Annotated in this window: 184 protein-coding genes, 2 tRNA genes and 1 pseudogene; 102 read left to right on the forward strand and 85 right to left on the reverse strand. The window is 69.6% G+C overall.

Features of this window, described 5'->3' with window-relative positions:
* Nucleotides 1-120: 120 nt before the first annotated feature.
* Entirely contained in the window at nucleotides 121-351 is a 231-nt protein-coding gene (locus ABT061_RS23935; protein ID WP_030910800.1) for an exodeoxyribonuclease VII small subunit, read from the reverse strand.
* Between the two features lie 138 nt (nucleotides 352-489).
* On the opposite strand from ABT061_RS23935, the gene ABT061_RS23940 reads away from it, so the two are divergent.
* Nucleotides 490-960, forward strand: a complete 471-nt coding sequence (locus ABT061_RS23940; protein ID WP_350921638.1) for a GNAT family N-acetyltransferase — start codon at nucleotides 490-492, stop codon at nucleotides 958-960.
* Here the strand turns inward: ABT061_RS23940 and xseA are convergent.
* Nucleotides 938-2,146: an exodeoxyribonuclease VII large subunit gene (gene xseA / locus ABT061_RS23945; protein ID WP_350921640.1), complete on the reverse strand. Its 1,209-nt coding sequence runs from the start codon at nucleotides 2,144-2,146 to the stop codon at nucleotides 938-940. The genes ABT061_RS23940 and xseA overlap by 23 nt on opposite strands.
* A 27-nt stretch (nucleotides 2,147-2,173) precedes the next feature.
* Entirely contained in the window at nucleotides 2,174-3,355 is a 1,182-nt protein-coding gene (locus tag ABT061_RS23950) for a DUF8129 domain-containing protein (RefSeq protein ID WP_350921643.1), read from the reverse strand.
* Nucleotides 3,356-3,467: 112 nt separating this feature from the next.
* On the opposite strand from ABT061_RS23950, the gene ABT061_RS23955 reads away from it, so the two are divergent.
* A complete protein-coding gene (locus ABT061_RS23955; RefSeq protein WP_350921645.1) occupies nucleotides 3,468-4,436 on the forward strand; it encodes a 4-hydroxy-3-methylbut-2-enyl diphosphate reductase in 969 nt (322 codons plus the stop codon).
* Between the two features lie 113 nt (nucleotides 4,437-4,549).
* On the opposite strand, the gene ABT061_RS23960 is transcribed toward ABT061_RS23955, so the two are convergent.
* Together ABT061_RS23960 and ABT061_RS23965 are read right to left on the reverse strand one after the other, a co-directional pair.
* Nucleotides 4,550-5,074 carry a DUF6542 domain-containing protein gene (locus ABT061_RS23960; protein WP_350921647.1) on the reverse strand — a complete coding sequence of 175 codons (525 nt, stop codon included), beginning with the start codon at nucleotides 5,072-5,074 and terminating at the stop codon, nucleotides 4,550-4,552.
* A 127-nt stretch (nucleotides 5,075-5,201) separates the two neighbouring features.
* Nucleotides 5,202-6,506, reverse strand: a complete 1,305-nt coding sequence (locus ABT061_RS23965; RefSeq protein ID WP_350922023.1) for a DNA recombination protein RmuC — start codon at nucleotides 6,504-6,506, stop codon at nucleotides 5,202-5,204.
* A gap of 246 nt (nucleotides 6,507-6,752) precedes the next feature.
* Between ABT061_RS23965 and ychF the strand changes: the two genes are divergently transcribed.
* From ychF to ABT061_RS24025, 12 genes are all read left to right on the forward strand, one after another.
* Nucleotides 6,753-7,841: a redox-regulated ATPase YchF gene (ychF, locus tag ABT061_RS23970; protein WP_350921648.1), complete on the forward strand. Its 1,089-nt coding sequence runs from the start codon at nucleotides 6,753-6,755 to the stop codon at nucleotides 7,839-7,841.
* A 305-nt stretch (nucleotides 7,842-8,146) separates the two neighbouring features.
* A complete protein-coding gene (locus tag ABT061_RS23975; RefSeq protein WP_350921651.1) occupies nucleotides 8,147-8,833 on the forward strand; it encodes a hypothetical protein in 687 nt (228 codons plus the stop codon).
* Between the two features lie 373 nt (nucleotides 8,834-9,206).
* Nucleotides 9,207-10,238 (forward strand): conjugal transfer protein, encoded by a 1,032-nt coding sequence (locus tag ABT061_RS23980; RefSeq protein WP_350921653.1) that lies wholly within the window; start codon nucleotides 9,207-9,209, stop codon nucleotides 10,236-10,238.
* Between the two features lie 151 nt (nucleotides 10,239-10,389).
* Nucleotides 10,390-10,665: a hypothetical protein gene (locus ABT061_RS23985; protein WP_037970213.1), complete on the forward strand. Its 276-nt coding sequence runs from the start codon at nucleotides 10,390-10,392 to the stop codon at nucleotides 10,663-10,665.
* A 47-nt stretch (nucleotides 10,666-10,712) separates the two neighbouring features.
* Nucleotides 10,713-13,091, forward strand: a complete 2,379-nt coding sequence (locus ABT061_RS23990) for a TcpE family conjugal transfer membrane protein (protein WP_350921656.1) — start codon at nucleotides 10,713-10,715, stop codon at nucleotides 13,089-13,091.
* Nucleotides 13,092-13,197: 106 nt separating this feature from the next.
* Entirely contained in the window at nucleotides 13,198-15,690 is a 2,493-nt protein-coding gene (locus ABT061_RS23995; RefSeq protein WP_350921658.1) for an ATP-binding protein, read from the forward strand.
* Complete coding sequence (locus ABT061_RS24000) at nucleotides 15,687-18,014, forward strand: type IV secretion system protein (protein WP_350921660.1); 2,328 nt, start codon at nucleotides 15,687-15,689, stop codon at nucleotides 18,012-18,014. Before ABT061_RS23995 ends, ABT061_RS24000 begins: the two co-directional genes overlap by 4 nt.
* A 2-nt stretch (nucleotides 18,015-18,016) precedes the next feature.
* A complete protein-coding gene (locus ABT061_RS24005) occupies nucleotides 18,017-18,685 on the forward strand; it encodes a hypothetical protein (RefSeq protein WP_350921663.1) in 669 nt (222 codons plus the stop codon).
* Nucleotides 18,686-18,698: 13 nt separating this feature from the next.
* Nucleotides 18,699-19,796 carry a C40 family peptidase gene (locus ABT061_RS24010; protein ID WP_350921665.1) on the forward strand — a complete coding sequence of 366 codons (1,098 nt, stop codon included), beginning with the start codon at nucleotides 18,699-18,701 and terminating at the stop codon, nucleotides 19,794-19,796.
* A gap of 176 nt (nucleotides 19,797-19,972) precedes the next feature.
* Complete coding sequence (locus ABT061_RS24015; protein WP_350921668.1) at nucleotides 19,973-20,371, forward strand: (deoxy)nucleoside triphosphate pyrophosphohydrolase; 399 nt, start codon at nucleotides 19,973-19,975, stop codon at nucleotides 20,369-20,371.
* A 77-nt stretch (nucleotides 20,372-20,448) separates the two neighbouring features.
* A complete protein-coding gene (locus tag ABT061_RS24020) occupies nucleotides 20,449-22,644 on the forward strand; it encodes a mediator complex subunit 15 domain-containing protein (protein WP_350921670.1) in 2,196 nt (731 codons plus the stop codon).
* Nucleotides 22,645-22,761: 117 nt separating this feature from the next.
* Nucleotides 22,762-24,270 (forward strand): hypothetical protein, encoded by a 1,509-nt coding sequence (locus ABT061_RS24025; RefSeq protein ID WP_350921672.1) that lies wholly within the window; start codon nucleotides 22,762-22,764, stop codon nucleotides 24,268-24,270.
* A gap of 518 nt (nucleotides 24,271-24,788) precedes the next feature.
* Here ABT061_RS24025 and ABT061_RS24030 read toward each other — a convergent pair.
* The 7 genes from ABT061_RS24030 to ABT061_RS24060 all read right to left on the reverse strand — a co-directional run bounded on the left by ABT061_RS24030 (nucleotide 24,789) and on the right by ABT061_RS24060 (nucleotide 32,899).
* Nucleotides 24,789-25,550: a succinate dehydrogenase/fumarate reductase iron-sulfur subunit gene (locus ABT061_RS24030; RefSeq protein ID WP_350921675.1), complete on the reverse strand. Its 762-nt coding sequence runs from the start codon at nucleotides 25,548-25,550 to the stop codon at nucleotides 24,789-24,791.
* Between the two features lie 2 nt (nucleotides 25,551-25,552).
* Nucleotides 25,553-27,445 (reverse strand): fumarate reductase/succinate dehydrogenase flavoprotein subunit, encoded by a 1,893-nt coding sequence (locus ABT061_RS24035; protein ID WP_350921677.1) that lies wholly within the window; start codon nucleotides 27,443-27,445, stop codon nucleotides 25,553-25,555.
* Nucleotides 27,446-27,454: 9 nt separating this feature from the next.
* Complete coding sequence (gene sdhC / locus ABT061_RS24040) at nucleotides 27,455-28,240, reverse strand: succinate dehydrogenase subunit SdhC (protein WP_350921678.1); 786 nt, start codon at nucleotides 28,238-28,240, stop codon at nucleotides 27,455-27,457.
* A gap of 362 nt (nucleotides 28,241-28,602) precedes the next feature.
* Complete coding sequence (locus ABT061_RS24045) at nucleotides 28,603-29,052, reverse strand: response regulator (protein WP_350921681.1); 450 nt, start codon at nucleotides 29,050-29,052, stop codon at nucleotides 28,603-28,605.
* On the reverse strand, nucleotides 29,045-30,658 hold the full coding sequence (locus ABT061_RS24050) for a sensor histidine kinase (protein WP_350921683.1): 1,614 nt from the start codon (nucleotides 30,656-30,658) through the stop codon (nucleotides 29,045-29,047). Before ABT061_RS24050 ends, ABT061_RS24045 begins: the two co-directional genes overlap by 8 nt.
* Entirely contained in the window at nucleotides 30,655-31,809 is a 1,155-nt protein-coding gene (locus ABT061_RS24055; protein WP_350921685.1) for a PP2C family protein-serine/threonine phosphatase, read from the reverse strand. The genes ABT061_RS24050 and ABT061_RS24055 overlap by 4 nt, the downstream gene beginning before the upstream one ends.
* Nucleotides 31,810-31,966: 157 nt before the next feature.
* On the reverse strand, nucleotides 31,967-32,899 hold the full coding sequence (locus ABT061_RS24060) for a LysR family transcriptional regulator (RefSeq protein ID WP_350921687.1): 933 nt from the start codon (nucleotides 32,897-32,899) through the stop codon (nucleotides 31,967-31,969).
* A gap of 198 nt (nucleotides 32,900-33,097) precedes the next feature.
* Here ABT061_RS24060 and ABT061_RS24065 point away from each other — a divergent pair, with 198 nt between their 5' ends.
* From ABT061_RS24065 to ABT061_RS24075, 3 genes are read left to right on the forward strand one after another with little or no spacing between them, the layout of a single operon-like run.
* Nucleotides 33,098-33,859 carry a succinate dehydrogenase cytochrome b subunit gene (locus ABT061_RS24065; protein WP_350921688.1) on the forward strand — a complete coding sequence of 254 codons (762 nt, stop codon included), beginning with the start codon at nucleotides 33,098-33,100 and terminating at the stop codon, nucleotides 33,857-33,859.
* Between the two features lie 56 nt (nucleotides 33,860-33,915).
* Nucleotides 33,916-35,844: a fumarate reductase/succinate dehydrogenase flavoprotein subunit gene (locus tag ABT061_RS24070; protein WP_350921690.1), complete on the forward strand. Its 1,929-nt coding sequence runs from the start codon at nucleotides 33,916-33,918 to the stop codon at nucleotides 35,842-35,844.
* A gap of 54 nt (nucleotides 35,845-35,898) precedes the next feature.
* Nucleotides 35,899-36,636, forward strand: coding sequence for a succinate dehydrogenase/fumarate reductase iron-sulfur subunit (locus tag ABT061_RS24075; protein ID WP_343976320.1), 738 nt, complete (start codon nucleotides 35,899-35,901; stop codon nucleotides 36,634-36,636).
* A gap of 287 nt (nucleotides 36,637-36,923) precedes the next feature.
* Here the strand turns inward: ABT061_RS24075 and ABT061_RS24080 are convergent, their stop codons facing one another.
* The gene (locus ABT061_RS24080; protein WP_350921692.1) at nucleotides 36,924-37,475 is read right to left on the reverse strand and encodes a Clp protease N-terminal domain-containing protein; all 552 of its coding nucleotides are present in this window, start codon (nucleotides 37,473-37,475) and stop codon (nucleotides 36,924-36,926) included.
* Nucleotides 37,476-37,477: 2 nt separating this feature from the next.
* Nucleotides 37,478-37,711 carry an RNA polymerase subunit sigma-70 gene (locus ABT061_RS24085; RefSeq protein ID WP_350921694.1) on the reverse strand — a complete coding sequence of 78 codons (234 nt, stop codon included), beginning with the start codon at nucleotides 37,709-37,711 and terminating at the stop codon, nucleotides 37,478-37,480.
* Between the two features lie 115 nt (nucleotides 37,712-37,826).
* Between ABT061_RS24085 and ABT061_RS24090 the strand changes: the two genes are divergently transcribed.
* Entirely contained in the window at nucleotides 37,827-39,518 is a 1,692-nt protein-coding gene (locus tag ABT061_RS24090) for an ABC transporter ATP-binding protein (protein ID WP_350921696.1), read from the forward strand.
* A complete protein-coding gene (locus ABT061_RS24095) occupies nucleotides 39,515-41,260 on the forward strand; it encodes an ABC transporter ATP-binding protein (protein WP_350921698.1) in 1,746 nt (581 codons plus the stop codon). The genes ABT061_RS24090 and ABT061_RS24095 overlap by 4 nt, the downstream gene beginning before the upstream one ends.
* A gap of 36 nt (nucleotides 41,261-41,296) precedes the next feature.
* Here ABT061_RS24095 and ABT061_RS24100 read toward each other — a convergent pair whose 3' ends face one another.
* From ABT061_RS24100 to ABT061_RS24110, 3 genes are all read right to left on the reverse strand, one after another.
* The gene (locus ABT061_RS24100) at nucleotides 41,297-42,118 is read right to left on the reverse strand and encodes a L,D-transpeptidase family protein (RefSeq protein WP_350921700.1); all 822 of its coding nucleotides are present in this window, start codon (nucleotides 42,116-42,118) and stop codon (nucleotides 41,297-41,299) included.
* Nucleotides 42,119-42,240: 122 nt separating this feature from the next.
* Nucleotides 42,241-43,344, reverse strand: a complete 1,104-nt coding sequence (locus ABT061_RS24105; RefSeq protein WP_350921702.1) for an FAD-dependent oxidoreductase — start codon at nucleotides 43,342-43,344, stop codon at nucleotides 42,241-42,243.
* 546 nt (nucleotides 43,345-43,890) lie between these two features.
* Nucleotides 43,891-45,951 (reverse strand): S9 family peptidase, encoded by a 2,061-nt coding sequence (locus ABT061_RS24110; protein WP_350921704.1) that lies wholly within the window; start codon nucleotides 45,949-45,951, stop codon nucleotides 43,891-43,893.
* A 98-nt stretch (nucleotides 45,952-46,049) separates the two neighbouring features.
* Between ABT061_RS24110 and mshB the strand changes: the two genes are divergently transcribed.
* The 4 genes from mshB (at nucleotide 46,050) to ABT061_RS24130 (ending at nucleotide 49,234) form a co-directional block, all read left to right on the forward strand.
* Entirely contained in the window at nucleotides 46,050-46,955 is a 906-nt protein-coding gene (gene mshB, locus ABT061_RS24115) for an N-acetyl-1-D-myo-inositol-2-amino-2-deoxy-alpha-D-glucopyranoside deacetylase (RefSeq protein WP_350921707.1), read from the forward strand.
* 14 nt (nucleotides 46,956-46,969) lie between these two features.
* The gene (locus ABT061_RS24120) at nucleotides 46,970-47,461 is read left to right on the forward strand and encodes a DUF6113 family protein (protein ID WP_350921709.1); all 492 of its coding nucleotides are present in this window, start codon (nucleotides 46,970-46,972) and stop codon (nucleotides 47,459-47,461) included.
* 82 nt (nucleotides 47,462-47,543) lie between these two features.
* The gene (locus ABT061_RS24125) at nucleotides 47,544-47,969 is read left to right on the forward strand and encodes a hypothetical protein (RefSeq protein WP_350921711.1); all 426 of its coding nucleotides are present in this window, start codon (nucleotides 47,544-47,546) and stop codon (nucleotides 47,967-47,969) included.
* Nucleotides 47,970-48,037: 68 nt separating this feature from the next.
* Nucleotides 48,038-49,234: an MBL fold metallo-hydrolase gene (locus ABT061_RS24130; RefSeq protein WP_350921713.1), complete on the forward strand. Its 1,197-nt coding sequence runs from the start codon at nucleotides 48,038-48,040 to the stop codon at nucleotides 49,232-49,234.
* A gap of 57 nt (nucleotides 49,235-49,291) precedes the next feature.
* On the opposite strand, the gene ABT061_RS24135 is transcribed toward ABT061_RS24130, so the two are convergent.
* The gene (locus ABT061_RS24135; protein ID WP_350922025.1) at nucleotides 49,292-51,826 is read right to left on the reverse strand and encodes a penicillin acylase family protein; all 2,535 of its coding nucleotides are present in this window, start codon (nucleotides 51,824-51,826) and stop codon (nucleotides 49,292-49,294) included.
* Between the two features lie 108 nt (nucleotides 51,827-51,934).
* Between ABT061_RS24135 and rraA the strand changes: the two genes are divergently transcribed.
* Complete coding sequence (gene rraA / locus ABT061_RS24140) at nucleotides 51,935-52,414, forward strand: ribonuclease E activity regulator RraA (protein WP_350921715.1); 480 nt, start codon at nucleotides 51,935-51,937, stop codon at nucleotides 52,412-52,414.
* A 102-nt stretch (nucleotides 52,415-52,516) separates the two neighbouring features.
* On the opposite strand, the gene ABT061_RS24145 is transcribed toward rraA, so the two are convergent.
* Nucleotides 52,517-53,428, reverse strand: a complete 912-nt coding sequence (locus ABT061_RS24145) for an aldose 1-epimerase family protein (RefSeq protein WP_350921717.1) — start codon at nucleotides 53,426-53,428, stop codon at nucleotides 52,517-52,519.
* Nucleotides 53,429-53,958: 530 nt separating this feature from the next.
* Nucleotides 53,959-54,141, reverse strand: coding sequence for a hypothetical protein (locus tag ABT061_RS24150; RefSeq protein ID WP_350921720.1), 183 nt, complete (start codon nucleotides 54,139-54,141; stop codon nucleotides 53,959-53,961).
* Nucleotides 54,142-54,564: 423 nt separating this feature from the next.
* On the opposite strand from ABT061_RS24150, the gene ABT061_RS24155 reads away from it, so the two are divergent.
* Nucleotides 54,565-54,747: a hypothetical protein gene (locus tag ABT061_RS24155; protein ID WP_350921722.1), complete on the forward strand. Its 183-nt coding sequence runs from the start codon at nucleotides 54,565-54,567 to the stop codon at nucleotides 54,745-54,747.
* On the opposite strand, the gene ABT061_RS24160 is transcribed toward ABT061_RS24155, so the two are convergent.
* Nucleotides 54,735-55,376, reverse strand: coding sequence for a TetR/AcrR family transcriptional regulator (locus ABT061_RS24160; protein WP_350921724.1), 642 nt, complete (start codon nucleotides 55,374-55,376; stop codon nucleotides 54,735-54,737). The two genes, ABT061_RS24155 and ABT061_RS24160, sit on opposite strands and share 13 nt — an antisense overlap.
* A gap of 99 nt (nucleotides 55,377-55,475) precedes the next feature.
* Between ABT061_RS24160 and ABT061_RS24165 the strand changes: the two genes are divergently transcribed.
* Genes ABT061_RS24165 through ABT061_RS24175 form a run of 3 tightly spaced genes read left to right on the forward strand, consistent with a single transcriptional unit; the run spans nucleotide 55,476 to nucleotide 57,314 of the window.
* Nucleotides 55,476-56,252, forward strand: coding sequence for an alpha/beta fold hydrolase (locus ABT061_RS24165; protein WP_061259861.1), 777 nt, complete (start codon nucleotides 55,476-55,478; stop codon nucleotides 56,250-56,252).
* Nucleotides 56,253-56,302: 50 nt separating this feature from the next.
* Nucleotides 56,303-56,851 carry a dihydrofolate reductase family protein gene (locus ABT061_RS24170; protein ID WP_350921727.1) on the forward strand — a complete coding sequence of 183 codons (549 nt, stop codon included), beginning with the start codon at nucleotides 56,303-56,305 and terminating at the stop codon, nucleotides 56,849-56,851.
* A gap of 13 nt (nucleotides 56,852-56,864) precedes the next feature.
* Nucleotides 56,865-57,314, forward strand: coding sequence for a YdeI/OmpD-associated family protein (locus ABT061_RS24175; protein ID WP_350921729.1), 450 nt, complete (start codon nucleotides 56,865-56,867; stop codon nucleotides 57,312-57,314).
* A 17-nt stretch (nucleotides 57,315-57,331) separates the two neighbouring features.
* On the opposite strand, the gene ABT061_RS24180 is transcribed toward ABT061_RS24175, so the two are convergent.
* From ABT061_RS24180 to ABT061_RS24195, 4 genes and pseudogenes are all read right to left on the reverse strand, one after another.
* Nucleotides 57,332-57,766 carry a YybH family protein gene (locus ABT061_RS24180; protein WP_350922027.1) on the reverse strand — a complete coding sequence of 145 codons (435 nt, stop codon included), beginning with the start codon at nucleotides 57,764-57,766 and terminating at the stop codon, nucleotides 57,332-57,334.
* Nucleotides 57,767-57,926: 160 nt separating this feature from the next.
* Nucleotides 57,927-58,031 (reverse strand): annotated as a pseudogene (locus ABT061_RS24185) (IS5/IS1182 family transposase); the annotation flags it as partial.
* A 168-nt stretch (nucleotides 58,032-58,199) separates the two neighbouring features.
* Nucleotides 58,200-58,814 (reverse strand): ATP-binding protein, encoded by a 615-nt coding sequence (locus ABT061_RS24190; protein WP_350921732.1) that lies wholly within the window; start codon nucleotides 58,812-58,814, stop codon nucleotides 58,200-58,202.
* On the reverse strand, nucleotides 58,771-59,202 hold the full coding sequence (locus ABT061_RS24195; RefSeq protein WP_350921734.1) for a hypothetical protein: 432 nt from the start codon (nucleotides 59,200-59,202) through the stop codon (nucleotides 58,771-58,773). Before ABT061_RS24195 ends, ABT061_RS24190 begins: the two co-directional genes overlap by 44 nt.
* Before the next feature lie 377 nt (nucleotides 59,203-59,579).
* Here ABT061_RS24195 and ABT061_RS24200 point away from each other — a divergent pair, with 377 nt between their 5' ends.
* The 7 genes from ABT061_RS24200 to tgmC all read left to right on the forward strand — a co-directional run bounded on the left by ABT061_RS24200 (nucleotide 59,580) and on the right by tgmC (nucleotide 64,955).
* Entirely contained in the window at nucleotides 59,580-60,482 is a 903-nt protein-coding gene (locus tag ABT061_RS24200) for a helix-turn-helix domain-containing protein (RefSeq protein ID WP_350921736.1), read from the forward strand.
* 118 nt (nucleotides 60,483-60,600) lie between these two features.
* Nucleotides 60,601-61,101 carry a DUF6879 family protein gene (locus tag ABT061_RS24205; RefSeq protein WP_350921738.1) on the forward strand — a complete coding sequence of 167 codons (501 nt, stop codon included), beginning with the start codon at nucleotides 60,601-60,603 and terminating at the stop codon, nucleotides 61,099-61,101.
* Between the two features lie 15 nt (nucleotides 61,102-61,116).
* Nucleotides 61,117-61,965, forward strand: coding sequence for a helix-turn-helix domain-containing protein (locus tag ABT061_RS24210; RefSeq protein ID WP_350921740.1), 849 nt, complete (start codon nucleotides 61,117-61,119; stop codon nucleotides 61,963-61,965).
* 61 nt (nucleotides 61,966-62,026) lie between these two features.
* Nucleotides 62,027-62,419 (forward strand): hypothetical protein, encoded by a 393-nt coding sequence (locus ABT061_RS24215; RefSeq protein WP_350921742.1) that lies wholly within the window; start codon nucleotides 62,027-62,029, stop codon nucleotides 62,417-62,419.
* Complete coding sequence (gene tgmA / locus ABT061_RS24220; protein WP_350921744.1) at nucleotides 62,416-62,859, forward strand: putative ATP-grasp-modified RiPP; 444 nt, start codon at nucleotides 62,416-62,418, stop codon at nucleotides 62,857-62,859. Before ABT061_RS24215 ends, tgmA begins: the two co-directional genes overlap by 4 nt.
* Nucleotides 62,860-62,862: 3 nt before the next feature.
* Nucleotides 62,863-63,828: an ATP-grasp ribosomal peptide maturase gene (gene tgmB / locus ABT061_RS24225; RefSeq protein WP_350921746.1), complete on the forward strand. Its 966-nt coding sequence runs from the start codon at nucleotides 62,863-62,865 to the stop codon at nucleotides 63,826-63,828.
* Entirely contained in the window at nucleotides 63,825-64,955 is a 1,131-nt protein-coding gene (gene tgmC, locus ABT061_RS24230) for an ATP-grasp peptide maturase system methyltransferase (protein WP_350921748.1), read from the forward strand. Before tgmB ends, tgmC begins: the two co-directional genes overlap by 4 nt.
* A gap of 94 nt (nucleotides 64,956-65,049) precedes the next feature.
* Here tgmC and cysS read toward each other — a convergent pair whose 3' ends face one another.
* From cysS to ABT061_RS24265, 7 genes are all read right to left on the reverse strand, one after another.
* Nucleotides 65,050-66,438, reverse strand: a complete 1,389-nt coding sequence (gene cysS, locus ABT061_RS24235) for a cysteine--tRNA ligase (protein WP_350921750.1) — start codon at nucleotides 66,436-66,438, stop codon at nucleotides 65,050-65,052.
* 103 nt (nucleotides 66,439-66,541) lie between these two features.
* Entirely contained in the window at nucleotides 66,542-68,389 is a 1,848-nt protein-coding gene (locus tag ABT061_RS24240; protein ID WP_350921752.1) for a sigma factor-like helix-turn-helix DNA-binding protein, read from the reverse strand.
* A gap of 49 nt (nucleotides 68,390-68,438) precedes the next feature.
* On the reverse strand, nucleotides 68,439-70,496 hold the full coding sequence (locus ABT061_RS24245; protein ID WP_350921755.1) for a UvrD-helicase domain-containing protein: 2,058 nt from the start codon (nucleotides 70,494-70,496) through the stop codon (nucleotides 68,439-68,441).
* A 3-nt stretch (nucleotides 70,497-70,499) separates the two neighbouring features.
* The gene (locus tag ABT061_RS24250) at nucleotides 70,500-72,764 is read right to left on the reverse strand and encodes a PT domain-containing protein (RefSeq protein WP_350921757.1); all 2,265 of its coding nucleotides are present in this window, start codon (nucleotides 72,762-72,764) and stop codon (nucleotides 70,500-70,502) included.
* Nucleotides 72,765-72,875: 111 nt separating this feature from the next.
* The gene (locus tag ABT061_RS24255; protein WP_350921759.1) at nucleotides 72,876-73,631 is read right to left on the reverse strand and encodes a class I SAM-dependent methyltransferase; all 756 of its coding nucleotides are present in this window, start codon (nucleotides 73,629-73,631) and stop codon (nucleotides 72,876-72,878) included.
* Between the two features lie 126 nt (nucleotides 73,632-73,757).
* Nucleotides 73,758-74,819, reverse strand: coding sequence for an ABC transporter substrate-binding protein (locus tag ABT061_RS24260; RefSeq protein ID WP_350921761.1), 1,062 nt, complete (start codon nucleotides 74,817-74,819; stop codon nucleotides 73,758-73,760).
* 112 nt (nucleotides 74,820-74,931) lie between these two features.
* Nucleotides 74,932-75,117, reverse strand: a complete 186-nt coding sequence (locus tag ABT061_RS24265) for a putative acetyltransferase (protein WP_342666812.1) — start codon at nucleotides 75,115-75,117, stop codon at nucleotides 74,932-74,934.
* A gap of 160 nt (nucleotides 75,118-75,277) precedes the next feature.
* Between ABT061_RS24265 and fdxA the strand changes: the two genes are divergently transcribed.
* The 3 genes from fdxA to ABT061_RS24280 all read left to right on the forward strand — a co-directional run bounded on the left by fdxA (nucleotide 75,278) and on the right by ABT061_RS24280 (nucleotide 77,642).
* On the forward strand, nucleotides 75,278-75,604 hold the full coding sequence (gene fdxA, locus ABT061_RS24270; protein ID WP_030910647.1) for a ferredoxin: 327 nt from the start codon (nucleotides 75,278-75,280) through the stop codon (nucleotides 75,602-75,604).
* Between the two features lie 278 nt (nucleotides 75,605-75,882).
* Nucleotides 75,883-76,962, forward strand: coding sequence for a succinyldiaminopimelate transaminase (gene dapC / locus ABT061_RS24275; RefSeq protein ID WP_350921763.1), 1,080 nt, complete (start codon nucleotides 75,883-75,885; stop codon nucleotides 76,960-76,962).
* A gap of 11 nt (nucleotides 76,963-76,973) precedes the next feature.
* On the forward strand, nucleotides 76,974-77,642 hold the full coding sequence (locus ABT061_RS24280) for a DUF4178 domain-containing protein (RefSeq protein ID WP_350921766.1): 669 nt from the start codon (nucleotides 76,974-76,976) through the stop codon (nucleotides 77,640-77,642).
* 202 nt (nucleotides 77,643-77,844) lie between these two features.
* Here ABT061_RS24280 and ABT061_RS24285 read toward each other — a convergent pair whose 3' ends face one another.
* The gene (locus ABT061_RS24285) at nucleotides 77,845-78,666 is read right to left on the reverse strand and encodes a hypothetical protein (RefSeq protein WP_350921768.1); all 822 of its coding nucleotides are present in this window, start codon (nucleotides 78,664-78,666) and stop codon (nucleotides 77,845-77,847) included.
* Between the two features lie 69 nt (nucleotides 78,667-78,735).
* Between ABT061_RS24285 and ABT061_RS24290 the strand changes: the two genes are divergently transcribed.
* The 4 genes from ABT061_RS24290 to ABT061_RS24305 all read left to right on the forward strand — a co-directional run bounded on the left by ABT061_RS24290 (nucleotide 78,736) and on the right by ABT061_RS24305 (nucleotide 82,425).
* Entirely contained in the window at nucleotides 78,736-79,596 is an 861-nt protein-coding gene (locus ABT061_RS24290; protein ID WP_350921770.1) for a 2,3,4,5-tetrahydropyridine-2,6-dicarboxylate N-succinyltransferase, read from the forward strand.
* 117 nt (nucleotides 79,597-79,713) lie between these two features.
* Nucleotides 79,714-80,775, forward strand: coding sequence for a succinyl-diaminopimelate desuccinylase (gene dapE / locus ABT061_RS24295; protein ID WP_350921772.1), 1,062 nt, complete (start codon nucleotides 79,714-79,716; stop codon nucleotides 80,773-80,775).
* A 258-nt stretch (nucleotides 80,776-81,033) separates the two neighbouring features.
* Complete coding sequence (locus ABT061_RS24300) at nucleotides 81,034-81,828, forward strand: LOG family protein (RefSeq protein WP_350921774.1); 795 nt, start codon at nucleotides 81,034-81,036, stop codon at nucleotides 81,826-81,828.
* A gap of 9 nt (nucleotides 81,829-81,837) precedes the next feature.
* A complete protein-coding gene (locus ABT061_RS24305) occupies nucleotides 81,838-82,425 on the forward strand; it encodes an LOG family protein (RefSeq protein ID WP_350921776.1) in 588 nt (195 codons plus the stop codon).
* On the opposite strand, the gene ABT061_RS24310 is transcribed toward ABT061_RS24305, so the two are convergent.
* Nucleotides 82,402-82,833, reverse strand: a complete 432-nt coding sequence (locus tag ABT061_RS24310) for a hypothetical protein (protein WP_350921779.1) — start codon at nucleotides 82,831-82,833, stop codon at nucleotides 82,402-82,404. The two genes, ABT061_RS24305 and ABT061_RS24310, sit on opposite strands and share 24 nt — an antisense overlap.
* A gap of 41 nt (nucleotides 82,834-82,874) precedes the next feature.
* On the opposite strand from ABT061_RS24310, the gene ABT061_RS24315 reads away from it, so the two are divergent.
* Together ABT061_RS24315 and ABT061_RS24320 are read left to right on the forward strand one after the other, a co-directional pair.
* A complete protein-coding gene (locus ABT061_RS24315; RefSeq protein WP_350921781.1) occupies nucleotides 82,875-83,642 on the forward strand; it encodes a hypothetical protein in 768 nt (255 codons plus the stop codon).
* Nucleotides 83,639-84,217 (forward strand): DNA-3-methyladenine glycosylase I, encoded by a 579-nt coding sequence (locus ABT061_RS24320; RefSeq protein ID WP_350921783.1) that lies wholly within the window; start codon nucleotides 83,639-83,641, stop codon nucleotides 84,215-84,217. Before ABT061_RS24315 ends, ABT061_RS24320 begins: the two co-directional genes overlap by 4 nt.
* A 100-nt stretch (nucleotides 84,218-84,317) precedes the next feature.
* Here ABT061_RS24320 and ABT061_RS24325 read toward each other — a convergent pair whose 3' ends face one another.
* Together ABT061_RS24325 and ABT061_RS24330 are read right to left on the reverse strand one after the other, a co-directional pair.
* On the reverse strand, nucleotides 84,318-85,100 hold the full coding sequence (locus tag ABT061_RS24325; RefSeq protein ID WP_350921786.1) for an enoyl-CoA hydratase-related protein: 783 nt from the start codon (nucleotides 85,098-85,100) through the stop codon (nucleotides 84,318-84,320).
* Between the two features lie 33 nt (nucleotides 85,101-85,133).
* Complete coding sequence (locus ABT061_RS24330; protein ID WP_350921788.1) at nucleotides 85,134-85,916, reverse strand: PaaX family transcriptional regulator; 783 nt, start codon at nucleotides 85,914-85,916, stop codon at nucleotides 85,134-85,136.
* Between the two features lie 189 nt (nucleotides 85,917-86,105).
* Between ABT061_RS24330 and ABT061_RS24335 the strand changes: the two genes are divergently transcribed.
* Both ABT061_RS24335 and ABT061_RS24340 read left to right on the forward strand, forming a co-directional pair.
* A complete protein-coding gene (locus tag ABT061_RS24335; RefSeq protein ID WP_084195322.1) occupies nucleotides 86,106-86,273 on the forward strand; it encodes a DUF3117 domain-containing protein in 168 nt (55 codons plus the stop codon).
* A 193-nt stretch (nucleotides 86,274-86,466) separates the two neighbouring features.
* Nucleotides 86,467-87,921 carry a leucyl aminopeptidase family protein gene (locus tag ABT061_RS24340; RefSeq protein WP_350921791.1) on the forward strand — a complete coding sequence of 485 codons (1,455 nt, stop codon included), beginning with the start codon at nucleotides 86,467-86,469 and terminating at the stop codon, nucleotides 87,919-87,921.
* Nucleotides 87,922-87,987: 66 nt separating this feature from the next.
* On the opposite strand, the gene ABT061_RS24345 is transcribed toward ABT061_RS24340, so the two are convergent.
* Complete coding sequence (locus ABT061_RS24345) at nucleotides 87,988-88,638, reverse strand: O-methyltransferase (protein WP_350921793.1); 651 nt, start codon at nucleotides 88,636-88,638, stop codon at nucleotides 87,988-87,990.
* A gap of 171 nt (nucleotides 88,639-88,809) precedes the next feature.
* On the opposite strand from ABT061_RS24345, the gene sigE reads away from it, so the two are divergent.
* The 5 genes from sigE to ABT061_RS24370 all read left to right on the forward strand — a co-directional run bounded on the left by sigE (nucleotide 88,810) and on the right by ABT061_RS24370 (nucleotide 93,233).
* On the forward strand, nucleotides 88,810-89,442 hold the full coding sequence (gene sigE, locus ABT061_RS24350) for an RNA polymerase sigma factor SigE (RefSeq protein ID WP_350921795.1): 633 nt from the start codon (nucleotides 88,810-88,812) through the stop codon (nucleotides 89,440-89,442).
* 52 nt (nucleotides 89,443-89,494) lie between these two features.
* A complete protein-coding gene (locus tag ABT061_RS24355) occupies nucleotides 89,495-90,025 on the forward strand; it encodes an anti-sigma factor family protein (protein ID WP_350921798.1) in 531 nt (176 codons plus the stop codon).
* 35 nt (nucleotides 90,026-90,060) lie between these two features.
* The gene (locus tag ABT061_RS24360) at nucleotides 90,061-91,059 is read left to right on the forward strand and encodes a sigma-E factor regulatory protein RseB domain-containing protein (RefSeq protein WP_350922030.1); all 999 of its coding nucleotides are present in this window, start codon (nucleotides 90,061-90,063) and stop codon (nucleotides 91,057-91,059) included.
* Nucleotides 91,060-91,154: 95 nt separating this feature from the next.
* A complete protein-coding gene (locus tag ABT061_RS24365; protein WP_350921800.1) occupies nucleotides 91,155-92,777 on the forward strand; it encodes a S1C family serine protease in 1,623 nt (540 codons plus the stop codon).
* Nucleotides 92,778-92,882: 105 nt separating this feature from the next.
* Complete coding sequence (locus ABT061_RS24370) at nucleotides 92,883-93,233, forward strand: sec-independent translocase (RefSeq protein ID WP_350921802.1); 351 nt, start codon at nucleotides 92,883-92,885, stop codon at nucleotides 93,231-93,233.
* Nucleotides 93,234-93,307: 74 nt separating this feature from the next.
* Here ABT061_RS24370 and ABT061_RS24375 read toward each other — a convergent pair whose 3' ends face one another.
* Entirely contained in the window at nucleotides 93,308-94,450 is a 1,143-nt protein-coding gene (locus ABT061_RS24375) for an Mrp/NBP35 family ATP-binding protein (RefSeq protein WP_350921805.1), read from the reverse strand.
* A gap of 270 nt (nucleotides 94,451-94,720) precedes the next feature.
* Between ABT061_RS24375 and ABT061_RS24380 the strand changes: the two genes are divergently transcribed.
* Both ABT061_RS24380 and ABT061_RS24385 read left to right on the forward strand, forming a co-directional pair.
* The gene (locus ABT061_RS24380) at nucleotides 94,721-95,200 is read left to right on the forward strand and encodes a MarR family winged helix-turn-helix transcriptional regulator (RefSeq protein ID WP_350921807.1); all 480 of its coding nucleotides are present in this window, start codon (nucleotides 94,721-94,723) and stop codon (nucleotides 95,198-95,200) included.
* 211 nt (nucleotides 95,201-95,411) lie between these two features.
* A complete protein-coding gene (locus ABT061_RS24385; RefSeq protein ID WP_350921809.1) occupies nucleotides 95,412-97,331 on the forward strand; it encodes a Xaa-Pro dipeptidyl-peptidase in 1,920 nt (639 codons plus the stop codon).
* A gap of 56 nt (nucleotides 97,332-97,387) precedes the next feature.
* Here ABT061_RS24385 and ABT061_RS24390 read toward each other — a convergent pair whose 3' ends face one another.
* Both ABT061_RS24390 and ABT061_RS24395 read right to left on the reverse strand, forming a co-directional pair.
* Entirely contained in the window at nucleotides 97,388-97,867 is a 480-nt protein-coding gene (locus ABT061_RS24390; RefSeq protein WP_350921812.1) for a DUF1003 domain-containing protein, read from the reverse strand.
* Entirely contained in the window at nucleotides 97,860-99,089 is a 1,230-nt protein-coding gene (locus ABT061_RS24395; RefSeq protein ID WP_350921814.1) for a magnesium transporter MgtE N-terminal domain-containing protein, read from the reverse strand. The genes ABT061_RS24390 and ABT061_RS24395 overlap by 8 nt, the downstream gene beginning before the upstream one ends.
* Before the next feature lie 139 nt (nucleotides 99,090-99,228).
* Between ABT061_RS24395 and ABT061_RS24400 the strand changes: the two genes are divergently transcribed.
* Nucleotides 99,229-100,173 carry an EamA family transporter gene (locus tag ABT061_RS24400; protein WP_350921817.1) on the forward strand — a complete coding sequence of 315 codons (945 nt, stop codon included), beginning with the start codon at nucleotides 99,229-99,231 and terminating at the stop codon, nucleotides 100,171-100,173.
* Here ABT061_RS24400 and ABT061_RS24405 read toward each other — a convergent pair.
* Both ABT061_RS24405 and ABT061_RS24410 read right to left on the reverse strand, forming a co-directional pair.
* Complete coding sequence (locus ABT061_RS24405; RefSeq protein WP_350921819.1) at nucleotides 100,148-100,513, reverse strand: hypothetical protein; 366 nt, start codon at nucleotides 100,511-100,513, stop codon at nucleotides 100,148-100,150. The genes ABT061_RS24400 and ABT061_RS24405 overlap by 26 nt on opposite strands.
* A gap of 60 nt (nucleotides 100,514-100,573) precedes the next feature.
* The gene (locus ABT061_RS24410) at nucleotides 100,574-101,149 is read right to left on the reverse strand and encodes a biotin transporter BioY (protein WP_350921821.1); all 576 of its coding nucleotides are present in this window, start codon (nucleotides 101,147-101,149) and stop codon (nucleotides 100,574-100,576) included.
* 159 nt (nucleotides 101,150-101,308) lie between these two features.
* Here ABT061_RS24410 and ABT061_RS24415 point away from each other — a divergent pair, with 159 nt between their 5' ends.
* The gene (locus ABT061_RS24415) at nucleotides 101,309-102,250 is read left to right on the forward strand and encodes an HpcH/HpaI aldolase/citrate lyase family protein (RefSeq protein ID WP_350921824.1); all 942 of its coding nucleotides are present in this window, start codon (nucleotides 101,309-101,311) and stop codon (nucleotides 102,248-102,250) included.
* A 434-nt stretch (nucleotides 102,251-102,684) separates the two neighbouring features.
* Nucleotides 102,685-105,861, forward strand: coding sequence for a WD40/YVTN/BNR-like repeat-containing protein (locus ABT061_RS24420; RefSeq protein ID WP_350921826.1), 3,177 nt, complete (start codon nucleotides 102,685-102,687; stop codon nucleotides 105,859-105,861).
* Between the two features lie 17 nt (nucleotides 105,862-105,878).
* Here ABT061_RS24420 and ABT061_RS24425 read toward each other — a convergent pair whose 3' ends face one another.
* A complete protein-coding gene (locus tag ABT061_RS24425) occupies nucleotides 105,879-106,277 on the reverse strand; it encodes an NUDIX hydrolase (protein WP_350921828.1) in 399 nt (132 codons plus the stop codon).
* A 74-nt stretch (nucleotides 106,278-106,351) separates the two neighbouring features.
* On the opposite strand from ABT061_RS24425, the gene ABT061_RS24430 reads away from it, so the two are divergent.
* From ABT061_RS24430 to ABT061_RS24440, 3 genes are all read left to right on the forward strand, one after another.
* Nucleotides 106,352-106,993, forward strand: a complete 642-nt coding sequence (locus tag ABT061_RS24430) for a DUF6758 family protein (protein WP_350921831.1) — start codon at nucleotides 106,352-106,354, stop codon at nucleotides 106,991-106,993.
* A 76-nt stretch (nucleotides 106,994-107,069) separates the two neighbouring features.
* Nucleotides 107,070-107,783, forward strand: a complete 714-nt coding sequence (locus ABT061_RS24435) for an MBL fold metallo-hydrolase (protein WP_350921833.1) — start codon at nucleotides 107,070-107,072, stop codon at nucleotides 107,781-107,783.
* A gap of 6 nt (nucleotides 107,784-107,789) precedes the next feature.
* A complete protein-coding gene (locus tag ABT061_RS24440; RefSeq protein ID WP_350921835.1) occupies nucleotides 107,790-108,698 on the forward strand; it encodes a RecB family exonuclease in 909 nt (302 codons plus the stop codon).
* A 15-nt stretch (nucleotides 108,699-108,713) separates the two neighbouring features.
* Here ABT061_RS24440 and ABT061_RS24445 read toward each other — a convergent pair whose 3' ends face one another.
* The 3 genes from ABT061_RS24445 to ABT061_RS24455 all read right to left on the reverse strand — a co-directional run bounded on the left by ABT061_RS24445 (nucleotide 108,714) and on the right by ABT061_RS24455 (nucleotide 112,772).
* Nucleotides 108,714-109,631, reverse strand: a complete 918-nt coding sequence (locus ABT061_RS24445) for an oxygenase MpaB family protein (protein ID WP_350921838.1) — start codon at nucleotides 109,629-109,631, stop codon at nucleotides 108,714-108,716.
* Between the two features lie 69 nt (nucleotides 109,632-109,700).
* Nucleotides 109,701-110,573 (reverse strand): alpha/beta fold hydrolase, encoded by an 873-nt coding sequence (locus ABT061_RS24450; RefSeq protein WP_350921840.1) that lies wholly within the window; start codon nucleotides 110,571-110,573, stop codon nucleotides 109,701-109,703.
* Between the two features lie 363 nt (nucleotides 110,574-110,936).
* Nucleotides 110,937-112,772, reverse strand: coding sequence for a DEAD/DEAH box helicase (locus ABT061_RS24455; RefSeq protein WP_350921843.1), 1,836 nt, complete (start codon nucleotides 112,770-112,772; stop codon nucleotides 110,937-110,939).
* A 369-nt stretch (nucleotides 112,773-113,141) separates the two neighbouring features.
* On the opposite strand from ABT061_RS24455, the gene ABT061_RS24460 reads away from it, so the two are divergent.
* Nucleotides 113,142-113,780, forward strand: coding sequence for a ferritin-like fold-containing protein (locus ABT061_RS24460; protein WP_350921845.1), 639 nt, complete (start codon nucleotides 113,142-113,144; stop codon nucleotides 113,778-113,780).
* A 577-nt stretch (nucleotides 113,781-114,357) separates the two neighbouring features.
* On the opposite strand, the gene ABT061_RS24465 is transcribed toward ABT061_RS24460, so the two are convergent.
* The 6 genes from ABT061_RS24465 to ABT061_RS24490 form a co-directional block, all read right to left on the reverse strand.
* Nucleotides 114,358-114,588, reverse strand: coding sequence for a DUF3107 domain-containing protein (locus tag ABT061_RS24465; RefSeq protein WP_350921847.1), 231 nt, complete (start codon nucleotides 114,586-114,588; stop codon nucleotides 114,358-114,360).
* A gap of 109 nt (nucleotides 114,589-114,697) precedes the next feature.
* Nucleotides 114,698-115,327: a TetR/AcrR family transcriptional regulator gene (locus ABT061_RS24470; protein ID WP_030910552.1), complete on the reverse strand. Its 630-nt coding sequence runs from the start codon at nucleotides 115,325-115,327 to the stop codon at nucleotides 114,698-114,700.
* 60 nt (nucleotides 115,328-115,387) lie between these two features.
* Nucleotides 115,388-115,690 (reverse strand): hypothetical protein, encoded by a 303-nt coding sequence (locus ABT061_RS24475; RefSeq protein WP_350921850.1) that lies wholly within the window; start codon nucleotides 115,688-115,690, stop codon nucleotides 115,388-115,390.
* 604 nt (nucleotides 115,691-116,294) lie between these two features.
* On the reverse strand, nucleotides 116,295-116,669 hold the full coding sequence (locus ABT061_RS24480; RefSeq protein ID WP_350921852.1) for a hypothetical protein: 375 nt from the start codon (nucleotides 116,667-116,669) through the stop codon (nucleotides 116,295-116,297).
* 734 nt (nucleotides 116,670-117,403) lie between these two features.
* Entirely contained in the window at nucleotides 117,404-117,724 is a 321-nt protein-coding gene (locus ABT061_RS24485) for a hypothetical protein (RefSeq protein WP_350921855.1), read from the reverse strand.
* Nucleotides 117,725-118,470: 746 nt separating this feature from the next.
* Nucleotides 118,471-118,791 carry a hypothetical protein gene (locus tag ABT061_RS24490; protein WP_350921857.1) on the reverse strand — a complete coding sequence of 107 codons (321 nt, stop codon included), beginning with the start codon at nucleotides 118,789-118,791 and terminating at the stop codon, nucleotides 118,471-118,473.
* 402 nt (nucleotides 118,792-119,193) lie between these two features.
* Here ABT061_RS24490 and ABT061_RS24495 point away from each other — a divergent pair, with 402 nt between their 5' ends.
* The 11 genes from ABT061_RS24495 to ABT061_RS24545 all read left to right on the forward strand — a co-directional run bounded on the left by ABT061_RS24495 (nucleotide 119,194) and on the right by ABT061_RS24545 (nucleotide 136,970).
* Nucleotides 119,194-120,105 carry an alpha/beta fold hydrolase gene (locus tag ABT061_RS24495; protein ID WP_350921859.1) on the forward strand — a complete coding sequence of 304 codons (912 nt, stop codon included), beginning with the start codon at nucleotides 119,194-119,196 and terminating at the stop codon, nucleotides 120,103-120,105.
* A gap of 80 nt (nucleotides 120,106-120,185) precedes the next feature.
* Nucleotides 120,186-121,367: an adenylyltransferase/sulfurtransferase MoeZ gene (moeZ, locus tag ABT061_RS24500; protein ID WP_350921861.1), complete on the forward strand. Its 1,182-nt coding sequence runs from the start codon at nucleotides 120,186-120,188 to the stop codon at nucleotides 121,365-121,367.
* A gap of 175 nt (nucleotides 121,368-121,542) precedes the next feature.
* Nucleotides 121,543-122,277: a hypothetical protein gene (locus tag ABT061_RS24505; RefSeq protein ID WP_350921863.1), complete on the forward strand. Its 735-nt coding sequence runs from the start codon at nucleotides 121,543-121,545 to the stop codon at nucleotides 122,275-122,277.
* Complete coding sequence (locus ABT061_RS24510) at nucleotides 122,271-123,554, forward strand: S8 family peptidase (protein WP_350921865.1); 1,284 nt, start codon at nucleotides 122,271-122,273, stop codon at nucleotides 123,552-123,554. The genes ABT061_RS24505 and ABT061_RS24510 overlap by 7 nt, the downstream gene beginning before the upstream one ends.
* A gap of 130 nt (nucleotides 123,555-123,684) precedes the next feature.
* The gene (locus ABT061_RS24515; RefSeq protein ID WP_350921868.1) at nucleotides 123,685-124,644 is read left to right on the forward strand and encodes a hypothetical protein; all 960 of its coding nucleotides are present in this window, start codon (nucleotides 123,685-123,687) and stop codon (nucleotides 124,642-124,644) included.
* Complete coding sequence (locus ABT061_RS24520; protein ID WP_350921870.1) at nucleotides 124,638-125,945, forward strand: S8 family peptidase; 1,308 nt, start codon at nucleotides 124,638-124,640, stop codon at nucleotides 125,943-125,945. The genes ABT061_RS24515 and ABT061_RS24520 overlap by 7 nt, the downstream gene beginning before the upstream one ends.
* Before the next feature lie 129 nt (nucleotides 125,946-126,074).
* Nucleotides 126,075-126,425 carry a hypothetical protein gene (locus ABT061_RS24525; RefSeq protein ID WP_343977409.1) on the forward strand — a complete coding sequence of 117 codons (351 nt, stop codon included), beginning with the start codon at nucleotides 126,075-126,077 and terminating at the stop codon, nucleotides 126,423-126,425.
* Nucleotides 126,413-126,721, forward strand: a complete 309-nt coding sequence (locus tag ABT061_RS24530; protein WP_350921873.1) for an MGMT family protein — start codon at nucleotides 126,413-126,415, stop codon at nucleotides 126,719-126,721. The genes ABT061_RS24525 and ABT061_RS24530 overlap by 13 nt, the downstream gene beginning before the upstream one ends.
* A 113-nt stretch (nucleotides 126,722-126,834) precedes the next feature.
* Nucleotides 126,835-129,735: a CDP-glycerol glycerophosphotransferase family protein gene (locus tag ABT061_RS24535; RefSeq protein WP_350921875.1), complete on the forward strand. Its 2,901-nt coding sequence runs from the start codon at nucleotides 126,835-126,837 to the stop codon at nucleotides 129,733-129,735.
* 274 nt (nucleotides 129,736-130,009) lie between these two features.
* The gene (locus ABT061_RS24540) at nucleotides 130,010-133,210 is read left to right on the forward strand and encodes an ATP-dependent helicase (protein WP_350921877.1); all 3,201 of its coding nucleotides are present in this window, start codon (nucleotides 130,010-130,012) and stop codon (nucleotides 133,208-133,210) included.
* Nucleotides 133,211-133,313: 103 nt separating this feature from the next.
* A complete protein-coding gene (locus ABT061_RS24545; RefSeq protein ID WP_350921880.1) occupies nucleotides 133,314-136,970 on the forward strand; it encodes an ATP-dependent helicase in 3,657 nt (1,218 codons plus the stop codon).
* A gap of 7 nt (nucleotides 136,971-136,977) precedes the next feature.
* On the opposite strand, the gene ABT061_RS24550 is transcribed toward ABT061_RS24545, so the two are convergent.
* Entirely contained in the window at nucleotides 136,978-137,565 is a 588-nt protein-coding gene (locus tag ABT061_RS24550) for a TetR/AcrR family transcriptional regulator (RefSeq protein WP_350921882.1), read from the reverse strand.
* A gap of 117 nt (nucleotides 137,566-137,682) precedes the next feature.
* Between ABT061_RS24550 and ABT061_RS24555 the strand changes: the two genes are divergently transcribed.
* The 3 genes from ABT061_RS24555 to ABT061_RS24565 all read left to right on the forward strand — a co-directional run bounded on the left by ABT061_RS24555 (nucleotide 137,683) and on the right by ABT061_RS24565 (nucleotide 140,312).
* Nucleotides 137,683-138,255, forward strand: a complete 573-nt coding sequence (locus tag ABT061_RS24555; protein WP_350921884.1) for a dihydrofolate reductase family protein — start codon at nucleotides 137,683-137,685, stop codon at nucleotides 138,253-138,255.
* 123 nt (nucleotides 138,256-138,378) lie between these two features.
* Nucleotides 138,379-139,086, forward strand: coding sequence for a TetR/AcrR family transcriptional regulator (locus tag ABT061_RS24560; RefSeq protein ID WP_350921887.1), 708 nt, complete (start codon nucleotides 138,379-138,381; stop codon nucleotides 139,084-139,086).
* A gap of 32 nt (nucleotides 139,087-139,118) precedes the next feature.
* The gene (locus tag ABT061_RS24565; protein ID WP_350921889.1) at nucleotides 139,119-140,312 is read left to right on the forward strand and encodes a cytochrome P450; all 1,194 of its coding nucleotides are present in this window, start codon (nucleotides 139,119-139,121) and stop codon (nucleotides 140,310-140,312) included.
* 74 nt (nucleotides 140,313-140,386) lie between these two features.
* On the opposite strand, the gene ABT061_RS24570 is transcribed toward ABT061_RS24565, so the two are convergent.
* A complete protein-coding gene (locus ABT061_RS24570; protein ID WP_350921892.1) occupies nucleotides 140,387-140,716 on the reverse strand; it encodes a hypothetical protein in 330 nt (109 codons plus the stop codon).
* A 432-nt stretch (nucleotides 140,717-141,148) separates the two neighbouring features.
* On the opposite strand from ABT061_RS24570, the gene ABT061_RS24575 reads away from it, so the two are divergent.
* The gene (locus ABT061_RS24575; RefSeq protein ID WP_350921894.1) at nucleotides 141,149-141,487 is read left to right on the forward strand and encodes a hypothetical protein; all 339 of its coding nucleotides are present in this window, start codon (nucleotides 141,149-141,151) and stop codon (nucleotides 141,485-141,487) included.
* An 81-nt stretch (nucleotides 141,488-141,568) separates the two neighbouring features.
* On the opposite strand, the gene ABT061_RS24580 is transcribed toward ABT061_RS24575, so the two are convergent.
* Nucleotides 141,569-142,372, reverse strand: coding sequence for an SAM-dependent methyltransferase (locus tag ABT061_RS24580; protein WP_350921896.1), 804 nt, complete (start codon nucleotides 142,370-142,372; stop codon nucleotides 141,569-141,571).
* A 227-nt stretch (nucleotides 142,373-142,599) separates the two neighbouring features.
* Here ABT061_RS24580 and ABT061_RS24585 point away from each other — a divergent pair, with 227 nt between their 5' ends.
* Nucleotides 142,600-143,358, forward strand: coding sequence for a hypothetical protein (locus ABT061_RS24585; protein ID WP_350921899.1), 759 nt, complete (start codon nucleotides 142,600-142,602; stop codon nucleotides 143,356-143,358).
* Between the two features lie 255 nt (nucleotides 143,359-143,613).
* Here ABT061_RS24585 and ABT061_RS24590 read toward each other — a convergent pair whose 3' ends face one another.
* From ABT061_RS24590 to ABT061_RS24600, 3 genes are all read right to left on the reverse strand, one after another.
* The gene (locus ABT061_RS24590; RefSeq protein ID WP_350921901.1) at nucleotides 143,614-143,973 is read right to left on the reverse strand and encodes a hypothetical protein; all 360 of its coding nucleotides are present in this window, start codon (nucleotides 143,971-143,973) and stop codon (nucleotides 143,614-143,616) included.
* Nucleotides 143,974-144,575: 602 nt separating this feature from the next.
* A complete protein-coding gene (locus ABT061_RS24595) occupies nucleotides 144,576-145,952 on the reverse strand; it encodes a hypothetical protein (RefSeq protein ID WP_350921904.1) in 1,377 nt (458 codons plus the stop codon).
* A 133-nt stretch (nucleotides 145,953-146,085) separates the two neighbouring features.
* The gene (locus ABT061_RS24600; RefSeq protein ID WP_350921906.1) at nucleotides 146,086-146,715 is read right to left on the reverse strand and encodes a TetR/AcrR family transcriptional regulator; all 630 of its coding nucleotides are present in this window, start codon (nucleotides 146,713-146,715) and stop codon (nucleotides 146,086-146,088) included.
* Nucleotides 146,716-147,548: 833 nt separating this feature from the next.
* Here ABT061_RS24600 and lepB point away from each other — a divergent pair.
* The 5 genes from lepB to ABT061_RS24625 all read left to right on the forward strand — a co-directional run bounded on the left by lepB (nucleotide 147,549) and on the right by ABT061_RS24625 (nucleotide 150,317).
* Entirely contained in the window at nucleotides 147,549-148,151 is a 603-nt protein-coding gene (gene lepB, locus ABT061_RS24605) for a signal peptidase I (protein ID WP_350921908.1), read from the forward strand.
* A 55-nt stretch (nucleotides 148,152-148,206) separates the two neighbouring features.
* A complete protein-coding gene (locus ABT061_RS24610) occupies nucleotides 148,207-148,353 on the forward strand; it encodes a helix-turn-helix domain-containing protein (RefSeq protein WP_350921911.1) in 147 nt (48 codons plus the stop codon).
* A gap of 162 nt (nucleotides 148,354-148,515) precedes the next feature.
* Entirely contained in the window at nucleotides 148,516-149,067 is a 552-nt protein-coding gene (locus ABT061_RS24615; protein WP_350921913.1) for an RNA polymerase sigma factor, read from the forward strand.
* Entirely contained in the window at nucleotides 149,064-149,801 is a 738-nt protein-coding gene (locus ABT061_RS24620) for a hypothetical protein (protein ID WP_350921916.1), read from the forward strand. The genes ABT061_RS24615 and ABT061_RS24620 overlap by 4 nt, the downstream gene beginning before the upstream one ends.
* A gap of 228 nt (nucleotides 149,802-150,029) precedes the next feature.
* Nucleotides 150,030-150,317: a hypothetical protein gene (locus ABT061_RS24625; protein WP_350921918.1), complete on the forward strand. Its 288-nt coding sequence runs from the start codon at nucleotides 150,030-150,032 to the stop codon at nucleotides 150,315-150,317.
* A gap of 37 nt (nucleotides 150,318-150,354) precedes the next feature.
* Here ABT061_RS24625 and ABT061_RS24630 read toward each other — a convergent pair whose 3' ends face one another.
* Nucleotides 150,355-150,570, reverse strand: a complete 216-nt coding sequence (locus ABT061_RS24630; RefSeq protein ID WP_350921920.1) for a DUF397 domain-containing protein — start codon at nucleotides 150,568-150,570, stop codon at nucleotides 150,355-150,357.
* Nucleotides 150,571-151,509: 939 nt separating this feature from the next.
* Between ABT061_RS24630 and ABT061_RS24635 the strand changes: the two genes are divergently transcribed.
* Nucleotides 151,510-161,514, forward strand: a complete 10,005-nt coding sequence (locus ABT061_RS24635; RefSeq protein ID WP_350921922.1) for an RHS repeat-associated core domain-containing protein — start codon at nucleotides 151,510-151,512, stop codon at nucleotides 161,512-161,514.
* Between the two features lie 7 nt (nucleotides 161,515-161,521).
* Nucleotides 161,522-161,719 carry a hypothetical protein gene (locus tag ABT061_RS24640; protein WP_350921925.1) on the forward strand — a complete coding sequence of 66 codons (198 nt, stop codon included), beginning with the start codon at nucleotides 161,522-161,524 and terminating at the stop codon, nucleotides 161,717-161,719.
* Nucleotides 161,720-161,862: 143 nt separating this feature from the next.
* On the opposite strand, the gene ABT061_RS24645 is transcribed toward ABT061_RS24640, so the two are convergent.
* Genes ABT061_RS24645 through ABT061_RS24670 form a run of 6 tightly spaced genes read right to left on the reverse strand, consistent with a single transcriptional unit; the run spans nucleotide 161,863 to nucleotide 164,181 of the window.
* On the reverse strand, nucleotides 161,863-162,381 hold the full coding sequence (locus ABT061_RS24645; protein ID WP_350921927.1) for a transposase: 519 nt from the start codon (nucleotides 162,379-162,381) through the stop codon (nucleotides 161,863-161,865).
* Nucleotides 162,381-162,644, reverse strand: a complete 264-nt coding sequence (locus ABT061_RS24650) for a helix-turn-helix domain-containing protein (protein WP_350921929.1) — start codon at nucleotides 162,642-162,644, stop codon at nucleotides 162,381-162,383. The genes ABT061_RS24645 and ABT061_RS24650 overlap by 1 nt, the downstream gene beginning before the upstream one ends.
* Nucleotides 162,645-162,662: 18 nt before the next feature.
* Nucleotides 162,663-162,875, reverse strand: a complete 213-nt coding sequence (locus ABT061_RS24655; protein WP_350921932.1) for a helix-turn-helix domain-containing protein — start codon at nucleotides 162,873-162,875, stop codon at nucleotides 162,663-162,665.
* Nucleotides 162,876-162,935: 60 nt separating this feature from the next.
* Nucleotides 162,936-163,169 (reverse strand): DUF397 domain-containing protein, encoded by a 234-nt coding sequence (locus ABT061_RS24660; RefSeq protein WP_350921934.1) that lies wholly within the window; start codon nucleotides 163,167-163,169, stop codon nucleotides 162,936-162,938.
* Nucleotides 163,124-163,327 carry a DUF397 domain-containing protein gene (locus ABT061_RS24665; protein ID WP_350921936.1) on the reverse strand — a complete coding sequence of 68 codons (204 nt, stop codon included), beginning with the start codon at nucleotides 163,325-163,327 and terminating at the stop codon, nucleotides 163,124-163,126. Before ABT061_RS24665 ends, ABT061_RS24660 begins: the two co-directional genes overlap by 46 nt.
* Nucleotides 163,328-163,335: 8 nt before the next feature.
* The gene (locus ABT061_RS24670; RefSeq protein ID WP_350921938.1) at nucleotides 163,336-164,181 is read right to left on the reverse strand and encodes a helix-turn-helix domain-containing protein; all 846 of its coding nucleotides are present in this window, start codon (nucleotides 164,179-164,181) and stop codon (nucleotides 163,336-163,338) included.
* 776 nt (nucleotides 164,182-164,957) lie between these two features.
* Here ABT061_RS24670 and ABT061_RS24675 point away from each other — a divergent pair.
* Nucleotides 164,958-165,962: an ATP-binding protein gene (locus ABT061_RS24675; RefSeq protein WP_350921940.1), complete on the forward strand. Its 1,005-nt coding sequence runs from the start codon at nucleotides 164,958-164,960 to the stop codon at nucleotides 165,960-165,962.
* Between the two features lie 153 nt (nucleotides 165,963-166,115).
* Here the strand turns inward: ABT061_RS24675 and ABT061_RS24680 are convergent, their stop codons facing one another.
* The 8 genes from ABT061_RS24680 to ABT061_RS24715 all read right to left on the reverse strand — a co-directional run bounded on the left by ABT061_RS24680 (nucleotide 166,116) and on the right by ABT061_RS24715 (nucleotide 174,237).
* Nucleotides 166,116-167,006 carry an ABC transporter substrate-binding protein gene (locus ABT061_RS24680; RefSeq protein ID WP_350921943.1) on the reverse strand — a complete coding sequence of 297 codons (891 nt, stop codon included), beginning with the start codon at nucleotides 167,004-167,006 and terminating at the stop codon, nucleotides 166,116-166,118.
* Nucleotides 167,006-168,118 (reverse strand): LLM class flavin-dependent oxidoreductase, encoded by a 1,113-nt coding sequence (locus tag ABT061_RS24685; RefSeq protein WP_350921945.1) that lies wholly within the window; start codon nucleotides 168,116-168,118, stop codon nucleotides 167,006-167,008. The genes ABT061_RS24680 and ABT061_RS24685 overlap by 1 nt, the downstream gene beginning before the upstream one ends.
* Nucleotides 168,108-169,154, reverse strand: a complete 1,047-nt coding sequence (locus ABT061_RS24690; RefSeq protein ID WP_350921947.1) for an LLM class flavin-dependent oxidoreductase — start codon at nucleotides 169,152-169,154, stop codon at nucleotides 168,108-168,110. Before ABT061_RS24690 ends, ABT061_RS24685 begins: the two co-directional genes overlap by 11 nt.
* Nucleotides 169,155-169,226: 72 nt before the next feature.
* A complete protein-coding gene (locus tag ABT061_RS24695; protein ID WP_350921949.1) occupies nucleotides 169,227-170,693 on the reverse strand; it encodes a zinc-binding metallopeptidase family protein in 1,467 nt (488 codons plus the stop codon).
* Nucleotides 170,690-171,412 carry an ABC transporter ATP-binding protein gene (locus ABT061_RS24700; RefSeq protein WP_350921952.1) on the reverse strand — a complete coding sequence of 241 codons (723 nt, stop codon included), beginning with the start codon at nucleotides 171,410-171,412 and terminating at the stop codon, nucleotides 170,690-170,692. The genes ABT061_RS24695 and ABT061_RS24700 overlap by 4 nt, the downstream gene beginning before the upstream one ends.
* Entirely contained in the window at nucleotides 171,409-172,242 is an 834-nt protein-coding gene (locus ABT061_RS24705) for an ABC transporter permease (protein ID WP_350921954.1), read from the reverse strand. The genes ABT061_RS24700 and ABT061_RS24705 overlap by 4 nt, the downstream gene beginning before the upstream one ends.
* Complete coding sequence (locus ABT061_RS24710) at nucleotides 172,239-173,255, reverse strand: ABC transporter substrate-binding protein (protein WP_350921957.1); 1,017 nt, start codon at nucleotides 173,253-173,255, stop codon at nucleotides 172,239-172,241. Before ABT061_RS24710 ends, ABT061_RS24705 begins: the two co-directional genes overlap by 4 nt.
* Nucleotides 173,248-174,237 (reverse strand): ABC transporter substrate-binding protein, encoded by a 990-nt coding sequence (locus tag ABT061_RS24715; protein WP_350921959.1) that lies wholly within the window; start codon nucleotides 174,235-174,237, stop codon nucleotides 173,248-173,250. The genes ABT061_RS24710 and ABT061_RS24715 overlap by 8 nt, the downstream gene beginning before the upstream one ends.
* 126 nt (nucleotides 174,238-174,363) lie before the next feature.
* Here ABT061_RS24715 and ABT061_RS24720 point away from each other — a divergent pair, with 126 nt between their 5' ends.
* From ABT061_RS24720 to ABT061_RS24730, 3 genes are all read left to right on the forward strand, one after another.
* Nucleotides 174,364-175,140: an IclR family transcriptional regulator gene (locus ABT061_RS24720; RefSeq protein ID WP_350921961.1), complete on the forward strand. Its 777-nt coding sequence runs from the start codon at nucleotides 174,364-174,366 to the stop codon at nucleotides 175,138-175,140.
* 156 nt (nucleotides 175,141-175,296) lie between these two features.
* Nucleotides 175,297-178,515 (forward strand): penicillin acylase family protein, encoded by a 3,219-nt coding sequence (locus ABT061_RS24725; protein WP_350921963.1) that lies wholly within the window; start codon nucleotides 175,297-175,299, stop codon nucleotides 178,513-178,515.
* A gap of 355 nt (nucleotides 178,516-178,870) precedes the next feature.
* A complete protein-coding gene (locus ABT061_RS24730; protein WP_350921965.1) occupies nucleotides 178,871-179,869 on the forward strand; it encodes a leucine-rich repeat domain-containing protein in 999 nt (332 codons plus the stop codon).
* Nucleotides 179,870-179,944: 75 nt separating this feature from the next.
* Here ABT061_RS24730 and ABT061_RS24735 read toward each other — a convergent pair whose 3' ends face one another.
* The 3 genes from ABT061_RS24735 to ABT061_RS24745 are packed head-to-tail and all read right to left on the reverse strand — an operon-like array spanning nucleotide 179,945 to nucleotide 184,421.
* Nucleotides 179,945-181,504 carry an IucA/IucC family protein gene (locus ABT061_RS24735; protein ID WP_350921967.1) on the reverse strand — a complete coding sequence of 520 codons (1,560 nt, stop codon included), beginning with the start codon at nucleotides 181,502-181,504 and terminating at the stop codon, nucleotides 179,945-179,947.
* Nucleotides 181,501-183,267, reverse strand: a complete 1,767-nt coding sequence (locus tag ABT061_RS24740) for an IucA/IucC family protein (RefSeq protein ID WP_350921970.1) — start codon at nucleotides 183,265-183,267, stop codon at nucleotides 181,501-181,503. The genes ABT061_RS24735 and ABT061_RS24740 overlap by 4 nt, the downstream gene beginning before the upstream one ends.
* Nucleotides 183,264-184,421: a siderophore biosynthesis protein gene (locus ABT061_RS24745; protein WP_350921972.1), complete on the reverse strand. Its 1,158-nt coding sequence runs from the start codon at nucleotides 184,419-184,421 to the stop codon at nucleotides 183,264-183,266. The genes ABT061_RS24740 and ABT061_RS24745 overlap by 4 nt, the downstream gene beginning before the upstream one ends.
* A gap of 224 nt (nucleotides 184,422-184,645) precedes the next feature.
* Between ABT061_RS24745 and nudC the strand changes: the two genes are divergently transcribed.
* On the forward strand, nucleotides 184,646-185,623 hold the full coding sequence (gene nudC / locus ABT061_RS24750) for an NAD(+) diphosphatase (protein ID WP_350921973.1): 978 nt from the start codon (nucleotides 184,646-184,648) through the stop codon (nucleotides 185,621-185,623).
* Nucleotides 185,624-185,968: 345 nt separating this feature from the next.
* Here nudC and ABT061_RS24755 read toward each other — a convergent pair whose 3' ends face one another.
* Complete coding sequence (locus tag ABT061_RS24755) at nucleotides 185,969-186,223, reverse strand: mycoredoxin (RefSeq protein WP_350921976.1); 255 nt, start codon at nucleotides 186,221-186,223, stop codon at nucleotides 185,969-185,971.
* A 58-nt stretch (nucleotides 186,224-186,281) separates the two neighbouring features.
* Complete coding sequence (locus ABT061_RS24760) at nucleotides 186,282-187,268, reverse strand: alpha/beta hydrolase (RefSeq protein ID WP_350921978.1); 987 nt, start codon at nucleotides 187,266-187,268, stop codon at nucleotides 186,282-186,284.
* Nucleotides 187,269-187,444: 176 nt separating this feature from the next.
* Here ABT061_RS24760 and ABT061_RS24765 point away from each other — a divergent pair, with 176 nt between their 5' ends.
* From ABT061_RS24765 to ABT061_RS24785, 5 genes are all read left to right on the forward strand, one after another.
* Nucleotides 187,445-189,508, forward strand: a complete 2,064-nt coding sequence (locus ABT061_RS24765) for an ATP-dependent DNA helicase UvrD2 (RefSeq protein WP_350921980.1) — start codon at nucleotides 187,445-187,447, stop codon at nucleotides 189,506-189,508.
* Nucleotides 189,505-190,371 (forward strand): acyl-CoA thioesterase II, encoded by an 867-nt coding sequence (gene tesB / locus ABT061_RS24770; protein WP_350921983.1) that lies wholly within the window; start codon nucleotides 189,505-189,507, stop codon nucleotides 190,369-190,371. The genes ABT061_RS24765 and tesB overlap by 4 nt, the downstream gene beginning before the upstream one ends.
* 115 nt (nucleotides 190,372-190,486) lie before the next feature.
* Nucleotides 190,487-190,783 carry a hypothetical protein gene (locus ABT061_RS24775; RefSeq protein ID WP_350921985.1) on the forward strand — a complete coding sequence of 99 codons (297 nt, stop codon included), beginning with the start codon at nucleotides 190,487-190,489 and terminating at the stop codon, nucleotides 190,781-190,783.
* A 126-nt stretch (nucleotides 190,784-190,909) separates the two neighbouring features.
* Complete coding sequence (locus tag ABT061_RS24780; RefSeq protein ID WP_030910441.1) at nucleotides 190,910-191,179, forward strand: WhiB family transcriptional regulator; 270 nt, start codon at nucleotides 190,910-190,912, stop codon at nucleotides 191,177-191,179.
* Nucleotides 191,180-191,253: 74 nt separating this feature from the next.
* Complete coding sequence (locus ABT061_RS24785) at nucleotides 191,254-191,448, forward strand: putative WhiB-interacting protein (RefSeq protein ID WP_350921988.1); 195 nt, start codon at nucleotides 191,254-191,256, stop codon at nucleotides 191,446-191,448.
* A gap of 260 nt (nucleotides 191,449-191,708) precedes the next feature.
* Here ABT061_RS24785 and ABT061_RS24790 read toward each other — a convergent pair whose 3' ends face one another.
* Together ABT061_RS24790 and ABT061_RS24795 are read right to left on the reverse strand one after the other, a co-directional pair.
* On the reverse strand, nucleotides 191,709-193,046 hold the full coding sequence (locus ABT061_RS24790; RefSeq protein WP_350921991.1) for an ABC1 kinase family protein: 1,338 nt from the start codon (nucleotides 193,044-193,046) through the stop codon (nucleotides 191,709-191,711).
* 65 nt (nucleotides 193,047-193,111) lie between these two features.
* The gene (locus tag ABT061_RS24795; RefSeq protein WP_350921994.1) at nucleotides 193,112-194,212 is read right to left on the reverse strand and encodes a ThiF family adenylyltransferase; all 1,101 of its coding nucleotides are present in this window, start codon (nucleotides 194,210-194,212) and stop codon (nucleotides 193,112-193,114) included.
* Nucleotides 194,213-194,425: 213 nt separating this feature from the next.
* Here ABT061_RS24795 and ABT061_RS24800 point away from each other — a divergent pair, with 213 nt between their 5' ends.
* The 3 genes from ABT061_RS24800 (at nucleotide 194,426) to ABT061_RS24810 (ending at nucleotide 196,464) form a co-directional block, all read left to right on the forward strand.
* A complete protein-coding gene (locus ABT061_RS24800) occupies nucleotides 194,426-195,211 on the forward strand; it encodes an enoyl-CoA hydratase/isomerase family protein (protein ID WP_350921997.1) in 786 nt (261 codons plus the stop codon).
* A gap of 141 nt (nucleotides 195,212-195,352) precedes the next feature.
* A complete protein-coding gene (locus ABT061_RS24805; protein ID WP_350922000.1) occupies nucleotides 195,353-195,868 on the forward strand; it encodes a M48 metallopeptidase family protein in 516 nt (171 codons plus the stop codon).
* 14 nt (nucleotides 195,869-195,882) lie between these two features.
* Nucleotides 195,883-196,464 (forward strand): glycosyltransferase family protein, encoded by a 582-nt coding sequence (locus ABT061_RS24810; RefSeq protein ID WP_350922003.1) that lies wholly within the window; start codon nucleotides 195,883-195,885, stop codon nucleotides 196,462-196,464.
* A gap of 21 nt (nucleotides 196,465-196,485) precedes the next feature.
* Here ABT061_RS24810 and ABT061_RS24815 read toward each other — a convergent pair whose 3' ends face one another.
* The 3 genes from ABT061_RS24815 to ABT061_RS24825 all read right to left on the reverse strand — a co-directional run bounded on the left by ABT061_RS24815 (nucleotide 196,486) and on the right by ABT061_RS24825 (nucleotide 199,606).
* Nucleotides 196,486-197,472 carry an endonuclease/exonuclease/phosphatase family protein gene (locus ABT061_RS24815; protein WP_350922005.1) on the reverse strand — a complete coding sequence of 329 codons (987 nt, stop codon included), beginning with the start codon at nucleotides 197,470-197,472 and terminating at the stop codon, nucleotides 196,486-196,488.
* A gap of 281 nt (nucleotides 197,473-197,753) precedes the next feature.
* Entirely contained in the window at nucleotides 197,754-198,299 is a 546-nt protein-coding gene (locus ABT061_RS24820) for an NUDIX hydrolase (RefSeq protein ID WP_350922007.1), read from the reverse strand.
* A complete protein-coding gene (locus ABT061_RS24825; RefSeq protein WP_350922009.1) occupies nucleotides 198,296-199,606 on the reverse strand; it encodes a zinc-dependent metalloprotease in 1,311 nt (436 codons plus the stop codon). Before ABT061_RS24825 ends, ABT061_RS24820 begins: the two co-directional genes overlap by 4 nt.
* Nucleotides 199,607-199,685: 79 nt before the next feature.
* Here ABT061_RS24825 and ABT061_RS24830 point away from each other — a divergent pair, with 79 nt between their 5' ends.
* The 6 genes from ABT061_RS24830 to ABT061_RS24855 all read left to right on the forward strand — a co-directional run bounded on the left by ABT061_RS24830 (nucleotide 199,686) and on the right by ABT061_RS24855 (nucleotide 206,415).
* Nucleotides 199,686-200,759, forward strand: coding sequence for an NAD-dependent epimerase/dehydratase family protein (locus tag ABT061_RS24830; protein WP_350922032.1), 1,074 nt, complete (start codon nucleotides 199,686-199,688; stop codon nucleotides 200,757-200,759).
* A gap of 284 nt (nucleotides 200,760-201,043) precedes the next feature.
* A complete protein-coding gene (locus ABT061_RS24835) occupies nucleotides 201,044-201,469 on the forward strand; it encodes a molybdenum cofactor biosynthesis protein MoaE (RefSeq protein WP_350922011.1) in 426 nt (141 codons plus the stop codon).
* Nucleotides 201,470-201,552: 83 nt separating this feature from the next.
* Nucleotides 201,553-202,599, forward strand: coding sequence for a YlbL family protein (locus ABT061_RS24840; RefSeq protein ID WP_350922013.1), 1,047 nt, complete (start codon nucleotides 201,553-201,555; stop codon nucleotides 202,597-202,599).
* 339 nt (nucleotides 202,600-202,938) lie between these two features.
* Nucleotides 202,939-205,860, forward strand: a complete 2,922-nt coding sequence (locus tag ABT061_RS24845) for a UPF0182 family membrane protein (RefSeq protein WP_350922016.1) — start codon at nucleotides 202,939-202,941, stop codon at nucleotides 205,858-205,860.
* Between the two features lie 77 nt (nucleotides 205,861-205,937).
* Nucleotides 205,938-206,014, forward strand: a tRNA-Met gene (locus ABT061_RS24850).
* A gap of 324 nt (nucleotides 206,015-206,338) precedes the next feature.
* Nucleotides 206,339-206,415 (forward strand) — tRNA-Met (locus ABT061_RS24855).
* Nucleotides 206,416-206,531: 116 nt separating this feature from the next.
* On the opposite strand, the gene ABT061_RS24860 is transcribed toward ABT061_RS24855, so the two are convergent.
* Together ABT061_RS24860 and ABT061_RS24865 are read right to left on the reverse strand one after the other, a co-directional pair.
* On the reverse strand, nucleotides 206,532-206,777 hold the full coding sequence (locus ABT061_RS24860) for a hypothetical protein (RefSeq protein ID WP_350922018.1): 246 nt from the start codon (nucleotides 206,775-206,777) through the stop codon (nucleotides 206,532-206,534).
* 53 nt (nucleotides 206,778-206,830) lie between these two features.
* A complete protein-coding gene (locus ABT061_RS24865; RefSeq protein WP_350922020.1) occupies nucleotides 206,831-207,241 on the reverse strand; it encodes a hypothetical protein in 411 nt (136 codons plus the stop codon).
* Nucleotides 207,242-207,946 lie beyond the last annotated feature (705 nt).

Consider the following 207,946-nt stretch of genomic DNA (forward strand, 5'->3'; position numbering starts at 1 on the left):
CGGTCAGGTGGTGTCTCGCAAGGCGGAGGAGGGAGCCGCAGCGTGCTGCGGTGACCGGCGACAACGCGGCGAGGCGCCGCCTGACCGACCGCAGTAGGCAAAAGATCCGCAGGACAGGGCCTAGAAGGGTGTCTCTCCGGCCGGGTCGGAGTGCCGCCGCTGGGCCATGGCGGCCGCGAGCTTCACCCGGGCACCCTGGAGCCACTCCTCGCAGACCGCGGCCAGCTTCTCGCCGCGCTCCCAGAGCTCGATCGACTGTTCCAGGGTGAGCCCGCCCGCCTCGAGGCTGCGGACCACCTCGGTCAGCTCCTCGCGCGCCTGCTCGTACGACGGTCTCTTCTCATCGGCCACGCACCCCACCTTAGATCGTGACGCCCACCCGGTGACGCCGTGCCGTACCGGGAGTCGCGGCCCCTCCCCGCGACGGCGTGATCGACAAGGCTCCTACCCGGTCGCTCCGCAGGGGAGTACGGCTGGAAGAATGCCCAGGTGAACGTTCGTGACGCGACCACCAGGGACATCCCCGAGCTGGTGCGCCTCCGTGAGATCCTGGCCGACCGGATGGCAAGGGACGGCACCCTTCCCATCGAGGAGGAGTGGCAGCAGGCCTACGCAGAGAGCCTCGAAGAGCGGCTGGGCAGCCTCGACACCGCCGTCTACGTGGTGGACTCCCCGGAAAAGGGGCTGGCGGCCTGCGGGATCGGCCTCATCTTCGACCGCTTTCCCGGACCCAGCCTTCCCGACGGCCGCTACGGCTACATCCAGGGCATGACCACCGACCCGCGCCACCGGCGCAGGGGGCATGGCCGGGCCATCATGGGGGCCCTCCTGGAGTGGTACCGCGACAGCGGGATCCGCAGGGTCGACCTGCACGCCACCTCGGACGCCGAGTCGCTCTACCGGCGGCTGGGGTTCGTCGACGACGGCTACCCCTCGCTCACCTGGCGGGATCACTCCTGACCCGCACCCGGTCGTCGGGGAAGCGCACGGTCAGCTCGTCGCCGGGGGAGACCTCGCTCGCGAGCCGTACGACATCGCCCGAGGGGCGCTGCACGATCGCGTAGCCGCGCTCCAGCGTGGCGGCCGGAGAGAGCGAGACCAGGCGGGCGCGCAGGTGCTCCAGCGAATCGGCGGCGCGGTCCAGGGAACCGGTGAGGGAACGTCGTGCCCGGTCCCTGAGCTGCTCGGCCTGCTCGGCCCTGCGCTCGATCTCACGCACCGGGTCCGCGAGGGAGGGTCGGGAGCGGGCCGCGGCCAGCCAGGCCGTCTCGCGGTCCAGCCAGCCGCCCACCACCCTGCGGCCCCGGTCCCTGAGCTGACGGATCAGCGTCATCTGCTCGCCGACGTCCGGCACCACCTTCTTCGCCGCGTCCGTGGGCGTGGACGCGCGCACGTCGGCGACCAGGTCGAGCAGCGGGTTGTCCTGCTCGTGGCCGATCGCGCTGACCACGGGCGTGCGGCAGGCCGCGACCGCCCGGACGAGCGCCTCGTCGGAGAAGGGCAGCAGGTCCTCCATCGACCCGCCGCCCCGCGCGACCACGATGACGTCGACCTCGGTGTCGGCGTCGAACTTGCGCAGCGCCTCGATGACCTCACCGACCGCGTACGGCCCCTGCACGGCCACCGGCTCGACCTTGAACCGGACCGCCGGCCAGCGGCGCCGCGAGTTCTCCAGCACGTCGCGCTCGGCGGCCGAGTCCCGGCCGCAGATCAGGCCGACCGCGCCCGGTAGGAACGGCAGCCGCCGTTTCCTGTCGACGCCGAAGAGCCCCTCGGAGGCGAGCAACCGGCGCAACCGCTCCAGCCGCGCCAGCAGCTCGCCCACCCCGACCGGCCGCATCTCCAGCGCGGTGAACGCGAACGAGCCCTTGTTGACCCAGAAATCGGGCTTCAGGTGGGCCACGATCCTCGCGCCGTCGACCGGCCGGGGGACGGTCGCCTCGTAGACACCACGCGGGCAGGTGATCCGGGCCGACACATTGGCCACCGGGTCGCGCAACGTCAGGAACACCGTGCCGCCTCGGGCGGTCAGCTCGGTGATCTGTCCCTCGACCCAGACGGTGCCGAGCTTGCCGATCCAGCCGCCGACCATCTGCAACACCGTGCGAACCGGGAGGGGCTGCTCAGGGGTGGTGTTCGAGCTCATGGCCGGGAGCCTACGCGCCGGAGGCGACTATTCCGCGGCCGCCAGCTTGGCCAGGCGGTTCTCGTACATCCGTACGACGGCCTCGCGGCCCGCGGTGGCGCGCTCGTAGGCGAGCAGCTCCCGGATCTGCTCGGACGTCCTGCCGCGCATCCGCGCCCGCAGCGACGCGACGGTCAGTTCCGCGTAGCCGGGCAGCGGCTCGGTCACCTCGACCGCCGCGGCGTCGGTGCTCTGGGGCTTCGCGCTCTCGACCCGCTCGACCTCGACCTGCACCGCCGCGGGCGTCTCGACGGGGGCGTCGCTCTCCGCCACCGGGGTCGCCGGGGCGGCGGCCTTGGCGGTCTTGCGTGCCCTGGTCGTCCTGGCCTTCGGGGCGGCCTCGGGGGCGGCGGCCTCGGACTCCACGGACTCGGCGGCCTTGGCCTTGGCCCGGGTGGCCCTGGGCTTCTTCGCGGCGGGGGCCTCGGCGACCGGGGTTTCCGCGACCTTCGTTTCGGTGGCGGGGGCCTCCGTGACCTCGGGCTCGACGGTGGCGGCGGGGGTTTCGGCGGCCTCCGGTTCGACGGTGGCCGGGGTTTCCACGGTCTTCGCCTCGGTGGCGGGGGCCTCCGTGACCTCGGGCTCGACGGCGGCGGGGGTCTCCGCGGCCTCCGGCTCGACAACGGCCGGGGTCTTGGCGGCCGCTGCCTCGGTGGTGACCTGGGCCTCCGTGGTGGCGGGCTCCGCGACGGGGGCCTCGGCGGGCTTGGGCTCGGCGGCCTTGGCCTCCGGGGCGGGGGTCGGCGCCTCGGTGGCGGCCGGGGTCTCGACGGTCTCGGTCTTGGCCTCGGTGGCGGAGGGCTCCGCCGCCTTGGGCTTGGCGGGGCTGAAGATGACCGGCTCGCGGGTGGTCCTGGCGCCGTTGCTCTCGGCGGCGGTCGCCTTGTCCGCGGCCTGCTCCGGGCGCGGCGCGAAGATGACGGGCGCGCGGCGGGCGGGCTTCTCCACCTGCTCCGCGGCCTTCTCAGCGGTCTCCGCCGGCTGGTCGCCGACCGTCTCGCGGGACCCGTCGGGCTCTTCTCCCTGGCCGGAGGTACCCTTGATCTTGGACCGTACGCGGTCGCCGAGGAGCAGGGCCTGGCCCACCCCGCTCAGCGCGGACTGCAGCATGTGCAGCGGCAGGTCTTTTGCCTTCTGTGTGACATTGCGGATCATGTCGGGGACTGACATATCGTCTCCCTGGGAGGTCTGTATCGAGAAAGGCTAGTGTGGCAAGACTGTGCCGCATGAGCTTGTGGGACGTATGGGCTGTCTCGCGGGCGTCTCCACGTAGCATAAGAGCATGACTTCCAAGACCTCCGCGACCCGACGCGTACTGGTGGCGAAGCCCCGCGGTTACTGCGCGGGGGTCGATCGCGCCGTGCAGGCCGTGGAGAAGGCGCTGGAACAGTACGGCGCCCCGATCTACGTCCGTAAGCAGATCGTCCACAACACCCACGTGGTCAAGACGCTGGAGGCGCGCGGAGCGATCTTCGTCGAGGAGACCGAGCAGGTGCCCGAGGGGGCCATCGTGGTCTTCTCCGCCCACGGCGTCTCACCGGCGGTCCACCAGGAGGCCGCCCGGCGCAGTCTCAAGACGATCGACGCCACCTGCCCGCTGGTGACCAAGGTGCACAACGAGGCCAGGCGCTTCGCCTCCCAGGACTACGACATCCTCCTCATCGGCCACGAGGGTCACGAGGAGGTCGAGGGCACCGCGGGCGAGGCACCCGACCACATCCAGCTCGTCGACGGTCTGGAGTCGGTCGGCACCGTGCGGGTCAAGGACCCCGAGCGGCTGGTCTGGCTGTCGCAGACCACGCTCTCCGTGGACGAGACGGTCGAGACGGTCTCCCGGCTCAAGGAGCGCTTCCCGAACCTGATCGACCCGCCGAGCGACGACATCTGCTATGCCACCCAGAACCGCCAGGTCGCCGTCAAGGAGATCGCCGCACAGGCGGAGCTGGTCATCGTGGTCGGCTCGGAGAACTCCTCCAACTCCAAGCGGCTGGTCGAGGTCGCCCTCGACCACGGGGCCGACGCCTCCTACCTCGTCGACGACGCCTCGCTCATCGAGGACGCCTGGCTCGACGGTGTCACCACGGTCGGCGTGACGAGCGGTGCCTCGGTGCCGGAGGAGCTCGTCACCGAAGTCCTGGCCCGCCTCGCCGGGCATGGCTTCGAGGACGTCGAAGAGGTCGAGTCCGTCCAGGAGAGCGTGCGCTTCGCGCTCCCGCACGAGCTGCGCAAGGACCTGCGCGCCACGGTCTGACCGCCCCGCTGTTCGCGGAGTGCCGCCGCCGCTACGGGCATGAGATGCCGCCCCGGCCCGTTGCGGCCGGCCATGGCCGGCCATGGCCGGTTGTGGGATCTCCTGCCCGGCGGTTACGAGCCCTCGCGCGGCGTGCCGTACACCTTGGGCTCGAAGTACCCCTCGGGCTCGGGGGCGAAGGCGGAGTCGCCGCTCCTCGGCGCGGGAACGGAGGCCTTGCCGACCCTGAGCTCGTCGCGCAGCTCACGGACGCAGCGGGTCAGCCCGCGGCGCCAGGCGATGACCAGCACCAGGAGCGAGCCGCCGAACAGCCACGGGGCGCCCTGCGAGAGCGCGGTGTACATGCCCAGGCCGAAGGCCTGGATGGGCGTGGACGCGAACAGGGAACGGACCGCCTCGATGAGCACGGTGGTCACGAAGAAGACCAGGGGCGGAGAGACCACCAGCGACAGCAGGTCCCTGCGGTTCACCAGCACCGCCGCGGCCACGCAGCCGGCCACGAACGCCGCCCCGGTCAGCGCCGCCACCCCGAACAGCGCCTGCAGCACGCTGCCCACCAGCGTGGACGCCAGCACGAGGGCCAGCGCGCCCCGGACGGTCAGCCGGATGCCGCCGGTGGCCCGGCCAAGTTCACTCATACGATCACCCCGCCGGCCGGCTGTACGCCGCCTCGCTCGTCCACCACTCGCCCCCCATGACCTCGCCCCCACGTCGTCAACTCCGTCGCCTCCAGTGTCCGGCCGTCGGCGCCTTGGGAGAACAGTTTCAGGGCAGGTCGTTGGCCAACCTACCGTTCAGGCGGGATACGAGAGGCGAGCTTGGCTCCTCTTCCGCGAGCAGTTCCGGCGAGGTCAGCGCGCGTGGCAGGTCCTCGATCGCCTGCGGCCTGTCCAGATCGGTCTCGACCAGTCCCAGATCGTTTAGTTTGCGCGCGCTCACCAGCACCCGGGTCTCCAGCGAGCCGACAGTCCTGTTGTACGACTCCACGGCCCGGTTCAGCGAGCGGCCCAGAGCGTCGACGTTACGCCCCATGCTGCTCAGCCGCTCGTACAGCTCCTTGCCGACCTCGAAGATCGCCCGCGCGTTCTCGCTGAGCGCGGCCTGCTGCCAGGCGTACTGCGCGGTGCGCAGCATGGTGATCAGCGTGGTGGGGGTGGCGATGTGGACCCGCCGCCGCATGGCGTACTCCAGCAGGGCGGGGTCGCGCTCCAGCGCCGGGGCGAGGAAGGCCTCGCCGGGGATGAACAGCACCATGAACTCCGGTGCCGGGCTGAACGCCTGCCAGTAGGTCTTGGAAGCCAGCCGGTCCACGTGCTCGCGCACGTGACGGGAGTGGGAGTCGAGCCGGGCCGACTGGTGGTCGGGGTCGGCCGACTCGGCGGCCTCCAGGTAGGCGGCGAGGGAGACCTTGGAGTCGACCACGATGTTCTTGCCGCCGGCCAGCCGTACCACCATGTCGGGCCGTAGCACGCCGTCCGGCGTGGTGACGCTCACCTGCTCGTCGAAGTCGCAGAACCGCTGCATCCCGGCGATCTCGGCGACCCTGCGGAGCTGGAGCTCTCCCCACCGGCCCCGGGCCTCGGGGCGTTGCAGGGCCCGCACCAGGGAACTCGTCTGGGCGCGGAGCTGCTCGTTGCTCTCGCGGACGACGTCGATGTGCCTGGCCAGCTCCGCGTGGGCGGCCCGCTGGCCCATCTGCGTGTCGCGCAGCTGCGTCTCGACGCGGGCCAGGGTGTCCTTCAACGGCTCGATCAGGTGCTCGACCGCCTGCTTGCGCTGCTCCAGCTCACCGGCCGCCTCGGCCCGGTTGGCGGCCAGCCTCGTCTCGGCCAGCTCCAGGAACCGCAGGTTGTTGACATCGAGCGCCCGGCTCGACAGGGCCTGGAACCGCTCGGAGAGCTGCTCCTCGATGTAGACGACCTTCTCCTCGGCGATCTTCGCGCGGGCCTCGGCGTCGGCCAGACGCGCGATGACGTCGGCGGCTCCCGAGGAGGCGCGCGCCCGGCCCAGCAGGAAGCCGATCGCGAGCCCCGCGGCGAGGCCCACCGCGAGCTGGAAGGAGAGCGCCATGACGTCCACCCCGGCATGATTCCAGGCCCGGTCACTCCTGGCGCGCCGACACGCCTTCCGAAGGCGTCCGGGGCCGGACGGGGAGTTGCGGAATCGTGTCCGAACCTGGCCGAACCGGGGAGAGTCACCTGGACGGCTCCGATCGGTGCCGAACCATCGGCGGCGGGCGCCTGAACGGGATGTCCACCACCCTGTGACCTGCCCGTGGCAGGTAGCAGTGGGTCATTCCGCGTAAACTCGGCTCACGTGAGCCTGAGCATCGGCATCGTCGGATTGCCCAACGTCGGCAAGTCAACGCTTTTCAACGCGCTGACGAAGACCGCCAACGCCCTGGCGGCGAATTACCCGTTCGCCACCATCGAGCCCAACGTGGGCATCGTCGGCGTTCCCGACCCACGTCTTGAGAAGCTGGCCGAGATCTTCGGGTCCGCGAAGATCCTGCCGGCGAAGGTGGAGTTCGTGGACATCGCCGGGCTGGTCCGCGGTGCCTCGGAGGGACAGGGGCGGGGTAACCAGTTCCTCGCCAACATCCGCGACACCGATGCGATCTGCCAGGTCATCCGGGTCTTCAACGACCCCGACGTGACCCACGTGGACGGCGGCGTCGCCCCCGGGCGCGACATCGAGACGATCAACACCGAGCTGATCCTCGCCGACCTGCAGACCCTGGAGAAGGCGATTCCCCGCCTCCAGAAGGAGTCTCGGACCAACAAGGACCGCAAGTCCGTGCTGGACGCGGCGGAGGCGGCCTTCAAGCTCCTCGACGGCGGCACCACCCTGTACGCCGGAGCCTCCGGTGCCGGGATCGACCCGAAGGACCTGCGCGAGCTGCACCTGCTGACCGCCAAGCCCTTCCTGTACGTCTTCAACCTCGACGCGGACGAGCTGGTGGACGAGGAGCTCAGGGCCAGGCTCTCGGCGCTCGTCGCACCGGCCGAGGCCGTCTTCCTCGACGCGAAGATCGAGTCCGAGCTCGTCGAGCTCGACGACTCCGAGGCGCTGGAGCTCCTGCAGTCCGTCGGCCAGGAGGAGTCGGGCCTGGCCCAGCTGGCCAGGGTGGGTTTCGAGACCCTGGGCCTGCAGACCTACCTGACCGCCGGCCCCAAGGAGACCAGGGCCTGGACGATCTCCAAGGGCGCCACCGCCCCCGAGGCGGCCGGGGTCATCCACACCGACTTCCAGCGCGGCTTCATCAAGGCCGAGATCGTCTCCTTCGACGAGCTGGTGGAGACCGGCTCCATCGCCGCCGCCCGCCAGGCCGGCAAGGCCCGCATCGAGGGCAAGGACTACGTCATGCGCGACGGCGACGTGGTGGAGTTCCGCTTCAACGTCTGACCGATCCGCGTTCCCCGGGCCAAGGAGACCTCCCGTCTCCTTGGCCCGAGGTGTTTTCACCCCGCCTCTGTCGTCACCTCGCCGGCGCGGGTGCTTTTCAGGTGGCGCTCTTCGGCGGGCAGGCGATCCGTACGTCGGCCACCGCTCTTCTTCTCGGGCCGCCCAGCCGATCATCTAAGAGCTCTACTCCAAAAAGAGAGCACTGCTCTTGACATCGTTGCTCATATAAAAGAGCATTGCTCTCGAATTGGGGCACCGTTCTGATCGGGGCGAGTGCCTCTCTCACCTGTGATTCGGAGAGCCTCGTGAACACCGGCAGTTTCCCCCCTCTCACCGGCCGGGCACGGCTGAGCGCCCTGTCCTTCGCGATGGCCGGCGCCCTCTTCCTGCTGTATCCGGTGGTTCGGCCGTACACCGACGAGACGACGCTGCGCGGTGCGGAGGCGATGGCGTCCGGCGCCTGGATCGCGGCGCACCTGTTCGCGGTGGGCGGTTTCATCCTCCTCACCCTGGGCCTGCTGGGCCTGCGCACCGTGCTGAGGGACCGGCTCGCCTCGGGCGCGGTCGTGGTGACCTGGATAGGGGTGGGGCTCACCCTGCCGTACTACGGAGCCGAGGTCTTCGGGCTGAACGCCCTCGCGCAGCGAGCCCTGCAGGAGCAGGATCCCGGGCTACTGGAACTGGCCGGCGTGATCCGTCTTGGGGTGGTCTCGGGCGCCATGTTCATCGCCGGGCTCCTGCTGCTGGCAGCCGGTTCGATCCTGGCCGCCGCCGCCGTCCGGCGGTCCGGCACCCTGCCCAGGTGGAGCGGGGTCCCGCTCGCTCTCGGTTTCGCCCTCTTCCTCCCGCAGTTCTTCGGCACCCCGGCACTCCGGATCGCGCACGGCGCGCTGATCGCGGCGGGGGCTCTCTGGCTGGCGGTGTCCCTGTGGCGTACGGCCTCGGTGGCCACCTCCGAAGAGGAGGACACCGTCGCTGTCTCTGTCAGGTAGGCAGGGCGTCGAAGGCGGACGAGGGGCCGCGGAGGTGGGGCTATTTCGGAGGGTGTGACACTGGGTGACGCATTTCGTGTTAAATGCGCAGGTCGCGACAGTCCGGGGACCGTCTAGTTAGCAATGCGTGGCGTTTGAGTAATCGACCCATGCGCTGGCCAGGGGTAATGCGCTTTTCATTGGGCATCGGCGGCATCGCCGGTCTCGCCGGGGTTCCAGACCGGGTTTGCTCAGTCATCACGATGCCTGCAGCATAGGCGTGGCTTTCCTGGAAGAATCGGCGGGGCGGCTAGAGTAAGTGCGTCACCATGGCCAACGGGATCGGCGGCGATACGACACCGTGTGGCCGAGGATTGACGCGAGCGGAGGCGTGATGGCTCGAAGGTCGACGGTCCAGCGTGATCCCCGGATCGCTGGCGACCCTGAGCTGTCGGCATACCCGGACTTCCCCGACGACCCCGATCTCGGACGCGCCCCGGCGCGCGGGCGGGGCACGTCGCGTGGCCGCTGGTCCGGTGGAGGCGGTCGCTGGCTGGTGTGGACCGGCCGCGCCGTGCTCTGGGCGCTGATAGTCGTCATCGTGGTGAACGGGGTCCGCGCGCCCTTCGAGCGCTTCACCCAGCAGAACGCCCCCTCGGGCGCGGCACCCGCCTCCGACAGCGGGTTCCCCGCCGCCCAGGGGTCCGCCTTCGCGACCCAGTTCGCCGAGGTCTACCTGAACTTCGACGGGGCCCGCCTTGAGGAGAGAAGGTCGCGGCTCGCCCCCTACCTGCCCGAAGGCACGGAGCCGCAGTTCGGCTGGGACGGTTTCGGCCGGATGAGCGCCGGCGCGGTGGAGCCGTACGGGATCGAGGTCGTGGACGCGGACAACGCGGTCGTCACCGTCCTCTACCAGTCGGACAACCGCCGCCAGCTCCTGTCGGTGCCCGTCTATCACGACCGGTCCACGAAGAGGTTCGTCGTCGCGGGGCGTCCGGGCATCCTGCCGGCGCCGAAGGCGGCCAACCTGCCGCCCAAGACCGCACCCGAGCGTGACCGCGCCGCGGAGCAGGAGCTGCGCACCCCGCTGGAAGACTTCTTCAAGGCCTACGCGGCGAGCGACACCGCCTCGCTGCTGCGTTACGCCGACGCCGGGATCACCCTGGAGGGATTCGGCGGCGCGTTCACCTTCCTGCAGCTCAAAGAGCTCGCCGTGCCCCTTGGAGGGGGAGCCGCCCGCGAGGTGACCGCGACGGTCCTGTGGGGTGTGCCGTCAAAGGCGAGGCAGTCCACCGACCCGGAACCCGCGGATCCCGGCCAGATGGAAGGCAAGCTCGAGCAGGCCTATCTGCTCACCGTGGTCAAGCAAGGCGACAAGTGGTTCGTCAAGGACATTCGCGGTGCGTATCGATCTGTGGCGAGGTAACGCATGATCGAATGGTGCCGGTCCACGGTGAGCAGACCCCCCCTGATCGATGAGCCGCCGGTTCGGGTTCGCGCGCGAGTGCGTCGCGGACCCGTCGCCGCCCGGGGGCCGCGATCGTGAGTACGGAGGACAAGAAGTGATTTTCAAGACCATGCTGCTGAGCGCCATGGAGTTCGCTCAGCCCACAGCCCCTCCGGCAGGCGTCAACACAGAAGGCCTCGCTGACTTCCTCCGCAGTTTCTTCGCACCGCTCTTCCTCGTCATCGTCTCGGTGGTGGCCCTCTTCTTCCTCTTCACCCGTGAGATCACCAGATTCGTTCAGTTCATCATCCTGGCGATCGCCATCGGAGTGATCTTCTACGTGCCGAACATCATCGAGGTGACTGCCAAGGCGATCGCGGGCGCACTGGGCATCTCGGGGGGTTGAGACCGCCTCCAAACGGTCAAACAAGGAGAGGCGGAGAGGAGGATCACGTGGATCTGCCCACGTACACCAATATCTGGAGGATCGAGAAGCGGCTCTACAAGCTGTACGACCTACGGCTGCCGACGCCGCTCCCGATCGTCTGGATCGGTGGGTTCGTGGGAGTGCTGGCCCCGTGGTCGCTCCTGCTCTACCTGCTCGGCCTGCCCTTCGCGGCCCCCTGGCACGTGCTCTACCTGGTGCCGCCCGGTGTCGTCACCTGGCTCTCCACCCGGCCGGTGATCGAGAGCAAACGGCTCACCGAGCTGATCCAGTCGCAGATGCGTTACATGGGCGAGCCGCGCACCTGGTGCCGGATGGCTCCCATCTCCGAGCCCGCCGAGGTCGCGCTGAACGGCCGGGTCTGGCGGGCCGCGCCGCAGCCCGCCTCGGTCCGGGTCAAGGCGTCGCGCAAGGCCCGCCACGCCCAGTCCAAGCGCGCCGCCGCACGCTCGCGCGAGGTGCGTCCAGCCGTGGCCGCCGCGGCGGCCGCCGCCGCCACCGCCCCGGTCGCCCGCGAGCGCGTCGCCTGGGGCGAGGCCCGCGCACTCCGTCAGGGCACCGCCCCGGCCCTCGCCCAGACCGAGGCCGCCCGGCCGACCCCGGTCGCCGTCCCCGTCCTGTCCGCGGTGCCCCGCGCCTCGCTGCCCGTCGTGCCCCCGGAGCCGGCTCCCGCCGAGACCGTCACCTCCCTGCCGGATACGCCGGTCCCGGGCCCGTCCTCGCGGCCGACCGCCGACGACTCCGCCGACCGGCCCAAGGCCCGGCAGGACCGTCCTCCCGTACAGGAGGACGCCGAGGACACTCCGGCGACGCCCGGCACGCCGGACACCCCCGAGGCTCCGGCCGCTCCGATCAGCACCGAGGCGCTGCGGCGGCTGCGCAGGCTCGCCGCCTCCGCCGAGGCCCAGCGCGCCGCCGCCCCGCCCGCGCAGCCCGTCTCTCCCGAGCCCGAGGCGTCTCCGGAGATCTCCGTGCCCGCCTCGCGCTCTCCCGTCCGGGAGCGTCCCGAGGCCCCGGCCGTGCCGCCGCCCTCGCCCTCGGCTCCGGAGCCGGCCCGGGTGGAGACACCCGCCGAGAGGCCGGCCGTCGTGCCCGACCCCGTGGAGAAGCCCTCCACCCCGGCCGTTCCGTCCTTCGTGCCCAGGTTCGTCGAACCGGCGCCGGCAGGACGCCGTGACGCTGAGGCGGCCGAACTCCCGCCGGACGACAGGAGCGCCCGGCGCCAGCACCGCAGGGGGCGGCCCACGCCGATCGGCCGGGCGGCCGACACCGCGAAGGCATGGCCGCCCGAGCGGCCCGCCGGGACGCAGGCGGGTCCCGGCATCCCGGGGGACACCGGCGTCCAGACAGGTGCCGGCATGTCGATCCGCGCGGTCCCCTCGGGAGCGGCGAAGGCCGATCCGGTGGCCCCCGTGGTGCCGGTGCCCACCTCCTCGGCCGGCGAGGCGGGGGCCAGGGTCCGCCGGGTGGAGTCGGTGGTCGGCCGGGACTCCTCGGGCGGCTGGCGGCGGCTGGCCCAGGTGGTGATCGGGCCTGGGGGCGGCCGTACGGACGGCTCGGAGATCGACGAGGCGCGGGCCAGGGCGGTGTTCAGCGGCAGCCGCCGGGTGGTGGTGCTGGGATGTACCGGCGGTGCCGGGCAGACCACGACCGCGCTCATGCTCGGCCACACCCTCGCCCGCTACCGGGAGGACCGGATTCTCGCGGTCGACGCCAGCACCGGCTCGCACGCCCTGTCCAGCCGGATCCAGGGCGAGTCGCCCGAGACCCTGAGCTCCCTGCTCGCCGGCCTCGACAACGTCCAGGGATACCTGGGCATGCGCGCCTACACCAGCCGTTGTGCCTCGGGGCTGGAGGTTCTCGCCGGGGACACCGACGCCGGTGCCGAGCAGCGCCTGTCCGACCGCACGCTCTTCTCCGACCGGCGGCTCGGCCAGACGATGGACACGCTCGACCGGTACTACAAGATGATCGTCATGGACCCGGCGGCGGCCCTGGCCGCGCGGGTGCTCCCCTACGCGGACCAGCTCGTCCTCGTCGTCCCGGCCAGTGAGGACGGGCCCGACGCGGTGGCCATGACCTACGAGTGGCTCGACGGGCACGGCTGCGCCGACCTCCGTCGCCGGGCGGTCATGGTCGTCAACGGGGTGAGTCGCCGCAGCATGGAGGACGTGGAGCAGGCGGAGGCGGTCGCGCGGGGCAGGTGCCGGGCGATCGTCAGGGTCCCCTGGGAGGACGCGCTGGCTCCCGGCAGGGCCGATCGGGTGGAGCCGTCCCACCTGAGGGCGCCGGGCCGCCGGGCCTACCTGGCCCTGGCGGGTGTTGTGGTGGCGGGCTTCGGAACGGTGCAGGCGGGTCGACCCAGCGAGGAGGAACTAGCTCAGTGATCCCCCGGGCGCGAGAAGACGTGGTGAACGGGCGTGACGAGGTGCGGGTGAGCGGGCGGGCCGGAGGCCGTGCAGGCAGGGCCGTACGACCGGTGGGGGAGGGTCTGTGAGTCGTGCGTCCCGAGCGCGCAGCCGCCTCGCCGTCCGGTACTTCGACGACCGGATCCTGCTGACCGACTCGTCGGTCTGGGCCTATTTCAGGCTTCCCACCGTGAGCTACGAGTTCATCACTCCCGAGGAGCGGGAGGCGCTGGCCACCAACATCACGATCGCGCTGGCCGCCATCCGGATGCCGGACGCCGAGGTGCACCTGCGGGTGGCGCACCGCACCTACCCGGCCGCCGAATGGGCGATGGCGCTGAACGCCACCTCCGACGAGGGCCCCGGCTGGCGTGACTACCTGGAGGACATGTACCGGCACGTCTGGGCCAAGGACTTCTGGACCAAGGAGGTCTACCTCGGCGTGCGGCTCGGCACGCGCGGCAGGCAACTGGGCGCCGGGGTCCTCTCCCAGCTCTTCGGCTTCTACCAGCGCAGCGAGAAGGCCCTGGGCATCGAGGACGACCACGTCCCCAAGGCGGAGATCGCCAAGTGGTCCGAGCAGGCGGAGCGGCTGGGCAGGGCGCTGTCGGCCAGCGCCCTGTACGCCAGGCACGCCAGCTCCGTCGAGCTCGCCTGGCTGTTCCAGCACGCCACGACCGGCTCCCTCGGCGACCCTCCGGCCTCGGCCAGCCCCAAGCGGCGGTGGGGGCAGGGGGAGATCGAGTCCCTGGTCGAGGGGCAGATCCACAACGGCAGGGCGCTGCTCCGGATCGAGCAGCCGCACGGTGACTCCTACGTGGCGCACATGTCCTTCGCCCGTTTCCCCGACCTGATGCCCTTCCCCGACGGCGAGCCCTGGATGCACTTCGCCGACCAGCTGCCCTTCCCGGTGGAGATCAGTTCGAGGATGCGGCTGATCCCGCCGGTCAAGGCGAGCAAGGACGTGGCGCGCCAGCTCGCCCACGCCCGTGACATGGACATCCACATCCGCGAGGCCGGGGCGGAGGCGCCGCTGGCCCTGGCCGAGCAGATCGACGCGGCCCGGATGCTGGAGCACGGCATCACCAAGGAGCGCCTGCCGTTCGTGTACGGCTGGCACCGGCTGATCGTGTCGGCCCCGACCGAGGAGATCTGCGTACAGCGGGTCGAGGCGGTCGTGGAGCACTACCGCGACATGGGCATCGACATCGTCAACTCCACCGGCGACCAGTTCTCGCTGTTCTGCGAGACGCTGCCGGGCGAGCGGGTCAGGGTCAACGCCTACGCGCAGCGGCAGCCGCTGCGCACCATCGCCGGCGGCATGGCCACCGCCACCGTCGACCTGGGCGACCGGACGGACGAGGGCGGCTCGGGCTGGATGGGTCCGTACGTAGGGGAGACCCTGGGCCGGGCGCGCAGCATCGTGCACTTCGACCCGCTGGTGGCGGCGACGCGCAACCGGCCCACGGCCATCGCCATCACCGGCGAACCCGGCGGTGGCAAGACCACGCTGGCGCTGTTGATGATCTATCAGATGGCGCTGCGCGGGGTGACGGTCGCGGTCATCGACCCCAAGGGCGACGCCGACTCGCTGGTCCAGCTGCTGCGGAAGCGGGGCAGGAAGGCGCGGATCATCCCGCTCGGCTCCGCGGCACCGGGCCTGCTCGACCCGTTCTCCTTCGGCGACGACCTCGCGGCCAAGAAGACGATGGCCACCGAGACTCTGCGCCTGCTGCTGCCGCGCATGTCGGAGGAGCGCGAGTCGGCGATGATCCAGGCGGTCGCCGCGGTCTCCAACGCCGAGGACCCGTCACTGGGCAAGGTGGTCGACTTCCTGGAGCAGACGGACGACGCCGCCTCCAAGAACCTGGGCGCGGTGCTCCGCTCCATGTCCGACATGCATCTGGCCAGGCTCTGCTTCGACCCCTCGGGCGGCGACCAGATCGACACCGAGGGCTGGACCACCGTCTTCACCCTGGGCGGTCTGACGCTGCCCGACGCCTCCACCGGCCGCGACGACTACTCCTACGAGCAGCGGCTGTCGGTGGCGCTGCTCTACCTCGTCGCGCAGTTCGCGCGAGGGCTGATGAACGGCCTGGACCGGCGGACCCCCAAGGCGATCTTCCTGGACGAGGCATGGGCGATCACCTCCACTCCCGAGGGCGCCAAGCTGGTGCCCGAGGTCAGCAGGATGGGCCGCTCCCGCAACACGGCGCTGGTGCTGGTCTCGCAGAACGCCGGTGACCTGCTGAGCGAGCAGGTGACGAACTGCCTCTCCTCGGTGTTCGCGTTCCGCTCCACCGAACGGGTCGAGGTGGAGCACGTGATGGCGCTGCTCGGCGTCGAGGCGTCCGAGGAGCACAAGGCGGTGCTGCGCTCGCTCGGTAACGGTGAGTGCGTCTTCCGGGATCTGGACGGCCGAGCAGGCCGTATCGGGGTGGACCTGATCTCGGATGAGCTGCTGCGCTGGCTGGATACGAACCCTACCCACGACAAACCCGACGAGAAAGTGCATGATCTTCCTGGGGGCGACAGAGTCGGTGGGCCGGGGGCTGCGGCGCTGGAGGTGCGGTCATGAAGGGCTCTCGCAAGAGGGGTTCCCGCAGGGGAAGGCTGGGCAGGCGGATCGCCATCGGGCTGGTGGCACTGGCCGCGTTCCTCGCGTTGCCGATGGTGTTCCCCGACGACGCGTCCACGGCCGTCGCAGCCGCTCCCTGCGACATGTCGCCCGACCTGTCCCCCGACATCGTCGATGGAGGCGTGGACGGCCTGATCAAGCCGCCGGTCCCCGACTCCGCGCAGCCGGGTGCCCAGGCGGAGGTCTCCGCGGTTCGGGGCAACTACGCGACCTACGGCATGAGCGGCCAGTTCTGGCACACCCATCAGCTCGGCTGTGACGACATCGCGGCGGTGATGGGCAACGCGATGGCCAACACGGTCTTCCTGTGGGCCAAGGCGCTGGACCGGCTGACCATCACGACCTACCAGGCGGCTGCCACCGAGGGGCCGCTGGAGTCGATCAAGAACGTCGTCGACGACATCGTGGTCCGCCTGGCCGACGCCATGTACTGGCCGTACCTGCGGCCGCTGGTGATTCTCGGCGCCATCTGGCTGGCCTGGTACGGGCTGATCCGCAAGCGCGCCACCACCACCGCCGAGGGCGTCATCTGGATGGTCCTCGCGGTCACCGTGGCCGTCTGGTTCTTCAGCCGCCCCGGAGACCTCACGGGACTGGGCAAGATCGTCACCGACAAGACCGGCGAGGTGGTCAACTCCGCCTTCTCCGGACTGCCCGGCGCGGGCGGCACCTCCTGCCTGCCGGCCAAGGGCGAGGCCAATCCGCAGGTCCAGGGCGGCGGATACGGTCAGAGCGGCGTGCCAGGAGTCGAGCAGAACTCCGACGCGCTCTGGTCCACCCTGGTCTGCAAGCCGTGGCTGATGGGCCAGTTCGGCACGGCCGACGCCGACGCCCCCGTCATCAAGGCGTTCGGCGCCAAACTGCTGGAGATCCAGACGATCGACGCGGTTGAACTGAAGGCGCAGCAGGCGCCCGAAGCAGGCTTTCACCAGGCACGATACGAGACAGAGGTCGCCGACAAGCTGCAGAACACGCCGATCTTCCCCCTTTTCCAGGGCAAGGACTGGACGAACCGGCTGGGGGTCGCGATCGGCGCCCTCATGGCCGCGGTGGTCGCGGGGCTGCTGATCTTCCTGGTGGCGGTCTCGCTGCTGGTGCTCAAGGTCGGGTTCCTGCTGCTGCTGATCCTCGCGCCGGTCTTCCTGCTGATCGGCGTCCATCCGGGATCCGGGCGGATCATCGCCATGCGCTGGGTGGAGATGCTGATCGGCACATTGCTCAGACAGGCGGTGCTGGCCCTCGTCCTGGGCGTGCTCGTGTACGGCTACGCGCTGATCATCTCCACCGCGATGCCGTGGGGCATGCAGGTCATGTTCATGGCGATCCTGACGATCGCCGTGTTCTTCTACCGGCGGCCCTTCCAGCACCTGTTCGCCTCCATGGACGGGCACACGCTCACCACCAGGATGCTCGGTGAAGCGGCCACCGCGCCGACCCTGCAGCGGGCCGCGTCCGCGCTGCCGCCGGTCGCGGCGGCCAGGGTGGGCCGCTGGGGCATGCGCAAGGCGGAGCCGATGCTCCAGGCGGCCGCGATGGCCGGCGGAGCCTCCATCGGCGCGGCGGCCGCCGCCACGGTCGCCCAGGGCAGGGGACGCGGCGAGGACGGCGCCACGCCGGCCACCCCGTCGGGCACCCGGGTCCCGGTCGGCGCGCAACCGGCGCCGCTCGACACCGACTCCCAGGCGGCAGGGCGGCGCAAGGGCACCGGCCGCCCGGTCACCGCGGCCCGCCCGGGCGCGGCGCCACCGCTCAACCTCTCCGGTGCCGGTACGGGCGGCGGCGCGCCCCCCACCAGGTCCGGAGGTTCCTCGGGACCTGGTGGGGGACGTGGCTCCGGCGGCTGGTTCGGCGGCTCGTCGGGAGGCTGGGCGCCGCAAGGCGGCTCCTCGGGCAACGGGGGGTCCTCGGCGGGCAGGTCGTCCGGCCCCTCGGCGGTCAGGCCCGCCGCGCCATCCTCGGGCGGCGGCGGCCGGTCGGGCGGCGGCATCTTCGGCGGCTCCTCGCGAGGCGGCTCCGGCTCGGGGTCGCGTAACGGCGGCTCCTCCCGCGGCTCCTCGGGGTCGAAGAGCTCGGGCGGTTCGAGGTCGGGCGAGAGCATCTTCGGCGGCTCGCGGAGCTCCTCCGGCGGTTCGCGGAACCGGGACGCCGGGGGCAGGTCGTCCGAGGCGCCACCGCTCTGGATCACCAGGCGAGCGGAGCGCGGTGGTGATGCCGGTGAGCCGCCACCGTTCTGGCTCCGCCCGTCCAACCCGGACAGGGACTGACGTTGACCGAGGGAGGCAACCGGCGGGGAGCCGTCTTCGCGGTGCTGGTCGCGGTGCTCGCGGCGGTCGGCGTCTACCTGACCATGTGGCCGGAGAGCGGCGGCGGGGTGGAGAACCCGACAGAGCCCGCGGGGGCCACCCGTACCGTGGCAGCGGGGCAGGAGCCGGTCGCGGAGCCGACGCGTCCGGAGGCGACGGCCAGCAACGCGCCCTTCGACGTCTACTCCTACCTGCCGATGACCAAGCAGGAACTGGCGGCCGCCGCCGACTACGCGCAGCGCTTCACCGCCGAGTACGGCACGTTCAGCTACGACGAGGACCCGGCGGTCTACGGCGACCGCCTCAAGGGTTACACCACGGCTGAGTTCTCCGGGGTGCTGCTGCGCACGGTGACCTCGCCGGGCACCGTCGAGGCGAACAAGGCCGACGAGGTCGTCTCGGTCGGCGCGGCACGGGTGAAGGAGATCCGGCAGATCAACAGCGCCTCGGTGGTGTTCGTGGTCGTCGGCACCCAGAACGTCACGGCCAAGAGCGGGGTGAACGAGAGGACCGCGGAGTACGCCGTCACGCTCATCCAGGTCGGTGCCGAGTGGCGTGTCCACGACCTCCAGCCGGCGGATTCCGGCCAGGAGGGAGACGATCAGCCTTCCGAGACCGGCGTGGCCGGATGAACGGCGGAACCTCATGAGGGAGAACAGACACCTCCGCCTCGCGCTGGTCCTCGGAGTCGCCGGACTCTGCATGATCACGCTGATCATGGCGCCGATGATGATGATCAGCGGTTTTCCCTCGTTCCCCTCCATCACCGGGCAGGCGCAACCCGACTGCGGGAAGAACGTCCAGACGGTGGGCGACGAGTCGGAGACCGCGACGTCCGACATCCCCGAGGAGTATCTGAAGCTCTATCGCGAGCACGGGCAGAAGGTCGGCGTGCAGTGGAACGTGCTCGCCGGGGTCGGCAAGCGCGAGACCGACCACGGCCGCTCCACGCTCCCCGGCGTGCGCAGCGGCGTCAACTACGCGGGCGCCGCCGGGCCGATGCAGTTTCTCATCAGCACCTGGGGCGGTAAGGCCAAGATCAAGATCCCGTCCACGTTCAACGGCTACGCCTCCGACGGCGACGGAGACGGCTGGGCCGACGTGTACAACCCGGCTGACGCCATCCTAGGCGCGGCGAAGATGCTGAAGCGGAACGGCGCGCCGGAGAACGTACGGCGTTCGCTGTTCGTCTACAACCGTGCCTGGTGGTACGTCGACCAGGTCATGGAGATCGCCAAGAAGTACGCCAAGGACGGCGAGGTCAGCACCCCGCCCGAGGCGGACGACAGCTGCGACGAGCCCATGCTGGAGGCGGCGCCGACCGGTACGGTGGCCGGGATCCTGCAGTACGCGCTGGCCCAGCGGGGCAAGCCCTACATCTGGGGCGGTACGGGGCCCGCCGGTTACGACTGCTCCGGGATCATCTACATGGCCTACCGGAGCGTCGGCCTGACCATCCCGCGCACCACGTTCGTCCAGTGGCCGTTCGGCGTGAAGATCTCCGCGGGGCAGGAGCAGGCGGGGGATCTCGTCTTCTTCAACGCCGGTCCCGGCACCGGCCCGAACCGTCCGGGGCACGTGGGCATGGTGGTGTCACCGGGCAAGATGATCGAGGCGAGATGCCGGCTGTGCGGGCCGATCAAGGTCACCACCTACCGGGAACGCGCCAACATCATGGGATTCACCCGCCCGCTGCAACACCCCCAGATCCTGGAACAACTCAAGTTGAGGGAGCAGGGCTGACAGAATCGGGGCGTCGCGTTTGGAAAAGGGACGGCCTGGCCTACCCGGCAGGTGAATCGCTTCCTGTTACGGTTCCGGTGTTCGAAGCGGTCAGGGCTTGACCATCGCCCAACTCGGCCGGGGAAAGCGAGCAGCCGCTTTTCCCGGGGAGCGGAGGAGTCACGGAAAAGGTCGTTGTGGGCGCCGCCATCGTCGACGGCCAGGGCAGGCTGCTCGCCGCCCAGCGCGCCGACCCTCCCGAGCTGGCCGGCGGCTGGGAGCTGCCGGGAGGCAAGGTCGACCCCGGCGAGGACGAGCATACGGCGCTGGTCAGGGAGTGCCAGGAGGAGCTCGGCGTACTGATCGAGGTGGGCGAGCGGGTCGGCGGCGACTGGGCGCTCGCCGGCGGCTACGTTCTGCGGGTCTGGTTCGCGGTGATCGCCGAGGGCAGGCCGGAGACCAGGGAGCACCTGGATCTGCGCTGGCTGGAGGTGGACGAGCTCTACGACGTGGCGTGGCTGCCCGCGGACCTTCCAATCGTGCGGGCGGTACAAGGTCGTCTCAACGATGGGCAAGGTCGGTTCAATAAGGATTGATCGACTCCGCACCGTGACATAACTGCTACTGGACGTGGCGATGTCGCGGGTCCGTACCCGGGGAACGGAGATATGCGGTGACCATATGGTGGCGTGGTACTCGGATCGTGTCGGTGGTCGGAGCGGGGGTGCTCATCCTCGGCGGCGCCTCGGGGGTGTACGCCGCCCAGCCGGCCGAGCCGGCCGAGTCGCCCCTCGACCTGGCCGCCGCCTCCGGTACGTGGTCGGGGTGGAGCCGCACCGGCGAGGTGATCCGCTTCCGCATCCGCCTGCGAGGGCCGGGCACCGGCGCGCGGCTGGCGGTCGTGACGACCCCCGCCGATGCCCTCAGAAGCATCGAGTGCCCGGTGGCGACCAGGCCCGCGACACCGCTCCCCAAGGGGACTGCGGTCTGCTCGGTCGGTGACCTGCCCGCCGACGGCGGGCTCGTCGACGTGCTGCTCGCCGCGCCGCAGCGTCCCCGGGACATCACGCTGACCGCGATGGCCCGGATGCGCGGACCCGGTGGCGAGACGGTGCAGCAGGGGCAGGGCACGCTCAAGGGCTCGGATGTGGTGACCCGGCAGGTGCGGGGCACCATCGGGGGCACCGTCGGGAGCACTGCCGGGGGCGCCGTCGGGGGCGCCGTCGGGAGCACTGCCGGGAGCACCGCCGGGGGGCCGGACGCGGTGCCGCGGCAGATCCGGGGCGCCGCGGGGAGCCCGGAGCCGGTCCACGCCCAGCGGGAGGTCAGGCAGACTCTGCCCGTCTCCGGTGCTCCGGAGGTCTCCGGCCCTTCCAGGATCTATCTGGGAGATGCCGCCTCGGCCTGGCCCGCGGATCCGCAGGCGGGCGTGGAGACGCTCGGTGGCGTCGACCTGGTCCTCAACGCTCCCCAGGCAGTCGGGGAGCGGGGCTGGGTTCCGAAGATCGCTCCCGGCGCGTCGGAGGCGGAGAAGGCCGAGCAGCGCACGCTGGCGTTCCTTTTTGATGTTCTGGAAAGGTCGTCGGGCCCCGAGGTGCCGCGATCGGTCGTGGCGGGGGGCGGCAGTGCCGCTACGGGCATGGGCGGAAGCACGGCCGTGCCCTCGGCCTCGGTGGCTCCCGCAGCCCCGGCTGCTCCCTCGGCCCCGCTGGCTCCCTCGGCCCCGCTGGCTCCCTCGGCCCCGGTGGCTCCCGAGGGCTCGGTTCAGCCGGGAACGCGGCTTCCCGCCGACGCCGCCGTTCCGGAGACGAGTGGCGGTGTGGCCGGCCATGGCCCGGCCGTCGCCGTACCGAAGCCGGTGAAAGCACCTGAGGAACATCTCCTTCAGCGGCAGAACGGCAGGAACCATCCGGTCATGGGGTCTCACGCGGGACGCGGGGCGGCCGGGCGGAAGATGTCCGGGAAGCAGCGGGCGGCCTGCCGGTCCGGCGCGCGCCGCGAGGGGGCGGGCCGGCCGATGCTCGGGCCCGTGGGACCCGGCTATCCGGCAGGCGGCCAGACGGTGATCGGCAAGCCCGGAGCGCGCCGCCCGGTGGTGGCGCCGATGGGGCCCGGTTACCCGGGGGCCGTCCAGTGGCCGTCCGGACAACTCGTCCAGCCCGGTCAGGGCATGCCTGGCCGGCCGGCTAAGCCGGGACAGGGCATGCTCGTCCAGCCCGGCCAGGGTATGCCCGGTCAGCTCGGTCAGGGCATGCTCGTCCAGCCCGGTCAGCTCGGCGCGCAACCGCAGGGGATGGGGCAGCCGATGCTTCCGGGCCATCCGGGGGCAGGCGGGAAGGGAAAGGCCGGCCGGCCCGGTGCGCCACAACGGGAAGCGGGCGGGCCGGTCGGTCCCGGCTACCCGGGGACCGGCTTCCCAGGGGCCGGCTTCCCGGGGACCGGCTACCCGGGAGCGGGACAGCAGGTGCCCATGGGGCAGCCGCCGGGCGGCCAGGCACCGATGGTGCCGCAGCAGGTACCGCCGCTGCCCATGGGGCAGGTGCCGGGCGTACCGTCGCAGGTGCCGCCGGCCTCCGCGGGGATGGCGGGGGCGGGCCAGCCGCCCGGTCTCGGAACCGGGCCCCAGCTCCAGTTGCCGCCGGCGGGACCCTTCCCGGCCGCCGCACAGGTTCCCGTACCGCAGGGTGCGCCCCTCCCGCAGGATCTCGACGGTCCGAACCCCCATGTCCAGGCGGTCGCCGAGTCAAGCCCGCTGCTGACGGGAGTACGGGGCCTACCAGCGGTGGGAGCAGCGGTGGGAGCACTCGTCGGCCTCCTCTGGCTGCAGCGGAGGATCCAGCGCCGCCGTCGTTCGCGACACGTTTTGTAAAAGGCGATTTACTGTTACTTTTGCCCAACTAGTATTTCTTTGACGTGTTCATGGTTGATTGCACGGAGGGCACCGGTGACGCGAGCACGGCTCAGGGCAGCTGTCTCCGCCGTTGTGATGTCTTTGGGGATCAGCGGTGCCTTCCTGGTCGCCGTGGCACCGCTCACCGGTTCCTCCGTGGCCGGCGCGACGGTCAGGACGATGGTCGCCGACCCGTCGTACATCCCCGGATGTGACGTCGATCCGGCGGGGCCCTGTGAGGAACCCACGCCGATCGTCACGGTCACGGTCACCGAGGATCCCGGGGGCGGCACGGAGGAGACCCCGGTCCCGCAGAAGACCGTGACCACCACGGTGACCGTCCCGCCGACGACGAAGCCCCCGAAGACCACGGCCCCGCCGCCCCCGCAGGAGCCGGTCGCTCCGCCGGCCCAGGAGACCACGGCCCCGATCGCTCCGCCGGAGACCGAGACCAGCCCTTCGGCGTCCGAGGAGGCGGAGGTCCAGTTCCCGGCCAGCACCCCGTCGGACACGCTTCCCTCCGCCACGCCCAACCCCCAAGAGAGCGCCACGTTCGACGAGAACGCCTCCGGCTCCTCCGTGGCCGAGATCCGCAACGCGAACGCCGAGTTCGACGGGGCCACGCTGAGCCGCCAGCTCGGCATCCCGGCGCTGATCCTGGTGCTGCTGGTGCTGTTCGCCGTGCTGATCTTCGAGGGCAGGCTGCGCCGCCTGGCCCACGCCGCGGCCATCCGCCGGGCCGGTCCCCGGGGAATGGGGCCCCGCGTCGATTCGATGGACCCGATGGCCTATCACGGCGGTCCCGGCTACGCCGCCGGACCCGGTTTCGTTCCCGGCCCCTACCAGGGCGGCACGGCCTACGCGCCGATCATCAGCCTCGTCCCGATGCAGATGTACTCTCCGGTCTACCCGGAGGGTTACGCCCCCGGGCAGTACCCCTACGGCTACGAGCAGACGACGGCGTACATGCCCGCGCCCGGCTACGAGCAGCAGGCCACCGGCCACGGCGACCCGTACGGCCGGCAGACCGTCCAGGGGCAGGTGCCCTACGGCCCGGTGGGCCAGGACGGTTCGGCGGCCGCGTTCCACGGCACCCAGCCCTTCGGCCAGGAACCGCAGGATGATCGGAACCTGCCGGGCCGCCCCCAGGGCGATTTCCAGCCCCAGCCCTTCGGACCCGAGTCGCAGGGCGCTCCGGGTCAGGGTGGGCCGGACGAGCGTACCCAGCCCGGCCGGCCGGAGAACCTCGGCCCCGAGCCTCGCGAGGGGCGTTTCCCGCAGGGGCAGCCCGAGTCCCCCGGGGCGCCGTTCCCGCAGGAGCCTCCCCGAGGCGGCCCTGGCGGCCACGGGGGTCCCGCCGGCGGGGCTCACGGCAGTGGGGCTCACGGCAGTGGCGGCCCGCCGGTTCCCGGTGGTCCCGGTGGCCCCGGCGGTGATCCGGCGACGCTGATCGGCCCCGGTGGTCCGGGGGCCTACGGTGACCCCGGTAATCGGCCGGACGCCGGCGAACAGCCTCCCATGGGGCCGGCCTCGACGGCGGTCTACCCGCTCCCCGGTCAGGACGCCGGCAAGAAGAAGCGCGGCCTCTTCCGCCGCTCCACCTGACCGGTACCGGCCCGGCGGGAACCGTCCTCGCCTCCGAGCACGCTGTCGCGCGCGGACCTGATGTCAGTGGATACGCGGAAGCGGCGGCCACCGCTACCACGTGTCTCATCCCCGCCGCAGTAGGTCGCCAATGGCCGCGATCCCGTGTCTGATCGCGTCCTCGTTGACGTCTCCGAAGCCGAACACGATCCCCGGCGAGCTCTCGCCGTTCGGCGATCGGTGTCGACCGAGCCCCCGCAGCCCGACGGAGCGCTGGGCCGCCGCGTCGACGATCTCCGCTTCGTCGGCTCCCTCGGGAAGCCGGGCGACGGCGTGGAAGCCGGCGGCGAGCCCCGTCAGCTCGAGGCCGGGGGCGTGCTCGCCGATCGCTTCGACCAGTTCGCTGCGACCGCCGGTTCAGGCTGCCGAGTGCCGGGTTCAGCCGAGATACGACCAGAAGCCTCCAGCACTTGAAACGCTGGGGAAACACGGCGGCGCCGCCCGGGGAGAGTCCCGTGGGCGGCGCCGCCGTGCAGGGGTCAGCTCTTCGAGCCGGAACGCTTGAAGATCTTGTTGCCCAGCCAGACCAGCGGATCGTACTTCCGGTCGACGACGCGCTCCTTCATGGGAATCAGCGCGTTGTCAGTGATCTTGATGTGCTCGGGGCAGACCTCGGTGCAGCACTTGGTGATGTTGCAGTAACCCAGGCCGTGCTCCTCCTGAGCGGAGTCCTTGCGGTCGGCCACGTCGTACGGATGCATGTCCAGCTCGGCGATCCGCATCAGGAAGCGCGGACCGGCGAAGTCGGGCTTGTTCTCCTCGTGGTCACGGATGACGTGACAGACGTTGTTGCACATGAAGCACTCGATGCACTTGCGGAACTCCTGGGACCGCTCGACGTCGATCTGCTGCATGCGGTACTCGCCCGGCTTCACGTCGGCCGGAGGAGTGAAGGACGGGATCTCCCTGGCCTTCTGGTAGTTGTACGAGACGTCCGTGACCAGGTCCTTGATCACCGGGAACGTCCGCATGGGCGTCACGGTGATCGTCTCCTCCTCGCTGAAGGTGGACATCCGGGTCATGCACCCGAGCTTCGGCCTGCCGTTGATCTCCATGGAGCACGAGCCGCACTTGCCGGCCTTGCAGTTCCAGCGGACGGCGAGGTCGGGGGCCTGGGTCGCCTGGAGCCTGTGGATGATGTCGAGAACGACCTCGCCCTCGTTCACCTCGACGGTGAAGTCCTCAAGCTTGCCCTCGCCGCCCTCGCCCCGCCAGACGCGGAACTTCGCCTTGTAACTCATGGTTACTCCTTGGCCAGCGCGTCAAAGGCGGCCAGCTCTTCCTCGGTGATGTACTTCTTCAGCTCGTCGCGGTCGAACAGCGTGATGAGGTCGTCCCGCATCGCGGTCTGGACCTGCTCCTCGACCGTGATGCCGGAGCCGTCCGGGGTGAGGGCACAGCGCAGGATCTTGGTCCGCCACTCGGCGGACATGACCGGGAAGTCGTCCCGGGTGTGGCCGCCGCGGCTCTCCTCGCGCAGCAGCGCCGCCTTCGCCACGCACTCCGAGACCAGGAGCATGTTGCGCAGGTCGAGGGCGAGGTGCCAGCCCGGGTTGTAGATCCGGTTGCCGGCCGCGCCGACGTTCTGGGCCCGCTCCTTGAGCTTCTCCACCGCCTCCAGCGCCTCGGAGACCTCCTCGGACTTGCGGATGATGCCGACCAACTCGTTCATCGTCCGCTGCAGCTCGTGGTGGACCTCGTACGGGTTCTCGCCCGAGCGCTCCAGCGGGGCCAGCGCCTCCGCGCTCGCCTTGGCCACGGACTCCTCGGAGATCTTCGGCCGGGCCGCCAGACCGTCCACGTACGAGGCCGCTCCCATGCCCGCGCGGCGGCCGAACACCAGCAGGTCCGACAGCGAGTTGCCGCCCAGCCGGTTGGAGCCGTGCATGCCGCCGGAGACCTCACCGGCCGCGAACAGGCCGGGTACGGCCGCCGCGCCGGTGTCGGCGTCGACCTCGACGCCGCCCATGATGTAGTGGCAGGTCGGGCCGACCTGCATGGCCTCCTTGGTGATGTCGACGTCGGCCAGTTCCTTGAACTGGTGGTGCATCGACGGCAGCCGCTTGATGATCTCGGCGGCCGGGAGGCGGGTGGAGACGTCGAGGTAGACGCCGCCCTGGGGCGATCCGCGTCCCGCCTTCACCTCGGAGTTGATGGCCCGCGCGACCTCGTCGCGGGGGAGCAGCTCCGGAGGGCGGCGGTTGTTGGCCTGGTCGGTGTACCAGCGGTCGCCCTCCTCCTCGGAGGTGGCGTACTTGTCCTTGAACACCTCGGGGATGTAGTCGAACATGAAGCGCTTGCCCTCGGAGTTCCTCAGCACCCCGCCGTCGCCGCGGACGGACTCGGTGACGAGGATGCCCCGGACCGAGGGCGGCCAGACCATCCCGGTGGGATGGAACTGGATGAACTCCATGTTGATCAGGTTCGCCCCGGCCAGCAGGGCCAGCGCGTGACCGTCGCCGGTGTACTCCCACGAGTTGGACGTGACCACGTACGACTTGCCGATGCCGCCGGTGGCCAGCACGATCGCGGGGGCGTCGAACAGGATGAGCTTGCCGTTCTCCCGCCAGTAGCCGAAGGCGCCACAGATGGCGTCGCCGTCCTTGAGCAGGCGGGTCACCGTGCATTCCTGGAAGACCTTGATGTACGCCTCGGCGTCACCGTGGAGCTTCTCGTCCTCCTGCTGGAGCGCGACCACCCGCTGCTGCAGGGTGCGGATCAGCTCCAGGCCCGTGCGGTCGCCGACGTGGGCCAGCCGCGGGTACTCGTGCCCGCCGAAGTTACGCTGGCTGATCTTGCCGTCCTTGGTGCGGTCGAACAGCGCGCCCCACGCCTCCAGCTCCCAGACCCGGTCGGGAGCCTCCTTGGCGTGCAGTTCGGCCATCCTCCAGTTGTTGAGGAACTTGCCGCCCCGCATGGTGTCGCGGAAGTGCACCATCCAGTTGTCGTCGCTGTTGACGTTGCCCATGGCCGCGGCGGCGCCGCCCTCGGCCATGACCGTGTGCGCCTTGCCGAACAGGGACTTGCAGACGATCGCCGTACGCTTGCCCTGCTGACGGGCCTCGATGGCCGCCCGCAGCCCCGCTCCGCCGGCGCCGATGACGACGACGTCGTATTCGTGACGCTCGATTTCCACTGGTGATCCTTATGCGAACGGGAAGGGAATGATGTTCTTGGCGACCAGCCGGACGTAGATGTCGGCGCCCATCACGCTGAACATGGAGATCAGTGCGAGCTCCTGGTGCTTGGCGTTGAGCTTGGAGACGATGCCCCAGGCCCGGTAGCGGACCGGGTGCTTGGAGAAGTGGTTCAGGCGCCCGGCCGTGATGTGCCGGCAGGAGTGGCACGACAGCGTGTACAGGTTGATGAGGATCGCGTTGACGATCAGGATCCACGTGCCCAGGCCGGTCGGCTTGGCGATCAGCGCCTTCACCGCGTCGTACGCCAGGACGAGGCCGATGACGATCGCCGCGTAGAAGAAGTAACGGTGAATGTTCTGAAGAATCAGAGGGAAGCGCGACTCACCAGTGTACTTCTTGTGCGGCTCGGCCACCCCGCACGCCGGGGGCGAGAGCCAGAACCCCCGGTAGTAGGCCTTGCGGTAGTAGTAGCAGGTGAAGCGGAACCCCGCGGGGAGGCCGAGGATCAGCAGTCCCGGGGGCAGGGCGTACCAGTCGCCGAACGGGGCGAGGCCGAACAGCCGCGCCTCCTCCGGACAGCTCGTCGCGAGACAGGGCGACGCGAACGGCGCGTGATATGGGGACACGAAGTAGCTCGCGTCGAAGATCGCCCACGTGGCGTAGACGAGGAATGCCGTGAAGATGATGAATGTGACCAGTGGATAGCGCCACCACGGGTCGGTTCGCAGGGTGCGCTCCTTGATCTGCGCACGTTGCCTTCTGGCCGGGCTCTCGGCCGTTGTCTGGGTCATCGAGACCTCTCCACCTCCCGCGAACCCCGCTCGCCTTGGGGTCCGGGTCGTTTCAGTTGTGCCGCGCGCTGGGCCATGGTCGCGCCGGCTCACACGTGCGCGCGCATGTTGGTGGGGGATACGTTACGACGGAGCCCGGGGGTTATGTGAGAGAGGTCACTGGTAATTTCACTAGCCAGGTGTGATTCCTGTCACGTTGGCGCGCAGAGGTGTCCTGCCTGCGACGTCTCACGAGGTGGACGATCACGGGGAGGTCTCGGGGGCCGTGAAAACGGGCGTGGGAATCCCGCCCGCGGGGAATCCCGCCGGTATGGGCGACGCCCGGCGGACCGGGAGATCCCGCCGCCGGGCGTGGCGTGCCGTCAGTAGTGCTGGCCGGAGTTGGGCAGCTTGACGACGGTCACGAAGAAGTCGTCGATCCGCCGGACCACGCTGATGAACTGGTCGAAGTCGACGGGCTTGGAAACGTAGGCGTTGGCGTGCAGGTTGTAGCTGCGCAGGATGTCCTCCTCGGACTCCGACGTGGTCAGCACCACCACCGGGATCCCGCGGAGCTTCTCGTCGGCCTTTATGTCCTGGAGCACCTCCCGGCCGTCCTTGCGGGGCAGGTTGAGGTCGAGCAGGATCAGGTCGGGCCGGGGCACGTCGGCGTACTCGCCCTCCTTGCGGAGGAAGGACATGGCCTGCTCGCCGTCGTTGACCACGTGCAGCTTGTTGCGGACCTTGTTGAGCTCGAACGCCTCCCTGGTCAGCAGGACGTCGCCCGGGTCGTCCTCGACCAGCAGGACGTCGATCCAGCGCAGGTCATTCATCAGCGGTGTCTCCTGAGGGAAGGGTCCAGCGGAAGGTCGTACCGGTCCTGGTGGTGTTCTCGGGTCCGCCGTCCTCGGTGTCCAGCCAGATGCGACCGCCGTGGTACTCGACGATCTTCTTGCAGAGAGCCAACCCGATGCCGGTGCCCGCGTAGACGTCCCGCCCGTGCAGGCGCTGGAAGATCAGGAAGATGCGGTCAGTGTACTTACTGTCGATGCCGATGCCGTTGTCGGTGCAGGAGAACTCCCACATGTCCCCGTCGCGCCGCACCCCGATGTGGATCTCCGGCGGGTCCTGCGAGTGGAACTTGATCGCGTTGCCGATGAGGTTCTGGAAGAGCTGGGTGAGCTGCACCTGGTTGCCGTGCACCCGGGGCAGCTCGTCGTGGGTCACCGTCGCCCCACCGTCCTCGATCGGCGCGGCGAGGTTGTTCAGCGCGGCCTTGAGCGGCACCGTGGCGTCGATGTCGGTGCGCTCGCCGCCCATCCTGCCGACCCGGGAGAAGTCGAGCAGGTCGTTGATCAGCATCTGCATGCGCTTGGCGCCGTCGACCGCGAAGGCGATGTACTGCTTGGCGCGATCGTCGAGCTGGTCGCCGTAGCGCTGCTCCAGCATCTGGGTGAAGCTGGCCACCTTGCGCAGCGGCTCCTGCAGGTCGTGACTGGCCACGTAGGCGAACTGCTCCAGCTCGCTGTTGGAGCGCCTCAGCTCCGTCGCCTGGTCCTCCAGCTTGCGCTGCGTCTCCGAGGCCCGGTGCCACTCGGCGAGGATGCGGCGGCGCATCGCGTCGACGTGGCCGGACAGCTCGGCCAGTTCGGAGGGATGCTCGACCCCGAGCTTGTGGTCGAAGTCCCCCTGGGCGACCGCGCGCACCTGCTCGTTCAGCTCCGCCAGCGGGCGGAGCACCGCGTGGCGCACGATGAGGGCCGAGACGATCGCGGCCGCGACCAGTGCCCCGGCCACCCCGATGAGCGCGATGTAGAGGGCCTGCCAGCCGCGGTCGAGCTGAGCGCTGCCGATCTCGTGCAGCCGGCTCAGGTGGCTCTGCAGATCCGAGAGGGACTGCCGGATCTCGGTGAACCGGGTGGCGTTGACCGTGGCGTTCTGCCGGGCGGCGTCGGTCTTCAGCGTCGGCACCGAGGCGATGACCTGCTCCGCGTAGTCGCGCCGCCAGGCGTCTCCACCGGCCTTCAGCCGGGCGACCTCGGCGCTGACCGCCTGCCGCTCCGGCATCCGGGGGACCAGCGCGGTGAGCGCCGCCATCGCTCTGTCCTCCTCGGCGAGCGCCTTCCGGTAGTCGTTCAGGGAGGTGTCCTCGTTGGTCCTGCCGTACGCCCGCACCGAGCTCTCCTGCGCGGTCAGCGCGTTGGAGATCTCCAGGGTGCGCAGCGTCGCCGGGTCGATGACGTCGACCAGGGTCTCCCTGGCCTGGCGGGCGTCCTCGATCGACCTGATCGTGACGACGGCCGAGATCATGAAGATCAGTGCGATGCCCACCCCGGCGAACATGAACCAGCGTCCCACCGGGAGCCTCCCGAACCCCTTCGCGGGGGTGGGCGCGGGCAGGGGCTTGGGACTGGTGCCGCGATCCGAGCGCTCAGTCATCGTTTCCCGTTCCGGGAGATGAGCACGGTCGCCAGGTCGTCGCTGAGCGCGTCGCGGTTCAGCTCGATGACGCGCTCGATGAGGCGGTCGAGTTCGATCCCGCCCTGCTCCTGGACGAGCCTGAGCAGGCCCTCGGTGCCGAGCAGGTCGGGTCCGCCGCCCACGGTGGCCTCGATCAGCCCGTCGGTGTAGAGCAGCAGCGACCAGTCGTCGCCGAGCGCGACGTCGATCTCCGACCAGTGCACGTCCTGGAAGATGCCCAGTGGCGGTCCCGAGGGGGTGCCCGGCACCACGCCGATCGCGCCGTCGCGGATCAGCAGCGGCGGCGGGTGGCCGACCACGTGCATCCGCGCGTGGCTGAGCGCGGGGTCGATGGTGGCGATGCACAGGGTGGTGAAGATCTCCGCCGACTTGCGTTCCAGGCGGAGCACCGACTCCAGCGTGCCGAGCAGCTCGTTGCCGGTGTGCCCGGCCAGGACCAGGGTCCGCCAGGCGATCCTGAGCGCGACCCCCAGTGCCGCCTCGTCGGGACCGTGCCCGCACACGTCGCCGACCACCACGTGGACGGCGCCGTCGGGGCTCTGCACGGTGTCCCAGAAGTCACCGGCGAGCAGGGCGCGCCTGCGTCCTGGCAGGTAGCGGGCGTGGTGTTCCAGAACCTCCGTGGTCAGCAGCGGGACCGGGAGGAGCCCGCGTTCGAGGCGGGAGTTCTCCTTGGTGAGCAGTTCGGCCTCGACCAGCCTGCGCTGGGCCAGGTCGGCGCGCTTGCGCTCCATCGCGTAGCGGATCGCCCGCGCCAGCAGGCGACCCTCCACGTCCTGCTTGACCAGGAAGTCCTGGGCGCCCGCGGCGACCGCCTCCACGCCGACGTGGGCGTCGTTCAGGCCGGTCAGCACGAGCACGGCGGCATGCGGCGCCATCGAGAGCACCTGCTCCAGTGCCTCCAGGCCGGCCGCGTCGGGCAGGGAGAGGTCGACGAGCACGCACTGCACGTCGGAGGTCAGCCGGACCCTGCTCTCGGCCAGGCTCCGCACCCAGATGATCTTCGGTGGGTTGTCCGCCTCGCCGAGCAACTCCTCCACGAGAAAGGCGTCGCCCGCGTCATCCTCGATCAGAAGAAGCGTGAGCGTTTCGTTGGCGGGGGCGGTCACTGACGCCTCTTCGTGAGCTCGGGAGAACCTGTCGACGCTACGTAGAATAGTGCGACACGTCAGGTACCGGGGCGCCGATGCGGGGTGATTCACCGCCCGCCGGACACCGGGGGAGGCACCGAGCGGCACGGGGTCCCGACGGTGTCCTCGCCGGGAGTCAACCCTGGATGATCAGGTCCAGTCCCTGGGGGAGGCTGCCCTCGTGGGCGGCCTCGGCGAGGAAGAGGAGCAGGGTCGCGCGGAAGGCCTGGGCCGCGCGGGTGGGCTCGACGTCCTTGCGGTGCGCGATGGCGATGGTGCGGCGCAGCCCGGGAGGAGCCAGGGGCGTCCCGGAAAGTCCCGGGCGGCCGTCCAGGACCATCGAGGGCACCAGCGCGACCCCCAGCCCGGCCTCCACGAAGCGCAGCACGGCGTCCATCTCGCCGCCCTCCACCGCGAACCTGGGCTCGAACCCGGCCTGCCGGCAGGCGTTGAGCGTGGCCTCCCGCAGGTCGTATCCGCGCCTGAACATCACCATCGGCCGGCGGCGCAACTCCTCGATGCGCACGTACGACCTGCGGGCGCGAGTGGTCGAGGGAGAGGCGACGACGAGGTTCTCCCGCAGCACCTCCTCGGTGACGAGGGCGGGGTCGTCGCTGTGCAGCGGCATGATGATCAGCGCCAGGTCGAGCTGGCCCCGGGCGAGGGTGCGGACCAGGTCGCGGGAGCCGCCCTCCTCCACGAACAGCTCGATGCCGGGGTAGGTGTGGTGGAACCTGGCCAGCGCGTCGGCGAGCAGCCCCGCGCAGAGCGAGGGTGTGGCGCCCAGCCGGACCCGGCCGCGGCGCAGCCCGGCCAGCTCGCCGACCTCGCTCCTGGCGGTCTCGGCGTCGGCCAGCATGCGGCGGGCCAGCGGTAGCAACGCCTCGCCCGCGGGGGTCAGCGTGACGTTTCCCCGGGCACGACTGAACAGCGGCGCGCCGAGCTCGGCCTCCAGGGCCTTGATCTGCTTGCTCAGCGAGGGCTGGGCTACGCGCATCCGCTCGGCGGCCTGGGTGAAGTGCCGAGCCTCGGCGACCGCCACGAAATAGGCGAGTTGCTGGAGCTGCACGTTTCCCTAGCGTACGGACCCTCCGACCGCGGATTCGGGGCGGGTGGTGGTGGGAGAGACAATGTGAGATTGCTCGCACCAGGCGGCGAGACGCGACACTGGAAGCAGCGGGGACGCAGAGGTAATAGCCGCAGGCTATGGAAACCACATCCGCGATGACTTGGACTTGGATAAATCCCCTTACCTAGCGTCACATAGGTGACTGCCACGATTGAGCGCGGATCCGCCACCGCGTCTGTGAAACCCCCCGCGGACACTGCGAAGACCGCGAAGCCCGGGCGAAAAGGCGGCTTCCTGGGCTCCTCCAACGGCAAGAAGGCCGTGATGGCCATCACGGGCGCCGTGATGGTGCTCTTCCTCATCGGCCACATGGCCGGAAACCTCAAAAGCTTCGCCGGTGCCGAGTCGTTCAACTCCTACGCGGCCTTCCTGCGGACCATGGGCGAGCCGATCTTCCCGCACCGGGTCCTGCTGACCGTCGTCGAGGTCGTGATGGTCGTCGCGGTCGCCCTGCACATGTGGTCGGCGATCTCCCTGGCCCGGCGGGCGAGCAAGGCCCGCCCGGTCAAGTACGCGGCCAGGCGCAAGTCCAGGGCGAACGGCTACGCGGTCCACACCATGCGCTACGGCGGCGTCGTCATCGTGCTGTTCGTGATCTACCACCTGCTGGACCTGACGTTCGGCGCGGTCAACCCGGCCGGTGGCGGCGCCACCCCCTACGACCGCCTGGTCGAGGGCTTCGCGCCGTCGCGCTGGTGGGTCACCCTGTTCTACGTGCTCGCCCTCGTCATGGTCGGCCTGCACCTGCGCCACGGCCTGTGGAGCGCCTTCCAGACGCTCGGCCTGGCGAGCAGCCGCAGCTACCGCCCGCTGAAGGCCGTCGCCGCGGGCCTGTCGGCGCTGCTGGTCATCGGCTTCCTCGCGGTCCCGGTGGCGGTCGCGATCGGAGTGATCAAGTGAGCAAGAGCTCGAACCCGGCGGGTCTTCCGCACGGAGAACAAGGGGTGAGGACCGCGATGAGCACGGGGTACACCGAAGGTGAGCCGATCCGTGACACCAAGGCCCCCGACGGCCCGATCGAGGACCGCTGGGAGAAGCGCAAGTTCTCCGCGAAGCTGGTCAACCCGGCCAACAAGCGCAAGCTCCACGTCATCGTCGTGGGCACCGGGCTGGCGGGCGGCTCGGCCGCCGCGACCCTCGGCGAGCTCGGCTACAACGTCACCTCGTTCTGCTATCAGGACACGCCCCGCCGCGCGCACTCCATCGCGGCCCAGGGCGGTATCAACGCGGCCAAGAACTACCGCGGCGACGGCGACTCGATCTACCGGCTCTTCTACGACACGGTCAAGGGCGGTGACTTCCGCGCCCGCGAGTCCAACGTCTACCGGCTCGCCCAGGTCAGTGTGAACATCATCGACCAGGCCGTGGCCCAGGGCGTGCCGTTCGCCCGCGAGTACGGCGGTCTGCTCGACACCCGCTCCTTCGGCGGCGCGCAGGTCTCCCGTACCTTCTACGCCCGAGGCCAGACGGGTCAGCAGCTCCTGCTCGGCGCGTACCAGGCGCTGGAGCGCCAGATCGCGGCCGGCACCGTCAAGATGCACACCCGGCACGAGATGCTCGACCTGATCGTCTCCGACGGCCGGGCACGCGGCGTCATCGTCCGTGACATGGTCACCGGCGAGATCGAGCGGCACGTCGCCGACGCGGTGGTGCTGGCCAGCGGCGGGTACGGCAACGTGTTCTTCCTGTCGACGAACGCCAAGGGCTGCAACACCACGGCGATCTGGCGGGCACACCGGCGCGGCGCGATGTTCGCCAACCCCTGCTACACCCAGATCCACCCGACCTGCATCCCGGTCAGCGGCGACCACCAGTCGAAGCTGACCCTGATGTCGGAGTCGCTGCGCAACGACGGCCGCGTGTGGGTGCCGCTGAAGGCGGGCGACGCCCGTCCGGCCTCGGCGATCCCCGAGGAGGAGCGCGACTACTACCTGGAGCGGATCTACCCGGCGTTCGGCAACCTGGTCCCGCGTGACATCGCCTCCCGTGCGGCCAAGAACGTCTGCGACGAGGGCCGCGGTGTCGGCCCCGGCGGCCTGGGCGTCTACCTCGACTTCGCCGACGCGATCCGCCGTCTGGGCCGCGACGCGGTGGAGAAGAAGTACGGCAACCTCTTCGAGATGTACGAGCGCATCACCGGCGAGGACCCGTACGCCCAGCCGATGCGCATCTACCCCGCCGTCCACTACACGATGGGCGGCCTGTGGGTGGACTACGACCTGCAGTCCACGATCCCCGGCCTGTTCGTGATCGGCGAGGCCAACTTCTCCGACCACGGCGCCAACCGTCTCGGCGCGTCCGCGCTGATGCAGGGCCTGTCCGACGGCTACTTCGTGCTGCCGACCACGATCGGCGACTACCTCGCGAACGGCCCCTACGGTGAGGTCGACGAGGATGACGTGGCCGAGGCCGAGGCCGAGGTGCGCCAGAAGATCGACAAGCTGCTGACGAACAACGGCAACCGCACCGCGGACTCCTACCACCGTGAACTCGGCAAGATCATGTGGGAGTACTGCGGTATGGAGCGCACCGAGGAGTCGCTCCGCAAGGCGCTGGAGCGGATCCCCGAGCTGCGCGAGGAGTTCTGGCGGAACGTGAAGGTGTCCGGCGAGGCCGACGAGCTGAACCAGGCACTGGAACGGGCCGGACGAGTCGGGGACTTCTTCGACCTGGCCGAGCTGATGTGCATCGACGCGCTGCACCGCACCGAGTCGTGCGGCGGCCACTTCCGCGCCGAGTCGCAGGACGCCGACGGCGAGGCCCTGCGCGACGACGAGAACTTCTCCTATGTCGCGGCCTGGGAGTACGGCGAGCAGGGCCCGATCCTGCACAAGGAAGACCTCGACTACGAGTACGTCAAGATGAGCCAGCGGAGCTACAAGTGAGCGCATCCGACGCAGTCCGCGCGGCGAATGAGGAGAGGTAAGCGAACCATGAGTATGAACCTCACTCTCAAGGTCTGGCGTCAGAAGGGCCCCAAGGACGAGGGCCGGATGGTCAACTACCGGGTCGAGGACGTGTCACCGGACATGTCCTTCCTGGAGATGCTCGACGTCCTCAACGAGCGGCTCATCCTGGAGGGCGACGACCCGATCGCCTTCGACCACGACTGCCGCGAGGGCATCTGCGGCATGTGCGGCATGGTCATCAACGGCGTCGCGCACGGTGAGCAGGTGGCCACCACCACCTGTCAGCTGCACATGCGTCACTTCGAGGACAACGCGGTCATCACCATCGAGCCGTGGCGCGCCGCGCCCTTCCCGGTGGTGAAGGACCTGGTCGTGGACCGCTCGGCGTTCGACCGGATCATCCAGGCGGGTGGCTTCATCTCCGTCCCGGCCGGTTCGGCCCCCGACGCGCACAGCGTCCCGGTGAAGAAGGTCGACGCCGACGCGGCGTTCGACGCGGCCACCTGCATCGGCTGCGGCGCCTGTGTCGCCGCCTGCCCGAACGGCTCGGCCTCGCTCTTCACCGCGGCCAAGATCACCCACCTGAGCCTGCTGCCGCAGGGCCAGCCCGAGCGCGACTCCCGTGCCGTCGCGATGGTCGAGCAGATGGACGCCGAGGGCTTCGGTGGCTGCACCAACACCGGTGAGTGCACGGCGGTCTGCCCCAAGGGCATCCCGCTGGACACCATCGCCCAGATGAACCACGACTACCTGCGGGCCGCCAAGTAGACCAAGTGGTCGCCGGGCATCCGGTCCCGTCCCCCGGGGCCGGATGTCCCGATCGATCGTCCGGGCCCTCCCGGGTTCACCGAGCCGTACATCCGAAGTGATGTACGGCTCGCGCCGTCCCGGCGTGATCCATCCGGCCGGTGAGGGGCTGATGACCGTTCGGCCGAGAGCGTGTTCTGTCGCCTCCTGACGCGCTCAGGGGGTGGTGCGGCCGGGGTGACGGTTCCGATGCCGGGCGACGACACCTGGGATTCGACCGCCGGAGGACTCCGGCCGGTTCCTTCGGATCAGTGCCGGTCCGGCCGGCCGAGGTGGCGGGCGATCTCGTGGCGGACGTCGTCGGCGGTGAGGCCCGCCTGGGTGATGACCCGCATCCCGGGCCCCGTGCCCGCGCGGACCAGGCCGAGCAGGATGTGCTCGGTGCCGATGCGTTTGTCCTTCAGCCGCAGGGCCTCCCGCAGTGACAGCTCCAGGGTCTTCTTGGCGCCGGGGGTGAAGGGAACGTGGCCCCGGGGTGCCTTGCGGTCGCGGGGGCGATCCAGGGCGCCGGGCCCGAAGGCGGCCTCGACCTTCTCCCGGATCGCGTCGAGGTCGATGCCGATGGTCTCCAGGGCCTCCGCGTCGAGCTCGCCGGCGCGGGGAGTGCGGCCGACCGCCTCGTCGGCCCGCTCGTGGGTGAGGCCCAGGCCGGTCAGCACCTGGGCGCCGACGCTGTCGCCCTGGCGTAGCAGGCCGAGCAGCAGGTGCTCGGTGCCGATGTGGCCGTGTCGCAGGCGCCGCGCCTCCTCCTGGGCGAGGACCGTCACCTGCCGGGCATTGTCGGTGAACCTTTCGAACATGGTCAGTCCCTCCGTCTCAGCAGCCCTCGGCCGCCCGCGTACTTCTTGTGCACCGCCTGCCGGCTCACTTCCAGACAGTGCGCGATCTCCTGCCAGGACCAGCCCTGGTCCCTGGCGTTCTCCACCTGGAGGGCCTCCAGCCGGTCGACCAGCGTCCGCAGTGCCCGTACGGCCCGCAGGCCGACGGCCGGATCGCGGCTACCGGCGTCGGATGCCAGCTGCGCCGTATCACTCATGTCTGTCAATTTAGGTTGACGAGGTCCATTTGTCAACCCTGATTGACGGCGACACGCCGGTGAGGCCGAAAATCGTTTGCCGGGCCAGGTCGGAGTTTGTGACCCTTGTTGTGAGATGCGCTCCTTACCAGCCGCCGACCCCGGCCTTCCCGATGCCCGCAGCCCGATCCGTTACCTGTTGTGGGTGGCCCGCATGCAGCGAGGCCCGCTGCTCCTCGGCATCGGCTACGCCATCCTGTGGTGGCTGGCGATGGCGCTCGTACCCGCCGCGATGGGCAACGGCATCGACGCGATCACGGCCAAGGACCTGCCGGCCCTGGTCACCTGGGGTGCCGTGGTGTTCGCCCTGGGAATCACCCAGGCCGTCATGGGCATCCTGCGGCACCGGATGGCCGTCTACAACTGGCTGAGTGCCGCCTACCGGACCGTCCAGGTCACCGTCAGGCAGTCGACCCGGCTGGGCGCGACCCTGCCCAAACGCATGTCCACCGGCGAGGTGGTCAGCGTCGGCAACTCCGACATCGCCCACATCGGCAACGCGATGGACATCCTGCTCCGCGGCAGCGGCGCCGTCGTCGCCATCGCCGTCGTGACCGTCATCCTGATCGACGCCTCGCCGCAACTGGGACTGATGGTGCTGGTCGGCCTGCCCCTCGTGGCGGTCGCCGTCGCGCCCCTGCTCAAGCCGCTGCACCGCCGCCAGAACGACCACCGCGACCTGCAGGGCGACCTCGCCACCCGCGCCGCCGACATCGTCACGGGCCTGCGGGTGCTCCGCGGCATCGGCGGTGAGCGGGTCTTCGCCGACCGCTACGGCGCCGAGTCGCAGCGAGTGCGCCACGCCGGCGTGCGGGTGGCCTCCGTCGAGTCGATGCTGGAGGGCGCGCAGGTCCTGCTGCCCGGATTGCTGATCGCCGGGGTGACCTGGCTCGGCGCGACCTTCGCGATGCGCGGCGAGATCAGCGCCGGCCAGCTCGTCGCCTTCTACGGCTACGCGGTCTTCCTGATCGCCCCGGTGCGCACCCTCACCGAGGCGGCCGACAAGCTGACCAAGGGGCACGTCGCCGCCCGCAGGGTGGTGCGCATCCTGGCGCTGAAGCCCGAGGTTGAGGGTGGCACCGGCCGCTCGGAGGGTGGCCTGCTGCGCGACGTGACCTCCGGGGTCGCGGTGCGCCCCGGCATGCTCACCGCCGTCGCGGCGGCCGTCCCCGAGGAGGCCGTGACCATCGCCGACCGGCTCGGCCGCTACAGCGACGGCGACGTCGACTTCGGCGACGTGGCGCTCGACGCCCTGCCGATCTCCGAGGTCCGCCGCCGCGTCCTCGTCGCCGACAACGAGGCCCAGCTGTTCGCCGGGGTGCTCAGAGACGAACTGGACGTCACCGGCCGCGCCTCCGACGAGGAGATCACCCGGGCGTTGCAGGCCGCGTGCGCCGTCGACATCGTCGAGGCGCTGCCCGGCGGTCTGGAGGGGCGCGTCGCCGAGGCCGGCCGGGAGTTCTCCGGCGGCCAGCAGCAGCGGCTCAGGCTCGCCAGGGCGCTGACCCTCGACCCGGAGGTGCTCATCCTCATCGAGCCCACCAGCGCGGTCGACGCGCACAGTGAGGCCCGCATCGCCGACCGGCTGGCCAAGGCCCGCGCGGGCAAGACCACGCTGGTCTGCACGACCAGCCCGCTGGTGCTCGACCGCACCGACCACGTCATCTACGTCGAGGGAGGCGTCGTGCGCGCCGAGGGCACGCATCGGGAACTGCTGGCCACCCACCCGGGCTACACCGCCGTCGTGACCCGGGGTGAGGAGTCATGAGCAGGCAGATCCTGCCTGTCGCCGACACCGCGCAGGTTCGGGCGTACGCCCGCAGGCTCACCCTGAAATATCCCGGAGGGCTCACCGTGGCGCTGGGCCTGCACGGCCTGGCCGCCGTCGCCGGCCTGGCGGTGCCGTGGCTGCTCGGCGGCCTCGTCCAGGGCGTCCAGGACGGCACCGGGATCGACGTCACCGCGGTGTCGCTGGCCATCGGCGGCTTCCTGGTCGCCCAGGCGGTGCTGGTCAGGTTCGCCGTCTACGCCTCGGCCAGGCTCGGTGAGAAGGTCCTCGCCGAGCTGCGCGAGGAGTTCGTCGGGCGGGTGCTCGGCCTGCCGCTGTCCGTCGTCGAGCGGGCCGGATCCGGCGACCTGATCTCGCGGACCTCGCGTGACGTCGACTCGCTGTCGCGCACCGTACGGCACGCCGTGCCCGAGACGATGATCGCGCTGGTCACCTGCCTGATCACCGTCGGCGCGCTGGTACTGGTCGGGCCGCTGCTCGCGCTGCCCTCGCTGCTGGCCGTCCCCATCCTGTGGATCTCCACCCGCTGGTATCTCAACCGGGCCAGGGACGGTTACCTGCGCGAGAGCGCCGCGTACGCCGACATGACCGACGGGCTGGCCGAGACGGTCGGCGGCGCCCGCGCGGTGGAGGCCCTGGGCCTGCAGGAGCGGCGGCACCGTCGCACCGACACCGACATCGCCCGCTCGTGGGCGGCCGAGCGCTACACGCTGGGGCTGCGCACCGTCTGGTTCCCCTCGGTCGAGCTCGGCTACGTGATCCCGATCGTGGCGACGCTGGTCATCGGTGGTCTGTTCTACGTCCAGGGCTGGGTCTCGCTGGCCCAGGTCACCGCGGCCACGCTCTACGTCCAGCAGCTCATCGATCCGCTCGACCGGCTGCTGATGTGGATCGACGAGCTCCAGGTCGGCGGCGCCTCCATGGCCCGGCTGCTCGGCGTCGCCGAGGTGCCCGACGACCGCGAGGCCACCTCCGCCGCTCCCGAGGGCAGTGCGCTGGCGGCCGACGACGTCCGCTACGCCTACCGCGAGGGCCACGACGTGCTGCACGGCATCGACCTGCTGGTCGAGCCGGGCGAGCGGCTGGCCATGGTCGGCCCGTCGGGGGCGGGCAAGTCCACGCTGGGCCGCCTGTTCGCCGGCATCCACGGCCCCCGCACCGGCTCGGTGACCGTGGGCGGTGTCCCCCTGGTCGAGCTAGCCCTGAACGACCTGCGCGGCCAGGTCGCCCTGGTGACCCAGGAGCACCACGTCTTCCGGGGCACGGTGCGCGACAACGTGCTGATCGCCAGGCCCGACGCCGACGACGCGCGGGTCCGCGAGGTGCTGGAGGCCGTGGACGCCTGGGACTGGGTCGAGGCCCTGCCCGAGGGGCTCGACACGGCGGTCGGCTCCGGCGGCGAGCACGTTCCCCCCGCCCAGGCCCAGCAGCTGGCCCTGGCCCGGCTGGTGCTGGCCGATCCGCACACCCTGGTCCTCGATGAGGCCACCTCGCTGATCGACCCCCGCGCGGCCCGCCGCCTGGAACGCTCGCTGGCCGCCGTCCTCGAAGGCCGTACGGTGATCGCCATCGCCCACCGCCTCTACACGGCCCACGACGCCGACCGCGTCGCGGTCGTGGAGGACGGCCGCATCAGCGAGCTCGGCTCCCACGAGGAACTGGTCGCCGCGGGAGGCTCCTACGCGGCCCTGTGGCGCAGCTGGCACGGCACCTCCAACTGACGAGTGCCGAGGGCCGCCCCGGCCGCGCCGCGGGGGTCAGTCTCGGAGGGCCTTCGGCCGGGCCGCGTCCTGTTTCGGAGGCTCAGGAGGGGCCGGGCGGCGGACGTGGACCGGCGTTCCGGTCGGGATCATGTCGAACAGGGGCTTGGCGTTGTGCAGCGGGACCCGGATGCAGCCGTGGGACGCGGGGTGCAGCGGGACCCTCTCCGAGCCGTGGAAGCCGATGGCCCCGTTGAAGTAGATGGTGTAGAACTGGTCGCCCAGTGGCCCGTGGGTCCATCCGGTGGTCCGCCACCAGGAGCGGAAGTCTCCGACGGGCGTGACGGCGACCCCGCAGTGGCCGTTCTTGCAGTAGTGCTTGTCGTTACCGGTCGAGATATGGGTGACCAGGGCCGGCTTGCCGTCCCGCCAGGCGGTGAGCAACTGGCGACGCAGGTCGATCTCCACCCTGGTGGGCTCTCCCCAGGGCACCAGCGGTCTGAGACGCGCGGGGTGGGAGAGGGCCTTCCAGGTCGGCGGGTCGATCTCGTCGACGGCGGGCAGTCCGTTGGCCTTCTGGAAGGCCCATACGGCCGCGCGTAGCGCGGGGCTGTACTCCTGGCCGGGAGATCCCGGGTTGAACCCCAGCCGGTCGAGACGTTTTTTGACCTCCTGGACCTGGGGTCCCCGGTCACCGGGGCGAAGGACGGGAAAACGCGACAGTGAGGTGTGCTCGGAACGGGGCGGGTGGTCATCGGCGACGGCGGGTTCGGAGCGTCTCGGTGACGCGACGCCGGTGTTCGCGATGCCGAACGGCAGGCACGAGGTGAGCGCGAGGGCCGTGTTCGCGAGCAGAAGGCACTTGACGATTCTCTGCATTTCAGTGAGCCTTTTTGGTCTGTCGTCGCGACCGGGCAGGGTGATATGCGGTGATGGAGGCACCGGGCCACCTCACCGTGTTCATGCCGTCTCGCGTCGACTCCGGGAAGAAAAGAGAATGCTCAGCAGGAGTAGGAGTACGTGCGGTCCTCCACGGCCGCGCGCACCAGGCCGACGGCCTCCTGGGCGCAGCCCCAGGAAAAGCTGAATCCGGCCCCGCCGTGTGCGAAGTTGTAGATGATCCGCCCTTCCTCGTCCCATTCGAGGCAGACGTTTTCCTTCCGGAACGGCCGCAGTCCGGCCCGTACCGGCTCATCGGGATCCAGCTCGAAACCGCGCAGCGCGGGCATGAAGGCCAGGCAGCGCTCGTACATGTCCCGCACCGGAGCGTGGTTCTCCAGGTTGATTCCGGTGTCCCACTCGTCCTTCTCCGCCAGCCCGCCGAGAACAAGGATCCGCGGACTGCGCGGCACGATGAAGACGATGTCCTGCTCGCCGTTGTTCGCCTCGTCGTGGGAGACGCAGTGGGCCTCGTCGATCCCGTCGTTGCGGACCCGCACCAGCGCACCGCGGAGTGGATACATGCTGACACCGCGGAGCTCGGCGGTGCCGAGCCCCGCGCAGCAGACGATCACCTCGGCGTCGAACCGGTCGAGGAGCTCGGCCTTCCTCTCGGTCAGCGTCCCCTCGATCCGATGCCGTCTGACCCGCACCCCGTGCGTTTTGACCTGCCGCATCAGCCACAGCATGTACCGGTCTGTGTCGATCATGGGCGCCAGGTGGGAGTAGGCGTCGACCACGCCGTAGCCGGGGCTGATGCCGTTCCGCTCGGCGAGCGATCGGTCGCGGACGAAGCCGCGCACCTTCCCCGCGAGCTCCCGCATCTTGTGGAGATCGTGGGGATTCTCCTCGACGGGGTGCTTGAAATAGAAGTTGGACCTCCGCATGGCCACCCCGGGAACTCCGGACCGGGCCAGCTCCTCGAATATCCGGTACGAGGTGACGCACCAGCTCTTGGAGCGGGCGAGCGAGACCTGGTCGTGGTGGTAACCGCAGACCGCGGGCGGCCACTCCCACAGCGCGCCCGCGACGACCGAGACGATGTCGGGTGCGAACCTGTCCGCGATGACGGTGACCCGGAATCCCTCCCTGGCCAGACACAGCGCGGTCGTCAACCCGCTCACACCGGCTCCGACGACAAGTACCTTCTCTGAATTCGCGCGCACCTGGGAACGCCTTCTTTCTGGATCCGTCCAGCTCGATCAATTTTCGGCGTGGCCGACCGAGGAAGGCCGTCACGACGAGCGCTGAAACTTCTCCAGGGTAAATCGAGGCACCGGTGAACCCCGGAATGGCGGCGAATCCGGGATGGGGGACGGGTGGCCGCCGGCGAATGGGAAAAAAGTACCGAACGGGGAAAAGCCATACGCGTCCCAAATCCCGCGATGACGAGCGTTTGGCGGCGTGCCGGATTTTCATCGCCAATCCATGGATCGGCTCGGGAGAATGACGGCGTATTCTTGGCCGTTTCCCGGCGGGCACGGTGGGCCGATCGGGGGCATGGCGGGCTGGATTGCCTACGTTGCCCTGGGGACTCGCCTATATATCCTCGGTGGGACTGTTGGGGGTAGCTGGCCGGTCGAGTCGTACTTGTTCCAGAACGTGGCGACCGGAGGAATTCAGCCGCGCGCCCGATGGTGGACGCCGTGCCGGTGAGCGGTTCTGTGCCGCACCGGCACGGCGTCATACCCTCTGACGGGAATGGCCCCGGCTCAGACCAGGGCCTTCTTGAGGAAGTCGACCTGGAGCAGGAGCAGGTTCTCCGCCACGACCTCCTGCGGGGTCATGTGGGTGACCCCGGACAGCGGCAGCACGTTGTGCGGGCGACCGGCGGCCAGCAGAGCCGAGGAGAGGCGGAGGGTGTGGGCGGCGACCACGTTGTCGTCGGCCAGGCCGTGGATCAGCAGGAGGGGGCGGTCCAGCTTCTCGGCGTCGGCGAACAGGGACGAGGAGTCGTAGTGCCCCTCGTCGGGCCGGCCGAGGTAGCGCTCGGTGTAGCAGGTGTCGTACAGGCGCCAGTCGGTCACCGGGGCTCCCGCGACAGCCGCGTGGAACACGTCGGGGCGGCGGAGCACGGCCAGGGCGGCCAGGTAGCCGCCGAAGGACCAGCCACGGATGCCGACCCGCGTCAGGTCCAGGTCGTCGGGGAACCGCGCGGCGGCGCCGTGCAGGGCGTCGATCTGGTCCTCCAGGACCGGGGTGGCCAGGTCGTGCAGGACGGCCCGCTCGAACTCGGGGCCCCGCCCCGGGGTGCCGCGGCCGTCGGCCACGACCACCGCGAAACCCTGGTCGGCGAACCACTGGCTGGTCAGGTGCGCCCCGGCCGCGGCCAGGACGCGCTGGGCGTGCGGTCCGCCGTACGGGTCCATGAGGACCGGCAGTCTCGCAGAGCCCGGCACGTGATCGGAGGGCAGCAGCACCGCGGTGGCCAGGTCGCGCTCGCCCGCCCTGATCAGGGAGACCCGCAGGTCCAGGCCGGGGCGCTCGGCGTACGAGGTGATGTGGCCGCGGGGCGTGCCGTTGTGCAGGACGCGGGTGACGGAGCCCTCGCTTTCGAGGGTCTGACCGGTGATCACGAGGGTGCCGCCCGCGGTGTGGCCGCTGTAGACGCCGCCCTCGGTCGGGCTGACGAGTGTGATCTGACCCCTTCGGTACGCCCATACCGCGATCTCGGTGGGTTCCCCGCTCGCCCGGAAGAGCACGGTCTCGCCGTCGATGTCGAGGATCTCGCGGACCTGGAGGGTGGGCGGCGTGACGGGGTCGTCGCCGACGATCAGGCGGTGGCCGCCCTCGGAGGTGGCGGCCCAGACCAGGCTGCCGTCGGCCAGGTGACCGGGCACGCCGGTGACGACGTCGACCCAGGCGGGGTCGGTGTCCTCGCGCACCAGGGTGGAGGTGCCGGTGGCCGGGTCGACGGCGAGCAGCCGCATGGTCCGCTGGTCGCGCGTCATGGTGACGAGCGACAGGCCGTGGGCGTCCCAGGCGGCGTTGACCAGGTACTCGTCGTCGAAGGGCACGGGGACGCGGGCCCCGGTGAGGGTCAGCACGAAGAGTTCGACCCCGGCGTTGGCGGTTCCCGCGGAGGGATAGCGCTGCTCGGCGGCGGGCCGGGCCGGGTTGGCCGGGTCGGAGATGTGCCACCGCTGGACCGGCGACTCGTCGGCCCGCTCGACCAGGATCGCGTCCCCCGACGGGGACCACCAGTAGCCCCGCATGCGGTCCATCTCCTCGGAGGCGATGAACTCGGCCAGGCCGTAGGTCACCTCCGGGGCCTCGGGGCGGGCCAGCGCGTGGTCGACCTCGTCCGCCAGGTCCTGGATGTGGAAGGCGCCGCCGGTCACGTAGCCGACGTGTTCTCCGGTGGGGGACATCCGAGGGTCGATCACCGGTCCGGGGGTCTTCAGGTTCCTTATGTACCCGGTCTTCAGGTCGACGACGTAGAGGCCACCGGAGAGCGCGAACGCGGCGGTGGTCACCGTGGCGTCGGTGCTGTATCCGACGATGCCGCCGGCCTGCTCCCTGCTCCGCTCACGGCGCGCCCGCTCCTCGGGGGGCAGGTTCTCGTCGTCCGCGGCCAGCGCGCGCGGGTCGACGACGAGCCGTTCCGCGCCGCTGAGGACGTCGTACTCCCACAGGCAGGTCACCGGGTCGGAGCCGCCTCTGGTCCGTAGGAAGACGACGCGATCACCGCCCGGAGCGATCGTGAAACCGCGGGGCACTCCGAGGGTGAATCGGCGGGTTCTGGCGTGCAGGCGAGGAAAGCTCTCACTCATACGAGCCATCTTGCCAGTTCCGCATCGGCTGTCCTGTTTTCCAGAAGTGGTGAATTCGGAGGTTCTGGGCGATCCCTGGCATCGATACCCTCGAACCTATGACTGACCGGCGCCTGATGCTCGTGCATGCCCATCCGGACGACGAGACGATCGGCAGCGGGGCCACCATGGCCAGGTACGCGGCCCAGGGCGCGCACGTCACGCTGGTGACCTGCACCCTGGGGGAGGAGGGCGAGGTCATCCCGCCTGAACTGGCCCACCTGACCGCCGATCGCGACGACGCCCTGGGAGAGCACCGCGTCTCCGAGCTCGCCGCGGCCTGCGCCGCGCTCGGCGTCACCGACCACCGGTTCCTGGGCGGCCGGGGCCGCTGGCGCGACTCCGGCATGATGGGCGTCGTCTCCAACCACGCCGCGAACGCCTTCTGGCAGGCCGATCCGGACGAGGCGGCGGGCGAGCTCGTCAGGATCATCCGCGAGGTGCGGCCCCAGGTGCTCGTCACCTACGACGAGAACGGCTTCTACGGCCATCCCGACCACATCCAGGCCCACCGGGTCACCTGGCGGGCCTTCGAGCTGGCGGCGGACCCGGCGTTCGGCGAGGGCGACCCGTGGCGCGTCTCGAAGTTCTACCACACCGCCATGCCCAGGTCGGTGATGATCAGGGGCGAGGAGGCGATGCGCGAGAACGGCGTCCCCTTCCTGGTCGAGCCGGTCGCCGACCTGCCGTTCGGCTGCGCGGACGATGACGTCACCACCGAGATCGACGCCCGCGCCCACCTCGAACGGAAGATCGACGCGATGCGGGCGCACGCCACCCAGATCAGCGTGAGCCCGCCCTGGTTCGCCCTGTCCAACGACGTCGGCCAGGAGTTGCTCGGGATCGAGCACTTCATTCTCCGCTCCGGCACGCGGGGTCCCGCGGGGCCGGGAGCGCCGATCGAGGTGGGAGGTCTCGGCGAGCCTTATGGCCGCGAGGACGACCTCTTCGCCGGGATCGGTTAGCCTCGATGTTTGTGATGGAGCAGGTCCCCGCGACACGCGAACCCTCGGAGACGGTTGTCACCGTGGCGGTCAACGCGGTGCTCGTCATGCTCGGGCTGCTGATGGGCGTCCTCGGCGGGTTCGAGCACTCCTGGTACATCAGGCCCGTCCCGGTCTCCGCCCTCGTCTGCGTCGCCCTGCTGTTCGCGATCACCTACGGAGCGGGCCGGATGACCCGTGGCAAGGCGGCGGCCCTGTCGTTCGCGATGGGCTGGGCGCTGATCACCATGATCTGGATCACCGGACGGCCGGAGGGCGACCTGGTCATCGCCAACGACCTGTCCGGCTACGTCTACCTCTACGGGGGCCTCGCGGCGATCGCGGTGGGGGTCATGCTCGCGCCACCGGCCGCGGAGGGCGGCTCGTGGCTGCTCACCCAGCACGGGTACGGTCCTCGCCCGCAGCCCTCACCCGCCCCGCCGGGCCCGCAGCCCCCGCCGGGCCCTCAGGTCCCGCCCGGCAGCTGAGGCTCGCCCGGCCGGGTTCTGCCCGGATTCCGCGTGGTGGAGGCCGCTACCGCGAGCCGTCCGGATGGCGCACAATCCCGGTATGCGGCGGTTACATCGGGTACGGCGGACTGTTAACCACATCAACCTGTCCACGCCCCTGGGGCTGCTACTGGCGCGCCTCGGGCGGGCCAGGGTGGCCGCCGGGCCCGACGGGCTGATCCTGGCGTACGGCTACCGCTTCCGGTTCCCGATCGCCTCGGCGTTCACCGTGGGCAACGTGGTGCTGACCAAGCACGAGGAGGGCTTCCTCACCGGAGCCCTGCTCAGGCACGAGGACCGGCACGCCTCCCAGTACATGTTCTGCGTGGGCCTGCCGATGCTCCCGCTCTACGTCGTGGCGGTGGCGGTCTCCATGCTGATCTGCGGCGACCACGCCTCGTGGAACCTCTTCGAGCGGCTGGCGAACCTGGAGGACGGCAACTACGCCCGCAGATCCCCGTGGTGGTTTCGTACTAAATCCTCTTAAAAGGGAATGGATCTCTCTGTGGGGGGATCAACAGGGGGTGAGCTGACGATGACAGAAGGGGACCGCCCATGTCGCAGACGTCCCACCCCGAAGCCGCCGCCACAGAACTCACAGGCCCTGTCGAAGAGCCGCCCCGCCGTTCCGGGTGGTCGGCCCGGTTCGCCACGCGGCCGGCGCGCGCGCTGAGACAGCTGGGCCGGGCCCCCAAACGAATGGCCGTGGCCGAGGCGGCGGCCGGCTCCGCCACGCTCCCGGAAGCCCCCACCCGGCCGGAGCCGCCCGTACGACCGGAGCCACGACCGGCGCGCCCGCCGGGCCGCCCGGCACCCGCGCCCCGGCGGTCGTGGCCGGGCGGCTTCAGGGACCGGCTGACCTCGCCGGTCCCGACCTTCCAGGAACTGCTGGCGATCATGTGGCACGGCAGGCTCCGCCCAGGGGTCGGGGACGCGGACCGCATCCCGGTCCACCGGGACGGCCTTCCCCGCCCGACGGGGACCGACGCGGTCCTCACCTGGGTGGGCCACGCGACGTACGTGGTGCAGATCGGCGGGCTGACCATCCTCACCGACCCGGTCTGGGCCAGGAAGATCCCCGGCACCCGGCCCCGCCTGACCCCGCCCGGCGTCGCGTGGGCGGACCTGCCCCGGATCGACGCCGTGGTGATCAGCCACAACCACTACGACCACCTGGACGCGCCGACCGTGCGGCGGCTGCCGCGGAGCACGCCGGTCCTCGTCCCGGCCGGGCTCAGGTCCTGGTTCACCAGACGCGGGTTCCGCCACGTCATCGAGCTCGACTGGTGGGAGAGCGGCTGGGTGGGCGGTGTCCGCTTCGACTTCGTACCCGCCCACCACTGGAGCCGCCGCACGGTCTGGGACACCTGCAGGACCCTCTGGGGCGGCTGGGTGATCGCCTCCGACGACCAGACGATCTACTTCGCCGGGGACACCGGTTACGGCGAGCGCTTCGCCCAGATCGGGGCGCGCTACCCGGGCGGCATCGACCTGGCCCTGATGCCGGTGGGCGCGTTCGAGCCCCGCTGGTTCATGCAGGCCGTGCACGTCGACCCCGCGCAGGCCGTACGGGCCTGCCAGGACGTCGGGGCGCGCCGGATGGCGACCATGCACTGGGGCACGTTCGTACTGTCGGGAGAGCCGCTCCTCGCGCCGGTGGAGGAGGCCAGAGCGGCCTGGGCGGAGGCCGGGCGGGACCGCGCCGACCTGTGGGACCTCGCCGTCGGCGAGTCCCGCGTGCTGACCACCTGACCACCTGCGACTCGGCGTCCCGGTGGGCGGGCGCCTCCCGGCGCCCGCCTCGGATCATCAGGGGCTGAGCGTCAGGACGTTGGTGGCCGCCTTCTTGACGGACTCCTCGCGGGCGAGCATGGGGATGGTCTTCCCGCTCGCCCAGAGCGGCGCCTGGTCCCAGTAGTTGTCGTGGAACGCGTGGCCGGAGGCACCGGTCAGGTTGATCCACTGGGATTCGTCCAGGTTCCCCAGGTCGACCACCATCCGCATGGACGGCAGCCAGCCCACCGTGTAGTCGGACTGGACGTCCCAGCCGGCGGCGTTGACCGCGTCGTCGCTGCCGGCCACCGGGAACGGGCCCCGGTTGAACAGCCACTCGATCGGGCCGATCCCCGAGGTTCCGAAGGTCTGGTGGACGAGCTTCAGCGAGTGCAGGTCTCCCCAGCGCCAGTCCTTGACGTCCGGGCCGAGCCGGGCGTTCAGCTCGTCGTAGGCCAGGGCCATCGCCCGTCGCAGCATGTCGTCCCGGGTCTCGGTACGCGGGGTGCCGCTGTCGTCCCAGAACGCGTCGTTCGGCTTGTCGAGCATGACCCGGACGACCTCGAACCAGCGGTCGCCGCCGCCGGGCCAGGCTCCCTCGGGCAGGTCGTCGTTGAAGGTCTCGATGAGCAGGTGCCGCCAGACGGCGTTGAAGTACATCGCGGGGGCCGAGTCCGCACCCTGCGAGCGGTCCCACTTCCGCAGCAGCTCGCGAGCGTCCTCGGTGGGCCCGGCGATCTTGACGTCCAGCAGCCTGGGCACCAGGAGGTCGGCGAAGCCGTTGTCGGTGTCCTGTTGCAGCGCGCTCATCGCCGCCACGTCCACCTTGTCGCCCTTCACCGCGTCGCGGAGGCGGTCCAGGATGCGCTGGGAGCGGTATCCGTACGCCCAGTCCTTGGTGAGGTTGTACGGGTAGCGGGTGGGGTCGATGACCGCGTTGTTGGCGGTCACGATGTAGCCCTCCGGCGGGTTGTAGACGCTGGGCAGCTCGTTGAAGGGGATCGTCGACTGCCAGGCGTACTCGCCGGTCCAGCCCGGCACCGGCCAGGTGCCGTCGCCGCGGCTCCGCACCGGGATCCGCCCGGGGGCCTGGTACCCGATGTTGCCCGCGGTGTCGGCGTAGATCAGGTTCTGTGCGGGCACCTCGAACTTGCTCGCCGCCGCCCGGAACTGCTGCCAGTCCTGCGCGGTGTTCAGCTCGAAGATCGCGTCAGCGGTCCTGCCCGGCTCCAGGGCCGTCCACTTGAGCGCGACCGCGTCGGCCTTCTCGTCGAAGGCCGCGTCCATGCCGGGCAGCGTGTCCTTCGTGCTCTGCAGGACGTCGGAGATGATCGGCCCGTGCATGGTGTCGCGCACCTTGAGCTGTACGTCGGTGCCTCCGGCCACCTTGATCGTCTCAGTCCTGGTGGTCAGCGGCTTCCAGTCGCCCATGAACAGGTACGAATCATCCTTGATCCGCTCCAGGTAGAGGTCGGCGACGTCCGGGCCGAGGTTGGTGAAGCCCCAGGAGATCCTGTCGTTGTGGCCGATGATCACGCCGGGCACGCCGGAGAAGCTGAACCCGGTGAGGTCGAACGGGCACTCGGGACCCTTGGCGCGGCAGTGCAGCCCGGTCTGGTACCAGACCGAGGGCATGCCCGCGGACAGGTGGGGGTCGTTGGAGAGCAGAGGTTTGCCCGACTTGGTGTGCTTGCCGCCGACCACCCACGAGTTCGAGCCGATGCCGCTGCCGCCCGCCGGGTCGCCCATCAGGCTCGGCACCGCGCGGATGGCCGCCGCCGCCCGGATCAGCGCCCCGGTGGCCGGTGTCCCCGGCGGCTCCGTGACGCTCTTCTTCGGCTCCTCGTCCTGGTCGAACCCGCGTTCGCCGACCGAGCCCTGGGTGACGATCGGCTGGTGGGTGTCGTAGGGGTAGGAGGGCCAGAGCTGCTCCACCCGCCCGCGGGGCAGCTTGCTCGCCGCGAGGGCCCGGCCGATCTCGTCGGTCAGGTTGGAGCGCAGGTCCCAGGCCATGGCCTTGAGCCAGGCCAGCGAGTCGACCGGGGTCCACGGCTCGGGGCTGTAGCCGGGGCTGGTCGCCCGCAGCAGCACGTACTCCAGGCTCCGGGCGGCGAAGCCGTCGTTCTGCTCCATCCAGGCGTTCACCCCGTCGGCGTAGACGTCCAGGTAGCGCCGGGTCTGCTCGCCGAGCAGGGGCAGCTCCTTCTCCGCCACCTTTCGCCAGCCCATGGTCCGGATGACCTTGTCCTCGGTCAGCGTCGCCGAGCCGAACATCTCCGACAGCCGGCCGGCGGTCACGTGGCGGCGGAAGTCCATCTCGAAGAAGCGGTCCTGCGCGTGCACGTAGCCCTGGGCGAGGAACAGGTCGTCGGGGGAGTCCGCGTAGATATGCGGGATACCCGTTTTATCGCGATATACGGTGACTTTCCCGGTGAGGCCACGTACCTTGAGCTCGCCTTCGAGTTGAGGGAAGGACGCCCGTACACTCCACACGCCGGCCCCGGCGAACAACAGACCGAGCACCACGAGGACGGAAAGTACGCGTGCCAGCCACTTGAACGGACGGGGCATCCAGGCGTACGGGCGGAACCTCACAAAAACCTCCTAGGCGACATGCTCCAGCAAGTGTGGCACCACCCCAGAGGTCCCGGCATTGTGATCATTAGCGAAGATGCGGGTATGACACTTTCCACGGCCGATCTGGTCGACGCCCACGGCGCCGCGGTCGCGAGCTGCCTGACCCAGTTCCGCTCCTACGGCCTGCGCCCCCGATTCGCGGGCCTGATCGCGACGGTCCGCTGTCTGGAGGACAACGCCCTCGTCAAGCGGGTGCTGGCCACCCCCGGTGCGGGCCGCGTGCTGGTGGTGGACGGTGCGGGCTCGCTGCGCACCGCGCTGATGGGCGACCTCATCGCCGCCTCGGCCGTCTCCTCCGGCTGGTCAGGCGTGGTCATCAACGGCGCCGTCCGCGACACCGCCGCCCTCGCCGGCCTGGACCTGGGCATCAAGGCCCTCGGATCGAACCCGGCCAAGAGCGCCAAGGAGGGCACCGGCGAGCTCGACGTCCCCGTCACCTTCGGCGAGGTCGTCTTCACCCCCGGCGCCTGGCTCTACAGCGACGAGGACGGCATCCTCGTCAGCCCCGTCGAGCTCTCCTGACGTGCCGTTCCCGGTCGCTGAGGAGTCCCGGCCCGGAGTGCCGCCCCGCGGCCGGGACCGGGAGCGACCGGGGGAGGAGGCGGTCCCGGTCCTGGCGGCAGGTCAGATCGGGCCGATTCCCCAGTGGTGGACGGCGCGGTCTCCGGGAGCGAGCCGGATGACGTCCTCACCGGTGCGGAAGGCGTTCGGCGGGCAGCTCATCGGCTCCACCGCCAGCCCCTGGCGGCGGTGCTCCTCGGGGAGGGTGTCACCGGTGTAGAGCTGGAGCCACTCGATCCCCTCACCCGCCCACAGCTGGACCCCGCGGGTCCCGTCCGCGTCGCTCAGCCGCACCCGTACCAGCCCGTCGGCGCCGCGCTCCAGGCCGGTGAACGCGGTGTCGAGCACCGTCCGGCCGATCGGGCGGGCGGTCCTGAAGTCGTACTCGGTCTCCTTGACGTCCTGGCGGTCGGTGGGGATCTTCCGGTCGTCCACCGCGAGCCACTGGCTCGCGGGAAGTTCCAGAAGCGCGTCGTCGAGGGTGCCGAGTGTCAGGTAGGGATGGGCCCCGAAGCCGTACGGCGCGTCGGTGGTGCCGACGTTCTCCGCGGCCACCTCGACCTCCAGGCCGGACGCGCCCAGCGCGTACCGGATGGACAGATCCAGGATGTGCGGATAGCCGAGTTGGGGGAAGAGCCGCAGCCCCAGCCGGATCGAGGCGTCGTCGTGGGAGAGGACACGCCAGGGGAACGACCGGGAGAAGCCGTGGATCGCGTTGCCGGTCTGCGGCTCGCTCAGCGCGAGCCGCCGCTCCTCGCCGTCGAACGTGTAGCGGCCGTCCTCGATCCTGTTCGGCCAGGGGAGCAGCGGCAACCCCGCGCCGCCGATCGGGGACAGGTCCTCGGGGAAGTCGACGACGAGCGGCCGGCCGTCCAGGGTGAGGCTCCGCAGGCCGGCCCCGACCTCGGTGATGACCGCCTGGAAACCGTCGGCCGCGATGGTGTACTGAGTCCCGGTGGGCGCGATGTCTGTCACCAGACATCTGGGGCGGATGCCCCGTCCCTCAGGGCGAGGAGGCTCTTTTCGCTGACCATGTTCTGCCGATGCCTTTCGGTAGGTTGTGACATGTCCCGCTTCAGTCTTCAGCCCTCGCCCGCCCAAGGGTGGCGTTGGCAGAGCATTACGGGCATGCCTGATTTGAGTGGAATCTCGTTGTCGAGTGGCACACGCACTGAAAGTGTGGCAGGAAGTCCGCGCCCAGAAAGGTACAACTCACCGCAGACAGGCCAGTTGGGCGATCTACCGAACTGTGGGCCAGTACTCCGGCGCTCACGCCGACTCGGGAACGCCGGGGCACTGCAGGAGACTGGGGCCTTTCTCGGGTTATGGGGCTAAGCGCTTGCAGATAATTAACCCGCCGAGTTGATGACGCTGTCCGCCGAGCTCCAAGCCGGCGGCATCCAGCTCGAACTCCTCACCGGCCCCCTCGCCGGGATCTACGACCCTAACGGCATGGGCGCCATGTTCTTCGCCGTCCTCGCGGTCGCCGGGCAGATCGAGCGCAACTACATCCGGGAGAAGACCCTGGAGGGCCAGGTCATCGCCGCCTCCAAGGGCAACCACGGCGGACGGCCGAAGGTCATCGACGACGACATGCTCACCTTCGCCGTCGCGCTGAAGGACAAAGGCGTCCCCGTCCCCGAGATCGCGAAGAAGCTCACCATCAAGACCGGGAAGAACGCGGGCAAGTCACCCTCGGTCGCCTCGTTCTACAGGGCGCTCGCCGAAGCCGAAGCCACCGCGGCGGACGACGGCCTGCCACTGCGCCCCAAGCCCGTCCGCACCCCGCCGGCCGCGGTCATGGACCCGGTAGCGCGTGAGACGGACGGCATCATCGAGGTGCACAACAGCCCCAACCGCGACGAGCTCGTCAGGGTGCTGGTCGCCGACGACGCCGTGACCCGCTCCGAGCCAGCCGCCGCGTTCGACAAGCAGCGGGCCCAGCAGGCCGAACGCCGCACCGAGACGCCGCCGGCGCGGCCGACCGCGCCGCGGCCGCCGAGGTCACCAGCCAGCGGCAGAGCGAATACGACAACGCCCAGCGCCGCGAGCGGGAGGCGTTCGCCGCGCAGGCCCGATCAACCCGTGACGGCACCGAGGCCGATGCGTCCATGGACGTCTTCAACGCCATGGCCGAGATCCGCATGGCCGCCTCGCGGGCACTGTCGCTGCTGCACAAGCAGCAGATCACCTTCATCGCCGATCGCGCCCAGGCCGTCGCCGAGCTCTGCGACGGCGCCGAGGCGGCCATCACCGCCGGAGGTCCGGCGGGCCGTCTCGCTCAGGTCCGGTAGGCGGCGAGGAACACGCGGACCCCTTCGTCCGCGAAGTGCTGGAGTTCCGCGGGGGTGTACTGCTGCTCGTCCCCGAAGAACATGGCCTTGTCCATCGGCTGGGACAAGATCATCCAGGCGAAGTGGCTGGCGGCCAGGGACGGATCGTCGATCCGCAGCAGCCCCCGGTCTGCCAGCTTCTGGAAGCAGTCGGTGAACGCGTCGATCGTGCGTCCCGGCGCCCGCTGGTAATAGTCACGTGCCACCGCCGGGAAGCGGCCCGCCTCGGCGATGAGAAGCCTGCGCAGCTGCAGCGTTCGCGGCTGGATGACCACGGTGATGTATCGGCGGGCGAGCTCACCCAGGTCCTCCTCCAGGTCCTCGGTGCCGACGAGCTGGGCGACGACCTCGGTGAAATCGCCGACTCGGTCGGTAGCGCCGAGGATGATGTCGCGGAACAACTGTTCCTTGTCGGTGAAGTTCTTGTAGACGGTCTGCTTGGACACCGCGGCGAGGGCGGCGACCTCGTCCATGCTGGTGCCCTGATAGCCGTTACGCAGGAACAGCCCGGTGGCCGCCTCCATGATCGCCCTGCGTTTGCGGGCTGAACGGCCCTCCACCTGGGGCGTCGTCTGTGCCACGTCTGTCATCGTCCGCTCCTCTCCTCATTTCCAGTTTAGTACTAGACGGCTCAGTACTCAAACAAGTACTGTACGGTCCAGTACCGAACGAACTCGAGAGGAAACGCCATGAACAAGGTCATCTCCACGGACGGGACCCCCATCGCGTACGACCGGATCGGCTCGGGACCGGCAGTCATCCTGATCGGCGGCGGACCCACCGACCGATCGGCGAACGCGCCGGTGGCCGACCTGCTTGCGGGCGACTACACCGTGTACAACTACGACCGGCGCGGCCGGGGCCAGAGCGGCGACGCCGCGCCGTACTCAGTGGACCGCGAGTTCGAGGACATCCAGGCCCTGATCACCGAAGCGGGCGGATCGGCGATGGTGTACGGGACCTCCGGCGGCGGGATCCTCGCCGTCCAGGCCGCGGCTCGCGGTCTGGCCATCACCAGGCTGGCGCTGTGGGAGGTGCCCTACATCCTCCCCGGCACCCGCCCGGCCGTCCCCGCCGACTATCGCGACCAGCAGTTCGCGCTGCGCGAGCAGGGCCGTCACGGCGACATGCTCGAACTGTTCTTCCTGGAGGCGGTGCTCATGCCCGCCGAGTTCGTCGCCGGAATGAAGGCCGGCCCGTTCTGGGAGGCGATGGGCTCCACCGCGCCCGCCCTGGCCTACGACGCCGAGGTCGCCGGTGACTTCTCCCTGCCCGCCGACCAGTTGGCCTCCATCACCGTTCCCACGATCGTGATCGACGGCGGGACGATCCCCTGGGTCAGCACCGCAGCCGAGGCGATCACTGCGGCCCTGCCCACCCCCCAGCGCCGCACCCTGCACGGTCAGCCCCACAACGTCGACCCGGCGGCCATCGCCCCCGTCCTGGCGGAGTTCTTCGCCGCCTGAGACCGCGTCGCCCAGGCATCCCCAGAGACACCACCCACTGAGGAGAGGTCATGAGGAAGATCGTCGCGCAGCTGTTCGTGTCCGTGGACGGTGTCATGGAAGCACCTGAGGACTGGCACTTCCCCTATTACAACGAGCAGATGGGCGAGGTGGTAGCCGCACAGTTCCACGAGTCCGACATCCTGCTGCTCGGGCGGACCACCTACGAGGTGTTCGCCGCCTCCTGGCCGCAGCGCGGCAGCGAGGTGCCGCTGGCAGAGCGGATCAACACGATGCCCAAACTGGTCGCCTCCACGACCTTGGACACGGTGCGGTGGCACAACACCACCTTGCTCGGCGGCGACGTAGCCGCCGAGCTCACCAAGCTCAAGGAGGAACCCGGAAACAACATCACCATCAGCGGCAGTCCCACCCTGGTCCGGTCACTGCTGCGTGAGGGCATCCTGGACGAACTCCAGTTGCTGGTCCACCCCATCGTCCTGGGCCGCGGCCGGCGCCTTTTCGACGACGACCGGCAGACACCGTTGCGGCTGATCGACTCCGCGACCTTCAGCACCGGTGTCGTTCATCTGACCTATCAGCCCGCGCTCCACCCGTAGAGAGGCGACAGTGATGAGATTCCGAGTCACACTCGAGCTGGCCGGCAAAACCGCCACGGGGTTCCAGGTGCCCGACGAGGTCGTCGCCGACCTCGGAGCGGGCAAGCGGCCCCCCGTCCGCGTCACGATCAACGGTCACAGCTACCGCTCGACCGTGGCGTCCATGGGCGGCAGATACATGGTCGGGATCAGTGCGGAGAACCGCACACACGCGGGGGTCTCCGCAGGCGACGACGTCGTGGTGAACCTCGAACTCGACACCGAACCCCGCGAGGTCACCGTGCCGGCCGATCTCGCCGAGGCCATCGACCGCGACGCCGAGGCCAAGAGGTTCTTCGACACGCTCTCTTATACCAAGAAGCAGTGGTTCGTTCTCTCCGTCGAGGGAGCCAAGAAGCCCGAGACCAGGCAGCGACGTCTCACCGAGACGATCGCCCTGCTCCGGGACGGGCGTACCCGCTGACGGAGCAGGGCGCCATGTCAGTCCTGAGGCCTGACGAAGTCAGGATCATCGATGATCATCCGCCATGTCCCATCGGCCTGGCGGCGCGCGACCTCGGCCGTCTGCCCCGTCGCGTGGAAAGGCCGACCATCGGGCCCGGCGATCTCCATGGTCCACACCCCCGAGGTCAGTGCCAGGTCACCGGCGAGGACCGCGCTGACGGGCTCGGCCGTCATGAGGGGCTCGGCGGCCAGGAAATCCCTCAACACCAGCCGGATCTCCTCGATCCCCTGGGCGATGTGCCCGACCGGATAGTGCAGTGCCGCGTCAGGCTCGTAGAGCTCTTCGAGCCCCTCCAGATCGCGGGCGTTGACCCGCTCGACGAAGAGCGGCTGGAGATCCTGCGGCCGCAGGGCCTTCCGCCGCACCTGCGAGTCGACCGGGGACAGGGATTGAGCGTGCTCAGCCATCATCACGCGCTAATTCCTATACCTTTGCCGCGATTCGCCGCCCGAGATTTCGGCACCCGCTCTTGCCTCGAACCCCGTGCACGGAAACCCTCTGACGTGTCAACAAGCGCTACCGCAGGTCAGCGGGCATGCTCTGGCGTCGAGCTCGGCGCCGGCGAGGCCTCCGTTCGTATCCCGATCCATGGACCAGGGCATCGATGACGTGCTCGAACACCACGCGGTCGGGGATCCGGCGTCGATGGCAGCCCAGGGGGTGATCTGGTGGGAAGACGTTGATGACGGTCTCCACAGCAAGGCTGTCAGCGGTTTAGGGACTGTTACCACCGAAAGTGAGCCAGAGCCGTTAACTGGACACACCCAGCGGGAACCGGGTGGCTCTGTTGGTTGAGGGCGTGGCGGTGCTGCTCCTTCAGGCTCGTGCCGCCACGCCGGGCTGTCAGGTGAGTTCGAACCAGATGACGGTTCCGGTGGGGTCGCGGTGGAAGCCCCAGCGGGTGGCGAGGTCGTTGACGAGGAGGAGTCCCCGGCCGCCGGTGGCGTTGGGTCGGGGGTTTCCGGTGCGGGGGATCTGGGCGGAGCCGGTGTCCTGGACGGTGACGATGACGCCGTACGGGGTGAAGGCCACCGTGACGACGAACTCCCGTGGCCGGTCGCCCGGTGTGGTGTCCACGGTTCCGACGCCTGGGGTTTCGGTGTCGGTAGCTCTGGCGTCGGGGGGTTCGGTGTCTGCCGGTTTGGTGTCGGTCGGCCTGGTGGAGTGTTCGACGGCGTTGGTGGCCAGTTCGCTGGTCAGGAGCATGGCGTCGTCGCGGAGCGGGTGGTCGTCGCCGAGGATCTCGGCGACGAAGTTCCGTGCGGGCCTGACCTGGTCGGGGCTGGCAGGGAAGCGCTGGGAGATGACGGGGGTGTGGTTCGGCGTCGTCGACCAGCCGGGTGTCCGGCCCAGGTACGGCGACCACATCGCGGTAGCCGGTCCGTTGGTGTCGCCGGTTGTGGTCCGGAAGCGGTCAGCGAGCACGCCGACGAAGGCGGACAGCAGTCGCGCGGCCATCCCGGTCACCTCCCTTGCCGGTGATCTCGGTGTCCCGGTCGTTCACGGCGACCCCGGTGTCCCTGCCGAGGTCTTCGGGGTGTGGCACCGCGACGGCCGTCCGGTGGTCGGTGCCGGTCAGGGGGTGCGGTGGTTGGTCGTGCTGTTCGGGGTGGGGGTGGAAGTCCTCGATGTGCTGCATCCGGGCGGCCAGTTCGGCGGGGGTGTCGGCCTCGACGAGGCCGATGTGCTGCCGACACCGCGCGGGGGAGAGTGCCCACCAGTGTCCGGTGGTCCTGCCGTACCAGGGGCACCAGCCGGGGAAGCGGAGCGTCAGCGTGCGCAGTGCCCGAGGGTCTTCGACGGGCTCGTGCCGGAGGCTGTCGGTCTCGATGGAGGAGGTGCTCATGCTGTCACCCCCTTCCGGTACGACTCGCGCCTGCCGGGCCGTACCCCTGGCGGCGACTCCCGCCCATACGGTGGTGCGGCCGGTCGCGAGTTGGGCTCCGCCCCGGCCTGTAACGCGCCCTGAGGGAACGGCTCTCGGCGTATGGCCCGGAAACGGCCCCGGTCACTGGTGATCAACCGCCATCTCGGGATGGCCGACGCGGGCACGGCGGCCCTAGCATCGCTCATGGATCGCAGCTCCTTTGCGATCAAGGAACCCCGCATGGCCTGGTCCGCCTGCGGGGTTCCGCTTTACGTGACGCTGACTGGTGCCCATAGTTGAAGCCGCGGAGAGTGTGCGACAAGGCACACCGTGTCGCACCGATGCCCGTGCGACGCATGCGACGGATCACGAGGACAGACGTGACTGGACAATTAACAGCGAATGCCTCGACGGAGTGGCGGGAGTTCGGCCGCACTTTGCGAGCATGGCGGGAGCGTCGTGAGCTGAGCTTGCGTGATCTCGCCGAGCGGGTCCGGTGGCACTTCTCGCTGATCGGCAAGTGGGAGCAGGGGAAGAACCGCCCGCCCGTCGAGGCGATCACGGCCCTTGACGCCGAACTTGACGCGGGGGGCGAACTCATGGCGCAGGCACTTCGCGCGGCCATGGTTGACGCCGATCAGGCGCGAAAGGGTACCGTCGAGGCAAAAGCCTCAACCCGGGACGAGGGTGAGGATATGGAGCGCAGACGACTCATGCGGGATGCCGCAGCCGTCGCCGTTGGTGGCGCGGTTGCGCCCGTACTGGCCACGTTGACTGACGCTTGGCAGGCGTCCGAACCTCGGATCTCCGGTGCGAGCGTGTCACAGGAGATGATCGACGACTGGGAAGACGCCGCCGACATTCACGCCAAACGGGCGTATGTTGACCCGCCCGCTGTGGTCCTTGCCGCGCTCGCCGCCGACTTCACTAACATGGCTCCTCACCTGAGCCGGACGCAACCCGAGCCAGTACAGAGCGATCTCGCCCATGCAGCCGCACGTCATGCGGCCCTGATCGCCGGAAAGTGGTTCGACCTGGGAAACCGCCGTGAGGCGCACAGGTGGTGGGCGAAGACGCGGACGCTGAGCGAACGATCCGGAGATACTTTGCTGGCCGCGTGGCTGATAGGCCGGGAAGCGGCCTACCGAAGAGCAGATCCAGACGAAGACCTCGCTGACGTGCTTCTTGTGGCTCAGCGCGCTCATCGCCTCGCCGGAGACCACCCCAGCGCGCCACTCGTGATCGCTCTCAGCGCCTAGGCCCAGACCCTTGCGATGCTAGGCCGCTACGCCGAAGCGGTCGCCGTACTACGTCGAGCCGAGGAGGTGTTCTCTCGGCTTCCGTCTCAAAGCGGTGGCCTGGATCCCAAAGCCCCACATGACGTTCGCTGACATGCTCGCCACCGCGCAACACTCCGCCGTACATCTGGAGATGCGCGACGAGTACACCCCCGATGACCCCGCCTACCTCCGCTGGAAAGCAGACGGAACGATCGACGTGGACGCCTACTGGCGGGAGTGGCTGGACCTCGCAGGCGCGACAATCGCCCGAGGGGTGAGTATCCGGCGGGCGCGCATCATCTCGGAACCCGTGACCGACTTCGTCCGGCATGAGTATGACCTCACCGGCCCGCTGAACCTCGCGGCCGGTGAGTCGGTGCGGTGGCTGCCCCGTCGGCAAGCATCCGATCTGACTTTGCCCGGCAATGACTTCTGGGTGTTCGATGATCACCTCGTCCGATTCGGCTTCTTCTCAGGCATCGGGGATTACCTGGGCGAGGAACTGACCGACACCCCCGCCGTAATCAAGCTGTGCCTGTCGGCGTTCGATGCCGTCTGGGAACGAGCGATCGACCACGCGGACTACCGGCCCGCCTGACAACGATTCCCGCACGTGTCCACCTCGCCGCATTCCAGCACCCAACAGGCCCAAAAGGCACTAGCCGCACGCTTACGGGACATCCGCCTGGACGCAGGCCTGACCGCCCGTGCCATCGCGCGATCGGCTGGGTGGCACGAATCGAAATCTTCGCGAATCGAACATGTCCGAATGAAACCGTCAGATGCTGATATCCGCGCATGGTGCGCAGCGTGCGACGCCGAAGACCAGGTGCCCGATCTCATCGCAGCATCACGCGTGGTCGATTCGATGTACGTCGAATGGCGTAGACTCCAAAAGTCGGGCCTACGCCAACTCCAAGAGTCGAAGGTCCCTCTCTACGAAGCCACCCGACATTTCCGCGTGTACTGCTCCCACGTTATCCCCGGATTCCTGCAAACCCCCGCATACGCCCGTGCGCTCCTCACGGCCTTCGGGTCGTTCCACGGCGTCCCCGACGACACAGAAGAGGCCGTAGCCGCGCGAGTCGCGCGCTCACGCATCCTGCACGAGGGCGACCACCGTTTCGCCCTCCTCCTGGAAGAATCGGTGCTGCGCTACCGCCTCGGCGACGCCGAAGCGATGGCCGGGCAGCTCGGTCACCTCCTGGCCATCGTGTCGCTCCCATCGGTGGCCCTAGGAGTGATCCCCTTCACCGTTGAACGTCCCCTTTGGACTCTCGAAGGTTTCAACATCTTCGATGATGACCTTGTGCAAGTGGAATTGTTAACGGCGACTGTTTCCGTCACCCAGCCTCGCGAGGTGGCTTTATACGTGAAGGGCTTCACTGAACTAGCTGATATCGCCGTTTATGGGGCACAGGCGCGCAGCCTTATCACAGCGGCCATCGCCGCCTTGAACTAATCTCCGCAAGTTTCCGCACACTCATTGAGCCATAGAAACGCGCACTTCTACCGTCTGATGCATGGCCACTGGACAGACAGCAACAGGGTCCCGCGCCGAGGGGCATGAGAACGACGAGGTCACCGACGCAACGGCGGAAAAGTACGACCAGGCGTTGGCAGCCGTGCAGCGGCTGCTGAAGGTCCAGGGAGTCCGCTCGTACGCCGTTCACACCATCGGCCTGAAGCTGACGGACGACGCCGGTCGGCTGATCCCGCTGGAGAAGCCCAAGCGGCACGTGCCCGAGTTGGTCGTTCACAACAACGCCGGATGGGTGGACGCCACGGTGACGATCGGGCCGCGCTCCGGCTGCTACCTGGTGTCCCTGCGAGGTGGCCCCGACCTGGAGACGGTGCGAGAACCTCGACAGGTCGCGGACCTGATCCTCACCGCTCAACCAGGCGACAGATCATGACGGCCGCCGCGGTCACACGGCTTCGCAAGCCCTACATCACGCCGTACGCCGAGGAAACCCTGGATCTGCCGCTGACCTTCGAGCGGGCGGACGGAGTGCACCAGTTGACCTACGCGGGAGCCGGTCCCTCCCTCTCTAAGACTCCCGGGCAGGGACTCCCCTGTCAGGGCCGCACCAGCAACAACGACAGAAAGCAGGACAGCATGACCACAGTTGCCCCCTGGGGACTCAACCGGACGACCGAGCCGCTTCCGGAGTGCCCGCCGCTGTACGACACCATCCAGCTCGACCCAGTGACCCAGCTCACCAGCTTCCGCAACCGTGCCGGCGTCATCGTGGACATGGGCAACAAGGTCACCGTGACCACGTCGAAGGGCGGCGGGAGCGACGGCTCTGGCGGTAGCGCCAACGTGGCCGACGACTCCAACACCGACAGCTAGCGGATGCGGCCATCACCAGAGACCGTGCTGGTCATCACATCGGTAGAGGACGCCACTGCCAACCTGGTGATCGAGGTGCTGAACGAGCGCCAGGCGCGGGTCGTCCGAGCCGATCCTGCCGATATCGGCGCCGGGCTGATGTTCAGCGCCGCCATTGATGACCGCGGGGAATGGGCTGGCCGGCTGCGTACGGCAAGTCGCGACATCGCGCTCGCGGAGGTTGGGGCGGTGTACTACCGCCGCCCCAACCCGTACTCGGTCCGATTCGCCCACCTGCCCGCCCAGCAGAGCACCTTCGCCACCGCCGAAGCCCAGCATGGGCTCGGCGGCATCCTGCGCACCCTGCACGGCGCGACATACGTCAGCCATCCTGCGGCGATCAACCGCGCCGACTACAAGGTCGCGCAGCTCCGAACGGCTGCCCGGCTCGGGCTGAGCATCCCGCTGAGTCTGATCACCAACGACCTCGAACAGGCGCGGAAGTTCGCCGCAGAGCACGGCCCGATCATCTACAAATCGTTCCGAGGCGTCCCACCCTCTCCGGAGGGTCGCGTTGCGATATGGACGCAGCGAGTCACCTCCGAAGACCTGGATGACTCGGTGTCTGTGACCGCCCACCTATTCCAGCAGGAGGTGCGCAAGGTCGCCGACGCGCGGGTGACAGTGATTGGGCGGCGCGTGTTCGCCAGTAGGATCACCACTCCTGACGGTGCGCTCGACTGGCGCAGCGGAGACTGGGAGCAGTTGACCCATGACCCCATCGAGGTGCCCGAGCCGATCAGGAACGCTCTACACGCCTACCTCGACTACTTCGGGCTGATGTTCGGCGCGTTCGACTTCGCGCTCGAAGCCGGCGGGAAATGGATCTTCATCGAGTGCAACCCCAACGGGCAGTGGGGATGGCTGCCTGACTCCGACGCGATGGCACACGCCCTCGCCGATCTGCTCTTGGAGAGATGGTGGTCGTGAACGACACAGCCATGATGCTCCGCCGCGCGCTGGCGGACACCATAGGTTCTCCCGACTGGCGCAAAGCGCTGGAAGCGGTACCGCGCGAGCTGTTCGTAGGTGATGCCGCCTACCTGGCCGATGCGACCCGTGGTGATCTGTGGACCCCCGTACGTCGCGCTGAGGTCGGCGTGGACGACTGGCTGGCCCTGGTCTACACCGATGAGACGTGGGTGACCCAGGTGGACGGGGTTCTGGCCGAAGAGGCGACAGGGGCGGTGACCGGCTCGCCCAGCTCGTCGTCCACAACCCCGAGCCTGGTCGTGCGGATGTTGGAAGCCGCCCAGATCAGCGAGGGTGACAGGGTGCTGGAGATCGGCACCGGAACCGGCTACTCCACTGCGTTGATGTGCCAGCGCCTCGGTGACAGCGTGGTGACCTCGATCGAGTACGACCCCGCCGTGGCCGAGCGTGCGAGGAAAGCCATCACCGAGGTCGAATACGCGCCGACGCTCGTGACCGGGGATGGCCTCCACGGCTACGACGACAACGCCCCCTACGACCGGCTGATCGGCACCTGCTCGGTACGGACGATCCCCCCGGCATGGATGGGGCAGGTCCGCACCAGAGGGACCATCACCACGCCAACGTGGGGCTGGATGGGCGGAATCGCGTTCGCGCACCTCACCCTCGACGAGGACGGTACGGCGAGCGGACGGTTCCTGAAGGATGACTTGTACTTCATGCGTGCCCGCTCCCACCTGCCGCCGCCGCGGCCACCCATCATGACGGGCATCGGCCAGGCCCGAGAGACCAGGATCGACCCGGCGATCCTCAATGGCGAAGCCCCGCTGTTCGTCGCCCAGCTCGCTGCGCCGGCCGCCCAGCGATCATCGAGCGGAGACACGACAATCCTTTTAGACGTCGGCACCGGATCACGGGCCGACACCAGGCCGAACCCCGACGGCGGATGGACGGTTCACCAGCACGGCCCGCTGCGGCTGTGGGACGCGATTGAGGACGCCATCCTGATCTGGCAGGACGCCGGATCTCCGCACCAGTCGGCGTTCGGACTCACCGTCACCAGGGACCGCCAATACGTCTGGCTGGGCGAACCGGATGGCCGGTCCTGGGACCTGCCCGCTTAGGAAACACGAAGAAGCGCTCCGCGCCACCCTGCGCCGCCACCTGATCCCCGATTCCGTACGCGACCCCGCCATCACGCACATCTTCACCTGACCGTCAGGACCAGGTCTGGCCGGCCGGGGTGTCGACGACCTTCACTCCCAGGGCGGCCAGCTCGTCGCGGAGGCGGTCGGAGGTGGCCCAGTCCTGGGCGTCACGGGCCCGTGAGCGCTGTTCGAGCAGCTCCGCGGCGCCGCCGGGCAGGCTCCTCGGCCTGACCGACCGGCCGATGTCCAGGGAGAGGTCCAGGGCGAGGATCTGGTCGAGGTGCAGGAACGCCTCGAAGCGGGAGCCGGGGGCGACCGAGCCGTCGCGCTCCAGCTCGCGCAGCAGCCGGAGCGCCAGCGGGGTGTCGAGGTCGTCGTCGAAGGCCGCCTCGATCCGGGAGACCCGATCGGCGGGCATCGGGCTGCTCGGCGACTCCGACCACTCGGCCACCTGGCTCCGCCAGCGCCGCAGGGTCCTGTCGGCGGCCCGCAGGGTGTCCCAGGTGAGGTTCATCTGCTGGCGGTGGCGGTGCTCAAGCAGCGCCAGCCGCACGGCCAGCGGGTCCAGGCCCGCGTCCGCCACGTCCTTGAGCAGCACCACGTTGCCGGTGGACTTCGACATCTTGCGCCCGTCGAAGAGCAGGTGCTCGCCGTGGACCCAGTGCCGCACCACCTCGTGTCCGGCGGTGGCGTCGGACTGGGCGCGCTCGTCCTCGTGGTGCGGGAAACGCAGGTCGATCCCGCCGGTGTGCACGTCGATGCGCTCGCCGAGGAAGCGCAGCGACATGGCCGAGCACTCGATGTGCCAGCCGGGGAAGCCCCGGCCCCACGGTGTCTCCCAGGTCAGCTCCCGGTCCGAGGGCTTCCACAGCGCCCAGTCGGCGTGGAAGCGCTTGCGCGGATCGACGCCCTCGACCCGGTGGCCCGGCCTCAGCCGGTCGAGCCGGTTGCCGGAGAGCTCACCGTACGTCGGGAAGGAGGCCGCGTCGAAGAAGACCGACCCGTCGGGCACCGCGTACGCGTGCCCCTTCTCGATCAGTTTGGCGATCATCTCGATCATCAGGTCGATCGTCTCGCTGGCCCGGGGCGAGTGCTCGGGCGGCCGGATGTTCAGCGCGGCCGTGTCGGCGAGGAAGGCGTCCTCGTAGAACCGCGAGATCTCCAGGGCGCTGCGCCCCTCGGCCCTCGCCTGGGCGAGCACCTTGTCCTCGCCGGAGGGGTCGATCTCGGCGTCGTCGACCAGGTGACCGACGTCCGTGATGTTGCGGCAGACCACCACCCGGACCCGCTGCCGCTCGCTGACCCGCCTGATCAGGTCGGACAGCAGGTATGACCGGAGATTGCCCACGTGGGCCGACCTGTAGACGGTCGGTCCGCAGGTGTACATCCGCAGCGAGCGGCTCCCCTCGGGAACGATCCGCTCGACCTGGCGATTCCGCGTGTCATACAGGCGCAACATAGGCCGAGCCTACGCAATCAACCCCGACGCCACACCGGACGGGCTCCACACACACGCGATGGGAGCCGACTCGGCCGAGCCCGCGCGAGCGGAGCGAGCGCAATCAGACACTGCCTTCCAGGAAGGCGAGGATCTCGCGGTCTCCCCGGTCGCGCAGGCGGGCGATCACCTCCTCGCGGGTGCAGCCGTCCGAGAGGCCGATGCGGGCGCCGATCAGCCGGATGCCCTCGGCCTCCGAGGCCACCGGCGCCGTGTAGCCGATCAGGTGCAGCGCCCGGTTCAGGGCGGGCAGCGCCGGTGAGGCGGCGGGCAGGTAGCGGGTCAGCAACTCGCCGCCGTCGGAGACGGTCAGGAAGACGTGGTCACCCTCGGAGGCGTTGGTGGCGATCAGGACGGGGCGGATGGAGCCCATGGTCGGCTGGTTGTGCCAGCTGATCACCACGTCGCCCGAGGGGGTGGAGGCGGTCAGCTGGCCGCCGGGGGCCATGCCCAGGTGCGCGGCGAAGCCGGTCGGCAGCGGGGAGCCGGAGCCGCGCAGGTGCTCGGCGTTGACGTCCACCCGGTGCCACCAGCGCCCGTCGCGGCTGCGGAAGCAACGCCGGGTCTCCGAGACGTCGCGGCGCGGCTGGTAGTCGGCCTGCTCGGCTCCGGCCACCCGGATCCACCCGCGCTGCGTGCGCTCGAAGCCGGGGCCGCCGGCGTACGCGCGGACCGAACTCTCGCTCACGTCGTAGCGCCCGGTGAGGTTGGTGACGATCGTGTTGACGGACGCCTCGCCGTTGGCGCGTTCGATCTCCCTGACGATCATTTCCCGGATGCCCAGATACTGCTCGCCGCCCCAGCGCGACAGCCCGTACTTGTTCCGGTCGACCCGCAGGAACCGGTCGTCGGCGGTGAGCTGGTTGCGGATGCCGACGAGGCTGTAGTCCTCGCCGATGCGTTCCTGGATCTCCTCGGGCGTCAGCGGGTTGCCCGCCACCGCGAGCACGGCCTCGGCCTTGTCGTTGACGCTGCGCGGCCAGGGCACCACGTGGTTCTCCAGCACCCGCAGCTGGGGCACCGCGATGAGCCAGCGCTCGGCCACGTCCTCGCGGATGCCGAGCTGGCTGACCAGCGTGACGGCCTCGTCCAGCGGGCGCGGCCCGTCCGTGAACAGCTGCCTGGTCTTCTCCCTGAGCTCGTCCGCACCGCCCGCGACCAGCCAGCCGTCCACCTGCTCGTAGCCGCTCAGCAGCGTCCTCACGAACCGCCAGGAGGGGATGCCCAGCGTGGCCAGGTCGGTGCGGTGCCAGGGCACCGCCGCGGCCAGGTCGTCGGCGGGCACGGCGGAGCCCAGCCGGCCCCGCAGCCAGGACACGTGGCCGGTCAGCGGGGCCGCGTCATCCGTGGCGAGCCAGGCCTCGACATGGTCGCGCAGGTCACGCTCGATCTGCCGGATGCGCTCCCTGGTGACGGAGAAGCGCTGGGCCAGGTCGTCGAGGGTGGCCCGCTGGGAGGCGTAGAGCCGGTCCCTGGCGATGGCCCGCTGCCGCTCGTCCAGCGTGGCGAAGACCTCGTCGATCAGCTCGGGCAGCGGCCGGTCGGGCCTTGCGGGGCGGGTCTGGGCGACGCTCTCCTCGGTGACCGGTTCGAGCAGCCGCTCCAGCACCCCGGTGAACAGCTTGTGCACCGTCTCGCGGCCGAGCCCTTCGGGCGTGCGTACGCTCGAGGCGGGGTCGGCGAACCTGAGCAGCGGGAGGACGTCACCGAGCATCAGGTGACCCCAGCACGCCAGGGCGAGGTCGGTCAGGCGTCCGGCGACCTCGGACGTCCCGATGGTGGAGCAGGCCCTGTCGAGCGGAAGCGCCTGCCACCACGCCTCTGGGAGGCGTGGATCGGTTGCGATCGGCGCTACCTGGCCGGGAGAGGTCCAGCGCAAAGGTGGCGCGATGTCGCTCAGGCTGAGGTTCATTGAGGTCCAACCGGCAAAGGGGATTACATCCGCAATTCAGACTATGTGGTCAGTTGGGAAGGAAGGGACTTGCCCGTCCGGAATGGGATACGTAAAGAAGTTCTCGTGCCCGGGTGCAGGCGACATAGAGCAGGCCGCGCTCCCGCTGAAGATCGTGGGCCCTGGCCGCCGGATCCTCGCCGACGGGGGTCAGCGAGTCGGGGTCGGGCACGATTCCCTCGCCCACGCCGATCACCGCGACCCGCCGGAACTCGAGTCCTTTCATGCCGTGCAGCGTCGTCACTCGTACCCCCAGCTCGCGCAGAGCGGTCCGCGCGTCACGCACGAGGCCGGCGGTCCTGGCGGCCACCGCTATCTCCTCGGGCATCACGCCCTCATCCACCCACTCTCCCACCTGTGCCACCAGCCCCGTCAGCTCATCCTGCGGTGAATCGTAGGCTCGGACCATCGGCCTGAGCCCGTGCCGGGTGCTCCGGAAGCCGTAGAGCTCCTGCACACCGTTGACGAGCCCGTCGGCGGGACCGCCCCCGCGTAACCGGACTCCCCAGGACAGGATCTCCTGTGGGAGCCGGTACGACACCTGCAGACGCTGCTGGATCGCGTCGATCCCGACGGCGCTGAGCGTCACCCTCGTGTCGAAGATGCGCTGGTGCGGGTCGCCCACGATGAACAGGTCGTCGCGGGCGTGCGGCACCGCCGCCCGCAGCAGCCGCCACTGCGCGGGGTGCAGGTCCTGCGCCTCGTCCACCACGATGTGCCGGTACGGCTCCCGCATGGGCTCCGTCTCCTCCAGCAGGTCTCCCGTGGTCTGGCCGAGCAGCACCGACGCCTCGGAGGCCAGCTGCAGCAGGGTCCGCTTGCCGCGCTCTCGCAGCCGTCCGGTGACGTGCCCGATCGCGTCCCAGACGGCGCCGCGCTCCTCGGCCGACAACTCGACGCCGCGGCCCGAGCGGGGGGTGTCCAGGTACTCCTCCAGGGTCCGGAGGTTCTGCGCCAGCACCACCTGCTCCCACTCGCGCAGCAGGAACGCCGGGCTGTGGCCGGTCGCCGTCTCCTCCCAGAGCGCCGTCAGCTCGGCGGCGCCGACCAGCGAGGGCGGACGGCCCTCGGCCTCCGCGACGATGCGGTGGGCCAGCCGGTCCACGTTGCCGACCTCGATCCGCTTGCGGATCGTCTCGTCCTCGATCAGCAGGTCGAGCCTGGTCGCGAGTTCGGAGCTCAGCCCCTGGGAGAAGGTGACGAGCAGGATCTGGCCGCTCGCGCGCCTGGCCAGGTGGGCCGCCCTGTGCAGAGCGACGAGCGTCTTTCCGGTGCCCGCGCCACCGGTGATCAGCGTCGGCTGCTGGTAGGACTCCCAGTACGCCAGCCGGTGCTGCGGCGGCCGCAGGAACACGCACCAGCCGGGCGCGTCGAGCACGCGGTTCAGCTCGCGCGGGTGGTCTGTGAAGACGGCCCGGTCCGGGCTGCGCAGGAGCGCGGCGCCGAAGTCCTCGGGGTTGATCGGCTCGGGTCCCGCGGCGACGGCGCGGCAGTTCTCCAGTTCCCGCCAGGCCCCGGCCATCGACTCGCCCCTGGCGAGCGCCGCCAGCGGCTCGTACTGCGTGGGGGGCAGCAGCGGTTCGAGCGCCTCCAGGGTGAGCTGGTCGGTGATCTGCCTGACCAGCGGCAGGAACCGGCCGTCCACCCCCAGTTCGGCCAGGTCGCTGTCGCAGATCTCGGAGAACAGCCGCGTCGTGGACGCCTCGGCCGCCCTGCGCACCGCGGGCCGTACCTGGTCCAGCGCCTCGGCGTCCCACATCTCGACCACGCCCAGCGCGGTGTTGACGCCGAACCGGTAGCGCTGGGCGTACGCCCACGCCTCCGCGTCCGGCAGCACGGTCAGCAGCCAGTAGACGTCCCGCTGCTTGACCACGACGCCCCGGTACCGGTCGGCCAGCCTCAGGGTGGCGACCCGGGGGTCTCTGGCCCCCCTGACCCGCTCGGGGTGCGGAGCACCCGCCACGTTCTGCAGGAACCTGCGCGCCGAGACCACGACGTCCCGGCGCACCGGCTGGGCCAGGGCGCCGAGTTCGACGGGGAAGTCCGGGGAGATGGCGAGGCGGGGCATGAGCTAGGCCAACAGTGACAGGAGATCGCGGTCCCCGCGTTCTCGTAGCCGGGTGAGAAGGTCGGGTATGCCCACGGGGCCCGTCATGCCGACCCGGGTGGCGATGACCCGCCCGGCCTGTTCCGGGGTGCCGCCCGAGGCGGTGTAGCCGACGAGTCTCAGCGCCTGGGCCGTCGCCTCCCCCTCGCCCCCGGCGGACGGTAGGTGCCTGGCCCGCAGGACTCCCTCGTCGGAGAGGGTGAGGAACAGGTGGCTGCCCTCCTTGGCCCCCACGTCCTCCAGGAGCGTGCTGAGCGACTCGAGCACGGGCCTGTCGTGCCAGCTGAGGACCAGATCGCCGACCGCGCTGCTGACCGTGCGGCCCTCACCGGGTGACATCCCGAGGTAGGCGGCGAACCCGCTGGGCAGCGAGCACTCGGCGCCTCGCAGGTGGTCGGAGGTGACGTCGATCCGGAGCCACCAGCGGCCGTCGGGCTGGCGGAAGCAGCGCCTGGTCAGCGAGACGTCCTTCAGCGGGCGGAAGGGGGCCTTCGCCGGTTCCCCGTTCTCCCGCGGCGCGCCGGGCGGCTTCTCCGCGATCAGGGCCGGGGTGCCGTTCGGGCGCTGGGGAGGCCGTTCGCCCGCGCCGAGGATGCGGAGCTGCGGAACGTTCTCCAGCCACTCCTTGGACACCTCGGGGTGGATGCCCAGCGAGGAGACCATGTCGAGGGCCTTGTTGATGGTCAGCGGCGGCTGGGCGTCGCTGAGCATGTCGCGGGTGCGATGGCGGAGCTCGGCGATGTCGCCCTCCACCAGCCACTCGTCGACCAGGTGGTAACCGGGGAGCGTGGCCAGCACGAACTGCCAGGCCGGGATGTCGAGAGAGTGCAGCTCCAGGGTGTGCCAGTCGGCGGCGTTGATCAGCCGCTCCTTGGGCGCCGCCCTGCCGAGCACCCTTCTCATCTCCTCCAGGTGCTCCCGGTACGGGGCGGCCTCGTCGGAGGCGATCCACTCCCCGAGCTCCCGGCGCAGGTCGACCTCGATGCCGAAGATGACCTCCGGTCGCACCGCGAAGAGCTTGGCCAGCGCCTCCGCGCTCGCCGGGGTGTCGCTGAACAGCCTGTTCTGCGCCACCGCCCAGCGCTTGTCCTCCGCGTTGGCGAAGACACCGTCCACCAGCGCGTGCAGGTTCTCCACAGGCTGCCCGGCCCGACGGCTCCGCGCGGCCTCCTCCGGCTCGGGAGCGCCCGCCGCCTCCGGGGCGGCGGGTACGGAGTCGTCGATGGGGTCGTCGATGGGGTCATCGATGGGGTCGTCGCCGGTTTCGGCGACCGTCTCAACCGGAGCGGCGGCAGCCGCCTCGGCCTCGGGCACGCTCTCGGCGGGGGACTCCCGGGCTTCTTCGAACGCGGCGCCGGGCGCGGCGGCCTGAGCCTCCGCGTCGGTCACGGGCGGATCGTTCCTCGCCGGGGCCGGCTGGAAGAGCGATCCAGGGACGGCGGCGGGCTCAGCCTCAGCCTCAGCCGCACGACGTGCCTCGGGCACCGGCAGGGCTTCCGGCACGGCGTCCCCGGCGCTCTCCACGCTCTCGGCCGTGCTCTCGGCAGTGGGCCCTGAGGTGGGCCCTGAGGTGGGCCCTGAGGTGGGCCCTGAAGCGGGTTCGGCAGCGGGTTCTGCGGGGGACTCCGCCACGACACCCGGCCCGGTCTCCGGCGCGGTCTCCGGCCCGGTCTCCGGCGCGGTCTCCGGCCCGGGGACGGCTCCAGACTCATTCGGTATGGCATCGGACCCGCCCGGGACCGACTCGCTCCGCGCGGCGGGCGCCTGGACCGAGGCCACCGGAGCCGAAGCCGCCGGGGCCGCCTGGACCGAGGCCGCCGGGAGCGGGGTCGCCAGGTGTGCGAAGACCGCCGTGAAGAGGGCGTGCAGTAGCGGGACCGGCTGGATGAACGGCTGGTCGCGCAGGTCGTGGCCGGTCAGCGCGAGGAGACCCGGCCAGGATCCCGCGCGGTCGAGGGCTATGGCCGTACAGGGCTCGTCGGCCTCGTCCGGGTCCAGGACGTGCAGTGCGGGCAGCACGTCGCCCACGGTAGCGGCAGGCCAGTGGTTCAGGGCGAGCGCGGTGAGGATCTCCGCCAGCCGCTCAGGAGGCAGCACGGCGAGCACGCGGGCCATCGGCAGGCTCCGCCACCAGGCGTCCGGCAGGTCAGGCTGGTCGCGCAGAAGTGGGATCGTGGCCGCGTCGCTCCAGCGTAGCGGCGGCACGAGGTCACTCAGACAGAAGTTCATCCGTTCCCTTCACCAGCCCCTTAAGCCGCCCGAGACACTCCATGTGGCCGGGGAACGAGACTCATGGAACAGACCATAGTCTGGCAAATCGCCACGGCGCATTGGGTCGGTTCAGCGGCGTACAGCCGCGAACCGCAGTCGCACGTAGTCGGCCATCCAGCCGGTCTCCCGCCGCAGGGCGGGGGCGGCCAGCTCGTTCACCCGGTGGAGCAGCGAGTCGACCATCTCCATCGGCACTTCCTGGAGCAGCGAACCGGCGAACATCCGCACCCAGTCGGCCGCCCCGTTGGGGCACTCGTCGAGCGGGGTCGGCCGATCGAAGTATTCCAGCAGGCGGACCGTGAAGCCGCCCTTCTCCAGCCTTGTGGCGTACTCGGCGGGGGTGGGGAAGTACCACGGCAGGCCGGGCTCACGGAGCCCGTACTCCCGCCAGGCGGTGGACAGCGCCGCCGTCAGCGCGGCGCAGTTGCCCGCGCCGCCCATCTCGGCCACGAACCGTCCGCCGGGTGCGAGGGCCTCGCGGACACTGGTGATCACCGCGTCCGGCTCCTGGCCCATCCAGTGCAGGGCCGCGTTGGAGAAGACCGCGTCGTAGGGCTGGGCCACCGTGAAGTCGCGGCCGTCGCCGACTATGAAGTCCAGCCCCGGGTACTGCGCCAGGGCTTTTTCGATCATCGCCTGCGATCCGTCGATCCCCAGGACGTGCGCGCCCCGGGAGGTGATCTCGGCGGTCAGCGTCCCCGTGCCGCAGCCGAGATCCACGATGCGCTCGCCCGGCTGCGGGTCGAGTAGTTCGACCAGGGGGGCGCCATGTGCTGAAACGTACCCGAAGCTGCTGTCGTAGGCGCGAGCGTTCCACCTCGTCAAGCTAGGCGCGTCGTATCGCAAGACGATCAGCTCACATTCTGAGACGCCAGGGTCTCTTATCGGTACTCTCCAGACACTTTAGAGCCTCTGGGAAGTCACGACATATCAGTCTCATCAGCCCCACCCTCATCTCACCTTTCTGGCCCACTCGCGCTGGAGGTAGGCCCTGGCCCTGTCGATCTCCGAGACGGTGAGGATCACGGGCCTCCCGCTGGTGGCGGGGAGCTTGGCCGCGAGTTCGTCGTCCAGGGTGCCGCGCATCTGGAGGGCCTCCATCCTGATCGGGCGGGCATAGCCCTTCAGGAAGAGGTTCTGGCCCCTGTCGGAGAACAGGAACTCCTGCCAGAGCCGGGCGGCGGCAGGGTGCGGGGCCTGCTTGTTGATGGCCTGGACGTAGTACGAGCCGAGCACGGCGTCGCCGGGAATCGCGACCTTCCAGTCCTTGCCGGCGGCCGCCCGCTCGGCGTTGTGGTAGTCCCAGTCGACGACGACCGAGGCCGCCTTGGGGGTCGCCGCGAGGTTGCCCGCGCCCTTGAGGCGGTGGAAGAACTCAACGCCCCGCTCCGCCCTCGCCTCGCCGCCCCTGAGCGAGACGGCCATCACCCCGTTGAAGGCCGCAGAGACCTCCCGGGGGTCGCCGGGCAGCGAGACGCTGTGACCGGGCTTCAGCAGGTCGGAGAAGGAGGCGGGGGCCGCGACCTTGCTCGGGTCGTAGCCGATGGACATGTACCCGCCGTACCCGGCGTACCAGGTGCCCCGGTGATCCTTGAGATGGTCGGGGATGTCCTGCCAGCCCTGGACCCGGTACGGGGCGAAGAGGTCGGACTTGGACACGGCGACGTCCATGCTCAGGTCGAACACGTCGGGTTTGAGTGCGGGGATGGCCGCGATCTCCCTGGCGCTGTTCGCGTCGGGCTCCAGCTGGTCGACCTTGATTCCGTACTCCTCGGCGAAGGTGTCGATGATCTCGCCGTAGTTCACCCAGTCGCGCGGTAGCGCGATCACCGTGAGGGTCCCCTCCTTCTTGGCCGCCTCGACGAGGCGTTCCATCGTCGAGAAGCCCTCCTTCATGGAGGCGGCCCGGGTGTTGACCGGCGGGAGTTGAATGTTCTGAGGAGCCGGGGCGCCACATCCGGCGATCGTGGCCGTGAGGATCACGGCGGCTGCGGCGCTGGTACGTACGGTCACGGAGAAAATACTCTCCGCTGTCATTCGTCCGGTCGAGCAGGCGCGGCCCTTCCTACCGGACGGCTTATACGTGTCTTGGCGAGCGGCTTACCCGAACGTGCCGGCGGGCGCCTCAGGCGCGCGGGGGTCGCGGCTCCTGGACTACCTTCGCCGCGGCGAGCGTCTCCTCGCCGATCTCGACCAGCGTGCCGTCCCGTTTGCGTACGCCGAGCACGCCGTCCCGCCAGAACTCCAACTCGCCCACCGCGTCCCGGAACCCCTCGGGAACCCGTCTCCGCGTGGTGACTCTTTTGCCCACGTCAGAGGGGGTTATGGTGATATTTAGGCAAGCACCGAAACCAAGGGCCATCGACTTTTGCCCCCTCCCGTTTCAGACACGTGGCAGGCCCGGCAATACTAGGGCTAAGCAACCCGCGGTCGAAGTCGTGCCTAGGTGCGTAAAGAAGAAGGAGCCCGAGGTGACCTACGTCATCGCGCAGCCTTGCGTGGACGTCCTGGACAAGGCATGCATCGAGGAGTGCCCTGTCGATTGCATCTACGAGGGGGGACGGATGCTCTACATCCACCCCGACGAATGCGTCGACTGTGGCGCGTGCGAACCCGTCTGTCCGGTGGAGGCCATCTTCTACGAGGACGACCTTCCCGAGCAGTGGAAGGAATTCTACAAGGCGAACGTGGACTTCTTCGAGGACCTGGGATCGCCCGGCGGCGCCTCCAAGGTCGGCAAGATCGAGAAGGACCACCCGGTCGTCGAGGCTCTGCCTCCGCAGGCCGAGAGCCACTAGGTCCTGTCGGGCGGATCTTGCCGCGGCGAGGATCGGTCGGCTGCCGCCTCGCGGAGCGAAGGAGGTCGCCGCGGCGTGCCGCGGCGACCGGCGACAACGCGGCGGGGTGCCGCCTGACCGGCCGCGGTGGGCGAAAGATCCAAAGGACGGTGCCCGGGATTCGATGCCGGAGGGGTGAGAAATCGCTCCTCCGGTGCGTGTCACCGGCAGATCCGACAGAGCGAAAGGCGACGGCTGAATCAAGTGAGCGCCACTCCTAACATGCCCGCGAGGCTCCGATGATCGGCCTGCCGGACTTTCCGTGGGACCGGCTCACGCCGCTGAAGGAACTGGCGGCGTCGCACCCCGACGGGATCGTCGACCTTTCGGTGGGCACCCCCGTCGATCCGGTGCCCGCCATCGTGCGCCAGGCGCTCGCGGACGCCTCGGACAGCCCCGGATACCCGCTGACCCATGGTTCCGAGCGCCTCCGCTCGGCCGCGGCCGGATGGCTGCGGCGCAGGCACGGAGTGATCCTCGACCAGGCGAACGTGCTGCCGCTGATCGGTTCCAAGGAGTTGGTGGCCTGGCTGCCGACACTGCTCGGTGTCGGGGCGGGGCAACGAGTGATCTTCCCCGAGCTGGCCTATCCCACCTACGACGTGGGGGCCCGCCTCGCGGGCGCCGAGCCGTACGCCGCCGACGGGCTGCTCGCGCTCGGGCCGGAGCGGGTGCCGCTGGTCTGGGTCAACTCCCCGTCCAACCCGACGGGTAAGGTCCTGCCCGCCGAGCACCTGCGCAAGGTCGTCTCGTGGGCGCGCGAGCACGGCGCGGTCGTGGCCTCCGACGAGTGCTACATCGAGCTGGGCTGGGAGGAGCAGCCGGTCTCGATCCTGCACCCGGACGTCTGCGGCGGCTCGCACGAGGGCCTGCTGGCGGTGCACTCGCTGTCCAAGCGCTCCAACCTGGCCGGCTACCGCGCCGGGTTCGTCGCCGGCGACCCCGCGCTGATCAAGCGGCTGCTGGAGATACGCAAGCACGCCGGCATGATGATGCCCGCGCCGGTCCAGGCGGCGATGGCCGTCGCGCTGGACGACGACGAGCACGCCGAGGAGCAGCGGGCCCGCTACGCCGCCCGCCGCGCGGCGCTCCGTCCCGCCCTGGAGGCGGCCGGTTGGAAGATCGAGCACTCCACGGCGGGTCTGTACCTGTGGGCGTCCAACGGGACGGGTTGCTGGGAGCAGGCCCGCGCGCTGGCCGACAGGGGGATCCTGGTCGCCCCCGGCGACTTCTACGGGACCGCGGGTGAGGGGCACGTCAGGGTCGCCGTGACGGCCGGTGACGAACGCATCAGTGCGGCGGTGCGCCGGCTCCAGTAGGATCGCGCGGCATGACCCCCGAGGTCGCCGTGATACTCGGTTTGAGTGTGGTCACCCTTGTCCTGTTGCTCGGCGCGTTCTTCGCGACGACGCGTCAGGGCAGGGGGGCCGACGATCCCGACCCTCCCGGCGAGACCCCCCCCTCCTCGGTTGGGGCCGCGCAGCCGCCCCAACCGGCCATGGGCCATGTCGGCATCGACTATCCCGACCCCCGTACGATCAAGGTCGGTGACACGATCGAATGCCGGGGGGTGCGCAGTCGTGTTCTCGGCGCCCTGTACCTGTCGTGGCAGGGCACCCAGTGGACCGAGTACCTTCTCGACGACGGCACCCGCCGCTACCAGTGGCTCTCGATCCAGATGCACGACGGCCTGGCGACCGGCGAACCGCCGCACCTGGAGGTGCTGCTGTGGACGCAGGTGCCCACCGAGGGCATGGTCCCCGCCAAGACCACCCTGAGCGTTGAGGGGGTCGACTTCCTCCCCATCGACCGTGGCACCGCGGCCTTCCGCGGCGAGGGCGTCACCTCGATGCCCGAGCGGGGCCTGCTCGACTTCGCCGACTACCGGGCGGCGGACGGCCGCCTGCTCAGCTTCGAACGCCTGCAGGGCCAGCGCTGGAGAGCCTCACACGCCCAGCCCCTGGCCCCGGGCACGATCAGGATCGAGAAGAAGGGCTGAGCCCCGCGGTGCAGGGGGCTCCCCCTGGGTAAGGGGCGCCGGGGCCTGCGATCGGGGACCGGTGGCCCGCGGGGACGGGTTTGACCTCGACCTGGCCGCCCGCGAACTGATCACCGTCTTCGAGCTCGCCACCTAGCGCCGGCCCTGACCCGGCACCCGCCACCGCCGCGAACCCCGAAAGTGATCCGGAGACGTCAGCGGATCACTGGGAGATCTCGACCTTCCCCGCGGGCACCTTGGGGTCGGCCTTCCAGCCGTCGTGGCCGTTCGCGGAGACCCACGACTGGCCGTCGTAGCGGATTCTGGTCAGCCCGAACTCCTTGGCGTGGGCGATCGACCAGCCGGCCACCAGCCAGCCGCGCCTGCGCGACGGGGCCTCGAACGCGGCCCCGAGCGCCCTGGTGAGCTCGCTCTTCGCCGCCCCCGTGTCGGGGCGCGGGCTCTTGCCCGAGGGAACGGGGAACCAGCAGTGCACGGCCTTGGGGACGCGTCCGGTGAACGCCGCGGCGAGGATCTTCCCGTCCTCCTCGTGCTGGGCGTACGCCGACCCGTCGGCCGAGCGCTGCACCGCCTGGGCCGCCTCGTGCAGCGGCAGCTTCCGGTATCCCTTCACCTTCACCAGCGCGGCGAAGAACTTCTCCGAGGCGTAGACGGGATCGATGAGCTGGCTGGGTTTTCCCCACCCCTGGGAGGGCCGCTGCTGGAACACACCGACCGAGTCGCGGTCGCCGCCCCTCAGGTTCTCCAGCTTCGACTCCTGGATGGCGGTGGCGTAGGCGATCACGGCGGCCCGCTCGGGCAGCTTTTTACGGGCCGCCACGGCCGCGATGGCCGCCGCCACCTGGGCCTGCGCGATGTCCAGGTCCAGCGAGCCCTCCGGAGTCGTGATCCTGCACCCCTCGCCGAGGTCGACGAACGGTTTCGCCCGCTTGAGCAGGGTGAACAGACCCGCGGTGATGGCCACCACGAGCACGACCACGATCGCGATGATCGCGATAACCCCTTTTGAGAAGCGCCCTCGCACGGTCAAGAACCTACCGGTCCCCGCGATTGCTCAGCCTGTGATAACGCGGTGAACACTAGGCTCCGGGCCATGACCCAGCGCGATGCCAGCCCGCTGCCCGCGGCCGTCGACGAGCTGTGGCGACGCCGGGCCGAGCTGAGCCCCGCCGACGCCGAGGCCCGCGCCGTCGTGGTGAGCGCGGTGGACATGCTCGACGGCGGGAAGGCCCGGGTGGCGGAGGTTTCCCCCACCGGCGAGGTGGTCGTGGACGAGCGCGCCCGGCGGGCCGTCATGCTCGCCTTCCGGGTGCTCGGCATGGCCAGGTCCCAGGTGGGTGATTTCCATCACCATGATCGCCTTCCGCTGAAGACCTCCGTCGACGGGGTACGCGTCGTGCCGGGGGCGATCGCCCGCTGGGGCGCCTACCTGGCGCGAGGCGTGGTGCTGATGCCCTCGTTCGTCGACATCGGCGCCCACCTGGACGAGGGCAGCACCGTGGACACCTGGGTCTCGATCGGTTCGTGCGCCCAGATCGGCAAGAACGTCCACCTGGCCGGCGGGGTCGGCGTCGGAGCGGCGGGCGGTCAGGACGGTGAGGAGGGCTCCGACGCCGCGGGGGAACCGCCGAGGGCCGCACCCGCGGTCGTCGAGGACGGCGCGCTGATCGGCCGCCGTGCGGTGATCGCCGAGGGGGCCCGGGTGGGCCGGGGCGCCGTGGTCGGCGCCGGGACGATCCTGTCGGGCTCGACCCCTGTCGTCGACGTGCGGACGGGAGAGGAACTCGGCCGTGGCCGCGTCCCGGACTGGTGTGTGGTGGCAGGGGGAACCCGGCGGCGCGAGTTTCCCGGCGGTACCTTCGGGCTGCGCTGCGTGCTGGTGCTTGAGCGCCTGGAGGAGGGCCGCAGGCCCGGCGGGGCCGAACTCGACCGGATGCTGCACGGACACGGGTAGGCGGTCCGCCCGGCAGGGGTCGCCCGGCCCCCGTGCCGAACTCGACCGGATGCCACGCGGACACGGCCGGCGGGGGCGGGCTCGTCCGGATCCCGCGCGGGCACTAGGGTCGCGGGCATGAGTACGCGTCTGGATCTCACACAGGATGTCGGGGAGCTCACCGCCCGGATCGTGGACGTCGAGTCGGTCAGCGGCGACGAGAAGGCACTGGCCGACGCCGTGGAGGAGGCCCTCCGGCTGCTCCCGCACCTGACGGTCGAGCGCGACGGCGAGTCGATCGTGGCCCGTACCCATCTGGGCCGCGGTGAGCGGGTGGTGATCGCCGGACACCTGGACACCGTCCCCGTCGCAGGCAACCTGCCCAGCCGGGTCGAGGGCGACCTGCTCTACGGCTGCGGCACCTCGGACATGAAGGCCGGCGTCGCGGTCGCCCTGAAGCTGGCGGCGACCCTCCCGGAGCCCAGCAGGGACGTGACCTACGTCTTCTACGACTGCGAGGAGATCGAGGCCGAGCGCAACGGCCTGCTCAGGCTCAGCCGCAGGCACCCCGACTGGCTCGCGGGGGACTTCGCGGTGCTCATGGAACCCACCGACGGCACGATCGAGGGCGGCTGCCAGGGCACGCTCAGGGCCCAAATCGTCACCCGGGGCAAGCGGGCGCACAGCGCCAGGTCCTGGTTCGGGGTCAACGCGATCCACGCCGCCCAGCCGGTGCTCGCGATCCTGAACGCCTACCAGGCGAGGCTGCCCGTCGTCGACGGGCTGGAGTACCACGAGGGCCTGAACGCGGTGGGCATCGGCGGTGGCGTCGCGGGCAACGTGATCCCGGACGAGTGCGTGGTGACGGTGAACTACCGCTTCGCCCCCGACCTGTCGCTGGAGGAGGCGCGGGCCCACGTGAGCGAGGTGTTCGAGGGGTACGAGGTCCGCTTCACCGACGGCGCGGCCGCCGCGCGGCCCGGCCTGACCCATCCGGTGGCGGCGGCCTTCGTCGACGCGGTGGGCGGCACGCCGAGGGCCAAGCTCGGCTGGACCGACGTCTCGCTCTTCGCCGGTCTCGGCGTGCCCGCCGTCAACTACGGCCCCGGAGACCCGAATATGGCGCACCAGCAGGGGGAGTTCGTCTCACTGAAGAAGATCGCCGACTGCGAGCGTGGAATGCTCGGCTGGCTGTCGTGAAAGGCCGGAGTCATCCGGCCAGGTGTGCCGCTCAGGGCGGATCCGCTCCGCCCTGACGTGGGCGGTTACCCCGCGAGGGGCCGGGGCGGTGCCGGGCACAAATGAAAGTGGCTTTCCTCGCCGGCCATTTGGCGGGGAAAGCCACTTTCAGTCCCGAGCAGCACCCTCGGCAGTTAGACGCGCCCTCGTCAAAATTCGGTTCCATGTTTTCATAGAGATTTTTCAAGATTTTTCTGGGACGGCACTACGGTGTCCCGCATGAAGAAAACACGTCCTGAACGCCGCCAGGGAGCCGCGGTGGTCCGCGGTGACCTTGTCTCCGACTCCACCTACGACCAGCGGCTTCTTGACCGGAGAGGGCCGGCCGACTGGCTGCACATGGACCCCTGGCGGGTGATGCGGATCCAGGCCGAGTTCGTGGAGGGCTTCGGCCAGCTCGCCGAACTGCCCCAGGCGGTGACCGTGTTCGGATCCGCGCGTACCCCCGCGGGCACCCCCGAGTACGAGATGGGGATCAAGCTGGGCAAGAGCCTCTCCGAGGCGGGCTACGCCGTGATCACCGGTGGTGGCCCCGGCTGCATGGAGGCCGCCAACAAGGGGGCGGCGGAGTCCGGCGGTGTCTCGGTCGGCCTGGGCATCGAGCTGCCCTTCGAGCAGAGCATGAACGAGTACGTCGACCTCGGCATCGAGTTCCGCTACTTCTTCGTGCGCAAGACCATGTTCGTGAAGTACTCCTGCGGCTTCATCACGCTGCCCGGCGGGTTCGGCACCCTGGACGAGCTGTTCGAGGCGCTCACCCTGGTCCAGACGGGGAAGGTCACCTCCTTCCCCGTGGTGCTGATGGGCACCGAGTTCTGGGGCGACCTGATCGGCTGGATCAGGAACACCCTCGTGCGGACCGGCAAGATCTCCGCCCGGGACGCGGATCTCATCCATGTCACCGACGACGTGGAGGAGGCGGTCCGGATCATCGTGGAGGCCGACCGCACCAGGGGCGGGCGGGTCAGGGGGCGAGCGGAGAAGCCCATGACCCTGGCCGGCGATGCCGAATAAGGTCGGGGCGTGTTCATATGTGTATTCCTCGCGTCTAGTCAGAGAATCGACAAGAAGTACCAGGAGCTGGCCGAGGAGGTCGGTGCGGAACTCGCCAGGCGCGGGCACGACCTGGTGAGTGGAGGGGCCAAGGTCTCCTGCATGGGCGTGATCGCCCGAGCGGCCCGCGCGGGCGGCGCCCGTACCGTGGGCGTGATCCCCCAGTCACTGGTGGACATCGAGCTCGCGGACGAGCGTGCCGACGAGCTGGTGATCACTGGCGACATGCGCGAGCGCAAGGGGGTCATGGACGCCCGCTCCGACGCTTTCCTGGTGCTGCCGGGCGGCATCGGAACGCTGGAGGAGCTGTTCGAGATCTGGACGTCCCGCACGCTGGGCCTGCACGACAAGCCCCTGGTGGTCCTCGACCCGTGGGGCATCTACCGGCCGCTGCGGGACCTGGTCGAGGGCATGCAGGAGGCGGGCTTCACCCGGCCGAACGTCTTCGACGCCATCTCCTGGACCGCCACGGTCGACGAGGCGTTCCGGCTGCTGGAGAAGTCGACCAGGCACCTGGAACCGAGCGCCGAGGAACTAGGCGAGGCCACGGCGGGTTAGCGCGGGTGGACGCCGCCCGGCGAGGGAGTCGGTCATCTCGACCGCGAGTCGCACCTGTTCCCGGCGATCCGTACGGAACACGCGGGCACCCGCCCAGGCACAGATCGAGGCCGCGGTGAGCTCCGCGGCCTCGGCGTCCCGCTCGTCTCCGGCGGTGGCGGCGGCCAGCCCGGCGGGGGTGACGACCACGGTGCGCCCGGCGCGGACGAGCTCCTCGACCTCCCCGATCGAGTGGGCCTCGACCCAGCCGGGTTCGCCCGGATCGCCGGGGCCGAGCACGAGGGGGGCCGTCGGCGGGACCGGTGGGACCGCCCCGGTCCGCCCGCTCGGAGAGGCCGGAGCCCGGCCGTCGCCCACCTCGGCGGAGGCGGGCGGGAGGCTGCTCTCTTCAGGGAACGGAGGAGTCACGACCCGATCCTAGGTCAGCGGAGTTGTGGCACGATTCGTATGTGCTGGTCGTATTAGCCCTCGCTGCCGTAGCCGTCATCGCCAGTGTCACGGTGGTCGCCATGGGGCGGGGGGGTGAGCTGAGCGAGTTCGCTCCCGACGTGCCTCCGCTGGACCTGCCCAAGGGCGGCCAGCTCGGTGCCGTCGACTTCATGGCGCTCCAGCTCCCGGTGAGCCTCGTCGGCTATCACACCCAGAGCGTGGACGAGGCGCTGAACCGGGTCGCCGGAGCCCTGAGCGAGCGCGACACCAGGATCGCCGTGCTGGAGCAGCGGGTGGCCGAGCTGCTCGCCGGCAGGCTCCAGGCCCGCCACGAGCTCAAGGGCGACCTGCCCGCCACCCTGCGCGAGCTTGAGGCGCCGTACGAGCTCTCCGGCCACGGCAGGTCCGCGGCGGGCAAGGAGCGGTCCGGCGGGTCGTCCGCCGTTTCACTCACCGAGCGCGAGGCGCCGCACCGGCTCCCCGACGCGACCGAGCCCGTGCTGGACCCCGTGGTGGACCTCGTGCCGGACGGAGGGGATTCCGGCGGGTCACCGGCCGTTCCACGGGTCGAGCACGGGCCGGAGGGGGCCGATGGACTCCCCGAGGCGGATGAGATTTCCGTGGTGGAGAAGCCGCCCGGCGTGTCGCGGGTCTCCTCGCCGTCCGAGCCGTCCCAGGTGCCGGACTCCCCGTCCCCTTCCGGGGCCTCGCCGGAGCCGTCCTCCGGTACCGTCGGCGTCCACCTCGGTGAGCGGCCGGAGAAGGACGACAAGGAGGAGTCCCGTTGACCGAGACCTCGCGACCCGTCGTGCCCGCGGCATCCGTGGAGCTCGTGCGCTGTGGGTGGGTGAGCGCGGCCCCCGACTACATCGCCTACCACGACGAGGAGTGGGGCCGCCCGGTCACCGGCGACGACCGGGTGTTCGAGCGGATCACGCTGGAGGCGTTCCAGTCCGGCCTGTCCTGGATCACCATCCTGCGCAAGCGGGAGAACTTCCGCGCCGCCTTCGAGGGGTTCTCCATTCCGGCCGTGGCCGCCTTCGGCGAGCAGGACGTCGAACGCCTGCTCGGCGACGTGGGCATCGTCAGGAACCGGGCCAAGATCGAGGCGACGATCGCCAACGCGAGGGCCGCGCTCGGCATCGGCCTGTCCGATCTCGTCTGGAGTCACGCGGACCCCGGCTCGCCGGTTCCGAAGACCCCGGCGGACCTGCCCGCCCAGACCCCCGGTTCCAAGGCGCTGGCCAAGGAGCTCAAGTCACACGGTTTCCGTTTCGTCGGCCCGACCACCGCCTACGCGCTGATGCAGGCCATCGGCCTCGTCAACGACCACCTGGCCGACTGCTGGACACGCCGGGCCTGACGGCCTTCCCCTCGCGGGCGAGGGGAAGCTCCGCGCGGCCGGGCCCCGCCGGCCCGTACGCGGTGGTTTCGCGGGATCCCCCGAGACCGGCCAGGGGACGTCAGCGGCCCTGGAAGACCGGGCGCTCCTTGGCGAGGAAGGCGCGGGTCGCGTTCAGGTGGTCGTCGGTCTTGGCGCAGGCGTCCTGGAGGTCGGCCTCCAGCTCCAGGGCCTCGGCCAGCGAACCGGCCGAGGCGAACCGCAGGGCGCGCTTGGTGGCCGCGTAGGCGCTCGTGGGCCCCTGTGCCAGCCGTACGGCCAGCGCGCGGGCCGCGATGTCCAGCTCGTCGGCGGGGACGACCTGGGAGACGATCCCGAGTTCGAGCGCGCGGGCCGAGCCGACGGGCTCGCCGAGCAGTAGCAGCTCCGCCGCGCGGCCCGCGCCGACCAGGCGCTGCAGGGTCCAGGAGGCGCCCGAGTCCGGGGCCAGGGCGATGCCGGAGAAGGCCATCGCGAACCTGGCCTTCTCCGAGGCGATTCGCAGGTCGCAGGCGAAGGCCAGCGCGGCGCCCGCGCCCGCGGCGACGCCGTTCACCGCCGCGACGACCGGCTTGTCCATCTCGGTGATGGTGCGGACGATCGGGTTGTACTGGGTACGTAGCGTGTCGTCCAGGCCCCGCCCGGCCTCCAGGTTCGCGGCGTGCTCGCTCAGGTCCTGGCCGGCACAGAACGCCCGCCCCGTCCCGGTCAGCAGCACCGCCCGCACGGCGCGCTCCCGCGACGCCGCGGTCACCGCCTCAAGCAGGGCGGTCTTCGCCCGGGAGGTCAGCGAGTTCATCGCCTCCGGCCGGTTGATGACGATGGTGGCGACGGCGTCATCGACGGAATAGAGAACGTCGTTCAACAAGGGCTCCTTCAGGCTTCCCGGCTCCGCGTGCTACGGCTCGCCGAGGTGGCGGTCGACGAAGGCGGCGGCGGCTGGGAGCAGCCGTCCGGCCTCGTGTTCGAAGTAGATTCTGGCCTGCTCCCCCGGCCAGCCTCGTGGCAGGAGCTCGGTCGGGAGCCCGGGGTCGCGGAACAGGAAGTTGCGCCAGCCGTGCAGCAGCCTGCTGCGGACGGCGAACACCCGGGCGTCGCTCGCGTCGCCGGGCAGCTCGCCGACCAGGTCCATCGCCTGGGCCAGCCAGCTCCGGTAGGCGGCACCGATGCCGTCCAGGTCCCATGTCCTGGCGGCCAGTGCCGCGGGGTCGCCGTCGAGCATCGCGTCGAACCGCTCGGCGCCGACGCCCTCGCCGCTGAGGATCGTCTCCAGCTCGGGGGAGGGGCGGGGGCCGATCCAGGTGGTCTCGGACAGGGGCGCGTACCCGATGAAGGACAGCTCGGCCCGGAGGCGCTCCCTTCTGGACCGCTCGCGCACGGGCTCCAGCACCAGGATGTGCCACCGGCCGTTCCAGGTGATCGTCCCAACTCGGTAAATTCTCAACGCGGCCTCGTCGAGACGGTGCACGCACTTGGGGGTGACCTCGTAGCCGGGGCCTCCGGGCAGCCGGGCGGGCGCCAGCCAGCCTTGCCGTACCATCCGCGAGATGGCGGTGCGCACGGCCGGAGCGGCGATGTCCAGCGAGGCGAGCAGGCGGACGAGGGCGGCCACGGACGCGCGGCCGCCTCGGGATCTGAGGTGATCCCCGTACAGATCGAAGAGCGCGGCGCGGGCGTTCACGAGGACAAGTTTGGCCGTCCGGGGGGTCTCGGACAACGGTCTTGATCGCCGGATGAGCCGACGCTGAGACTGATCGTTCCCATTCTCCGTGCGGAGGCGGGATAATAGGACATCACAGAAGACGTGAATGCGTCGGCCACCCTCGGGTCAGTCGGAGATCCGGAGCCCGAAGCAGGAAGGGATACACGCATGGCGGCTATGAAGCCGAGGACCGGTGATGGTCCGCTGGAGGTCGTCAAGGAAGGCAGGGGGATCGTCATGCGGGTTCCTCTGGAGGGTGGCGGCCGTCTCGTCGTTGAGCTCTCCGCGGACGAGGCAAGCGCCCTTGGTGAGGAACTGAAGAAAATCGTCGGTTGATACCGATCTAAGACAGAGTGGCGGAGCCGGGCCCTATTTGAGCTTGCTCGGGGAGCATGACACCTGTGATGGCCCGCGCGACCGACGATGAACACGGCCCTGGCCGTCGGACCGCCTCGCGGCGGCTCGCGCCAGGGCCGCGGTGTTCTCCCCGGCGTTTCTCTCCTGCCGGGCCTGACGACTGGAGTCACCCATGCCCATCTCCCCCTATCTGCTCCTGCCCCGCGTGCCCTATGCCCAGGGGCTGTCCGCCGGGGAGGACGCCGAGACCGAGTCCTTCGGCGACGCCGAGTTGCTCGCCGTTCCCTTCGCCGAGGATCTCGCACCCGAGATCGAGCTGCCGGTGCCCGTGGCGGCGTTGCTCGCCCACTACCAGGCCAAGGGCGAGGCGGGTGAGATCGTCGAGGTTCCCGTCGCGAACGGCGACGCCGTGGGCCGGGTGCTCCTCTACGGAGTCGGCGACGGCTCGGCGACGGCCCTGCGCAAGGCCGGCGCGGCGGTGGCGCGGCGCGGTAAGGGCAAGGACGCCATCAGGATCGTGCTGCCCGGCGGGCCGGTGGCCGCCTTCGTGGAGGGCGCGCTGCTGGCCACGTACACCTTCAGGGTCGGCGAGGCGAAGTCCCCCGTGACGACGCTCGAGTTCGTCGGAGACGGGGTCGAGGCGGAGGTCGCCGGCGCGGAGGTGATCGCCGGGGCCGTCGCGCTCGCCAGGGACCTGACCAACACCCCGTCCTCGGTGAAGTCACCGGCCTGGCTCGCCGAGCGCGCCGCCGAGCAGGGCGTCGCCGTGCGGGTGTGGGACGAGCGGGAGCTGCGCTCCGGCGGGTTCGGCGGCATCCTCGCCGTCGGGAAGGGGTCGGTGAACCCGCCCCGGCTGATCCAGCTCTCCTACCGGCCCGAGGGCGCGACGCGCCACGTGGTCCTGGTCGGCAAGGGCATCACGTACGACACCGGCGGCCTGTCGCTCAAGCCGACCGCCGGCATGGTGTTCATGAAGACCGACATGGCCGGCGGAGCGGTGGTCATCGCGGTCCTGGGCGCGCTGGCCTCGCTCGGCGTGCCGATCCGGGTCACCGGCCTGATCGCCGCCGCCGAGAACTCCTTCTCCGGTTCGGCCCAGCGCCCCTCGGACGTGATCACGCAGTACGGCGGCCGGACCGTGGAGGTGCTCAACACCGACGCCGAGGGCCGCCTGGTGCTGGCCGACGCGCTGGCCTACGCCGACGCGGAGCTGGACCCGGACGTCATGGTGGACATCGCCACGCTGACCGGGGCGATCAGCGTGGCCCTGAGCAAGAGTCTCGGCGCGGTCTTCGCCTCCGAGGACGCGCTGGCAGGCGCGCTGGTCGAGGCGGGGGAGGTCAGTGGGGAGCGGCTCTGGCGGATGCCGCTGATCGAGGACTACCTTCCCGCGCTCGACTCGTCGGTGGCCGACCTGACCAACATCGAGGCCGGATCGACCTACGGCGCGGGTTCCGTCACCGCGGCGCTGTTCCTGCGCGAGTTCACCGGCGGGCGGCCCTGGGCACACCTGGACATCGCCGGCGTCGGCCGTAGCGGCGCGGACGAGGGCCTGTTCAGCAAGGGAGCCACCGGATACGGCGTGCGCCTGCTGCTCGAATGGCTGGCGGGGCTCCAGGAGCGGTGATCGCGCGGCGGGCGGGACGGTGTCACCGACGGTGTCACCGTCCCGCCCCCGGTCGGGTGGCCGCCGTCAGTCGGAGAGCTTGACGGCCGCCAGGATGCCGTCTCCGAGAGGCATCATCAGCGGGCGGAGCCGCTCGTCGGAGCGGACGAGCTTGCCCAGCTCCCTGATGGAGACCGTGTCGGGGTCCCGCTGCACGGGGTCGGCCACCCGGTTGCCCCAGAGGGCGTTGTCGAAGACGACGATGCCGCCGACCCGGAGCAGCCGGACGGACTCGGCCAGGTAGTCGGCGTACTCGTGCATGGCGCCGTCGCAGAAGACCAGGTCGTAGCCGCCGTCGGACAGCCGGGGGAGCACGTCGAGGGCGCGGCCGGTGATCAGACGGGTCCGGCCCCCGGAGAATCCGGCCTGGGCGAAGCTCTGCCTGGCCAGTCGCTGGTGCTCCGGTTCCACGTCCACGCTGGTGAGCGTGCCGTCCTGGCGCATGCCGCGGAGCAGCCACAGGCCTGACACCCCGCAGCCGGTGCCGATCTCCACGACGGCACGGGCGTTGATGGCGGTGGCGAGGAAGCAGAGAGCGGCGCCGCCGCCGGGCAGGATCGGGGGCGCTCCCACCTCGGCGCCGCGCATGCGCGCGGCCAGCAGGATGTCGTCCTCCCTGTGGAACTCATCGGCATAGGCCAGAGTGGCCTCCAACGGACTTGTCGGCGTCTCTGCCATCGGCCTCTCCTCCCGCTTTCTCCGTACACAGTCATATAGGCGCTGGGTCGCAGCCTAAGGGAGGCAGGCCCGATCGGGAACTCATGTCGTCCCCGGTGCGTTGCACGGTTTAAGCGGCCTTTGCCGGTCCTGAAGGTAGTCAGTGCGCACGAAGGGACGAAACCAGGCACTATGGCGATAGCGGTGGTCCCGGAGAGAGGAGTACTGGTGGACGAGCCTGACCACCAGGCAGAAGCTCCCGTGTCTGATTGGACGCCTCCTACCTGGGAGGAGGTGGTCCGGGCGCACTCGGCGCGAGTGTACCGGCTGGCCTATCGGCTGACCGGCAACGTGCACGATGCGGAAGATCTCACACAGGAGGTCTTCGTCCGGGTCTTCAGGTCGTTGTCGAACTACACGCCGGGCACTTTCGAGGGCTGGCTACACCGCATCACCACCAACCTGTTCCTCGACATGGCGCGGCGCAAGCAGCGCATCAGGTTCGAGGGGCTCGCCGACGACGCCGCCGAGCGGCTGCGCGGGCGCGAGCCTTCTCCCGCACAGGTGTACGACGACACCCATCTGGAGCCCGACATCCAGGCGGCACTCGACGCCCTCGCGCCCGAGTTCCGCGCGGCCGTCGTTCTGTGTGACATCGAGGGGCTGTCCTACGAGGAGATCGCGGCGACGCTGGGTGTGAAGCTCGGCACGGTCCGGAGCCGGATCCACCGTGGGCGGGCGCAGTTGCGTGAGGCGCTCGAGCATCGCGCGCCGCGGAACGATCCATTCCCCCCGAGCGTTACACACGGGGAGGAATTCGCATGAGAAATCACAGTCATGACGAATGTCACGACGAGCCACTTGGCAAGGAGTGCGCATGAGTCATCTAGGAGAGCGTGTTTCCGCACTGGTAGACGGTGAGCTGAACCACCACGAGCGTGACCGGGCCCTGTCGCATCTGGCCTTCTGCGCCGACTGCCGGGCCGAGGTCGACGCCGTGCGAGCGCTGAAGAGCCGGTTGCGGTCCCTCGACGGGCCCGCGATGCCGACCGACCTGACGATGTCCCTGCTGCGGATGGCGGAGCCCGGCGGCCCGTTGCCCCCGCGTGAGCGCCCCTTTCCGGCCTCGCGCACCTTCGGCGGAGCGCCCATTCCGAGCATGTACAGCGTCGCTCCCCCCGACAACCGCCCCAGGGGCCGGGCCCAAGGACCTCGCCGCACCCGGAGAGCGGGTTACGTCGCGGTGGGTGTCGCCTCGGCGGCCGTGGCGATCGGCACACTGTTCGTGGTAGGCGGGGCCGATCCCAACCCGCGTGTCGTACCGCCGGTCGACATGTTCGCCAACCAGCACAGGAACACGGCACCCTACGGCGGATCGGCGACGCCCACCTTCTCGCCCACTCCGTGATCCGGCTGCCCGCCACGATCATCCTGGTGGCTGTCATGTTGCTGGGGCTGGTGACGGGCGGTACGGCACACGCGGTCAGGACCTCGCACGCCATACCGCCGGACGAGGCGGAGAACGAGGACACCGGCCTGCGCCTGCTCCGTGAGGCGGCGGTCGCGGGCAGGGCCCGCGGATACGCAGGCACCCAGTACGTCACGGTCTGGGGCGCCTCCGGCTCCACCTCGGCGGTGCTGGAGGTGCACAACGTCCCCGGGAAGGGGATGACGGTGCGTACCGAGCCCGCGGGCTCCGTGCAGAGCGTCGATCCAGGCACCCCCGCCGGGGGCATGTCCAGCCCGTCGGAAGCGATGCTCGAGGTGCTGGCCCGGAACTACCGGGTCGTGGCCGCCGGGGAGGGGCACGCCTGCGGGCGCCCCGCCCGCCTCGTGGACATCCTGCGCGCGGACGGCACGGTCGCCGCCCGCTACTGGATCGACAAGGCCGCCGGGCCGGTGCTGCGCCGCGAACTCATGGACGCGAGGGGCCGGGTCGTCAGCGTCGGAGCCTTCGTCGATCTGACCCTCGACCCGGTGACCAAGGGGGTGGTGCCCACGGTGCCGCTGGCCACCGGGGGCCTCGATCTCGTGGAGATGCCCCGCCTGCTGGCCGCGGGCTGGCGTATTCCCCGTGCCCTGCCGGGCCGCCTGGAGCTGTTCGCCGTGCGAAGCGCCCCCGCTGGATACTTGTATCTGGGATATTCGGATGGGTTGTCGGTTGTGTCGGTTTTTGTGCAACCCGGAGTGCTTGATGAGGATCATCTCCGGGGTTGGCATGCGGAGCGGCGCAGCGGGCATACGATCTGGATTCGAGGCCCGGTTGGGCAGGAGATGATCTGGGCGAGTGGGGGGCATGTCTATACAGTCTTCGCGGACGCGCCGGCCGACATGGTCGACGCGGTTGTCGCGGCCCTACCGCACGAGCATGTTCCGGATCTCTGGACGAGGCTCGGCCGAGGTGCGAGTCGCCTGCTCTCGTGGGTCAATCCCTTCGGATGACGTGTGTTTTACACATCTCGTATGCCGCTCGGGGGAAGATTGCCGGGTTGACCCGGTGAGTGGGCATCTGCGAGGCAAGGAGTAGTGAGTATTCGATGACCGACGAGGCCCGTACCGGCCACGGGGCGCACGATGCTGCGGGGCGTACGCCGTCGGACTTCACCGACGGTGGTCACGGCGCTCCGGAGTCCCGCCACGCCGACTCCTCCGGCCCCGAGTTCTCGCGCCCCGAGTTCCTGCCCGCCGGAGAGGGCGCGCCGCCCCAGGCCGAGCAGCCGGGAGACGACGGCTGGAGCCAGTTGGGCGCCCCGCCAGGCCGCGGCCGGTGGGGTGGGCCGCAGGGGCAGCCCGAGTTGCTCCGTCACGACGACGGGGAGGCGTCGGCGGGCGAGGGCGTCCAGGGACAGGGCCACGCGCCGGAGAGCTGGGGCGACCCCTCCGGCCGGCTCAGGTACGACACGGCGGTCTTCGCCGCCCACCCGGCTCCGCCCCCGCCGCCCACCCAGGCGTTCGGCATGGGTCCCGGCTGGGCGCCGCCTCCCGGCAGCCCGGGGCTGCCAGGGAGCTTCGGCGGCCTGGCGCCCGCGGTGATTCAGCGCGGGCCGCGTACGGCCACGCTGGTCGTCCTCGCCGTGGTGATCGCGTTGCTCGCCTCGCTGCTCGGCAGCGTCGGCACCTATCTCCTCACCAAGCCGACCGGCTCGGGGCGCGACCCCTCCTACAGCCTGGGGAACGCGCCGACCGGTTCCAACGCCCGTCCCCCGGATTCGGTGGCGGGTGTGGCCTCGAAGGTGCTGCCCAGCGTGGTCTCGCTGGCGGTCGAGGGCGGGACGAGTTCCAACACCGGTTCCGGCTTCCTGATCAAGGGCGGCTACGTGGTGACCAACAACCACGTGGTCGCCGGAGCCGATCCCAGCGGCCGGATCCAGATCCAGTTCAACAACCGCAAGTCCACCTCCGCCGTCGTCGTCGGCCGCGACCCCGAGTCCGACCTGGCAGTGGTCAAGCCGGCGGAGACCTTCGGCGCCCCGGAGATCACCCTCGGCAACTCCGACAACGTGGTCGTGGGCGACCCGGTCATCGCCATCGGCTCCCCGCTGGGCCTGACCGGAACCGTCACCTCCGGCATCGTCAGCTCGCTCAATCGTCCCGTTCAGGCGGGTGAGGAGAACAACTCCGAGACCACCTGGCTCAGCGCGGTCCAGACCGACGCGGCCATCAACCCGGGCAACTCCGGGGGGCCGCTGGTCAACGGCAACGGCGAGGTGATCGGCGTCAACTCGGCGATCGCCACTCTCGGCAGGTCGGTCGGCAGCCAGAGCGGCAGCATCGGCCTCGGTTTCGCCATCCCGGTGAACCACGCCCGCCGCGTCGCCCAGGAGCTGATCACCACGGGCAAGGCCAAGAAGTCGCGGATCGGTGTCGCCATCGACCCGACCTACCAGGGTGTCGGAGTGCGTATCGCGACCGAGGCCAGGCAGGGTTCCCAGCCGATCGAGCCGAACGGCCCCGCCGCCCAGGCGGGCCTCAAGCCGGGCGACGTCATCCTGGAGGTCGACGGCATCGTGCTGCAGGACGGCAACGAGTTGATCGCGCTGGTCCGCAACAGGGCTCCCGGTGAGAAGCTCTCGGTCAAGTACCAGCGCGGCGGCCAGGAGAACACCGCGACCGTGATCGTCGGCACCGCGCCGGACCAGCCCGCACCCGAGCCTTCCTGAGTCGCCCGGCAGGGGCGCGTGCTTACCCTTGGCGGTATTAGTCTGGAACCTCTCCGGTGTGTAGCCGGAGAGGTGCCCACGGCATTCTTTCGGTAGGAGATCACCGTGTTCGGACTCGGCTGGCCTGAGATCGTGGCGCTGGTGGTCATCGCCCTCCTCGTCTTCGGCCCGGAGAAACTGCCCCAGGCCGCTGCCCAGGCGGGCAAGACGTTGCGCAACCTGCGCCGGATGGCCAACAACGCGAGAGACGACCTGCGGACCGGGCTGGGGCCGGAGTTCGCCGACTTCGACCCGGCCGACTTGAACCCGAAGAACTTCGTCCGCAAGCACCTCACCGCCGACCTTGAGGACGACTGGAAGTCCACCCCGGCCACCGCCGAACCCGCCCCCGCCTACCCGGCGGGCGGCGAGCTGGGCTACGGCGAGATCCCTCCGTACGACTCCGAGGCGACCTGAGTCCCTCCCGGACGGCCGACGGCGGCGCCCCTCCCGCAGGGGGCGCCGCCGTCGTCGTGTCGGAGCGGGTGCCGTCAGCCGCGCCGGGTGGGCGAGATGCCGAGCTGGAGGCCCTTGAGGCTGGTCGACTTCTTGCTGAGGGAACCGGCGACGCGGATCAGCTCGGCCGCGGCCGGGGCGTCCGGGTCGGTCAGTACGAGCGGCTTGCCCTCGTCGCCGCCCTCGCGCAGGCGCATGTCGATCGGCACCTGGCCGAGGAGCGGCACGCGGGCGCCGAGGGTGCGGGTGAGCGCGTCGGCCACGGTCTGGCCACCGCCCTCGCCGAAGACCGAGACCCGCTCGTCGCAGTGCGGGCAGGGCAGCCATGACATGTTCTCGATGACGCCGGCGATCTGCTGGTGGGTCTGGACGGCGATCGATCCCGCCCGCTCGGCGACCTCGGCGGCGGCCTGCTGCGGGGTGGTCACCACCAGGAGCTCCGCCGAGGGCATCCGCTGCGCCACGGAGATCGCGATGTCACCGGTGCCCGGGGGCAGGTCCATCAGCAGCACGTCCAGGTCGCCCCAGTAGACGTCGGCGAGGAACTGGTGCAGGGCCCGGTCGAGCATGGGACCGCGCCACACGACGGGGGTGTTGCCCTCCGGCTTGAACATGCCGACCGAGATGACCTTGATGTCATGCGCCACCGGCGGCATGATCATGTCCTCGACCTTGGTGGGACGCTCGGAGGTGCCGAGCATGCGAGGGATGCTGTGGCCGTAGATGTCGGCGTCGACGACGCCGACCTTGAGACCGCTCGCGGCCATCGCGGCGGCCAGGTTGACGGTGACCGACGACTTGCCGACACCGCCCTTGCCGGAGGCGACGGCGAAGACACGGGTCAGCGAGCCGGGCTGGGCGAAGGGGATCTCCTTCTCGGGACCCTTGTTGCCGCGCAGCTTGGTCTGCAGCGCCTTGCGCTGCTCGGGGCTCATGACGTCCATCTCGACGGAGACGCCGGTCACTCCGTCGATCTTGGAGACCGCGGCGGTGACGTCTCGGGTGATGGTGTCCTTCATGGGACAGCCGGACACCGTGAGGAAGATCGCGACACGTACCGCCCCCTCGGGGGAGATGTCGACGCTCTTGACCATTTCGAGCTCGGTGATCGGCCGACGGATCTCAGGGTCGTTGACGGTCGCGAGGGCGGCCATCACCAGTTCCGGGGTAGGTGCCATCGAAGTGTCGGCAACACGGCGTCACACTGGGGCGACGGAGGATGCCGTCCCTCCTTGTCTGTTATCGATGAGGCGTCTCAAGGGCAGGAACTGCCCGTCGTGGCGCTCGTATGGCTTGGCGAGAGGCCCGATCCCGTCAGGGAACGGTCGGCGTCGGAAGTCCAATGGTATGAACCCCGGAACGTCGGCAGGAATTCCGGCCCCGGTTCTGGTCGCCGGATTCGGACAATTCGCTGTGTAGATGCGCGTGCAACGTTCTAAGGTTACTGTGTGACCCTCACGGCGGGCGAGTCCATGGAGAGCTTCAGCTCGGAGGAGCTGACGCTCTGGCGCATGCTCCAACGAGCCCAGGTCCGCATCGCCCGGGTGCTGGAGGCCGACCTGCTGATCGAGCATGATCTGCCCCTGGCCTCCTACGAGGTCCTCCTGCAACTCTTCGAGGCGCCCGAGCGGCGGCTGAGGATGAACGACCTGGCGGACCGGGTGCTGCTCTCGCGCAGTGGCCTGACCCGGCTCGTCGACCGCCTCCAGCGGGACGGCCTGGTCGAGCGCGAGGCGTGCACCAGTGACGCGCGCGGCCTGTTCGCGGTGCTCACCGACGCGGGCGCGGCGCGGCTGGCCGAGGCCGGTCCCACCTACCTGCGCGGCGTCCGCGCCCAGTTCCTGGACATGCTCGACGCCGACGAGCTGCGTCAGTGCGCGGTCATGCTGAACAAGCTCCTGCCCGCCTCCGGCACCGAACCCTGCTGAGGCCCCGCAGGGGGTGGCCGCCGCGGTCGTACCCCTGCTCCCGCTTGCCCGGGCTCGCGCCGGGCCGTCCTGACCGGTGGCCGGACAGGATTGTCGAGCGTCATGTCACATACCAGCTCCAGGGTGATGTCGAACACATAAAGGATCTTGCGGACTATACGGACAAAGATTGATATTGCGGATGTTTCCCTAGTTGTTCTGGAGGCTCCGCTTGCCGAAGTTACGGGCAGCCCTTGTCGTCCTCGCGGTTCTCGCGGCGGGCGTCACCCCAGCCCACGCGGCCACCCAGCCATCCCTCACCATCGAGCGGGGACGGTCCCAACCGGTCTTCTCCTACGCCGACGCCGTCCGCGAGCACGTCTACGTCGAGTCGGGTGTCGACAGCGACTCCGATGGGAGGCCGGACCGGGTCCGTGTCGACATCATCAGGCCGAAGGAATCGGGTCCCGGGCTCAAGGTGCCGGTGATCATCGATGAGAGTCCGTACTACGACAACTCCGGCCGGGGTAACGAGGCCGAGCGGAAGGTCTATGACGCCGCCGGGAACGTAGTGAAATTCCCGCTGTTCTACGACAACTACTTCGTACCGCGCGGTTACGCCGTCCTCAATGTCGACATGATCGGCACCACCAGGTCCGACGGCTGTCCCGACGTCGGCGGGCAGGCCGACGTGCTGGGCGGCAAGGCCGTGATCGACTGGCTGAACGGCCGCGCCACCGCCTACCGCCCCGACGGCACGCCCGCGGTCGCGGACTGGACCACCGGCAAGGCCGCGATGATCGGCAAGTCGTACGACGGCACGCTGGCCAACGCCGTGGCGGCGACCGGCGTGCAGGGGCTGGAGACCATCGTCCCGATCTCGGCGATCAGCTCCTGGTACAAATACCAGCGCTCCAACGGGGTGATCTACAACTACGACTACATGTCGTGGCTGGGGAACTACGTCGACACCGACTCCGAGGCCAAGTGCGCCGCGGTGCGGGCGCGGCTGGACGCCGAGGACGGCGACGACACCGGCGACTACAACGGCTTCTGGGCCGAGCGCGACTACATCGCGGGCTCGATGGCCGACGTCTCCAAGGTGCGCGCCAGCGTCTTCGCCGTGCACACGGTCAACGACCTCAACGTCAGGCCCGACAACTTCTCCAAGTGGTGGCAGGCGCTGGCCGGCCGGAACGTGCCCCGCAAGATCTGGGTCGGGCAGTACCAGCACGTCGACCCCTTCGACTTCGAGGGCCGTCGTGACCTCTGGGTCGACACGCTGCACCGCTGGTTCGACTACTGGCTGCTCGGCGTGCAGAACGGCATCATGCGAGAGCCCCGCGCCGACGTGCAGACCAGCCTCGACCGCTGGATCACCCAGCGCGACTGGCCCGCCCCGCTCTCCCTGAAGGTCCCCTTCCGCCCCGCGGCCGACGGCTCGTTCGGCCTCGTACCGGCCAGGAAGGGGCAGACCGCTACGTTCACCGACATCCGCCAGTCCGAGGACGCGATGGTGGCCGACGTCGGCACCATCAAGCCGGGGCGGGTGGCCTTCACCACCGGCGAGCTGCCGCTGGACCTGCGGCTGTCCGGCACACCCGTGGTGGACCTGCGCGTCGCGCTCGACAGGCCCACCTCGAACCTGACCGCGCTCCTCGTCGACTTCGGCGAGGACACCCGGATCGACTGGCGGCGGGGCCAGGGCATCACCACGGTCGCCGAGGAGAGTTGCCACGGCGAGAGCACGGCCTCCGACGACGCCTGTTACCGGCAGGTCGTCACCAACCGGGCCACCCGGCCCCTGGAGATCGTCGCCCGTGGCTGGATCGACGTGCAGAACCGCGACTCGCTCAGCGAGCCCTCGCCACTGTCCCCGGGCACGTACGGCAAGGTCAGCTGGGAGACGCTGCCGCAGGAGTACGTCTTCAAGAAGGGGCACAGGCTGGCCCTCGTGATCGCCGGCACCGACTCGACCTACAGCGCCGAGCGGGCCACCGGCGCGAACGTCACCGTCGACCTGGCGGGGAGCAAGGTCGTGATCCCGCTGGCGATCAGCACCCTCGGCAGCGCCGACGTGCCGAAGGACACGGCCAGGTGGCAGGGCCCGGCGCGACTGGACCTGCCGGTGCCGGAGAACCAGTTCTTCTAGACCGCTGAGGTTCGCGCGGGTCGCGCGCCGGGGGCACCCGGCGCGCGACCCGCCTTTCACGCCTCCGTGGACGTTCGCGGCTCCTGGAGATCCTCCTGGAGGCGCTGCAGTTCCGAGCGGATGTAGTCGCGGGTGGCCACCTCGCCGACCGCCATGCGCAGGGCGGCGACCTCCCGGGTGAGGTACTCCAGATCGGCCTGGTTCCGTTCCGCGGCCCTGCGGTCGTGCTCGTTCTGGACCCGGTCACGGTCGGCCTGCCGGTTCTGGGCGAGCAGGATCAGCGGCGCCGCGTACGAGGCCTGCAGGGACAGGATCAGCGTCAGGAAGATGAACGGGTAGGGGTCGAACCGCAGCGGCGGGGGGCCGAAGGCATTCCACAGGCCCCAGACGGTGACGAAGACCGTCATGTAGACCAGGAACCTCGCGGTGCCGAGGAAGCGGGCGATCTGTTCGGAGAGCCGCCCGAACGCCTCGGGGTCGTAGTGCGGACGGAGCCGCAGGCCGGGCTGTCTGGGCTGGTCGAGGCGGTCAGCCATGCCTGTCCTCCTGCTCGCGCCAGTCCTCGGGCAGCAGGTGGTCGAGCACGTCGTCCACCGTGACGGCCCCGACCAGGCGCCCGGCCTCGTTCACCACGGGAGCCGCCACCAGGTTGTAGGTGGCCAGGTAGAAGGTCACCTGGTTCAGGGTGAACTCCGGCCTGATCGGGTCGAGGGAGGTGTCCAGAATGCTGCCGAGCAGTGTGGACGGCGGCTCGCGCAGCAGCCGCTGGAAGTGGGCCAGGCCGAGGAAGCGGCCGGTGGGCGTCTCGATGGGCGGCCTGGCCACGTAGACCTGCGCGGCCACCGCGGGAGTGAGTTCGCGCTGGCGGATGTTGGCCAGCGCCTCGGCGACCGTCGCGTTCGGCGGCAGGACCACCGGCTCGCTCGTCATCATCCCGCCCGCGGTGTTCTCCGGGTAGATCAGCAGCCGCCTGATCGGCGCGGCCTCCTCGGGCGCCATCAGCGCCATCAGCGCCTCGGCCTGCTCGGCGGGGAGGTCCTGCAGCAGGTCGGCCGCGTCGTCGGGGTCCATTTCCTCCAGCACGTCCGCGGCCCGGTCGGGGGAGAGCCTGCTCAGAATGCTGATCTGATCCCGTTCGGGGAGCTCCTCCAGCACGTCGGCGAGCCGTACGTCGTCAAGGGCCGCCGCCACCTCGACCCGCCGCTTGTCCGGCAACTCGTGCAGTGCCCCCGCCAGGTCGGCGGCGCGCATCGACTCGAAGGCGACCAGCAGGTTGGCGGCGCCCTGGTCCTTCTGGACGGCGCCGAAGCCGTGCACCTCGGCCCAGTCGACGACCCTGGTCGCGCCGCGCCGGCGCAGCCCCATGCCGGGCGTGCTCGGGACCACCGCCACCTTGGTGACCAGCCACTCGGCGCGCCTGGTCCGCTCCATGGCCAGGTCCAGGACCGTCATCCGCTCGCCGTCGACCTCCACACCGAGGTCGAGCAGCTCGGCGACGGCCAGGGTCTCGGTCGCCCGCTGCTCGAACCTGCGCATGTTGAGCTGGCCGCTGAAGACCACGGAACCCGTCTGGGCGGACCGGATCCGGGTGATCGGCAGGAAGACCCGGCGCCGGGGCTGCACCTCGACGACCAGCCCGTGCACATGCGGCGGCGCGCTGCCGGCGATGGCCACCACCACATCACGGACCCGGCCGATCTGGTCCCCGGCGGGGTCGAAGACCGGGGTACCGGCGAGACGCGCGATGAAGATCCTCACATTTGAAGCGTAGGCCGCGTCTCGGGCCTACCCGCTGCTGCCACGCTCCCCGGCTCACATGCCGGAATCGATTTGCTGGCCGGTATCCCGACATGACAGCATCAAAGGCGCACAACGGTAATTACGGGAATGGTGTTTCATGAGACGTGCAGGACTGCTGATCGCACTCGCGTCGGCCCTGTGTTTCGCCTTCTCGGGTTCCATGGCCAAATACGTGGGCGCGGCCGGGCTGGCCCCGCTGGAGGCGGTCTGGGTACGGATGGCGGGTGCCGGGCTGCTGCTCGTCGCCGTCCTCGCGCTCGCCAAGCCCTCGGCCCTGCGCATCCCTCGCTCAAGGCTGCCGTTCCTCGGGGTGTACGCGGTGGTCGCGGTCGCCGGGGTGCAGGGGCTCTTCTTCCTGGCACTGACCCGGCTGCCGGTCGGCGTCACCCTGCTGATCGAGTACACCTCGCCGGTGCTGGTGGTGCTCTGGGTACGGTTCGTCCGGCGGGTACGGCTGCCCCGGGTGGCCTTCGCCGGTGCCGCCGTCGCGGTGGTCGGGCTCGCCGTCGTGGTGGAGATCTGGGCGGGACTCGCCCTCGACCCGCTGGGCCTGCTCATCGCCTTCGCGGCGACGGCGTGCTGCGCCGGATACTTCCTGCTCAACGACAGCTTCGGCGACGAGATCGATCCGCTCGGGCTGGTCGCCTGGGGGCTGTTCGGCGCCGCCGTGGCGCTCATCCCGATCTCTCGTCCCTGGGACATTCCCTGGGCGGCGCTCGGCACGGTGGTCACCCCGCCGGGTGGCTACCCGCTGCCGACTGCCGTGGCGCTGGTCTTCCTGATCGTGGTCGCCACGGTCATCGCCTACATCTTCGGCGTTCTCGCCATCCGCCGCCTGTCGGCCGCCGTCGGTTCCACCGTCGCCTCGCTGGAGGTCATCGCCGGGGCGGTGGTCGCCTGGATCCTGCTGGGCGAGGCGCTCGGACCCTTCCAGGTCGCGGGTGGCGTGATCGTCCTGATCGGCGCCTACCTGGCCCAGCGGGCCACCGCCATGCTGCCCGCCCCCGCCTCGGAGGTCAGGGAACCGGCTCGGGTGGGGTGAGCCGTATCACCTGGGAGCCGGTTGCCCAGCGCTCCACCAGCCTCGCGCCGTCGGGGGCGTTGAGCCGTTCCTTGGCGAGCGCGGCCACCGCGTCGGCGGCCTGCGTCTGGTCCATCACCTCCACGCGGGCGTCGAAGGCCACCAGGCGCCCGCCGTTGTCCTTGCTGCGCAGCGTCACCCGGACCTCATCGGCCTCGGCCAGCCCCGGCAGCGGTTGCTCGCCCCCGCCGGTGACCAAGTAGATCGCACCGTCGTACCAGGTGTGCCAGGCCAGCCGGGGCCGGTCCAGCGACAGCCACAGGACGCTCGACTTCTTGGCGCCCTCCTCGATCACACCCATGAGACGAATGTACGGCCTGTTCCTCCCCTTGGGGTGGTACAGGCCGTACGCGCCGTGAGGTCAGCGCCGGGAGAGCTTCCAGGCGGCCGGGAGCAGCCCGGCCGCGATGGCGATCTTGAGGGCGTCGCCGAGCAGGAAGGGCAGCACGCCCACCGCGAGGCCGGTGGCGAGGTCGGTCTGGGCGACGGCGATGAGGACCGGCAGGCCGAAGGCGTAGATGACCAGGTTGCCCAGGATCATCGTGCCGACGGTGCGCGGGACGGTGCGGTCGCCGCCGCGCTCGGCGAGCTTGCCGACCACGGCCGCGGCGGCGATGAAGCCGATGACGTACCCGAAGGACGCGCCGCCGAAGCCGGAGGTGCCGCCGGCGAACCACGGCACGCCCGCGAGACCGGCCAGCAGGTAGAGCGCCATGCTCAGCGCCGCGCGGTTCATGCCGAGGGCCGCGCCGACCAGCACGACCGCGAAGGTCTGGCCGGTGACCGGGACGGGCGAGCCGGGCAGCGGGAGGCTGAGCTGCGCCGCCAGGCCCGTCAGGGCGGCGCCGCCGACCACCAGCGCGACGTCGCGGGTACGGGAGCCCGGGATGAGGTCGGACAGTACGGCGGGCCTGGTCACCGAGGAAGCGTTTGCCATGGTGCGTGTCTCCTTTGCAGGTTCTTGACGCTCATTCTTGTGAGATCTCCGGCAAAAGCCCTGCGAGATCGCCGCCAAGAACAGGGGGAGGTCTTTGTCCGGACGCCATAGCGCCGCCCGGCCGCCGGTCTGCTTTCCCGCGAGCGCTAGCGTGTGCCCATGCGTTCTCGGCGTTCATGTCTCGCGGTGCCCGGCAGCAACCCCCGATTCCTGGAGAAGGCCCAGGGGCTCCCGGCCGACGAGGTCTTCCTCGATCTGGAGGACTCCGTCGCGCCCCTCGCCAAGGAGGGGGCGCGCAAGAACATCGTGGCGGCGTTGCGCGAGGGCGACTGGTCGGGCAGGACGAGGGTCGTCAGGGTCAACGACCTCGGCACCCAGTGGACCTACCGCGACGTCATCGAGGTCGTGGAGGGCGCGGGGGAGTTCGTCGACTGCCTGATGCTGCCCAAGGTGGAGGACGCGGCCCAGGTGATGTGGCTCGACACGCTGCTCACCCAGATCGAGAAGGCGAACGGCCTCACCGTCGGCAGGATCGGCATCGAGGCCCAGATCGAGAGCGCCAAGGGCCTGGTGAACGTGGACGCCATCGGCGGCGCGTCCCGGCGCCTGGAGACGCTCGTCTTCGGCCCGGCCGACTTCATGGCCTCGATCAACATGCGGACCCTGGTGGTCGGTGAGCAGCCGCCCGGCTACACCGAGGGCGACGCCTACCACTACATCCTGATGCGCATCCTGATGGCCGCCCGGACGCACGGCCTGCAGGCCATCGACGGCCCCTACCTGGCGATCAAGGACCTGGACGGCTTCCGCCGGGTGGCGGGCCGGGCCGCGGCGCTGGGGCTCGACGGGAAGTGGGTGCTCCACCCGACCCAGATCGAGGCCGCGAACGAGGTGTTCTCGCCGTCGCAGGAGGACTACGACCACGCCGAGCTGATCCTCGACGCATACGAGTACTACACGACGGTCGAGAGGCGCGGCGCGGTCATGCTCGGCGACGAGATGATCGACGAGGCGTCCAGAAAGATGGCGCTGGTGGTGGTGGCGAAGGGCAGGGCCGCCGGTCTCGCACGGACCACGGCCTTCACACCGCCCACGGCCTGACACCGCGGGGGTCACATGTCGGCGGTTGACATGAGGTGAGCCGGGGGTTTCACGGGTCTCGTCGGGCTGGTGTGTTTCAGGATTTTTATAGACAAATCATGATAATCCGGGCGCCCGGCTGATAAATCTGACTAGAGAGGTCTCGTCATCGCGGCCGGGACGTGTTGCTCTTGACTGTGTACGGCAGAGGTGCGGCCGGTCGGCCGCGGGAGGTGATCGTTTCCGGAGAACGGGGTAGTAGTAGGGTCGCGTGCGATTTGCCGCATCCGTAGGGGTTGCGGCCTACCGTTACGGAGACGACTGGAACGGTCCGGGGTGCTGACTCCGGGCTGAAACGGGCTTCCTGCGAGGAGGTGCTGAGCGTGGCCTCGGGCCCCCACGACCCGCGCTCGCGAGAGTGGCCGGCGGATGACGGCGGCGTTCACGACGATGCCATGCGTGCAGGCGGGTCCCAGGAGCCACACGCGTCCCCGCCGACGATCCAGCACTCCCCGCCGGGTCCCTCCGGCGACGACGCGCGCGGGCTCTCCATGGCCTCCCCGTGGATGCTCCCGCCGTTCGCGGCGCCGACCCCGGACGACGGCGAGCCGCCCCGGGCCCGCCCGGAAGGACTCGGCGGCGAGCGGCGCCGTCCGTACGCCCAGCCCTACGCCCCCACCCCCCAGCCCGCCGGGCAGTCGTCCCCGGCGGAACCCCCCACCCCCGACCACCCCACCCCCGACCACCCCACCCCCGACCACCCCGCCACCGATCACCTCGCCGAGGAGCCCGTGGAGGAACGGGGTACGGGGCAGGGCCGCCACGCCGTACCGGAGCGAGGGCGCCCGCGCCTGGTGGACCGCCCTGACCTCCTGGTCGCCTCGGGGCCGACGCCCGAGCGCAGGGGCAGGAGGAGAGCGGACCGGCCCGATCTCCTGGTCGCCTCGGGGCCGGCCCGCGAGCGGGGCAAGGACGAGCGGACAGCGCCCCCGCAGCCCCCACAGCCCCCGCCTCCCGCGCCCGAGGACCGGATCAGGATGGGACCGAGCATTCCGGCGACGCCGGAACCGGCGCCCACTCCGGAACCCGGCTCGATACCCGGGCCGACCCCCGAATCGGAGCCGGGGCCCGAGACTGAGGGGCCCGGCACGCCCGTCGAGGACGATTTCGAGCCCGTACGCCGGGTGGGACGCCCGCCCGGTGGCAGACCCGCCAGGCCCGACCTGCTCGTCGCGGAGGGCCCGCCCGGCAGGCGGGGCCCCAACGGCGGGCGGCATCACCGCTCGGCCGCCGCGCCCTCCGCGGTACGCCGGTCCAGCCCGACCAGGCGCCGGCGTGGCAGGGGCCTGGTGATCCCGTTCCTGATGGTCATGGTCCTCACCGTGGCGGTCGGTGGCGGCCTGGCCCTGTGGGGCTGGGTGAGCAGCCCGTTCGCCACCGGTCTCCGGCTGGTCGGCGACGAGGTGGGCTCGGGCGACGAGAACTTCGTGCCGCGGGCCGGTGTCGGCGGCAACGGCTCCAACCAGGTTCTCAACGCGGTGGCCTCGGTGGGCTCCGTCATGGTCGCGGTCGGCAGCGACACCACCAGCCCGGTACCCAGACCGCTGTTCCTGGTCTCTCCCGACGGCGGCACGACCTGGCAGCTGGGCAGGATGGTCGGCCCGGTGGGGTACGAGACGGGTCCGACCACGGTGGGCCGGGTGGCGGGCGGTGACGGTCGCTGGCTGGCGGCGGGCAACGACCCCCTCGGCTCGGGGCACGGCCTGTGGACCAGCTCCGACGGCTACAGCTGGACCGCCGTCGACCCCGCCGAGCTGGACGCCTTCGCGCGCGGGGACAAGATCATGGACCTGGCCAGGACCGACTCGGGCTTCGTCGCGGTCGGCGCGGCCGTGCTGGACGACGGCACCACCGGGGCCGTCGCCTGGGTCTCTCCCGACGGGCGCGCCTGGAAACGGGTGGCGACCCGGGAGATCGGCATGCCGGACAAGGTGCGGGGCATCAAGGCGGTCGTCGCCAGGGGGAACGCCGTGGTCGCGCTGGCGGACCCGGCCCAGGGGCAGTCCACCTCGGTCATCCTGCGTTCGGCCGACGGAGGCGGGAGCTGGCAGCGGACCGGCACCGCGCTCAATGACGTCATCCCCGAACCGGGCGCGCTGGCCGTGGCCGGCGGGGGGTTCGTCCTCGTACCGACCCAGCAGCGCAGCGACAAGGGCGAGGTCCGCGTCTACTGCTCGCCTGAGGGCGCCGACTGGAAGGCCTGCGGGACCATCACCGGCCTGGGGTCCGACGGTTCCGGCGTCAGGCGGCTGGCCTCCTCCGCGGCGGGGGTGGCCGCGGTCGTCGAATCCGGCTTCGAGCGCTACACGGTCCACACCAGCTCCGACGGCCGGGACTGGAGCAAGACCACAGACCTCGGTGAGGTACCGGGCTCGCTGCGGGCGCTCGCCCTGTCCGACACCGGCACCCTCGTCGTCGGCGGCGACGAGCGCGCCGCCGACGTGGACAACAGGGTGGTGCTCATCACCGCGCCCAAGGGCGGAGAACCGAGGCCGGTCTCCCTTGGGGGTATCGAGGGCCTGGCCAGAGCCGCCCGCGAGACGGCCAGGGTGGCCGCGGGCGACGGCAAATTCGTCGCGGTGGGCGCCGTCTCAGGCGATGCCGGGATCTGGACCAGCACGAACGGCGAGAGCTGGAAGGCGGGCGGCCCGGCGCAGCTCCTCGGCGGCCCGAGGCGGCAGGCGCTCGCCGACGTCGCGCACGGCAGGCGGGGCTGGCTGGCCGCGGGCAGCACGATGACCGACGCCTCCTCCACCGAGCCGCTGCTGCTCACCTCCTCCGACGGTGAGAACTGGCGCAGGGTTCCGGTGCTGGGCCCCCTCGCCCCGGCGGGCGACCACGACTTCCTCGCTCCGCACGCGGTGGCGGCGGGCCCTTCCGGTTACGTCATGGCGGGTGAGGACCGCGGCCCCGCCGCCACCGTGCCCGTCCTGTGGTTCTCCGCCGACCTCAAGCGCTACTCCAGGGCGGCCAGGCTTCCCGCGGGCGGTACGGGCGTGCGGCTGCACGACGTCTCGGCGACCTCGTCCGGATACGTGGCCGTCGGCGGCTCCGGCACCGCCGAGCGCGAGACCGGCGTGGTCTGGGTGTCGGCCGACGGGGTCAACTGGAGCGCGCGCAAGCCGGTCCTGCCCCCGGGGGCGACGTCGGCGGGGCTGCGGCACGTGGTCCTGTACGGCGGGGACATCGTCGCGGCCGGCACGGCCAGGACGGAGGACGGCCAGAAGGCCTTCGGCGCGGTGTCCGCGGACAACGGGACGAGCTGGGAGTTCTCCTGGCTCCCCGGGGACACCGCGTCCGCCGTGCAGGATCTCGCCGCGACGCCGGAGGGCGTGGTGGCCGTGGGCTGGTACGGGGTTCCAGGCGAGGGCGACAGCGCGGCCTGGACCTCGGAGGACGGGCTGAACTGGCAGCTCCACACCCCCAGCCAGGGCAGGCTGGACGGCGACGGAGCCCAGTGGCTCGGCGCGGTGGCGGTCCTGGGCGGCCAGGTCGTGGCTCTGGGCCGCTCCACCACCTACAGCGCGGACCACCTCACCCTGTGGCGCTCCAAGCTCACCTCGACACGGTGAGGTGGACCTCGCGCCGCTCACTCCCGCGCGATGACCGCCCACTCGACCAGCGCGTCCAGCAGGCCGGGGGTGAGCGGGAGCCGCTGTAGCTCCGCGCGGGTGACCCAGCGGACGTCCGCGGCGTCGTCCCCGGCGGAGAGCGTGCCGCCGGAGACCTCGGCCAGGTAGTCGCGGATCTCGTAGCGGGCACCGCCGGGGCCTGGGCGGTCGACGGTTCCCGCCAGGCGCCCGGGGACGACGGTCAGGCCGGTCTCCTCCAGAACCTCTCTGATGACCGCCTCGGGGTCGGACTCGCCCGGCTCGACCCGGCCGCCGGGGACGGACCACAGCCCCATCCCGGGTGGCCTGCCGCGACGGACCAGAAGCATCCGCCCCGAGCCGTCGAGGATGATCGCCCCCACACAATTTACGCGCACGTGAACAACATTACGGCGTGATAACGACCAGGCCTCTTGACGGATGGGCCGTCGAAGAAGCAGCGTGGGTAGGCGTGAAAGCCGCCCCTACATGCCCACGCTGTTTCGGCCCGCTACGTCCGCCGAGTGCTTGGTCAAGCTCCTGGAGATGCGGTCCCCACGGTGATGTGCTGCCGTTCCAGCCACCCATACCTCCCTCCGCCGCCGCGGTGGAGGCCATCACCCGTATCTCCCGCGTCCCCGTCTGGGTCCCGTGGCCGCTGCCCACGGGGTGGCTGGTCACCGGGTTCGCCCACGTGGGTGACGAGCGCAGCGGCGTACGGGCCACGGTGGTCGCGGTCTCCGGACCTTCGCTGACCTACGGGCCCGCCGATCTGCTGCTCATCGCAGAGGAGCCCGGGGTCGGGCTCGGCGCGGCGTTCGCCGGGTTGGAGAGCACCGATCCCGGCACCGGCTTCGACCAGGGCCCGCCGCACGCCAAGATCGATGTCAAGGGCCATCCGGCCGCCCTGTGGTGCGTCACCGCCGCCTGTGACCGGGCCGTCTACGTGGGCGAGGCACTGGGGAACTGGCTCTGGGCGGTCGTGTGGCCCGCCGAGGCCGGTTACCTGATGACCCTGGCCGAGCTGTCCCTGCGCGATCTGCGCGACCACGACCAGACTCTCGACCTGCCCTTCGGGGCGTTCTCCCCGCGCCTGGAGGCCCCGGCCCCCTGACCGCCCGCCCGGCATTCGAACCTTTGACCGTTCCGTCCGGACCGGAGGGTGGGGAGAGGCAGTAAAGTTCGGAAGCGTGACAGCGCGTATCGAGCGAGTGGTGACCGAGGGCGTCGTTGATGTCGACGGCGTCGAGCACAAGGTCGAGAACAACACGTGGATCCTGGGTGACGACGAGGATGTCATCGTCATCGACCCCGCGCGCGACGCGGAGGCGATCCTGGAGAAGGTCGGCGAGCGGGAGGTGCTGGCGATCATCTGCACCCACGGCCTGCCCGACCACGTGGGCGCGGCCATCGAGGTCGCGGCCAGAGACGAGGCGGTGATCGCCCTCCACCCCAAGGACAGGCCGCTGTGGCGACTGACCTGGCCGGACACCTGGCCGGACATCGACATGGAGGACGAGGGCCTGTTCGAGGTCGGCGGTGTCCAGCTGGAGGTCATGTCCACTCCGGGCATCTCCCACGGTGGCGTCTCGCTTTACTGCGAGGCCCTGGAGGCGGTCTTCACCGGCAAGACCCTCCAGGCCGACGGCCCCGGCAGGGTCGGCGGTGAGTATCCCGCCCTGGCCGACCAGCTGACCGCCATCGGCGGACGGCTGTTCACCCTGCCCCACGCCACCCGGGTGCTGCCCGCGCACGGCGAGGAGAGCACGATCGGCGACCTGGAGCCTCAGTTCGACGCCTGGCTCTCCGGCTCGCTGACCCGAGGGGCGCAGGAGCAGGAGGAGGGACCGCTGACCGACGGCACGCGCGCGGCGGGGATCCGGCTGAACCTCCGGGACGAATAGCCCTCGATGGACCAGCTTCCCCTGGAGGGCATGCCGCGGCGGCTGTATGCCTGCACGCCGTCGCGGCTGAACAGCTGGCTGGACTGCCCCCGGCGCTACCGGTTCACCTACCTGGATCGGCCCGCGCCGCAGAAGGGCCCGCCGTGGGCGCACAACAGCGTGGGCGTCAGCGTGCACAACGCCCTGGCCGCCTGGTGGCGCGAGCCGTACGAGCGGCGTACGCCCGAGGTCGCCGTCACCCTGCTCACCAGGGGATGGATCAGCGAGGGGTTCCGCGACGCGGAGCAGTCGGCCGCCTGGCGTGACCGGGCCGGGGAGATGGTCCGCGGGTACGTGGCGGGCCTCGACCCCGCCGCGGAGCCGGTCGGTGTCGAGCGCACCGTCGCCACGCGCACCTCCGTCGTGGCCCTCTCCGGCCGGGTGGACCGGCTCGACCGGCGCGGCGAGGAGCTGGTCGTGGTCGACTACAAGACCGGCCGGCGTCCGCTGACCACCGACGACGCCCGTTCCTCGCTCGCACTGGCGGTCTACGCCATCGCCTCCTCGGCGATGATGCACCGCCCCTGCCACCGGGTCGAGCTCCATCACCTGCCGACCGCCTCCGTCGTGGAGTGGGAGCACACCGACGAGTCGCTGGCCCGGCACCTTGGCCGAGCCGAGGAGATCGCCGTCGAGGCCTCCGAGGCCGACGAGCGTTACCGGGCATGGTCGGCCACCCGCCCCGGCAGGACCGGCTCGGCCGCGTCACGGACCAGGGGCACCGGCCGGACCCCGCCTCCGGTGCCGCCCGAGGTCGAGGCCTCCTTCCCGCCCCGTACGGGCCCGCTGTGCTCGTGGTGCGACTTTCGCCGCCACTGCCCCGAGGGCCAGGCCGCGAGCGGCGACCGCGAGCCGTGGGACGCCCTTGCGGACTGACCGCGCGGCGCGTCGTCAGGCGGTGCGGGGCAGCCGGTCCGGCCAGCGGCGCGGGTCGGTCAGCCCCCTGAGCCCCTTGCTCAGGTCGTAACCCGCGGCGCCGAGCCGCTCGCGGGAGGCCCCGAGCATTTCGCGGGTGCCGGGGGTGAACGCCCGGTCGTGGACGTGTTCGGGAAGCGAGTTCATGGTCAGCCGGAACGCCCTCAGCGCCGCTGTCACCATGCTGGGCGGCACCTCGGGCAGCACGCCGTACATCTGTCTGGCCCAGTCGGGCAGCGAGTAGTAGCAGAGCGCGCCGAAGGGGAAGTAGGCGGGTTTGCCGGGGGTGAGGGCACGTAGCTCGGCGGGCAGTCGCGGCCAGAGCAGGAAGCGCACGGTGGAGGCGGCCTCGGGGGTGACCCTCAGCGCCGGGCGGACCGAGGCGAGGTAGCCCTCCAGCTCCGCCAGGGAGCCGGGCACGTCCTCGGCGTGCAGGCCGACGTAGGTGGCGCTGCGGCGCTGCTCGGCCAGGTAGCGGTCGGCCTGGCGGTCGCTGAGCCCCAGGCCCGCCCGGCGTGCCACGGTCAGGTAGGAGGAGACCTCCGCGCAGTGCACCCAGAGCAGCAGCTCCGGGTCGTCCACCCGGTGGGTACGGCCGGTGTCGGGGTCGTTGATGCGGAGCCGCCGGTGGATTCCCCGGACGCGGCGGCCGATCTCGTCGGCCTCCGCGGGGCTGCCGAAGGTGACCCTGCCCACGAAGTCCGCCGTGCGGCGGAGCCTCCCGAACGGGTCCTGCTGGAAGTTGGAGTTCTGCCAGACGCCGCGCATAGCGAGGGGATGCAGGGCCTGGAGCATGAGGCCGCGGACCCCGCCGACCCACATGGAGCGGTCGATGTGCACCAGCCAGGTCGCGGTGTGCGGAGGCTGGACGACGATGTCTTCGATGCTCGCCATAGTAAGTAAATCATTACATGGCATTCGACGACGCGTCCAACAGGGGGCGCGTTAGCGGGAAACCCCAGGTCAGCTTCTTGGCCGGCCCTCCGCGGCGTTCCAGAAACGGATGAGCGCGGCGGCCGTGGTCTCCGGGGCCTCCACCGCGGGGGAGTGGGCCGCGCCGGGGACCACCACGCAGTCGGCGTCCAGCCGGCGGGCCATCTCCGACTGCATGTGCGGCGGCCAGCCGTCGTCGTGCTCGCCGTACAGGACCAGGGTGGCGACGTCGACCTGGGTGAGTTCGTCGCACCGGTCAGGCGCGGAGAGCACCTCCTCGGTCATCGTGTACATGCCGGTGGGCGAGTTGGCGAACAGTCGCTTGCGCAGGAAGGCGATGATCTCGTCGGAGACCCCGGCGGACAGGGCCTCGGGCTCCATCCGGTTGTGCCACAGGTGCTCCAGCCCGAGGTCGGGCAGTTCCGAGATCATGATGCGGCCCGCGTGCTCGCGGGGCCCGACGATCGCGGCGGGTCCGGAGCTCATGAGCGTGTAGGACCCGAACCGGGTACGGCCGTCGATGACCGCCTCCCGGGTGACCAGGCCGCCGAAGGAGTGGCCGACCAGGTGGATCGGACCTCCGTGGCCGATCACCTGGGCCAGGACGTCGACGTCGTTGCCGAGCGCGGCGCAGGTGTAGGCGCTTCTGTCGTCGGGGCCGTTCGACTCGAACTGGCCTCGCATGTCGATCGCGATGACCTGGCGGCCCGACTGGGCGAGCGTCTGCAGCACCGCGATGAAGTCTTCCTTGCTCCCCGTCAGACCGGGGACCAGCAGGGCCGGCCAGCGCTCAGGAATGCCGCTGACGGGCAGGGCCTCCAGGGCGGCGAAGGTGCCCACCGCCGTCTCGATCTGGCGAGAACGGACGCCAGGAGGCATGGTCAGAAAACGCGGCGTACTCACGTAGCCCCACGATACCTCTCTTTTGACGTCCTCCCCCGGCTCGAAAGCCGGGGATTCCAGCACCCGACCTGCGGGTCGGGTCTGCCGGTTCGCGGTTCACCGGCCCGGACGATCCCGAAGCCTCCCCGCGCGGACACGGCACGTCCTGCCGCGTTCGGAGAAACAAGATTCGCTTGGCTGTCGCGGAACATCCCAACCCTATCGAGCCGCACCCGCGCGACGAGAGAACCGAGAGGTGCCTCCTCGCCGCGCCGGCGGACGGAGCATCCGCCCTGGCAGTCCGGTGAAAGCGCTCCGTGCGTCCGGGAGCGCGAAAAGGGGCGCCACCGTTATGGTCGCACCCCCTTTTCAATGCCTGCACCGCTAGTTCGGGCGACGAACTCCTCGTTGCTGGCCGCGCATCTGCGGACGGCGGCGGCTCTGCACGCGCTCGGAGGCCGCCGAGGGGGCGATCTCGTCGTCGTCCGACGCCAGGTCCGGAGACTTGAAGATCACCGCGAACGGGCTCGGCGGAATGATCTTCTCGGGCTGCGGCCGGGGCCTGGAGACCTCCGCCGCGGGCTCGTCGTCCCAGTGTTCGGCCACGTCGTCCTCCACGCCTGCGGTGAACTCCGCCACCGGCTCCTCGTTCCACGCGGGGGTCTCGGCCACCTGCTCGCGCCTGGCACGGCGCTGCCTGCGGACCGGCTCGTCCGTCGCGGAATCGGGATGAGCCGAAGCCCCGGACTCCCCGACGAGGCTCACCTCGGGGTTCAGCCCGGCCCTGCGGGCACGGCCCCGGCGGGGCGCGGCCTCGGCGGCGTACTGGTCGTCACGGCTGTCCTTGCGGGGTGCCACGTCCGTCTCCACCTCAGCGATCTCGACGACAGGGGACTCAGCGGGCTGGATCTCCTCGGCCGTGACCGGCGCGGAGATCTCCTCACTGGTACGGCCGCCGCGAGTGCGACGGCGCTCGCGGGACGTGCGTGCCGGACGCTCACGACGCTCCTCACGATCGTCCTCACGCCCCTTGCGGGGAGAGCGGGAGCGGATTCGCCCGGTCTCGCCGAGATCCTCGACCTCCTCGGCGGCCAGGCCCGCCCGGGACCGGTTGGCGCGCGGCAGCACGCCCTTGGTGCCCTCGGGGATGCCCAGATCGCTGAAGACGTGCGGGGAGGTCGAATAGGTCTCGACCGGCTCGGGGAAGGGGAGCGAGAGCGCGTTGTTGATGACCTTCCAGCGAGTGAGGTCCTCCCACTCGACGAAGGTCACCGCGACGCCCGTCTTGCCGGCCCGGCCGGTGCGACCGATCCGGTGTACGTACGCCTTCTCGTCCTGCGGGCAGTCGTAGTTGACGACGTGGGTGACGTCGTCGACGTCGATGCCGCGCGCCGCGACGTCCGTCGCGACCAGCACGTCGATCTTGCCGTTGCGGAAGGCGCGCAGGGCCTGCTCGCGCTGGCCCTGGCCGAGGTCGCCGTGGACGGCCGCGGCGGCGAAGCCGCGCTCCTTGAGCTGCTCGACGACCATGTCGCAGGCGCGCTTGGTCTCACAGAAGATCATTGTGAGCCCGCGGCCCTCGCACTGCAGCAGGCGGCCGACGATCTCGATCTTGTCCATCCGGTGCGTGCGCCAGACGAACTGGGTCGTCTGCGGGGTCGCCTCGGCCTCGGCGTCGTTGTTCTCGGCCCGCACGTGGGTGGGGCGGGTGAGGTAACGCCTGGACAGGGCGACGATCTCGCCCGGCAGGGTCGCGGAGAACAGCATCGTCTGCCGCTCCGCCGGGATGAGCTTGATGATGCGCTCGATGTCGGGCAGGAAGCCCAGGTCGAGCATCCGGTCGGCCTCGTCGAGGACGAGCGTCCCGATCTGGCTCAGGTCGAGGTGCTTCTGCTTGACCAGGTCGAGCAGGCGGCCCGGGGTGCCGACGATGACGTCGACGCCCTGCTTGAGCGCCTCGATCTGGGGTTCGTAGGCGCGCCCGCCGTACACGGTGAGGATCCGCGAGCCGAGCTTGCCGGCCGCCGTCACGAGGTCCTCGGTGACCTGAACGGCGAGCTCGCGGGTCGGTACCACGACCAGCCCGCGGGGCTTCTTGCGGTTCTTCCTCGGCTTGCCGACACGCTGCAGCATCGCCACGCCGAAGGCGTAGGTCTTGCCGGTGCCGGTGCGCGCCTGGCCGATGATGTCCTGGCCGTTGAGGGCCAGGGGGAGTGCCATTTCCTGGATCGGGAACGGCGCGATGATGCCCTCGGTCTCAAGGGCATCGGCGATCTCTGGGGTGACTCCGAGGTCTCGGAACGTCGTCAGCTTGGCCTGCCTAAATCTCCGTTGAAGGCAGGACTGCCGGGACCACGGGCAGAAAACGTGTTCCCCGTGCCGGGTCCTCGCGGAAGGTCCAGCCTTCTCATGTCATCAGCGACCGCTGCGGCGTCACGCCGACTTTTGGGGGCGTCCGAGAGTGGATATCCCGGATTAACACGGTGCGGTCGCACTTTCACAGAGCAGTGTACTCGATACCACAACGGAGAACCGATTTCTTCGTATTCCCGGTGAATCGCGAGGTCGATCAGATCGTAGGCTGCCTCCATGAGCGATTCCCCTCCCGGTGTCTCCGACCTGCTCGGTGTTCTCGCCTACGCCGAGCTGACGGCGTTCCTCAGGCTCGCCGAGGACGCCACGCGGTATGCCCCCTCGCTGACCGACCGGGCGGCTCTTGGCGGCCTCGCGGCGGCCGAGTACGCGCACTTCGAGCTGCTCCGCGACCGGCTGGCCGACCTCGGGGTGGATCCCGAGGAGGCGATGGCGCCCTTCGTGGGGCCACTGGACGACTGGCATGCCCAGACGACCCCGGGAGACTGGCTGGAGGCTCTGGTGAAGGCGTATGTGGGCACGGGGATCGCACTCGACTTCTACCGCGAGGCGGCCATCGGTGTGGACGACCGGACGCGGAACCTCGTCGAGGAGGTTCTCGCCGACGAGGGACGGTCGCAGTTCGCCGTCGAGAGGGTCGGTGCGGCGCTCCAGAAGGACCCCAAGCAGGCGGGGCGGCTGGCGCTGTGGGCCAGGCGGCTGGTCGGGGAGGCACTGAGCCAGGGACAGCACGTGGCCGCGGCCAGACCGGAGCTCGCGGCGCTGCTGGTGGACGCGGCGGGGGAGGACATCGGCCGGATGTTCGCCCGGCTGACCGAGAAGCACGGCAACCGGATGGCCGCCCTGGGGTTGTGAACCGCCGGCTCCGAGTCTCCGGTATGGGGACCGGATGGCCGTCCGGGGCGTGTCACCGGCTGTGCGGTCGGTTTTCCGGATCCCGGCTCCCGCTACGGGGCCGGATGGCCGTCCGAGGGCGTGTCCTCCGCCCCCGGACCGGCCGCTGGATCGGCCCAGGCTCTGTTCGCCGGGGGCGGAGCAGGGGAACCGGTCCCGCGGATCAAGGCGCGTGGGGCGCCGAACAGCGGTAGCGTGCGAGACATGAGGGCCTCGCGCCGCTATGGCAGTTCCTTGACGAGATGTGGGCCGAACCGCTGGACCTCGCGTCCCGTGTTACGCAGAGGAGGCGCGGGGTGTCCGGCCGTCGGCCGGGGCCGGGAGCATCTCCGCCGGGTCAGACGTCCGCGCTGCTGCGGTTTCGGCGAGCGGGACGAGTGCTCGGGCACATGGGGGAACGAGCGGTTCTGAGCCGGGCTGTCCGGCGCTCTCGCACTCTCCGTAAGGGATGGGTCACCCGACGCCGGTGCTCACGCCAGATCCGCGGACCGCGCCGTGCCGGCGGGGGACGACGATCTGGCGCGAGCCTCGGAATCCGTCAGAGCGTGCCGCCGAAGCCGACGGGACGCAGCGCCTCCCCGCCGATCTCGATGAAGCCGAGTGATGCGATCGGGACGATGACCTTCCGGCCACTGACGTCGGTAAGGGTGAAGACACCGGCGCTGGACGCGAGGGCGGCGCTGATCTCGCTTTCGACCTGGTCGGCCGTGAGGTCGGTCTCCACTACGAGTTCACGGTGCACGGAACGTACGCCGATCTTGATTTCCATCCTGCTCCCTTTCGATGAGGGTTGCTCGTCCCATGGTCACCCCATCGAAGGTCCGACGCGCCGGTTGATCGCGCCAAGCGAACAGAAGTCCCGTGGCCACGGGACGTTCTCAGTGATCGGCGACGGTACGGGGGAAACCGGAGATGCCGCGCCACGACAGACGCGCGATGAGCTGGGTGGCCGCGTCCTTGGGGATGGAGCCGTTGCTGCTGATCCAGTAACGCGCGCTGACCTCGGCCATGCCGACCAGCCCGACACCCAGCAGGCGTGCCTCGTCGCTGGAGCAGCCGGTGTCCTCCTGGATGACCTGGCTGATCATCTCGGCGCTCTCCCGGAGGTTGCGCTCCATGCGCTGGCGGACCGGGGCGGCGTTGCGCAGGTCCGACTCGAACACCAGTCGGAAGGCCTCACCCTGGCTGGAGACGAAGTCGAAGAACGCGCCGATCGCGGCCTGGACACGCTGCTTGTTGTCCGTGGTGGAGGCGAGGGCGTCGCGGCAGCGGGTGATCAGGTCGTCCACATGCAGGTCGAGCAGGGCCAGATAGAGATCCTGCTTGCCTGGGAAGTGCTGGTAGAGGACCGGCTTGCTGACCCCGGCCCGCTCGGCGATCTCGTCCATCGCGGCCGCGTGGTAGCCGTTCTCCACGAAGACCTCCTGCGCCGCGCTGAGCAGCTGGCGGCGGCGGGCTGTCCGGGGCAGCCGGGTGCCCCGGGGCTTGGCGTCCGGGGTAGCGGTCACGTGGTCTCCTCGGGTGAAACTCCTGGCGTCTGGGGCCATCCTACGCGCGGGTAACAGGGGTCAGCGATAATCGTCCTCATCGAGCTCGATCGTGCGTCGCTGCTCGAAGGTGTCGGCGGGATCGGCCTCCATGGGAACGGTATCGGGCCACTCCTCGTTCTCCTCGCGCGCGGTCCGATTCTGCTCGGCGGCGTCCGCGGGGTCGACCTCCGCCTCCGCGGCGAGGTCGGCGGACGAGCCGGAGCCGCCCTCGCGTGCCGACCGGCGCTGCTCGGCGGCGTCGGCCTCAGGTGTCTCGATCGAGATCTCCTCGGACAGATCGTCGATCGTTTTCCCATGCTCTCTGTCGCCGCGCGCGTTCATGTCTGACATCCCCTGTCGTCATCCGGACTTCGGCACGTTTCCTGTCCTGACCCGGTTCCTGCAAACGTCGGACATCGCCCAGCGTACGACCTCGGATGCCGCGCGCTGAGAAAGACGCGGCATCGGATTGCCCATGGCGGTACCTGCCGCATTGGTGGTGCTTTACGGCCGTCCGGCGATATTTTAGAACATGTGTGCTAAATGTGGCTGGAGGTGTTGGATCCGGCGGGCCGCGTCGGCGTCGAGGTGGCCGAGGCGAGGCGGGTACCGCTCGGTTGACATCCGAGAAAGAGGGGGAGAGCGGTGCGGGCCGGACATCAACAGCGGGGGCCCGCGGTTCGAAAACCGCAGACCCCCGCCTGCAATTCGTGAGAAATGAGAACTCGCACTGTATTGAGAGTCAGAGGCTCGGGGATTTCTCCTCAAGTCCCCGTATTCGAGGTCCGGTCGCTGCTTCTCGGTGAGAAGCGGTGATCGTGGCGAATACGGTGTCCTGTCTCTCCGTTACGGTTCCGGAGCCGCTCACAATCGCGGGTCCGGCCGCGTGGTTTCGGCCTCTGGTCGTGCCGCGCCCCGATCGGGGTGCGCGACCCTGGTCAGGTGACTAGGAGACCGGGGGGGCGCCAAGGCCGTTGTTGCCGCCGTTGTTGCCCCCGTTGTTGCCGCCCTCTTCGTCGCGGCGCTCACGGCGGCGCTCCTCGCGAATGGGCTCGAAGCGCTCCTGGCGGTTGTCGTTCCTGAGGTGGTTGCGGTTGTTGTTGTGGTTGTTGATGATCAGCCTGAAGCGGTGACGGCTGAAACGGCGGTTGCAGCCGCCACCGCAGCCGCCGCCGCCCCAGGTCGGGAAGGCGGCGCCGGTGATCGTGGTGGTCATCGCGCTGGCGCTGGTGACGGTGGTCGCTGCGCCCATGCCGACGACTCCGCCGGTCAGCGCCGTGCTGATCGCGAGCCCTGCGAGGACACCCTTGTACTTGGGCATTGCGTTTCCCCCTTGAAAGGATCGGTTGCCCCGATTTTCGGCACTTACCGAATCATCCGGGAATTACCGGAGATAGCCAGTGATGAGCCATCCCTGGTTGTCATAGTTTCCTTGCATGTCTGCTGATAAACGGAGATCGAAGGCTTTTGCTCTCCCCTTAGCTATTTATCATCGATGTTGAACTCTTATTGATTGATTTCAAATGAAATGTTCTTAATGTCGTATTTGTGCTTTGGGGGGTGGAAGGATGCCGGGTGTTGTCGAGGGGGGAGGCGGGGTGCGGTGGGGGAATCCTCGCCGGCTCCGGGCCGAGGTGGTCTCCGGGGTGTTCTGCCGTCGAATCCGGTGAACGCGGGGGGACGCCGCGGGAGCCGCTCTCGTGCGCCGGCGTCGAGGTGGGGAAAGGGGGAAATGCGCGACGGAGGCGGGGAAGGTGACGTGCACATGGGCGAGGGCCCCGCGGTTCGAAAACCGCGGGGCCCCGCTGTGATTCGTGAGAAATGAGAACTCGCACTTTGTCGAGAGTCAGGGCTTGGGGATTTCTCCTCAAGTTCCGGTATTCGAGGTCCGGTCGCTGCTTCTTGGTGAGAAGCGGTGATCGTGGCGAATACGGTGCCCTGTCGCTCCGTTACGGTTCCGAAGCCGCTTCAAATCGCGGGTCCGGCCGCGTGGTTTCGGCCTCTGGCCGTGCCGCGCCCCGATCGGGGGTGCGACTCCGGTGATCGAGAGGCCTGCTACTCCCTGTCGTCGCGCTGGGCGAGAACGGGCACGAGGCGGTCGTTGCGGTTGAAGTTGTCCAGGCGGTTGTCGTTGTTGTTGTGGTTGTTAATGATCAGCCTGAAACGCCTGTGGCTGTGGCGGAAGTGCGAACGGCCGCCGCAGCAGCCGCAGCCGCGCCTGCAGCCGCCGCCGCAGGTCGGGAAGGCGGCGGCGGTGATCGTGGTGGTCGCCGCGCTGGCGCTGGTGACGGTGGTCGCTGCGCCCATGCCGACGACTCCGCCGGTCAGCGCCGTGCTGATCGCGAGCCCTGCGAGGACACCCTTGTACTTGGGCATTGCGTTTCCCCCTTGAAAGGATCGGTTGCCCCGATTTTCTGCATTTCCCGGATAAATCGGAAAAGCTGGAGATGATCAATGATGAGTCATCCCTGGTTGTCATGGTTTCCTGGTATGTCTTCTGACAAACGGAGATCGAAGGCTTTTGCCCTCTTCTTATCTCTTTATGGTTGATGTTGAACTCTTATTGATTGATTTCAAGTGAAATGTTCTTAATGTCGCATTTGTGCTTTGGGGGGTGGAAGGATGCCGGGTGTTGTCGAGGGGGGAGGCGGAGTGCGGTGGGGAGCCCTCGCCGGCTTTCCGGGTGGTTCCGAGGTCGTCTCTGGGACGCTCTGCTGTCGGATCCGGTGAACGCGGGTGGACGCCGCGGGAGCCGCTCTGGTGCGTCGGTGTCGAGGTGGGGGGAGGTGGGCGCGGGGCGGGGAAGGTGATGTGCCGGAGGTGGGGCGCATGGGCGAGGGCCCCGCGGTTCGAAAACCGCGGGGCCCCGCTGTGATTCGTGAGAAATGAGAACTCGCACTTTGTCGAGAGTCAGGGCTTGGGGATTTCTCCTCAAGTTCCGGTATTCGAGGTCCGGTCGCTGCTTCTTGGTGAGAAGCGGTGATCGTGGCGAATACGGTGCCCTGTCGCTCCGTTACGGTTCCGAAGCCGCTTCAAATCGCGGATTCGGCCGTGAGTGACCTCATGTTCCGAACGTGCCGCGCCCCGATCGTGGGGTGCGACTCCGGTGATCGGGAGGCCTGCTACTCCCTTTCCCTGTCCTCGCGCTCGACGAGAACGGGCACGAGGCGGTCGTTGCGGCTGAAGTTGTCCAGGCGGTTGTCGTTGTTGCTGCGGTTGTTGAGGGTCAGCCTGAAGCGGTGGTGGGTGCGGCGGAAGTGCGAGCGGCCGCAACCGCAGCCGCGGCCGCAGCCGCCGCCCCAGGTCGGGAAGGCGGCGCCGGTGATCGTGGTGGTCATCGCGCTGGCGCTGGTGACGGTGGTCGCTGCGCCCATGCCGACGACTCCGCCGGTCAGCGCCGTGCTGATCGCGAGCCCTGCGAGGACACCCTTGTACTTGGGCATTGCGTTTCCCCCTTGAAAGGATCGGTTGCCCCGATTTTCGGCACTTACCGAATCATCCGGGAATTACCGGAGATGGCGAGTGATGAGCCATCCCTGGTTGTCATGATTTCCTCGCATGTCTGCCGATAAACAGAGATCAAATCCTTTTGCACTCTCCTTATCTATTTGTGGTCGATCTTGGATGGTTACCGGCTAATTTAAGATTAAATGTCTTTAATGTCGCTTTTGTTCTTCAGGAGAGGGGGCCGGAGGGGGCATCTAGCTAATGGCGATAAAGTGTGTAATAAAAAGATATCCAGCTAAAATGGGCTTATGTGCCTTTTGTGGCATCCGGGGGCTGTCGTCTGTCGTAGCGAGAGGCGAACTATCGTGGAAGAGCGGCCGGACGACAGGAGGAGACGCGTGGTACACAAACCGATCCCCAACTGGCAGGGCGAGATGGTCGACCTCGGCGACCACCGGATCCACGTGCGATCGACCCCGCCAGGCCCCGCGGAGACCGCCGTCTACGTACACGGCCTCGCGGGCTCCGCGACCAACTGGACAGACCTGATGGGTGAGCTCTCCGACGTGGTGACCGGTCATGCCGTCGACCTGCCGGGCGCCGGATACTCGCCCGAGCCGCCCGGCGGCGACTACTCCGTCGACGCCCACGTACGGACCGTCACCGCCCTGATAGAGCGGGTCTCGCGGACCCCCGTCCACCTGTTCGGCAACTCCCTGGGCGGAGCCGTCTCCGTGCGGCTCGCCGCCACCCGTCCCGACCTGGTCCGCTCGCTCACCCTGATCTCACCGGCCCTGCCCGACCTGCTGCCCAGGTACGGCCCCGTGCGGGTGGCGCTGTCCGCCGTGCCCAGGCTCGGCGAGTGGGCGGCGAGCCGGCTGAGCCTGCTGCCCGCCGAGCGCAGGCTCGGTGCCACGCTCGCCATGTGCTACGCCGATGTGGGGAGGATTCACCCGGAGCGGCTCAAGGAGGCGATCGAGGAGGTGCGCCGCCGGGACGGCCTCCCGTACGCGGGGGCGGCACTGATCAACTCGGCGCGCGGCATCGTCGCCGAGTACTTCCGGCGCGGGGAGGCGAACCTGTGGCGGCAGGCGGCCCAGGTGACCGCGCCCACGCTGGTCGTGCACGGTCGCCACGACCGGCTCGTCAACCCCCGGATGGCGGCCCGTGCGGGCCGGACGTTCCCGCAGGTGAAACTGGTGCTGCTGCCCGACGCCGGGCATGTGGCCCAGATGGAGTTCCCCGACAGGGTGGCCCGCGAGGCCAGGATCCTGATAGGTGAGACGGTCCTCACTCCGGTTGGGGAATGACCAGGGCACCAGGTTAGGTTGTGAGTGGAGCGTGCTGCGCTAGCCGTATCGTCAAGACCCCCTGAAACGGGAGCAGAACTGTGTCGTTGCCACCGCTGGTAGAGCCGGCAGCCGAGTTGACCGTCGATGAGGTGCGCCGCTACTCGCGCCACCTGATCATCCCGGACGTGGGCATGGCCGGGCAGAAGCGCCTGAAGAACGCGAAGGTGCTCTGTGTGGGCGCGGGTGGCCTGGGTTCCCCGGGGCTGCTCTATCTCGCCGCCGCCGGAGTGGGCACGCTCGGCGTCATCGACTTCGACGTGGTCGACGAGTCCAACCTGCAGCGGCAGGTCATCCACGGCCAGTCCGACGTGGGCCGCCCCAAGGCCGAGAGTGCCGCGGACAGCGTCAGGGAGATCAACTCCCTGGTCAACGTGGTCATCCACAACGAAGTGCTCACCACGGACAACGTGATGGAGATCTTCGCCGGCTACGACCTGATCGTGGACGGCACGGACAACTTCGCCACCCGTTACATGGTCAACGACGCGGCGGTCCTCCTCGGCAAGCCGTACGTCTGGGGCTCCATCTACCGCTTCGACGGCCAGGCCAGCGTCTTCTGGGCCGAGCACGGCCCCTGCTACCGCTGCCTCTACCCCGAGCCCCCGCCGCCCGGCATGGTCCCCTCGTGCGCCGAGGGCGGCGTGCTCGGCGTGCTGTGCGCGTCGATCGGCTCCATCCAGGTCAACGAGGCCATCAAGCTCCTCACGGGCATCGGTGAGCCGCTGGTCGGCCGTCTGATGATCTACGACGCCCTGGAGATGAACTACCGCTCGGTCAAGGTCCGTAAGGACCCCGAGTGCGTGCTCTGCGGCAAGAACCCGACGGTCACCCAGCTCCTGGAGGACTACGAGGCGTTCTGTGGCGCGGTCTCCGAGGAGGCCCAGGAGGCCGTCTCCGGCTCCACGATCACCGCGGCCGATCTCAAGTCCATGCAGGACGCGGACGAGAACATCTACCTGATCGACGTCCGCGAGCCGAACGAGTACGAGATCGTGTCCATCCCCGGCGCGGTGCTCATCCCCAAGGGCGAGTTCCTCAACGGATCCGCGCTGGCGGGGCTCCCGCAGGACAAGAAGATCGTCCTGCACTGCAAGTCCGGTGCCCGTTCCGCCGAGGTCCTGGCGGTCATCAAGAGCGCGGGCTTCTCCGACGCCGTCCACGTGGGCGGCGGCGTGCTCAGCTGGATCAAGACCATCGACCCGAGCCTGCCGACCTACTGACCGGCCCGGTGGGGCTTTCACCGCCCGCGCCCCGTGGAGCACGCGCCCCACGGGGCGCTCGCCGTTCCCCTGCCGTTCGGGAGGCACTCGCCCCGCCGCCACATGTGCTTTCCGCTCCGACGGATATGGACGGAACGGCGGATGGCACCCGCCTCACCGCATTAAGGTCGAGAGCGTGAACGAAGTCCCACGTCAGCGACGGCATTCATGGCCGGCGCTGGTCGTGGCATCGGCGCTGACGCTGTTCTGCGCGGTCGTGGCCGGGGTGGCGACCAGCGCCGCCGGAACGGAGCTCACCCGGGGGCCGACCCAGGCGGAGCTCGATCGGGCGGCACTCGACGAGGTGGCCCGGCGCTGGCAGGCGTGGCCCGCCGGGCGGGTCTTCCCCAAGACGGTCCGTTACGCCGCGGAGCAGGGGGGCGAGGAGAGGGCCCGCAGGGTGGGCATCTCGCCGGAGACCCGCTGTGACGACGCGGTCGACGCCAAGCTGCGCAAGGCGCTCCGGGAGGCCGGCTGCCTGGGCATCCTGCGCGCCACCTACATCGACGCGCTCCAGGGGATCGTCGTCACCATCGGGGTCGCGGCCTTCACCGACGAGATCGGCGCCACCAGGGCCAAGGCGGCGCTACCCAGGGGCGACCGGCCCTCGCCGGGCCTGAGGGCGCTGGCCTTCCCCGGCACCGTCACCGACCGGTTCGTCTCCGCGGGGCGCCAGGCCGGCCTCGTCCGGCAGGCGGGTCCCTACGTGGTGATGGCCACGGTCGGCCAGACCGACGGCCGGCCCGCCAGCGCGGTCGGCGAGCAGCGGCCCACCCTGTTCGCGTTCACCGGCGACATCGCCGACCGGATCCTCGCCGACCTGACCAGGCCCGCCCGTCCCGACTGTGCCTCCGCGGAGTGGCGATGCTGACCGTGCCGAGGCGTCTGTCCGCCGCCCGCGGGGCGCTCGCGGCGACGACGCTGCTGGCACTGGTGGTGCTGACGGGGACGGCGGGACTGGCCCCGGCCGCGCGGGCCGACGACGTCAGGGACAGCCAGCAAGAGGTGCTGCGGACCCTCGACCTGCCCGCCGCGTGGCGGGTGTCCGAGGGGGAGGACGTGGTCGTGGCCGTGCTCGACTCGGGGGTGGACAGCGGCCACCGCGACCTGGTCGGGTCGGTGATCGAGGGCAAGGACTTCACCGCCGGGGCCAACCCGCGGGGTGTGCAGCCCCTCCGGCTGCACGGCACGTACATGGCGTCGCTGATCGCCGGGCACGGTCACGGGCCAGGCGGGGCGGACGGGGTGATCGGTGTCGCGCCCCGCGCGAAGGTGCTGTCGGTGCGGGTCATCCTGGAGGACGAGGAGCCCGGGTTCCGGGAGTTCAACACCGCCGAGCGTTACGAGAACGTGGTGGCCAGGGGCATCCGGTACGCGGTGGACCACGGTGCCGACGTGATCAACATGTCGATCTCCAAGGAACTGGCGACCAGGGAGGAGCGGTCGGCGATCCGCTACGCGATCTCCAAGGGGGTCGTGCTCGTCGCGGCGGCGGGCAACGACGGCGCCGAGGAGACCGACGCCAGCGGCAACGCCCCCTACTCCTACCCGGCGGCCTTCCCGGGAGTGGTCTCGGTCGCCGCGACGGACCGGGGGCTGCGCCGTGCCTCGTTCTCCAACCGGAACCCCTCGGTCCTGGTGGCCGCGCCGGGGGTGGACATCCTCGGGGCAGGCCCCGGCGACGAGTACTGGGTAGGCCGCGGCACCTCGCAGGCGACCGCCCTGGTATCGGGTGTCGCCGCCCTCATTAAGGCGAAATATCCAGAAATGTCGCCCGTGCTGGTTGTCCAGGCGATCACTGCGGGAGCCACCCGGCGGCCCACCGGCGGCTACGACACCGGCATGGGCTTCGGCGTCGTCAACGCCACCCGGGCACTCGCCGCGGCCGCCAGGATCTCCCGGCACACCCTCACCGCGGAGGGGGCCGGCGGTCACGACCCCGCCCGCCCGCTGGGCCTGGCGGTCGAGCCGGTGCGGGTCGTCCACCGTGACCGGGACAGGATCAACCTGTACGGCGGGGTGGCCGTGGCCGCCGGGCTCGGTGCGATCGCCTGCCTGGTCACGATCGCCGTGTTCGTCGGCCGTGCGCGCTCGTCGACGACCTACCAGGAACCCACGCCCGACGCGGTCACCGCGCCCTGGCCGTGAGCACCGGGCCCGGACCCGGGTCGCGGCCGGAGCCGGGCCGAGGTCGGCACCAAGGTCGCCGCCGGAGCCGGCACCGCGAAAATGCACGCCGCTGATAGGGCGGAGAGGGCAGGCGACGTAGCATCGGAGTATGTCGCAGTCAGGGCGGTCCCAGGAGCCGGAGCGGCATCTGGGAGCCCCGGCCTCCCGCGCTCGCGGTGGCTGGCCACCGTCCGGCTCCCGGGTGAGCGCCGCGGGGGGCGGCCGGACCAGGCGGGCGCCCGCGCAGGACGCCACGGTCAGGCGGCACCGCGTGCGCTCCTGGCCCGCGGCGGGCCGTGACCGCGCGGCGATTCAGCGTGCCGAACTGGCGGCCCTGGAACAGGGCGTCCGGTTCCGTACGATCTTCCTGATCCTGGTGGGCACGATCCTCGCCATCGCCGCCACCAACGTGCTGACCGGCGCGGTCGGGCTGCTGCGCGAGACGAGTTCGCGCCCGCTGACCGCCGCCGAGCAGGCCCGCTACATCTCCGACGACATCGCCAGGCGCTGGTACACCTGGACCGCGGACCTGGTCTTCCCCGTCGAGCTGCAGTACATCGGCCTCGGCAGGGTCCAGCAGTACGCCCGCAGGGTCGGCCTCGCGCCCGAGGTGGCCTGCGCGGCCGGTACCGACGCGCAGGTGGGGTCGGTGCTCACCCGGCACGGCTGCCGCACGCTGCTGCGGGCCACCTACGTCGACCAGACGTCCACGTTCGTCTTCACCGTGGGCATCGCCGTGCTCGCCGACGAGGAGCGGCGGCTCGCCGCCTCCGCGCAGCTGGCCGTGGACGACAGGGTGGGGGTGCGGCCCGTGGCCTTCCCCGGCACGGCGACCGAGCTGTTCGGGGCGGCCCAGCGCCAGCACAACGCCTGGGTCGGCGTCGGCCCCTACATCGTCTTCTCCACCGCCGGTTACACCGACGGCCGCACCCGCCAGGCGATCGCCCCGGAGGAGATCCTGCACAGCGAGCTGTGGCCCGCGGCCCAGGCGGTCGCGGGGCGTATCGCCAGGGCCCTCGGCGACGAGCCGAGCGCCGTGCCCCAGTGCACCCAGGGGAACGTGTGCTGAGGCGGCGGTTGTGGGCGACGGGAGTGCTGGTCGCGATCTCGGTGGCGGTCCCGGCGGTGCCCGCCTTCGCGACCGTGCCCGCCGAGGTGCCCGCCGGGATGCCCGCCGCTCCGGTACTGGCCGCGCCGCCGGAGGGCACCGCCGACGTGCGCGAGGACCAGCGCTGGGTGCTGGAGATGCTGCGCGCGCAGGAGGCGTGGAAGGTCACCAGGGGCTCGGGCGTCACCGTGGCCCTGGTCGACAGCGGGGTGGACGACCAGGTGGCCGAGCTGCGCGGGCGGGTGATCTCCGGACCCGACATGGGATCTGTCAAGTTCGACCGGAGCAGGCCGGACGCCGGACGGCACGGCACCGCCATGGCCTCGCTCATCGCCGGGGCGGGCAACGGCGAGGAAGGTCTTCTCGGGATCGCCCCCGAGGCCAGGATCCTCTCGCTGCCGCTGATCGTCGAGGAGCGGCCCAAGGACGGTTCCACGCTGCCGGAGGAGGATCTGCGCTCGCGCACCGACAGCCCGCTGGCCCGGGCGATCCGTTACGCCGCGGACAACGGCGCCAAGGTCATCAGCATGTCGCTGGGTGCCTACGGGCCGCACCGGAGCGAGCGGGAGGCGGTCTCCTACGCGCTGTCCAGGGGCGTGGTACTCGTCGCCGCCGTGGGCAACGACGGAGACTCCCAGTACACCATGGACAACTCCACCTCCTTCTGGAACTTTCCCGCCGGATATTCCGGGGTCATCGGTGTGGGGGCGGTGGACAGGCTGGGCAAGCCGGCGAGCTTCAGCAGTGACAATCTGTCGGTTCTGGTTTCGGCGCCCGGTGTCGGGGTGCCGGTGGTCGTCCCCGGCGGAAACTACGGATCCTCTGAGGGGACCAGTTCGGCGACCGCGCTGGTGGCAGGGGTCGCCGCACTAATAAAAGCGAAATACCCGAATATTGCCCCGCAGATGGTGGCGCAGGCACTGGTCTCCACGGCTTCGGCGAGTCCCACCGCCGGCTACGACGACCACATCGGGTTCGGCGTCGTCGACGCCGCCGCGGCGCTCGCCAAGGCGGATCGGCTCGTGGCGGGTGCGGTGGAGATCTCGGTCCCGGATGACAAGCACTTCGGCGCCGGCGTCCCGCACGAGGAGTACAGCAGGCCGGGCCCCGATCCGCTGAGGCTCTGGCTTTACGGAACGGGCCTGGTCGGCGGCCTGGTGGCGTTCGCGGCGGCCGTGGTGATGCTCGGCCGGCGCTCGGACGGGAATGGACCGGTAGTGGTCGATGCCGAAACGACCAAGCGCGGGAGATCGCGGGGATAAGCGCAGTTTGAAGTCAATTAGAACGCGTTTAGGACACTGTTCGGATGCGGTAGCCCGAATGTCGGGATTTACACTCCGGGAAACCCGGAAGGTTCGCTATTCTCCCGCGTTATGGGGTACGAGTTGCGCGTGGAGCGCCCTGCGCCTCTCGCCTTCGCGGAACTCGCGACTGTGCTGGGGCAGGCGGGGTTCGAGTTCAGAGGGTCGCAGGAGTCGGGGGAGGTCCTGGCCCGCCACAATGGCGCGGTTCATGCCATAGCGATATGGAACGGCCGCCTGTCCGGCGCCCCCGGATCGGACTGGCAGGTGGCCCAGCTGGCACGCGTGTCCGCTCTGCTGGGAGCGCGGCTGGTCGGCGAGGACGGCGAGTCCTACGCGATCCGCGGCGGGCTGGTCGAGCAGTTGAACGGCTCGGTGGCCTACGAGTTCGGCAAACTCGACGAGATCCTCTCGGCCGGACCGACGGTATGGAGCCAGTAGGCCATCCCACCCCGTACGCCGAGCGGGTGCTGGATCTGGTCGAGCGCATTCCGCCCGGCATGGTGATGTCCTACGGCGACATCGCCGAGTATCTCGGCGAGGGCGGCCCGCGCCAGGTCGGCAGGGTGATGTCCACCTGGGGCGGGGGTGTGCCCTGGTGGCGCGTCGTGCACGCCGACGGCACCCCGCCACCCGGCCACGAGCAACGATGCCTGGCGAACTGGCGCGAGGAACGGACCCCGCTGAGGGGCGCCCGAGCCGATATGCGGGAGGCCCGATGGGACGGAAAGCCTTAGATCACAAAAGCCTGTAAATCCCGGGAACCCTTAATTCACCGCGTAACCGGCCCTGCCGTGGCGCACTACCATGGCCTAGGACAGCGCTCTGTCCGAAAGGCGGTGCTTTCCCCATGGCCATCGGTGCCACCCCCGCACGAGCCAGCGGCGACCCCGTCGTTGATCGTCTTCGGGTTGTCCAGGATCTCTGCGACCGGGGAGAACCACTCGACTCGATCATGGCCGCGGTGCTGGCCGACGGGCTGAAGCCGCATGAGCGCCGTCGTTTCGACGCCGACGCGCTGGCCGGGCCGCTGGGCTCCCGGCTGGACATCGCCACCAAGCGGGGTGCCGCGCGGCGCCGCGAGTTCGTCACGGTCCTGAAGCCGTACGTGACCGGTGCGGACGCGAAGGTCAAGCGGGACCTGCCGGTCGCCCGCAGGATCGCCTTTCACCTGATCGAGCACCGCGAGATCGACGACCTCGCCGACGGCGACGCGCTGCAGAAGCTCGTGGCCGCCGCCGCGGAGCCGTCCAGGCGCGTCCGCAAGAAACTCCGCTGGTACGCGGATCTGCCGCTCCAGGACGAGCTGCCCGAGGCCCTGTTCCGGCTGCGGGCCGCGGACCTCATCCCGATGACCCAGATCGAGGACGTCTCCTGGTCCGGCGGGCGGCTGCACGTCAGCGGCCACGCCTATCTGGCCGGGCTGTCGGTGCGCAGCCGCCGCTTCAACAGGGCCACGGTGGTGCTGCGCGGCCCGCGCTGGCTGCCGCCGGTGCGGCTGCGCACCCGGAGGGTCTTCCACCCCGAGGCGACCTACGGCGCGGAAGAGGCCGGCTGCAACTACGACTGGTCCGGGTTCACCGCCGAACTGAGCCCGTGGCCGCTGCGCTGGCGTTCCGCGGTGCGGGCCGTCGTGCGCGGCGGCAAGCGGTTGCTGCGCCGCCGCGCCACCGTGCAGGACACCACCACCTGGCGCGCCGAGATCGTGATCTGGAGCCGGGGCGCCCGTGCCGTCGGCCTGCTGCGCGGTCCCTCCACCGGCCGTACCGAGCGCCCCTCGGGGCTTGATCTCGGCGGGGGCTGGTGGATCCGCCCCGTCTGGACCTCCGACCGGGCACTCCAGGTGGTGCTACAGCCCACCAGGGCCGAGCTGACCGGCGTGAAGCTGGACGGCGAGCGGCTGGAGGTCCAGGTCTTCCTGCCGGGCAAGGAGGCGAGCAGGGGGCACGCCAGGCTGGACGGTCATCGGATCGCCGCGGACTTCACCCCCGTCGACGGCGGCACCGCGGTCGTCGTGCCGCTCGCCGTGGCCTCCCTGCTGCAGGAACGCGACGGCGGCCGTCTCTGGATCGAGCCCAAGGGCGATCCCGCCGCCTCCGTCATGATCGGCAAGGCGGAGGAGAGCCGTACGGTCGTCGGGGATCGTGAGATCACTGTGCTGCGTGACCGGCGTGACCGGGTGAGCGTCTCCGCGCACCGGATCCGCCCGGTCATCACCGCCGCGACCTGGGACGAGCAGGGCGTGCTCGTCCTGGAGGGCTCCTACCCGGGCTCCGGCACGGCCGAGCTGACCCTCAAGCACCGCAGCGGGCTGATCCACGCCATCCCCCTGGAGCGGGAGGGCTCCCGTTTCACGGTGCGGATCGCGGCCGCCGCGATGCCCCGTTTCGGGGACACGGTGCCGCTGGGCAGCGGCACCTGGAGCATGGCGGTCCGCGACCCGGCCGGCCAGATCGTCCCGTTCCGCGTCGACCACGCCATCCTCGACGATCTGGACGAGGACACGAAGATCCGCGACGGCCGTGAATACCGCCTGATCTCCACCCGCTTCGACATTCCGGTGCTCTCCGTCGCCGAGCACCGCCCCGACGACGAGAAGGGCGCCGGCGGCCTGTACGCGCTGCGCCGCGGCTTCTATCCCGCGGAGCGGACCCGCGAGCTGAACGACGCGATCGTCTACGTCGCCTACGACGGGCGGCAGTACGAGGGCAACGTCCGCGCGATCTACGAGGAGCGCGTGCGGCGCGGCGACGCCGGAGAGCACATCTGGGTGGTCAAGGACGGCGCGTTCACGCCGCCGGGCCCCGCGGAGCTCGGCTTCGGCGAGGGCGAGGGGCCGACCGTGGTGCGCGCGGGCAGCCGCGAGCACTACGCGGTGCTGGCCCGCTCGCGGTACGTGGTGACCAACGGCTTCCTGCCGCCCTGGTTCCGGGCGCGAGAGGACCAGACGGTCGTGCAGACCTGGCACGGCACCCCGGTCAAGCGCCTGGGCAACGACCTGCCGCACATGTCCCGTGACCCCAGGCCGCCGGCCTGGCACCGGCAGGCGGTCGAGGTGCGCGGCTGGGACCTGCTGGTCTCCCAGAGTCCCTGGGCGACCCGGGTGCTGCGCAAGGCGTTCGGCTACCAGGGGGAGGTCCTGGAGAGCGGCTACCCGCGCAACGACGTGCTGGTGGCCCCCGACCGCGACGAGATGGCGGCGCGGATGCGCGCCAGGCTCGGCATCGCCGAGGGGGCGAGGGTGGTGCTCTACGCGCCGACCTACCGCGACTACGACCGCAAGAACGCCTCGATCCGCCTGGACCTGGCCGAGGCGCACCGGGTGCTCGGCCCCGGCCACGAGTTCCTGATCAGGGCGCACTCGATGCAGGCGGCGCCCAACGTGCCCGCCGGCCTCGGACGCGACGTCACGACATATCCCGACATTACGGATCTGCTGCTGATCACCGATGTGCTGATCACGGACTACTCGTCGGTCATGTTCGACTTCGCGGCGACCGGCAGGCCGATGCTCTTCTTCACGCACGACCTGCAGCGCTACTCGTCCAAGCGGGGCATGTACCTCGACCTGGCCGCGGAGGCGCCCGGCCCGCTGCTCTCCACCGGGGCCGAGGTCATCAAGGCACTGCGGTCGATCGACGAGGTGACCGCCGCCCACGCCGAGCGGTACGACCTCTTCCAGCGCACCTACGCGCCCCGCGACGACGGCAAGGCGACGGCCAGGCTCGTCGACCACGTCTTCCTCTCCTGAGCGGTTCCCGGGGGCGGCCGCCGAGCGGCCCCCGGGATCGGCCGTTCGGCCCCTGAACCCGTTCCGGGACGTTCCGGCGCAGGTCAGCGCCTTGCTCTGATCATCGGTCCCAGCCGGCCCCGCCCGTAGCCCATCCGGCGGTGCCGACAATCCGCCATGCCGTACCCGCCGACTCGGCACGATCATCGTCCGGGATCTGGTGGAATGGCGAGTTGTGAGTGGTCAGGACTGGCGGCTGGTACGTCGTGAGGGTGCGGGGAGAACTGTTGCCCCTGTGCTGGACGAGCACCAGCGGGCGGTGGTGGCCCACGAGAGCGGCCCGCTGCTCGTGCTCGCCGGGCCGGGCACCGGCAAGACCACCACGATCGTGGAGACCGTCGTGGACCGGATCGAGCGCCGGGGTGTCGACCCCGAGCGGGTGCTCGTCCTCACCTTCAGCCGCAAGGCCGCCGAGGAGTTGCGCGAGCGCATCACGGCCCGGATGCGCCGTACCACCCGCACCCCGCTCTCCCTCACCTTCCACAGCTACGCCTACGCGCTGCTCCGCCGCGAGGCGGTGATCGCCGGAGGGGTGCCGCCGCGCCTGCTGACCGGCCCCGAGCAGCTCCTGGAGATCCGCCGCCTGCTCCATGGCGAGCTGGAGGACGGCGCCGTGCACTGGCCGCAGGACATGCACGAGGCGCTCAAGACGCGCGGCTTCGCCTCCGAGCTCCGTGACTTCCTGGCCCGCGCCGCCGAACGCGGCCTCGACGGGCCGGAGCTGGTCGGGCTGGGCCGCCGCCACGGCCGCCCCGACTGGGTGGCCGCAGGCAGGTTCGCGGACCGCTACCAGGCCAGATTCGACCTCGATCTCGAACCGGTGCTCGACTACGCGGAGCTGATCCGGGCGGCGGGGGCGCTGCTCTCCGACCCCGAGGTGCGCGACCGCGAGCGATCGGCGTACGACGCCGTCTTCGTCGACGAGTACCAGGACACCGATCCCGCCCAGGAGTTCCTGCTCCAGCAACTGGCGGGGGAGGGGCGCGACCTGGTCGCGGTCGGCGATCCCGACCAGTCGATCTACGGTTTCCGCGGTGCCGACGTCCGAGGGATCATGAACTTCACCGACCGGTTCCGCGACGCCCACGGCGCGAAGGCCCCCGTCGTCGCGCTGCGCGTCTGCCGCCGCAGCGGCCGGAACCTGCTGCGGGCCACCCGCCGCGTCACCACCCGGCTGCCCGCCATCCCCGGCGGGGCCGCCCACCGTGACCTGCGCGCCCTGCCGGACGCCGACCCCGGTGACGTACGGGTGCTGGTGGCCGACGGGGCACCTCAGGAGGCGGCGATCGTGGCCGACACGCTCCGCAGGGCGCACCTGCTCGACGGGGTCCCCTGGTCGCGGATGGCGGTGCTGGTCCGCTCCGCGACCCGCCAGGTGCCGCTGCTGCGCCGCGCCCTGGTCACCGCCGGGGTGCCGGTCGTGGTCGGCGGCGGCGAGGTGCCGCTCTTCCAGGAGCCGGGCGTGCGGCCGCTGATCAGGCTCATCCAGGTGGCGCTGCACCCGGAGACCCTCGACGAGGGGGTGGCGGAAGAGCTGCTGACCGGCGCGCTCGGCGGCACCGACATGATCGGTGTGCGCCGCCTCCGCCGCGCCCTGCGGATCGCCGAGCACGAGGCGCTGGCCCAGCCCGCCGAGCACGAGGCGGCCGAGCAGGCGGATCGCGACGTGGCTCTCGATGTGGATCTCGATGTGGATCTCGACCTGGAGCGCGCGGCCCCCGGCCCCCGCTCCTCGGGAGAGCTGCTGGTCGCCGCGTTGAAGGACGCGCGGGAACTGGTGCGGGTGGAGCCGCACGTGGCGCTGCCCGCCGAGCGGGTCGCCGGTCTCATCTCCGCCGCCACCGAGGCCGTACGGCAGGGCGGCACCGCCGAGGACGTGCTGTGGACCGTCTGGCAGGCCACCGGGCTGGCCGGAAAGTGGACCGAGGTCAGCCTCAGGGGCGGTGTCAGGGGCACCATGGCCGACCGTGACCTCGACGCCGTCGTGGCGCTCTTCGACCACACGGCCAGGTTCGTCGACCGGCTCCCGCACGCCGGGGTGGACGTGTTCGTCGAGGACCTGGTCGCCCAGGAGATCCCCGGCGACTCCCTCGCCGCTCGGGCTCCCGACGGAGACAAGGTCCGCATCCTCACCGCGCACCGCTCCAAGGGCCTGGAGTGGGACGTGGTGGTCGTCGCCGGGGTCCAGGAGGGCGCCTGGCCGGACCTGCGGCTGCGCGGGTCCATCCTGAGTACCGACGACATGGTCGCCAGGGCCGAGGGTTCCGAGCACGAGAACCCGGCGGCCGTCTCCGCCGCGCTCGCCTCCCAGCTGCTGGCCGAGGAGCGCCGGCTGTTCTACGTGGCCGCCACCAGGGCCAGGAGCAGGCTCATCGTCACCGCCGTGGGCGGCGACGACACCGAGGAGCGGCCCTCCCGCTTCCTCACCGAGCTGGTGCCCGGCTCGACCGAGGAGGCGGGCGTCGACGAGCGGTCCCGCTGGCTGAGCATGTCCGCGCTGGTGGCCGACCTGCGATCGGCGGTCACCGACTCCACCAGGCCGGAACCGCTGCGCAGGGCGGCGGCCGAGCACCTGGCCAGGCTCGCCGCCGCGGGAGTGCCCGGCGCCCACCCCAACGACTGGTACGCCCTCACCCCGATCTCCGACGACCGCCCGCTGAGCTGGCCCGACGACATCGTGCGCGTCTCGCCCTCGGCGGTGGAGAGCTTCAGCAAGTGCGGTCTGCGCTGGCTGCTGGAGACCTCGGTGGGCGCGGGCGGCACCGACGTGGCCCGAGGTCTGGGCACCGTCGTGCACGCGCTGGCGGTCCTCGCCGCGACCGGCATGCCCACCGAGGAGACCCTCGGCAAGCGCCTGGACGAGGTCTGGAACGAGCTCGACTTCGGCGGTGTCTGGTACAACCGCAAGCAGCGCGCGGTCGCCGAGGAGATGATCTCCAAATTCGTCACCTGGCACGAGAACAACCCCCGGACACTGGTCGGCCTGGAGGAGGCGTTCACGGCCATGGTCTCCGAGGGGGTGCAGATCAAGGGCCGGGTCGACCGGGTCGAGCGCGACGGTGAGGGCCGAGCCGTGATCATCGACATCAAGACCGGCAAGACCGGCGCCAAGGACGCCGAGCTCGAACGCCACCCCCAGCTCGGCGTCTACCAGCTCGCCGCGTTGCTCGGCGCCTTCCAGCGGCACGGCCTGACCGAGCCGGGCGGCGCGGCCCTGGTCCAGGTGGGCGACGCGGCGGGCAAGAAGCAGGCCAAGGAGCAGACACAGCCTCCGCTGTCCGACGACCCCGACCCGGATTGGGCCAAGGACATGGTCGGCACCGTCGCCGTCGGCATGTCGGGGCCGTTCTTCCAGGCCAAGGTCAACGACGGCTGCCGCACCTGCGCCGTACGGTCGAGCTGCCCGGTCAGCAAGAACGGAGACCAGGTGTGCTGAACCGCCTCGGCGCGGGGTGTCTCCGGCACCACGCGCCGTTCCTCGGGCACGTCCGTGCCGCTCTCCGGCACCGGGGCCGTGTCGCGTCCACCGGGGGCGCCGCGTGCTGAGCCCGGTTCAGCTTGCCGCCAAGCTGGGCATCCTGCCGCCGACCCCGGAACAGGCGGCCGTGATCGAGGCCGGGCTCGAACCGATGGTCGTGATGGCCGGGGCCGGGTCGGGCAAGAGCGAGACCATGGCCGGGCGCGTCGTCTGGCTGGTCGCCAACGGGTTGCTCCGCCCCGAGCAGGTGCTCGGCCTGACCTTCACCAGGAAGGCCGCCGCGGAGCTGGCCGCGCGGGTGCGCGAGCGGCTCAACGGTCTCGTCGAGGTCGGGCAGGTGCCGGCGGAGCTGATGGAGGGCGAGCCGACCATCTCGACGTACCACGCCTACGCGGCCCGTCTGGTCACCGAGCACGCCCTGCGCGAGGCGCTGGAGCCGACCATGCGCCTGGTCTCCCCGGCCGTCTCCTGGCAGCTCGCCAGCCGGGTGGTCAGCGCGTACGACGGACCGATGGAGCAGGTCGAGTGGAGCCCGGCGACCGTCACCCGGGCGGTGCTCGAACTGGCCGGTGAACTGGCCGAACACCTGCGCACCCCGCAGGACGTGCGCGACGTCGGCACCAAGCTCGCCCAGCGGCTCGCCGAGCTGCCCGGCACCCCGACCAAGGACCAGCGCAGACCGCTGCTCACCCAGCGGGCCAGGGAGCAACTGCTGCCGCTGGTCGAGGCGTACGACCGCCTCAAGCGCAGCCGGGAGGTGGTCGACCACGGCGACCAGATGGCGCTGGCCGCCAGGATCGCCGACCGGCACGCCGACGTCGGCGAGATCGAGCGCGGGCGGTTCGCCGTGGTCCTGCTGGACGAGTACCAGGACACCAGCCACGCCCAGCTCGTCCTGCTCCGCGCCCTGTTCGGCGGCGGCCACCCGGTGACGGCGGTGGGCGACCCCTGCCAGTCCATCTACGGCTGGCGCGGCGCCTCGGCGGGCAACCTCACCCGATTCCCCCGTGACTTCAGGACCGCCTCGGGGGAGCTCGCGCCCGTCAACCGCCTGTCGGTCAGCTTCCGCAACGGCGACGCCGTGCTGGACGTCGCCGCCCGGCTCCAGCTGCCGCTCCGGATGGAGGCCAGGGAGGTACCGGTCCTGGTGCCCGGTAAGAACCGGGTCGAGCGCGGCCGGGTGATGTGCGCCTTCCACGAGACCGCGGACGACGAGGCGCGCTGGGCCGCCCTGGAGATCGCCAGAGTGCTGGGCGTCGAGAGCGCGCCCGACGGCATGCCGTGGGGCGACGGCGAGCGCAAGAAGGCCAAGCAGAGCATGTGGGGCGGGCCGCAGTCGCTCCAGCCGCACGACGTGGCGATCCTGGCGCGCAAACGCTCGCAGTTCCCCGCGCTCCGCAAGGCCCTGGAGGAGCGCGGCATCCCGGTCGAGGTCGTCGGCCTGGGCGGCCTGCTCCTCGTGCCGGAGATCGCCGACATCGTCTCCACCCTGCGAGTGATCTACGACCCGAGCGCGGGGGACGCCCTGGTGCGGCTGCTCTCCGGTCCCCGCTGGCGGATCGGCCCCGCCGACCTCAAGGAACTGGGCGAGCGGGCCCGCGAGCTGAACCGGGAGACCCGCGAGGGCGCGTCGCCGGTGGCCGACCCGCTGGACCAGGTCGTGGCCGACATGGCCGAGGAGCGCGGCAGCCTGGTCGACGCCCTCGACGAGCTGCCCGACCGTCCCGCCTGGCAGGATCTGTTCTCCCCGCTGGCGGGGGTGCGGCTGGTCGCCATGGCCCAGGAGTTGCGCCTGCTGCGCGCCCACACCGGCCAGCCGCTGCCCGACCTGATCCTGGAGATCGAGCGCAGGCTCGGCCTGGACATCGAGGTGGCGGCCAGGGGGACGGCCGTCGGCCCGTTCGCCGCCCGCGCCGACCTCGACGCCTTCCTGGACGCCGCCGCCCGGTTCGCCGGAGACTCCGAGGATCCCACGCTGGGCGCGTTCCTGGCGTTCCTGAAGGCGGCGGACGAGGAGGAGAACGGCCTGGACGCCGGGCGGGTGGGCGAGAGCAACAGCGTGAAGCTGATGACGGTCCATGCCTCCAAGGGGCTGGAATGGCCGGTCGTGGTGGTGCCCGGCCTCTCCCAGGCGCTGTCGAAGGCCGGGACGCTCACCGTCGGCACCGTGTTCCCGGCCCGCTCCACGACCAGCCCGAAGTGGACGGAGAACCCCCGCAAGCTGCCCTACCAGCTCCGTGGAGACGCCTCCGACCTGCCCGGACTGGCCGGGCTGGCCAAGGAGGAACTGGCCGACTTCGACGAGCGCTGCCGCGACCGCGACCTGCTTGAGGAGCGCCGCCTGGCGTACGTCGCCGTCACCCGCGCCCACTACCTGCTGATCGCCTCCGGCTACCGCTGGGGCACCGCGTCCAGGCCGCTGGAGCCGTCGGACTTCCTGCTGGAGATCCGCGACACCTGCGGCAGGGTGGCCTTCTGGGCCCCGGAGATGGAGGAGGGCGCCACCAACCCGCTCCTCGCCGAGCCGGCCGAGGCCCGGTGGCCGATCGAGCCGGACGATGCCCGCTACGCCGCCGTTCTCGACGGCGCCACCATGGTGGAGGCCGCCCTCGCGGCCCTCGCCGGGAGGGCCGCTCCCGTCTCCTTCGAGGACGTCCCCTTCCCCGAGGGTCCCCGGGACTACGAGGATGTCCCTCTCCCCGAGGCTCCCCGGGACGAGGAGGTGCCCTTCCCCGAAGATCCGTGGGACGAGGAAGCGTTCTTCCCCGAAGACCTGTCGGATGGGGAGGATGACCACGGTGACACCGTTCCCGAGGACCAGGGGGGTGGTGATGTGCCCCTTCCCGGCGATCCGCAGGAGGGGAACGTGCCCTCTCCGGGAGCCCCGGGAAACGGGGATGTGTCTTTTCCCGGAGCGACGGACATCTGGCAGGGTGACCGCGCCGATTCCGGGGCCGAGGCCGGAGCCGGGGCCGAGGCAGGGGAACGGCGGCCGGTGCCGGCGGCCGAGCTGCGGGGGTGGGACAGGGAGCGGGCGAAGGCCTGGGAGCGTGACATCGAGCTCCTGCTCAGGGAGCGGGAGATGAACCGGCGGCGCGGTGGCGGCAGGGTGGAGCTGCCCGCCCACCTGACCGTCTCCTCCCTGGTCACGCTGGCCTCCGACCCCAAGGCACTGGCCAGGCAGATCCGCCGCCCGGTGCCCAAGAAGCCCGCGCCGCTGGCCCGCCGGGGCACCTCCTTCCACCGCTGGCTGGAGGGGCGCTGGGGCCAGCAGCGGCTGATGGACGAGTTCGAGCTGCCCGGCGCGTCCGACGACTTCGAGGAGACCGACGCCCACCTCGACCAGCTGCGCGACCGCTTCGAGGAGAGCGAGTGGGCGGACAGGGAACCGCTCGACGTCGAGGTCCCCTTCGAAACCGTGATCGCCGACCGGGTGGTCCGCGGCCGGATGGACGCCGTCTTCCAGATCTCCGAAGGGCGCTACGAGGTCGTCGACTGGAAGACCGGCCGGCGTCCCAGGGGCAAGAAGGCCGAGGCCGCCGCCTCCGTCCAGCTCGCCGCCTACCGGCTGGCCTGGTCCCACCTGGCCGCCGTCCCGCTGGAGCAGGTGGGAGCGGCCTTCCACTACGTCCTGCTGGGCGAGACGGTCCGCCCGGTCGACCTCCTCGACGAGCACGGCCTGGTCGCCCTCGTCGAGTCGGTCCCAAGCCTCGGCTGACCCCGGTCTACCGGGCCGGGGTGTCCGGGGGCAGCAGACGGTCCACCGCATCGTTGATCAGGTCGTGGATTCGCGACTCGGGGAAGATGTCGGGCAGGGTGAGCCGCTCGACGATCAGCCAGTTCAGGGCCAGATAGAGGAGCACGACCACGGTGGTGTCGCCGGGCAGCCCCGTCTTCAGGTGGTGTTCGATGTTGGCGTCGAGGTCGGCCCGGATGGTGCGGGTGAGCACGGCGCGCAGCTCGGGGCGGCGGGTGGCCTCCAGTCGCAGCTCCAGCAGGGCCAGGTAGCCCGAGCGGAACTCGGTGATCCGGTCCACCACGTCGCGCATCAGCTTCGCCAGCCGTTCGCGGTCACGCGGCCCGGTCAGGCTGTCGGCCATGGCGCTCGCACCGGGGTGCAGTCGTTCATAGATGCGCCCACCGGCCTGGGTGAGCAGGTCGTCGCGGTTGGCGAAGTAGTTGGACGCGGTGCCGTTGGGGACCGCCGCCCAGGCGTCGACGGCGCGGAAGGTCAGGCCGCGCGCCCCCTCGGCCGCCAAAACCTCGATGGCCGCGTCGACGAGCGCCGCCCGCCGTTCCGGATTCTGCCTCATCGGACCTCCCGCTTGACACCACTCTAAGTGTAGTACTACGTTCAAACCACTTCACTTAGAGTACTACGAGCAGAGTGCTGTGGCCGGAGGCTCGCGCCACGAGACGAGGAGAATCGGATGCGAAAGCTCACCTACTACGTAGGTGCCACCGTTGACGGCTTCATCGCCGACCCGGACGGCGGATACGACTTCTTTCCCGGGCTGGACGCCATGATGGAGTTCCTCATCGCCGACTGGCCGGAGACCATTCCCACCGCCTTCCGTGCCCAGGTGGGTCTTGAGAACGTCGCGAACAAGCGGTTCGACACCGTCCTGATGGGGCGTGGCACCTACCAGCCGGCATTGGACGCCGGCATCGTCAGCCCGTACGCCCACCTGCGCCAGTACGTCGTCTCGCGCACCATCCCCGAGATCGCCGACCCCGGGGTCGAGTTGGTCTCCGGCGACCCGACCGAGCTGGTACGGCGGCTCAAGCGCGAGGACGGCCTCGGAATCTGGCTGTGCGGTGGCGGGACGCTCGCGGGCGCCCTGTTCCCCGAGATCGACGAGCTGGTCATCAAGTGCTACCCGGTGGTCATCGGCTCGGGCATCCCGCTCTTCGCCATGAAGTCCGAGCCGAATCTCTTCGATCTGGTCGACACCCGCACCTTCGGAAACGGGGCCGTGGTCCTCACCTACACCAGGAAATGACCCGCGCGTTTTCGGCGCGATCGTCCGTCGCGAGGGGTTGTCCGGCTGAGGGCGAGGAGTTACCGTCTGACTTGTTGACCAGATTTCATAATTGGTCACGAGGTCAGAGGGAAAGGTTTCAGGGTGACGGAACGAGCAGGGCAGACCGTCGGCCGCGCCGACCGCATTCTTGACGCGGCGGCCGAGCTGCTCGTGCGCCTCGGCTACCGGAAGGTGACGATCGACGACATCGCCCGGCTGGCCGGCATCGGCAAGGGCACCGTCTACCTGCACTGGCGCACCAAGCAGCAGTTGTTCGAGGCCGTGCTGCTGCGCGAGTCCATCTCCTACGTCGAGGAGCTCCTCGACGAGCTGCGCCGCGATCCGGCGATGCTGCTGCCGCACCGCTTCATCCCCGCGTCGTTCCTCATCGTCGACCGCCGGCCGGTGCTGCGGGCGCTGTCCGAGGGATACCTGCGGCATACGCAGAGCAGGCCGGCCGACGCCTTCCTGCACAGCCAGGAACTGCTCGCCGCCGAGCGGTTCTACGACCTGATGACCCGGCACGGCCTGTTCCGCGACGATGTGCCGAACCTGGCGTACACGCTGAGCGCGACGATGACCGGGTTCCACGTCTACGAGAACCTGGATCCGATGGCCACCGCGCTGGACATGCGGGCCAAGGTCGACTCGATCGCCCACGTGGTCAGGTACGCCTTCGAACCGGCCGAGCCACCGGCGCCCGAGGAACTGGCCAAGGCGGCCTCGGAGGTGATCGCCGTCTTCGAGGACCTGATCCCGCCCTACCGCACCTGGATCTACGCGTACGAGAGAACGCACGAGCCCGGTTGATCCCGGACCCGTCCCGATGAGAAAGGCACGCCATGACCATCATCGCCGACACATGGGGCCTGCACGAGGGGCACTTCTGGCTACGCGGAAGGCGGCCGGACCAGCCGGTGAGCTTCGACGCCGGCACCGGGATGTGGAACGTCTACGGCTACCCCGAGGCACTGCGGATTCTCGGCGACCCGAAGACGTTCTCCTCCGATACCAGCCGCGTGGTGCCCGAGGTCGCCAAGCCCGCCGAGCGCAGCCTGACGCAGCTGGACCCGCCCATGCACAGCAAGCTTCGCAAGCTCGTCAGCCACGCCTTCACCCCGAAGGTCGTCGCCGACCTCGAACCGCGCATCGCCGCGCTGACCAACGAACTGCTCGACGCGGTGGCCGAGACGGGCCGGCTGGAGCTGGTGGCCGACCTCGCCTACCCGCTGCCGGTCATCGTCATCGCGGAGCTGCTCGGGGTGCCCAGCTCCGACCGCTACCTGTTCAAGCAGTGGGTGGACAGGATGTTCGAGGGGTCCCAGCGGTTCTCGCTCGTCAACCGGAGCGAGGAGCAGGAGCGCAACCTGGAGTTCGTCATGGAGCAGGCCAAACACCTGGCCGACTACCTTGGCGAACACGCCGCGGAGCGCAGGGTTCGGCCACGCGCGGATCTGCTCACCCAGCTCGTCGAGGCGGAGGTGGACGGTGAGCGGCTCAGCCAGGCCGAGGTGGTGAACTTCGCCAACGTTCTGCTGATAGCCGGGCACATCACCACCACCATGTTGCTGGGCAACACCGTGCTCTGCCTGGACGCCCAGCCCGAGCAGTTCGCCCGCGCCCGCGCGGACCGGTCCACGGTTCCCTCCGTGATCGAGGAGTCCCTGCGCTTCTTCAGCCCGTTCGCGGCCCTGGGCCGGGTCACCAACGTCGACGTCGAACTCGGCGGACAGCACGTGCCCGCCGGCCAACTGCTCATGGTGTGGATCGCGGCGGCCAACCGCGACCCCCGGCAGTTCGCCGACCCCGACGTCTTCGACCCGACCCGTGACCCCAACCCCCACCTCGGTCTCGGCAGGGGAATCCACTTCTGCCTCGGCGCGCCGCTGGCCCGCCTGGAGGGCAGGGTCGCGCTCGATATCCTGCTCGACCGCTTCCCCCACCTGCGCACCGACCCGGACGAGCCACCGCAGTTCATCCCCAGCCCCAACATGACCGGCGTACGGAAACTGTCCCTGCTCACCTCCGCCGGCTGAGTGGGCTGCTCTGCCAGGAGAAAAGGGGCGTGGAAGCAAACGCCTCCACGCCCTTTTCCTGGTGTTCGTCGCCCCTAGCAGTGTCGGGCGCGGGCCTTCTTGTAGCCCAACTGGAATCCGTGCTTGTACTCTGCGGAACCGCTAGGGGTACTGCTGCCCGCGCCGCTCGTGCAGGAGGCCTTGCCGGCCTTGTACCCGGCTGCGTACCCCTTCTTGCAGTTCTTGTCTTTCTGGCATTGCTTGGTCAGGGACGGTTTCGCCGTCGCGGTGTGCGAGGGGCTGGGCGCTGCCGCCTCCGGGGCGGTCGGGGCCGCACCTGCCATGCCCGCCAGGCCGCCGATCAGCGCGATACCCGTCGCGCCGACTGCGATCGTCTGAAGGATTCGGTTGGACATGGTGCTCATCTCCCTTGCCGATCAAGCGGTGCCGTCGTGCCGGCCGAGGCCGGACCAGCGGGACCGCGACATTCTCAGCGGGAGATTGATACCCGACATTCACTGACAAAAGCATACAAAACGGACATTCATTTCAAACCTGTAATCATCGTAAAAAAATATTCGGCAGGAATCTGGGATTCATTGTTGAACGGATGAACTCCCGGGGGCAGGCAAGTCTTTCAGGCCCCACTCGACGAGCGGCATGCCCGGTTTGAGGGGGGAGCGGCGGGGCAACCCGCCGCTCCCCCTCAGGTGCCTGAACGGGCCGCCCTAGGTTTGACGGTGCTCCGGCAGCCAAGATTCTTTATGTGATGAAAATAGGGATGCACGGAGAGGGAGGCCGCTCTACTCTCGGTTCCGCTGACATTCTTGAACGGTTGGACGGAACGGGAGGAACCCATGGAGAACGCGGCAGAGGCCCGTGCCGACGAGCGTGCCAGGATCGTCGCGGACCTGCGCCGTGCGGCCGAGGGCTACCGCTCCTACGCTGCCTTCATCGAGGAGATCACGGACCCGTCGACGCCGTGCGATCTGAGCGACAGTCTGCCGGTCGTGCAGGCGGAGGCCGAGATGCTGGAGAACGCCGCGAAGGTCGCCGAAGGCGATCGCCGGGCGCTGGCGAGGCTCATCCCGCCCGTCCTGCAGACGGACGAGGACGTCGCCGCGCTCGCTTCCTCTCCCGAGGACGCCGAGGTGCACAGGCGAATCCGCGACCATGCCGTCCAGACGCAGGAATGATCTTTCGTGACCGATGAAGCATCCGGGCGGGAAGCTCGTGCTCTCGCCCGGCACATCACGCGGGTCAGGAGGGTGTGACCGTCAGGGCTTGCGGCCTACTCCGACGTAGCCGATCGAGGTGTTCCGCTCGCCGAACAGGGGCGGATCGACAGGGCGCCAGTCCTTGGGGAACACCAGGCCGGGTTCGACCAGCTCGTAGCCGTCGAAGAAGCGGGTGATCTCCGCGTGCGTGCGCAGGCTCAGCGCCTCGGTGGCCCGGTTGTAGATCTCCAGAGCCTCCGGCGTGGTGTCGGGCTTGGCGTCGATCGCGTGACTGAGAACGAGGTGGCTGCCTGGCGCGCTCGCCTCGTAGAGCCGCTGGATGATCTGGTAGGCGCCCGCGCCGTCGGGGTTCTCGTCCGGGATGAAGTGCAGAATGGCCAGCAGCAGGAACGCCACGGGCCGGTCGAAGTCGACGTGCTCGCGCAGCTCGGCCAGCAGCGTCTCCGGGGCACGCGCGTCGGCCTGCACGATGGTGACGTTGTCGCCGTTCGCCAGGAGCGCCCGGCTGTGCGCGCACACGATGGGGTCGTAGTCCACGTAGACCACGTGGGTGTCGGGCGCGACCGCGTGCGCGATCTCGTGGGTGTTGCCCCGCGTGGGCAGCCCGGAGCCCAGATCCACGATCTGCCGGATGCCCGACTCGACCAGATGGCGTACGGCACGTGCGAGGAACGCCCGGTTCTCCCTCGCGGAGTCGCGGGTCTCGGGGAAGAGCTTCAGAATCTGCTCGGCTGCGGCCCGGTCGGCGGCGAAATTGTCCTTGCCGTCCAGGTAGTAGTCGTACATCCGGGCGACATTGGGCACGTTCGGGTCGACCCCGGCCGGCGTAGCCTGATCATCCACGCTTGCTCCCGATTTTTTGGCATCCGTCTGGAATTGATCTTAGAGAGTCTGCCGAACGTTAGCAGCAGGATGAGGTCATCGAGTGGGGCTTCGGCGGCGGACGTCGCCGGGGCCGGCGAACAGCCCAAACGGCCTGCCCTCCCGGTCGGGTCTAATCCCTCCGGTGATGTGTCGATCATCCTCGCGAGTGACGTCACGGCCCTGTCTCTGTTGCCACGATCTGGTCTGTGGCAACGGAGGCAGCTCTACGGGCGGGTTGGTGGCGGGTCGTCGGGAGGGGGGTGCTGTTCCTCGCGGCGATGGCCGCCTCCTGGTGGCTCATCGGCATCATCGTCGCCCTCGGCTCAGGATGGTCGTTTCTGGGCGTGTTGCTCGGCCTCGCCCTGGTCGGCTGTGCCCTGGTGGTGCTGGTCGGGATCTCCGAGGACGTTCCCTGGGCGGTCTGGGGGACATTTCCGTTCCTCGCCGTACTGCTGTTGACCGGCATGTTCCTACCGGGCGACTACTACCTGAGCACCTTCGGCGAACCGGTGACCACGACCGTGGCGGAGCGGACATGGGTCGAGGGCCGGAAGTCGAAAGACGACCACTATCGGTATGTCCTGAGAGGTCCGGATGGTCGACTTCTTGAGGAGGTGATCAAGAACTACAGGGACGAGCCGCCACTGGAGATCGGGGCGCCGGTCGAGATGCTGGTGGATCCCCGGGGTGTGTTCGAGGCCAGAGAGCCGTCGGAACTGGGATCGCTCACCGTCCTCTGGATCTCGGCGGCCTGGGTGGTGCTGATGACGATCGTGCTCAGCGTGATGGGTGAGCTGCGACGCCGGACCATGCTTCCCAAGGGTTCAGGCGCTTCGAAAGCCGATGACTCCGAAAGGCTCCCGACAAAGCGCGGTTCCGGGAACTCCGCCGAGTCCGACAGACCCAAACGAGCGAACAGCTCCAGAAGATCCAACAAGCGAAGAGGCCAGAGCTCCCATTCGTAGCCGCGAGGAGCAGGAAGGCGAGGGGACGATCGCGGAGGCAGACGTGATCGGGCCGTGCCATGGCGATCTTCTGGCCCTTCTCTCGACGCCGGACACGTTCACCGAGGACAGATAACCGCACCTTTTCCGCGTGGGGCCTTGGCGGCGGCCGTCGCGGGGCCGGTGAACAGCCCAAACGGCCTGCCCTCCCGACCGGTCAAGCAAAGCGGCCCCGCCCCATCGGGGGCGGGGCCGCTTCGGGTCAGGGGCAGGAGGTCAGCAGGATTTCCACCCGTTGTAGCGCGGAGCCGGGCCGACGACCGAAACGTAGCGGTATCTCGAGACAGTGCTGGAGCCGGTGCTCCCGTACGGGATGGTGATGCACGGGCCGTCATCTGCGTTTGCGATGTTGAGCTTTTTCCTGTCGGCACCCGTTCCGCCGCCACAGTTGTACCAGGTGCCGTAGACGGTGACGGGGTCGTACGTGCCGATACTCCCGCCGGTGCCGCTGTCGCTGCTACGACCGGCACAGGGGTTCGGCTCGGCGTTCGCGGTGGGGGCGCTCAGACCGAGCGACAACACGGCACCCGCGCTGGCGATTGCGATGGTGCGAGTGATCCTGATTGTTGCACGCAAGAATTTCTCCCCGCTCTTTGGTCCAACTTTTCTGGCTATCCAGTGGATTTCCGTTCCGCCCGTCGGATTTAACAATGCCCAATGGGCGCCTCCGAACCTTGACCGGGCTTTTCCGGGCCCGGAACGCCTGCTCCCCGCCGCAGGCTTCCCCGGTCAACGTTCGGTGAGGGGCCACTGGCTGCACAGCCCGACATGGCTCATTCAAGATCGGAGGTTGAGATCTTGGCTACCTATAAGGTTCCAGGGGTCCCTGGGTTCCTGGCCGAAAATTCAACGGATAGTGTGTCGTGAACGCCGAAGGGGGCTGTGATGTAGGAAAAGCTCTTTTAGGCGGTGCTGTGTGAGAGATGGAGGATTCGGCCCTCCAGTGTCGCCCTGCGTGGGGGAGGCATTGAATTGAGTACCGATCTTTCATCCCGACTCCTACTGACCATGAAATCTCGGCGTGACGGTGTGCACGGGGCCGATTCCAGTGCGTTGTTCGCGCAGGTGTGGACCTGAAGGTATGAGATACGCGGACAGCAGCGGGGGCTTGTCCGCCCGAGCTCGGTCGCAGCGTGAGGAGCTGCGGTTTCGGGCGGCGGACCGGGTGCTCAACGTCGTCACGGCGTGGCCAGGGGGATGATCCTGCGGTATTTGCCGCCGGGTGACTGCTGCGGTGGCTCCTCGGCGCGTTCGATCGTGACCTCACCGACCTTGTGCTCGGTGAGCAGGTGGGTGACCTTGTCGCGTACGGTCTGCCACACGCGGTCGGCGTCGGCGCCATCTACGGTCCGTAGGCGTACGCGCAGGACGGCGGGCGCGGTCTGGACGAGCTGGAACTGCTCGATGCCGGGAACGTCCAGTACGGCGCCGAAGGCCATGGGCGAGATACCGACGTGCTCGCCGCGATCGGTGGGGAAGGTGAGCAGGTCAGCGACGCGGCCCTGCACCCGGATGGCGGGGAGCGGGTTGCCGCACGGGCAGGGGTCGGGGCGGAGCAGGACGCTGTCGCCGAGGTCGTAGCGCAGGATCGGCTGGACCCGGTTGGCGAGGTTGCTGATCAGGACGGTGTGCGAGTGCTGACCTGGCGGGACAGGCCGGAAGTCGGCATCGACCGGCTCCAGGACAGCCCAGTCGCTGTTGACGTGGTACCAGCCGTGCGCGCAGCCGAAGCTGAGGAAGCCGCACTCGGTGGAGGCGTAGGCGGCGCGGACCTTGGCCTGGAACGCGGTGGCGATCCGCTCCCGGGCGTCCGGGGTCAACGTCTCACCGCCGGGGACGACGACCGCCGGGCGGATGCGCAGACGGCCCGCTTCCTGCTCCCCGGCCAGCAGCGTGAGCATGCCCACGAAGCCGGCAAGACTGGCGGGATCGTACCGGTTGAGCTCGTCGACCAACTCCGCCATCGGCTGTTTGATCGAGAAGACCCACATCATCCGGCCGAGCCACGGTCTGTCCAGGCGGAACCGGGCCGGCGTCGCGACAGTGGAGAAATGGCCGCCGGGTGCGGTGACTATGGCGGTACGGCCGGCGCGGGCGAGGGTCCGGATGACATCGCGGGCCGCCAGCCCGCCGCCGGCGCGCAACCCGACGGCGGTGCTCACCGCCAGGCTCCGCTCGTCCAGCACGAAAAGACCGCGCAGACCGCTGGTGCCGGAGGTGGTGACCACCAGGTACCCGCTCTGGAACCGCTCCCCTACAAGGCTCGGGTCGGCCACGAACGCCTCGACCCGCTCGAGCGTCACCTGGCGGTCGGTGACCCAGTCGTCGAAGCGGGCCATCAGCGTCTTCTTGTCGGTGACCGGAAGCAGTGCCGGGTCGTCGACCTGCTCTGGCAGGTCCCGATACAGCTCGCGGTAGTACGGCGAGTGAGCGCGGGCGTAGGCCACCATCTCGGCCAAACGAGCGCGCTGCCGCTGCGCGATCGCCGCGGGGCCTTCCCGCATGGCGCGTCGTGCGTCGCGGACGAGCTGTCGGACGCTTTCTTTTTCTTCCATGAAGGGCTGGTCCCTTCTCCTCATTGGTGAGCGGAATGTTGCCTTCCTCGGGCGCTGGGCAGACCATCGGGCCCGGCGACAAGTGCATTCCCTGGCCTGGGAGCGCGGGCGTTGATGGTGTTGAGCGCCCTCGTCATGGGCTTTCCGTGGGCGGCCGCACCGAAAGCAGGCCATGCATGGCGATGTCGAGGCCACGCCGGGTGGCCTCCCACAGCTCCTCCTGCGACCGGCCAAGCTGGACGCTCGCCAGGCCCGCCTGCTGGATGGCGCCTATCAAGGATCCGGTCATCGCCGCCGCGGTGATCGGATCCAGATCGTCGGGGAACGCCTTCAGCAGTTCGCCGGCGATACGCCGCTGCAGCTCCAGCAGCAGGTACAGCCCCTTCGCCTGAAGCGCCGGCGTGGTCAGGGCCAGCCGGGCCGCCGCCGACAGCTCCTCGGGCTCCCGCCGGGGAACCTTGGGCCAGCGGTGGGCTCTGTACTCCTGGATCATCCTCGCCAACACCTCGCCCGGGCTCTCGTCCGGCCGGCGTTCCGCGATCGCCCGGAACAGCACATCGAAGTCCCGCTCCGTGTCGACCCACAGCACCTCGTCCTTGCCGCGAAAGTAGTTGGAGAACGTCTTGGGATCGACGTCCGCCGCCGCGGCGATCTGCGCCACCGTGGTCTGCTCATACCCCTGCTCCTCGAACAGCCGGATAGCCGCCATGACGATCCGCTGTCGGGTCAGCCGCTTCTTCCGTTCGCGTCGCGACTCCTGCATGCCCCAAATATACGTCTACTAGAATTTTCCCGACAAGCGGAATAATTCATGAACTGTCACAGGGGTGCCAGGGGTGTCGGTGAAGGAAGCGGTTCGGGAGATGCGCCGATCATCGTCACAGTGGATGAGTCATCGGTCACGGCCGAGCGGTGTGCGCGCAGCTAAGTGGTCTGCGCTGGAAGCCTCTCGGAGGTTTGACGGTCGGCGTGTCAGTGGCCATGTAAAAAGTGGGCCAGACCCACACGCACCTGGCCATTGACAATCGTGCTCAGCGTGATGGGTGAGCTGTGACGCCGGACCATGCTCCCCAAGGGGACAGGTGCTTCGAAAGCCGATGACGCCGATGACTCGGAGAGGCCCCCGACAAAGCGCGGTTCCGGGAACCCCGCCGGGCACGGCAGCCCCAAACGAGCGAACGGCTCCAAAAGATCCAAGAAGCGAAGAGGCTAGGGCTCCCACTGCGGCGGCATGGTCCTCGTTTCCCGGCGCCACGCCCACTGGCTGGGGAAACTCATGCACCACCTCCGTGGGCACAACCCGTCTCAACGGCTGGTAACGCGTAATGGCGATGAGTTCGCCAGAGGCGCCGAAGCTCGAAACCCGGCTCTGTTGTCGACGTGGCCGACGGCGTGCGGCACCGTGACCAGGCCATCGACGAACGCGGTGATCTTGTGGTGGGAAGCGGTAGTTTTCATATGAAAAGTGCCTCGTGGACTGGTGTGGACAGGGCCTTCGACAAGCCCTGTCCTGCCAGGTCGTAGGAACTTTTCCGGGGTAGACGATCAAGCCCGGCGAAATTCACCGCGAAAGCCCGAAGCCGATGGAGGCATCTCATGACCGCCGGGTCCGAGAACAAGCAGAACAAGTCCTCCCGCAAGGGTGGCGTGCGCGAGAGCCTGTTCCTGTTGGTTTGCGGCGTCGTGGTGGCGGTGCTGCTGCAGCTTTTCGTCTTCCGGCTGTTCTGGATCCCGTCGGAGTCCATGGAGAACACCCTGCGCGAGGGCGACGGCGTGGTCGTCAACAAGCTGCACGGTGCGACCGAGCGTGGTGACCTGGTGGTCTTCAAGGGCTGGAACGGCGAGGACACCATCAAGCGGGTCATCGCGATCGGCAGCGACACCGTCAAGTGCTGCGACGCCAAGAAGAGGATCACCGTGAACGGGGTCCCGCTCGACGAGAAGGACTACCTCCACCCCGACGACTTCCCCTCGGGTGAGGAGTTCGAGAAGGTCGTTCCCGAGGGCCGCCTGTGGGTCATGGGCGACCACCGCTCTGCCTCCCAGGACTCCCGCAGCCACGAGGAGCAGGAAGGCGAGGGAACGATCACGGAGGCCGACGTGATCGGCCGCGCCATGGCGATCTTCTGGCCCTTCTCCCGGGCGGCCGTCCTCTCGACGCCGGACACGTTCACCCAGGCGTTCACCGAAGACAGATAACCGCGTCTTCTCAGCTTGACTCGTTTCAGCCGGCCGCCGCCGGTTTCTTAGATGGGTGCGAGCCCAGCAGTTGTACGACGCCCGAGAGAAAACCGTCCAGCAGATAGCCGATCTCTTCGGTGTTTCGCGCAGTACGGTCTACGGGCACCTCCACCGGGATAAGGCTGTGCCCAGCCAGCCGAGGAAGATCGCTGTCTTGTAGTCCTGGGATTCACTGCGGGACAGAGATAGGAGAGCCGACTGAAACAATGCGGCAGCCATGCCGCCAACGTCACCATCGGTGCGCCTGATCAGGGGAGGAAACACCTCCGGAGGTGCCGGACACCTACTGAGGTGTTCTGGCATCTTTTGGTTAGGAGACACTGTGCAGGATCCACGCGTGCCCCCCGGCGCGCGCGATCGTTTTGAGGCGCTCTACCTCGCCTGCTATCCCGCCGTCCATCGCTACGCGCTGCGCCGTACCGACTCGGTCGACGATGTCGCCGATGTGATCGCCGAAACCTTCCTCACCGCGTGGCGGCGGCTGGATGACGTTCCCGCGGGGGACGCCACCGTGCTGTGGCTCTACGGCACGGCGCGGCGCGTCCTGGCCAACCACCGACGCGGAGAGCTGCGCCGCACCGCACTGGCCTTGCGGCTCCGTGACGAACTGGCCGCCGGCCAGGAGGCGGCGCCCACCGATTCGCAGGCCCACGCCGTCCGTGCCGCCTTCGCCACCCTGGCCCCCGCCGACCGGGAGGTGCTCGCGCTGGCCTGTTGGGAGGAACTGACCGGACCGCAGATCGCCACGGTGCTGGGCTGTAGCAGCACCGCCGCCCGGCTACGCCTGTATCGGGCCCGAAAGCGCCTGGCCCGGCTGCTCGACATGACAGACGAGGCTCCTGTGATGACCGCATTGAGAGGAGAGACCCGATGAGCAAGATCGACCGTATGGTGTCCGCCATCGATCCGGCCGCCGGATCTGCCGATCCCGCAGTGAGCCAGGGAGTCTATGACCTGCTTGAGGAGATCGTGGCGACGGAGCCGCAGAGCGGTCGTTCCCGGCTGCGGCGACGCCTGCTGGTGGGCGCCGCCGCAGCGGGGATCGCGGCGGCGGCGCTGGTCACCGTACCGCTGGCCACAGGAGCGGAGAACCCGGCCTACGCGGTGACAAAGCAGCAGGACGGGTCGATCGAAGTCAAGATCAACGAATTCCGTGACCCGGAACTACTGGAGCGGGATCTAGCCGCGCTCGGTGTGAAGGCCGAGGTCTCTTATGTCCCTCCCGGCAAGGGATGCTGGAGAACACCTTTCACCAGTCCAGACCCGGAGTTCACCGTGGAGGAGTTGAGGAGCAAGGATCCGAAGGTACAGGCCGAGATACGCCGGAAAATGGATAACTCGCCCTCAGCGAAGGCGTTCGAGCTTGAGCTAGGAGCCAAGATCCGCATCTTCCCTGACCGCATCAAGGAGGGGCAGACAGCGGTCATGGAGGTCATGGAGAACTCTGCTCAGACATCGGGCCCGCAGAAGCCAGGGGTGCTCTGGTCGTTCTCCTTCCGACTGGCAAACGGACCGTTCGGTGAGTGCGTGCTCGTGGACACCCGAGGGTGGAACGACATCGGTGACCCCAAAAAGAATCCCGAAGCGTTCCCGCCTCCGGGCAGCTGATCCGTCAATCCGTTCCTGAGAAAGAACAGAGCGCCAAGGAACGGCTTTGAAGGATGGCTGCCAAACGTGTGAGGGCCTGGCATGCGTTCCGGTTCTTAAGCGTCCGCCGCGCGCCGGGAACACCGCCCTCACCTCGGCAGGGTGATTGCGAAAGGCGCAGGTCACTGTCGGCGGGATGGCAAGACTGATGACACGCTCGCTACGCCAGTCCAGCACCGCTGCCCCGTGATGAACAACCTCACGAGGCAGCATCGCATCGATAACGGGCGTACCGCGCTGTCCGACGCCGATATCACCCCGGCGTCCACCGACCGCAGCGCCATGCGACCGGTCGAAGACTTCTGGATCTTCGACCGGTCGCAGGTGAACGTGGAACTCGTCTCGGCGTGGCTGACCGTCACCCAGTCAGGGGAGATCGAGATGTACGCGCGGGTGTTCGCCGAACTCGCTGGACTGGCCGTGTACGGCGGCCCGGCTCGGAGCCTGATCACGGCAGCGATCGACGCACTCGGCTGAGCCGGCGCGGGACCTCCCCTGACCGGAAGGGCTGCTTCTATCGGTCGAATCCGTGGTTCTTCACGCTGCCAATGAACGCTCGCCACTCAGCAGGACTGAAGTTCAAGGCTGGGCCGTTGGGATTCTTGCCGTCTCGTACGGCTTGGCCACCGCCGGGTAGTACTCCAGCTGCAGAATGTGAGGTTGGGTGCGTTCGTACGCACCTGAATCTGTAGGGACGGGCATACAGGTGTGACAGCGGCGGCCATCTCACGTCCTGCCGACTACATTCCAGACCTCTACCCGTCTACCCTCGCCAGCTCAGCGGATATCCCGAGGTGCAGCTGGAGTATTAATCTCAAAATAGTTAATGTGATCTACATTACAGTTTAAAGCGATGTGTCCCCGTCAGCTGTGTTTATGCCGGAACGCTGTTGAGTATTCCCGCTCCTGCCAAGATCGCCTCTGTCTCCATTTATGCCGGCATCGGTTACTCGGCTATACAAGGGGTGATCTTCTTTATGTGGAGCTTACGGCGGACAACGGGGCTTACGCGTCTTTACGCCGAGGGGACCTAACGCGGCAGGATTGGTGATGCATGACGCTTTCACGTGCGCGGGTTCGGGCGACTGGTGTGATGGGCCGCAGCAGCTTTTGTCTGGATTCAAAAGGGTCGGGACGCTGGTCGTCCCGGACGGCATTGGTGGTGTTGGTCGCGCTGATCCCGAGTTTCGTTCAGCTGGCTATTCAGCCTGCCGCGGCGGACCCCGTTCGGACGCGTTTGGACATTCCTCCGTCGCCGTCCTCCGGCTCCTCCAGCAGTGTCCCGGTTCAACTCTCGGGGACCGCCGGAAACCTTCCTCACCTGGTCGGTTCCGAGGTCACGCAGTCCGATGCGGCGACCGATGGCCTCGCCTCCGATAAGGGGAAGCGCCCAAAGGACGCGTTGCCGCTGGAGAAGGGCCATGAGGTTTCAGAAAAGCCGGCAAAGGATGGGCTTGAAACTCCGCCGCCACTGCCTTGGGCGACTGACGCACCGGATGCAGCCGAAACCCCCGATGCCCCACATGGGTCGAGAGTCGCCCGAGCACAGAGCCTCGGCCTGAAGAGGTTGTCTCCGGCGAAGACAGAGAAGACCTCCGCTGTCAGGGAACGCCAGTCGGCCTCAACGACAGCCGCAGCGATAAGAACTCGGAATGCGAAGTCTGCGGTGATGGCATCTGAGCCCGTCGTGTCGAATGTCGGGTCGTCGGGGCAGTTGGCGTCGGGGTTGTGGACCTATTCGTCGACGACGCCGAACTTCAGTGCGTTCGTGGAGGATGCCGGCAACCGGTATCTGGGGTTGGGGGTCGAGGTCGAGCATGATCCGTCGGCGGCGGGTCAGGGCAGCGGATCGATCTGGGTGGGGCAGTCTGCGCAGAGTTACGGTCAGGGTGAGGCGCTGGCTTATGCGCCGTCGGTGCCGTCGGGGAAGTTGCAGGACGGCTGGCTGGTTCGGTGGCGGGTGCGTGGCCTGGCTTCGAACTACTCGAACTTCTCGGGAACCTTGGTGCCGGGTCCGTGGTCGGAGTGGCAGGCCGGGAAGGTCGATACGTCGAAGCCGATCGTGTCGAATGTCGGGTCGTCGGGGCAGTTGGCGTCGGGGTTGTGGACCTATTCGTCGCTGACGCCGAATTTCAGCGCGGTCGTGGAGGATGCTGGCAACCGGTATCTGGGGTTGGGGGTCGAGGTCGAGCATGATCCGTCGGCGGCGGGTCAGGGCAGCGGATCGATCTGGGTGGGGCAGTCTGCGCAGAGTTACGGTCAGGGTGAGGCGCTGGCTTATGCGCCGTCGGTGCCGTCGGGGAAGTTGCAGGACGGCTGGCTGGTTCGGTGGCGGGTGCGTGGCCTGGCTTCGAACTACTCGAACTTCTCGGGAACCTTGGTGCCGGGTCCGTGGTCGGAGTGGCAGGTCGGGAAGGTCGATACGTCGAAGCCGATCGTGTCGAATGTCGGGTCGTCGGGGCAGTTGGCGTCGGGGTTGTGGACCTATTCGTCGCTGACGCCGAATTTCAGCGCGGTCGTGGAGGATGCCGATAACCGGTATCTGGGGTTGGGGGTTGAGGTTGAGCATGATCCGTCGGCGGCGGGTCAGGGTAGCGGGCCGATCTGGACCGGACGATCCGCTCAAAGTTACGGCCAGGGTGAGGCGATAGCCTACGCACCGTCGGTGCCGTCGGGGAAGTTGCAGGACGGCTGGCTGGTCCGGTGGCGGGTACGTGGCCTGGCCGCCAACATTTCGAACTTCTCTGGTCCGCTCGTCGCCGGTCCGTGGTCGGAGTGGCAGGTCGGGAGGATCGATACGTCGAAGCCGATCGTGTCGAATGTCGGGTCGTCGGGGCAGTTGGCGTCGGGGTTGTGGACCTATTCGTCGCTGACGCCGAATTTCAGTGCGTTCGTGGAGGATGCCGGCAACCGGTATCTGGGGTTGGGGGTTGAGGTTGAGCATGATCCGTCGGCGGCGGGTCAGGGTAGCGGGCCGATCTGGGTGGGGCAGTCTGCGCAGAGTTACGGTCAGGGTGAGGCGCTGGCTTATGCGCCGTCGGTGCCGTCGGGGAAACTGCAGGACGGCTGGCTGATCCGATGGCGGGTACGTGGTCTGGCCGCCAACATTTCGAACTTCTCGGGAACTTTGGTACTGGGTCCGTGGTCGGAGTGGCAGGTCGGGAGGATCGATACGTCGAAGCCGATCGTGTCGAATGTCGGGTCGTCGGGGCAGTTGGCGTCGGGGTTGTGGACCTATTCGTCGACGACGCCGAACTTCAGTGCGTTCGTGGAGGATGCCGGCAACCGGTATCTGGGGTTGGGGGTCGAGGTCGAGCATGATCCGTCGGCGGCGGGTCAGGGCAGCGGATCGATCTGGGCGGGACAGTCTACGCAGAGTTATGGCCAGGGTGAGGCGACGGCTTATGCGCCGTCGGTGCCGTCGGGGAAACTGCAGGACGGCTGGCTGATCCGATGGCGGGTACGTGGTCTGGCCGCCAACATTTCGAACTTCTCGGGAACCTTGGTGCCGGGTCCGTGGTCGGAATGGCAGACCGGGAAGATCGAAGTTAACAAGCCCGCTGGAAGTGGGCTGGGCGTATTACCCGCTACACAGGGGGCGGGACTATGGACCCTGTCGTCCTTGATGCCGCAGTTCTATATGAAGGTGACTTCGGCGAATGGGGCGGCCTCTTACCTCGGTGCGGAGGTTGAACATGATCCGTCGGCGGCGAGTCAGGGCAGTGGGCTGATCTGGGCGGGCAAGGGCTCGACCTCGTACGCATCCGGCTCGAACGCCTGGCTTCAAGTTCCGGCCGGGAAGCTCACGGACGGCTGGTCGGTGCGCTGGCGGGTCCAGGGTGTGACCACCTCCGGGGTTAAGGGGGCCTGGTCGGAATGGCAGTCGGCGAAGGTGGACCTGAAGAAGCCGTCAGTGGCCGCACTGGGGATGACGCCTGCCACTGCCGGCTCGGGGTTGTGGATGCCGTCGTCGGTGACGCCGTGGGTCTATGCCAAGGTGACGGACCCGGAGAACCGGGCGTCGTACCTGGGCGTCGAGGTGGAGCACGACCCGTCGGCGACAGGCCAGGGCTCGGGGCGGATCTTCGCGGGAACGGGCACGACGTCGTACAGCACCGGCTCGAACGCCTGGTTGCAGATCCCGCTGGCCAAGCTCAGCGACGGCTGGCTGGTGCGGTGGCGCGTGCAGGGTGTGACCACCTCCGGGGTGAAGGGGCCGTGGTCGGAGTGGCAGTCGGCGAAGGTGGACCTGAAGAAGCCGTCAGTGGAAGACCTGGGTATGGACCCGGCCGTCCGAGGAACGGCGTCATGGACGGCGGCCACGCTGACGCCCTGGTTGTACGCCAAGGTCACGGATCCGGAAAACCGTCCCTCCTACCTGGGCATCGAGGTCGAGCACGACCCGTCCTCGACAGGCCAGGGCACTGGACAGATCTACGCGGGCAAGGCGACGACGTCCTACCCATCGGGCTCCAAGGCCTGGATGGCGATCCCGCCAGACAAGCTGAAGGACGGCTGGCTGATCCGCTGGCGGACGCGTGCCGTGACCACCTCGGGCGTCAACGGCTCATGGTCGGATTGGCAGTTCGCCAAGGTAAGCGCGCTGCCGTTCGAGACGTTCGCACCGGCGAACAACACACAGGTCGGTACGTTGACGCCGACCCTGTCGGCGCACGCCCGGCCGTTGAACGAGGCGCCTGTCACCTACTGGTTCCAGGTATGCGCCGGCACGCAGCCGAATTGGACTTGGTGCGAGAGTTCTCCGGACTGGGTGAAGTCCGGCACCTGGACGGTTCCCGAGAAGAAGCTGAAGTGGGGGGAAACCTACTGGTGGTATGCGAAGGCGGCGACGAGCACCACCACCGTGACGTCCTCCTGGCGGACCTTCACGCCAACGCCTGAGCAGGGCGTCCTCAGCTCGTCGCTGGCTTCGGGCACTGACGGGCGCGAGTTCAACCATTTGTCAGGGAACTACACGCGTACGGAGACCGACCTGACCGTCACCGTGGCGGGACCACCGCTGACGGTCGTACGGACTTACAACAGCCTGGATCCGCGCACCAACGGCGCGTTCGGTTCCGGCTGGTCGACCCGCTGGGATATGCGTATTGAGTCCGAGCCACAGACATCGACCCTGCTGGTGACCTACCCCGCTGGCGAGCAGTTGCGGTTTGCCGCCAAGGGGGATGGCACCTACGCCTCTCCCCCGGGCACCTACGCCACCCTCGTCGCCCTGTCCGAGGGCGGCTGGCGGCTGATGGACAAGTCCGCCACCTCTTACTGGTTCGATACGACCGGTCGCCTCACCAAGATCACCGATAACCGGAACCGTAACCAGGAGCTGACCTACGGCAGTGACGGCAAGCTGGCCAAGGCGACCGGGACCGGTGGCAGATCGCTGACATTCGCCTGGACGGGCGCTCATGTGACCAGCGTGTCCACCGACCCCGTCAATGGCGCCCCGCTCACCTGGAGCTACACCTACGACGGAGACAAGCTCGTAAAAGTATGTCCGCCGAACGCGGACACAGCATGCGCCACCTATACCTATGGTGATGCCTCCCGCTACCGCAGCACTGTTCTGGACTCTGGACCGGCCGGCTACTGGCGGCTGAACGAGACGGCAACCGCCACCGGCACGAAAATCGTGAATTCGGCCGGGTGGAACATCACCTCCGAGGAGGCCAAGCTCACCGGGTCCGCGGCCGATGTCGCCTCCGGTGTCCCAGGCCCCCTCACCGGCTCACCGGACACCGCGATGCGGTTCAAGGGCACCGCGACCTCGACCTACGTCTCCCTGCCCCAGGCGACCATCAGCGGTCAGGGCGGCAACCTGGCTGTGGAGGCGTGGTTCAAGACCACCGGCTCGGGCACAGTGATCGGCTACCAGAACTCGGCCAGCAATACTCCGTCGGCCTTCACCCCCGGCGTGTACGTCGGCACGGACGGCAAGCTCCGCGGCCAGTTCTACACCGGCACGTCCACGCCGATCACCTCGGCCGCCCCGGTCAACGACGGAACCTGGCACCACGTGGTGCTATCGGGCGCCGAAGACACCCAGACGCTCTTCCTGGACGGTCAGATCGTCGGCACGCTGGCCGGGAAGATCACCCATGTCGGCCAGTGGGAGACGCGGATCGGCGCAGGCTTCGGCTCGGCCGCCTGGCCCACCACGACCGGTTCCACTGCGGCCTTCCCGTTCGCGGGCGACATCGACGAGGTCGCCGTGTACGGCAAGCCGCTCGGCGTACATCTGGTGAAGGCACACTACGCGGCCCGGTCACCGCAGCCGCAGTTGACCAAGGCCGTCGCACCGTCGGGCCGGACGGACGCGGAGAACGTCTACGCAGCCGACGGCGGCCGTCTGACCACACACACCGATGCCAACGGTGGCGCGTGGAAGCTGTCCGCCCCGGCGTACAGCAAGGAAACCACCATCCTTACCTTCGCCACGACCACGGTGACCGACCCGCACGGCGGGACGTTGACGTACGTGGACGACGCCCTCCGTGGGAACCGGCCGATCTCCCGGACCGACCAGCTCGACAAGAGCACCAAGTACACCTATGACATCGGCGGATTCCCCGCCAAGGTGTTCGACCCCAACGGCAACATCGTCGAGGCATCGTTCAATGCCCGCGGCAACCTGCTGGCCAAGAAGACGTGCCGGACGGCCGACAGCTGCTCCAGCGAGTACTTCACGTATTACCTAAACGTGGACGACCCCTTCGATCCGCGTAACGACCTGAAGACCAGTCACCGTGACGCGCGCTCGGCCTCCGCGGTGGACGAGACGTACATGACCGTCTGGGCCTACAACGCGTTCGGCGAGGAGATCAAGCAGACCACGCCGCCCACCGCCGACTTCCCGCAGGGCCGTTCGATGGCGAAGGTGTTCACCGACGGCACCGAGCCCGCGGTCGGTGGTGGTCTCACCCCGGCGGGCCTGGTGAGGTCCGCCAAGGATTTTAAGGGCAACGAGACCACTTACGCCTTCACTGCCGCCGGTGACCTGGCGACCGAGACCAGCCCCACGGGCCTGGTCAAGAAGTACGAGCACGACGCGCTCGGCCGACTGGTCACGCAGACCGAGATATCAAGAGCGTTCCCCGACGGCGTCAAGACGACGATCACCTATGACGGGCTGGGCAAGGTCACCTCCCGCACGGGCACCGGCGTCAAGAACGACGTCACCGGGGTGACGCACACCTCGCAGTGGACCGGCACCTACGACGCAGACGGCCTGCCGCTGACCGAGTCGGTGGCCGACCTGACCGGCGGCGACGCCAAGCGCACCACCACCTACACCTACGACGCCTACGGCCGGGTGGAGACCATCACAGGTCCGGAAGGCGGCGTGCAGCGGTTCGGGTACGACCACAAGGGCCAGAAGACCAGCTTCACCGACGAGCGCGGCACGACGTACCACTACGGCTACACCGCCCGCGGCGAGCCGGCCACGACCACGCTCAAAGGCTGGACCGGCAGCCCGGTCAGCCCGCAGCCGGCCGCGGACGTGGTCATGACGTCGTCCGCCTATGACCCGGCCGGGCGATTGGCCTCGCAGACGGATGCGATGGGGCGTACCACTGCTTACACCTACTACGCCGACAACCTGCCCTTCGAGCGGAGCGCCAAGGGTGCCAACCTGAACGGCGCGGCCACGGCCCGGGACGTGGTGCTGGACTCGATGGTGTACGACGCGGCGGGCAACCTCACCCGCCAGACCACCAACGGCGGAATCCTGAAGGTGGAGGCCGCCTATGATGCGGCCGGTCGCCTCACCTCCCAGACCACGGATCCGGGCAAGCTGAACGCGGTCACCACCGCCGACTATGACGCCAACAACAACGTGATCAAGGTCAGCCAGACCGCGGCGGGCACCGACCGTACCGAGATCACCGAGTACGCCTACGACGCAGGCAACCAGCCCGTTCGCAAGACCACGCACAACGGTGGGGAGGATCTGGTCACCACGCTCAGCGTGGATGATCGCGGCCTGGTCACGGCCATGACCGATGCGCGGGGAAACGCCTCCGGCGCCGATCCGGCCGCTTTCACCACCAGCATGACCTATAACGCGGCGGGCCTGCCCACGCAGATCCAGCTGCCCTCGGTCAAGGTGGAACGCGAGGGAGCGGCGCCGGTCAGCCAGCGCCCCACCACCAAGCTGGGTTACAACACCTTCGGCGAGCAGACGCAGCAGGTCGACGCCGAGGGCCGGACCGTGACGATGGCCCTGGACAGGGCCGGCCGGGTCATCGAGCAGACCTTCCCCGTCTATACGCCGCCCGGCGGGCAGCCGATCACTCCCAAGGCCACCGGCGGCTACGACGCCGCGGGGCAGTTGGTCAGCGCCACCGACCAGCGGGGGCAGACCACCACCGCGGTGTACGACGCGCTCGGGCGTAAGGTCCAGGCCACCGAGCCCAAGGTCGGCACGGCCGCGGCCGGGGTCTGGACCTACGGCTACGACCTGCTTGGTGAGGCCCTGTGGACGACCGACCCCACAGGGGCCCGGTCGGAATCCACCTACGACGACCTCGGCCGTCAGATCACCCTGACCACCATCGAACGCAAGCCCGCCCAGGCCGCCTATGTCACCAAACTCGAATACGACGACGCGGGCCGGCTCGTCAAGAGCATCCGGCCGACCGGGGACGTGACCAGTCGTACCTACGACGCGACCGGGGCGCTCACCGGGCAGACCGACGCATTGGGCAACACCACGGCGTTCGGCTATGACCTGGCCGGTCGTCCCGTCAAGACGACCAATCCGCTGGGTGTCTCCAGCACGGCGAGCTACGACCTGGCCGGACGGAAGATCCAGATCCAGGAACTGGACGCCGCCGGCGCTGTCCTGCGCACCAAGAGGGTCGGCTACGACGCGGTCGGCAACCCGATCAGCCAGACCTCGGCGGAGGGCCACACCAGCACCCGGGTGTTCGACGCCGCGAACAGGCTGATCGAACTCCAGGAATCGGTGTCGGCCGCCGAGAAGATCACCAGTACGTTCGGTTACGACGCCGTCGGCGCTCAGACCAGGGCCACCAACGGCCGTGGCCACTCCACCGTCACCAGCTACAACAGCCTCGGCCTGGTCGAATCGCTCATCGAACCGGCCACTGCCGCCCACCCCAACCCAGCCGACCGCACCTGGAGCATCGGCTACGACGCGGGTGGCAATCCAGTCACCAGCCTCGCTCCCGGTGGCGTCCAGGTACAGCGCACCTTCGACGAGCTGAACCGGCTCATCAAGCAGACCGGCAGCGGCGCCGAGATCGCCACCGAGGACAAGACGTTCGGCTACGACCTGGCCGGACGACTGGTCGCCGCGAACGACCTGAGCTTCACCCTGAACGACCGCGGCCTGCTGCTGAAGACAGCCGGCGCGGGCGGCGACATCAACGCCTACGCCTACGACGCCAACAACCGGCTCGCCCAGCGCGTCGACATCACCGGCACATCCACCTTCACCTGGGATGACGCCGACCGGCTGACCCAGTCGGTCGACCCGGTCAGTGCCACCACGATCGACTACGCCTACGACAAGGCCGCCCGCCTGACCAGCATGGCCTACGGCGCGGGCGGAGCCCGCCGCAGCTACACTTACGACCCGCTGAACCGCCTGACCAAGGACCAGCTCACCACATCGTCGAACAGCCCGATCGCCTCGATTGAGTACGGCTACGATCTCGACGACAACCTGACCTCCAAGACCACCTCCGGCACGGCGGGCGCCGGAACCAACACCTACACCTACGACTGGTCCAACCGACTGACCTCCTGGACCGCCCCCGGCGGAGCCAAGACCGACTACGAATGGGACGCCGCGGGCAACCGCATCCGAGCGGGCGACAAGACCTTCACCTACGACGAACGCAACCGGCTCACCTCAGGTGACGGCCATACCTACACCTACACTGCACGCGGCACGCTGAGTGAGGACTCCAGCGGCATGGTCAGCATCACCAGATTCGACGCCTTCGACCGCCTCATCAATGACGGCACCGTCACCTACGACTACGACGCCCTCGACCGTGTCGAGACCCGGACCCAGAGTGAGCAGACCACCCGCCTCACCTACGACGGCCTGACCAACAACCTGATAGCCGTCACCGACGCCAACAATGTCAAGAAGGCGTCCTTCGGCCGGGACGCCCTCGGTCGCACCCTCGGCATCAGTGACGGCGCCGGCGCCCAGCTGGCCTTCTCCGACCTGCGCGGAGACCTGATCGGCGCCTTCACCGCCAACGGCACCGCCTTGGCGGACTCCACGGCCTACGATCCGTTCGGCGAAGTGATCACCCGTACCGGCAATGCCCACACGCTCGGCTACCAGGGCGGCTACACCGACCCGAGCTCGGGCAAGATCAACATGGCCGCACGCTGGTACCAGCCCGCCACCGGCAGCTTCGTCTCACGCGACACCCTCACGCAGAGCCCTGACCCGTCGATTCAGCTCAACCGCTACGCCTACGCCAACGACAACCCCCTCACCAACATCGACCCGGACGGGCACAAGGCCAAGTCGAAGAATCCCAAGACATCGAACCCGGTCGACACATACGGCGAATGCAAGCAGCAGAAGAAGAAGAGCAAGACGTGCGGGGAGATCATCGCCGACCACGGACGGTGCAAGGACTACGGAAAGTCCAACTGCACGGAGGCCGAAAGGGAGTACACGAACTGCAGAAAGGAGAACAACAAGAATTCCTGTTCGGGGGCCAAAGATGTCTACGGCGACTGCCGCGCGGATAGCAAGAGCCATATGGGCTTACCGTCCGCAGGCGGCAGCAAGGCTGCATGCCGGGATGCGGCAGCGGCTTACGGTGAATGCCTCCCCAAGGCCGGCCGGGCCGACAGGAAACTATGCCGCGATGTATCTGACAACTACATAGAGTGCAGATCGCAGGGCACCCGAAGAGCCGACTGCAACGCGGATGCGGAGAGCTACCAGCGGTGCCGCCAGGACAACACCCAAGGCTATGGCAAAGGAATGTGCGACCAAGGATCGCAGCTGTACCGCGACTGCTTGCGCAACCGCAGGGCCAATCAGGACATGTGCTCGACGGTCAGCGACGACTACGTGGAATGCCGGAAGTCTCCGGCGCCCGGCGGCCGGCAGCTCTTGGGTCACGCCACCTGCAGGCCGTACGCCGAGGCGTATGTCACATGCCGGAACACGTCGTTCAAGGGCGGGAAGCACAGCGCCGATTTCTGTAACGGCGTTCAGGACGGCACGCTCGGGTGCCTCAAGGTGAAGAGCATGAAGGACTGCTCGGTCGTCGATGACTGGTACATGAAGTGCGCACAGAAGAACGGCGAGTCGGGATGTGTCGGCGACACCGGCCACAGCGGAAGCGATTGCCCGCCGGCGAAGACCGTGGCCGATGCGGCGGATTGGACCTGCGAATATTATCTCAACAACCAGGACGCCAATCTGCTGAAGTCAATTCTGGAGCGCAGCGCCTGGGGGGCGGGTATATGTACGATGTTCATCGCAGTGACCCATTTGGTGGGAGTCGGATGTGCGCTGATCGGCGGGTTCACGGGGGCCTTTATGATGGCTGTCGATGCGGCGAATAAGGGGCATGGAGTCGTCATGACATACAGAATTACGAATGGACACGAGAGTTTCATGGTAAGTAGCCAGCAACCCGGTAAGGGGTAAAGCGTCCATGAGAAAGGTGTGGCTGGCGATCTCGGTGGTGGGCTTCGTTCTCATGACTGGCGCGCTGATCTACTCGGAGACGACTCCGCCTGGGGCAGACCGGCTGGTCAGCTCGCCGCTGATCCTGACGGGATTCGTGCTCACGGCCGTCGGATCGATCGCCGGCTGGCTCAGCGCGCGCAACAAAGGCGATCGAGAGCCTTGATGACCCATGCGGCGACAGGCGCCCGCACCGCGCTGGCCACCGCTTCCGGATGAGCGTCCTCGCCCCGGGAATTACCTGGGCGGGGTGTGTGTTATCTGTACTCGGATATACTGAGCCGATCGTAAGTTTTGGGACTATCGGCGCTACGGGCTGATGTAGGACAGGTGCGAGTCGGCGAAGAAGGCACCGACGATGTCGGGGCGCTTTTGCAGCCGGCGCATGCTGCGGTGCATGGCCGCGGCCAGCTCGTGCTCATCGGCCACCGCCTCGCGGGCCACCCGGGCCTTGATGTTTTGATTGACCCACTCATCGGGGTTGAGATCCGGCGCGTAGCCGGGCAGGAAGAACAGGCGCAACCGGCCACCGGTACGCGCGACAAAATCACGGACCGCCCGGGCGGTGTGAATCGAGGAGCCGTCGACGATCAGGAAGATCAGCCCGGTGACGGTCCGCAACAGGTGCGCGCAAAACCCGATGAACGCCCACCGGTCCATCGAGCCGCACCCCAGCCGGTAGCGCAGAGTGCCGTCCGCCCCGACCGCCGAGAACATCTTCACCGACCGGCGCTCCGCACCGGCGTGCACCAGCGGAGTCTGTCCGATCAGTCCCCAGGTGGTGCTGCAGCGGTGATCGACGCGCATGCTCATCTCGTCGGCGAACATCACCAGCGCCCCTTCTCGCGGGCCCGGCGACAGATCCACGGGAAGACCACGCCCGTCCACCGGGCGATGGCCGCCGGATCACGCCGCAGCGCCCGGCAGGCCGGGCGCTGCGGCGACAGGCCCAGACCACGCAGCAGCCGACCGGCCGCCGCCACCGACACCCCGATGCCGAACCAGGCCGCGATCACCATCGTCACCAGCGCCCTGGTCCACAAGACCACGGCGCTGCCCAGTACCTGACGGGGGGTGACATCACGCACCACCGCCTTGACGGTCTGCTCCTACCCGGGCGTCAGCCGCCGCGGCCGGCCCGGCGCCTTCTTGATCCGCAGCGCCTCGACACCGCCCGCCCCCGCCTGGCGTTTCCACCGGAACACCGACTCTCGGCCCACTCCCAGCGCGTCGGCCACCCGATCCGGTGACATGCCCCGCTCCAGCAACCGGAGGGCGAAGACCTTCTCCTCGAACGTCGCTCTGCGACCTTTTCTGGCCATACTCCCAGCATGCGCCCGCCCGAACTCGATCTCCCACCGCCACCCAACACGTACCAAAACTTATGATCGGCTCAGTAACGACAGACCCTCAAGGCGCCGGTTCTTGCTGTCCCGTATGGCCCGGCTGCCGCCGGGTAGGCCCGCGACCTCGACGCAGTTGTTGTCTTGGTTGCTGCAGGAGCTCTTTCCTATTTCAGGTGATGGAGGTTGGGGGATTCCATCTAGTGGCTCCTTGGCGGCTGTTTTGATCAGGCGAATTCGTTGGTCTTGACGCTGGTGATGAATGCTTCCCATGCGCCGGGGGTGAAGTTCAGCATGGGGCCGTTGGGGTCCTTGCTGTCTCGTACGGCCTGGCCGCCGCGGGGCAGGTCGGCGACTTCGATGCAGTTGTCGTTGTTGGTCCCGCTGAGGGTGCTCTTGCGCCAGGTGAGATTCGGAGGGCTCTTGTCCACTTTTTCACCTATCCCTTGAGTTGCTCCACGAGCTTCGCCATGTGCCGGACCGACTCGTCCGGAGACAGAGCCAATCCCATCACATAGTCCAAAATAATGGTGTATCGCTGATATTCCAATGGCTGTTCAAGCCAGAGGCTTTCCGTCGCGGTCACGGTGTAGACGAGGCTCGGGTCGTTGGGGAAATCCAGAGTGACGAACGAGCCCTCCAGGGCGGGATGCGCGCCGGCGGAGTCGGGAACCACCTGGATGGTGATGTTCGGCCTGGCGGCCATCTCGATGAGATGGCTGATCTGCTCGCGCATCACCTCAGCACCGCCGATCGACTTGCGCAGCGCGGCCTCGTCGATGAGCGCCAGCAGGGTTGGCGGGTTCTCCCGGAAGAGGATCTCCTGACGCATGAGCCTCGCCTGGACGTGGCGATCGACGAGCGTCTCGTCGAGAATTCGAGCGGCTCGCCACAACGCTCTCACGTACCCCTCCGTCTGGAGAAGCCCTGGGATCAGCACGATCTCCCAGGTGCGGATGGAACTGGCACCCGCCTCGAAATCGGGCAAGCTGCTCCGGAAGACGTCCTGGTACTTCTCCCACCAACCGCGCTGACGTGACTCCCTGGCGAGGGTGATCATTGCCTCGCGCTGCTCCTCGTCGGTGATGCCGTACAGGTCGAGCAGTAGGCGAATGTCATGGACGCTCGGGAGCCGCCACTCGTTGCGCTCCATCCTGGACACCTTTGACGCGTCCCACTCCAGCCGCCTGCCCGCCTCGGTCACCGAGAATCCGGCTTCCTTCCGGAGCTGTCGGAGCGTTTGGGAGAGTTTCCGACGTTTGACCGTGGGGCTGTTACTTGTCATTTTGGGCCTCCTCCGTGAACTGCCGGTGACGGTTCTATGGAACAAATCAGACAATTCATCTTGATTTTATCTACGCATTGTGATCCTCGTGTCACTGTGCCAGCATGCTAATGGGTTCGGGGCTGGACGGCGACCCCAATATGACAATGAGGGTTATTGTCCAAAATTTCTGCGCAAATATGTCCAGATTGCACTTTATTGAGTAGTTGGCACTACCTGCTGTCGGCCATGGCCCCTCCGCCTGCTCCAGGTAATCGCCAAAACGCGTTCCCCCTTTTTCCCCTGGCAGGCCCGAAAAACGAGTCGAGGCCGCCACGGTGCAGCAACACCGTGACGGCCTCTTGAACCGGACGCTGGAGGTCCAATTCCGTGCTCGATTTTACAAGAGCGATCCGGGTCATCCGAATGCGCTTCAGTGGTGACCGGCCGCCCGCCCCGTTGGGGTGCCGGTGGTGTGGGCATTCGCCGTACGCGCACGATGACCGATGCCTGCCCCATCGGCAGGCGCACGCCTATGAGCGGCCGACGCCCGCGCAGTTCCGGGCGCGGCTGGCGGAGTGGTGGCGGCTGGGGTTCGCGGGGCGCCTGTCCGCCTCGGCGGAGGTACGCCCGCCGGGGGAGACACGGTCGTTTTCCGGTCACGGACGTCACGCCCGGCCTGTGGAGCCGGTGGTCGCCGGGTCGCTCGCGTCGTACGGGCGAGGTCGACCACCGGACGATCTCACCTTGAGCGGGCGGAGGTCGTACCCGGGCATGCTGCGGCAAGGGAAGGCGGCGTGAGCGGGCGGCATCGACGGGGAGAGCCCGTCGATCAGCGAGGCCCACGGCAGTGGGACCGCGAGCAGCGGGAGATCGCGGCCCGGCTGGATCGGGCCGAGGCGGGCTGGCTGGTCATGTACGGGGTGGGCGGGCGCCGGTTCTACGCGATCGCCGCCGGGCAGGTTCCCGAGCCCCTGGTCGTCGAGGCGCGTACGGCCGAGGAGTTGTGCGCGCTGATGCGCGAGAGCGAGGCCACCGAACCGGCGACGGTGCCGTCACCCGAGCAGCCGCCCGGCGTGCGTATGGTGCCGGAACCCCAACGACAGCCGGGACTCCAACGACAGCCGGGACTCCAACGACAGCCAGAACCCCCAAGGCGGCCGGAATCTCACCGACAAACGGAATCCCACCGGCACTGGCAAGGAGATTCGATGATCGCAGGCACCCCCGACGGGCTCCGGACCGTCTGCTGGGACATTCCCCGTGATCCGGCGACCGTCGGCGAGGCCCGCCGGATGACGCGGGACACCCTCACCGGCTGGGGCCTGCCGTCGGAGTTCGCCGACGACGCGGTCCTGGTGGTCGGCGAGTTGGTGGCGAACGCCACGCTGTACGGCGAGGAACCGATCCGGCTCTCGCTCTGGGGCATGCCCCGGGGGGTCTGCGTACGGGTCACCGACCACGGCTCCGAACGGCCCCGCAAGCTCAGCCTGGGTGAGGACGCCTCGCACGGCCGGGGGCTCGCGATCGTGGAGGCGCTGGCCGACCGGTGGGGTGTCGTTCCGGTGCCGGGCGGGCTCGGCAAGACGGTCTGGGCCGCCTGGGGGATCTCCCGCTCGGAGTCCGACGCGTCCCGCACCGTCGACTGCGCGGAGCTGGTTCCGTCCTCCGGGGTCCGTGAGGAGGCATCCATGGGAAAAGGGTCCCGTGCTCAAGAAGGGACGTTCCTGCGGTCCTCCTCCGTCATCGAGGCGGCGTTCATGGCATCCGCCCGGTTCCGTGCAGGCGACCTGCTCGCCTGATGTCCGGTATGGACTGCGATCCCGCGGCCGAGAAACCGGGACCGCCAGGGCGGCCTTCCCGATGCTCAGAGCAGGTGAGGAAGGCCGCACAGGGTTGCATCAGCCAGCCGGTGAGGGGAGGTGATGCGCCGGCTGCGGGATCACACCGGACGGTCAGCCCGTGACCAGCTTGCCGAGCTCGGGGAGTACCGCGTCGGTGACGATGATCCTCTTCTCGATCAGCCCGTTGGTGTGGAAGAGGTCGGCGACGTGCTGCTGCTCGGCGACGAACTCCTCGCTGATCGGGTGCAGGCCCCACGGGCGGGTGCGCAGCGCGTGCTCCCAGGCGTCCAGGTCGCCGCCGTCGTCCTTGGCGAACAACTCCGCCGCCGCGCGGGGGTTCTGCCGGGTCCACTCGTCGGACTCCTGGAGCGCGGAGACGATCCTGGCCAGTTCCTCGGGCTGTTCGAGGGCGAAGTCGCGGCGGGTGAACCACAGGGAGCGGTGGCTGAACAGGCCGTCGGTGGCGACCAGTTCCCGGACGGATGCCCGCTGCTCGACCCCGGTGAGGTAGGGGTAGGAGCCCACCCACGCGTCGACCTCGCCGGACAGGAACAGCTCGGCGGCGTTGTCGTAGACGTCGACCGGGACGATGTCGCTCCAGCCGAGACCGACCCGCTCCAGGGCGAGCAGCAGCAGCGTGGTCTGCCACGAGCCGTGCCCGAGGGCGACCCGCTTGCCCTTCAGGTCTTCCAGGCTCCGGATCGGCGAGTCGTCGAGGACGACCAGGCGACCGTTCTCGATCCGGGGTTCGGAGATCGCGACGTAGACGACGTCGTACCCCTTGGCCTGGGCGGTCACCGGGGGCGTGGCGCCGGTGCCGATGAAGTCGTAGCCGCCGTCGAACAGGTGGTCGCTGTGCACCGACGGCAGCGCCCTGGTGGGGTCGACCCGCTCGCCGGTCGGCAGGGAGCGCAGGTTCACCCACTCCACGTCGGGGAGTCCCCGGTGGCGCAGCACCCAGAGCGAGTTGTTCTGGGGGAAATATCCGACTCGGGTGGTCATCAGGTACGTCCTTTCAGGAGGGGGAGCACGTGCGTGCCCACCCGGTGTGCCTCTTCCAGGTGCGGGACTCCGGCGAGGATGAGGGCGTCCACGCCGAGCCCGATCAGTTCGTCGAGCCGTTCGGCGACCTGGTGGTAGTCGCCGACCAGGCCGAAGGCGGGGCCGTCGCGCAACTCGCTGAACCCGCCCCAGACGCCCGGCGAGACCTCCAGGTCGCGGAGGTCCCCGCCGGTCGAGGCGAGGAAGGACCGGCTGCGCCGCACGCCGACCGAGTCGCCGGAGCCGGACTTCCCGCCGGAGTCGCGGGGCACCCTGGCCGCCCAGCCCCGGCGGAGCTCGTCCCACGCCTCCTCCTCGGTCTCGCGGGCGAGCACGTCCACCCGGACCGCGAACTTCGGCGGGGTGTCGCTGTGCGCGCGGACCAGGTCGAACTTCTCCGCCAGCGCGGGGTACGGCTCCAGCCAGGACAGGTAGTGGTCGGCGTGCCGCCCGGCGGCGGCGATCGCGGCGGGGGAGGAGCCGGAGAAGAAGATCTCCGGAAACGGCTGCCCGGCCAGTTCCTCGGGCAGGCTCGCGTTCTCCACCTGGTAGAAGCGGCCGTGGTGGGTGTGGGAGCCGTGCCACACGCCCTTGAGCACGTCGAGGAACTCCGAGGTGCGCGCGTAGCGGTCGTCGTGGTCGATCCGGTCGCCCCACCAGAGCTGCGCGGGCCCGCCGCCGCCGGAGATGACGTTGTAGACCACCCGCCCGCTGGTGGCCCGCTGCAGGGTGGCGGTCATCCGGGCCGCCTGCACCGGGTGCAGGAACCCCGGCTGGAAGGCGATCATGAACCGGTAGGAGCGGGTCTCCCGGGCCAGGGTGGCCGCCGCGGCCCACGGGTCGTCGGTGTGCGGGAAGGACGGCAGCAGCCCGCCGACGAAGCCGGAGTCCTCGGCCGCCCTGGCCACCTCGGCCATGTAGTCGACGTGGCTGTAGCCGTCGGGGGCGCCGTCCCTGACTCCCGGCGCGAGGGCGCCCGGCAGGTCGGCGAAGCCGCCGCGGCTGCCGCCCCTGCGGCGCAGCGAGGGCTGGTCGCCCTCCATGTGGATACGCCAGTAGATGTCAACCGACACGGGTGCTCTCCTTCAACAGCGGCAGCAGGTGCTCGCCCAGCCGGTAGGTCTCCTCGGGGCGCGGCCCGGCCTCAAGGAAGAACTCCGAGACGCCCCGGTCGGCGTACTCCCCGATCGCGGCGGCGACGGCGGCGTAGCAGCCGGTCAGCCCGGTGAAGCCGGTACGGCGGGCCGCCGCCAGCGCCTCGTCGTCGTCCTCGCGGGCCAGCACCGGCAGCCGCAGACCGTACGCCACGCCGGGCAGTCGCGCGGTCAGGGCCTCCAGGTCGTCCTGCGGTGAGAAGACGTGCACGTCGGCGTGGCGGGCGGAGAGCTCAAGCGCCTCCGGCGAGGTGCCGCCGAGGTAGACGGTCGGGAAGACCCGTCCGGAGAGCGGGGCCGCGAAGCCGCCCCCGGCCACCTGGTAGAAGCGGCCCCGGTACTCGAAATCCCCCTGCCAGACGCCCTTGGCGACGGTGAGGAACTCCTCGGCCCGCGCGTACCGGTCGGCTCCGGTGAGGAAGTCCCCCTGGGCCCTGGCCACCGCCGGGTCGAGGTCCACCGCGAGCCGCCAGCCGAGCCGGTCGGCGGAGAAGCGCTGCAGCGAGGCCGAGAGCTTGGCCAGGTAGACCGGGGTGGCGATGCCCGGGTGGAACTCCGCGATCACCCGCAGGTGGCGTGAGTCGCGCAGCACCCCGGCGGCCAGCACCAGCGACTCCTGCCCCTCGGGATCGAAGGGCACCAGCGCGCCGGACAGTCCCGCCAGCTCGGCGGCCCGGCCCGCCGGTCCCGCCGGATCCGAGCGGGCGGGCCGTACGTCGGTGACGAAGCCGGGCAGCACCGGCCGGGCGGCGCTCCGGGTGGGCAGCGTGACGTTGAACCTGGCCATCACGCCACCGCGCCGGGCGGAACGTCGCGCGTTCGCGTCACTGTGCGGGGTGGAACGCCGCGCGCCCATGGCACCGTGCCGAGTGGAACGTCGCGCGTCCGCGTCGCCGTGCGGGGTGGAACGTCGTGCGTCCGTGGCACCGTGCCCGGGGAAACGTCGTGTGCCCATGCCACTGTGCCGGGGCGCCGTGCTGTGTGGGAGCGTTCTCGCGGACTGGCCGGAATCGATGGGACAGCCATGTCAGATCTTTCCTAGAGGTTCGGCGGAGACGGGAAAAGGCAGCGCGGGGAGGGTGAACTCCTGTCCGGTCTCCTTCAGGAACTCGGGCGGCGGCGGGTAGCGCGGGGGAGTCGCGTCGGCGGGCAGCAGGCTGTGCCAGGGCTCCCGCGCGTCGAACTCGTCCCGGATCGCCGCCAGCGTCTCCGGCTGCTCGACCAGGGCGACCGCGGTGGCCGCCAGGTAGCGGGCGGCGGCCAGCAACCCCTGGTGGGCGATGTTCGTGCCGGTCGACGCGGTGGCCGCCCAGGAGTGGAGCGGTACGCCGAGCGGCACCACGGGCGCGACCAGGCTGAGGTGCGGGGCCTGCCAGCCGACCTCGGAGGTGTCGCTGGACGGGCCGCCGAGGTCGGTCTCCGGCGGCGGGGTGAGCGGCGCGATCCCGGTCGCGAGCCCGATCCGCGGCCTGCCGATCGCGGCCTGGAGGCGAAGGGCGAACTCGTGGTCTGAGTCGGTGAACCGAGCGGGACCCAGCTCGGACATGGTGTGATGCAGCAGCTCGGCCCCGGCCCGGTTGCCGAGCCCCTGCCGGATCGCGGTCACCAGGCGGTGCTCCAGCCGGGTCCGGCCGGCCGTGGCGGCTGCCCCGGCGCACTCGACGACCTTGTCGTACAGGGTCCTGGCGCGTTCGTGGGTCGCCTCGCGGACGTAGACCCAGACCGTCTGCACGTCGGGTGTCACGTTCGGGGCGCCACCCCCGCTGAGGGTGTAGCTCACCCGGCCGGACGGCGAGACGTTCGCGGCGCGCAGGTGTTCGATCATGCTGGTCAGCAGCAGGGCTCCGTCCAGGCCGCTCCTGGTGCCCAGCGGGTCGGACCCGTGCCCGGCCGAGCCGAGGAAGGTGAAGGTCCCGGAGATCAGCGCGCTGGTGACGTCCCAGCCGGTCGCCGTGACGGGTGCCGGATGCCAGTCCAGGAAGGCGTCGAGCCCGTCGTAGGCGCCGTCGCGCACCGCGTACGCCTTGCCGACCAGCTGTTCCTCGCCGGTGGAGGCGAAGACCTTTACGGTCGCGCGGTCGCCGAGCGCGACGGCGGCGGCGATGGCCGCGCCCGCCGACGCCGCCGCCAGCGCGTTGTGCCCGCAGCCGTGCCCCGGACCGTACGCGGGGCCGTAGAGCGGGTCGCCCGCGTAGCCGATCGGGTCGTGGTACGGCACGCCCGCGCGCTGGGACAGGCCGGGCAGCGCGTCGTACTCCACGTTGAACCCGAGCACGGGGCCGTGCCCGCCGCGGGTGGCGACGAAGGCCGCGGGGAATCCGGCGGTGCCCCACTCGATCGCGAAGCCGTACGAGCGGAGCAGGTCCGCGGTGGCCGACGCCGAGCGCCATTCGCGGAGCGACGGTTCGGCGTACGACCAGATGGTGTCCGACAGGCCGGTCAGCACGGGCTCGTTCGCGTCGATCCAGTTCAGCGCGGTTTTCTCCGTGCTCACCGCGCCACTCCCACGTGTCCGGGCTCCTTGGCGGAGACCCCGAGGTCGGCGAGCAGGCGGCGGCGGAGCGCCACGAAGTCGCCGTCCACCCGGTCGCGGGGGCGGTCCAGCTCGACGGTCAGGTCGGTGACGAACGCGCCCTCGCGGAGCACGACGATCCGGTCGGCGAGCAGGATGGCCTCCTCGACGTCGTGGGTGACCAGCACCACGGCGGGGCGATGCCTGGCGCACAGTTCGGCGATCAGGTCCTGCATGTGCAGCCTGGTCAGCGCGTCGAGCGCGGCGAACGGCTCGTCGAGCAGCAGCAGTTCGGGCTCGCGGACCAGGGCGCGGGCCAGCGCGACCCGCTGCGCCTCGCCGCCGGACAGCGTCGCGGGCCAGGCGTCGGCGTGGCCGCTCAGGCCCACCTCGGCGAGTGCCGCCAGGCCCTTGGCGCGGGCGCCGCGGCCCTGCCCGAGGATCACGTTGGCCAGCGCGCGCTTGGAGGGGATCAGCCGAGGCTCCTGGAAGACGACGGTCCGCACCGGCGGGACCAGCACGGTCCCGCTCGTGGCGGCGTCCAGCCCGGCGAGGATCCGCAGCAGCGTCGTCTTGCCGGTGCCGCTGGCACCGAGCAGCGCGAGGAACTCACCGCGCCGTACCCGCAGGTCGATCCCGTCCAGTACGGCGCGGTCACCGAAGACCCTGCGCAGGTCCGTGGTCTGTACGGCCAGGCTCATCGGGCCGCCACCGCCTTCCGCCATGGCATGGTGAACCGCTCGGCCAGCCGGAGGATGACGTCGGCGGTCAGCCCGATCAGCGCGTAGAGGATGACGCAGAGGGCGAGGATGTCGGTGCGCAGGTAGTCGGTGGCCCTGGCCATCAGGTATCCCAGACCGGCGGTGACGTTGATCTCCTCGGCGGCGATCAGCGCGACCACGCTGAGCGTGGTCGACAGCCGCAGCCCGGCGAAGATCGAGGGCAGCGCGCCCGGCAGCACCACCTCCCTGGCGAGAGCGAGGCGGCCGAGCCCGAACGAGCGGGCGGCCTCCACGACCTTGCGGTCGACGTTGCGCACCCCGCTGGAGACGTTGATGTACATCGGGAAGGTGCAGGCCACGCTGATCAGCAGGATCTTGGAGGTCTCCTCGATCCCGAACCAGACCATGAACAGCGAGGTCAGCGCCAGGAACGGGATGGCACGCAGCGCCTGCATGGAGGAGTCGAGAAGCTCCTCGCCGAGCCTGCTCAGCCCGGACAGCACCCCGATGACCAGCCCGGTAGAGGCGCCGAGCAGCAGGCCGAGGCCCGCGCGGGTGAGCGAGACACCCAGCGCCTCCTGCATCTGCCCGTCGGCCCACAGCTCGCCGAAGGTTTTGACCACCTCCTGCGGACCGGCCAGCACGTCAGGGGTGATCACTCCGGACGCGGTTCCCGCGTACCAGAGCCCGACGAGCAGGACCGGGCCGAGGACGCGCAGGGCCAGGCTCGCCGCCGGATGGCGGCCGGTGTTCCTGGGCGGGTCCGGCGGGACGAGCCCCGCCGTTTCCTGTCCGGTCAGGACCGTCATGAGGCTGCGTCCGGCAGTGAGGTGACGTCGACGACGTACTGGGAGACGTCCAGCGGGGCGGTGAGGACCTTCTGGTCGAGGAAGAACTTGGCGACCTCCTGGTACTTGGCGATCTCGGCGGCGGTCACCGGCTGGGCGGGCTTGCCCTGCTTCTGGATCTGGACCACCAGGTCCTGCTGGGCGCCGGTCACGGCCTGCGGCCCGGCGGAGGTGAAGACGTTGAGGTAGGCCGCCGGGTCGGCGTTCTCCTTGGCGGTGCCCTCCTCGATGAACGCGTACAGCGCCTTCAGCACCTCGGGGTGCTTGTCGATCAGGGTGTTGGCGGCGACGTAGATGACGTAGTTGTCCGACTCGATCTCCGCCCCGCTGGCCAGGATGCGGGCGTCCAGGCTGGTCACGGCCGGGATGAGGAAGGTGGAGAAGGTCGACCAGGCGTCCACCTTGCCGGAGCCGAAGACCGGCGCCGTCTGCGGCGGGGCCAGGTAGACCCGCTTGACCTTCTCGACCGGCACGTTGAACGTCCGCAGCGCCTTGAGGAGCAGGTACTCGCTGGTGCCGCCGTGGCCGACCGCCACGGTGTGCCCGGCGAGGTCGGCCACGGACTTGATCGGGGAGTCCTTCTTGACCACGATCCCCTCGCCCGCGAGGTCAGGCGGGACGGTGGCGAAGATCTTGAAGCTGGGCTTGACGGCCAGCGCCGTGACGCCCGAGGTGATCGAGCCGACGGCGATGTCGAGCGACCCGGCGTTGATGGCCTGCGCCGCCGGAGCGAAGACGGAGAAGTCTCCGGCCCACTGGACCTTCGCGTTCACCTTGGCCAGGGCGGCGTCGAGGCTGCCGTCCTTCTTCGCCACCGCCAGGAAGCCGCTGTTGCCCGGATCGGAGATCCGCACCACCACCGGCTCGGCCTTGGCGTCCGGCGCGGCGGCGGCCGAGGTGTCCGCCGAGGGAGTGGAGCCGCACGCGACCAGCAGGGCGAGGGGGAGCGCGGCGGCCAGGGCGAGTCTACGCATGGGATTCTCCGTGGGATCGGGCATTGGCGAGCGGGGTGTGGTCGGCCCAGGTGGCGACGTCCACCGCCGACTCCAGGAAGCCGTGGCCGCGCAGGAACCGCTCCTGCTCGGCGAGCAACTCCAGGCGCTCCGCGGACAGGTCGAGGTGGAGGGAGGCGCCGGAGTGGTAGGCGCCGGCCACTCCCGCCGAGCCCGCGCCGGTCTCGGCGCCCAGGATCCTGGTGACGTCGGCCGGGTGCTCCGCCGCCCAGTCGGCCGCCCGCAGGAGCACCGCGAGGAACCGGGTGACCAGGTCGGGGCGCTCGTCGAGCAGCCGCTGGTGGACGGTGATGGGGCGGGGCGTCCCGTTGTTGATCCGCGCCCGCCGGTCGGGAACGGCGTCGAGGTCGACCGCCACCTCGGCGCTGTGGCGCAGGGCCGCCTCGACGGCGAGCGCGCCCTTGACATAGACCGCGTCGACCTCGCCGCGGGCCAGGGCGGCCAGTTCGGCCTCCCACTGCCCGCCGCCCGGGGGAGCCTCGACGTCCACCGGGTCCGCGTCGCCCAGATCGAGTCCGGCCAGGGAGAGCGCGCCCCGGAAGCCCTGTAGCGCCATGGCCCGCCAGAAGTCGATGGCGAGGCGGTGCCGGGGGACGGCCAGACGTAGACCCTTGAGCTGCTCCGGGCTCTCCAGACCACTGCCGCCGCGGACCAGGATGACCTGGCGCTCCTCGATCCAGGTCAGGCCGATGAGCCGGGTGGCCTCGCCGCGCGAGCGGGCCCAGAGCGCGGGGACGTTCCCGCCTTCGCGGAACAGGCCGGTCAGCTCGTGGGTGAAGTGGTGGTCGGCGGAGACGTCGGCCGCCGCGTCCTGCAGGGACCGGACGCCGATCCCGTCGGGTGCGAACTCCTCGGTGAGCCAGCCCCGGTCGGCGGCGACACCGGTCGCGGTGGGCACCGGACACCGGGTGAACCAGATCGTGTCTGGCGCAGCTGTGGTCATGCGAAAGAGTTTGCTAGTAAATTGGTAGGAAATGCAAAGTATGTCCCGCGATGCGGGAAACCTTTGCGCCGCTGACCGCTGCTACCTGCTCATATCCCTCCCCACCCGAGAGAAGGAGATTCCCGCATGACGGCATCGAGCCGCGTGGACGGTGTCCAGTCGGTCCTGCGGGCGGTCGGGATACTCAACTGCTTCCGCGAGGGCGAGCCCGCGCTGACCGTCTCGGAGCTCGCCCGGCGGACGGACCTGTCCACCTCCACCGCGCACCGGCTGGCCCGCAGCCTGCTCGACACCGGATTCCTGGAGCAGGACACCGAGACCGCCTGCTACCGGCTGGGTCCTTCGATCACCGAACTCGGCCAGCTCTCCTTCCACCGGCGCGGCCTGCACAAGGTCGCCCCGGAGCTGGGGCAACTCGCCCGGGTCACCTCGGCCACCGTGGATCTGGCGGTCCGCAACGGCCCGCACGCGGTCATCCTGGCCGGGGGTTCCCTCAACCCCGACCGGGGAGTCGGCCTGCACCGCCCGCTCCACTCGACGGCGCTCGGCAAGGTCCTGCTCGCCTGGGCGCCGCCGGGGAACGGCGACCTCGCCGCGCTCGGCCCGCTCCAGGCCCAGACCCAGCGGACGATCATCGACCACGCCGCCCTCCGCGCCGAGCTGGACCAGGTGCGCCAGAGTGGCCACGCTCTCAACGACGAAGAGTCCTCGGAGGGCGTCCGCACCGTCGCGGTCCCCGTTCTGGACCGCGCCGACCGCGCCCGCTACGCCCTCGCCGTACGGGCGACGCCCCGGCTCATCAGCGACGCGCGAATCCCCTGGTTCGTCAAGCAGGCCCGTGCCTGCGCCCGCGTCCTGGAGGTGCTCCTGCTGCCTCCCGCCGAACGCCGCTGGCACTCGTGATCCGGCGGGCACGGCACCCCGGTTTCGACCTGCCGCACTGACGGCGAGTCATGAACCGGCGCAGACGATTATCACACCGGCCATTGATTCGCCGTTGGTCCGGAACGTATGTTCCTAGCAACATCCGAGTATGCCTCATGTTTTAGGGATTCTCCTATGCATGCACGTCTCAGGCGGACGATCACGGCGGCCTCCGCGCTGCTGATGGCCCTCGCGCTGACATCCCCCCTCGTACCGGCATCCGCATCCGTACCGACGTCCGCGGTCACGGCCGCGGCGGCCTACCCTCCCGACGACTACTGCCTCGGCGAGTGCGCCGACATCCTGCCCCCGGGCCAGAACGGCAACGCGACCCTGGCCGGGATCCTGGCCCACCAGTCGCTGGGGACGAAGCCCAAGCACAGCGACGACCAGCTCGGCAAGTACGCCAACCTCCTCTCCGGCTACACCGGGCTGACCAACGACCAGATCGCCAATTTCTTCAACGACGCCTCGTTCGGCGTCCCTGAGGGGCAGGTGGAGAGCACCATCAGCCCCCGCTCGGACGTGACGATCGTCCGTGACAAGGCGACCGGCACCCCGCACATCACCGGGACCACCCGCGAGGGCACGATGTTCGGCGCCGGGTACGCGGGCGCGCAGAACCGCCTCTGGGTGATGGACCTGATGCGGCACGTCGGCCGGGGCGAGCTGACCTCGTTCGCCGGAGGCGCGCCGGGCAACCGGGAACTGGAGCAGAGCGCCTGGCGCAACGCCCCGTACACCGAGGCGGACCTGCAGGCGCAGATCACCAGGCTGCGGAACGCCAGCCCCCGGGGCGCGCAGCTCTACACCGACGTCGAGCACTACATAGCCGGCATCAACGCCTACATCGACACCTGCATGGCCAACCGGGACTGCCCCGGTGAGTACGTGCTGACCGGGCACATGGACGCGATCACCAACGCGGGCGGCCCGGTGAAGTTCACCATGACCGACCTGGTGGCGATCTCCGGTGTCATCGGCGGTCTGTTCGGCGGCGGCGGCGGTGCGGAGATGCAGTCCGCGCTGGTCCGGGTCGCGGCCCGCGCCAAGTACGGCACGACGGTCGGCGACCAGGTCTGGGCGGCGTTCCGCGCGCAGAACGACCCGGAGACGACGCTCACCCTGCACGACGGCCAGAGCTTCCCCGCGGGGAACGCGCCCGCCGGAGCCACCGGAGTCGTCCTCCCCGACCCGTCGACGGCGCCGGTGAACATCGTCGAGAACAGGACCGGGTCGGCCACCACCCCGGCCTCGGCCCTGACCGCCAAGGGCATGCTGGACGGGCTGCTCGTCGACAACTCCAAGCCGGGCATGTCCAACGCCGTGGTGGTCTCGGCGGCCAAGTCGAAGACCGGGCACCCGGTCGCGGTGTTCGGCCCGCAGACCGGCTACTTCGCCCCCCAGCTGCTCATGCTCCAGGAACTCTCCGGCCCCGGCATCCGGGCGCGCGGCGCGGCCTTCGCCGGACTCAACCTCTACGTGCTGCTCGGCAGGGGCACCGACTACGCCTGGAGCGCGACCTCCAGCGGCCAGGACATCACCGACACCTACGCCCTGCAGCTCTGCGAGCCCGGCGGCGGCGCGGCCACCGTCGCGTCGAACCACTACCTCTACCGGGGCGTCTGCACCGCGATGGAGACGCTGCGCAAGACCAACTCCTGGAAGCCCACGGTCGCCGACTCCACCCCCGCCGGCTCGTACGACCTGGTGATCCAGCGCACCAAGTACGGGCTGGTGAGCTGGCGCGGCACGGTCGGCGGGCAGCCCACCGCCTTCACCACGCTGCGGTCGACCTACCACCACGAGGTCGACTCGGCGGTCGGCTTCCAGATGTTCAACGACCCGGCCGCCATGGGCGACGCGACGGCTTTCAAGAACTCGGCCGCCACCATCGGCTTCGCGTTCAACTGGTTCTACGTCAACTCCACCGACTCGGCGTACTTCATGTCGGGCAGCACCCCGGTCAGGTCCGCGGTCTCCGACCCGAACCTGCCGATGACCGCCGACGCGGCCCATGAGTGGGCGGGCTACGACCCGGCCACCAACAGCGCGACCTACACCGCTCCCGCCACCCACCCGCAGGCGGTCAACCAGGACTACTTCGTCAGCTGGAACAACAAGCAGGCCAAGGACTACGGCGCCGCGGACGGCAACTTCAGCTTCGGGCCGGTCCACCGGGCCGACCTGCTGGACGCCCCGATCAAGGCGGCCCTGACCGGAAGCGGCAAGCTCGACCAGGCCGGCACCGTGAAGATCATGGCGGAGGCCGGCGTGACCGACCTGCGGGGCAAGAAGGTGCTGCCCGACCTGCTCCGGGTGATCAACAGCGCCGCGGTGACCGACCCGGCCCTCGCCTCCGCGGTCTCCAAGCTCTCCGCCTGGACGTCGTCGGGTTCCAGGCGGCTGGAGACCTCGCCGGGCAGCAAGGCCTACGCCCATGCCGACGCGATCCGCGCGTTCGACTCGTGGTGGCCCAGGCTGGTCCGCGCGCAGTTCAAGCCGGGACTGGGAGACGGCCTGTACCAGTCGCTGGTCAACGCCCTCCAGATCAACGAGTCCCCCTCGGGCCATCAGCAGGGCGACCAGTCCACCCTGCCCACCTCCGCGAACGAGGCTCAGGCGCACAAGGGCTCGGCGTTCCAGTACGGCTGGTGGGGCTATGTGAGCAAGGACCTCAGGAGCGTGCTCGGTGACCAGGTCGCCGGGCCGCTGCCCGCCAGGTACTGCGGGGACGGCACGGTGGCCGGCTGCCGCACCGTCCTGCTGAACAGCCTGTCGGAGGCGCTCGCCGAGCCCGCGGCGACGACCTACCCCGGAGACGACGTATGCGCGGCGGGCAACCAGTGGTGCGCCGACGCCGTCGAGCAGTCGCCGCTCGGCGGGATCACGCACTCGCTGATCTCCTGGCAGAACCGGCCGACCTACCAGCAGGTCCTGTCCTTCCCGGCCCGCCGGGGCGACGCGATCACCAACCTGGCGGAGGGGAGGACGGCCAAGTCGTCGAGCAACCAGCTCCTCTACCCGGCGAGCAGGGCCGTCGACGGCAACCAGACGACCCGCTGGTCGAGCTCGTCCAGCGACAACCAGTACCTCCAGGTCGACCTCGGTTCCGCCACGACCGTGGGCAGGGTCATCCTGCGCTGGGAGGTGGCCTACGGGGCCGCGTACTCGATCCAGACCTCGACCGACGGCTCCACCTGGACCACCGTCTACTCCACCACCGCCGGAAACGGCGGTGTGGACAACGTGACGTTCACCCCGACCACCGCCCGCCACGTCCGCATGCAGGGCGTCACGCGCGGGACGACGTACGGCTACTCCCTCTACGAGCTGGAGGTATACCCCCGCTGAGCACCCCCTGAGACAGACCTGAAGGACAGCGGTGGAGCCCTCCCACCGCTGTCCTTTCTCGGTTCGGCACCGGTGAGGGTGAACACCCCCGGTCTCAATCCAGGGGCACAGGCGCGGTGCCGTTCGTTTTCAGTGCCTCACGGCGCACTGCGACCTCATGTCGCTCCCCGGCCGCCGTGTGGCAACGATCGCGAGAGCCTGTGGATCACCATCCTCAGCGGGAACCGTCCCAATGATCTCCAAGCCGGTCTCCAGAGCCGGCCCCTAGCCTCGTCCTCGGCTTCCGCTCCCGCTCCCGCTCCCGACAAGGGCAGGGGCAGGGACAGGCAGGTGAGCAACGATGAGGAGCGAGATCGTGACGGCATCCGGAAACGTTCGGGCGACCGCTGAAAAACTGATCAACGAGTGCCGGCGCGACAGGTCGAGCACGCTCGACCTGTCCAGGCTCCACCTGTACGCGGTGCCCGAATCGCTCAGCGACCTAACCCATCTGACCACGCTCGACCTGAGCCGCAACGAGCTGACCACTGTGCCGGAGTGGCTGGGGAACCTCACCGCCCTCACCAAGCTCCACCTGAGCCGCAACGAGCTGACCGCTGTGCCGGAGTCGATGGGGAACCTCACCGCCCTCACCAAGCTCCGCCTGTACGACAACCGGCTGACGGCCCTGCCGGAGTCGATGGGGAACCTCACCGCGCTCACCCATCTCGACCTGCACGACAACCCGCTGACGGCCCTGCCGGAGTCGATGGGCAACCTCACCGCCCTCATCAACCTCGACCTGCGTGGCGCCCCGCTGACGGCCCTGCCGGAGTCGATGGGCAACCTCACCGCCCTCATCTGGCTCCTCCTGCCCGGCACCCGGCTGACCGCTGTGCCGGAGTGGCTGGGGAACCTCACCGCGCTCACCAGGCTCGACCTGCGTGGCGCCCGGCTGACGGCCCTGCCGGAGTCGATGGGGAACCTCACCGCCCTCACCAACCTCGACCTGGGGTTCAACCGGCTGACCGCTGTGCCGGAGTGGCTGGGGAACCTCACCGCCCTCATCTGGCTCGACCTTAGCTACAACGAGCTGACCGCCGTCCCCGAGTGGCTGGGCGGTCTGACCGCCCTCACCGCCCTCGACCTGGGGTTCAACCAGCTGACGGCCCTGCCGGAGTCGATGGGGAACCTCACCGCGCTCACCAGGCTCAACCTGTACGGGAACCGGCTGACGGCCCTGCCGGAGTCGCTGCGGAACCTCACCGCCCTCACCAGGCTCAGCCTGGGCCCCGACAAACTGACCGCTGTGCCCGAGTGGCTGGGCAACCTCGATGTGGACGGTACGCCAAAACAAGGTTCGTCGATCTTCTGAGTCCTGAACGGCCCCACGGTGCTCAGCCCAGAAGAGTCCGCCGTTTTGGTGGCCGCTTCCGGCGTAGCGCCACGGTCATGAGAGTACCGCCAGCGGGTTGGCGACCGGCACGTACCCCGCGGCGCGGTCCGCCGACCGCGCCCACCTGACCGACAGGTTGGCCTTGGCGGGCAGCGGCGCCCCCGCCAGCAGGTCCGACAGCGGCCGGGGCCACCCCCGCGACTCCGCGTACCCCGCCAGGACCTTCCCGGCCACCGCCCACAACTCCCGCGCGGGCACGGCCCCGGAAAGGGAGGCGGCGATCTCGGCGAGATGGTTGACCATCAGGCAGTAGACCACCCGGCTCCAGCCGGCCTCCGCGTCGTAGGTGAGGGCCTCGGCGACCCGGGCCGGCAGGCCGGACAGGTCGTGCCGCCCGGCGACGAGCTTCGTGCCCTCCATGTCGCGGAAGACCGCCTCCACCGGCAGCCCCTCCGCGTCCACCCCGATCAGCACGTTCTGCAGGTGAGGTTCGAGCACCACGCCGTGGCCGAGGTAGGCGTCGAGCACCGGCAGCGCCACCCGCTCCACGTACGCCCGCCACCAGCGCACCGGATCGGCGGACGTCACCTGCCGCCCGGCGGCCAGCATGCCGCTCAGCAGGGGGGTCACCCCGGGCCTGCAGACCGACCACGGGCTGACCCGGACGATGACGCCGAGCCCCTCAAGCAGCCGGGTGCCCAGCTCGGCGGAGCGGTAGCCGGGTTCGGGCAGCCAGCGGGTGCCGGGGAAGGTCGCGGACAGCTCTCCGAACATCGGCCCGAGACGGCGGCTCAGCTCGACCGCGCCCGCCAGCTCGTACCAGGAGTTCTTCCGCAGGCAGTTGGTGATCCGCACGTCCAGGCTGAACTTCAGGCACCGGTCGATCAGCGGCTCGTAGACGGTACGGACCGACGAGGTGGGAACCGCCATCCGGGTACTGTTCCCCAGGTCGAGAAGCCGGCCGTCGGCCAGTGGCGCGGCCAGGTCGGCCGAGAGCAGCTCCAGCTGCCACGGGTGCGCGGGCAGCAGTGAGTAACCGGGCGGCGCCGCTCCGAGCGCGTCGAGCGAGCCGGCCTCGCCCGCCTCCGCCAGCACGTCGTCCCTGACCCCGAGCAGTCGCAGCGGAAAACTCGCGTGCGCCTCGGGCGCGTAGCGCAGCCAGTCCGCGCCGCCGCGCGCCTTCGGGCTGGGGTGGAACGGGTGACCGAAGACCAGCGCCTGCTCCGAGGCCAGCCACGGGTCGGCGGGGGGCGGCACGTCCCGCCGGGCCGCGAGCAGCGCCGCCATGGCGTCCCTGCTCGCGGCCACCTGGACGGCGAACTCGTCGTTGCCCTCGCCGAGCTCGGTCTCCACCAGCCGGACGAGCAGGTCCGCCGAGAGCGGCTGCCAGGAGTCGTTCTCCAGCCACTCGGCCCGCCCCTCGAAGCGCAGCGCGAGCCCGCCGTGCGCACGGGCCCGCAGCAGGGTGTCCGCGACACGCAGCAACACGTACGGCTCGTCGTGCCTGACCTGCCCGCGAGGTCCCGAGATCTCCCGCACGCAACAGCGCAGCAGCGCCGCCAGTGAAGCCTCCTCGGCGACGGCTGCGGGGGAGTCGAGGGCGAGGCTGGTCATGGCGTCCTTCTGGTGATCGCGGCCAGGGTGGCCTGGGGCTGCTGGCGGAGGTAGTTCGGCCCGCTCGTGCCGTAGAACTTGTTCACATCCCGCGCGCCGGTGCGCGCCTTGTCCACCAGGGTCCCGGCGGTGACCATCGACTTGCCGACGAGCCTGGCGGCGTCCAGGGTCCTGGCCCGCAGCAGCCTGGCCATCGGGTTCTCCCCGTACTCGTCGAGCGCTCCGGCGAGCGCGTCGCGGACCAGCTCGGCGGCCCGCGGCGACGGCAGCACGCCGAACGCCACGGCGGCGGCCGCCAGATGCAGGGTGATGGTCACGAACATGTCGGCGAGCGCGTGCGGGTCGTCGGTCAGCATCCGCGCGTCCGTGAAGTCCGGGACCGGGAGGCCGGCACCTCTCAGCAGGTCGGGTGAGGTCAGCAACCCGTCGTTGTCCTTGACGAGCAGCCGCACGACACTTTCGCCCGCGGTGTCGGTGTCGAACACCAGTGAGAGGTTCTGCTGGTGGGCCTCGAGCGCGGTGCCGTACCTGACGAAGAGCCGCACGTGGAAGCGGAACAGCACCCGCAGGTACCGGGCGAGCAGACCGGCGACGTCCCCGCCGAACCACCGTCCGGCGAGACCCTCCACGACCAGGCCGCCCCCGGGCAGCGGTGCCGCCAGCGCCGCGACGGAGACGACCTCCCCCACGGGCTGGCGGCGCAGCAGCCAGCCCAGATACTCGTGCCCGGCGTGCCCGTACGTCTGCTCGTCGGCCAGCAGCACCTCGGGATCGGGCATCGCCCGCAGCAGCAGCTCGGCCCGCGCCCCGTCGGCCAGCGTGCCGGGCTTGATCGACCTCCGGTTGCGCAGCCCGAGGGTGCTGGTGGCCAGCGGCAGCTTCAGGTGCGCGCCCGGGGCGATCTCGACGGTGCGCATCGACAGCGTGGGCCTGACCCGCAGATACGGCTGAGGGGCCACGGTCGCCCACGGAATCTCCTCGACGCGGGGGACCGTCAGCGGGTGCACGGGGAACAGCGCGTGCGTCCCGGCGAGACTCTCCGCCAGCCCGACGGCACGGAACCCGGGTGCCCCCGGCATCTCGGCCCCGGTGAGCCGCTCCCGGGGAACCGCGGCCCAGCGCAGCTCGAAGGCGGGCGCGAACTCCGGCGCGTACCCGGTCAGTTCCTCGTCGGACAGGCCGATCCGGCACCGGGCCGTCGGGTAGACGGGGTGATCGACGAACGCGGCCAGCGTCTCGTACCACACGCTGTCGCGTCCGCCACCGGTTTCCGTCGTGCCCGTGGTGCCGGATGTGGTGCCGGACGTGGCGTCGGGGTGCGGGGTGGCGGGATGCGCGGTGGCGGCGGCCAGTCTGGCGAGTACCTCTTGGTGGTGGAGGTCGTGCAGGTCGAGGGCGCGCAGCGCCTCGTGGCACTCCCTGGCGAACGACTCGACCCCGGCCGCGTCGGCGGGGTCGGAGACCTCCCGCAGCGTGTGCAGGACCTCCCGCAGCCGGAGCGCCTCCTGCGGGGCCGCGACGAAGTCCTGGAACAGTGAGCCGGGGAGCAGCCGCACCCGCCTGCCCCCCGGCAGGACCAGCGCGACGCCGTCCTTGCCGTGGGTCACCCGCCTGGCCAGGCCGCCGTAGTCCTCGCGCAGCAGCGCGTTCAGCACCCGGACGGCGAGGTACGCCTCCCGCCCGCGCGCCGAACCTCCGCCGATCCCGGGACCGTCCACGGCTCCCTGGCCGGTCACACGTCGGTTCGCGGGTCCCCGGCTCATGCGATCACCCACGGGTTCTCCGCCCTGAAGGCCGCGACGGCGGCGTCCACGCCCGCCCGGTCGGGCCCGGTCGCACGGACGATGCCCAGGTAGTCGCGGTTGGTGTTGCTCCGGTCGATCCGGTCGCCCACGGCGCGCAGCGGCCGGTGCCAGATCCGGACCGGGTCGCCGGAGGCGGGGACGACGGTCCCGGGAGCCTCCACCACGGTCCCCGAGCGATCGGCGACCAGGCTCAGCGCGGTCCCGTGCCCCCGCACCGGGGCGAGGTCCGCCGGCCCCATCCCGAGATGCGTCCCGAGAACGAGCTCGAACAGGGGCACCTGGAGCAGGCTCGCCAGCAGGAAGTCGCAGTGGTCGCCGATCACCCGGTAGTTGACCTCGACGATCCGTGGTCCGGCCGGGGTCATCACGTACTCGGTGTGGCAGGCCCCGAACCCCACCCGGAGTGCCTCCAGCGCCCGCAGCACGTGGTCGCGGCCGGGAGGCGGCTCCCAGTCGAGCCGTTCCTCCACGAAGTGCGGCAGTGGCCCGAGAGTGGTGCGAAAACCGCCGAGCACCCTGATCCGCTCGCCGTCGCCGAGCGTCTCCATCGTGTGCAGGGGACCGTCGAGATACTCCTCCACGACCAGCGTCTCCGCCGGCCGCCTGCCCCTGATGGACAGGACGGCCGCCGCGAGCTCGCCCGCGTCGTGGACCAGCACGACGTCCTCGCTGGCCACGCCCTCGCACGGTTTCACGACCGCGGGGAAGGGCAGGTCCGCGACCGGCGGGTCGGCCGGTGCCAGCCGCGCGGTACGGACGGTCTCGACCCCGGCCGCGGCCAGCCGCCGCCGGGTGAGCGCCTTGTTCTTGGTGTCGACGCAGGCCCGCCAGTCCTTGCCGGGGAGTCCGAAGTAGGCGGCGGCGAGTGCGGTCTCCGCCTGGATGTGGTCGGAGTTCGAGAAGATCGCGTCCGGGGTGCGGTGGTGCGCGACGGTGTCGATGACCGCCCGCGCGTCGCGCACGTCGCAACGGAGCACCTCCGCTCCATGGTCACGGTACTGTTCCGGCCGGTCGGTGAGGATCGTGACCTCGCACCCGAGTGCGCGTGCCGCCGGGAGGAAACCGTCGGTGACCGAGTCCGTCGGTTTCAGCGCGGTGAGGTACAGCCGCAATGCAGGAACCCCCGATATCAGGTAAGGCTAACCTAACTCGGTGCATCCTAGCGGGATGGAGATCATCGCGCCGGGATGATCGGTCTATTGACCGTATACGTCCGTGTCGTCAAAAGATGGGGTCTTTTCTGGAGGGCCTCCGGCCAGGGGTGACGCCGTCGGCCCTGTGCGGCTCCGCGTTCCGGCGGCGTAATATGTGCACTCGTTTGGGGAGGCGGAACGGCGTGGAGATCGCTGCACAAGAAGGACTTCTGGGGCCGCTGCTGCTCGCGCGCAGTGCCATCGACAGGTCGGCGGTGCTCCGCGGCGACACCGAGTGGCTGGAGCGGGCCTGGGCGGACGGCGCGACCAGGGTCGTGGTCGTCGACGACGGACAGGCGCTGATCCGGCGCAGCGGCGGAGAGGCGGAGCTGGTCCTGCTGTCCACCGCCGACGCTCCCGAGGGAGAGCGTTACCTGCTCGGCGTCGACGCGGAGGGCATCGCCTACTTCGCCGTGACGGCGTCGCTGGCCACCGCCACCCATACCGGCTCCTTCAACCGGATCGTCTCCCCGCTCGACCCCTCGGAACTGGGTGAGGGGCAGACCGTCACCGCCGGGCTGCGCCAGGTGGGATCGTTGCTGGGCGATCTGGACGCCGGCCTGCTGGTGTACGCGGTCGCCCTGGAGGCATGGCACTCCACCCACGAGTACTGCCCCCGATGCGGGAGCCGCACCGAGGTCCGGGCCGGCGGGCATGTGCGCGTCTGCCCCAAGGACGACAGCCAGCACTTTCCCCGGGTCGACCCTGCGGTGATCATGCTGATCCACGATGACGACGACAGGTGCCTGCTGGCCAGAGGACCGCAGTGGCCCGAGGGGCGGCTGTCGGTGCTGGCCGGTTTCGTCGAGCCGGGCGAGTCGCTGGAACAAGCCGTGGCGCGCGAGGTGTCCGAGGAGGTCGGCGTGCGGGTCACCGATGCGCGCTACATGGGCAGCCAGCCCTGGCCGTTCCCGCGCAGCCTGATGCTCGGTTTCTTCGCGCGGGCCACGTCGACGGAGTTCGTGCTGGACTCCGAGGAGATCGCCGAGGCCCACTGGTTCAGCCGCGCCGAGCTGCTGGCCGCGATGGAGAGCGGCGAGGTGCGCCTGCCGTCGGAGCTGTCGATCGCCCGTAGGCTCATCGAGACCTGGTACGGCGCACCGCTGACCGGCGACTGGTGAACGTGTCCGCCGCCGTGTCCGCCGCCATGTCCGCCATACGCCACGGGCGCTGACGGATCCGGCGGCCGAGACCGCGCGGGCTCAGCCGCCGACGACGGTGACGGGCACCCGCTGGACCGAGTTGTCGGCGAATCCCCCGCGGTTCCACGGCGCATCCATCGGATTCCTCCGGCGGCGAGGTGCTACCGGTCTGACTTCGGGGCTTTCGCGGGACATGCTCCGGCCCGGACACTCGTGCCGCGTGCTCGTACGTCCGCGATGGAGCCCGTACCGGTATGCGGGGCCCGGGCATGTGTGAGCCCCGGTTTTCGGTGGAACCGGGGCTCGGGTGGTGCGAGGGAACGGTTACACGCCCGCGCCCGCCAGGATGCGCTTGACCTCGATCACCGAGGGGTTGGTCCTGACGATCTGGCCGGTGGGGGAGTCGACCACGACGGTGGGCACGACCTGGTTACCGTTGTTGACGCTCATGACGAAGGTGGCGGCGTCCGGATCGCTCTCGATGTCGACCTCGTTGTAGGAGATGCCCTCGCGGCTGAGCTGGCTCTTCAACCGCTTGCAGGGGCCGCACCAGGTGGTGGTGTACACAGTCAGCGCCATGTCGTGAAAAATCCCCTCATGTGATGTCCGGCGCCATTGGCAACAAAGTGAGAGCCGTTCATCTTCCCGATGAGAGAAGCTTCTCCGCGACCCACTGCTGGACCTGCTCCGCCACGCCGGGCAGCCGGTAAAGAGGCGCGCTGTGCTCGACGCCCTGCTCGGTCAGCACCGTCACCGGCACGCCGACCTGCTGCAGGTGCTCCTTGAGTTGCCTGCTGTGCTCCGCCGAGACGAACTCGTCCGACGAGTGCACGATCAGCATGGGCGCGTCGCCGCGGCTCGCGTGCCACGGTACCTCCATGCTGGTCCACACCCTGGCGCACTTGCCGGTGGGCTCGCAGCCTCCGGCGAGCTTGATGGCTGAATCGCGCAATTTGCGCTTGTTCGGGTCGAGGGTGCCGATGCCTTCGGTGTACGCGGTGAGCGGGGAGATCACCGGAGAGATGCCGACCACGCCGCGCAGGCCGGGCAGGCCGTTCTTGTAGGTACCGACGGCGGTGGCCAGATGGCCTCCGGCGGAGAAGCCGACGACCACGTAGTTGTTCGGGTCGAAGGACCAGCGCGCCGCGTGCCGTCGCGCGGTGGCGATGGCACCGAAGGTGTCGGTGCGCGGGGCCGGCCAGGAGGCGTCGCCCGAGAGGCGGTAGTTGATGTTGAAGACCACGTAGCCCTGTTCGGCGTAGCTACGGCTCACCTCGGTCATGTACTTCTTGTCCCCCGAGGACCACCAGCCGCCGTGGATCAGGAAGACGCCCGGCCGCTTCAGCTCGTCGGGCTGGTACCAGACGTCCATGCGCTGGCGCACGTGCCGGCCGTAGGCCACGGTTTCGACAAGGGTGCCCTGGACCAGCGGGGCGGTCCCTGTGCTCGGCGTTGGAGCCGGAGTCGGAGTCGGAGCCGGCGTCGGGGTGACCTTGCCCGCCTTTCCGGCACCGACCTGGGTCGGCGCTGAGATCGCGTGTGCGGACGCGGTCGTGTGCACCACCGCGGGTCCGACCACCGTCGCCGCCAGAGCGAGCGCACCCACGGTTACCCAACTTCGCACGGGCCTCTTCCTTCCCCGGAACCAGTCGCACCTCATTGTGGGGCAAAAGGCCCACTTTATGCATCTCGGTGATCGATACAGGGTGAAGGCGGCATGTTGCCAGAATGAGCGAGGTTTGGCCAGAGCCTGGGAGGATATTGCGGCCCGGTCCGTTCGACTGCCTGTAAGGAGGCTCTGTGAGGCCCGACGACATTCTGGCGGCACTGGATCCGGAGCAGCGTGAGGTGGCCGAAGCCGTCCGGGGACCGGTCTGCGTCCTTGCCGGCGCGGGGACGGGCAAGACCCGCGCCATCACCCATCGCATCGCGCACGCCGTCCACAACGGGGTGGTCGACGCCCAGGGGGTGCTGGCGGTGACGTTCACCACACGCGCGGCCGGTGAGCTCAGGCAGCGGCTGCGCCAGCTCGGCGCGCCGGGCGTGCAGGCGCGCACCTTCCACGCCGCCGCACTGCGTCAGCTCACCTACTTCTGGCCGCGGGTCATCGGCGGCGACCCGCCCAGGGTGATCGAGTCGAAACTGCCGCTGCTGATCGACGCCTGCCGCTCCCTGCGCAAGAACCAGGATCGCTCGGAGTTGCGCGACATCGCCTCCGAGATCGAGTGGGCCAAGGTCACCCAGATCGGCCCCGAGGACTACGCGGAGGCCGCGAAGAAGGCCGGCCGGACCTCGCCCGTACCGGCCGAGGAGGTCTCCCGGCTCTACGAGATGTACGAGACCCTCCGCCGCGACCGGCACCTGGTCGACTTCGAGACCATCCTGGAGCTCACCGCGGCCGTGATGACCGAGCACCGCGAGGTGGCCAATGAGATCCGCAGGCAGTACCGCTACTTCGTGGTCGACGAGTACCAGGACGTCAACCCGCTGCAGAAGCTACTGCTGGACACCTGGCTCGGCGGGCGCGACGACCTGTGCGTGGTCGGCGACCCCAACCAGACGATCTACTCCTTCACCGGGGCCACGCCTCGCTACCTGACGGGTTTCTCGGTCGAGTACCCCAACGCCACCGTGATCAAGTTGGTCCGTGACTACCGCTCCACCCCCCAGGTCGTCTCCCTGGCCAACCGGGTGCTCGACCGGGCGAGGACCCCGCACAAGCTCGCCCTGATCGCCCAGCGTCCGGACGGTCCCGAACCGGTTTTCGCCGAGTACGACGACGAGACCGCCGAGGCGGAGGGGGTAGCGCGGGCAGTGCGGAAACTCGTCACCGGCGGCGTGCCGACCCGTGAGATCGCCGTGCTGTTCCGGGTCAACGCCCAGTCCGAGGCGTACGAGCAGGCGTTCAGCAAGGCCGGCCTGCCGTACGTGCTGCGCGGCGCCGACCGGTTCTTCGAGCGTCCCGAGGTCCGCCAGGCGGTCGTGCTGCTGCGCGGCGCCGCACGCTCCGCCGAACCCGGCGACACGCTCGCCTCGACCGTGCACCACATCCTGTCCGGCATCGGGCTCACCCCCGAGGCGCCCGGCGGAGGCAAGGCCCGCGAGAAGTGGGAGTCGCTGAAGGCCCTGGCCGACCTCGCCGAGGACCTCGCCGCCGCGGGCGCGGACCTGCCCGCCTTCGTCGCGGAGCTGGAGCGCCGGGCCAGCGAGCAGCACGCGCCGCCGGTCGAGGGGGTCACCCTCGCCTCGCTGCACGCGGCCAAGGGCCTGGAGTGGGACGCGGTCTTCCTCGTCGGCGTCACCGAGGGCATGCTGCCGATCATCTACGCGGAGACACCTGAGCAGATCGAGGAGGAACGTCGCCTCCTGTACGTCGGTGTCACCCGCGCCCGCGCCCACCTGGGGCTGTCGTGGGCGCTGGCGCGCTCGCCGGGAGGCAGGCGCTCCCGCAAACCCTCCCGATTCCTGGACGGGCTGACCGGTCGTGCCACGCAGCGGAGCCGCACACCCGCGGCGGCTGATCGCCGCGCGGTCGCCGCGCCGATCAGCTGCCGGATCTGCGGGAAGACCCTGATGGCCGCCGCCGAGCAGAAGCTCGGCAGGTGTGCCACCTGTCCCGCGGACTACGACGAGGCACTGCTCGAAGCGCTGAAGGCATGGCGTACGGGAGTCGCGAAGAAGGAGAAGCTCCCGCAGTGGGCGGTCTTCACCGACGTCACCCTCCAGGCCATCGCCGAGCGGGCACCGGTCTCCGAACAGGACCTGTTGACGATTACGGGAATCGGACGCGTCAAACTGGAGCGTTACGGTGAAGCGGTGCTTGAACTGTGCCGTGCCGCCGCAAACCATACGGAGGGCGCGTGAACGAGGCGTTAAAGGAGCTCCTGGACCTGCTTGACCTGGAGCAGATCGAGCTCGACATCTTCAGGGGACGCAGTCCCGAGGAGCGTATCCAGCGTGTCTTCGGTGGTCAGGTGGCCGCGCAGGCCTTGGTCGCCGCGGGGCGGACGGTGCCCGACGGCCGCGACGTCCACTCGTTGCACGCCTATTTCATCCGCCCGGGAGACCCGGCCATCCCGATCGTCTACAACGTGGAGCGGGTCCGTGACGGCCGCTCCTTCACCACCCGGCGGGTGGTGGCCATCCAGCACGGCAAGGCGATATTCACCATGTCGGCCTCCTTCCACGTGCAGGAGACCGGCGTCGAGCACCAGGCGGCCACGATGCCCCAGGTGATCGATCCTGAGGAACTGCCGTCCTACCGGGACCGGATGCTCCAGATCGTGGGGACGAACTCACTGATACGCGAGTGGGCGTCCAGGCCCAGGCCGGTGGACGCCCGCTATGTGACCCCTCTCACCTGGGAGGCCCATCGCGACCCGGAGCTTCGAGGTTCGAACACCAACGTGTGGTTCCGTTATGAGGCGGAGCTGCCCGACGACCCGCTGCTGCACGTGGTGCTCGCCGCCTACGCCTCCGACTTCACCCTGGTCGACACCGTGCTGCTGGCCCACGGTCTGGCCTGGGGCGCCTCCAACGTCTCCGGCGCCTCGCTGGACCACGCGATGTGGTTCCACCGCCCCATCCGGGTGGACGAGTGGGTGCTCTATGCTCAGGAGTCGCCGTGGTCGGGGGCGGCTCGCGGGCTCGCCAAGGGCGAGATGTTCACCCGGTCCGGGGAACTGGCCGTGTCGGTAGTTCAGGAAGCGATGATCCGCGTGAGATAGTCGCAAAGTCGCAGGTAGAAAATATGTTGCCCGCTCTGGTGGCCCGGGTTTAGGGTCATGGTCAAGCAAGTCGGACGTTCCTGTCCGACGATCCACGAATGGAGGTGAGTCCGCTGTGAAGAACATCCTGATGTCGTCCCAGATGGGGCTCGCTTCCGTGCGCCGTAACACCGTTCTGCCCTGCGGCAGCCAGGTCTCCCTCGCCCGTGGCGCGGCAGCTCCGGTTCTGCAGGACAACCCTGCCCGCTTCTGGGTCGAGGCCGACCGCCGGTCCGCCCTGATCGCCTTCGCGACAGAGGCCCCGGCCGTCCCGACCCTTGTGGGCGCCAGCTACGCAGCAACGACCAAGCACATCGGAAACGGTGGACTGCGCGGTCCGCAACCCTGGAGGCATCCTCCGGTCATAATCTGACCGAGGAAAGAGCCTTCAGGCCGCGGATCCGCACCAGGATCCGCGGCCTTCTTGTTTGTCCGCGTCATTCCTGACCCCCACCCAAGAGGTAGCCGAAGATCAACACCTAGCTGAGAGGTGAAACAGATGGGGGCCCAGACGGTCATGGACCTGATCGACGAAGCCACAATCCCCTGTCGTACCGACCCCGACCTGTGGTTCGCCGAGTCTCCGGAGGACGTGGAGTTCGCCAAGGCGCTCTGCGGAGGCTGCCCGATCCGCCAGGCCTGCCTGGCCCGCGCGCTGGAGCGCGAGGAGCCATGGGGAGTCTGGGGCGGCGAGCTCGTCCTGCGGGGGGCGATCGTCCCCCGGAAGCGTCCGCGCGGACGTCCGCGCAAGAACCCGGTCGCGGCCTGAACCATCCGGTCATTGCCCAGACCACCGAGAACTCGATCAACCAGGAATCACACGTTCCCGAAAGGACCACTCCGATGAGCTACTTCAACACCACGGGGCTCGACCTGCCGTCTATGCAAGAAGAACTGGTACGTGACCGAATACGGACCCTCCACCGCGAGGCGGAGGAGCATCGCAGGGCCGCCGGACTTCAACGTCTCCAACGCGCCCAGCGTGGTGCGGAACGCGCCTCGGTGCGCCTGCGCACCGCGCTCCTGCGCCTCGTCTGATCCGTGAGGATCGGCGGCGACGCATAGCGGACGCACAGTGGAACACGGCAGATGAATGAGGGGTGACCCGCTCCGGCGGGCCACCCCTCACGCGTCTCGACGGTGCCCCCTGCACGGGTCTCGCCGAACCGCCACTTATGCGTTCTACCGGGGTCCGCCCTGCACGGGTCTCGCCGGGCCGCCACTCATGCGGTTCGGCGGGTCGCCGCTCGTGGGCCTCGCCGAACCGCCCCTTACGCGTCTCGCCGGGTCGTCTCCGGTCAGGCGCTGGCGAGGGTGGGCTCTCCCGTATCCTCGTCGGCGAATCCGGGGACCCAGCGGATGACCTCCTGGCGGAAACGGGCGGTGGCGCCGAGCTGGCAGAGCACGCCGATCCCCGCCGTGTGCACCCGATGGATGAGGACGTACGACGCGGGCAGGTTGAGCTGGCGCACCACGTTGCCCGGACGCAGGTCGGTGGCCATGGCGGCCTGCTGCTGGAGCCACTCCCTGCTGAAGGAGAACTCCTCCACGGAGGTCGGCTCGACGTAGGGGGCGAGGAACGCCCGCAGGGCTTCGGTGTCGATCTCGATGTGCGGGCGGATGAACCCCTCGTCGCGCAGGCCCCGGACCACGGTCTCCATGTCGCCGTTGTTGAAGATGCGGGTCAGCTTCCCGAAGAGCGGCGGGTATCCGTCGGGCAGCCGGTTGACCGCGCCGAAGTCGAGCACGCACATCCTGCCGTCGTCGAGGATCCGGAAGTTGCCCGGATGGGGGTCGGCGTGGAGCATGCCCAGCCGGGCCGGTGAGGAGAACAGGAACCGGACGAGCTGGAGACCGGCCCGATCGCGCTCCTCCTGGGTGCCGTCGGTGATGACCCGTGACAGCGGGGTGCCGTCGACCCATTCGGAGACGAGCACCTGCTCGTTGGCGGCGATGACATCCGGGATCAGAAAGTCGGGGTCGTCCTTGAACTCCTGGGCGAAGGCGTGCTGCGCCTCGGCCTCGCGCAGGTAGTCGAGCTCCTCGATCACCCGCTCGCGCAGCTCGTTCAGGACCGCCTTGATGTCGAGACCGGGCAGTAGCACCCCGAAGAGCTTGCCGAGCCTGGCCAGCTGGGTGAAGTCGGAGAGCAGGGCCTTTCCCGCTCCCGGATACTGGATCTTGACCGCGACCGTCCGGCCGTCGTGCCAGACCGCCTTGTGCACCTGCCCGATCGAAGCGGCCGCGGTGGGCTTGTCGTCGAATGACTGGAAGTTCTCCCGCCAGTCGTCCCCCAACTGCTCGACGAGAACCTTGTGCACGGTCGCGATGGGAAGCGGTGGAGCCGCGTCCTGGAGCTTGGTCAGGGTCGCGCGGTAGGGGCCGGCGATCTCGGCGGGCAGTGCCGCCTCGAAGATGGACAGCGCCTGGCCGAGCTTCATCGCCCCGCCCTTGAGCTCTCCGAGAACCTTGAAGATCTGCTCGGCGGTGCGTTCCTGGATTTCCTGGGCGACGATCTCGGCCGACTTGCCGCCGATCCGTTTCCCGAGTCCGAGAGCGGTACGGCCGGCGAACCCGATGGGAAGGGCCGCCAGCTTTGCAGAGCGCGCAACGGCGCGACGCGGAAGGTCACTCACCTCGGTTAGCGGCGTGTCCCCCGTTACAGCGAGACGCCGCTCCCTCCCTTCGCTGTGCTTGTCCGTCAGCGGCAGGTAGCCGACGCGACCATTGTTAGCGAACCCAACTCGTTTCGGAAGCAACGACATTGAGGATGAACACTCCAGGATCGCCTTTTCCACGTCCAATCTGGCAATACTTCCATTGTGCTGTTTGTCACAACGGGTTCACGGCCATCTATCCAAGCAAGCGCATGACCGGTGGCCGATGCCGCCACCAGCGCGGACAGCGTCGTCCCGCACGCGATCTCCCCTGCGGGGAAGCCGCCCAGGCGCGCACTGACAATGGGCCAGCCGGGGTCGCGATCGCGTCGCGTCAAATCTAGGCAGTGCAGGCACGTGCTCCGTCCAGGTAGTACCAGCGGACCGACCGAACCGAAGGCCTCGAAGGCGGTTGCCAGCAAATGTGGGATCCCCCACTCGACGAGTTCCCTGACCAGGAGGCCGTCCAGGGGCACCACCGGAGCGAGCACCGCCAAGTCGGGTGGCCTGGCCCCGTCGGCCAGCTGGGCGGCGCCGTCGCCGGTCGACGCCGTGAGGCCGGGCGCCAGCCTCCTGGCCACCGCGACCGCACCGTCCTGCCTGCTCATCCCCACCTCCGTCCAGCCGAGCCCGCCGGGGACGACATCCCGTCGCCGGGTCGTACCGGGATCGACGACGCAGATGTGGCCGACCCCTGAGGCGGCGAGCAGGGCGACGACCTGCGCGCCCACCCGGCCCGCGCCGTAGACCCGCACCCGGGCCTGCTGCCTGCGTTCCAGCACGGCAAGCCCTCCGTCGACCGTGCCGGGGGAGAGGGAGAGCGCGTCCAGATCGGGCTGGAGCCGATCGCGCTCGGCCATCACGAGCGCGCGCAGCGGGCCGGGACCCGCCGCCGCGTCGTCCACCACCCCCCGGCTGACCAGCAGATCGAGCAGGGTCCGGCCGCGCTCCTCGCCGAGACCCGCGTCGGTGGCGCCGGCCAGCACGCCCGCGAGATCCCTTACGCCGTCGAGACTTTCCACCCAGCGGCGGACCTCCGGCTCCAGATCGCTCAGCACCACCGCGTGCCGGGGATGCAGGCCGAACTGCAGGGTGCGTCGGTCACGGGCGACGCGGCGCAGCGCGGGCTTCAGGCGTGGTCGCATCAGGGGGCCTTTCCTCGAAGGGGGGCAGCCTGCGGGAGAGCCGGTGAGCAGGCTGGCCGGGCGTGCCAGCGTGCCATGCCCCCGCGGGCTCCCGGACGTCTTTCCCGCCGCCTGTGGATAACTCCTGCCCTGTGGACAACTTCCGCCGGGCAGGGTTTCCCGGCAGGCCCCTCGGCGGTCGGGCGGAAAACGCCGTGGGTTACGCTCCCCGGCATGAACGAGATCTTGATTGATCGGCGGGAGAACGGTGTCGCGGTGCTCACCCTGAACCTCCCTGACCTGCGCAATGCGATGACCGACGCGATGACCGCCCGGTGGCGGCAGGCCGTCGCCGGCCTCGCGGCGGACCGCGACCTGCGGTGCGTGGTCGTCACCGGAGAGGGGAAGGCGTTCTGCGCCGGGGGAGACCTGTCCTGGCTCGCGGAGCGGCGGACCGAGGACGTCCCCGCCCTACGCGACCGGATGCTCGGCTTCTACCGGACCTGGCTGACGATCGCCGATCTGGAGGTGCCGACCATCGCCGCGGTCAACGGCGCCGCCGTCGGGGCGGGGTTGTGCCTCGCCCTCGCCTGTGACCTGGTCTACGCCGCCGAGGAGGCCAAGCTGCTCGCCCCCTTCACCTCGCTCGGCCTGCACCCCGGCATGGCGGCCACCTATCTGCTGCCCAGGGTCGCCGGGGTGGGTGTGGCCAGGGAGATGTTGCTCACAGGGCGGACGATGACAGGGCTGGAGGCGGCCTCCGCGGGGCTGGTGAACAGGGCGTTTCCCCGTGAGTCGCTGATGGCGGAGGTACTGGGCATCGCGTCGCGGATCGCCGCCAACGCGCCGATCGCCACCCGGCTCACCAAAGTCGCCCTCGCGGGCGGCGGGCACGCCGACCTCGACGCCGCGCTGCGTTGGGAGTCCCTTGCCCAGCCGGTCACCATGGCCTCCGATGACATGCTCGAAGGGCTGGCGGCTCAGCGAGAACAGCGGGTCCCGCGATTCGGCAACGCGTGAGACGGCTGATATCCAGGTTAATTAGATAAGTTGTGACCACACTTGATCGCTCCCGCCGAACAATCGGTGAACGGGGATTGACCAGCGGGAACGTGTTCTACCCCCTGGTGTGAATTCGCCATTCTCGGCTACCGTTCATATGTGCCCCCCGAGACAGTCGAGGTCCGCCGAAGTTCTCGCCGCCGGCGGACGGTTTCTGCGTACCGCGACGGTGAGAAAACGATCGTGCTCCTCCCCGCCGGTCTGAGTAGCACCGACGAGGAACAGTGGGTGCGCCGTATGCTCGATCGACTCGCGGCCAAGGAGCAGCGCAGACGTCCCTCGGACGACGACCTCCTCGATCGAGCCGTCGAGCTGTCGGCCCGCTACCTGGGCGGGGAGGCGAAACCGTCGAGCGTGCGCTGGGTGGAGAACCAGAAGCACCGTTGGGGCTCGTGCACCCCGGATCACGGAACCATCAGGATCTCCACGCGCCTGAGGGGCATGCCCTCGTGGGTGGTGGACTATGTGATCATGCACGAGCTCGTCCACCTGCTGGTGCCGAGTCACGGTTCGCGCTTCTGGGCGCTCGTGGAACGATATCCCAAGGCCGAGCGGGCACGGGGCTTCCTGGAGGGATTCTCCACGGCGGCCCACGGCTCCGCGGAGGAATGGTGACAGAGGATCGAGTGGTGGCCGTTCTCGTCACGCCCTCCGTGGCGGACGCGGCCCCGCCGGGAATCGGCGCCGCCGACTTCCTGACCGCCGTCGCCGAGGACACCTACGAACTCGTCGCCGGGCTCGACTTCGTCTCACCGGTCGTGGTGACGAGCGTACCGGGCATGGAGGAGATCGTCTGGCCGGGCACCCCTGTCGTTGAGATCCCCGACCTCTCGGGGAGCGCCCTGGTCGAGGCGGCCTTCGCCGCCCTGCCCCACGGCGAGCAGGCGGTCCTGCTGAGCGCCGACGCGCCCGACCTGCCTCCGCTGCTCATCGGCAAGCTCTTCCGCGAGCTCGGCCGGGCACGGATCGCCGTCTGCCCTGCCGCGGGCGGTGGCACGGTGGCGCTGGCCGCCCACCTGCCCTACCCGGGCTGGGCCTCGGTGGGCTTCGACGACCTCGACCCGGTCAAGGCGCTCCGTGCCTCGGCGCCCGGCAGCCGTATGGTCGCCAGGGGGCCCGGCTGGCATCGCCTGCGCGCTCCCGGAGACCTCCACCTCCTCGACCCGGGCCTCGAAGGCTGGGACAACACCCGGGCGCTGCTCTCGGCCTGAGCGGCCCGGGTGCCCGAGCCGTCAGGGCGAGGGCAGGCGTAGGTCGGCGAAGACGGCCCGGTGATCGGTGCCGGGAACGCTGTGCACGCTGACCGCGTTCACGCCCACCCGCCGGTCCACCACGACATGGTCGATCGTGATCAGCGGCGGGACGCGCTTGTTGACCGGCCAGGTGGGGGTCAGCCCCTCTCCGGCGCTGTCGGCCGCGTCCTGATAGCCACGGCCAAGAAAACGGCGCATGGCCGCGTGGTCGAGGCTGGCGTTGAAATCGCCCGCGAGGATGCGGATCGTGTCGGGCGCGGCGGAGGGCAGGGCGTCCAGCGCCGCCGTCCAGTCGTACACCTGCCTGCCCAGCGGCGGGAAGGGGTGCACATCGATGATCTCGACGGGCTTGGCGCCGGGGATGGTCATCAGCGCGGCGGGCATGTTGTGCCCGATCGCCTCGAACAGGTTCTCCCTGGGGGTCAGCGGATACCGGGAGTACAGGCCGCTGCCGCCGGCGCTCCACTCCGGCTCCAGCACCTGGTACGGCATGACGCCGCCAAGACCGGCCGCCTCCAGCTTCTCGACCATTCCCGGGGTCAGCTCCTGGGTGCTCAGCACGTCCGGGTCCAGCCGCCGGACCAGGTCCATCACGGCGTCGGGCTCGGCATGCCCGAACAGCGTGTTGAGTGTCAGCACCCGCAGGGGCGTTCCCGTCACCACATCCCCGGAGCGAAAGGCCCTGGGGAGCACGCTGAGGCCGAGCGCCGCGGTGGTGACCAGCGCGACGGCCGTCGCGGCCCGGTTGCGGGTCAGCGCGGACAGCAGCACCGGTACCAGCGAGGCGGCCGCCACGTACGGGGTACCGGTCATGAGCTGGGTGGTCAGCGAGTCACGTTCGAGTCCGGCCACCCGGGCCACCGCCCAGGCGGCGAACGGCGTCACCGCGGCCCAGGCGAGGGATTTGGGGATCCTCCAGCGCCGCGGCGGCGTCACGACCGCGCCTCTGGCGCTCCTGTCAGCCACGATGTCTACGCTCACAGTGCCCCGATCCGCTCTGTACAGCCTGATTGGGAACGAAGATATCCAGGCAGAGGTGAGACAAGCATAAAACGGTCCAACGCCCGCGGAAGACGGCCGGAAATCGACCGATTCATCGGAACCTATGCGTTCCGGGAACCCCCCGGTGGCCGCCGCGCCGCCCGGTGCGGTCGTCGCCGAGCCGCACAGGGCGAGCGTCCAGCCATCCGGAGCCGCGGTGGCACCGAGCCGCAAGGGCCCGAGCCGGTACCGGGCCGGGCTCCCGGTCAACCGGAGCGCAGGGCCTCGCGGGCGCGGCGGGCCAGGCGGCGGGTCGCCTCGTCGGAGAGTTCGGGGATCTCGTCCACGGGGAACCAGCGCAGGTCGAGCGACTCGGCGCTGATCACGGCCTCGACGTCCGCAGGGGCGACCGCGCCGTACTCCACGTCCAGATGGCTGCTGTGCGGCGGATGGCACCAGACCCGGTGCCGGTCGAGTGCCAGCGGACCGGGCAGCAGCCGCAGGCCCGGAATACCGGACTCCTCGGTGGCCTCACGCATCGCCACCGCCTCAAGGGAGACATCGCCGCGCTCGCAGTGGCCGCCCATGGGCAGCCACATCCCGGCCTTGGGGTGCAGCGTCAGCAGAACCCGCTCGCCGTCGTGGGAGAGCACCGCGGTCGTGGCCGTCAGGTGACCGGTGACGCACTCGCGCCACATCGCGTCATCATGGGCGTGTACGTGATCCAGGAACTCCTTGCGGAGGATCTCCTCCTCCGCCGTGGGCGCGATCCACCCCGTGAGCACGTCCCGCGCGTCGGCGCGCAGGCTCACGCGCCGCCCCCACCGGCGCCGCCCTTGTCATCGCCCTTGTCATCGTCCTCGCCGGGAGTGGCGGGAGGCTCGCGCAGAGATCCCTCCAGGGACGACAGGTCGAGCTCGGGCTCGCCCCGTACGAACCCCTCGGGGTTGTCGAGGTCGTCGGCGGTGGGCATGAGGTCGGGGTGGCTCCAGACCGCGTCGCGGCCGTCGATGCCCCGGTCGGATTCCAACGCCTGCCACAGGGTGGCGGCCTCGCGCAGGCGGCGAGGCCGGAGTTCGAGGCCGACGAGCGTGGCGAAGGTCTGCTCCGCGGGGCCGCCGGTCGCCCTGCGCCGCCGTACGGTCTCCGCCAGCGCCGTCGCCGAGGGGAGCTTGCCGTCCGCGGCGCCGTCCACGACGGTGCCGACCCAGCCCTCGACGAGAGCGAGCATGGTCTCCAGCCGGGACAGGGCGGCCTTCTGCCGCTCGGTCTCCTCGGGCTTGAGCAGGTTGCCGCCGCTCAGCGCCTGCTGGAGCTGCTCGGGATTGTTGAGATCGAGCCCGCGGAGCTGCTCCTCCAGGGCGGAGGCGTCCACCGTGATACCCCTGGCGTACTCCTCCACGGCTCCGAGCAGGTGCGCGCGCAGCCACGGCACGTGCTGGAACAGCCGGTGGTGGGCCGCCTCGCGCAGGGCGAGATAGAGGCGGATCTCCTCGGCGGGGGTCTCCAGACCCTGGCTGAACGCCGAGATGCCGCCGGGCAGCAGGGCGGCGTTGTCCGACAGCGGCAGGCCGATGTCGGTGGCGCCGATCACCTCCAGGGCGAGCGAGCCGATGGCCTGGCCGATCTGCTGGCCGACCATCATGCCGCCCATCTGCTTCATCATCCCCATCAGCGGCCCGGCCATGGCCTGAGCCTCCGGGGGCAGACCGGAGGCGCCGAGCGTGCCGCTCATGGTCTCGACCATGCGGGCGGCGATCGGGTCACAGAGCTTCTGCCAGACGGGGACGGTCTTCTCGATCCACTCCGAACGGCTCCACGCCTGAGGGTTGCTCACCCCGCTCGGTAGGGAGGTGGCCTCATTGAGCCAAAGGTCGGCCAGGTTCAGGGCGTCGACGACCTGGCGTCGCTCGCCCTCCATGACACTGGGATCGCCCTCGGCGACCACAACGTGCCGTGCGATGTTCTTCGCCATGTCCCAGTTGACGGGACCTGAGGTCGGCGGAGCGGAGAGCATGTCGGCGAACTGGCGCATTGCCGCTGCGATCTGCTCCGGGTCGCCGAACATGGCGAACGGATTGTCGTTGGGGTCGTTTTCCCGACCTGGCAAGTCAGTCACCGCTCTACCTCGTGCAGGATGGAGGAGTCCACATCCGCCACGTTATCCGTCGCATGGCGGGTCAGTGCAAAGTGAGGACCTGGTGCCTACCTCGAAACGCTCCCGCCCCCCTGTCGTCGCCGTCACCGGCGCCGCCTCGGGCATAGGCCGTGCTTTCCTCGCGAAGGTCGCCTCGTCTGCGGATTTCCGCAGGGTTGTGGCCATCGACGAGCAGCGCGGAGATGTGCCCGATGTCACATGGCGGGTGCTCGATGTTCGAGATCCGCTCTTGGCGAACCGCATATCCGATATTGACGTGCTCGTGCACCTGGCCGGTGACTACGCGCTCGACGCAGACCCCGCGGAGCGACGCGCCTACAACCTGCGCGCGGCCCAGACGGTGCTCACCGCCAGTGCTGCGGCGAGGGTGCGGCGGGTCGTGCTGGTCACCAGCGCCATGGTGTACGGAGCCGTACCCGACAATCCCGTCCCGCTGCCTGAGGATTCCGAGGTCGCCGCCGAGCCGGATACGGGCATGGTCGGTGACCATCTGGAGATCGAGGCACTGGCCCGGCGCTCCCTGCGCAGCCACCCCGGTCTCGACGTGACCGTGGTCAGACCCGCGGCCGTGGTCGGCCCCGGTGTCGACAGCGTGGTGACCCGGCACTTCGAGGCGCCCCGGCTGCTGACCGTCAAGGGATGCAACCCTCGCTGGCAGTTCTGCCACGTGGACGACCTGGTCGCGGTCCTGGAGATGGCGGCGCTCGGCACGGTCTCCGGGGTGGTGGCCGTCGGAGGCGAGGGCTGGCTGGAGCAGGAGCAGGTGGAGGAGATCTCCGGGCTGCGCCGGCTGGAACTGCCCGCAGGGCTGACCTTCGGAACCGCCCAGCGCCTGCACCGCCTCGGCGTCACCCCGGCTCCGGCCACCGACCTGCACTACGTCGTCTACCCCTGGGTGGTCGACTGCGCGACGCTGCGCGAGGTCGGCTGGAAACCGATGTGGACCAACGAGGCCGCGTTCGAGCAGCTCCTGGAGCTGCGTGGTGGCAGGCACGCCGTCGTGGGCCGCCGCCTGTCCGGCAAGGAGGCCACGCTCACCGCGGCCGGCGCCACCGTCGCCGTCCTCGGCACCGCGGCGATCGTCCGCGCCGCCCGCAAGAAGCGCCGCCCCTGACGGCCCCAGAGAGCCCGAGGGAGCGGCCGCGCCGGGGGACTGGACCCCCGCGAGGCCGCGCCAGCGACTGGACTGAGGAGAAGGAACGCGCCGTTCTCCCGCCCCAAGAATCACCCCGGGGACGTGCCCCATGCCTCCCCTTGGGGGACTTCCCGTGAGGCCGCGCCGGCGACTGGACTGAGGAGAGCGGGGTCGCGAGGAACGAGCGGCCCCGGTCGACGAGGGAAGGAGCCGGACAAGAGCGGCCTCACCGCGACGCGTTAGCGTCGCCGTAAACTCTGTGCGTGGATGTCATCCGGTTGCTCGATATTCGCGACAGCGCGCTCTCCGTCGACGAGGTGCTCGCCGCCGTCGGCAATCACGCCGCGGGCGGTACGACGGTCTTCGTCGGCACGGTACGAGAAGAGGATCACGGCAGGCCGGTCACGAGCCTGTCCTACTCGGCACATCCGAGTGCCGCGGGCGAGCTGCGCCGGGTGGCCGAGAAGGTCGCCGTGGACTTCCCGGTGACCGCCCTGGCGGCCGTTCACCGGGTCGGCGATCTGAGGCTCGGTGACGTCGCGGTCGTCGTGGCGGTCGCCGCGCCGCACCGCGGTGAGGCGTTCGAGGCATCCAGAAGGTTGATCGACGATCTCAAGAGCCAGGTCCCCATCTGGAAGAACCAGTTTTTCACCGACGGTTCCTCCGAGTGGGTGGGAGCCTGCGATTGATCTCGGCTGAGGGGTATGCGCCCGTCGGCGCGGCGGCGTCCGGGTGCGGTTTCATGACCTGTCGTACGGCATAGGCTTTGTCCATGTCCCGACGAGCCCTGACTTTGATGGTGGCGGGCTTTCTCACGCTCATGCTCGCGCTGGTCGGCGCCGTGCTGCCGGTGCCGTACGTCGTGCTGAGCCCTGGGCCGACCGAGAACACCATCGGTGAGGTCGACGGCAAACCGGTGATCAGCATCGAGGGACACCAGACGTATCCGACCGACGGCAAGCTCAGCCTCGTCACCGTCGCCTACCAGGGCGGCCCCGGAACCAGAATCGATCTGTTCAGCGCGCTCAGGGGATGGATCGATCCCACCATCGCGGTCGTGCCCGAGGAGACGATCTTCCCTCCGGCGACCACCGCCAAGGAGGTCGAGGAGCAGAACACCCAGGAGATGACGAACTCCCAGGACGATGCGACCGCGGCGGCGCTGACCGAGCTGAGGATTCCCTACAACTCGATCGTGACCGTGGGCTCCACGGAGAAGGGCATGCCGGCCGACGGGAAGTTCAAGGCCGGTGACGAGATCGTCTCGGTGGACGGCACGCCCGTGGCCGATCGGGAGACCGTCTCCTCCTCCGTTCGCAAGCACAAGCCGGGCGAAGAGGTCAGTTTCGTCGTCAACCGTGGCGCCCAGAGCCTGACCATCGCCGTCCCTACCGTCGCAGGTAAGGACGGAGCACCCATCGTGGGCATCACCATGCGGGTCGGTTACAAGTTCCCCTTCGAGGTCAAGATCAATGTTGGCGACGTCGGCGGGCCGAGCGCGGGGATGATGTTCTCCCTGGGCATCGTCGACAAGCTCACCCCGGGGTCGTTGACCGGCGGCAAGTCCATCGCGGGGACCGGGACGATCACCGCGGAGGGCGACGTGGGCCCGATCGGCGGCATCCAGCAGAAGATGGTCGGTGCCAGGAGGGCCGGTGCGACGGTCTTCCTGACCCCGGCCGAAAACTGCGCCGAGGCGGTCAGAGCGATCCCGGACGGGCTCAGGCTGGTCAAGGTCGAGACGCTGCGCCAGGCCGTTCAGGCGATCGACTCGATCCGCACCGGCTCGGGTTCCGTGCAGAGCTGCCCGACCGGCTGACGCCGGAACCGGGCCGGATGCCGACCGTGCGCCAGGACGCCACGGTGCACGCGATCCGCGCTGGAGGGGCGGCTCCGCGGGCTCGACGGCGAGGTGAGCGTGATGTCCGGTTTGCAAAGAAAGTTGAATTTTCGGGTCTGGAGTTCGTCATGGGGCACTCATCAGGACCCTTGCGCGTTGCTACCGATGGACCCGATACCAGCGGACTGTTGTGGCCGGACCGTGCCCGAAAGGCTAAGCGCGCCCCAACTCTCGCCGGTGTAGGTTTCCAGACACGGACCGTGCTCTTACGACAAGGGGTTGGCCTTGAGCTTCCGGACCCCCGGAGCCGGTAGGGCAATGCGCTTGCCCCGCCGGCCACGACTGCTACTTCCCGTCGCGATCACTCTGGTCGTGATAGTCGCGTTATTCTTCCTCTTTGCTGGCATTTTTACCGACTACCTCTGGTACGAATCGGTCGACTACACGGCCGTCTTCTCCGGCGTGATCGTTACGCAGATCCTCCTGTTCGTCGTCGGTGCGCTGCTGATGGTCGGCATCGTCGGCGGCAACATGCTGATGGCGTACCGCATGCGGCCGATGTTCGGCCCCGGGATGTTCGGCGGTGCCAGCGGTGCCGACCGGTATCGGATGGCCCTCGACCCGCACCGCAAACTGATCTTCCTGATCGGTGTGGCGGTGCTCGGCCTGTTCGCGGGATCATCCTTCTCCGGTCAGTGGAAGACCTGGCTGGAGTTCATCAACGCGACGCCGTTCGGTGAGACCGACCCGCAGTTCGGCTACGACATCTCCTTCTTCATGTTCACCTATCCCTTCATCCGGATGGTGCTGAACTTCCTGTTCGTCGCGGTGGTGTTGTCCGCCCTGCTGTCGGCGATCGTGCACTACCTGTACGGCGGGTTCCGGCTCCAGTCACCCGGCGTGCACGCCTCGCGCGGCGCCCGGGCGCACCTGTCGGTGCTGCTCGGCATCTTCGTGCTGCTGAAGGCGGTCGCCTACTGGTACGACCGGTACGGGCTGGTCTTCTCCGACCGGGGCTTCAGACACGGTGCCTCGTACACCGACGTCAACGCGGTGCTTCCCGCCAAGAACATCCTGGCGATCATCGCGCTGATCTGCGCCGTCCTGTTCTTCGCCGGGGTCGTGCGATCCGGCGGCATGCTGCCCGGCGTCGGCTTCGGCCTCCTGGTGCTCTCGGCCATCCTGATCGGCGGGGTCTACCCGGCCCTGGTCGAGCAGTTCCAGGTCAAGCCGAACCAGCAGGGCAAGGAGCAGGAGTACATCAAGCGCAACATCGACGCGACACGAAAAGCCTACGGCGTGGACGACGCCGAGGTGATCGACTACACGGCTCAGGGTGACCCGAGCAAGGTCAACGTCACCGCCGACAGCTCCATCTCCGGCGTGCGCCTGCTCGACCCGAGCCTGGTCGCCAAGACCTACCAGCAGAAGCAGCGGATCCGCGGTTACTACGACTTCCACGAGCCGCTCGACGTCGACCGCTACCCCGACGCGGACGGCACGATCCGTGACACCGTCGTCGCCGTACGAGAGCTCACCGGACCGCCGGCGGAGCAGAACAACTGGATCAACCGGCACCTCGTCTACACCCACGGCAACGGTTTCGTGGCCGCGCCCGGCAACGAGGTCGACTCCGAGGGCCTGCCCAACTTCGACGCCAAGGACATGCCGGTCACCGGCTCCCTGGTGGAGCGGACGAAGCTCAAGGAATCGCGGATCTACTTCGGCGAGGCGCCCGCTTCGACCCAGTACGTCGTCGTCGGCGGCGGCGGGGAGAAGCAGCAGGAGCTCGACTACCCCGAGAGCGGCGGCACCGGCCAGAAGAACACCACCTACGACGGCAAGGGCGGGGTCCCTGTCGGTTCGTTCATCAACAGGATGCTCTACGCCGCCAAGTACGGCGAGATCAACCTGCTGCTCTCCGGAGACATCAACGCGAACTCCAAGATCCTTTACGAGCGCAACCCGCAGGCGCGCATCGCCAAGGCGGCGCCGTTCCTGAGCCTGGACGACAACCCCTATCCCGCCATCGTCGACGGCAGGGTGGTCTGGATCTCCGACGCCTACACCACTTCCAACGCCTACCCGTACTCCCAGAGCAAGAGCCTGGAGGCGATGACGCGGGACACCATCACCGACCCGCGCCTGGTGGTGCCGCAGCCGCGTGACCAGATCAACTACATGCGCAACTCGGTGAAGGCCGTGGTCGACGCCTACGACGGCACCGTCAGCCTGTACGCGTGGGACGAGAAGGACCCCATCCTGCAGACCTGGCGCAAGGCCTTCCCCGGCATCATCAAGCCGCAGACGGAGATGTCGCCCGACCTCAAGCAGCACCTGCGCTACCCGGAGGCGCTGTTCAAGGTCCAGCGCGACGTGCTCTCCCAGTACCACATCTCCGACCCGAACGCCTTCTACAGCGGCCAGGACTTCTGGAACGTCCCGAACGACCCGTCCGGCGACCACGACACCAAGCAGCCGCCGTACTACCTGTCGGTCAAGATGCCGAAGACCTCGGCGCCCTCGTTCTCGCTGACGACCACGTTCGTGCCGCGCCAGGGGCCCAACCTGGCGGCGTTCATGGCCGTGGACGCCAACCCCGGACCGGATTACGGGAAGCTGCGCATCCTGCGCATGCCGTCCAACACCACGATTCCCGGACCCGGCCAGGTGCAGAACAACTTCCAGAACAAGTTCTCCGGCGAGCTCAACCTGCTCGGACTCGGCCAGGCGAAGGTCCGCTACGGCAACCTGCTGACCCTGCCGTTCGCCGACGGCCTGGTCTACGTCGAGCCGGTCTACGTGGAGATCGCGGCCGCCTCCGGCCAGGAGCCGTACCCGATCCTCCGCCGGGTCCTGGTGGCCTACGGCAACAAGGTCGGTTCGGCAGACACGCTCAAGGGCGCGTTGGAGCAGGTCTTCGGCAACGGCACCCAGAGCACGCCGCAGGGCGAGAACACGTCCGGTGAGGCGAAGCCGGAGGAGGCCAAGCCCACCACCGAGCTGGCCAAGTCGATCGACGAGGTGCAGAAGGCGTACGACAAGGCGCAGAAGGCGCTCCAGGCGAACCCGCCGAACTGGACCGAGTACGGCACCGCCCAGCAGGAGCTTGAGAAGGCGCTGGGCAAGCTGAAGGACACCGCCGAGACAACGGGGGTCACCCCCAGCCCGTCACCCTCGGCGACACCGTCCGGCACACCGGCTCCGTCGGCGACGCCATCGCCCCCGCCAAGTTCCTAGGGGGGCCGATGCAGGGGCCCAGCGCTATTCGATTCGCGTCCACCTCCAAAGCCGGGTATGGTTCAGACATACACCGACGCGGGGTGGAGCAGCTCGGTAGCTCGCTGGGCTCATAACCCAGAGGTCGCAGGTTCAAATCCTGTCCCCGCTACCAACGAAGATCCCGGTCGCCGGAAACGGCGACCGGGATCTTCTGCGTTTCCCCGGCTTCTCCTGAACCGGGGCCGGGAGGCCGGCCGGGTAACCCTCGCGCGGGGTCCACAGCCGACGTAAAGCGTTCACCGCTCAAGCTCTGGTGCCCCGTCCGTGCGCGAGGTGGCGGGTGAGGGCGATGCCTTCGGCCACGGCCGTCCTGACCTGCGTGATCACACTGCGACCGGGTTATCCGCGAGCGGGGGGCGCGGGATAAGTCAACCCGCGTCCCCGCGCCGATTTGCAGCCGGAGGGGAATTGCGGCTAGTGTTCAAACACACACCGACGCGGGGTGGAGCAGCTCGGTAGCTCGCTGGGCTCATAACCCAGAGGTCGCAGGTTCAAATCCTGTCCCCGCTACCAACGAAGGCCCTGATCTCCTGGAGATCAGGGCCTTCTGCGTTTCCGTGACTGGTCTGCCCAGTGCCCCTGGTCGCTGAAGGGAGAGGAGGGGGGGCAGGGGCCGACCTGAGGCGCCGTCACGGAGCCGTGGCTCGTCCGGCCCCCACCCGGCGATGCCGCGGAACGAAACCGGGCTTGGCGCGACGCACCAGCAGGCTCGCCTTGTAAAGAGCCCAGCAGGTGAGGAAGGCCCCGAAGGAGACCTGCCCGACCCACGTCCACGTCGAGGTCTCGACGGCCGCGAACATCACTACACCGGTCCAGACGAAGCCGAAGACGCCCACGAGGGTCGCCGCAGCCCAATTCAGCCCTCGCTGCAACATGCCTGGAGTCTTACAGATCTCGGTTCAAGACCAGGTCAATGACGTGGAACGCCTCATCGGGGGATGCTACGGCTTGTGCCGGCACACCTGCGCGTGCGAGCCCCTCCGGTGTTCATCGGGGTGGTTCCGAGAGGATTCTCCTCAAGATAGGCCAGCAGCATGGCCGCTGTGTGGGCGTCTGCCAGGATCCGGTTCACCTCGTCCTCGGATGTCGGGAGCTGACCACGCTTGGCGAGCTCGTCGGTGAGGAAGGTCAGCGGCTCCGGGTAGCCGGCCGCCTCCGCGGCGACCGTTGCCCGAGCCGCGGTGAGGAGACGCAGGTAGTAGGCGCGGAGGGTCGCCTCTCGCATGCGTGCGTCTTCAAGGTCGTTCAGCAGAGACCTGGCGACTCTCAACAAGTCACCTGGGTGATCGGCCTCCGCGTCGATGTGCGCGCGGATGTCGTCGAACTCCGAGCGGGTCATGGTGCTCACCTCCACGGCGGAGTCAGGATCCTGACCCTCGCGCCTACTTCGTATCCAGAGTCGATTGCGAATGGCTTGACGTCTGGTTGCGCACTTCGACTTCCTATGACTGTTTGGGACGCGCGAGCCCCGGGGATGGTTGGCAAGTTGTCTCTGTGACGTGAGAGTCCTGGTAGTGTTCTTCTCGCAGGGCAACGAGCCCCCGGATCCAGAATCTCCCGGGTGGGCGGAGTGCCCGGCAAAACCCTCTCGCTATCCCGACAAATCGGGCGTGTCTGCATGAGTTGGACATCGACCGGATGTTGGAGTAAGTTAGAGGGGTTGCCCTGGAGACAGGGTGGTCGCAATCCTAGCGGATTCGGCGGGTCTGGGTCGATGGTCGGGAAGCCGACAATTTGACACAAACCCGGCAGATCCGATAAGATGGTGACACGGAATGGAACGCCCCGAAGTCCGGGACACCGCGAACGCGGGTCTGCGGACAACGGTGTACGCGTCCGTTTCTTGAGAACTCAACAGTGTGTTAAAAGCCAGTGCATGAAGCACAACCCTGTCCAACCTGCCCTTTCATCGGGGTGGGGGACGGATTCCTTTGGTTGAACATCCATCGGTGAGATGGGTGCTTTCAGCCGGGAGCAACTGTTCAGACATTGTTTGGAGAGTTTGATCCTGGCTCAGGACGAACGCTGGCGGCGTGCTTAACAC

The organism is Streptosporangium sp. NPDC002544 (genome assembly GCF_040295965.1).
Classification (GTDB): Bacteria; Actinomycetota; Actinomycetes; order Streptosporangiales; family Streptosporangiaceae; genus Streptosporangium.

Bases quoted from the DNA above. Each gene is read 5' to 3' on its own strand.
- ABT061_RS24045 (WP_350921681.1), bottom strand. From the start codon at position 29,052: ATGAATGACCTGCGCTGGATCGACGTCCTGCTGGTCGAGGACGACCCG.
- ABT061_RS24475 (WP_350921850.1), bottom strand. From the start codon at position 115,690: ATGAACGCGCGCGGCGACAGAGAGCATGGGAAAACGATCGACGATCTG.
- tgmB (WP_350921746.1), top strand. From the start codon at position 62,863: ATGCGGCCATCACCAGAGACCGTGCTGGTCATCACATCGGTAGAGGAC.
- dapC (WP_350921763.1), top strand. From the start codon at position 75,883: ATGATCGGCCTGCCGGACTTTCCGTGGGACCGGCTCACGCCGCTGAAG.
- ABT061_RS24075 (WP_343976320.1), top strand. From the start codon at position 35,899: ATGAACCTCACTCTCAAGGTCTGGCGTCAGAAGGGCCCCAAGGACGAG.
- ABT061_RS24515 (WP_350921868.1), top strand. From the start codon at position 123,685: ATGTCGCAGTCAGGGCGGTCCCAGGAGCCGGAGCGGCATCTGGGAGCC.
- ABT061_RS24415 (WP_350921824.1), top strand. From the start codon at position 101,309: ATGCGTTCTCGGCGTTCATGTCTCGCGGTGCCCGGCAGCAACCCCCGA.
- sigE (WP_350921795.1), top strand. From the start codon at position 88,810: ATGGCGATAGCGGTGGTCCCGGAGAGAGGAGTACTGGTGGACGAGCCT.
- ABT061_RS24740 (WP_350921970.1), bottom strand. From the start codon at position 183,267: ATGAGCCGGGGACCCGCGAACCGACGTGTGACCGGCCAGGGAGCCGTG.
- ABT061_RS24200 (WP_350921736.1), top strand. From the start codon at position 59,580: ATGCGACGGATCACGAGGACAGACGTGACTGGACAATTAACAGCGAAT.
- ABT061_RS24080 (WP_350921692.1), bottom strand. From the start codon at position 37,475: ATGTTCGAAAGGTTCACCGACAATGCCCGGCAGGTGACGGTCCTCGCC.
- ABT061_RS24405 (WP_350921819.1), bottom strand. From the start codon at position 100,513: ATGGGTGTGATCGAGGAGGGCGCCAAGAAGTCGAGCGTCCTGTGGCTG.
- ABT061_RS24125 (WP_350921711.1), top strand. From the start codon at position 47,544: ATGCGGCGGTTACATCGGGTACGGCGGACTGTTAACCACATCAACCTG.
- cysS (WP_350921750.1), bottom strand. From the start codon at position 66,438: ATGTTGCGCCTGTATGACACGCGGAATCGCCAGGTCGAGCGGATCGTT.
- rraA (WP_350921715.1), top strand. From the start codon at position 51,935: ATGACACTTTCCACGGCCGATCTGGTCGACGCCCACGGCGCCGCGGTC.
- ABT061_RS24195 (WP_350921734.1), bottom strand. From the start codon at position 59,202: ATGAGCACCTCCTCCATCGAGACCGACAGCCTCCGGCACGAGCCCGTC.
- ABT061_RS24635 (WP_350921922.1), top strand. From the start codon at position 151,510: ATGGCATCTGAGCCCGTCGTGTCGAATGTCGGGTCGTCGGGGCAGTTG.
- ABT061_RS24030 (WP_350921675.1), bottom strand. From the start codon at position 25,550: ATGAGTTACAAGGCGAAGTTCCGCGTCTGGCGGGGCGAGGGCGGCGAG.
- ABT061_RS24485 (WP_350921855.1), bottom strand. From the start codon at position 117,724: ATGCCCAAGTACAAGGGTGTCCTCGCAGGGCTCGCGATCAGCACGGCG.
- ABT061_RS24535 (WP_350921875.1), top strand. From the start codon at position 126,835: ATGGCCATCGGTGCCACCCCCGCACGAGCCAGCGGCGACCCCGTCGTT.
- ABT061_RS23960 (WP_350921647.1), bottom strand. From the start codon at position 5,074: ATGAGTGAACTTGGCCGGGCCACCGGCGGCATCCGGCTGACCGTCCGG.
- ABT061_RS24170 (WP_350921727.1), top strand. From the start codon at position 56,303: ATGAGGAAGATCGTCGCGCAGCTGTTCGTGTCCGTGGACGGTGTCATG.
- ABT061_RS24180 (WP_350922027.1), bottom strand. From the start codon at position 57,766: ATGATGGCTGAGCACGCTCAATCCCTGTCCCCGGTCGACTCGCAGGTG.
- ABT061_RS24240 (WP_350921752.1), bottom strand. From the start codon at position 68,389: ATGAACCTCAGCCTGAGCGACATCGCGCCACCTTTGCGCTGGACCTCT.
- ABT061_RS24555 (WP_350921884.1), top strand. From the start codon at position 137,683: ATGCGAAAGCTCACCTACTACGTAGGTGCCACCGTTGACGGCTTCATC.
- ABT061_RS24085 (WP_350921694.1), bottom strand. From the start codon at position 37,711: ATGAGTGATACGGCGCAGCTGGCATCCGACGCCGGTAGCCGCGATCCG.
- ABT061_RS24445 (WP_350921838.1), bottom strand. From the start codon at position 109,631: ATGGCGAGCATCGAAGACATCGTCGTCCAGCCTCCGCACACCGCGACC.
- ABT061_RS23965 (WP_350922023.1), bottom strand. From the start codon at position 6,506: ATGGCGCTCTCCTTCCAGCTCGCGGTGGGCCTCGCCGCGGGGCTCGCG.
- ABT061_RS24000 (WP_350921660.1), top strand. From the start codon at position 15,687: ATGAAGGGCTCTCGCAAGAGGGGTTCCCGCAGGGGAAGGCTGGGCAGG.
- ABT061_RS24720 (WP_350921961.1), top strand. From the start codon at position 174,364: ATGACGGCATCGAGCCGCGTGGACGGTGTCCAGTCGGTCCTGCGGGCG.
- ABT061_RS24135 (WP_350922025.1), bottom strand. From the start codon at position 51,826: ATGCCCCGTCCGTTCAAGTGGCTGGCACGCGTACTTTCCGTCCTCGTG.
- ABT061_RS24290 (WP_350921770.1), top strand. From the start codon at position 78,736: ATGACCCAGCGCGATGCCAGCCCGCTGCCCGCGGCCGTCGACGAGCTG.
- ABT061_RS24625 (WP_350921918.1), top strand. From the start codon at position 150,030: ATGAACAACCTCACGAGGCAGCATCGCATCGATAACGGGCGTACCGCG.
- ABT061_RS24100 (WP_350921700.1), bottom strand. From the start codon at position 42,118: ATGCAGAGAATCGTCAAGTGCCTTCTGCTCGCGAACACGGCCCTCGCG.
- ABT061_RS24860 (WP_350922018.1), bottom strand. From the start codon at position 206,777: ATGTTGCAGCGAGGGCTGAATTGGGCTGCGGCGACCCTCGTGGGCGTC.
- ABT061_RS24215 (WP_350921742.1), top strand. From the start codon at position 62,027: ATGGCCACTGGACAGACAGCAACAGGGTCCCGCGCCGAGGGGCATGAG.
- ABT061_RS24670 (WP_350921938.1), bottom strand. From the start codon at position 164,181: ATGACAAGTAACAGCCCCACGGTCAAACGTCGGAAACTCTCCCAAACG.
- ABT061_RS24755 (WP_350921976.1), bottom strand. From the start codon at position 186,223: ATGGCGCTGACTGTGTACACCACCACCTGGTGCGGCCCCTGCAAGCGG.
- ABT061_RS24375 (WP_350921805.1), bottom strand. From the start codon at position 94,450: ATGGCACCTACCCCGGAACTGGTGATGGCCGCCCTCGCGACCGTCAAC.
- ABT061_RS24660 (WP_350921934.1), bottom strand. From the start codon at position 163,169: ATGGGAAGCATTCATCACCAGCGTCAAGACCAACGAATTCGCCTGATC.
- tgmA (WP_350921744.1), top strand. From the start codon at position 62,416: ATGACGGCCGCCGCGGTCACACGGCTTCGCAAGCCCTACATCACGCCG.
- ABT061_RS23950 (WP_350921643.1), bottom strand. From the start codon at position 3,355: ATGTCAGTCCCCGACATGATCCGCAATGTCACACAGAAGGCAAAAGAC.
- ABT061_RS24175 (WP_350921729.1), top strand. From the start codon at position 56,865: ATGAGATTCCGAGTCACACTCGAGCTGGCCGGCAAAACCGCCACGGGG.
- ABT061_RS24680 (WP_350921943.1), bottom strand. From the start codon at position 167,006: ATGACCACCCGAGTCGGATATTTCCCCCAGAACAACTCGCTCTGGGTG.
- ABT061_RS24010 (WP_350921665.1), top strand. From the start codon at position 18,699: ATGAGGGAGAACAGACACCTCCGCCTCGCGCTGGTCCTCGGAGTCGCC.
- ABT061_RS24455 (WP_350921843.1), bottom strand. From the start codon at position 112,772: ATGGCACTCCCCCTGGCCCTCAACGGCCAGGACATCATCGGCCAGGCG.
- ABT061_RS24420 (WP_350921826.1), top strand. From the start codon at position 102,685: ATGCGTGCAGGCGGGTCCCAGGAGCCACACGCGTCCCCGCCGACGATC.
- ABT061_RS24715 (WP_350921959.1), bottom strand. From the start codon at position 174,237: ATGACCACAGCTGCGCCAGACACGATCTGGTTCACCCGGTGTCCGGTG.
- ABT061_RS23985 (WP_037970213.1), top strand. From the start codon at position 10,390: ATGCTGCTGAGCGCCATGGAGTTCGCTCAGCCCACAGCCCCTCCGGCA.
- ABT061_RS24400 (WP_350921817.1), top strand. From the start codon at position 99,229: ATGAGACGTGCAGGACTGCTGATCGCACTCGCGTCGGCCCTGTGTTTC.
- ABT061_RS24190 (WP_350921732.1), bottom strand. From the start codon at position 58,814: ATGGCCGCGCGACTGCTGTCCGCCTTCGTCGGCGTGCTCGCTGACCGC.
- ABT061_RS24845 (WP_350922016.1), top strand. From the start codon at position 202,939: ATGCGCTTGCCCCGCCGGCCACGACTGCTACTTCCCGTCGCGATCACT.
- xseA (WP_350921640.1), bottom strand. From the start codon at position 2,146: ATGAGCTCGAACACCACCCCTGAGCAGCCCCTCCCGGTTCGCACGGTG.
- ABT061_RS24050 (WP_350921683.1), bottom strand. From the start codon at position 30,658: ATGACTGAGCGCTCGGATCGCGGCACCAGTCCCAAGCCCCTGCCCGCG.
- ABT061_RS24095 (WP_350921698.1), top strand. From the start codon at position 39,515: ATGAGCAGGCAGATCCTGCCTGTCGCCGACACCGCGCAGGTTCGGGCG.
- ABT061_RS24205 (WP_350921738.1), top strand. From the start codon at position 60,601: ATGACGTTCGCTGACATGCTCGCCACCGCGCAACACTCCGCCGTACAT.
- ABT061_RS24155 (WP_350921722.1), top strand. From the start codon at position 54,565: ATGGACGTCTTCAACGCCATGGCCGAGATCCGCATGGCCGCCTCGCGG.
- ABT061_RS24390 (WP_350921812.1), bottom strand. From the start codon at position 97,867: ATGGCTGACCGCCTCGACCAGCCCAGACAGCCCGGCCTGCGGCTCCGT.
- ABT061_RS24025 (WP_350921672.1), top strand. From the start codon at position 22,762: ATGTCTTTGGGGATCAGCGGTGCCTTCCTGGTCGCCGTGGCACCGCTC.
- ABT061_RS24110 (WP_350921704.1), bottom strand. From the start codon at position 45,951: ATGAGTGAGAGCTTTCCTCGCCTGCACGCCAGAACCCGCCGATTCACC.
- ABT061_RS24710 (WP_350921957.1), bottom strand. From the start codon at position 173,255: ATGCGTAGACTCGCCCTGGCCGCCGCGCTCCCCCTCGCCCTGCTGGTC.
- ABT061_RS24780 (WP_030910441.1), top strand. From the start codon at position 190,910: ATGGGGGCCCAGACGGTCATGGACCTGATCGACGAAGCCACAATCCCC.
- ABT061_RS24070 (WP_350921690.1), top strand. From the start codon at position 33,916: ATGAGCACGGGGTACACCGAAGGTGAGCCGATCCGTGACACCAAGGCC.
- sdhC (WP_350921678.1), bottom strand. From the start codon at position 28,240: ATGACCCAGACAACGGCCGAGAGCCCGGCCAGAAGGCAACGTGCGCAG.
- ABT061_RS24690 (WP_350921947.1), bottom strand. From the start codon at position 169,154: ATGGGCACACGACGTTTCCCCGGGCACGGTGCCACGGACGCACGACGT.
- ABT061_RS24595 (WP_350921904.1), bottom strand. From the start codon at position 145,952: ATGGAAGAAAAAGAAAGCGTCCGACAGCTCGTCCGCGACGCACGACGC.
- ABT061_RS24440 (WP_350921835.1), top strand. From the start codon at position 107,790: ATGGACCAGCTTCCCCTGGAGGGCATGCCGCGGCGGCTGTATGCCTGC.
- ABT061_RS24735 (WP_350921967.1), bottom strand. From the start codon at position 181,504: ATGACCAGCCTCGCCCTCGACTCCCCCGCAGCCGTCGCCGAGGAGGCT.
- mshB (WP_350921707.1), top strand. From the start codon at position 46,050: ATGACTGACCGGCGCCTGATGCTCGTGCATGCCCATCCGGACGACGAG.
- ABT061_RS24645 (WP_350921927.1), bottom strand. From the start codon at position 162,381: ATGTTCGCCGACGAGATGAGCATGCGCGTCGATCACCGCTGCAGCACC.
- ABT061_RS24795 (WP_350921994.1), bottom strand. From the start codon at position 194,212: ATGCGACCACGCCTGAAGCCCGCGCTGCGCCGCGTCGCCCGTGACCGA.
- ABT061_RS24360 (WP_350922030.1), top strand. From the start codon at position 90,061: ATGTTGCTGGGGCTGGTGACGGGCGGTACGGCACACGCGGTCAGGACC.
- ABT061_RS24865 (WP_350922020.1), bottom strand. From the start codon at position 207,241: ATGACCCGCTCGGAGTTCGACGACATCCGCGCGCACATCGACGCGGAG.
- ABT061_RS24530 (WP_350921873.1), top strand. From the start codon at position 126,413: ATGGAGCCAGTAGGCCATCCCACCCCGTACGCCGAGCGGGTGCTGGAT.
- ABT061_RS24365 (WP_350921800.1), top strand. From the start codon at position 91,155: ATGACCGACGAGGCCCGTACCGGCCACGGGGCGCACGATGCTGCGGGG.
- ABT061_RS24550 (WP_350921882.1), bottom strand. From the start codon at position 137,565: ATGAGGCAGAATCCGGAACGGCGGGCGGCGCTCGTCGACGCGGCCATC.
- ABT061_RS24705 (WP_350921954.1), bottom strand. From the start codon at position 172,242: ATGACGGTCCTGACCGGACAGGAAACGGCGGGGCTCGTCCCGCCGGAC.
- ABT061_RS24640 (WP_350921925.1), top strand. From the start codon at position 161,522: ATGAGAAAGGTGTGGCTGGCGATCTCGGTGGTGGGCTTCGTTCTCATG.
- ABT061_RS24565 (WP_350921889.1), top strand. From the start codon at position 139,119: ATGACCATCATCGCCGACACATGGGGCCTGCACGAGGGGCACTTCTGG.
- lepB (WP_350921908.1), top strand. From the start codon at position 147,549: ATGACCGCCGGGTCCGAGAACAAGCAGAACAAGTCCTCCCGCAAGGGT.
- ABT061_RS24250 (WP_350921757.1), bottom strand. From the start codon at position 72,764: ATGAACTTCTGTCTGAGTGACCTCGTGCCGCCGCTACGCTGGAGCGAC.
- ABT061_RS24410 (WP_350921821.1), bottom strand. From the start codon at position 101,149: ATGGCAAACGCTTCCTCGGTGACCAGGCCCGCCGTACTGTCCGACCTC.
- ABT061_RS24345 (WP_350921793.1), bottom strand. From the start codon at position 88,638: ATGGCAGAGACGCCGACAAGTCCGTTGGAGGCCACTCTGGCCTATGCC.
- ABT061_RS24725 (WP_350921963.1), top strand. From the start codon at position 175,297: ATGCATGCACGTCTCAGGCGGACGATCACGGCGGCCTCCGCGCTGCTG.
- ABT061_RS24575 (WP_350921894.1), top strand. From the start codon at position 141,149: ATGGAGAACGCGGCAGAGGCCCGTGCCGACGAGCGTGCCAGGATCGTC.
- ABT061_RS24600 (WP_350921906.1), bottom strand. From the start codon at position 146,715: ATGCAGGAGTCGCGACGCGAACGGAAGAAGCGGCTGACCCGACAGCGG.
- ABT061_RS24460 (WP_350921845.1), top strand. From the start codon at position 113,142: ATGAGCGATTCCCCTCCCGGTGTCTCCGACCTGCTCGGTGTTCTCGCC.
- ABT061_RS24480 (WP_350921852.1), bottom strand. From the start codon at position 116,669: ATGCCCAAGTACAAGGGTGTCCTCGCAGGGCTCGCGATCAGCACGGCG.
- ABT061_RS24355 (WP_350921798.1), top strand. From the start codon at position 89,495: ATGAGTCATCTAGGAGAGCGTGTTTCCGCACTGGTAGACGGTGAGCTG.
- ABT061_RS24490 (WP_350921857.1), bottom strand. From the start codon at position 118,791: ATGCCCAAGTACAAGGGTGTCCTCGCAGGGCTCGCGATCAGCACGGCG.
- ABT061_RS24120 (WP_350921709.1), top strand. From the start codon at position 46,970: ATGGAGCAGGTCCCCGCGACACGCGAACCCTCGGAGACGGTTGTCACC.
- ABT061_RS24090 (WP_350921696.1), top strand. From the start codon at position 37,827: ATGCGCTCCTTACCAGCCGCCGACCCCGGCCTTCCCGATGCCCGCAGC.
- ABT061_RS24620 (WP_350921916.1), top strand. From the start codon at position 149,064: ATGAGCAAGATCGACCGTATGGTGTCCGCCATCGATCCGGCCGCCGGA.
- dapE (WP_350921772.1), top strand. From the start codon at position 79,714: ATGAGTACGCGTCTGGATCTCACACAGGATGTCGGGGAGCTCACCGCC.
- ABT061_RS24280 (WP_350921766.1), top strand. From the start codon at position 76,974: ATGACCCCCGAGGTCGCCGTGATACTCGGTTTGAGTGTGGTCACCCTT.
- ABT061_RS24840 (WP_350922013.1), top strand. From the start codon at position 201,553: ATGTCCCGACGAGCCCTGACTTTGATGGTGGCGGGCTTTCTCACGCTC.
- ABT061_RS24570 (WP_350921892.1), bottom strand. From the start codon at position 140,716: ATGAGCACCATGTCCAACCGAATCCTTCAGACGATCGCAGTCGGCGCG.
- ABT061_RS24300 (WP_350921774.1), top strand. From the start codon at position 81,034: ATGAAGAAAACACGTCCTGAACGCCGCCAGGGAGCCGCGGTGGTCCGC.
- ABT061_RS24335 (WP_084195322.1), top strand. From the start codon at position 86,106: ATGGCGGCTATGAAGCCGAGGACCGGTGATGGTCCGCTGGAGGTCGTC.
- ABT061_RS24245 (WP_350921755.1), bottom strand. From the start codon at position 70,496: ATGCCCCGCCTCGCCATCTCCCCGGACTTCCCCGTCGAACTCGGCGCC.
- ABT061_RS24800 (WP_350921997.1), top strand. From the start codon at position 194,426: ATGAACGAGATCTTGATTGATCGGCGGGAGAACGGTGTCGCGGTGCTC.
- ABT061_RS24130 (WP_350921713.1), top strand. From the start codon at position 48,038: ATGTCGCAGACGTCCCACCCCGAAGCCGCCGCCACAGAACTCACAGGC.
- ABT061_RS24465 (WP_350921847.1), bottom strand. From the start codon at position 114,588: ATGGAAATCAAGATCGGCGTACGTTCCGTGCACCGTGAACTCGTAGTG.
- ABT061_RS24165 (WP_061259861.1), top strand. From the start codon at position 55,476: ATGAACAAGGTCATCTCCACGGACGGGACCCCCATCGCGTACGACCGG.
- ABT061_RS24340 (WP_350921791.1), top strand. From the start codon at position 86,467: ATGCCCATCTCCCCCTATCTGCTCCTGCCCCGCGTGCCCTATGCCCAG.
- ABT061_RS24700 (WP_350921952.1), bottom strand. From the start codon at position 171,412: ATGAGCCTGGCCGTACAGACCACGGACCTGCGCAGGGTCTTCGGTGAC.
- ABT061_RS23980 (WP_350921653.1), top strand. From the start codon at position 9,207: ATGGCTCGAAGGTCGACGGTCCAGCGTGATCCCCGGATCGCTGGCGAC.
- ABT061_RS23955 (WP_350921645.1), top strand. From the start codon at position 3,468: ATGACTTCCAAGACCTCCGCGACCCGACGCGTACTGGTGGCGAAGCCC.
- ABT061_RS24510 (WP_350921865.1), top strand. From the start codon at position 122,271: ATGCTGACCGTGCCGAGGCGTCTGTCCGCCGCCCGCGGGGCGCTCGCG.
- ABT061_RS24160 (WP_350921724.1), bottom strand. From the start codon at position 55,376: ATGACAGACGTGGCACAGACGACGCCCCAGGTGGAGGGCCGTTCAGCC.
- ABT061_RS24655 (WP_350921932.1), bottom strand. From the start codon at position 162,875: ATGGCCAGAAAAGGTCGCAGAGCGACGTTCGAGGAGAAGGTCTTCGCC.
- ABT061_RS24785 (WP_350921988.1), top strand. From the start codon at position 191,254: ATGAGCTACTTCAACACCACGGGGCTCGACCTGCCGTCTATGCAAGAA.